The 230686-nt window shown below is 45.2% G+C and carries 215 protein-coding genes, 4 tRNA genes and 3 rRNA genes (2 of these 222 cut by a window edge); 92 read left to right on the top strand and 130 right to left on the bottom strand.

The features are described from left to right. From OV592_RS05310 to OV592_RS05300, 3 genes are all read left to right on the top strand, one after another. Positions 1-216, top strand: partial view of a hemin ABC transporter substrate-binding protein gene (locus OV592_RS05310; protein WP_406610653.1) — the 3' portion only. Its footprint begins 639 nt before the window's first position; only the last 216 of its 855 coding nucleotides appear in the window; the start codon falls outside the window, past its left edge; its stop codon occupies positions 214-216. Between the two features lie 62 nt (positions 217-278). Next, positions 279-1346 (top strand): FecCD family ABC transporter permease, encoded by a 1068-nt coding sequence (locus tag OV592_RS05305; protein ID WP_406610652.1) that lies wholly within the window; start codon positions 279-281, stop codon positions 1344-1346. 7 nt (positions 1347-1353) lie between these two features. Further along, positions 1354-2136 carry a heme ABC transporter ATP-binding protein gene (locus OV592_RS05300; RefSeq protein ID WP_406610651.1) on the top strand — a complete coding sequence of 261 codons (783 nt, stop codon included), beginning with the start codon at positions 1354-1356 and terminating at the stop codon, positions 2134-2136. 8 nt (positions 2137-2144) lie between these two features. On the opposite strand, the gene OV592_RS05295 is transcribed toward OV592_RS05300, so the two are convergent. Beyond that, positions 2145-3044 (bottom strand): helix-turn-helix domain-containing protein, encoded by a 900-nt coding sequence (locus OV592_RS05295; protein WP_406610650.1) that lies wholly within the window; start codon positions 3042-3044, stop codon positions 2145-2147. A 295-nt stretch (positions 3045-3339) separates the two neighbouring features. Between OV592_RS05295 and OV592_RS05290 the strand changes: the two genes are divergently transcribed. From OV592_RS05290 to OV592_RS05260, 7 genes are all read left to right on the top strand, one after another. Beyond that, positions 3340-4215, top strand: coding sequence for a virulence protein (locus OV592_RS05290; RefSeq protein ID WP_406610649.1), 876 nt, complete (start codon positions 3340-3342; stop codon positions 4213-4215). Beyond that, complete coding sequence (locus tag OV592_RS05285; RefSeq protein ID WP_406610648.1) at positions 4215-5144, top strand: alpha/beta fold hydrolase; 930 nt, start codon at positions 4215-4217, stop codon at positions 5142-5144. The genes OV592_RS05290 and OV592_RS05285 overlap by 1 nt, the downstream gene beginning before the upstream one ends. Before the next feature lie 5 nt (positions 5145-5149). Beyond that, positions 5150-6451 carry a DUF4056 domain-containing protein gene (locus tag OV592_RS05280; protein WP_406610647.1) on the top strand — a complete coding sequence of 434 codons (1302 nt, stop codon included), beginning with the start codon at positions 5150-5152 and terminating at the stop codon, positions 6449-6451. After that, positions 6444-7595, top strand: a complete 1152-nt coding sequence (locus OV592_RS05275) for a BamA/TamA family outer membrane protein (RefSeq protein ID WP_406610646.1) — start codon at positions 6444-6446, stop codon at positions 7593-7595. Before OV592_RS05280 ends, OV592_RS05275 begins: the two co-directional genes overlap by 8 nt. Positions 7596-7705: 110 nt before the next feature. Further along, positions 7706-8341, top strand: a complete 636-nt coding sequence (gene ribA, locus OV592_RS05270; protein WP_016403003.1) for a GTP cyclohydrolase II — start codon at positions 7706-7708, stop codon at positions 8339-8341. A gap of 107 nt (positions 8342-8448) precedes the next feature. Then, positions 8449-9357 (top strand): DMT family transporter, encoded by a 909-nt coding sequence (locus OV592_RS05265; protein ID WP_406610645.1) that lies wholly within the window; start codon positions 8449-8451, stop codon positions 9355-9357. 140 nt (positions 9358-9497) lie between these two features. After that, on the top strand, positions 9498-11543 hold the full coding sequence (locus OV592_RS05260; protein ID WP_406610644.1) for a methyl-accepting chemotaxis protein: 2046 nt from the start codon (positions 9498-9500) through the stop codon (positions 11541-11543). Between the two features lie 73 nt (positions 11544-11616). Here OV592_RS05260 and OV592_RS05255 read toward each other — a convergent pair whose 3' ends face one another. The 10 genes from OV592_RS05255 to OV592_RS05210 form a co-directional block, all read right to left on the bottom strand. Beyond that, positions 11617-12723, bottom strand: a complete 1107-nt coding sequence (locus tag OV592_RS05255) for a DUF1513 domain-containing protein (protein WP_406610643.1) — start codon at positions 12721-12723, stop codon at positions 11617-11619. Next, positions 12713-13690 carry an imelysin family protein gene (locus OV592_RS05250; protein WP_406610642.1) on the bottom strand — a complete coding sequence of 326 codons (978 nt, stop codon included), beginning with the start codon at positions 13688-13690 and terminating at the stop codon, positions 12713-12715. The genes OV592_RS05255 and OV592_RS05250 overlap by 11 nt, the downstream gene beginning before the upstream one ends. Before the next feature lie 9 nt (positions 13691-13699). Beyond that, positions 13700-15109, bottom strand: coding sequence for a di-heme oxidoredictase family protein (locus OV592_RS05245; RefSeq protein ID WP_406610641.1), 1410 nt, complete (start codon positions 15107-15109; stop codon positions 13700-13702). 70 nt (positions 15110-15179) lie between these two features. Beyond that, a complete protein-coding gene (locus tag OV592_RS05240) occupies positions 15180-16421 on the bottom strand; it encodes an imelysin family protein (protein WP_406610640.1) in 1242 nt (413 codons plus the stop codon). A gap of 749 nt (positions 16422-17170) precedes the next feature. Further along, entirely contained in the window at positions 17171-17518 is a 348-nt protein-coding gene (locus OV592_RS05235) for a RidA family protein (protein ID WP_016403908.1), read from the bottom strand. Positions 17519-17577: 59 nt separating this feature from the next. Beyond that, positions 17578-19029 carry an FAD-dependent oxidoreductase gene (locus tag OV592_RS05230; RefSeq protein WP_406610639.1) on the bottom strand — a complete coding sequence of 484 codons (1452 nt, stop codon included), beginning with the start codon at positions 19027-19029 and terminating at the stop codon, positions 17578-17580. Positions 19030-19382: 353 nt separating this feature from the next. Beyond that, the gene (locus OV592_RS05225; protein WP_406610638.1) at positions 19383-19778 is read right to left on the bottom strand and encodes a hypothetical protein; all 396 of its coding nucleotides are present in this window, start codon (positions 19776-19778) and stop codon (positions 19383-19385) included. Positions 19779-20039: 261 nt separating this feature from the next. Further along, positions 20040-20606 carry an ankyrin repeat domain-containing protein gene (locus OV592_RS05220; RefSeq protein ID WP_406610637.1) on the bottom strand — a complete coding sequence of 189 codons (567 nt, stop codon included), beginning with the start codon at positions 20604-20606 and terminating at the stop codon, positions 20040-20042. Positions 20607-21154: 548 nt separating this feature from the next. Continuing rightward, positions 21155-21364, bottom strand: a complete 210-nt coding sequence (locus tag OV592_RS05215) for a hypothetical protein (protein WP_406610636.1) — start codon at positions 21362-21364, stop codon at positions 21155-21157. A 217-nt stretch (positions 21365-21581) separates the two neighbouring features. Then, a tRNA-Trp gene (locus OV592_RS05210) sits at positions 21582-21657 on the bottom strand. Between the two features lie 245 nt (positions 21658-21902). Here OV592_RS05210 and OV592_RS05205 point away from each other — a divergent pair. Further along, complete coding sequence (locus OV592_RS05205) at positions 21903-23360, top strand: methyl-accepting chemotaxis protein (protein ID WP_406610635.1); 1458 nt, start codon at positions 21903-21905, stop codon at positions 23358-23360. 73 nt (positions 23361-23433) lie between these two features. Here OV592_RS05205 and OV592_RS05200 read toward each other — a convergent pair whose 3' ends face one another. The 3 genes from OV592_RS05200 to OV592_RS05190 form a co-directional block, all read right to left on the bottom strand. Beyond that, a complete protein-coding gene (locus tag OV592_RS05200; RefSeq protein ID WP_016403902.1) occupies positions 23434-23877 on the bottom strand; it encodes a TerB family tellurite resistance protein in 444 nt (147 codons plus the stop codon). Between the two features lie 123 nt (positions 23878-24000). Continuing rightward, positions 24001-24076 (bottom strand) — tRNA-Thr (locus OV592_RS05195). Between the two features lie 124 nt (positions 24077-24200). Beyond that, a complete protein-coding gene (locus OV592_RS05190; protein ID WP_406610634.1) occupies positions 24201-25016 on the bottom strand; it encodes a UDP-2,3-diacylglucosamine diphosphatase in 816 nt (271 codons plus the stop codon). A 212-nt stretch (positions 25017-25228) separates the two neighbouring features. On the opposite strand from OV592_RS05190, the gene yvcK reads away from it, so the two are divergent. Next, positions 25229-26266, top strand: coding sequence for a uridine diphosphate-N-acetylglucosamine-binding protein YvcK (gene yvcK, locus OV592_RS05185; RefSeq protein WP_016403900.1), 1038 nt, complete (start codon positions 25229-25231; stop codon positions 26264-26266). Here yvcK and OV592_RS05180 read toward each other — a convergent pair. Further along, complete coding sequence (locus tag OV592_RS05180; RefSeq protein ID WP_016403899.1) at positions 26247-26756, bottom strand: hypothetical protein; 510 nt, start codon at positions 26754-26756, stop codon at positions 26247-26249. The genes yvcK and OV592_RS05180 overlap by 20 nt on opposite strands. Positions 26757-27077: 321 nt before the next feature. Between OV592_RS05180 and OV592_RS05175 the strand changes: the two genes are divergently transcribed. Next, positions 27078-27794 carry a DUF3581 family protein gene (locus OV592_RS05175; protein WP_016403898.1) on the top strand — a complete coding sequence of 239 codons (717 nt, stop codon included), beginning with the start codon at positions 27078-27080 and terminating at the stop codon, positions 27792-27794. A gap of 25 nt (positions 27795-27819) precedes the next feature. Here OV592_RS05175 and OV592_RS05170 read toward each other — a convergent pair whose 3' ends face one another. Further along, a complete protein-coding gene (locus OV592_RS05170; RefSeq protein ID WP_016403897.1) occupies positions 27820-28293 on the bottom strand; it encodes an Lrp/AsnC family transcriptional regulator in 474 nt (157 codons plus the stop codon). A gap of 430 nt (positions 28294-28723) precedes the next feature. Here OV592_RS05170 and OV592_RS05165 point away from each other — a divergent pair. From OV592_RS05165 to OV592_RS05145, 5 genes are all read left to right on the top strand, one after another. Beyond that, positions 28724-28799 (top strand) — tRNA-Phe (locus OV592_RS05165). Positions 28800-28946: 147 nt separating this feature from the next. Next, on the top strand, positions 28947-30101 hold the full coding sequence (locus tag OV592_RS05160) for a glyceraldehyde-3-phosphate dehydrogenase (protein WP_406610633.1): 1155 nt from the start codon (positions 28947-28949) through the stop codon (positions 30099-30101). Between the two features lie 75 nt (positions 30102-30176). Further along, the gene (locus OV592_RS05155) at positions 30177-30653 is read left to right on the top strand and encodes a DUF4442 domain-containing protein (protein ID WP_040307680.1); all 477 of its coding nucleotides are present in this window, start codon (positions 30177-30179) and stop codon (positions 30651-30653) included. Positions 30654-30849: 196 nt separating this feature from the next. Next, positions 30850-31563: a PEP-CTERM sorting domain-containing protein gene (locus OV592_RS05150; protein ID WP_016403893.1), complete on the top strand. Its 714-nt coding sequence runs from the start codon at positions 30850-30852 to the stop codon at positions 31561-31563. Between the two features lie 223 nt (positions 31564-31786). Then, a complete protein-coding gene (locus OV592_RS05145) occupies positions 31787-32809 on the top strand; it encodes an SMP-30/gluconolactonase/LRE family protein (protein ID WP_406610632.1) in 1023 nt (340 codons plus the stop codon). 54 nt (positions 32810-32863) lie between these two features. Here the strand turns inward: OV592_RS05145 and OV592_RS05140 are convergent, their stop codons facing one another. After that, positions 32864-33322 carry a hypothetical protein gene (locus OV592_RS05140; RefSeq protein ID WP_406610631.1) on the bottom strand — a complete coding sequence of 153 codons (459 nt, stop codon included), beginning with the start codon at positions 33320-33322 and terminating at the stop codon, positions 32864-32866. Positions 33323-33658: 336 nt separating this feature from the next. On the opposite strand from OV592_RS05140, the gene OV592_RS05135 reads away from it, so the two are divergent. Beyond that, positions 33659-35812, top strand: coding sequence for a TonB-dependent hemoglobin/transferrin/lactoferrin family receptor (locus OV592_RS05135; RefSeq protein ID WP_152786265.1), 2154 nt, complete (start codon positions 33659-33661; stop codon positions 35810-35812). Between the two features lie 68 nt (positions 35813-35880). Here OV592_RS05135 and OV592_RS05130 read toward each other — a convergent pair whose 3' ends face one another. The 3 genes from OV592_RS05130 to OV592_RS05120 form a co-directional block, all read right to left on the bottom strand. After that, positions 35881-36723, bottom strand: coding sequence for an HDOD domain-containing protein (locus tag OV592_RS05130; RefSeq protein WP_221074562.1), 843 nt, complete (start codon positions 36721-36723; stop codon positions 35881-35883). 84 nt (positions 36724-36807) lie between these two features. After that, on the bottom strand, positions 36808-37374 hold the full coding sequence (locus tag OV592_RS05125; protein ID WP_406610630.1) for a DUF1415 domain-containing protein: 567 nt from the start codon (positions 37372-37374) through the stop codon (positions 36808-36810). A 59-nt stretch (positions 37375-37433) separates the two neighbouring features. Continuing rightward, complete coding sequence (locus OV592_RS05120; protein ID WP_406610629.1) at positions 37434-38312, bottom strand: LysR family transcriptional regulator; 879 nt, start codon at positions 38310-38312, stop codon at positions 37434-37436. A gap of 100 nt (positions 38313-38412) precedes the next feature. Here OV592_RS05120 and OV592_RS05115 point away from each other — a divergent pair, with 100 nt between their 5' ends. From OV592_RS05115 to OV592_RS05105, 3 genes are all read left to right on the top strand, one after another. Then, positions 38413-39390: an aldo/keto reductase gene (locus OV592_RS05115; RefSeq protein WP_406610628.1), complete on the top strand. Its 978-nt coding sequence runs from the start codon at positions 38413-38415 to the stop codon at positions 39388-39390. Between the two features lie 29 nt (positions 39391-39419). Next, a complete protein-coding gene (locus OV592_RS05110) occupies positions 39420-40391 on the top strand; it encodes an aldo/keto reductase (RefSeq protein WP_406610627.1) in 972 nt (323 codons plus the stop codon). A gap of 114 nt (positions 40392-40505) precedes the next feature. Continuing rightward, the gene (locus OV592_RS05105; protein WP_406610626.1) at positions 40506-42236 is read left to right on the top strand and encodes a GGDEF domain-containing protein; all 1731 of its coding nucleotides are present in this window, start codon (positions 40506-40508) and stop codon (positions 42234-42236) included. Positions 42237-42340: 104 nt separating this feature from the next. On the opposite strand, the gene rrf is transcribed toward OV592_RS05105, so the two are convergent. The 5 genes from rrf to pssA form a co-directional block, all read right to left on the bottom strand. Next, positions 42341-42456: ribosomal RNA gene (gene rrf / locus OV592_RS05100) — 5S ribosomal RNA — on the bottom strand. Positions 42457-42567: 111 nt separating this feature from the next. Further along, a 23S ribosomal RNA gene (locus tag OV592_RS05095) occupies positions 42568-45455 on the bottom strand. A gap of 241 nt (positions 45456-45696) precedes the next feature. Next, positions 45697-45772, bottom strand: a tRNA-Glu gene (locus OV592_RS05090). 105 nt (positions 45773-45877) lie between these two features. Next, positions 45878-47420: ribosomal RNA gene (locus OV592_RS05085) — 16S ribosomal RNA — on the bottom strand. Together the 16S, 23S and 5S rRNA genes with 1 tRNA gene alongside form the textbook arrangement of a ribosomal RNA operon. A gap of 453 nt (positions 47421-47873) precedes the next feature. Then, on the bottom strand, positions 47874-48716 hold the full coding sequence (gene pssA, locus OV592_RS05080; protein ID WP_406610625.1) for a CDP-diacylglycerol--serine O-phosphatidyltransferase: 843 nt from the start codon (positions 48714-48716) through the stop codon (positions 47874-47876). A 177-nt stretch (positions 48717-48893) separates the two neighbouring features. Here pssA and OV592_RS05075 point away from each other — a divergent pair, with 177 nt between their 5' ends. Further along, positions 48894-49154 carry a hypothetical protein gene (locus OV592_RS05075; protein WP_152784525.1) on the top strand — a complete coding sequence of 87 codons (261 nt, stop codon included), beginning with the start codon at positions 48894-48896 and terminating at the stop codon, positions 49152-49154. A gap of 18 nt (positions 49155-49172) precedes the next feature. Here OV592_RS05075 and clpB read toward each other — a convergent pair whose 3' ends face one another. From clpB to rluD, 3 genes are all read right to left on the bottom strand, one after another. Next, complete coding sequence (clpB, locus tag OV592_RS05070; RefSeq protein WP_406610624.1) at positions 49173-51743, bottom strand: ATP-dependent chaperone ClpB; 2571 nt, start codon at positions 51741-51743, stop codon at positions 49173-49175. A 116-nt stretch (positions 51744-51859) separates the two neighbouring features. Continuing rightward, positions 51860-52588 carry a peptidoglycan editing factor PgeF gene (pgeF, locus tag OV592_RS05065; protein WP_406610623.1) on the bottom strand — a complete coding sequence of 243 codons (729 nt, stop codon included), beginning with the start codon at positions 52586-52588 and terminating at the stop codon, positions 51860-51862. Between the two features lie 2 nt (positions 52589-52590). Next, the gene (rluD, locus tag OV592_RS05060) at positions 52591-53559 is read right to left on the bottom strand and encodes a 23S rRNA pseudouridine(1911/1915/1917) synthase RluD (RefSeq protein ID WP_406610622.1); all 969 of its coding nucleotides are present in this window, start codon (positions 53557-53559) and stop codon (positions 52591-52593) included. A 246-nt stretch (positions 53560-53805) separates the two neighbouring features. Between rluD and OV592_RS05055 the strand changes: the two genes are divergently transcribed. Continuing rightward, positions 53806-54543 (top strand): outer membrane protein assembly factor BamD, encoded by a 738-nt coding sequence (locus tag OV592_RS05055; protein WP_016401298.1) that lies wholly within the window; start codon positions 53806-53808, stop codon positions 54541-54543. A 60-nt stretch (positions 54544-54603) separates the two neighbouring features. Here OV592_RS05055 and OV592_RS05050 read toward each other — a convergent pair whose 3' ends face one another. Further along, a complete protein-coding gene (locus tag OV592_RS05050) occupies positions 54604-54942 on the bottom strand; it encodes a P-II family nitrogen regulator (RefSeq protein ID WP_016401299.1) in 339 nt (112 codons plus the stop codon). Between the two features lie 334 nt (positions 54943-55276). Here OV592_RS05050 and OV592_RS05045 point away from each other — a divergent pair, with 334 nt between their 5' ends. Beyond that, the gene (locus tag OV592_RS05045) at positions 55277-55798 is read left to right on the top strand and encodes a GspH/FimT family pseudopilin (RefSeq protein WP_406610621.1); all 522 of its coding nucleotides are present in this window, start codon (positions 55277-55279) and stop codon (positions 55796-55798) included. Between the two features lie 26 nt (positions 55799-55824). On the opposite strand, the gene OV592_RS05040 is transcribed toward OV592_RS05045, so the two are convergent. From OV592_RS05040 to murJ, 12 genes are all read right to left on the bottom strand, one after another. Then, positions 55825-56136, bottom strand: coding sequence for a hypothetical protein (locus tag OV592_RS05040; RefSeq protein ID WP_406610620.1), 312 nt, complete (start codon positions 56134-56136; stop codon positions 55825-55827). After that, positions 56120-56551: a type IV pilin protein gene (locus tag OV592_RS05035; RefSeq protein ID WP_406610619.1), complete on the bottom strand. Its 432-nt coding sequence runs from the start codon at positions 56549-56551 to the stop codon at positions 56120-56122. The genes OV592_RS05040 and OV592_RS05035 overlap by 17 nt, the downstream gene beginning before the upstream one ends. Next, a complete protein-coding gene (locus OV592_RS05030; RefSeq protein ID WP_406610617.1) occupies positions 56552-60286 on the bottom strand; it encodes a pilus assembly protein in 3735 nt (1244 codons plus the stop codon). A gap of 56 nt (positions 60287-60342) precedes the next feature. Further along, positions 60343-60804, bottom strand: coding sequence for a hypothetical protein (locus tag OV592_RS05025; RefSeq protein ID WP_406610616.1), 462 nt, complete (start codon positions 60802-60804; stop codon positions 60343-60345). Continuing rightward, positions 60804-61814, bottom strand: coding sequence for a PilW family protein (locus OV592_RS05020; RefSeq protein ID WP_406610615.1), 1011 nt, complete (start codon positions 61812-61814; stop codon positions 60804-60806). The genes OV592_RS05025 and OV592_RS05020 overlap by 1 nt, the downstream gene beginning before the upstream one ends. After that, the gene (gene pilV / locus OV592_RS05015; protein ID WP_338624434.1) at positions 61811-62371 is read right to left on the bottom strand and encodes a type IV pilus modification protein PilV; all 561 of its coding nucleotides are present in this window, start codon (positions 62369-62371) and stop codon (positions 61811-61813) included. Before pilV ends, OV592_RS05020 begins: the two co-directional genes overlap by 4 nt. A gap of 130 nt (positions 62372-62501) precedes the next feature. Continuing rightward, positions 62502-63446 (bottom strand): 4-hydroxy-3-methylbut-2-enyl diphosphate reductase, encoded by a 945-nt coding sequence (gene ispH / locus OV592_RS05010; RefSeq protein WP_249483306.1) that lies wholly within the window; start codon positions 63444-63446, stop codon positions 62502-62504. Positions 63447-63455: 9 nt separating this feature from the next. Continuing rightward, positions 63456-63881 carry an FKBP-type peptidyl-prolyl cis-trans isomerase gene (fkpB, locus tag OV592_RS05005; RefSeq protein WP_016401308.1) on the bottom strand — a complete coding sequence of 142 codons (426 nt, stop codon included), beginning with the start codon at positions 63879-63881 and terminating at the stop codon, positions 63456-63458. Next, complete coding sequence (lspA, locus tag OV592_RS05000; RefSeq protein ID WP_406610614.1) at positions 63878-64390, bottom strand: signal peptidase II; 513 nt, start codon at positions 64388-64390, stop codon at positions 63878-63880. Before lspA ends, fkpB begins: the two co-directional genes overlap by 4 nt. Beyond that, a complete protein-coding gene (gene ileS / locus OV592_RS04995; protein ID WP_406610613.1) occupies positions 64383-67214 on the bottom strand; it encodes an isoleucine--tRNA ligase in 2832 nt (943 codons plus the stop codon). Before ileS ends, lspA begins: the two co-directional genes overlap by 8 nt. 20 nt (positions 67215-67234) lie before the next feature. Beyond that, complete coding sequence (gene ribF / locus OV592_RS04990) at positions 67235-68173, bottom strand: bifunctional riboflavin kinase/FAD synthetase (protein ID WP_406610612.1); 939 nt, start codon at positions 68171-68173, stop codon at positions 67235-67237. Between the two features lie 42 nt (positions 68174-68215). Then, positions 68216-69793, bottom strand: coding sequence for a murein biosynthesis integral membrane protein MurJ (gene murJ / locus OV592_RS04985; RefSeq protein ID WP_016401312.1), 1578 nt, complete (start codon positions 69791-69793; stop codon positions 68216-68218). A gap of 238 nt (positions 69794-70031) precedes the next feature. Here murJ and rpsT point away from each other — a divergent pair, with 238 nt between their 5' ends. Further along, positions 70032-70292 carry a 30S ribosomal protein S20 gene (gene rpsT / locus OV592_RS04980; protein WP_152784499.1) on the top strand — a complete coding sequence of 87 codons (261 nt, stop codon included), beginning with the start codon at positions 70032-70034 and terminating at the stop codon, positions 70290-70292. Positions 70293-70356: 64 nt separating this feature from the next. Here the strand turns inward: rpsT and OV592_RS04975 are convergent, their stop codons facing one another. The 8 genes from OV592_RS04975 to rppH form a co-directional block, all read right to left on the bottom strand. Beyond that, a complete protein-coding gene (locus OV592_RS04975; protein ID WP_406610611.1) occupies positions 70357-70650 on the bottom strand; it encodes an ArsR/SmtB family transcription factor in 294 nt (97 codons plus the stop codon). Between the two features lie 139 nt (positions 70651-70789). After that, positions 70790-75046, bottom strand: a complete 4257-nt coding sequence (locus OV592_RS04970) for a PKD domain-containing protein (protein ID WP_406610610.1) — start codon at positions 75044-75046, stop codon at positions 70790-70792. 555 nt (positions 75047-75601) lie between these two features. Further along, positions 75602-76540, bottom strand: coding sequence for a transcriptional activator NhaR (gene nhaR / locus OV592_RS04965; RefSeq protein WP_016401316.1), 939 nt, complete (start codon positions 76538-76540; stop codon positions 75602-75604). Positions 76541-76605: 65 nt separating this feature from the next. Further along, on the bottom strand, positions 76606-77829 hold the full coding sequence (nhaA, locus tag OV592_RS04960; protein WP_051147592.1) for a Na+/H+ antiporter NhaA: 1224 nt from the start codon (positions 77827-77829) through the stop codon (positions 76606-76608). Positions 77830-78021: 192 nt separating this feature from the next. Next, positions 78022-78873, bottom strand: coding sequence for a thymidylate synthase (locus OV592_RS04955; RefSeq protein ID WP_406610609.1), 852 nt, complete (start codon positions 78871-78873; stop codon positions 78022-78024). Further along, the gene (lgt, locus tag OV592_RS04950) at positions 78870-79676 is read right to left on the bottom strand and encodes a prolipoprotein diacylglyceryl transferase (RefSeq protein WP_215426380.1); all 807 of its coding nucleotides are present in this window, start codon (positions 79674-79676) and stop codon (positions 78870-78872) included. Before lgt ends, OV592_RS04955 begins: the two co-directional genes overlap by 4 nt. 85 nt (positions 79677-79761) lie before the next feature. Continuing rightward, positions 79762-82029 carry a phosphoenolpyruvate--protein phosphotransferase gene (gene ptsP / locus OV592_RS04945; protein WP_406610608.1) on the bottom strand — a complete coding sequence of 756 codons (2268 nt, stop codon included), beginning with the start codon at positions 82027-82029 and terminating at the stop codon, positions 79762-79764. A 3-nt stretch (positions 82030-82032) separates the two neighbouring features. Then, positions 82033-82572, bottom strand: a complete 540-nt coding sequence (gene rppH / locus OV592_RS04940) for an RNA pyrophosphohydrolase (protein ID WP_163132963.1) — start codon at positions 82570-82572, stop codon at positions 82033-82035. Positions 82573-83210: 638 nt separating this feature from the next. Between rppH and mutH the strand changes: the two genes are divergently transcribed. Further along, the gene (gene mutH, locus OV592_RS04935; protein WP_406610607.1) at positions 83211-83879 is read left to right on the top strand and encodes a DNA mismatch repair endonuclease MutH; all 669 of its coding nucleotides are present in this window, start codon (positions 83211-83213) and stop codon (positions 83877-83879) included. Positions 83880-83977: 98 nt separating this feature from the next. After that, positions 83978-84298, top strand: a complete 321-nt coding sequence (locus OV592_RS04930) for an isoamylase early set domain-containing protein (RefSeq protein ID WP_016401323.1) — start codon at positions 83978-83980, stop codon at positions 84296-84298. Positions 84299-84356: 58 nt separating this feature from the next. Here the strand turns inward: OV592_RS04930 and rplS are convergent, their stop codons facing one another. Genes rplS through rpsP form a run of 4 tightly spaced genes read right to left on the bottom strand, consistent with a single transcriptional unit; the run spans position 84357 to position 86317 of the window. Then, positions 84357-84707 (bottom strand): 50S ribosomal protein L19, encoded by a 351-nt coding sequence (gene rplS / locus OV592_RS04925; protein WP_016401324.1) that lies wholly within the window; start codon positions 84705-84707, stop codon positions 84357-84359. Positions 84708-84734: 27 nt separating this feature from the next. Next, positions 84735-85508: a tRNA (guanosine(37)-N1)-methyltransferase TrmD gene (gene trmD / locus OV592_RS04920; RefSeq protein ID WP_370525649.1), complete on the bottom strand. Its 774-nt coding sequence runs from the start codon at positions 85506-85508 to the stop codon at positions 84735-84737. Between the two features lie 8 nt (positions 85509-85516). Next, positions 85517-86047, bottom strand: a complete 531-nt coding sequence (gene rimM / locus OV592_RS04915; protein ID WP_406610606.1) for a ribosome maturation factor RimM — start codon at positions 86045-86047, stop codon at positions 85517-85519. Between the two features lie 24 nt (positions 86048-86071). Then, complete coding sequence (rpsP, locus tag OV592_RS04910; protein WP_016401327.1) at positions 86072-86317, bottom strand: 30S ribosomal protein S16; 246 nt, start codon at positions 86315-86317, stop codon at positions 86072-86074. A 283-nt stretch (positions 86318-86600) separates the two neighbouring features. Here rpsP and yjjG point away from each other — a divergent pair, with 283 nt between their 5' ends. Beyond that, positions 86601-87278, top strand: coding sequence for a pyrimidine 5'-nucleotidase (yjjG, locus tag OV592_RS04905; RefSeq protein WP_406610605.1), 678 nt, complete (start codon positions 86601-86603; stop codon positions 87276-87278). Here yjjG and OV592_RS04900 read toward each other — a convergent pair. From OV592_RS04900 to urtA, 8 genes are all read right to left on the bottom strand, one after another. Beyond that, entirely contained in the window at positions 87244-87480 is a 237-nt protein-coding gene (locus tag OV592_RS04900) for a ribosome alternative rescue factor ArfA (RefSeq protein ID WP_152784483.1), read from the bottom strand. The two genes, yjjG and OV592_RS04900, sit on opposite strands and share 35 nt — an antisense overlap. Positions 87481-87658: 178 nt before the next feature. Continuing rightward, positions 87659-88015, bottom strand: coding sequence for a zinc ribbon domain-containing protein (locus OV592_RS04895; RefSeq protein WP_406610604.1), 357 nt, complete (start codon positions 88013-88015; stop codon positions 87659-87661). A gap of 10 nt (positions 88016-88025) precedes the next feature. Then, positions 88026-89261, bottom strand: coding sequence for a formamidase (gene fmdA, locus OV592_RS04890; RefSeq protein WP_016401332.1), 1236 nt, complete (start codon positions 89259-89261; stop codon positions 88026-88028). Positions 89262-89295: 34 nt separating this feature from the next. Continuing rightward, entirely contained in the window at positions 89296-89985 is a 690-nt protein-coding gene (urtE, locus tag OV592_RS04885) for an urea ABC transporter ATP-binding subunit UrtE (protein WP_221074593.1), read from the bottom strand. 10 nt (positions 89986-89995) lie between these two features. Next, entirely contained in the window at positions 89996-90757 is a 762-nt protein-coding gene (gene urtD, locus OV592_RS04880) for an urea ABC transporter ATP-binding protein UrtD (RefSeq protein ID WP_016401334.1), read from the bottom strand. Continuing rightward, a complete protein-coding gene (urtC, locus tag OV592_RS04875) occupies positions 90744-91952 on the bottom strand; it encodes an urea ABC transporter permease subunit UrtC (RefSeq protein WP_406610603.1) in 1209 nt (402 codons plus the stop codon). The genes urtD and urtC overlap by 14 nt, the downstream gene beginning before the upstream one ends. Positions 91953-91957: 5 nt before the next feature. Then, on the bottom strand, positions 91958-92884 hold the full coding sequence (gene urtB, locus OV592_RS04870) for an urea ABC transporter permease subunit UrtB (RefSeq protein ID WP_016401336.1): 927 nt from the start codon (positions 92882-92884) through the stop codon (positions 91958-91960). A gap of 65 nt (positions 92885-92949) precedes the next feature. Continuing rightward, a complete protein-coding gene (gene urtA / locus OV592_RS04865; RefSeq protein WP_016401337.1) occupies positions 92950-94212 on the bottom strand; it encodes an urea ABC transporter substrate-binding protein in 1263 nt (420 codons plus the stop codon). 309 nt (positions 94213-94521) lie between these two features. Between urtA and OV592_RS04860 the strand changes: the two genes are divergently transcribed. The 8 genes from OV592_RS04860 (at position 94522) to OV592_RS04825 (ending at position 103775) form a co-directional block, all read left to right on the top strand. Continuing rightward, entirely contained in the window at positions 94522-97899 is a 3378-nt protein-coding gene (locus OV592_RS04860; protein WP_406610602.1) for an ATP-binding protein, read from the top strand. Then, on the top strand, positions 97899-98807 hold the full coding sequence (locus OV592_RS04855; protein WP_406610601.1) for a response regulator transcription factor: 909 nt from the start codon (positions 97899-97901) through the stop codon (positions 98805-98807). Before OV592_RS04860 ends, OV592_RS04855 begins: the two co-directional genes overlap by 1 nt. A gap of 471 nt (positions 98808-99278) precedes the next feature. Then, on the top strand, positions 99279-100418 hold the full coding sequence (locus tag OV592_RS04850; protein WP_406610600.1) for a hypothetical protein: 1140 nt from the start codon (positions 99279-99281) through the stop codon (positions 100416-100418). Positions 100419-100423: 5 nt separating this feature from the next. Beyond that, positions 100424-101671, top strand: coding sequence for a hypothetical protein (locus OV592_RS04845; protein WP_406610599.1), 1248 nt, complete (start codon positions 100424-100426; stop codon positions 101669-101671). A gap of 296 nt (positions 101672-101967) precedes the next feature. After that, positions 101968-102414 (top strand): SMI1/KNR4 family protein, encoded by a 447-nt coding sequence (locus tag OV592_RS04840; RefSeq protein WP_406610598.1) that lies wholly within the window; start codon positions 101968-101970, stop codon positions 102412-102414. A gap of 114 nt (positions 102415-102528) precedes the next feature. After that, complete coding sequence (locus OV592_RS04835; RefSeq protein ID WP_406610597.1) at positions 102529-102897, top strand: hypothetical protein; 369 nt, start codon at positions 102529-102531, stop codon at positions 102895-102897. 116 nt (positions 102898-103013) lie between these two features. After that, positions 103014-103385, top strand: coding sequence for a DUF2750 domain-containing protein (locus OV592_RS04830; RefSeq protein ID WP_406610596.1), 372 nt, complete (start codon positions 103014-103016; stop codon positions 103383-103385). 66 nt (positions 103386-103451) lie between these two features. Next, a complete protein-coding gene (locus OV592_RS04825; RefSeq protein WP_406610595.1) occupies positions 103452-103775 on the top strand; it encodes a low molecular weight protein tyrosine phosphatase family protein in 324 nt (107 codons plus the stop codon). Between the two features lie 228 nt (positions 103776-104003). Here the strand turns inward: OV592_RS04825 and OV592_RS04820 are convergent, their stop codons facing one another. The 6 genes from OV592_RS04820 to OV592_RS04795 form a co-directional block, all read right to left on the bottom strand. Next, positions 104004-105728 (bottom strand): ABC transporter substrate-binding protein, encoded by a 1725-nt coding sequence (locus OV592_RS04820; protein ID WP_016401344.1) that lies wholly within the window; start codon positions 105726-105728, stop codon positions 104004-104006. Between the two features lie 97 nt (positions 105729-105825). Continuing rightward, the gene (locus OV592_RS04815) at positions 105826-106098 is read right to left on the bottom strand and encodes a DUF2160 domain-containing protein (RefSeq protein ID WP_016401345.1); all 273 of its coding nucleotides are present in this window, start codon (positions 106096-106098) and stop codon (positions 105826-105828) included. 10 nt (positions 106099-106108) lie between these two features. Further along, a complete protein-coding gene (locus OV592_RS04810) occupies positions 106109-106909 on the bottom strand; it encodes a carbohydrate ABC transporter permease (RefSeq protein ID WP_016401346.1) in 801 nt (266 codons plus the stop codon). 21 nt (positions 106910-106930) lie between these two features. Beyond that, positions 106931-107794 carry a carbohydrate ABC transporter permease gene (locus OV592_RS04805; protein ID WP_016401347.1) on the bottom strand — a complete coding sequence of 288 codons (864 nt, stop codon included), beginning with the start codon at positions 107792-107794 and terminating at the stop codon, positions 106931-106933. Then, a complete protein-coding gene (locus tag OV592_RS04800; protein WP_338624370.1) occupies positions 107787-108890 on the bottom strand; it encodes an ABC transporter ATP-binding protein in 1104 nt (367 codons plus the stop codon). Before OV592_RS04800 ends, OV592_RS04805 begins: the two co-directional genes overlap by 8 nt. Beyond that, a complete protein-coding gene (locus OV592_RS04795; protein WP_406610594.1) occupies positions 108883-109983 on the bottom strand; it encodes an ABC transporter ATP-binding protein in 1101 nt (366 codons plus the stop codon). Before OV592_RS04795 ends, OV592_RS04800 begins: the two co-directional genes overlap by 8 nt. A 294-nt stretch (positions 109984-110277) precedes the next feature. Between OV592_RS04795 and OV592_RS04790 the strand changes: the two genes are divergently transcribed. Next, positions 110278-112176 carry a sigma-54-dependent Fis family transcriptional regulator gene (locus OV592_RS04790; RefSeq protein WP_406610593.1) on the top strand — a complete coding sequence of 633 codons (1899 nt, stop codon included), beginning with the start codon at positions 110278-110280 and terminating at the stop codon, positions 112174-112176. A 249-nt stretch (positions 112177-112425) separates the two neighbouring features. Beyond that, on the top strand, positions 112426-112785 hold the full coding sequence (locus OV592_RS04785) for a putative membrane protein (protein ID WP_016401351.1): 360 nt from the start codon (positions 112426-112428) through the stop codon (positions 112783-112785). 48 nt (positions 112786-112833) lie between these two features. On the opposite strand, the gene OV592_RS04780 is transcribed toward OV592_RS04785, so the two are convergent. Both OV592_RS04780 and OV592_RS04775 read right to left on the bottom strand, forming a co-directional pair. Continuing rightward, positions 112834-115389, bottom strand: coding sequence for a hypothetical protein (locus tag OV592_RS04780; RefSeq protein WP_406610592.1), 2556 nt, complete (start codon positions 115387-115389; stop codon positions 112834-112836). A 358-nt stretch (positions 115390-115747) separates the two neighbouring features. Further along, positions 115748-116143 carry a heme-binding protein gene (locus OV592_RS04775; RefSeq protein ID WP_220718815.1) on the bottom strand — a complete coding sequence of 132 codons (396 nt, stop codon included), beginning with the start codon at positions 116141-116143 and terminating at the stop codon, positions 115748-115750. Between the two features lie 187 nt (positions 116144-116330). Between OV592_RS04775 and OV592_RS04770 the strand changes: the two genes are divergently transcribed. The 3 genes from OV592_RS04770 to OV592_RS04760 all read left to right on the top strand — a co-directional run bounded on the left by OV592_RS04770 (position 116331) and on the right by OV592_RS04760 (position 117806). After that, positions 116331-117077: an SDR family oxidoreductase gene (locus OV592_RS04770; RefSeq protein WP_406610591.1), complete on the top strand. Its 747-nt coding sequence runs from the start codon at positions 116331-116333 to the stop codon at positions 117075-117077. 46 nt (positions 117078-117123) lie between these two features. Further along, complete coding sequence (locus OV592_RS04765) at positions 117124-117501, top strand: hypothetical protein (protein WP_406610590.1); 378 nt, start codon at positions 117124-117126, stop codon at positions 117499-117501. A gap of 77 nt (positions 117502-117578) precedes the next feature. Further along, positions 117579-117806, top strand: coding sequence for a hypothetical protein (locus OV592_RS04760; RefSeq protein ID WP_215426376.1), 228 nt, complete (start codon positions 117579-117581; stop codon positions 117804-117806). Positions 117807-117839: 33 nt separating this feature from the next. Here the strand turns inward: OV592_RS04760 and OV592_RS04755 are convergent, their stop codons facing one another. From OV592_RS04755 to xerD, 5 genes are all read right to left on the bottom strand, one after another. Then, entirely contained in the window at positions 117840-119417 is a 1578-nt protein-coding gene (locus tag OV592_RS04755) for a methyl-accepting chemotaxis protein (protein ID WP_406610589.1), read from the bottom strand. 233 nt (positions 119418-119650) lie between these two features. Continuing rightward, positions 119651-120082, bottom strand: a complete 432-nt coding sequence (trxC, locus tag OV592_RS04750; RefSeq protein ID WP_406610588.1) for a thioredoxin TrxC — start codon at positions 120080-120082, stop codon at positions 119651-119653. Between the two features lie 19 nt (positions 120083-120101). Further along, the gene (recJ, locus tag OV592_RS04745) at positions 120102-121823 is read right to left on the bottom strand and encodes a single-stranded-DNA-specific exonuclease RecJ (RefSeq protein ID WP_406610587.1); all 1722 of its coding nucleotides are present in this window, start codon (positions 121821-121823) and stop codon (positions 120102-120104) included. A gap of 80 nt (positions 121824-121903) precedes the next feature. Further along, entirely contained in the window at positions 121904-122719 is an 816-nt protein-coding gene (locus tag OV592_RS04740; protein ID WP_016401360.1) for a thioredoxin fold domain-containing protein, read from the bottom strand. A gap of 112 nt (positions 122720-122831) precedes the next feature. Continuing rightward, the gene (xerD, locus tag OV592_RS04735; protein WP_406610586.1) at positions 122832-123752 is read right to left on the bottom strand and encodes a site-specific tyrosine recombinase XerD; all 921 of its coding nucleotides are present in this window, start codon (positions 123750-123752) and stop codon (positions 122832-122834) included. Positions 123753-123852: 100 nt separating this feature from the next. On the opposite strand from xerD, the gene fldB reads away from it, so the two are divergent. After that, positions 123853-124371 (top strand): flavodoxin FldB, encoded by a 519-nt coding sequence (fldB, locus tag OV592_RS04730; RefSeq protein ID WP_406610585.1) that lies wholly within the window; start codon positions 123853-123855, stop codon positions 124369-124371. Positions 124372-124381: 10 nt separating this feature from the next. Here the strand turns inward: fldB and OV592_RS04725 are convergent, their stop codons facing one another. The 4 genes from OV592_RS04725 to OV592_RS04710 all read right to left on the bottom strand — a co-directional run bounded on the left by OV592_RS04725 (position 124382) and on the right by OV592_RS04710 (position 128884). Continuing rightward, positions 124382-125080, bottom strand: a complete 699-nt coding sequence (locus OV592_RS04725) for a hypothetical protein (protein WP_406610584.1) — start codon at positions 125078-125080, stop codon at positions 124382-124384. 91 nt (positions 125081-125171) lie between these two features. Further along, positions 125172-126536, bottom strand: coding sequence for a methyl-accepting chemotaxis protein (locus tag OV592_RS04720; protein WP_406610583.1), 1365 nt, complete (start codon positions 126534-126536; stop codon positions 125172-125174). Positions 126537-126722: 186 nt separating this feature from the next. Then, on the bottom strand, positions 126723-128030 hold the full coding sequence (brnQ, locus tag OV592_RS04715) for a branched-chain amino acid transport system II carrier protein (protein ID WP_338624345.1): 1308 nt from the start codon (positions 128028-128030) through the stop codon (positions 126723-126725). A gap of 131 nt (positions 128031-128161) precedes the next feature. Next, on the bottom strand, positions 128162-128884 hold the full coding sequence (locus OV592_RS04710) for a tRNA1(Val) (adenine(37)-N6)-methyltransferase (protein WP_406610582.1): 723 nt from the start codon (positions 128882-128884) through the stop codon (positions 128162-128164). 97 nt (positions 128885-128981) lie between these two features. Between OV592_RS04710 and srmB the strand changes: the two genes are divergently transcribed. Next, positions 128982-130238, top strand: coding sequence for an ATP-dependent RNA helicase SrmB (gene srmB / locus OV592_RS04705; RefSeq protein WP_406610581.1), 1257 nt, complete (start codon positions 128982-128984; stop codon positions 130236-130238). Between the two features lie 62 nt (positions 130239-130300). On the opposite strand, the gene OV592_RS04700 is transcribed toward srmB, so the two are convergent. From OV592_RS04700 to OV592_RS04680, 5 genes are all read right to left on the bottom strand, one after another. Beyond that, positions 130301-131044 carry an OmpA family protein gene (locus OV592_RS04700; protein WP_406610580.1) on the bottom strand — a complete coding sequence of 248 codons (744 nt, stop codon included), beginning with the start codon at positions 131042-131044 and terminating at the stop codon, positions 130301-130303. 208 nt (positions 131045-131252) lie between these two features. Further along, complete coding sequence (locus OV592_RS04695; RefSeq protein WP_406610579.1) at positions 131253-131720, bottom strand: hypothetical protein; 468 nt, start codon at positions 131718-131720, stop codon at positions 131253-131255. A 161-nt stretch (positions 131721-131881) separates the two neighbouring features. After that, positions 131882-132655, bottom strand: coding sequence for a peroxide stress protein YaaA (gene yaaA, locus OV592_RS04690; RefSeq protein WP_016401369.1), 774 nt, complete (start codon positions 132653-132655; stop codon positions 131882-131884). Between the two features lie 17 nt (positions 132656-132672). Continuing rightward, complete coding sequence (locus OV592_RS04685) at positions 132673-133791, bottom strand: PilT/PilU family type 4a pilus ATPase (RefSeq protein ID WP_016401370.1); 1119 nt, start codon at positions 133789-133791, stop codon at positions 132673-132675. A gap of 8 nt (positions 133792-133799) precedes the next feature. Beyond that, entirely contained in the window at positions 133800-134834 is a 1035-nt protein-coding gene (locus OV592_RS04680) for a type IV pilus twitching motility protein PilT (protein ID WP_016401371.1), read from the bottom strand. Between the two features lie 25 nt (positions 134835-134859). On the opposite strand from OV592_RS04680, the gene OV592_RS04675 reads away from it, so the two are divergent. From OV592_RS04675 to hemW, 7 genes are all read left to right on the top strand, one after another. After that, positions 134860-135558: a YggS family pyridoxal phosphate-dependent enzyme gene (locus OV592_RS04675; RefSeq protein ID WP_406610578.1), complete on the top strand. Its 699-nt coding sequence runs from the start codon at positions 134860-134862 to the stop codon at positions 135556-135558. Positions 135559-135744: 186 nt separating this feature from the next. Continuing rightward, positions 135745-136566: a pyrroline-5-carboxylate reductase gene (gene proC / locus OV592_RS04670; protein WP_406610577.1), complete on the top strand. Its 822-nt coding sequence runs from the start codon at positions 135745-135747 to the stop codon at positions 136564-136566. A 17-nt stretch (positions 136567-136583) separates the two neighbouring features. Then, complete coding sequence (locus OV592_RS04665; protein ID WP_016401374.1) at positions 136584-137129, top strand: YggT family protein; 546 nt, start codon at positions 136584-136586, stop codon at positions 137127-137129. Next, positions 137130-137420, top strand: a complete 291-nt coding sequence (yggU, locus tag OV592_RS04660) for a DUF167 family protein YggU (protein ID WP_016401375.1) — start codon at positions 137130-137132, stop codon at positions 137418-137420. A gap of 58 nt (positions 137421-137478) precedes the next feature. Further along, the gene (locus tag OV592_RS04655; RefSeq protein ID WP_220718831.1) at positions 137479-137913 is read left to right on the top strand and encodes a DUF4426 domain-containing protein; all 435 of its coding nucleotides are present in this window, start codon (positions 137479-137481) and stop codon (positions 137911-137913) included. A gap of 98 nt (positions 137914-138011) precedes the next feature. Continuing rightward, positions 138012-138611 carry an RdgB/HAM1 family non-canonical purine NTP pyrophosphatase gene (gene rdgB / locus OV592_RS04650; protein WP_406610576.1) on the top strand — a complete coding sequence of 200 codons (600 nt, stop codon included), beginning with the start codon at positions 138012-138014 and terminating at the stop codon, positions 138609-138611. Continuing rightward, positions 138605-139759 (top strand): radical SAM family heme chaperone HemW, encoded by a 1155-nt coding sequence (hemW, locus tag OV592_RS04645; RefSeq protein ID WP_406610575.1) that lies wholly within the window; start codon positions 138605-138607, stop codon positions 139757-139759. The genes rdgB and hemW overlap by 7 nt, the downstream gene beginning before the upstream one ends. Before the next feature lie 8 nt (positions 139760-139767). Here hemW and trmB read toward each other — a convergent pair whose 3' ends face one another. Then, positions 139768-140502 (bottom strand): tRNA (guanosine(46)-N7)-methyltransferase TrmB, encoded by a 735-nt coding sequence (trmB, locus tag OV592_RS04640; protein WP_406610574.1) that lies wholly within the window; start codon positions 140500-140502, stop codon positions 139768-139770. Between the two features lie 144 nt (positions 140503-140646). After that, on the bottom strand, positions 140647-140955 hold the full coding sequence (locus tag OV592_RS04635) for a DUF1272 domain-containing protein (RefSeq protein ID WP_406610573.1): 309 nt from the start codon (positions 140953-140955) through the stop codon (positions 140647-140649). 134 nt (positions 140956-141089) lie between these two features. Here OV592_RS04635 and OV592_RS04630 point away from each other — a divergent pair, with 134 nt between their 5' ends. From OV592_RS04630 to OV592_RS04610, 5 genes are all read left to right on the top strand, one after another. Beyond that, positions 141090-141581 (top strand): cupin domain-containing protein, encoded by a 492-nt coding sequence (locus OV592_RS04630; RefSeq protein WP_406610572.1) that lies wholly within the window; start codon positions 141090-141092, stop codon positions 141579-141581. A gap of 11 nt (positions 141582-141592) precedes the next feature. Next, positions 141593-142531: a Gfo/Idh/MocA family oxidoreductase gene (locus OV592_RS04625; RefSeq protein WP_406610571.1), complete on the top strand. Its 939-nt coding sequence runs from the start codon at positions 141593-141595 to the stop codon at positions 142529-142531. A 68-nt stretch (positions 142532-142599) separates the two neighbouring features. Continuing rightward, positions 142600-143067, top strand: coding sequence for an Lrp/AsnC family transcriptional regulator (locus tag OV592_RS04620; protein ID WP_406610570.1), 468 nt, complete (start codon positions 142600-142602; stop codon positions 143065-143067). Between the two features lie 9 nt (positions 143068-143076). Next, on the top strand, positions 143077-144135 hold the full coding sequence (mutY, locus tag OV592_RS04615) for an A/G-specific adenine glycosylase (protein ID WP_406610569.1): 1059 nt from the start codon (positions 143077-143079) through the stop codon (positions 144133-144135). A 46-nt stretch (positions 144136-144181) separates the two neighbouring features. Next, positions 144182-144454, top strand: a complete 273-nt coding sequence (locus tag OV592_RS04610) for an oxidative damage protection protein (RefSeq protein WP_016401386.1) — start codon at positions 144182-144184, stop codon at positions 144452-144454. A gap of 192 nt (positions 144455-144646) precedes the next feature. On the opposite strand, the gene OV592_RS04605 is transcribed toward OV592_RS04610, so the two are convergent. Then, positions 144647-145264, bottom strand: a complete 618-nt coding sequence (locus tag OV592_RS04605; RefSeq protein ID WP_406610568.1) for a DUF4115 domain-containing protein — start codon at positions 145262-145264, stop codon at positions 144647-144649. A 136-nt stretch (positions 145265-145400) separates the two neighbouring features. Between OV592_RS04605 and OV592_RS04600 the strand changes: the two genes are divergently transcribed. Further along, complete coding sequence (locus tag OV592_RS04600; protein ID WP_406610567.1) at positions 145401-146282, top strand: AEC family transporter; 882 nt, start codon at positions 145401-145403, stop codon at positions 146280-146282. Positions 146283-146402: 120 nt separating this feature from the next. Next, complete coding sequence (locus OV592_RS04595; RefSeq protein WP_406610566.1) at positions 146403-148352, top strand: methyl-accepting chemotaxis protein; 1950 nt, start codon at positions 146403-146405, stop codon at positions 148350-148352. 56 nt (positions 148353-148408) lie between these two features. On the opposite strand, the gene OV592_RS04590 is transcribed toward OV592_RS04595, so the two are convergent. Then, positions 148409-150778: a fatty acid cis/trans isomerase gene (locus tag OV592_RS04590; RefSeq protein WP_406610565.1), complete on the bottom strand. Its 2370-nt coding sequence runs from the start codon at positions 150776-150778 to the stop codon at positions 148409-148411. 362 nt (positions 150779-151140) lie between these two features. On the opposite strand from OV592_RS04590, the gene OV592_RS04585 reads away from it, so the two are divergent. Together OV592_RS04585 and OV592_RS04580 are read left to right on the top strand one after the other, a co-directional pair. Beyond that, positions 151141-151344 carry a DUF2061 domain-containing protein gene (locus OV592_RS04585; RefSeq protein ID WP_016401391.1) on the top strand — a complete coding sequence of 68 codons (204 nt, stop codon included), beginning with the start codon at positions 151141-151143 and terminating at the stop codon, positions 151342-151344. Beyond that, positions 151338-151535: a DUF4250 domain-containing protein gene (locus tag OV592_RS04580; protein ID WP_406610564.1), complete on the top strand. Its 198-nt coding sequence runs from the start codon at positions 151338-151340 to the stop codon at positions 151533-151535. Before OV592_RS04585 ends, OV592_RS04580 begins: the two co-directional genes overlap by 7 nt. 85 nt (positions 151536-151620) lie before the next feature. Here OV592_RS04580 and OV592_RS04575 read toward each other — a convergent pair whose 3' ends face one another. Both OV592_RS04575 and OV592_RS04570 read right to left on the bottom strand, forming a co-directional pair. Then, positions 151621-152295: a hypothetical protein gene (locus OV592_RS04575; RefSeq protein WP_406610563.1), complete on the bottom strand. Its 675-nt coding sequence runs from the start codon at positions 152293-152295 to the stop codon at positions 151621-151623. A 40-nt stretch (positions 152296-152335) separates the two neighbouring features. Beyond that, the gene (locus OV592_RS04570) at positions 152336-153049 is read right to left on the bottom strand and encodes an HAD family hydrolase (RefSeq protein WP_406610562.1); all 714 of its coding nucleotides are present in this window, start codon (positions 153047-153049) and stop codon (positions 152336-152338) included. A gap of 154 nt (positions 153050-153203) precedes the next feature. Between OV592_RS04570 and OV592_RS04565 the strand changes: the two genes are divergently transcribed. After that, a complete protein-coding gene (locus OV592_RS04565; protein WP_406610561.1) occupies positions 153204-153440 on the top strand; it encodes a DUF2375 family protein in 237 nt (78 codons plus the stop codon). On the opposite strand, the gene OV592_RS04560 is transcribed toward OV592_RS04565, so the two are convergent. Continuing rightward, entirely contained in the window at positions 153437-154906 is a 1470-nt protein-coding gene (locus OV592_RS04560) for an MATE family efflux transporter (protein WP_406610560.1), read from the bottom strand. The genes OV592_RS04565 and OV592_RS04560 overlap by 4 nt on opposite strands. 103 nt (positions 154907-155009) lie before the next feature. Continuing rightward, on the bottom strand, positions 155010-157277 hold the full coding sequence (gene metE / locus OV592_RS04555; protein WP_406610559.1) for a 5-methyltetrahydropteroyltriglutamate--homocysteine S-methyltransferase: 2268 nt from the start codon (positions 157275-157277) through the stop codon (positions 155010-155012). Between the two features lie 265 nt (positions 157278-157542). Here metE and OV592_RS04550 point away from each other — a divergent pair, with 265 nt between their 5' ends. Further along, positions 157543-158466 carry a LysR substrate-binding domain-containing protein gene (locus OV592_RS04550; RefSeq protein ID WP_406610558.1) on the top strand — a complete coding sequence of 308 codons (924 nt, stop codon included), beginning with the start codon at positions 157543-157545 and terminating at the stop codon, positions 158464-158466. A gap of 144 nt (positions 158467-158610) precedes the next feature. Continuing rightward, positions 158611-159597, top strand: coding sequence for a GGDEF domain-containing protein (locus tag OV592_RS04545; protein WP_338624286.1), 987 nt, complete (start codon positions 158611-158613; stop codon positions 159595-159597). A 56-nt stretch (positions 159598-159653) separates the two neighbouring features. Here the strand turns inward: OV592_RS04545 and OV592_RS04540 are convergent, their stop codons facing one another. Continuing rightward, positions 159654-160427, bottom strand: coding sequence for a YMGG-like glycine zipper-containing protein (locus OV592_RS04540; protein WP_406610557.1), 774 nt, complete (start codon positions 160425-160427; stop codon positions 159654-159656). Between the two features lie 174 nt (positions 160428-160601). On the opposite strand from OV592_RS04540, the gene OV592_RS04535 reads away from it, so the two are divergent. After that, positions 160602-161543 (top strand): helix-turn-helix transcriptional regulator, encoded by a 942-nt coding sequence (locus tag OV592_RS04535; RefSeq protein WP_406610556.1) that lies wholly within the window; start codon positions 160602-160604, stop codon positions 161541-161543. 15 nt (positions 161544-161558) lie between these two features. Here the strand turns inward: OV592_RS04535 and OV592_RS04530 are convergent, their stop codons facing one another. Continuing rightward, a complete protein-coding gene (locus OV592_RS04530; RefSeq protein ID WP_016401402.1) occupies positions 161559-161924 on the bottom strand; it encodes a hypothetical protein in 366 nt (121 codons plus the stop codon). 203 nt (positions 161925-162127) lie between these two features. Between OV592_RS04530 and OV592_RS04525 the strand changes: the two genes are divergently transcribed. Further along, positions 162128-163087, top strand: coding sequence for an endonuclease/exonuclease/phosphatase family protein (locus OV592_RS04525; RefSeq protein WP_406610555.1), 960 nt, complete (start codon positions 162128-162130; stop codon positions 163085-163087). Here the strand turns inward: OV592_RS04525 and rarD are convergent. The 6 genes from rarD to OV592_RS04495 all read right to left on the bottom strand — a co-directional run bounded on the left by rarD (position 163084) and on the right by OV592_RS04495 (position 168204). Continuing rightward, entirely contained in the window at positions 163084-164028 is a 945-nt protein-coding gene (gene rarD / locus OV592_RS04520) for an EamA family transporter RarD (protein WP_406610554.1), read from the bottom strand. The genes OV592_RS04525 and rarD overlap by 4 nt on opposite strands. 80 nt (positions 164029-164108) lie before the next feature. Further along, entirely contained in the window at positions 164109-164687 is a 579-nt protein-coding gene (locus OV592_RS04515) for a DUF6933 domain-containing protein (protein ID WP_406610553.1), read from the bottom strand. Between the two features lie 90 nt (positions 164688-164777). Further along, positions 164778-165425 carry an HAD family hydrolase gene (locus tag OV592_RS04510; RefSeq protein WP_406610552.1) on the bottom strand — a complete coding sequence of 216 codons (648 nt, stop codon included), beginning with the start codon at positions 165423-165425 and terminating at the stop codon, positions 164778-164780. Positions 165426-165478: 53 nt separating this feature from the next. After that, positions 165479-166840: a YjiH family protein gene (locus OV592_RS04505; protein ID WP_406611413.1), complete on the bottom strand. Its 1362-nt coding sequence runs from the start codon at positions 166838-166840 to the stop codon at positions 165479-165481. A gap of 243 nt (positions 166841-167083) precedes the next feature. Then, positions 167084-167470, bottom strand: a complete 387-nt coding sequence (locus OV592_RS04500; RefSeq protein ID WP_406610551.1) for a hypothetical protein — start codon at positions 167468-167470, stop codon at positions 167084-167086. Continuing rightward, entirely contained in the window at positions 167467-168204 is a 738-nt protein-coding gene (locus OV592_RS04495; RefSeq protein ID WP_406610550.1) for a type 1 glutamine amidotransferase, read from the bottom strand. Before OV592_RS04495 ends, OV592_RS04500 begins: the two co-directional genes overlap by 4 nt. A gap of 72 nt (positions 168205-168276) precedes the next feature. Between OV592_RS04495 and OV592_RS04490 the strand changes: the two genes are divergently transcribed. Both OV592_RS04490 and OV592_RS04485 read left to right on the top strand, forming a co-directional pair. Beyond that, on the top strand, positions 168277-169014 hold the full coding sequence (locus tag OV592_RS04490) for a lysophospholipid acyltransferase family protein (protein ID WP_406610549.1): 738 nt from the start codon (positions 168277-168279) through the stop codon (positions 169012-169014). A gap of 65 nt (positions 169015-169079) precedes the next feature. Next, positions 169080-169460: a PilZ domain-containing protein gene (locus tag OV592_RS04485; RefSeq protein WP_016401411.1), complete on the top strand. Its 381-nt coding sequence runs from the start codon at positions 169080-169082 to the stop codon at positions 169458-169460. Here the strand turns inward: OV592_RS04485 and radA are convergent. Beyond that, entirely contained in the window at positions 169457-170818 is a 1362-nt protein-coding gene (gene radA / locus OV592_RS04480; RefSeq protein ID WP_016401412.1) for a DNA repair protein RadA, read from the bottom strand. The genes OV592_RS04485 and radA overlap by 4 nt on opposite strands. Positions 170819-170975: 157 nt before the next feature. Between radA and OV592_RS04475 the strand changes: the two genes are divergently transcribed. Beyond that, a complete protein-coding gene (locus OV592_RS04475) occupies positions 170976-173375 on the top strand; it encodes a PilZ domain-containing protein (protein ID WP_406610548.1) in 2400 nt (799 codons plus the stop codon). Here OV592_RS04475 and serB read toward each other — a convergent pair. Then, complete coding sequence (serB, locus tag OV592_RS04470) at positions 173364-174362, bottom strand: phosphoserine phosphatase SerB (protein WP_406610547.1); 999 nt, start codon at positions 174360-174362, stop codon at positions 173364-173366. The two genes, OV592_RS04475 and serB, sit on opposite strands and share 12 nt — an antisense overlap. A gap of 10 nt (positions 174363-174372) precedes the next feature. Here serB and OV592_RS04465 point away from each other — a divergent pair, with 10 nt between their 5' ends. Continuing rightward, a complete protein-coding gene (locus OV592_RS04465) occupies positions 174373-175161 on the top strand; it encodes a YtjB family periplasmic protein (RefSeq protein ID WP_016401415.1) in 789 nt (262 codons plus the stop codon). Here OV592_RS04465 and deoD read toward each other — a convergent pair. From deoD to OV592_RS04435, 6 genes are all read right to left on the bottom strand, one after another. Then, positions 175158-175862 carry a purine-nucleoside phosphorylase gene (deoD, locus tag OV592_RS04460; protein ID WP_406610546.1) on the bottom strand — a complete coding sequence of 235 codons (705 nt, stop codon included), beginning with the start codon at positions 175860-175862 and terminating at the stop codon, positions 175158-175160. The two genes, OV592_RS04465 and deoD, sit on opposite strands and share 4 nt — an antisense overlap. Before the next feature lie 58 nt (positions 175863-175920). Further along, positions 175921-177141 carry a phosphopentomutase gene (locus OV592_RS04455; RefSeq protein ID WP_152784374.1) on the bottom strand — a complete coding sequence of 407 codons (1221 nt, stop codon included), beginning with the start codon at positions 177139-177141 and terminating at the stop codon, positions 175921-175923. 10 nt (positions 177142-177151) lie between these two features. Further along, positions 177152-178483, bottom strand: coding sequence for a thymidine phosphorylase (deoA, locus tag OV592_RS04450; RefSeq protein ID WP_221074654.1), 1332 nt, complete (start codon positions 178481-178483; stop codon positions 177152-177154). Positions 178484-178514: 31 nt separating this feature from the next. After that, the gene (deoC, locus tag OV592_RS04445) at positions 178515-179288 is read right to left on the bottom strand and encodes a deoxyribose-phosphate aldolase (RefSeq protein ID WP_406610545.1); all 774 of its coding nucleotides are present in this window, start codon (positions 179286-179288) and stop codon (positions 178515-178517) included. 100 nt (positions 179289-179388) lie between these two features. After that, positions 179389-180627: a NupC/NupG family nucleoside CNT transporter gene (locus OV592_RS04440; protein WP_016401420.1), complete on the bottom strand. Its 1239-nt coding sequence runs from the start codon at positions 180625-180627 to the stop codon at positions 179389-179391. A 376-nt stretch (positions 180628-181003) separates the two neighbouring features. Continuing rightward, positions 181004-181174: a XapX domain-containing protein gene (locus OV592_RS04435; RefSeq protein ID WP_016401421.1), complete on the bottom strand. Its 171-nt coding sequence runs from the start codon at positions 181172-181174 to the stop codon at positions 181004-181006. Positions 181175-181361: 187 nt separating this feature from the next. On the opposite strand from OV592_RS04435, the gene OV592_RS04430 reads away from it, so the two are divergent. Then, positions 181362-182783 (top strand): hypothetical protein, encoded by a 1422-nt coding sequence (locus tag OV592_RS04430; RefSeq protein ID WP_406610544.1) that lies wholly within the window; start codon positions 181362-181364, stop codon positions 182781-182783. A gap of 58 nt (positions 182784-182841) precedes the next feature. On the opposite strand, the gene OV592_RS04425 is transcribed toward OV592_RS04430, so the two are convergent. Continuing rightward, a complete protein-coding gene (locus OV592_RS04425) occupies positions 182842-183636 on the bottom strand; it encodes a TatD family hydrolase (protein WP_406610543.1) in 795 nt (264 codons plus the stop codon). Positions 183637-184201: 565 nt separating this feature from the next. Here OV592_RS04425 and OV592_RS04420 point away from each other — a divergent pair. The 4 genes from OV592_RS04420 (at position 184202) to OV592_RS04405 (ending at position 188912) form a co-directional block, all read left to right on the top strand. Then, the gene (locus OV592_RS04420; RefSeq protein WP_016401424.1) at positions 184202-185197 is read left to right on the top strand and encodes a BMP family protein; all 996 of its coding nucleotides are present in this window, start codon (positions 184202-184204) and stop codon (positions 185195-185197) included. A 64-nt stretch (positions 185198-185261) separates the two neighbouring features. Further along, positions 185262-186827 carry an ABC transporter ATP-binding protein gene (locus tag OV592_RS04415; RefSeq protein ID WP_406610542.1) on the top strand — a complete coding sequence of 522 codons (1566 nt, stop codon included), beginning with the start codon at positions 185262-185264 and terminating at the stop codon, positions 186825-186827. Further along, positions 186824-187945, top strand: coding sequence for an ABC transporter permease (locus OV592_RS04410; RefSeq protein ID WP_016401426.1), 1122 nt, complete (start codon positions 186824-186826; stop codon positions 187943-187945). Before OV592_RS04415 ends, OV592_RS04410 begins: the two co-directional genes overlap by 4 nt. 1 nt (position 187946) lies before the next feature. Beyond that, positions 187947-188912: an ABC transporter permease gene (locus tag OV592_RS04405; protein ID WP_406610541.1), complete on the top strand. Its 966-nt coding sequence runs from the start codon at positions 187947-187949 to the stop codon at positions 188910-188912. Positions 188913-188987: 75 nt separating this feature from the next. Here the strand turns inward: OV592_RS04405 and prfC are convergent, their stop codons facing one another. Further along, a complete protein-coding gene (gene prfC, locus OV592_RS04400) occupies positions 188988-190577 on the bottom strand; it encodes a peptide chain release factor 3 (protein ID WP_016401428.1) in 1590 nt (529 codons plus the stop codon). Between the two features lie 440 nt (positions 190578-191017). Between prfC and OV592_RS04395 the strand changes: the two genes are divergently transcribed. Continuing rightward, positions 191018-191719, top strand: a complete 702-nt coding sequence (locus OV592_RS04395) for a PEP-CTERM sorting domain-containing protein (protein ID WP_406610540.1) — start codon at positions 191018-191020, stop codon at positions 191717-191719. Positions 191720-191768: 49 nt separating this feature from the next. Here OV592_RS04395 and OV592_RS04390 read toward each other — a convergent pair whose 3' ends face one another. Beyond that, positions 191769-192869, bottom strand: coding sequence for a hypothetical protein (locus OV592_RS04390; protein ID WP_406610539.1), 1101 nt, complete (start codon positions 192867-192869; stop codon positions 191769-191771). 516 nt (positions 192870-193385) lie between these two features. Between OV592_RS04390 and OV592_RS04385 the strand changes: the two genes are divergently transcribed. The 3 genes from OV592_RS04385 to OV592_RS04375 all read left to right on the top strand — a co-directional run bounded on the left by OV592_RS04385 (position 193386) and on the right by OV592_RS04375 (position 196628). Next, positions 193386-194342: a DUF2860 domain-containing protein gene (locus OV592_RS04385; protein ID WP_406610538.1), complete on the top strand. Its 957-nt coding sequence runs from the start codon at positions 193386-193388 to the stop codon at positions 194340-194342. Between the two features lie 118 nt (positions 194343-194460). Further along, the gene (locus tag OV592_RS04380) at positions 194461-195102 is read left to right on the top strand and encodes a DUF3313 family protein (protein WP_406610537.1); all 642 of its coding nucleotides are present in this window, start codon (positions 194461-194463) and stop codon (positions 195100-195102) included. A gap of 191 nt (positions 195103-195293) precedes the next feature. Further along, entirely contained in the window at positions 195294-196628 is a 1335-nt protein-coding gene (locus tag OV592_RS04375) for a patatin-like phospholipase family protein (protein WP_406610536.1), read from the top strand. Positions 196629-196821: 193 nt separating this feature from the next. On the opposite strand, the gene OV592_RS04370 is transcribed toward OV592_RS04375, so the two are convergent. From OV592_RS04370 to OV592_RS04355, 4 genes are all read right to left on the bottom strand, one after another. Continuing rightward, entirely contained in the window at positions 196822-197016 is a 195-nt protein-coding gene (locus tag OV592_RS04370; RefSeq protein ID WP_406610535.1) for a hypothetical protein, read from the bottom strand. Positions 197017-197406: 390 nt separating this feature from the next. Beyond that, positions 197407-198606, bottom strand: a complete 1200-nt coding sequence (gene gltS / locus OV592_RS04365; protein ID WP_406610534.1) for a sodium/glutamate symporter — start codon at positions 198604-198606, stop codon at positions 197407-197409. A gap of 83 nt (positions 198607-198689) precedes the next feature. Further along, positions 198690-201788, bottom strand: coding sequence for an efflux RND transporter permease subunit (locus OV592_RS04360; RefSeq protein ID WP_406610533.1), 3099 nt, complete (start codon positions 201786-201788; stop codon positions 198690-198692). Beyond that, complete coding sequence (locus tag OV592_RS04355) at positions 201789-202895, bottom strand: efflux RND transporter periplasmic adaptor subunit (protein ID WP_406610532.1); 1107 nt, start codon at positions 202893-202895, stop codon at positions 201789-201791. It abuts the gene before it with no gap. 278 nt (positions 202896-203173) lie between these two features. Here OV592_RS04355 and OV592_RS04350 point away from each other — a divergent pair, with 278 nt between their 5' ends. Then, positions 203174-203563, top strand: coding sequence for a hypothetical protein (locus tag OV592_RS04350; protein WP_016401570.1), 390 nt, complete (start codon positions 203174-203176; stop codon positions 203561-203563). A gap of 3 nt (positions 203564-203566) precedes the next feature. On the opposite strand, the gene OV592_RS04345 is transcribed toward OV592_RS04350, so the two are convergent. Together OV592_RS04345 and OV592_RS04340 are read right to left on the bottom strand one after the other, a co-directional pair. Continuing rightward, on the bottom strand, positions 203567-204514 hold the full coding sequence (locus OV592_RS04345) for a LysR family transcriptional regulator (RefSeq protein ID WP_016401571.1): 948 nt from the start codon (positions 204512-204514) through the stop codon (positions 203567-203569). 25 nt (positions 204515-204539) lie between these two features. Then, positions 204540-204695 carry a hypothetical protein gene (locus tag OV592_RS04340; RefSeq protein WP_406610531.1) on the bottom strand — a complete coding sequence of 52 codons (156 nt, stop codon included), beginning with the start codon at positions 204693-204695 and terminating at the stop codon, positions 204540-204542. A 512-nt stretch (positions 204696-205207) separates the two neighbouring features. On the opposite strand from OV592_RS04340, the gene OV592_RS04335 reads away from it, so the two are divergent. Further along, complete coding sequence (locus OV592_RS04335) at positions 205208-206464, top strand: hypothetical protein (RefSeq protein ID WP_406610530.1); 1257 nt, start codon at positions 205208-205210, stop codon at positions 206462-206464. Between the two features lie 32 nt (positions 206465-206496). On the opposite strand, the gene OV592_RS04330 is transcribed toward OV592_RS04335, so the two are convergent. The 5 genes from OV592_RS04330 to nhaR (OV592_RS04310) all read right to left on the bottom strand — a co-directional run bounded on the left by OV592_RS04330 (position 206497) and on the right by nhaR (OV592_RS04310) (position 213774). Next, a complete protein-coding gene (locus OV592_RS04330) occupies positions 206497-207540 on the bottom strand; it encodes a DUF2955 domain-containing protein (protein ID WP_406610529.1) in 1044 nt (347 codons plus the stop codon). After that, complete coding sequence (locus OV592_RS04325) at positions 207530-208624, bottom strand: HlyD family secretion protein (RefSeq protein ID WP_406610528.1); 1095 nt, start codon at positions 208622-208624, stop codon at positions 207530-207532. The genes OV592_RS04330 and OV592_RS04325 overlap by 11 nt, the downstream gene beginning before the upstream one ends. Positions 208625-208680: 56 nt before the next feature. After that, positions 208681-209754: an AI-2E family transporter gene (locus tag OV592_RS04320; protein WP_406610527.1), complete on the bottom strand. Its 1074-nt coding sequence runs from the start codon at positions 209752-209754 to the stop codon at positions 208681-208683. Between the two features lie 265 nt (positions 209755-210019). Continuing rightward, positions 210020-212737 (bottom strand): TIM-barrel domain-containing protein, encoded by a 2718-nt coding sequence (locus tag OV592_RS04315; protein ID WP_406610526.1) that lies wholly within the window; start codon positions 212735-212737, stop codon positions 210020-210022. Positions 212738-212883: 146 nt separating this feature from the next. Beyond that, entirely contained in the window at positions 212884-213774 is an 891-nt protein-coding gene (nhaR, locus tag OV592_RS04310) for a transcriptional activator NhaR (RefSeq protein WP_406610525.1), read from the bottom strand. Positions 213775-213893: 119 nt separating this feature from the next. Between nhaR (OV592_RS04310) and OV592_RS04305 the strand changes: the two genes are divergently transcribed. The 7 genes from OV592_RS04305 (at position 213894) to OV592_RS04275 (ending at position 220547) form a co-directional block, all read left to right on the top strand. Then, on the top strand, positions 213894-214349 hold the full coding sequence (locus tag OV592_RS04305; RefSeq protein WP_406610524.1) for an HPF/RaiA family ribosome-associated protein: 456 nt from the start codon (positions 213894-213896) through the stop codon (positions 214347-214349). Beyond that, a complete protein-coding gene (locus OV592_RS04300; protein WP_406610523.1) occupies positions 214346-215020 on the top strand; it encodes a Bax inhibitor-1/YccA family protein in 675 nt (224 codons plus the stop codon). Before OV592_RS04305 ends, OV592_RS04300 begins: the two co-directional genes overlap by 4 nt. Positions 215021-215042: 22 nt before the next feature. After that, positions 215043-215735, top strand: coding sequence for a tellurite resistance TerB family protein (locus OV592_RS04295; RefSeq protein ID WP_406610522.1), 693 nt, complete (start codon positions 215043-215045; stop codon positions 215733-215735). A gap of 121 nt (positions 215736-215856) precedes the next feature. Further along, complete coding sequence (locus OV592_RS04290) at positions 215857-216042, top strand: DUF2986 domain-containing protein (protein WP_406610521.1); 186 nt, start codon at positions 215857-215859, stop codon at positions 216040-216042. A gap of 224 nt (positions 216043-216266) precedes the next feature. Then, positions 216267-218504: an endo-1,4-beta-xylanase gene (locus tag OV592_RS04285; RefSeq protein ID WP_406610520.1), complete on the top strand. Its 2238-nt coding sequence runs from the start codon at positions 216267-216269 to the stop codon at positions 218502-218504. Between the two features lie 170 nt (positions 218505-218674). Then, complete coding sequence (locus OV592_RS04280; RefSeq protein WP_152784344.1) at positions 218675-219247, top strand: thioredoxin family protein; 573 nt, start codon at positions 218675-218677, stop codon at positions 219245-219247. Positions 219248-219278: 31 nt separating this feature from the next. After that, the gene (locus tag OV592_RS04275) at positions 219279-220547 is read left to right on the top strand and encodes a MipA/OmpV family protein (RefSeq protein WP_406610519.1); all 1269 of its coding nucleotides are present in this window, start codon (positions 219279-219281) and stop codon (positions 220545-220547) included. Between the two features lie 37 nt (positions 220548-220584). Here OV592_RS04275 and rimI read toward each other — a convergent pair whose 3' ends face one another. The 8 genes from rimI to OV592_RS04235 all read right to left on the bottom strand — a co-directional run bounded on the left by rimI (position 220585) and on the right by OV592_RS04235 (position 224919). Beyond that, entirely contained in the window at positions 220585-221055 is a 471-nt protein-coding gene (rimI, locus tag OV592_RS04270; RefSeq protein ID WP_406610518.1) for a ribosomal protein S18-alanine N-acetyltransferase, read from the bottom strand. Then, positions 221016-221402: a DNA polymerase III subunit psi gene (locus OV592_RS04265; protein ID WP_406610517.1), complete on the bottom strand. Its 387-nt coding sequence runs from the start codon at positions 221400-221402 to the stop codon at positions 221016-221018. Before OV592_RS04265 ends, rimI begins: the two co-directional genes overlap by 40 nt. 39 nt (positions 221403-221441) lie before the next feature. Continuing rightward, positions 221442-222308, bottom strand: a complete 867-nt coding sequence (gene rluF / locus OV592_RS04260; protein WP_084681806.1) for a 23S rRNA pseudouridine(2604) synthase RluF — start codon at positions 222306-222308, stop codon at positions 221442-221444. 72 nt (positions 222309-222380) lie between these two features. Beyond that, positions 222381-223208 (bottom strand): HDOD domain-containing protein, encoded by an 828-nt coding sequence (locus OV592_RS04255; protein WP_221077405.1) that lies wholly within the window; start codon positions 223206-223208, stop codon positions 222381-222383. 255 nt (positions 223209-223463) lie between these two features. Further along, the gene (locus OV592_RS04250) at positions 223464-223760 is read right to left on the bottom strand and encodes a S24 family peptidase (RefSeq protein ID WP_227981516.1); all 297 of its coding nucleotides are present in this window, start codon (positions 223758-223760) and stop codon (positions 223464-223466) included. Positions 223761-223765: 5 nt separating this feature from the next. Further along, complete coding sequence (sodN, locus tag OV592_RS04245; RefSeq protein WP_406610516.1) at positions 223766-224269, bottom strand: superoxide dismutase, Ni; 504 nt, start codon at positions 224267-224269, stop codon at positions 223766-223768. 10 nt (positions 224270-224279) lie between these two features. Next, the gene (locus tag OV592_RS04240; protein ID WP_406610515.1) at positions 224280-224468 is read right to left on the bottom strand and encodes a hypothetical protein; all 189 of its coding nucleotides are present in this window, start codon (positions 224466-224468) and stop codon (positions 224280-224282) included. A 22-nt stretch (positions 224469-224490) separates the two neighbouring features. Then, positions 224491-224919 (bottom strand): hypothetical protein, encoded by a 429-nt coding sequence (locus OV592_RS04235; RefSeq protein ID WP_406610514.1) that lies wholly within the window; start codon positions 224917-224919, stop codon positions 224491-224493. Positions 224920-225305: 386 nt separating this feature from the next. On the opposite strand from OV592_RS04235, the gene OV592_RS04230 reads away from it, so the two are divergent. The 3 genes from OV592_RS04230 to OV592_RS04220 all read left to right on the top strand — a co-directional run bounded on the left by OV592_RS04230 (position 225306) and on the right by OV592_RS04220 (position 227056). Further along, a complete protein-coding gene (locus OV592_RS04230; RefSeq protein WP_338624190.1) occupies positions 225306-225986 on the top strand; it encodes a Crp/Fnr family transcriptional regulator in 681 nt (226 codons plus the stop codon). Between the two features lie 44 nt (positions 225987-226030). Next, positions 226031-226396 carry a VOC family protein gene (locus OV592_RS04225; protein ID WP_406610513.1) on the top strand — a complete coding sequence of 122 codons (366 nt, stop codon included), beginning with the start codon at positions 226031-226033 and terminating at the stop codon, positions 226394-226396. Between the two features lie 294 nt (positions 226397-226690). Next, positions 226691-227056, top strand: a complete 366-nt coding sequence (locus OV592_RS04220; RefSeq protein WP_406610512.1) for a DUF4019 domain-containing protein — start codon at positions 226691-226693, stop codon at positions 227054-227056. 80 nt (positions 227057-227136) lie between these two features. Here OV592_RS04220 and OV592_RS04215 read toward each other — a convergent pair whose 3' ends face one another. Further along, positions 227137-228909, bottom strand: a complete 1773-nt coding sequence (locus tag OV592_RS04215; RefSeq protein WP_406610511.1) for an IucA/IucC family protein — start codon at positions 228907-228909, stop codon at positions 227137-227139. 190 nt (positions 228910-229099) lie between these two features. Here OV592_RS04215 and OV592_RS04210 point away from each other — a divergent pair, with 190 nt between their 5' ends. Together OV592_RS04210 and OV592_RS04205 are read left to right on the top strand one after the other, a co-directional pair. Continuing rightward, positions 229100-230209 (top strand): hypothetical protein, encoded by a 1110-nt coding sequence (locus OV592_RS04210; RefSeq protein ID WP_406610510.1) that lies wholly within the window; start codon positions 229100-229102, stop codon positions 230207-230209. 28 nt (positions 230210-230237) lie between these two features. Further along, positions 230238-230686: the beginning of a TonB-dependent receptor gene (locus tag OV592_RS04205; RefSeq protein WP_406610509.1), read on the top strand. 1777 nt of this gene lie beyond the right edge of the window; only the first 449 of its 2226 coding nucleotides appear in the window; it begins with the start codon at positions 230238-230240; its stop codon lies off the right edge, out of view.

The following is a 230686-nucleotide window of genomic DNA, read 5'->3' as shown; positions in this document are numbered from 1 at the left end:
ATACTTTCTATGCAACCAGAGCTCTTGCTGTTTAGCCAACGCAGCTTAGATAAATTAGGTGGTGTACAAGGTGTGTTAAGCAGTTTTCCGGTATTAGCTGCGACTCCTGCTGGAAAAACCAAGGCAATTTATGCGATTGATGGACATGCACTTATTGGTGGCTTAGGCTTGGCAAGCATAGATGAAGCGGTGCGCCTAAGCCAACGCTTGCAGTAAATCGTTAACCCCTTGCTGGCGAAGGCTCAAACCTTCGCCATTGTAATTACTAGGTTGTATTAATGTCTCTATTTTCTCAGCATTCGGCTAACCCCAATGCATTGTTTTCAGGATGGCTACTGCCCGTGGCTTTGCTGGTATTGTTAGCCACCGCGCTGTTGTCTGTCACCCAAGGGCCAATGAGTATTCCAGTTAGTGATGCCTTAAGTGCTTTGCTGCCCTTTAACTTCGAAAACGACGCGCCGGCGCATTATCAATTGGTGGTTACCGGTATTCGTTTACCCCGCACCTTATTATGTATTGCGGTTGGCGCAATATTGGCAATGTGTGGCGCGGTAATGCAAGGGCTATTTCGCAACCCCTTAGCCGACCCCGGCATAATTGGTGTGTCTAGTGGTAGTGCTGCTGGTGCAGCTATCGCTATCGTGTTACTAGGATTAGTAAACTGGCAACTACCCGATTTTATTAGCGCCTTAGCAGTTCCACTGTTTGCCTTTATTGGCGGCTTTGTAACAACGGTATTGGTATATCGTTTAGGCACCACACCTAACGGTACGTCGGTAGTAATGATGCTATTAGCCGGTATCGCTGTTGGCGCATTATCTGGCGCAGGCATTGGCTTATTAAGCTATTTAGCCAATGACCAAATGCTACGTGATTTAAGCTTGTGGCAAATGGGGTCGTTAGCCGGCGCCACCTGGAGCAACATTGTATTAGCCTTTGTCACTTTAGCTATTTTGCTAGTGGTATTTATGCGCAAAGCCCAAGCCTTAAATGCTTTGCTGTTAGGCGAAGCCGAAGCTGGCCACTTGGGTATTCAAGTTCAAAAGCTTAAAAGCCAATTAATTTTCTTTACTGCTTTAGGTGTTGGTATCGCTGTATCGGTATCGGGTTTAATTGGCTTTGTGGGCTTGGTGGTTCCGCACTTAATTCGCATGCTGCTAGGGCCTAATCATCAACGCTTAATTCCTTATAGCGCATTATTGGGCGCAGCCTTATTGTTACTGGCAGATTTGCTTTCTCGCTTAGTGATAAGCCCTGCCGAGCTGCCTGTTGGCATTGTTACAGCCTTGGTTGGCGCTCCGTTTTTCATCTTCTTGCTGTTACAACAGCGCCAGCGAATTGCTTAGGGTTTCTATGTTGTCTTTATCAAACAGTATTCAACTGCAAGGCTTAGATTTTTCGCTAGGCAATAAGCAGCTTTTTAAACAACTTTCATTAAGCTTTGCCGTTGGCCAACACACTGCATTATTGGGTGCGAACGGTGCTGGTAAGAGCTCACTCCTAAAGCTTATTTGTGGAGATCGCCAACAACAAGCCGGTGACATCCAGATTTTAGCTAAGCCGCGCAGCGAATGGGATAAGCCTCAGTTAAGTCGCCATTTAGCCGTGTTGCCACAAAGCTCGGAATTAAGCTTTGCCTTTAGCGTGAGCGAAGTGGTTGGTTTGGGCTTAATTAACAGCCGCTTAAGTTATCAAGATCAACAGGTAATTATTAAGCAACAGCTTGAGTTGATGGATATTTGGCATTACAAAGATACCCCCTACCCGCAGCTTTCTGGCGGCGAAAAACAACGCGTGCATTACGCACGAGTGACTGCGCAGCTAGCCACCACGCCCATCGAACAGCAAATTTTATTGCTCGATGAACCCACCAGCGCTTTAGACTTAAGCCACCAGCAAGTGCTAATGGAACACGCAGAAAAGCTCAGCCAGCAAGGTGCTACAGTCATTAGCGTAGTGCACGACTTAAACCTTGCCTCTCGTTACTGCCAGCGTATTTTGCTATTAAAAGACGGTGAAATTTGCAGTGACGGAAAGCCAAAAGAAGTACTTAATCAAGCCAACATTAAGCATGTATTTGATTACCAAGCCGAGATAATGCGCCACCCAGAACAAGACTTTCCGGTGGTTATTTAGCAGCCCTGCTAACTTTTATTTCGAAAGCTAGCTGGGCTGTTACCAGTTAGCTGCTTAAAGCGAGCACTAAAATGGGCTTGGGAGGAAAACCCGGTTTGATAAGCCACTTCTGCCAAACTTAATTCGCCTGTAAGCAATAAGCTTTTAGCCCGCTCGATACGGCGCTGGCTTAGGTATTGATGAGGGCTTAACCCGCTGCTTTGTTTAAACATACGGGCAAAGTGATAGTCACTTAAATCCACCAACTGGGCTAATTGATTCAAGCTAAGTTTGTCGGCTAAATGTGCCTCTATGAACTCTTGGCAACGGGCAAGCTGAAACGGCGCAAGCCCACCACTTAAGGTTGGTTCAGTTAACTGTTTAGTTAAATAGTGTTTGCTTATATGGCCAAGCAGCAGTTGGCTAAGTTGGTCTAAGGCTAAACGGTCGGCATCGTCTTGCCAATTAAGCTTAAGTAACCACTGCTGAATAAGGCTGCTTACGGCGAGATCGTCTGCAAAAGTAAGATCTTGCACGTCAAAACCAGTACTGCTTTTATCCCAAATGTGCTCAATGCTTTGGCTTAGATCTTTATCGCTAAAATATAAATGCACAAAGGCCAAATCGCCATCCACTTGCCAACGAGATTCATGACCAGCAGGCATTAAACAAAGTTTTCCCGGAGCACCGCCACTTACCAGATCTGAGCCAATCAGCCGCTTAGTTTGATAACCACCAGAAAGGTAAACACTTAAGGTGTGATGCTCTGGGCGATGATAAGAAGTGCGGTCATTTTGATTAGACCAACGGGCAAAGCCTAACTGCTCGCCAAGGCTAACACTATTATGTAACACTGCCCGTGCTTGATAAAGCCGTTCAAATACATGGCTACCTTGAATAAGGCGATGATCGGTTAAATTGCTGCTCATACCACCTCCTTTTGGTGTAGCGCATTAGCTTAGAAAGTATCACCAACATTCCCACTTAAGCAAGCCCACTAACAACAGTAATTGCTTGCCTTAGAGCAGATACTCAAATAAAATTGCCCCGATTACTATAAGCACTGAACCTGAACGCATATCAGGCTATGTAGCGCATTCTTAAAAACTCTTCTAAGCGCTGCCCTCCAAACCACACGGACGTAGACACTCTGCCTTTGCAAGCGGGGTGGTATTGGCGATCGTTGCTTAATTATTTACACGCAAAATTGAGACAAGTTCGTACATGAAACTACCTAATTTTCTGCCGGGATTTAGCGCTTTAACGCTATTGGCTCCCCTATTTAGCTTTGCAGAAAACTCTCCACAGCCCACTGATGACAGTGAGCAATACCAGGCTTTTTTCCCCATTTGGGCGCAAGAGGCCATCGATTTGGGCCACAAACTGCCAAAGCCATATGGCTTTAGCATTAACTACATGAGCATGTCGCAGCCGCTAATTGTGGATAGCGTGGCCTTTTCTGGCCTTGGTAGCGCCATCGACAATCTGGTCGGTGTTAGTGGTAGCCACGCTATTCAAGACTCAGAAACCCTTACTCTGCGCGGAGATGTTTGGGTTTTACCCTTCATGAATGTATATGGGGTACTGGGGCAAACCAAAGGCAGCAGTGTTGCCAATGTTCAAGTAGATCTCGCCGGCATGCCTATCGGAGACCCCTTCGATTTTAGCTTAAACTTTAGCGGTATAACCTACGGTGCAGGCACAACAATAGTGGGCGGCGTGGGGAACTGGTTTGCTTTGCTTGATGTTAACTACACCAATACCGATCTCGATATTTTAGACGGGGAAATCAGCACCATTGTGGTCACCCCACGCGCAGGTTACCGCTGGGAAATGGGCGGGCGTGATATTCAGGTTTGGGGCGGCGCGATGTATCAAAACGTTGAGCAAACCTTTAGCGGCAACCTAAACGACATTGGTATTAATCTTCCACCACCGCTGCCTAGTGGCGGTAAGTTTGTGGTTACACAACACCTAGAAGAAAAGTGGAATGCCTTAGTGGGCGGACAAATGTCGCTTACCGAGCATGTAGATGCTTTGCTGGAAGTAGGCTTTGGCAAACGCAGTAGCTTTATGCTTGGTCTAGGCTACCGCTTCTAATGCGCATAAAGAATGTGTTTCCCCGCTGGTTGCTCGGCTTGGCTTTACTGTTAAGCCTAAGCGGCTGTTCTGCCCTAGCGGTTAAAGAGCAATTAGATGCCAAGCAACTGCAAAAAGCGCAGTTTACCGAAAGTGAACTCAGTTTGGCCGAAGGTGGTCAACTGCGTTACTGGGTGGGCGGCCACGGTGAGCCATTAGTATTGCTGCATGGCTTTGGCGGTACAGCCACCACAACCTGGTTGCCAATGATGCTAGAACTTAGCCGGCACTACCGAGTAATAGCCCCGGATTTAGCGTGGTTTGGTGACTCTTATAGTCAAGGCGATGCCAATATTAGCACCCAACGTGAAGCGGTTAATCAACTCTTGGCGCAATTGCGCGTAGAGCAATTTAATTTGGTAGGCATCTCCTATGGGGGTTTAGTCGCCTACGACATGATGGCCCAGCAAACAGGCATTAAAAAAGCGGTAATACTCTCTAGCCCAGGCACCTTTATCAGTAACCAAGAGCTGCTTGAACTTAGTCAGCGTTTTGAACGAGAACAGCCAGCCGATATTTTTGTACCTGAAAATCGCCAGCAAATGCGCCATTTACTAAAAGGCGTATTTAGTCATTTTCCACCGCTGCCCCATGCAATAGATGAGCAAATCTATCAACGCTACTTTGCTCTTTGGCAGGCTCAGAAACGCCAATTAATAGAAACCTTGCCCGAATATCGAGACCAACTTGCCCCGCAAGTAGAACCACAAAAGATGCCACCTACCCTGGTTATTTGGGGAGAGAACGATCGAGTATTTCCCTTACAGCAAGGCAAACAATTGGCGCGCTATTTAGATGCCCCCATGATGGTGATACCAAACGCCCCGCATAACATTAGCAATGAACATCCCAGCACTGTTAGCCAAGCTATAACGCTTTTTATTGAATGAGAACCATGAACAGACTTTGCACAGCCAATACAACTAACAAACGCCGCTTAATTAACCCGCTGGCTTTGTTAGCTTTATTCGCCCTATTAACTGGCTGTTCAAGCAATAATTGGCAAACTCGCAACCAACCAACAACCGAAGCGGTGCAAAGTGCGCTAAGCGAGCAACCTAATTTACAGCTACTTAGCCAACAAACTCCGCAACAATTTAGCTTAGCCAGAATGCCAGAAGACGTAAGACCTTGCTGTGCTTTTGGCAACGCCCACAAGGTTAAAGTAGGCAGCGTACAGGTACCTTTTTTCCGTTATGCCAATACCTTATCGCTGGATGAAATTGGCCCACACGCCTATGAAGCGGGCACCTGGAGCTTTCAACGTGGCGAGCCTAAAGGTCGCCGCAGCGGCGAAAACAATGGTCAACTTTATACCTTACGTGGCGGCTTTATCGACTTAGCCCATGTTCGTGATACTGCCGACAACACAGTAGCCTTGTTTCAGCGCATTTCCCCACAGTTAGGCCAAGCATTTACCATTGAACTACCCGCGGAAATCGGCCCCAGAGAAATTCGCATTAAAGCCTTTAAGGTTGAGCATTTAAGCCACCAGCAACGCTGGGAGTTAGCCGCGCAATTAGCAGCGAGAATGGCTTACTCAATGGCCGAAGCACACGAAATTGCCCAATGGCATGGTTACCGTAGCTGGCGCCCATGGTCTGAAGAAGTATCGGCCTATTCGCCAGAAGATCTTTACTCAAACATGCTAGGTGCAAAAATTGGCTTAGCTTTGGTGGTAAATAACTTAAGCATGACCAGAGAGCTCTATAACCAGCACATGACCCAATGGTTAAGCGCGTCTATTGCGCAATTGGAGCCAGTATCAAAGCAGCAGACTAATGCCATGTTTGATGCCATAGACGGCCACTGGTGGGATTCAAATCAAGCACTGCCCAGTAAATTTATGCTGCTAAAACGCCATTATCGCTTAGGCAAAGAACAGCATCCGTACTTAGTGCCCGAGCAGCTTGCTCAGCAAGATGCTAACTGGCCATTGCTTGAACCGCTGTTTACCAAAACAGCTAGCCCTATGCCACTTTCGCTGCCCGCGATTGTTCATGGCATCGATATGGGCGGCGTTGCCCAACAGTGGCTAGAAGTAGCCCCCAAGTACCGAGCAAGCTTTAGCCATATACCTAACCACCTTTGGCAAAACGGTTTTAGCAACCGCAAGTTTTTGGCGATATCTGCTTATAACCAGCTGCAAGATGAGTTAGAGCTGCAAGCCCATATCGGTGCCCAATTAAATGATTAAACTGGTTTATTTTATTGCCGCTGTAAGTGGTGGTGCCTTGGCTTCAGCAGATTTAGCCGAACAGCAGCAAAGCCAAGCCGATGGCAGCTTTATCGATAACATTCTAGAAAAGCTTGGTGCCGACGGCGGTTACGATAGCAGTAAAGCCATCGACTTTAGCGTACTGCCCGGTCCATTTTATAATCCAGAGCTGTCATTAGGGGTGGGCATTTCCGCCATTGGTTTGTACCAAATTGATGAAAGCGACCAAGTTAGCCAAACCTCTTCTTTGGTGATTAACGGCTTTGCTTCGATTAATGGCTCAATAGGCATGACCATCGACAACCGCAGCTTTTTCAAAGAAGACCAGTGGCGCCTTTATATTGATGCAGATATCGCCGACGCTCCAGATGTTTTCTACGGGGTAGGATATCAGCAAAACCATCAAGACAATAACCGGGTTGATTTTAATCATCGGGAATTTTCATTACGCCCTATGTTACTTGGTCGTGTGGCTGACTCAGCCTTTATCGGCGCAGGCTTTGACTTTAGCTACGCGAAAGCCAGCGAGATCGACCCATCTCAAAGTGAAGTAGATAGCAGCATTCTTGAATCCAGCTCTAGTGCCGTGGGCCTTACCCTCCAAGCGAACTACGACACCCGAGACGTGGTACGTAACCCCTATGAAGGAAGATTATTGCAACTAGATGCTGGCTGGTATCACCCGCATATTGGTAGCAACGATAGCTTTCAAACTCTTAGCTTTAACTACAGCGAGTATTACCGCTTAGGCCCGCGAGACAGTATTCTTGCTTGGCAATATAAAAGCCGCTTTAGCTATGGTGATGTACCTTGGCACATGCTTTCTACCGTTGGTGGTGGCTCGGCCCTACGTGGCTATACCACAGGCCGATATCGTGACAAACAAATGATGATGAGCCAAATAGAGTATCGCTGGGATTTACCCAGACGGCACGGCTTAGTGTTTTGGCTAGGTGCCGGCGCTGTAGCCCCCACATTGGATGAATTTAGCAGCCAAGAAATACTGCCCAACGCCGGCTTTGGCTACCGCTTTGAAGTAAAAAGCCGAGTGAACTTGCGCTTAGACATGGGCTTTGGTGATGGTGAAAGCGGCTTCTACTTTAATGTAGATGAGGCTTTTTAAACCATAAAGGCATAACCACAAACGATTTACGATTAGGAATTGCTTTGCATTTGGTATAATGAATTTATACACTTCGCCCTCGCCATAAGCTGTAGTAATGGAGCGCTTAAATGAAATCAGCAGAAAAACTAAGTAGTATTCGCACTCGCGTCCCCTTTCAGGTGGGCCGACGTAGCGATATTCCTGCTGAAATGCTCTCATTTACCGACCTAAACAGCGACAAAGAACACGTTGCTTTGGTATTTAAAAATGCCGATAGCCAACAAACTACTCCATTGGTGCGGATCCATTCAGAATGCCTAACCGGCGACGTATTTGGCTCATCTCGCTGTGATTGTGGCGAACAGCTAAACGAAGCTATCGAAAAAATGGCTGAGCAAGGGGGCATTATTTTATATATGCGCCAAGAAGGCCGCGGCATTGGTTTGTACAACAAGCTAGATGCTTACGAATTACAGATTAAAGGCGTAGATACTTATTCGGCGAACAATCAATTGGGCTTTGATGACGATTTACGCGACTTTAGTGAAGCGGCACAAATGCTTAAAGCTATGGGTGTGTCGGAATTAAAGCTACTGAGCAATAACCCCAAAAAACAAGCCGCTTTAGAGCAAAATGGTATTGCAGTAAAAGAGCTGCAAAGCACTGGTGTATATCGAAAAGTAGATAACCACTACTACTTAGAAACCAAAGCCAGCCGTGGCAAACACCGTTTAAAACTTACCAAAGACATGCAACCGTCTTAAAAAGCGCAATAATCTATAAAAACGACTAGCGCTGCGCAATAATCTGAAATACTTCCTAACGACCACCTGAGACACTACGCTTTTAGTGACACCAGCAGGAGGCTGTAATGATAGGCTTTATTTATTTCGCAACCGTATTTATATGGGGCACCACTTGGTTAGCCATTGCCTATCAAATTGGCGACGTGCCGATTGCCAACTCTATCATGTACCGCTTTGCCCTTGCCTCCTTGGTATTGGTGCTGTTTCTGCTTATTACCAAACGCCTGCAAAGGCTTAGCTTAAAACAACACGGCAGCTGCTTATTGCTAGGTTTGTGTTTGTTTAGCTGTAATTTTATGCTGTTTTACCATGCTGCCCAGTACATCCCAAGTGGCTTAATATCAATAGTATTTTCCATCGCGACCATTATGAACATGGGCAATAGCTGGCTGTTTCATGGGCAAAAACCCAGGTTGCGTTTAATCTGCGGAGGCATATTGGGTATAAGCGGCATTATCCTGTTGTTTTACCCTGATATCAGCCATAGCGAAACCGCCAGCCAACAATTGCTTGGTTTAGTAATGGCGCTAGCAGGAACCTACTGCTTCTCGCTAGGTAACATGCTCTCGGCCAAACAACAAAAACAAGGTTTATCGGTACTCTCCGTCAACGCTTATGGCATGGCTTATGGCGCAGCGCTGCTATTAGTTTGGGGCTTGTTAAGCGGCCAAGAGTTTGGTTTTAGCACCGAGCCGCTGTACTTAGGTAGTTTGATATATCTGGCGATAATTGGCTCGGTGTTAGGCTTTAGCTTTTATTTGGTATTAGTGGGGAAATTAGGCCCGCAAAAAGCCGCCTATGCCACTGTGCTTTTCCCAGTAGTGGCGCTAGGTTTATCAACCGTTTTTGAAGGCTACCAATGGACATTAGTAAGCTTAAGCGGCGTTGCAATAGTGTTACTTGGCAACTTACTGGTATTTACCAAAGCCAGCCCATGGCAAAAGTGGCGCTTAAAACTCGCTAAAGTTGAATGAATGGACAACATTTTTGAGCATCCCTGCACTTTAGTAACATACAAATGTGAGCATTAGCAGAATACACCAATAGTATTATTAAATATCACTTACAAGTTGTTCTATACTGATTAAGTTATTAATTTGCAAGGATAGCTTTCATGCTCAAATCTATATCGATTCGTAAAAAACTCTTTGTTCTTCCTTTGCTGCTGGCAGCTGCAATGATGGGTGAAGTAATCCTTGTAACAAGCTCTCTGCAACAAAACCATGACGACGCACAAATAGTTAATATTGCCGGTCGCCAACGCATGCTTACTAAGAAATATTCTGCTGAAGAGCTGCATAGAAGCTACTTAAAAGAACAAGAGTTTCCAGGCATTCTTAGTGCCGACAACACGGTAAAGCTATATGAAGACTCACTCAGTGCGTTAATGAGGGGCGGCCAGACCTACGCTGATTTAGGCCTCAAACAGCCTATTAACTTACCCGCTCCCAGTTACCAACCCTTTATCGACCAACTTCAACTTGTTGAACGTTTATGGAAACAACAGTTAACTGCAGCACATAAACTGGAAAACGACCCTACGGGCGCAAATGCCAACGCTTTTTTAGAAATAAACCACAAGAGTATGGCGGCCATGAACAAAGCGGTACTCATATACGCCGATTACGCCGAACTTAAACTAAACAACCTCGTTAATAACAGTATCGGACTCGCCGTTATAATGGTGATTTTGGCCTCGCTAGTAGCTTGGATTGTCATTAGAGACACTACTCAGCCAATTAATCTATTGGTAGGAATTAGCCGAAAAATTAGCCGTGGTGATTTAAAGTCATCTGCTGAACTCACCCAAATTATCAGCAAAAATGAATTAGGCATGTTGGCGCACCACATCGAGTTAATGCGTGAGTCGCTGCAAGAAGCATTAAACGAAATTCAACAGGCTTCTAGCAGCATTAACTTGTCGTCAAACCAGGTGTCGGAGTTATCCAGTCAAATTAGCCAAGCTAACCGCAACGAGCAACAACGCTTTAGCAATATGTATGAAAACTCTCAAACTCTTGAAGAATCCACCGCTCGTTTAAGCGAGATTGCCGCCGAAACCTTAACCATGGTGACCCAATGTAACGAGCTATCCACTAACGCCTCTGCCTTAGTGGGCGAAAACATCACCATGATGACCACCACCTCGGAAGAAACAGTTAAAGCCAGCAGCTTTATTCAAGATCTAAGCAACACTGCTGAGCAAGTTTATGGCATTGTTGATGCCATTCGCGCCATTTCAGAGCAAACTAACCTACTTGCACTAAATGCCGCCATTGAGGCCGCCAGAGCCGGCGAACAAGGCCGCGGATTTGCCGTAGTTGCCGACGAAGTACGCAGCCTTGCAGCCAGAACAGGAAGTTCCACCGACGAAATTGCCAAGTTAATTACCCAGCTAACCGAAGGGGTACAGCAAGTCGTTAACAGCATGGGAGAGGTAACAGAAAAGGTTGAGCTAAGCCGCGAAACCTCGAAGCAAACCGAACAAGGCATTCTCCAGGTAACAGATAAAATTCAATCTGTGGCGCAAGCGCAACAAAGCATCGACGAACAAGTAGACCGCCAAAATCAGCAATTAGATATATTGAAAGAAACCCAAGCCGAGCTACAGGAAATCATTGAGGAAAGCCATAATAAGTCGGAAACCTCATCACTGGTTGCCGGGCAATTGGCGAGAGTATCTAGCAATGTCACCGACTTACTACAGCGCTTTTCTATCGAAGCGTCGCTTAAAGCAGAAACTAAACACGAAGACGAGAAACGCAGTCATCCACGCGTACCTACTGGCTTACATTTCTCACTAAGCCAAGGGCACTTAAAAACCCAAGGCTTAACCAAAGACATTAGTAAAGGTGGTGTAAAACTGGTTATTCCTGGCAGCATGCATTTAAACAACAAGCAATCAATTGTGCTCAATTTGGCTTACTTATATAAAGGAACCAACAAGCAATTTGATATAGCCGGTAAAGTGATGGATGAAACCAAAGACGAATCTGGAAAACTTCAGTTGCACATCCGTTTTGAACAAGCAAATACAGAGCAAAACAAAGCGTTAGACGAAATTTTTGAAGAGCATGGCCTGCAATCAAACTTCAATAACAATGGAACAAAACAGCGCTACCTAGACCCACACACCGATACAGTGCAATACAGCTCTTAGCTACTGCTAAATTAAAAAAGCCAAGCCTTACTGCAAATAGTAATGGGCTTGGCTTTTTCACATCTTAGGGAGTCTACAACGCTAAAACGCTTAAGTGGTTATCCCACTGCCAAGCAGTTTGTTGGCGCTGCAGTTTATTGCTTGGCTGAATAAGCTGGCCTTGCCCGGTTGAGGCGAACCACGAATGTTGGCTAGCTGCTAAGCCACATACATCGTCAATTTGCATAAGTTGCTCAAGGTCTCGGCTTTGTTCTGACCATACAGCCAACTTAGCACCGCGTGGAGAACTGGCGATAAGCTTGCCATTGCTGCTTACTATGCTGCCAATATATTGATTAAACAAAGCCCAATAATCGGCATCAGCATCCAGCGCTTGGCATTGCTCATTACCTTTGTGCGAGTATATGAGCGAGGTAACTTCTTGCTCAGGGGTTTGTCCTTGGCAAGCTAACCACACGGTATCGCTAGCTTTAGAATAACTTAGATGGCGAATACTTAACTGCGGGTTGTTGAGTTCTCGGCGTTGCAGCAGTTTTCCGCTTCGGCTATCCAAATACAATAGGGCTGGCTGCATACTGTCGAGATTAAGCTTTTCTCGTCCTTGGGTATGAATGCCCCCCACCGCAACCACCAAACGCTGCTGCGGCAATAACAGTAACTGGTGTGGGCCTAATCCGCCCAATGACCACTGAGCACTTAAACTCCACCCGGAATCTTGCTGGTGATACACCAACATCTGCCCTTCACTGCTAGCACTTAGCCCCGCGGTCACGTAAAGCTGTGTAGCATCTTCCGAGAAAACCGCATGCCCAAAAAAGTGCATACCTTGTGGCGGTGAAAGCTGCTGAATCACCTCACCAGACTCTGGCGAAAACAGCATAATGTATTTGCCCGGTCGGCGAGCTACACAAGCGGCTAGAGCCTGCTTAGGTTTAGCTAAAGCTACATAGTGGCCCCGAGCAGGCAAGGCTAACTGGTAACGCAGTTCACCTTGTATATTCATGGCTGCGACATAGTGCTTATTTGCCTGCTTGGCACAAGCAATCAGTAAACTTTGTGTGCTTAGGTCCGGCTCATTGCCTAAGCCTTTTGCTAAGGCGGGTAAGCTTAAGCAACTAGCCGAAGCCCCAAAACCTAGCAGCTGAAATAACACCTGTCGGCGATTAAACTTAGTCGCCATCGTTATTGTTAAAGCCTAGTTCAATCGATAAAGCTTGAGGAATTTGGTTAGCAAACAAGCTATCCAGCTTGGCTAAGTGAGGTTCGGCTTGCTGCCAAACGGCAAGTTCGACTTTTTCATCACTGGGCTCTTGGCCTGGCATAAGTGGTATTAAGGCACTAAATTGCTCACCCACCTGTTTTGCTAACTTACTGTCATTGCTGGCTAAAAACGGCGCTAAATCCTGCTGGTAACGCGTTTGCAACAGGCTTAACTGCTCGGATAATAACTCAGCGCTAATGTTAGCTCGCCATGCCTCGCCTTGGTATGGGCGCAAGCGTTGGTGCTTGGCTGAATACATAGCGCGAAACTTTCGCAGCATAGTACTAGTTTGTAAGCGGTAGCTATTTAGCACATCACTACGCAGCTGCTCTACTTTCAGCTTTTCCAATTCAGCGCTTTGTAGGCCACTACTCACTTGCTCAGTTGCACTCACATAACGATTCACCGCACCCGGCAATAGTGAACAGCGTTGTTGGTCACTTAAAGCTTCAAACAGTAAATACTCTTGAACCCGTAGGTTACTGTGGGTATCGCTTAGTGGCATAGGCGCATTAGATAAAGCCGCCTTTACCTTACGCCCAGTGGTATCTTTTTTGTCGGGCCAATAGCTAATCGCCCAGTTGAGCTTAAGATCAACCAAAGGACCAAGGGCGCTAGATTGCAGCGGCAAATAGGCCAAATAGTTTTGCTTCCATAGCAATTGGCTAGCTAACAAAGCCTCTGGGCTAGGATGGGCACAGTAGCTCTCGATGTGTTGCTGATAACTACGCGCCTGTTCAAGCAGCTGCGCGCTAACCTTAGCAATTGACTGCTTTTCTTGTTCAAGCCATTGCTGTTGAGAGGTTGTGGCGCTGGCATTAGCACAACTTAAGCCCAATACTCCCAGCAAGCCCATGGTTAGGCCACGCAAAAACTGCTTCTTCATACTTCGTCCTTACAATGAATTCACAAAAGCCACTAGCGCTTCGCGCTGCGACTGATTCAAGTTAGCAAAAGCTTGTTTTGCTGCTTCGGCTTCGCCGCCATGCCATACAATCGCTTCGGTAACATTACGCGCACGCCCATCATGTAATAGTTGGCTATGGCCATTTACCGTTTCGGTAAGCCCTACGCCCCATAGTGGAGGGGTTCGCCATTGCTGGCCGCTAGCCAAATACTCGCCACGACCATCGGCCAAGTCTGGCCCCATATCGTGCAACAGCATATCGGTATACGGGTAAATAAGCTGCTCACTTAATGCCGGCAATTGTTCACGTTTTGCCGTGGTAAAACTGCGTTTGTGGCAACTGTCGCAGTTAACTTGGCTAAACAGTTTATCACCTAATTCAACTTGTTCAGCATCCTTAATACGGCGTTTAGGCACCGCTAAATGCTGGGTATAAAACTCAACAAAACCAAGCAGTTTATCACTCACTTCCGAACCATCTGGATCGACTCCAGAGGTGGCGTTTAAACAATCCTGTTGCGCAGCAGTACAATGATCTTTAGTGAACATTAAACTGGTAATGCCAATGTCGCCGTTAAATGCTGCAGCGTTTTGCTGCATCAAGCTAGGTTGTCCTGCTTTCCAACCAAAGCGGCCTAAATTAAAGGTTTGTAGTTGAGCGTCCCACACTTGGTTAGCCACACCTCGAATACCGTCGTTATTGCTATCCTCAGGATCGGCATTGGCTAAAATGTCTTCGGCACTAATGCTTTCAAGTAAACCTAAACCTATCATCGGTGAAGCAATACGCGGAGAAAACATCGTATTGGGGTGCATCTCGCCATAGCCTAGCTGGTCAACAATCAACTGTGGTTGGCGTAATACAATACTGCTGCCGTCGGCAAACTTAAAAGGTTTATCGGTATAGGCAAAGCGAACCCGCGCTTCTGCGGCAACACCGGGTATGGCTTGGTCTTGAATTTGCCCGCCATAAGTAGGCTCTGGCACTACGCCGTTTTGAGCTTCTAGGGCTTTTTGATCCTCTGTTTCTGCAGGAATACTAATCCGCACCAACATCGATACAGCATTACTTGCCCCAACCGGTGCAGGGTGGCCTCGACCATCTTTAATGTGGCAGTTTTGACAACCATTGGTATTAAACAAAGGACCTAAGCCATCTCGGGCGATAGTGGTAGCTGGAGCTACAACCCAAGGGTTACGGAAAAAGCTGTTACCAGTACTAAAGTTAAGCCGACCTTCAAAACCTAAATTCGCAGCCGGCATAGAAAACGCGTTGGCATCAATTTGGGGCGTTGTTGTATCACCGCCCGGCTTTTTGGGGTTGGCTAACACCGCCGAGCAAAACACAGCCGCTACAGTAATTATTATTGTTTTTGTTGGGTTAAATTTCACACTCACTCTCTCCATAGAATGGTACTTCAGAAAGCACAAAAGGGAGCCTAAGCTCCCTTAAATAAACAAGCTCAAATTAGAACTCGTGATCTGCAGTATCTGGGTTTAGGTTGTCTATACCTAATACTTTGGCGCTAGCTTCAATAGCGCGGGTTTGTTCAACCAAGGCTAATATAGTGCCATTAATTAGAGCGTGGCCATCACTATTGCTAGCAGCAATAAGTTGGTCGAAGTATACGCCTTGTTGCTCGGCGCTCGCTACCAATTTGGCTGTTTCTGCCATAGATTGCTCAAACATCTTCTTGTTGCTCTTTGCAACACTTGGGTCTTTTTGGGCAACTAACTCAGCTAAGCTTGGACCAGTTAAGGTTGAACCATCTAAACGCTCAAAGCTGCCAAAGTAAACATTGCTAATACCTTGGTTATTGTAGAAGTGAGAGTTGTGCGTATTGTCGCTGAAACAATCGTGCTCATCTTCGGTTGAATTAGCTTCTAAGGCTACCTTCATACGCTCGCCTGCTAACTCGCCTAAAGACAAGCTGCCCATGCCAAACATCATACGGCGTAGCGCTTGTTCACTTGGTTCTGCCACTAGCTGCTGCTGGTATTCGCCACCTTTAGCCCACTGCTTGCTCATCCAAGCCAAGTCATCAACTAATAGCTGAGTTACAGCGCTTAGATATGCGGCGCGTCGCTCACAGTTCCCATTAGTACAGGCATCGCCTTTAGCAAAATCAGTATAAGCGCGCTCACCCGCTCCCGCTTTGGTGCCATGCAGATCTTGACCCCACAACAAAAATTCTACCGCGTGGTAGCCAGTAGCAACGTTAGCTTCAGAACCCGCTAACTCATTTAAAGAAGCCAATAGCTCTGGAGTGATGTTGCTTAAATCAACTTTGTCTTCACCTACTTGCAGGCTAGTGTTGGCAACAATATTTGCCGTAGCGCCAGGGTTACCAAGCTCGTATTGGTAATCGGCGGCAACGTAATCAATTAAGCCTTCATCTAAAGGCCAAGCATTAAGCTGCCCTTCCCAGTCGTCAACAATTGGGTTACCAAAACGAAATACTTCACTTTGCTGGTAATACACGCGAGCCACTTTCCAAGCGTCTTTCGCTGCTAATAAACTTTTTTCTGAAGGCGCTTCAATAAGCTTCTGCGTTGCTTGCTGTAGCTGTAAAGCACTGGCGTGCGAATCACTAAACACTGCATGAGCTAACTCTGCATAATGCTCTACTACTTGATCTTGTTTTACATCTGCAAATGATGCGTTTGCCAACAATACTGTTGAACCTACTACTACTTTAAATAAGCGCATTGCCATCCCTTTCAAAACACACATGATAATTATTCTCATTATCTTTATCATTGATAATAAGTAAACAAAAATATGTCATTTTGTAAAAATTAATAAAAAGTAGCGCCATTTAACAAAGCACAAAATCACCATATTGATGTAATTAAGTTGTCATATAATTCTCGTTAAATACCCGCGCATGAGAAATTCAGCATCTGGTGAGTAGGAAAGGTTGCTAAGCCTTTATGAACTATTTGGCAACATTTCCCGTTCTAATGATTTATACCAATTACACTAAGAAAGTGTTCAGAAATAACGCAGGGAAAATACTCGAGAATAAGGCAGGATTTTTCGATAAGTAGTTATTCTACAATCAAAAATCCTAACGCAGTTATCGAGAGTTTTAACCAGATAGAATGAACAGTTATTTAGTACGATTGGTATTAGTTCACACACTTAAATGAGGGTAAAAAAGAGTATGAGCACGCTTAATGGAAAGCAGTTTTGGAAAGCATTACGCAAAAAAGGAATCCCACCTTCGGTATTTGCGATGAAAGCCAATTGTTCGTTAAACAGTGTCTATAACTTGAAAGAGCGCAACCAAATCCCAGAAAAATTTGCGCTGGTACTAGATAGAATAAATTAAGACATTCTGGCGAGTTAATCAGTACCCAGATTAACTCGCTTACTAAAATTATTTCAACAGCTATGCCCGTAACAGGCTCACTTCTTTAGGCTCAGCCTTGTTCTCAAAGCTAACTTACCGCTGATTAAACGGCTGCAGTTACCGACATCTCAACCAGTATCTCTTCTCGCGCCATATGGGCTTGCACACATGCTCGTGCTGGCGGAGTAACATCGGCTATCCAAGCGTCCCACACTTTATTCATTTCGGCAAAATCATCCATGGTGCGCACGTAAATAGTCACGCTTAGCAACTTTGACTTATCGGAACCAACCGTTGCCAACAGCTCTTCTACTTTTTCTATAGTGGTACGGGTTTGTTCGGCAATCCCTTGGCTGGTGTCTTTAGCCACTTGGCCACATAGATAAACGGTATTGTTATGCACCACTGCGCGACTCATTCGCGCTTTGCTCTCGAAATGTTGAATAGACATGTTTGCTCCTTATAAAAAAGGCTAGCATCGCTAGCCTTCACATTATTAAATCATAGCGCTTAACGCGCCAAAGACAGTGGATAGTTACGTTGTTCTGCTAACTGTTCCGCTAATGTTAACACCTGTTGATAGGCCAAACCCTGAGTACTCTGTAAGGTATTGAGATCGCCGCAAGCAGCAGGGCTAAGTAGGCCTAGCTCTCGTATGTTTTCAATAATTTGCTCAGCAGCACTTAAGGCCGAAGAGAACTTTACAATCTCGGTACGTGCATAGTGGGCCTTATCAAAGGAAACGCTAGCTGCGCGTAAACTTGGGTCACTACCTGGTATTTGCTGGGCACCAAATAAAGGCCGACCAGCCACCTTGGCATTGCTAAAGCTTGGTAAGTAGCGCGACATATGTTTTACCGCCTCGGCAGTGCGTTGTTCTACTTCTTCAGCTTGCCAACCTTGGGTTAACTTGCGACTTAAGCTTGCATCTAGCTCTGGTTGGGCACTGCTTTCGCTGGAGCTAACCAAGCCGCCTTTAAACAAGGTTACGGTGTCGGTCATGCCATGCAGCTGAAACAAGCCATCTGGATAGGGGGTTAACTGCGCCATACCATTTGGCGTACCGCGCTCTCCATGAACGATTAACTCGGGCCAGCGCCCTTGTGGATTTGGCCAAGTGGCCAAATATGCAGCCTTAAACTCAACCATTCGGCTACGGCTTAGCTTGGCCATATCGTCAATACTGCCACTGCGATATCCACAAGCGTTAATGAGGTAATCCACCTCTATGCTATGGCTACCCTGCGGGCTGCTGTAATCCACCCGCCAACGCGGTGTAGCACCTGGCAGTAGCTCTATGTGCGTGACTTTAGATTGGGTAAACACTTGGCAATTGGGCAAGCGCTCACTGGCTAACTTAACCGTGGCGGCAATACGCAACAGGCTTAAGCCGTATTCCTGCACCTGTACAAAGGGAAACTTAAAGGCCGATAAATCTAAGTTTTTGGCAACCGGAATCATCCACTCGTCTGGGCTTTGTGGCTGAGCGACTAACTCTTGCTTGGCCAGTGCCTCTAATTGTTCACGGCTGTAAAGGCGATAATAATCTTCAGCTGGGCCTAGTTTTTGATTGGCAGGGTCTTGTTCAATAAGTGCAGCGTAATGAGCTTGCACCTTGCGTAAACGGGGGAGTAATGCTTCTGGCTCGCCGGGGTCATTAAGTGGCACACTAATAACCGTAGGGCGCTGGTTAACAGCGTGCGGAAATACCCGCAAGGTATGAATAGATTGCTCAAGTAGCTTTAAACACTGTTCATCGGAGATTTCTCGATACAGGTTACCACCGGCATGTAAATGACAAGCTGGCGGCCCGTTCACTAAACTGGGCCCTGCTTCAAACAGGCTAACCTTGGCGCCAAGCTCAGCCAGCTTGAGGGCTGCTGCGCTGCCGGCAATTCCACCACCTACTACGGCGACTAGAGGCGAAACAGAAGAGGTCGCCGTCACTGGGTGCATTTGCATCACTAAAATTTCATCCGCTAAAGAAAAAAACTATAACGTGAATATTCTAACTGTCGATCAGTAACAATGAAACAGAATTTGCCCTAATAGAGCAGAGCTAAGCTACAGATAAATCGAGTAAAGAGGTTCGCATAGCCAAACAGGAGGTATGAGGTTTGGAGAACTAAGACCATTTTGCTTTAACCAAGTAACATAGGCTCGCATATCTTCGTCATTGGCAACAATAACTTGCCGATTATTATCGCGCTGAATGATGTGCTCCGCCACACCGGGCTAGGAAACACGAAGTTTTCGAGCCATTTCATCACCTAAAGCAATATGTTTACCTTGGTGTAGAAAATATAAAGTAACTCTTACCCTTTTATTTTATTTACTTTAATTCCGGTTAGATTCCCTTCAAACACAAAAATAGTAGCATTATCATTACACTCATAGGACTCCATTTGCTGTTCATAGCCCCCCCAAAAGAAAGAAATAGAAATATCATCATTACAAACTAAAACTTCCTTATCATGACAATTAGCAGGTATTAAATCCCATCGGTAGTCATTACATTCAGGACCAATAAATCCACTTGGGTGTTTAGCAACCATTACGGGATCTATCGCCTCAATCTCTGCGAGTTCACCTTTAGCAGTAATCCAAACACAAGTACTAAACCCAATATTAACAGGAATCAACGAAGTGTATAAATCCTTAGTTTCTACACCATAAACAGGAACGGATAAGTCAACAGTTGTAATATACATAGCCTAGTCTTTAAATGTCCCGGGTTGTATGCCAGTAATCTCATTAGTTTCAGTTTTCACAAAAACCCTAGTTCCGGTTTCAGGATTCGTAAAACGTACCGTTCCAGAAGTTCCTTCTACAGAAATAATTGGACACCCATATAATCATATTATAAAAACTTTTCTGGATCAGCTGCTACAACTTCATCCAAATCAACATTTTCGCTCCATCTTTCAGGAATCCCACCTCTATTTTTATTTAACGAATTTATGGGTGTCCTTTTATTTTTCTGCAGTTTTTTTTGCTGCAGACATTAATTCATCGATATGCAAATCTCGTTTCTTAGCAATATGTCTCGCAATTAACTCTGCTCCGTCAGTACACCCTCTCATTAAAGCAAATGCAAGTGCATCCATGTTTTGCATGGTGTCAGAATTATACCTTACCTCTGAGTCAACTCCCGCATCTAGTAACAATTGTATGCAAGGCAATGATTTACCTAGAATAGCTGAGAACAAAGGGTTACATACAGATAAATGAGTATCTAGGTCTGCACCTCTTGATAACAGGTACTGGACAACCTTTTCATGCCCATCAGAAGCGGCGCGAGCAATAGGTTTGATACCTTCACGATTATCATCACGATTAATACCTATCCCTAATTTCTCCAGTTCCTTTAACGATTCTAATTTCCCAATAAAAGCAGCATACCCCAACCAAGTTTGGCCCCCGAATGGAGTGTTATAGTGAATCTGATTAGGTTCAGCCTCAAACAGCAACCTAATTTGTTTTACATTTTCATTGCGTATCGCATCAACAATTTTTGCCGCTGTACTTTTTCCTGTCATTAACATTACCTCTGTTGTGCATCTTTACCATGAAAATAATAGGACACCCATATAAGTTTATTTTTATGAATAGTAACCCTAAAGCCAAAGCTTTTAACTGACTCTTGGATTAATTGTGATAAAAAGCAAAAAAGGAAGTATGTGAAAGGTAGCTGACAAAAATCGGCCACAACTAAGCCCTTAGTAGCGTTTAATAGATGCCCTGGTGTAGCTTTACGCCTGTGATAAATTCAATATTAGACCCAATATCTAACTTAAGTTTCTCAACGTTCTTGATAACGCAATTTTTTGCAACAAACTCATAATAATAATCATCTAGTTGAAAATCGTTCACAGATAAAGATGACAGTTCATTATAGAAAAATGACGCTAACGTACAGACATCCTTTATAAAACTTATATCAGGAACATCGCCGTTCTTTACATCAACTTCATACTCAACCCTAATAATACTAGTTAGCTCGTCCAGCGACACTAATAACGCATATTTGTCTCGTTCTTTAAGTTTATTGAAAGCAACTTCAATTAGTTCAAGTGTATTCCAATTATTATGTTTCGATAAGCGGAATAATTTGTACAAAACAAGTCTCCGACCGATCTTGCTTGTAGCGGAAATTATCAGCTTTAGTATGGTCTCTATTCATCGAGTAAGGGAAATAGGGTGTACCTTGCAAGTAATCAGCAAGTAAACCATCAGAAAAACGCCTTTCCCATTGCTGTTTTAACTTATTTCTAATTGATGCTCGTTTGTCAATCATCTCTCTTTAAGCCTTCTAGCAAAAATAAGGACACCCATATAATCTTATGTTGATGAATAGTAACCCTAAAGCCAAAGCTTTTAACTGACTCTTAGATTAATTGTGATAAAAAGCAAAAAAGGAAGTATGTGAAAAAAATTGATAGCGGCAGCTTGAGAGAAGCGTATGAACAACGCAGAAACGAAAAAGGCCAGCTAATTAGCTGGCCTTTAAAATTTGGCAGGGGCGGAGAGATTCGAACTCCCAACATTCGGATTTGGAATCCGACGTTCTGCCATTGGAACTACGCCCCTGCAACGGAAGCGAATTATACATAAGCCAGTATAAAGGTAAAGGGTTTATCGTGTGCTTTTGTTCAAGCGCACAAAGAACCAACAATTTGCAGATAAAACCCGCTAAAGTGTCGAAAATTCAAACAAAAATCAGCTTGTTTATTTTTTAACTCACGCACAGTTCTTTTTTTAGCATGTTGCAAAGTTGTTAAGCCAAGGGCAGCATCAAAGTGGACAGACCTGTTAAGGATAACAAGAGCCTAATTATGCTAAACCCAGTTGAGATATTTGCCAGTGTCTTTAAACCTAGAACAAAGGTTAAAGACGAACACCTACAAGCGGTAAAAACCTTGCTGTTTTACTTATTTTTTGGCTTGATAGTGGGAATATATAGCGCATTTAAGTGGCAAAAATATGCCCATAGCGATCTCATAATCAGTTCCTTAGCTTTAATCGCTAGCACCCTACTCGCCAGCACTATGTTACGCATTGGTTGGCACTACCTTATAGTAGCCAATATAGCGTTAGCTGGCATGGCGCTGCATGCCATGAACATTGTTTATCAATCTGGTGGCTTATTGCACTCGCCGCATATCTTTTGGCTGCCTACCCTTTCCTTATTAAGCTATTTGGCAAGTAATCGTTTTTGGGGAAACCTTTGGACCGGCGTTTTATTTAGCATTGGCTTGGTGATGTTATGGGCCGACTACACGGGGATGCAGTTCCCGCAAATGCAATTACCAGCGCGTGCTATGACCATTGAGCTATTCTCTGGTTTCTTGCTGCCCTTGATATTGTTATGGCTAGGACAAAACTATGCGCTAGGTTTACGTGACCATGCCTTTGAGCAAGCAAAGCAAGCGCAATTGAGTAATCAAGATATGATGCAGGCTTCAGAGCAATCCAAACTACAACTTCAACAGGTGGTTGAACACGCTAGTGATAGCTCTACACAATTAGTTAGCTCTGCCAGCGATATGTCGAACACCGTAAAACAGATGAATAATAAAGCAGCTCAAATTGCCCAAAGCTCTGCCCACCAGCATCAATCTATTTCTCAAATTAATCAAAATTTGGCGCACATGGAACAGGTGTTAGCGCAAGCTAATCACTCAACGTCGCAGCTATTGTCGCTCTCGCAACAAGCTTCTGGCAATGCAGAGCAAAGCGCTCTGGCGATTAACCAAACCGAACAGTCGATGCAAAAAATTCTTAGTAGTAACCAGCAAATAAACAGCGTCACCGACTTGATTAGCGACATTGCTAATAAAACTAACCTGTTAGCTTTAAATGCTGCTATTGAGGCTGCTAGAGCGGGTGAGCATGGTAGAGGTTTTTCTGTGGTGGCCGACCAAGTTCGCGAGCTCAGCCAGCGGAGTAGCCAGTCTACCCAACAAATTCGTGGTTTGTTGGAAACCTGTTCTGCCGACGTTCAGCAAGGTTATAAGGTGGTTGAGCAAAGCGGTGAAATTCTGCATAGCATCATTGGCTTGGTGCAGGATATTTTTGATGGAGTGGCTCAGATGGCTGCGGTAATGCAACAACAAGCAGAAACCGTAGCAGAGGTAATTAATGCCAGCTCAGAGGTGTCGAGCTTTAGTCAGCATAATTCACAGAGCAGTTCGGCATTATTAGACAATACCGAACAGCTTACCGGCATTGCCACTCAATTAGAGGGCATGGCAGAGCAGCTTCATCAAACCGTAGCTCGCAGCGAGCTTTAACACTCTATAAAAACTCATACCAACAATAACTAAGTATGAGTTTTTTGGCTTAGTTGAATGCCGCTCTGGGCCGTTAAGCAGAAGGCTGAGCCGACATTTTGGCTTTTAAAAAGTCACTATGGCTAAGGTAGATTAGATCAGACACTTGGCGAATAAGTGCCTCTTCTTGCGGATCGATAACGCCGTCTGCGTAGGCCACCTTCCACAGTGCTTCGGTAAACTGGTAACGCAATTGGTAGTCCAACTCTTTAACATGACGGGTAAAGTCAAATACCGAGATGGCTTGATTTGCTTGAGTTTGCGCCTGCAAAAATAAATTCTCAGCTTCTTTGTCATCTAGCTCAAAAAGCCGCTTTATTTTACGCAGTATCACCGCATTTTCGGCATTACTTTGTTGGTTATCGCTCTGGCTTAACTGCACTAGTAGGGTGGTTGCTGCGAGTTCTACATTGGGTAACTCACCCTCGCTGCTAGTCTCTAGCGTGGCCTGCAAGAACTCTTTAAGGGCTTTAAGCATGCGCCTTCCTCTTTATACTCTTGAAGAAAAGCAGAATAAACTAGCCCAAGCAAAATGCCAAATAACCAACAAGCAAGTGTTAGAAATGAAAAAGCCCCGTCATAAGACGAGGCTTAAAAAGGATGGTGCCGATTGCCGGAGTCGAACTGGCGACCTACTGATTACAAGTCAGTTGCTCTACCAACTGAGCTAAATCGGCACACTGTTGGTACTGCTGATACGCTGTATCGAGCGAGCGCTATTAAACGGATTTTCACAGTGCTTGTCAACGGCCAGAGTGAAAAAATTTTTAATCCGCGCACAACTGCCAATTTAATAACCAATTAAGCTACTTTTTCAGCACTTAGTACTTGAGGCTCAGCAAGGTTAATCGATTCAAGTTCCACTGTTGTTTTTAAACGGTCGTCCCAGCGGCGTAATTGCAGCTGACCATCCATGGTTTCACACAGTAAGGTGCAGTTTTCAATCCAATCACCATCGTTAGCATATACAACGCCCTGTTGCTCACTTAGCTCAGGGTGATGAATGTGCCCACATATCACCACATCTACTCCTTGGCGCACAGCCTCATTCACCACTGCTTGGCGATAGCGAGCGATAGCCTCGGTGGCTTTGGCAATTTTAGACTTGATATACCCCGCCAACGACCAATAGGGATAACCCAGCGCATGGCGAATTTTGCTCGAAGAGCGGTTTAGAAATAGTAAGAAGTCATAAAGGTGATCGCCCAACTTGGCGTAAAAACGGCCAAAACAGACTTCTTCGTCGAACTGATCACCATGCACCATCAAAATTTGTTTACCGGTAATGCTGGTATAGCGGTACTGTTTGCTCACTTTCACATCGGCGAGATCCATGCCGTGATAAGCCTTAAACAGTTGATCATGATTGCCGGGAATGTACACCAGCTCATAACCGGATTTAGCCAAACTCATCAAGTATTGCAGTACTTGGTTGTGAGACTCTGGCCAATATACCCGGCGCTTTAACGCCCATACATCAACAATGTCTCCCACCAAAAAAATTCGCTTGGCTTTAGTTTGTTGTAGTAGCTGCAGTAGCATTTCTGCCTTGCAATCTTTACAACCCAGGTGAATATCTGAGAGCCATAGGCTTTGATAGATCTGTTTTGTTGTCATTACTTACGCCACATCATCCCTGTTATGGCTAATCTAAAAGGCATATTTGACCAAAAAGTGACGCTTTGATGTCAAGACCATGACAGAATTATCATTGCTAAGCTAAGAGGCTTTGTTTAGTGTACTAAACTCAATTAGGCTAGTGAGAGTACTTAGGATTTAGTAGCGCTTAATCTAGTTAATTGGAATGCATAACCATCACGGAGTAGATAGTGAGATCTAATTCCCCACAACGCCCATTATCAATTGCCACCATTGGCGGCGGAAGCGGTCACTTTGTATTGTTATCGGCTCTTAGAGATGCAGATCACCTAGCGATTAGCGCCATTGTATCGATGACCGACAGTGGCGGAAGCACCGGCCGCCTGCGTGATGAACTAGGCATTTTGCCACCTGGGGATATTCTTAAATGTGTATTAGCCCTCTCTCCCTATCGAGAATTAGCCCGTAAGCTTTTGTTAAAACGATTTACCAAAGGCAAGCGTTTGTCTGGTCATAGTGCCGGTAACATGCTGCTTACCATGCTCTCGCAATACAGCGGTTCTTTTTCGGAGGGTATTCAAGGCTTAGCGCAAATGCTTGACGTTGAAGGTGAGATTTTGCCGGTCACCATTGATAAGTCCACCTTAGTGGCGGAACTTACCAGCGGTGAACGTATTTTTGGTGAGAGTGCCATCGATTTGCCTCGCGGCGATCAACGAGAAAAAATAGCCAATGTATTTTTAGTTCCTCATCACGCTGAACAAGTGCGAGTTTATCCACCAGTGATTGAGCGCATCAACACCGTTGAGGCGATTGTATTAGGCCCTGGCGATCTATTTACCAGCATTATTCCTAATTTATTAGTACCGGGCGTTAAGGAAGCGATAAAAAGCAGCAAAGCTAAGCTTGTGTATGTAAGCAATATTATGACTAAGTTTGGTGAGACCGACGGTTATAATCTAGAGCACTTTATTTCGGATTTAGAGCACTACTTAGGTCGCCCTCTAGATGCTGTTGTGGTGAATAACCATATACCCAGTGACGAAATGATAGCTAACTACAACCTGGAGCGCGCGCAAGTAGTAGCGGTTGATGATCTAGAAGCTATTGGTAACAAATATCAGCTAATTTATGCCGACTTAATTGATGAAGACAGCGACATAGTGCGCCACGATTCAGAGAAACTTGCCAACGCCTTGCTGCCCTACCTTAGTAGTTTAGACAGCCAAACCTTGTCGCTGGTAAAGGCTAGCGGAACTGAGGGTTAATATTGGCTCCGCCCGCTAAGGCTGAGTCAGGCATTCTGCGCATCAAATCATCCAGCTGAGTAAATACCGGACGTAATGACGGGTCGTATTTATCCTGCCAACGCCACTGCCATTCATTGTCACCTTGGGTCCAACGTATCAGCTTTTCTGAACGGTGCTCTCCCGAGTATGGCGAAGCCAGTTGCTTAGGTACTTGCTGCAGTAGCGCATAAATATCTGAGCAAACCAACATCGACAGCTGTTGCACCGCTTCACTAGCATTGTCCTGTTTATGGTAGGTTTGACGAATAGAATAATGCAGATTCTCACAATCTACATTCACGGTTGTCATTCCATCAGGGCGATGGAACATGAAGCTTAGCTGATAAGAAGGAGCAGCTTTATCAAACAACGCTACCCAAGTGGTTGCGCCGCTTACTAGAACAATAACTGCGCCTAGTACAATACTTCCCCAATAGCGTGACTTTTTCGCCATAGCTTGCTCGCTCATTCCATGTGCCTATGGTTTATCAACAAAACGCAAAAACGCTTTATTTTGCCACCAATCTTTCTTTTCTCACTTTAAAGGTAGGGCAGATTTAATCGCTTGCAAAGCTCTTTTTTGATAAATAAATCAATTTAAAGGAGGGTGTCCTTGTGGATAAAATTAATTAGTTCAGTGAAAAGAGTTGCTTAGTAAAAAGCACCAGTTTGGGGCTAGAATATTTGCATTCGAAAAAACGTAAAAAAAACTTTTTATACTGATATGACCACCCTTCTATTAATATTTGCTAAAATCGCCGCTCGCCGCATCATGCAAAGAAAGTGAGTTATGAATTTAAACCAATATTTTAGTCGCGAAGATCAACAGTTTGTATTTAGCAGACAACAAGCTTGTGATTTTGCCAAAGGCGTCGCCAACGACTTTAATGCCATTCACGATGCAGACTCTTCGCGTTTCTGTGTCCCTGGTGATTTGTTATTCTCAGTTATGCTAAACGAGCTTGGTTTAAGCCAAGACATGCAATTTACCTTTGCCGGCATGGTTACCGATGGCGTACCACTAAGTATTGAACAACAAGAACAACACTGCTTACTCGTAGATAACAACGGCAAAGAATATCTGCAATTGGAACGCAGCGGTGAAAACCTAAAAGATGCTGAGATTATTGGCGATATTATTGCTGACTATGTGCGTTTCTCTGGGCGTAATTTCCCACACATATTAGTCCCCCTACTCGAAGAACAAGGCTTAATGCTGAATCGTAAGCGCCCGCTAGTGATTTACGAAAACATGAGCCTACATTTCGAGCAATTGCCAACTCGCTCTCCACATTTAGAGTTTGTTGGCGGTGAGTTTATTCCCAATGGTAAACGCGGCGTAGCCTTACTTAAATTTACTATCAGCGAAGATGGTCAAGTTATCGGCAAAGGTCAAAAACGCATGGTACTAGGCAGCTTGCTCCCGTACGAAAAAGCCGAAAGTGACATGCTAATTGATAACTACGAAGGATGCCGCCAGGCCTTCTTAAAACGCCAACAAGCGTAAACAACTAAAGCGCCAATCGGCGCTTTTATTTTATCTGCGATAAAGGCAAGGCTGTGTGGCTAAACACCTGCTGCAGCACAAAGCTAGAGCGCACGCCAGTAACCCCTTCTATCCGAGTTAGTTTGCCCAACAAAAACGCCTGATAATGCTCCATATCTCTTACTACAACTTTAAGCTGGTAATCTGCATCGGTGCCAGTAACTAATGCGCACTCCATCACTTCTTCATAGGCACTAATAATTTTTTGAAAATTTTCGAAGCGCTCTGGAGTATGCCTATCCATAGAGATATGAATATAAGCGGTAAGGTTTAGGTTGAGCTTTTTTTCGTTAAGTAAGGTAACGTGTTTAGCAATGAGCCCAGCATCTTCCAAGGCTTTTACCCGCCGTGAACACGGTGACGGAGATAAACCAACTTGCTCAGCTAACTCTAAATTGCTAATTCGCCCATTGTTCTGCATCAAATCTAAAATCTTTCTATCGGTGCGATCAAGGCGCATTACTTACCTCCAAATTTAAGCATCATTTCAACCTTGGTTTATTTCACCCCAAATAAATCCAAACTACAACAATCATTGCCAACAAACTCTAAAAATACGCAATATAGACAAACACTCACCCTTTTATATTAAATATACTTATCACAGTGAAAAATACTCGGGAACGGCAACAAATATACCCATTTGCTAGCCAATAGTTTGCTCACCACGTTAACTAGCCCCACTCTAATCGGCATTTACCCTTTGCCAGTACAGAGAACAGTGAAACCCATCACTTAAGTATCCAAACTATCTAAAGGTGGCTTAGGCCACCTTTTTGTTTATTCTTTTGCCAGTTATTGTGTGCCATTTAATCGAAGCTCAATTATTTCATTTTTTTTACTGATTTCGGTTGACTTAAACCGGCAAAATTCGTTTAATAGCGCCCGTCGCCCGGATAGCTCAGTCGGTAGAGCAGAGGATTGAAAATCCTCGTGTCGGTGGTTCGATTCCGCCTCCGGGCACCACCTTTAAAAAGCCTGCATTTATGCAGGCTTTTTTCGTTTTAGCTTTCCATACTAAATACCGCAAAAGGCTATCGCTTTAGTTGGCGAATAGCTAAACTCTAACTAAGTGTTTGATATCACATTGCCCACTATTTCAAGGAATGAAATATGCGCCTTTCTTCTTTTGCCCTAGCTTTACCGCTAGTTCTTTCTTCTGGACATAACCAAGCTGATTTTTTCGAACAGTTTGTTGACCCTACCGACGGCCGTATGGATGCTAGCCAATGGCTTATGGATAACGCAGTAGGTTTTCTGCCGGTTCCAATCATTATTACCGACCCCGCAGTGGGTTATGGCGGTGGGTTAGTATTGGCGTTTTTTCATGAAAACGAAGAACTGCAAAATGAACAGCCGGATGATCCCAATGCCCCGCTTAAACTTACGCCTAGTGTGTCAGGTCTATTAGGGCTAGCGACAGAAAACGGCACGCGAGGTGCGGGGGCGTTTCATATGGGCATTTGGAAGCAAGACAGTATTCGCTACATTGGTGCAATTGCGGGTGTAGATGCCAATATTGATAGCTTTCGCTTGCCCAGCGAAGGGGGAATTGGCGACATTCCCATTAGAGTTAATCTAAAAGGTACTTACTTACTGCAACAAATCCGCTTTCGCTTGGGCGATAGCCCGTGGTTTGCTGGAGCCAAATACACCTTTTTAAATAGTGACAGTGAGTTTTCTATTGGCAACCTGCCTGATTACTTAAAGCCTCAGTTGAGCATGAAAGATGGCGGAGTAAGCTTGTTGCTTAACTACGATACTCGAGATAACTCGTTTAGCCCTAACCAAGGTCTGTATGGCAACATTAGTTACGCTAAACACGCTGACTACTTTGGCGGCGACAATGATTATTCAATCGCCTCTGGTGAGTTTTCTGGCTTTAGTTATCTAGGCAATAGCTTCCAAGGCTCTATGCGTTTATCGGCCTCAAGCGCCCATGGCGATACGCCTTATTATGCGCTGCCCTTTATTGATATGCGCGGCATACCGGCTATGCGCTACCAAGGCGAGCGTATGGCGACTTTACAAGGTGAGCTGCGCTACGACTTTGATGCACGCTGGTCTGCGGTTGTATTTGGCGGTGTTGGGCAAGCATTTAGCTCAGAGCAAAATCTAGGTGACACGCCTAACCGCTATGCTAAAGGCCTAGGTTTTCGTTACCTAATGGCTAGGCGCTTTAATTTACGTACCGGGATAGATGTTGCCAGAGGCCCAGAAGATACCACCCTGCACTTTATTGTGGGCGCTGGTTGGTCAGATTTTTAATCCGCCAAACAACAAATGTTGACTTTTTGTTAACAACAAGCTCTACTGGTAAGACCTCTTAAACAAGGAAAAGTTATGCTTCCCAGTGTTCGTAAAGCCAACTTGATGTTGAGTTTGTTTGGTATGTTCAAAGTACCCTTGATTTGGTACTGCCGTCCTAAGATCCTTGAGATGGATGAACAGAAGGTTATTGTTAAAATTCCCCTTAAACGCCGAACCAAAAACCACCTTAACAGTATGTACTTTGGAACCTTAGCGGTTGGCGCAGACGTAGCCGGAGGCTTCTTAGCGATTGCTAAAGCCGAACAATATGGTAAAAAAGTATCGCTAGCGTTTAAGGCGGTTGAAGGGCAGTTTTTAAAGCGCCCGGAAGCAGATGTTATCTTTAGTTGTACCGACGGCAAGCTCATTGACCAGATGCTAGAACAAACCATGCAAAGCGGTGAGCGAGTAAACCAAGCCGTAACGATTAATGCTACCTGCCCCTCTATTAGCGGCGACGAAGTAGTGGCCAAGTTTTCTCTAACCCTCTCTTTAAAAGCCATCCAATAAACCAATAGTCGGCTGTATTCAGCCGGCTTTTGCAATTTGCAAACAGCTAAGTGCAACTCGCTCCATAAAGCTAGAAGCAAGCATTGTTTGGCACTAAGCCTTTGTAATAAAAGGCACTATAAACATTGGCACGAAACTGGATATAACACCTTAACTACGCGCTAAACAGCGCTTAAATTTAGTTGTCGAGGTTTATATGAAATCTATATCGCATGCTTTATTTATCACTGCTTGTATTAGCTTCTCAAGCCATGCTGGCATTATTTACACTATTGAGGCTCCAGGCATCCAAACCTCACAAATAAGTGGGCCTAGCTATACAGAAAACTTCGACAATTTAACTTCATCCCAACTCAGCAATGGCTACCAAAATGCCTTTGGAGAGTACTCGGTAGATAAAGGCCAAGCCAAAGTGGCTGATTTTGGCGTTTATGGTGGAGCACATGGCGAAGGTAAATACTTATTTATTCCAAATAAAAGTGCCGTTCAGCTCATTTTTGACCAGCCTGTAGGCTACTTTGGTTTTTGGTGGAGTGCCGGAGACAATGGAAACCAACTTAGTATTACCACCCAGTCTGAGCAGTTGTCCTTTAAAACCAACCAAATTCTTGATGCTGCTGTGCTAGAACCTGGCCATTACGGTAGCCCTACTAGCGTTAAAGGCAACAAACGTGAACCCTATGGTTACGTTAATCTATTCGCCGAAAGCAATGCTGACAAAATTACCGCTATCCGCTTTTTTGGTCGCAACTTCGAGACAGATAACCACACGGTAAGTATTCAACGCGAAGCACTAACCGGCCGCTCTTTAGCACCTGTAACAGTGCCGGAGCCGAAGACTTGGTGGTTAATTAGCTTAGGGCTTGTATTGCTTTTATTGAGCCAGCGACGCTCAAAGCGAACCGCTTAAGCTTAGAAGATCATTGAACGCCTATTCCCCTCCCCCAGTGGATAACCAATTATTAAGGTAATCTTGCGAGATTTAGTAAAAAAGCGCGGCAAAAACGAGACTTAAGCAGAAACACTTAGGTTAATAACTTGTATTCTTTGAATCACAGCAACAAAATGGAAAACCAATTTAACAAATTAGTTAACCAGAAGTATTTATTGCTCATCATATAAAGGAATACTAAATGAGAACTGCCTTTGTTTTAGCCGCTAGCTTGCTTGCTAGCGCTTGTTCAACTACCTCTGATCAACTCTCCATCGCCGATGCAGAGGAAACAACCGGCTCAATCGAGTTGATTAACCCACAAGCAAAACAATTTATTGCGGCAGACGCCAAGATTAGTATTCGTGGAAAGGGCTATCGCTGGACAGAAGGGCCTGTATGGATTGAACAACATGGTTTTTTACTATTTTCCGACATCCCCAACAACACCATCGTAAAGTATCAACCTAATAAAGGTACTGAGCTTTACCTAGAAAACTCAGGTGCTACTGGCCTACAGGAAGGAGACTACGGGCAAGGCTCTAATGGTTTGCTATTAAACCCACAGGGGCAGCTGGTGCTACTTCAACAAGGTGACCGCCGTGTAGCACTCATGGATGCCCCATTAAACGAACCTCAAAGTAAATTTGTTACGCTGGCTGGCGAGTACCAAGGCAAGCGCTTAAACAGTCCAAATGATGCGGTTTACCACAACGATGGCAGCTTATACTTTACCGATCCTCCTTATGGACTAAATTCAGGCATGAATGACTCGCGCAAAGAATTAGACTTTCAAGGGATCTATCGTCTAAGCCAAGATGGCGAGCTTGAGTTACTAGACAACAGCGTCAACTTCCCAAATGGCATTGCCTTAACGCTTGACCAAAAAACCTTAATTGTGGCGGTGTCTGATGACAAACATCCACGCTGGTTAGCTTATGATGTAAACCTAGACGGTAGTATTAGCAACAAGCGGATATTTCACAACGCTAAAGCGTTACTTGGTGTAGCTGGAGAACAAGGCTTACCAGATGGGATGGCGGTTCATTCTAGCGGTAACATCTTTGCCACAGGGCCAGGTGGAGTGTGGTTGTTCTCCCCTCAAGGGGAAGTACTTGCCAAAATACGTACCGGACGTTTAACCGCTAACTGTACTCTGTCGCCCGATGAAAAATACCTGTTTATTACTGCTCACGACACCCTAATGTCGGTGCCGCTGTTGTAATGAAACTAGCTTGCTTAATGAGGTCTTAAGGCCTCTTTAAGCAAGCGCTTAACTTTATTGCTTTTGCCACTTTTCACCTTTTAAGGCCATGAAGTCACGCCCCATTTTTAGCACCAATATCTTGCTGTCAGTCTCATTATCAATATACGCACCGGCTGGTACCGTAGCTAGCTCGTCTTTAGCAAGCATTAACCCGCCTGGCATCTTTTTACCGCCAACAACATTTCCCCCCTCGAGCACTGCCATTTCAATTACCGACGGAGCTTGAAAGTACCAATACTCATCATCTTCAGCACTAAGTGGATACTCTCCTTTTAGAAAACGTACTCCTCGCTTTCCCTGTTGGGCGCTGTCTAGCCATACTAAGGCATCATTAAACTGAACCTTGCTAGCGGGCTCACTAACCTGGGTAACTGGGCGCTCCTCGAAACCAGAACCCACCCCCACGGATTTACATGCACTAATCAACAACACGCATAAGGCTAAACATACAACACGCTTTATTTGTAACACTTCAATTCCATCCTTAGGTTTAAGTCGCTATACAGAGTTATTTTCACCAATCATCAAAGCTTGGCGAAGTGTGCTTAAAGCTTAGTATATTCTGCCAAATCAAACAGCTATATAAACACCATTATCCAGCTTGGCTGGCTACACAAATTCTTCTAGATAAACTCAATTAGTGGCTAGAGCTTTAATGCCAACTCAAGATATTTCCCATATTCAGCCCTTCCAATTTTAGCTACTTACAAAACTATAATTAAATGCAAATGATTTTAATTCTCATTCGTATTATGTATAGTACCGCCTAATTAAAACTTAACAGGATAAGGAACAAGCCTGAAAACCATGAAAGCATTCAATCGCACTCTAATTGCTAATGCAGTAATTTTTAGCCTTAGCCCTCTCGCTTATGCCGAAACAAATAGCACCATGTTTGACGAAGTGGTGGTATCAGCAACCCGTACCGAGCAATCGGTCAAAGACATCTCTTCTAGCATTAGCTCGGTAAGCTCTGAGCAGCTAGAGCAGCAAATGGCTAATGATTTAAATGACGCTGTTCGTTACGAACCCGGCGTAACCACTACCGGGCAAGGCCGTTTTGGCACTAGTGGCTTTAATATTCGTGGCCTAGATGGCAACCGAATTAAGCTAATGGTAGATGGCATCGAGCAACCCACTGCCTATAACCCTGGTGGCGATGTGATGAACAAGGGGCCAAACGCTTATGAAATTGACACCCTAAGTGCCGTTGAAATTAACAAGGGGCCAGCCTCTAGCCTTTACGGTAGTGACGCCTTAGGCGGCGCAATATTACTAAGAACCAAAAACCCTGAAGATGTACTAGCTGAAGGCGACAGCAACCATGTTGCACTTAAAACTGGCTACGGTAGTTCTAACGAAGCATATAAAGCCACCGTCGAGGTCGCTAAGCGCTATCAAAAATGGGAAGGTTTAGCCATTTACACCTACCGTGATGGCAGCGAAACTAAAACCCATTCTTCAGGTGAAGACATAAATGGCCGAGACCGCGGGCAAGCCGATCCTCTCGACTTTGACTCTCACAACCTGCTCCTAAAAACTAACTACGCCTTAAATGATGCACATACTTTTGGCCTAGTGGCTGAGCTATTCCAGCGCGAATCTAAGTCAACCATCCTTAGTAACGAAGGCTATAGCATATTCCCAGGCTTTACCTACACAAATGTAACTGGCGAGGACAAAGACACTCGCAGCCGTGTAGGCGTAAACCACACATGGCTAGCCAACAATGCCGCATTTGATGATTTGTTCTGGCAACTAAGCCATCAGCAAAGTAAATCAGAGCACAATAACTACGATACTACCGACTTATACGGTAGCCGTAATCGTGAACGTAACGGTGAAGATAGCTCATTGCAGTTTGATGCTCAGTTCAACAAACTACTGGAGTTTGACCACGGCAGCCACGAAATCAGCTACGGTTTAACAGCTATCAATAGTGATTTTGAGCTGGATTACCGCACCCATTATTACGATACAGGAACAGTAGATCCAGGGGCGCCAGAAGTGCCTAAAGCAGAAGCCGAAAAGCGCGGGATCTTTATTCAAGATCACATGTATTTAATGGATGAACGCTTAGTAGTTACCGCTGGTTTACGTTACGACGACTACAAAGCAACACCAGATGCCAGCAGCGGCTTTGAAGAGCATAACAGCGATGCTTTAACCAAACGCTTAGGCGCGGTATATCACTGGAATCAACAAGTTAGTACATTTGTTCAATATAGCGAAGGCTTTAGAGCCCCTACCCTTGAAGAACTTTACTACGCCTTTGATAATAGCGGCCACGGTTATGCCACCTTGTCTAACCCTAACCTTAAACCAGAAGAGAGCCAAAGCTACGAGTTAGGCTTACGTACCAATACTGCAGCATCTAGCATGGAGTTAGTGGGTTTCTTCAATGACTACACCAACTTCATTCAATCAGTAACTGATTACAGTGATCCAAGCTATCCAGCGGGTATCACCATCAATGAAAACATTGGTGAAGCTGAAATCTATGGTGTGGAGTTTAAAGGTAACTACTGGTTAGATGAAGCCTTTGGTGCACCTAAAGGTAGCTACAGCCGCTTAAGCGTTGCCTACGCACAAGGCAAAAATAAAGAAGATGGCAGCGCGCTAGATTCTGTTGCACCGCTTACTGCAGTTTGGGGCTTAGGCTACGACCACCAAGATAAACTTTGGGGTAGCCAACTTAACCTAACCATGGTGTCAGCCAAGAAAGAAGGCGACTGGTCTACCGAAAACAACGCCCACGCACCTGGCCACGCTTTGCTAGATCTAACTGCCTACTACCAACCGGTGAACGACCTAGTATTGCGAGCAGGCTTGTTTAATGCGCTTGACCAAAAATACTGGAGCTACACCGACCTAGACGGCAAACCATCTGACCATCAAGGCCTAGACCGTTACACCCAGCCAGGCCGTAACTGGGGCGTCGACATAGCGTATACGTTCTAAACCTTTCCAAAAGTAAAAAGGCTAGCTTACTCAGCTAGCCTTTTTTATATTCGTTAAAACGCAATTCTTTATGCCTGCGCCTCTAGCACCGCACTTAATGTGTCTTCTAACTGCTGATCTTCCAAATTCAAGAAAGCTAACAAGCCGTCGTAGCTCTCCTGCCAAGCTTCTTCTTCACTGCTTACTCCCAGTTTACGGTAAGCAACAATACGCGCTATTTTTAATATTGCTAACATTAGCAGCGATGATTTACCTAGCTCTTGCGAACTAAATAAGCCATCTGCGTCGTGTTGATAATAAATGGCTTCTATCATCACCTTAGGCAGGCTCCATTGCTGCGCAATAAGTGCAGCCACAGTGGCATGAGTTGTCCCATATTCACTGCGTTCACGTTCCGCGAGATGAGCCCATCCCATGTCATTGGCCTCGGCGAGTAAGCTTTCATATTCAGGGAAAGACTGTAGCAAAGCGGGTACGCCAGCCTGATGAAACAAACCCAGCATATAAGCATTATCTTTGGCCGATTCAAAGCCTAGCTCTTCAGCGGTAGCCGCTGCGCAACTAGCCAGTAAGTTAGCCTCTAACCAAAATTTATCCAATACTTTAGAGGCTGGCATTGCCCCTTTTAAGGCAACCGCTTTAACAATAGGAAATACCCGATTAATGCCTAAAGTCATCACCGCTTGGTGAATCGATTTAATCTCGTTTAAGCGACGAAACGCAGCAGAGTTAACAATTTGCAACACCGCACCAGAGATCCCTACATCACTAGCTATTGCCTCGGCAATAACCGCTACATCGGGCTCGGCTTTTTTTGTTTCTTGAGTAATCGTTAACAAAACTTGAGGCCGAGGGGGAATAGACAAATCCGCCAAAATCGCTTTTTCGGCCGCAGTTATCGTTAAAGACATATCACCTCCTGTAAAATTTGCTGGCAAAGCATAAGCAAATAACTTAGTAATTTCAAAGCGATAAGATAAAATATATACTCTAATCTACAATTTACAGCTCGCCAAAATCTGTTTTAGTGATGAAATCCCCAGTTCTTCAGTAAGCTCAATGTTGTGCTCAGGGATCCCTTCAGGATCAGGATGAAGTCGAGTTAAGCGACTCACCGTTGCTTCACGAATTAAGTGAAATACCGGATAAGGCGAACGATTAGTATAGTTACTTGGCGCTGTATCTGCTTCTCCAGCAAAACAGTAGTCGGGATGAAAACTAGCTAGCTGGTAAACGCCATCATAGCCTTGTTTGCTTATGATCTTCTCCGCCCAATACAAACAATCTAAATAGTCTTCAAAACTGCTTAAGCTGGGGGTGATAAACAAGGTTGTTTCAACGTCGGGTTGATTATCTAAGAACTGGCATTCTACAACTAACTGCTGCAATAACTCTTCAATATCGTCGCTCATCGCTACTTGGTAGCGAATACTACCACGCTCTAATTCGCGCTTTGCAAAAGGACAAATATTGTATTCAACCACAAAATCTTTCACCCAGCGCATCGTGTGCTGCTGATATTCAGCTTCGCTTATATCACTACTGGGGGAGGAATTACTCATGTTTAATCCTTGAATGCTTTAAAGCCCATAGCGTTAATGATGCCAATCGCTAACAAAAGCTAAATGGCTTGCCTTTTGGCATAGTCTACCAGCCAATCAGCTAGCTTAGTTACTCGTTTCGAGCGATAACGTGCCGGAGGAAACACCATCCATAACGGTTGGCTTACTACCTGCCAATCTTCTAACACTGTTTTTAGCTGGCCTGCTTCTAGCGCGTCACGCAAGTACATATCGTGAGTACGAATAAAACCAAAACCCTCAATGGCGGCTTGTTTAAGTACGTGTCCATTAGGACAGGCAAAAGAGCCACTCACCGACACCAACAACTTTTGCCCATTCTTTTGAAAAGGCCACTGCGACACCGTGCCACAAATACACTGATGATGACGCAACTCTTCGGGGTGCTTGGGCAAGCCATTAGCCCCTAAGTACTCAGGGCTAGCGACCACATGCGTATTTAACTGGCTTAACACCCTCACCTGCAAACTCGAATCGGGCAAAGCTCCCATTCGAAATACAATATCAAAAGGAGAGCTTAATAGGTCTTCTCGTTGTGACGACAAATCTAGCTCGATATCAATGTTTGGATGTTCTTGGCGAAACGTAAGCAAAGCCGGCGCCAGCCATTGCTCTGCAAAAATGCCGCCTAAGGAGTTTATTTTTATCTTGCCTTGTAAATGATGTTGCAGCTGTTGGGCTGCTAGAGCTCCATCTTCCAGCAACTCTAGGCCTTGACGACAGCTTTGATAATAACTCTCCCCTGCATCAGTCAAACGTAGCTTGCGGGTCGAACGATATAACAGCTGCACTCCTAAACGATGTTCTAAATCACTCACCCTTTGGCTAATGCTAGCCTTAGAACTATGCAGCTTATCGGCAGCGGCAGTAAAACTGCCGGTTTCAACTACGGTGACAAAATCAACCAGCCCTGCGAACATATTAATCCAAATTTCTGAACAATTATTTTTAATACTAGCCAAATATCAAACAACATAAAACGTTTACACTGTTTTAAAACATAACCAAGCAGGATCAACAATGCAGAACAGAGTGTTAGGTAAAAGCGGCTTAGTATTAAGTGAAATAGGCTTAGGCTGCTGGCAATTAGGCGGTGACTTTGGCCCTGTAAGCGAAGCTCAGTCACTGACCATCCTCGAGCAGGCCTACCAAAGTGGCGTGCATTTTTATGATACAGCCGATGTATATGGCGCGGGCCTTAGCGAACGATTACTGGGGCAGTTTTACCAACAGCATTCAGATATAACCATTGCAACCAAGCTTGGCCGAGATGCAAATTTGTACCCGAATAACTACACTAAACAAACAGTTAAACAAAGCATCGAAGCCAGTTTACAGCGGCTAGGTTTAACCAGCATTCCCTTGATTCAACTGCATTGTGTTCCCACCCAGATGCTTCGTGATGGTGAAATATTCACTTGGTTAGCCGACTTTAAACAACAAGGCTTGATTGAGCACTACGGCGCAAGTGTAGAGTCGATGGAAGAAGCCAAGTTGTGTTTAAAAGACCCGGCTTTAACCAGCTTACAAATTATCATTAACCTATTTAGACAAGACGCTGTAGCTGAAGTGCTCGATTTAGCTCAAGCTCAACAAGTGGGAATAATTGCCCGTTTGCCCTATGCCAGTGGTTTATTAAGTGGCGCTGTCACCGCGCATCGACAATTTGCCGAAACGGATCACCGCCACTACAACCGAGATGGCGCAGCCTTTCATGTAGGGGAAACTTTCGCTGGTTTGCCGCTAGATAAAGCATTGAACTTGCTTGAACAGCTTAAAGCGCTGCTTCCTGAAAACTTAGCTATTGCAGAGTGTGCAATTCGTTGGCTACTTGACCACCCACAAATAACTAGCGTAATTACGGGAGCAAGCAAACCAGAGCAGATTCAGCAAAATACTCATTACTCAGGCCAAACCTCTTTAAGCAAAGACCTTCATGCCAAGCTTGCCGATTTTTATCAGCAAGAGGTTAGTCCTTGGGTTCGTGGTAACCGCTAAAGAACTTTATAGCCAAAAAGGATAATGCTATGCAATTAAGACAGTTAGGTGAATGGAAAGTAAGCCCTCTTGGTTTAGGTTGTTGGGCCATTGGCGGGCCTTTCTTCGACCAAGACAACAAACCTTGTGGCTGGGGGAAAGTAGACGATGCGGTCTCGATTTCAGCCATTCACGCTGCACTTGATGCTGGCATTAACTTTTTCGACACTGCAGCAGTCTATGGTGCAGGTCACAGCGAACGGGTATTGGGTAAAGCCCTGGCTAATAAACGCCAACAAGCCATTATTGGCACTAAGTTTGGCCTAGAGTTTGATGAAGATAGCAAAACCATCAGCGGTATCTTTGATCAACACGATGCTATTATTCGACATTGCGAAAATAGCCTAAAACGCTTAAGTACTGAGTATATTGATTTATACCAGTTACACTTAAATGACTACCCAGCCGAAAATATAGGACAAATGATAGAAACTCTAGAGCACTTAGTTAAGGCAGGGAAAATACGCGCTTACGCTTGGAGTACCGACTTTCTAGACCGTGCAAAGGCCTTTTCTTCAGCTGAACACTGCATTGCCTTTCAGTTTCAAAACAACGTGTTAGACCAAAACAATGATTTGGTAAGCTTCTGTGCCAAGCACAACAAAACGGCGATAAACCGAGGACCACTCGCTATGGGGCTGCTCTCAGGCAAGTACCACCATTCAAGCATTTTAGATAAAGACGATATTCGTTGCATCAATCCAGAGTGGCTAAAATACTTCATAAACGGTAAAGCATCACCTCAACTGCTCAACAAATTAGCTGGCATTCAATCAATTTTGACCAGTAAGGGAAGAACGGTTAATCAAGGAGCACTAGCTTGGATTTGGGGCTTAGGTGAGCACACATTACCAATTCCAGGATTTCGTAATACAGCTCAAGTATTAAGTAATGCAGCTGCTATTGAATATGGACCGCTCAGTAAAGCGCAAATGCAGGAAATTAAGAAACTACTCAATTAAAATAGAGCTAAGCATCTAAATTTAAAGAAAAAAACATTATTCACCCACTTGTCACGATTCTGTAAAGAATAGCTGCTACACCTGTTTAGTAACAGCATAAATGAGGCGACAAGGATGCGAGCCAAGCGACAATTGGAGTTTGACGACCTAATTAGGCAACAAAGCATTAGTACCGCTTTTCAAACTATTTGGGATCATAATAACAATCAAGCTTTAGGCTATGAGGCCTTATCTAGAGGCCCCAAAAATAGTTATTTCCATTCGCCACTAACACTACTTGAGTTTGCCCGCCAATCTAGCCAACAGCATGAGCTTGAGTTACTTTGCGCTCAGCTAGCTCGACAACGCTTTGATAAGCAAAATATAAATGGCCATCTATTCATTAACTTCTCACCTGATACTTTACTGTACATTTATCAGCAACAAGGTACTCAATGCTTTGAACAACTTATTCCTAGCAAAGGCAATCTAGTTATCGAGCTCACCGAGCACCTGCCAATCTGTGTTGATAAGGCGCTTTTAAAGTGTATCCAAGAACTGCGTAAATTAGCGATTTCCTTCGCTTTAGATGATTTTGGCGCAGGCTACGCAGGCATTAAAACATGGTTACAACTCAGCCCTGAGTATTTAAAGCTAGACTGTTTTTTCTGCGAGCAATTACTAGAAGATGGCAAAGTTAGCACTGCCATTGCATCGCTGGTGAACCTTGCTGAACAAATTGGCAGCCAAATCATTGTTGAATGCATTGAAAATGCCGAACAATATCAGCAACTGGTAAACTTAGATATTCCTTACCTTCAAGGTTTTCATATTGCTCGGCCTACTAATCAACCAAAGCTGCGAAAAACTGCGCCAAGTACTCCTGTAGTAACAGAGCCCTACACGGCACTTTCTCTAGCCAGCTCTGCCAATATCGTGTCCCCTAACTTATCTTCTAAAAAGCTTTTAACAACCATTCTCGAAGATAAAACCATTAACTCACTTCCGGTGGTAGATGGACAACAGCGAGTTTTAGGCTTAATAAAGCGCGAAGAGTTACTTGCGCAGTACTCGGGCCCTTACGGTCATTCACTCAATCAGCGTAAAACCGTAGCCGAGTTAATGGATACCAACCCCTTAACCGTAGATGCCAACACCACCTTAAGTGAAATCGGCCGTAAACTTAGCCAACACACAGCTAGTGGCTTAGACGCTGTATTTATTGTTACTCAAAATAGTAAGTACTACGGCGTGGGTTTAGCGGTAGATGTAATGCGAAAGCTCTCTGACTACAAACTTCAATTAGCCCGTTACGCTAACCCCTTAACGGCTTTACCGGGTAACGTGCCTCTGCAACGCAGTCTAAACCACTTAATCGCACGTAAACAGACATTTGACCTTGCTTACTTCGACCTAAATAACTTTAAGCCATTTAATGATATTTGTGGCTATGAGCGCGGTGACAAAATGATCAAATTGGTCGCTGAGCTATTAAGGATGCATTTAAGTAAATATGCACACTTTATTGGCCACCTAGGCGGAGATGACTTTATAGTGATTTTCACCACCCAAAACTGGCAGCCTTCCGTATTACACCTACTCAGCACATTTGATAGCCGCCGAGAAGCCTTGTATCGGCAAAAAGACCTAGACGCTAAAGGCATTGTGGCCAAAGATCGTGACGGCCAACAACGCTTCTTTCATCTGAGTGGATTGGCTGTAGGCGTTACCCGCTGGACTGCAGCCTCACAACTGAGTATCGATGAGTTAAGCGAGCGGGCGAGCCTTGCCAAGAAACACGCCAAACGTAATCACTGGTCGACTTTGTATGTGCAAGAGGGCGATGTCTGTGATGCGCTAGGGTAGTGCTGTTGATGAATCTATAGAGGATTGTGCGATTGGTATGCCTGGGCGACTAAATCGCAGGCAATAAAAAAGCCCTCGTCGTTAGACGAGGGCTTAGTATAGGAGCCTGGCGGTGACCTACTTTCACATGGGGAAGCCCCACACTATCATCGGCGCAGTTGCGTTTCACTTCTGAGTTCGGCATGGAGTCAGGTGGGTCCACAACGCTATTGCCACCAGGCAAAAACTGTTGTCTTTAACATTCGAAAAAGCTGAAACATCTCATGAGCACTAACAAGTATTCATGGTTTCTAAAATAAAGTATCTATAAGCAACACCCTTTAGGTGTTGTATGGTTAAGCCTCACGGGTAATTAGTACAAGTTAGCTCAATGCCTCACAGCACTTACACACCTTGCCTATCAACGTTGTAGTCTCCAACGGCCCTTCAGAGGACTTAAAGTCCTAGTGAGAATTAATCTCGAGGCCTGCTTCCCGCTTAGATGCTTTCAGCGGTTATCAGTTCCGAACGTAGCTACTGGGCAATGCTATTGGCATAACAACCCAAACACCAGCGGTTCGTCCACTCCGGTCCTCTCGTACTAGGAGCAGCTCCCCTCAATTCTCAAACGCCCACGGCAGATAGGGACCGAACTGTCTCACGACGTTCTAAACCCAGCTCGCGTACCACTTTAAATGGCGAACAGCCATACCCTTGGGACCGACTTCAGCCCCAGGATGTGATGAGCCGACATCGAGGTGCCAAACACCGCCGTCGATATGAACTCTTGGGCGGTATCAGCCTGTTATCCCCGGAGTACCTTTTATCCGTTGAGCGATGGCCCTTCCATACAGAACCACCGGATCACTATGACCTACTTTCGTACCTGCTCGACGTGTCTGTCTCGCAGTTAAGCTGGCTTATGCCATTGCACTAACCGTATGATGTCCGACCATACTTAGCCAACCTTCGTGCTCCTCCGTTACTCTTTGGGAGGAGACCGCCCCAGTCAAACTACCCACCAGACACTGTCCGCAATCCCGATAAGGGACCAACGTTAGAACATCAACACTACAAGGGTGGTATTTCAAGGTCGGCTCCACGTCATCTGGCGACAACGCTTCAAAGCCTCCCACCTATCCTACACATGTAGGGTCAATGTTCAGTGTCAAGCTGTAGTAAAGGTTCACGGGGTCTTTCCGTCTAGCCGCGGGTACACCGCATCTTCACGGCAATTTCAATTTCACTGAGTCTCGGGTGGAGACAGCTTGGCCATCATTACGCCATTCGTGCAGGTCGGAACTTACCCGACAAGGAATTTCGCTACCTTAGGACCGTTATAGTTACGGCCGCCGTTTACCGGGGCTTCGATCAATAGCTTCGCTTGCGCTAACCACATCAATTAACCTTCCGGCACCGGGCAGGCGTCACACCGTATACGTCATCTTTCGATTTAGCACAGTGCTGTGTTTTTAATAAACAGTTGCAGCCAACTGGTATCTGCGACTCTCAGCAGCTTAGGGAGCAAGTCCCATCACCATCAAGAGCGTACCTTCTCCCGAAGTTACGGTACCATTTTGCCTAGTTCCTTCACCCGAGTTCTCTCAAGCGCCTTGGTATTCTCTACCCAACCACCTGTGTCGGTTTGGGGTACGGTTTCGTATAATCTGAAGCTTAGAGACTTTTCCTGGAAGCAGGGCATCAACCACTTCGTGTCCGTAGACACTCGTCATCAACTCTCAGCGTAATGTAAACCCGGATTTGCCTAAGTTTACCGCCTACTGCCTTTCACGTGGACAACCATCGCCACGCTGGCCTAGCCTTCTCCGTCCTCCCATCGCAATTATACGAAGTACAGGAATATTAACCTGTTTCCCATCGACTACACTTTTCAGTCTCGCCTTAGGGGCCGACTCACCCTGCCCTGATTAACATTGGACAGGAAACCTTGGTCTTTCGGCGAGGGGGCTTTTCACCCCCTTTATCGTTACTCATGTCAACATTCGCACTTCTGATACCTCCAGCAATCCTTACGAATCACCTTCAACGGCTTACAGAACGCTCCTCTACCGAGCATGCAAGCATGCTCCCGTAGCTTCGGTGGTATGTTTAGCCCCGTTACATCTTCCGCGCAGGCCGACTCGACCAGTGAGCTATTACGCTTTCTTTAAATGATGGCTGCTTCTAAGCCAACATCCTGGCTGTCTAAGCCTTCCCACATCGTTTCCCACTTAACATACACTTTGGGACCTTAGCTGACGGTCTGGGTTGTTTCCCTTTCCACGACGGACGTTAGCACCCGCCGTGTGTCTCCCGAGTAGTACTTGATGGTATTCGGAGTTTGCAAAGGGTTGGTAAGTCGGGATGACCCCCTAGCCTTAACAGTGCTCTACCCCCATCAGTATTCGCTCGAGGCGCTACCTAAATAGCTTTCGAGGAGAACCAGCTATCTCCCGGTTTGATTGGCCTTTCACCCCCAGCCACAAGTCATCCGCTAATTTTTCAACATTAGTCGGTTCGGTCCTCCAATTGGTGTTACCCAATCTTCAACCTGCCCATGGCTAGATCACCGGGTTTCGGGTCTAATCCCAGCAACTATGCGCGCAGTTAACACTCGGTTTCCCTACGGCTCCGCTATTCGCTTAACCTTGCTACTGAAATTAAGTCGTTGACCCATTATACAAAAGGTACGCAGTCACCCCACGAAGGGGCTCCCACTGCTTGTACGTATACGGTTTCAGGTTCTATTTCACTCCCCTCACAGGGGTTCTTTTCGCCTTTCCCTCACGGTACTGGTTCACTATCGGTCAGTCAGGAGTATTTAGCCTTGGAGGATGGTCCCCCCATATTCAGACAACATATCACGTGTGCCGTCCTACTCGATTTCACTTAAAGTAGATTTTCATGTACGGGGCTATCACCCTGTATCGCCATCCTTTCCAGAATGTTCCACTAATCACCTAAAAGCTTAAGGGCTAATCCGGGTTCGCTCGCCGCTACTACCAGAATCTCGGTTGATTTCTTTTCCTCCGGGTACTTAGATGTTTCAGTTCCCCGGGTTCGCCTCGCAACGCTATGTATTCACGTTACGATACTGCATAAAATGCAGTGGGTTTCCCCATTCGGAAATCCATGTCTATAACGTCTTTTATCGACTTAACATGGCTTATCGCAGATTAACACGTCCTTCATCGCCTCTGACTGCCAAGGCATCCACCGTATACGCTTAGTCACTTAACCATACAACACCTAAATGTTGTCGCTTAAATCACTTGAATGGTCAGGCTGTATAAATCCTGCCATTCGAGTACGATCACCTTATTTTTGAATACCAAGAACACTTGTTATTAAACTCATATTCTTGAGATATTTTTTATCAGCTTTTCCAAATTGTTAAAGAGCAATTGGTTCCTTAGAAACCAAAGCTAAGCACTATATAAACAAATGCTTAGCTTTGTATTCTCAAACCAGTGAGAGAAAATGGTATCCCGTAGGGGATTTGAACCCCTGTTACCGCCGTGAAAGGGCGGTGTCCTAGGCCTCTAGACGAACGGGACACTGCAGTAGCTGTTCTCGTTGGTTCTACACCACACTAGAACTTCTCTCTTTTCTTTTTCATCAAGCAATCTGTGTGAACACGTCACAAAACCTAAGCATCATAATAAGGAGGTGATCCAGCCCCAGGTTCCCCTAGGGCTACCTTGTTACGACTTCACCCCAGTCATGAACCACAAAGTGGTGAGCGTCCTCCCGAAGGTTAAACTACCCACTTCTTTTGCAGCCCACTCCCATGGTGTGACGGGCGGTGTGTACAAGGCCCGGGAACGTATTCACCGTAGCATTCTGATCTACGATTACTAGCGATTCCGACTTCACGGAGTCGAGTTGCAGACTCCGATCCGGACTACGACATGCTTTTTGGGGTCCGCTTGCTCTCGCGAGTTCGCATCCCTCTGTACATGCCATTGTAGCACGTGTGTAGCCCTGCCCGTAAGGGCCATGATGACTTGACGTCGTCCCCACCTTCCTCCGGTTTATCACCGGCAGTCTCCCTAGAGTTCCCACCATTACGTGCTGGCAAATAAGGATAGGGGTTGCGCTCGTTGCGGGACTTAACCCAACATCTCACGACACGAGCTGACGACAGCCATGCAGCACCTGTATCTGAGTTCCCGAAGGCACCAAACCATCTCTGGTAAGTTCTCAGTATGTCAAGGGCAGGTAAGGTTCTTCGCGTTGCATCGAATTAAACCACATGCTCCACCGCTTGTGCGGGCCCCCGTCAATTCATTTGAGTTTTAACCTTGCGGCCGTACTCCCCAGGCGGTCTACTTAATGCGTTAGCTGCGTTACCCACGAGTTAAACTCACAGACAACTAGTAGACATCGTTTACGGCGTGGACTACCAGGGTATCTAATCCTGTTTGCTCCCCACGCTTTCGTACATGAGCGTCAGTTTTTGTCCAGGTGGCCGCCTTCGCCACTGGTATTCCTTCAGATCTCTACGCATTTCACCGCTACACCTGAAATTCTACCACCCTCTACAAAACTCTAGCTTGCCAGTTCCAAATGCCATTCCCAGGTTGAGCCCGGGGATTTCACATCTGGCTTAACAAGCCGCCTGCGTACGCTTTACGCCCAGTAATTCCGATTAACGCTCGGACCCTCCGTATTACCGCGGCTGCTGGCACGGAGTTAGCCGGTCCTTCTTCTGTCGCTAACGTCAAAGATAGCAAGTATTAATTACTACCCCTTCCTCACGACTGAAAGTGCTTTACAACCCGAAGGCCTTCTTCACACACGCGGCATGGCTGCATCAGGCTTTCGCCCATTGTGCAATATTCCCCACTGCTGCCTCCCGTAGGAGTCTGGGCCGTGTCTCAGTCCCAGTGTGGCTGATCATCCTCTCAAACCAGCTAGGGATCGTCGCCTTGGTAAGCCATTACCTTACCAACTAGCTAATCCCACTTGGGCTAATCTTTACGCGAAAGGTGCCGAAGCATCCCCTCCTTTGGTCCGAAGACATTATGCGGTATTAGCAGTCGTTTCCAACTGTTGTCCCCCACGTAAAGGCATATTCCCAAGCATTACTCACCCGTCCGCCGCTCGTCATCTTCTAGCAAGCTAGAAATGTTACCGCTCGACTTGCATGTGTTAAGCCTGCCGCCAGCGTTCAATCTGAGCCATGATCAAACTCTTCAATCAAAAGTTTTTTCGCTCAAAGTTAAAAACTGAAATTATTACTGTGTTTTACAGTGCAAGACTCCAGTTCACTTAAGCTTAATTTTTTCGCTTAAGGTCCTGTGAGTGCTCACACAGATTGCTTGATAAATTGTTAAAGAGCGTTGCTTCTCAATCGAAGCGAGGTGCGCATTCTACGCTTTCCTCTGTGGCTGTCAACCGCTTTTTAATATTAATTAAGAAGAAGTTTTTCAACCGGCTAACTCAGCCCTAGGCCTTGATACCCCTGACGTAGCCTTGCTTCGCTTTAGTGCGCTGCGTGCCGTGTCAGTGGAGGTGCATTATAGGGAAGCGATTTAGTAAAGCAACAGTTATTTTGCTTTTTTGCCAATTATTGAAAGATAAAACCAAAACAGCACATTAAATAAGCAAAAAGGCGCCATTTAAGCGCCTTTTTTCTCATTAAGTACTATTTTGTTACTTTTCTACTTTATCTTCAGCTACCGGTTCAACGGATTGCTCATCGCCTTTATGCTGGCTCTCTGTTCGATGACAGTCTAGATCTTCTTCATCACCCACTACGTGTTTAAATTTGAGGTCCTTCACAGTGCGAACAGTGTAGATAGGCCCCGAAACAGCATAGGCGGCAAACAGCGTAAACAAGATGACTGCGGGCTTAACGGCAATAACAATAAACACTAATACAATAAGCAGCACAGCAAAAAATGGTACACGGCCTTTTAAATCGATACCTTTGAAACTGTGATAGCGGAAGTTACTCACCATTAACAGACCACTGATGACAGTAATAAAGCAGGCAACAAATTCTAAACTGTTACCTGAAAACTGAAGGTCTTGAGCAAACCAGACCATCCCAGCTATTAACGCGGCCGCGGCTGGACTAGCTAAACCTTGAAAGAAACGTTTATCCGCAATACCCACTTGAGTGTTAAAGCGGGCAAGGCGCAAGGCTGCACCTACTGTATAAACAAATGCTGCCAACCAGCCTATTTTGCCTAAATCGTGCAGCGCCCAATTATAAACCACCAGAGCAGGGGCAATACCAAAGGAAACCATATCGGCCATCGAGTCATACTCTGCACCAAAGGCACTCTCGGTATTTGTTAACCTAGCAACTCGGCCATCTACTCCATCAAAAATCATTGCAACAAAGATGGCGATAGCCGCTGCCTCAAATTGATCGTTCATTGATGCAACTACCGCATAAAAGCCTGAAAACAGCCCTGCGGTGGTAAACAAATTGGGGAGTAAGAAGATGCCTTTTTGGCGGGCACCTTCGCTAACTTTTTGCTCGGTCATTTAAATACTCTATAAAACAGCCTTAAAACTTTGGCTAAAAATAGCATAAGCCCCTAGTTGATAATAGCAATTCAAAGACAAAAGCAGCGCAATGAACTATATCTTAGACATAAGAAATAAATATTAGGAGGAGTTCATTTTTTAGGTCGACTAAACGCACAAATTGGTAGTAACACTATGGACATAGAAAGATTGACTAAGCATTTGAGTTTAGACCCGCACCAAATTAGCCAATTTACTCAACTTGAACAACGATATAACAGTTTGATGGATGACTTATTTGGTTTTGAAGGCGATAGAAAACAAATGTGGAAAGCAATGCGAGAGTTGTTAAAAGAAAAAGACCAAGAGATTGCCAAGCTGCTTAGCGACAGCCAAACAAAAAGCTATCTCAACCTAAAACAACTCCAAAACCAACAACGTAAGCAAGCTAATTAGCTTGCTTACGCTTTACTTCTATTTAAAGGCTAATTGGCCATCTTCTAATTCGATACGAATGGTTTTCCCTGGTTCGATTTGTCCCGATAAAATGGCTTGCGCTAAGGGGTTTTCTAACTGTTGCTGAATAGCCCGCTTTAAAGGCCTTGCACCATAGACAGGATCAAAGCCAGCTTGTCCTAACTTATCTAACACCGCATCGCTAAACTCCAACTTGTAACCTTTTTCCTCCAAACGTGGCACCAAACGCTGAACTTGTATTCCGGCAATTGTGCGGATTTGTTCGTGTGCTAATGGATGGAAAACCACTGACTCATCAATTCGGTTGATAAACTCAGGCCTAAATTGTTGAGCAAGCACGCCCATCAAGGCCGTTTTTATCTCCTGATGAGTCATCTCACCATGTCGCTCTTGAATAATGTCTGAGCCAAGGTTAGACGTCATGATGATGACTGCGTTGCGAAAATCTACCGTTCGCCCCTGCCCGTCGGTTAAGCGGCCATCGTCTAATACTTGCAGCAAAATGTTAAACACATCTGGATGAGCCTTTTCTACTTCATCAAGTAGAATAACCGAGTAAGGTCTGCGCCTTACCGCTTCAGTTAAATAACCGCCCTCTTCATAACCCACATAACCTGGAGGCGCTCCGACTAGACGAGCAACGGAGTGTTTCTCCATAAATTCCGACATGTCGATACGCACCATTGATTCTTCGGTATCAAACATAAATTCGGCGAGCGCTTTACATAGCTCTGTTTTACCCACACCAGTTGGTCCTAAAAACAAAAACGAGCCAATCGGGCGGTTCGGATCAGATAATCCCGCTCTGCTGCGGCGAATAGCATTGGATACAGCTTCTACGGCCTCGCCTTGGCCAATCACCCTATCATGCAGTTGCTGCTCCATACGCAACAACTTGTCGCGTTCGCCCTCCAGCATTCGATTAACTGGAATACCAGTCCAGCGCGACAAAACATCGGCAATTTCGGCATCGCTCACCTTGTTACGCAACAAACTCATATCTTGCATCTCGGCTTGCGAGGCTAAATCTAACTGACGTTCCAATTCTGGAATTCGACCATATTGCAGCTCAGACATACGATTTAAATCGCCTGCTCGACGCGCAACGTCCATATCTAAACGAGCTTGTTCCAAATCGGCCTTAATATGTTGGGTGCCCGATAAAGCAGCTTTTTCGGCCTTCCAAACCTCGTCTAGCTCTTTAAATTTGCTTTCTTTTTCAGCTAACTCTTCGTCTAATAAAGCTAGTCGTTTAAGGCTGGCGCTATCTGCTTCTTTTTGTAGCGCTTGGCGCTCCAGCTTTAACTGAATGATTTTGCGCTCAAGTTTGTCTAAAGCTTCAGGCTTAGAATCTATTTGCAGACGAATACTTGAAGCTGCTTCGTCTATTAGGTCGATAGCTTTATCAGGTAACTGCCTATCGGAAATATAGCGATGTGACAAACTGGCTGCCGCAACAATTGCGGGATCAGTAATTTCAACCGAGTGGTGCAATTCATAACGCTCTTTTAAACCACGTAAAATCGCTATGGTATCTTCAACATTAGGCTCTTCCACCAGCACTTTTTGGAAGCGACGCTCAAGTGCTGCATCTTTTTCAATATACTGGCGATACTCATTTAACGTTGTTGCGCCTACACAATGCAGTTCACCACGCGCCAAGGCAGGTTTAAGCATATTACCCGCATCCATCGCGCCATCGCCTTTACCGGCGCCAACCATAGTGTGCAACTCATCGATGAAAAGTATCACTTGGCCTTCTTCTTGAGAAAGCTCATTAAGCACTGCTTTTAAGCGCTCTTCAAACTCACCGCGATATTTAGCCCCCGCAACTAGAGACCCCATATCAAGCGATAAAACGCGTTTGTTTTTTAGTCCTTCCGGCACTTCGTGGTTAATGATCCGCTGAGCTAAGCCTTCGGCAATCGCAGTTTTGCCCACTCCGGGCTCACCAATTAATACTGGGTTATTTTTGGTACGACGCTGCAATACCTGCACGGTGCGACGAATCTCGTCGTCACGACCGATCACCGGGTCAAGTTTGCCTTGCTCGGCTCGCTCGGTAAGATCGATGGTGTATTTTTCTAGTGCTTGGCGCTGGTCTTCGGCATTAGGGTCATCAACTTTTTGACCACCTCGAATTTTGATAATGGCTTTTTCTATATTCTCTTTATTTGCGCCTAACTCACGCATAATATCGCCAAGCTTACCTTTGTCTTCGGTAACAGCTAAAAAGAAGATTTCTGATGAAATGAATTTATCTTTACGCTTTTGCGCCAACTTGTCACAAAGGTTAAGTAACACCACTAATTGGTTAGAAAGCTGTACTTCGCCACCAGTGCCTTCAACACGTGGCAACTGCTCTAGGGCTTGAGAAAGCTGAGAACGCAAGGCGCTGCCTTCAATTCCGGCTTCTACTAATAATGGCCGTAGCGAAGCGGCATCTTGATTTAGCATGGCCGACATTAAATGCACCGGTTCAATAAACTGGTGGTCGCGCCCCAATGCTAAAGATTGAGCGTCTGAAATCGCTAATTGAAATTTGCTTGTGAATCTATCTAGGCGCATGTCACACCTCCACATATATTAAGCTATTAATGAATATGTGGGATTAGATGTAAAAAAATTCAAGATAAATGGCATTAAAAAACCATCAAGACGATGGTTTTGTGAGCTTTATTGCTTTAGCTAAGCCAGATGGCAGCAGCCATTCGTCCGGTTTGGCCATCACGCCTGTAAGAAAAGAAACGTGAGGCATTATTTAAAGTACAGCTCGCATCAGCATAAACATCATTCAAACCTAGCGCGCTAAGACGCTGCTTAGCCAGTTGGTGGATATCGGCATAATACTTACCGCTATTTGCGCTAGCCGTAAAAGCGCTGGCCGACTTTGAGTCTTTAGCCACAAATTGCTGATAAACTTCAGCACCTACTTCAAAGGCATCTGGGCCAATCGCAGGACCAAACCAAGCCATGATCTCACTGGGAGCAATGTTCATTGCTGCTACGGTATTTTCTAACACGCCATCGAGCAAACCGCGCCACCCAGCGTGCGCCGCCGCCACTACCGTGCCTTGTTTATCGCAAAAAAGTACTGGTAAACAATCTGCGGTCATGACTACACATACCGCATCTTCTTGCTTCGCAAAGCTTGCATCGGCCTCAGCAAAACGCATGCTAGGCTCACTAGCATCTACCACACGAGTGCTGTGAATTTGCTTTAGCCAACACACTTGCTGTGGCATACCTTGTTGGAAATGCTGCCGATTGGTCTGCACTGCGCTGGCGTCGTCCCCCACATGATCGCCCAGATTGTAGGAATCATAGGGAGCCAAGCTAGCGCCTGCTAAGCGGTCACTGTAAACCGCTTTTACATTTTTTGGGCTGGGCCAATCAATCAGCAATTTAGCCATGCTTAGCCTAAATCAGGATTGAGTTTATGATCGGCGCGCAAGGCATCGGCAATATCTAACATGTCTTGAGGAACCGGAGCGTGCCACTCCATCATTTCGCCCGTAATTGGGTGCTCTAAACGTAACATTACCGCATGCAGAGCTTGGCGCTGAAAACCACGCATAGCAGCAATCAACTCTTCACTAGAGCCTTTAGGTAAACGCAAACGACCGTAGGTTTGGTCACCCAAAAGTGAGTGTCCAATATGCGCCATGTGCACCCGAATTTGGTGAGTACGGCCTGTTTCCAAGCGCAAGCGAATACGCGTATGTTGACGAAACTTCTCCGCTACGCGGTAATGCGTTACTGCAGGTTTACCAGTAGCAACTACTGCCATATGAGTGCGCTTAGTAGGATGACGACCAATCGGCTCTTCCACCAATCCACCAGCAGTCATAACCCCGGTAGCAATCGCTTCGTACTCACGGGTTACATGGCGAGCTTGAAGCGCTTCAACTAAGTGAGTTTGCGCAGGCACGGTTTTAGCCACCACCATAAGCCCAGAGGTATCTTTATCTAAACGGTGCACAATACCGGCGCGAGCCACTTCGGCAATTGATGGATAACGATGCAATAAAGCATTGAGTACAGTGCCGCTGTTATTGCCAGCACCAGGGTGCACTACCATGTTAATAGGCTTATTAATCACCAGAATATCGTCATCTTCATAAACGATATCGAGCTCGATATCTTCAGCTTGGGCTTCAACCACGTCTTCCAACACGGTATTTAATACAATCTCTTCCCCGCCAACTACCTTTTCCCTAGGTTTAACTTTCAGTTCGCCATCTAAACGAACACATTCGCCAAGGATCCATTCTTTGATCCGTGAACGGGAATAATCTGGAAACAGCGCAGCTAACGCCTGATCGAGGCGAGCTCCAGCTAGCTCATCATCAACGATTGCTCGCAACTCTAAAGGTTGACTCATCTTAGGTTTTACCTCTAACAGGAAGGCCAAAACGGGCTATTGTAATCATTCCTAGCTTAAAGCATAGAAGAAAATGGTTTGTTAGATGCACCTCCCACTATATATGTCACTCGGTGATTGACGGTTTAAGTGGCATAGAGGATACTGTTTGCCCATTATTTGAGGTGTTTAACCTAATACTTTTCGACGTTGAGACGAGTATTGTTATTTGGTTATCACAGAAACAACAAAGACGATTTTTAGTCCATGATGCGCGTTTATAAGCAAACAATTTCAGTAATACTGCTCGGCTTGATGCTTGGAGCTTGTTCTTCGAATTCAAAAGAAAAGCCAAAGATCCCTGACAAACCAGCGTCGGAGCTATACGCAGAAGCCCAAACAGCAATCAACAATGGCGCGTTTACCGATGCAGTTGAGAACCTAGAAGCCTTAGATACGCGCTATCCTTTTGGCCCCTATTCTAATCAAGTACAGCTTGACCTTATTTACGTCTACTACAAACGTAGTGATACAGCGATGGCTTTAGCGAGCACCGACCGTTTTATTCGCAATAACCCAACGCACAGTGAGTTAGATTACGTCTATTACATGCGCGGTCTTACCAATATGGCGGCAGACTACAACTTGTTCCAAAGCGTTGTTGGTATTGACCGTTTTGACCGAGACCCAAGCTTTTCTCGCCAAGCTTTCAACGACTTTAAGACCTTGATTAATCGTTATCCGCACAGTGATTATGCTGCAGATGCCAAGCAGCGCATGGTTCACTTAAAAGACAACCTAGCCCGCTACGAAGTATCGGTGGCGCGTTACTACATTAAGCGTGAAGCGTATATTGGTGCGGTAAATCGCGCTCGCTATGTGATTGAGAACTTCTCTGATACACCATCTGCACGCGATGCACTTAAAGTGATGGAAGATGGCTACAAGGCTCTAGGCATTACCGATAAAGCGGAACAAACAGCATTAATACTTAGTGTGAATTAATATTGACTAAGCATAAAAAAGGCGAGCTAAGAGCTCGCCTTTTTTGTATCTGGGTACGCGTTAAATCGCATCTTCGTTTTCTTCACCAGTACGTATACGGATAACGCGGTCTACATCGCGAACAAAGATCTTACCATCGCCAATCTTGCCAGTTTGCGCGGTTTGCACAATGGCTTCAATACAACGCTCTAGATCATCTTTTTGAACGACTAGCTCTAGCTTCATTTTTGGCAAGAAGTCTACTTTGTACTCAGCGCCACGGTAAAGCTCAGTGTGGCCTTTTTGTCGACCAAAGCCTTTTACTTCGGTAACTGTCATACCCGTAATACCAATATCAGCTAAAGCTTCGCGAACATCATCCATTTTAAATGGCTTGATAATTGCCGTGACTTGCTTCATGTGTACTTCCTTTTATTTATCATTTTGTTGAGTATCTATGCCCTTACTTTAAGCCAAGCGCGCGCATGTGACAACGTTATACACTTAGCTTAATCAGGGAATTGGCTAAAAAACACCACTCGGCTCACGCAAAATCAATATCTTAGCTGAATTTCGCCGGCTTAAACGTCATCGCAAGAATCTTCAATTGAATCAATGGCTCACCTTTTTCAATCAGTCCTTGGCTTTATTCATCGAACTTACCACACACTTCGTACAAAAAACCCCTCTGTAGCTGCAGACCCACCATAAGCGTATACACTTACAGTAAAGACTTGAGTTAAGAGTGCCTTAATTGACTAAGCAAACCGGATTCACCTTACTTGAATTAATGATAACCATTGCAATCGCGGTGGTATTACTGGGTATCGGCGTACCCAGTATGAACAGTTTGTTTCAGTCAATGGCGGCGGATGCATCAAGCAACCGGATGATGCGAGAAGTGCGTTTTGCTCGCAGCCAAGCAATAAACCTTAATCAACGTGTAGTTGTTTGTGCCCTAAAGGCCAATGGCAGCGACTGTGGCGGAGAAGTGAATTCTGGTTTAACGGTATTCGCCGACGATAATAGCAACGGGAAACTAGATAGTGGTGAGAAAGTTCTACTGGCAGCGGAACCATTTACTAAGGCAGGCAATATCGACTTTAAAGGAGCAATAGATTCATTTTCTTTTCAGAGCGATGGTTTAATTGCCGGGGCTTCGGGAAGCCTCTACTTTTGTTCAAATGATAATAGCTACATTGATGGCGTAGTTATCTCAAAAGGCGGCAATATTCGTTTTATCACCGATAGTGAAAAAAGCAGCTGCCCTATCTAATCCTGTGACTGAGCTCCTCACTCTAATTAGTATTCAAGTTCTGCAAACCTTACATTGGCAATATCACTACTAAACTCACTGTTAAATTCAACACATTCAATCTGAGAAATACTGCCAAACTTTTGTGCACTAGCGGTGTGATTGGTATACCGCTGTCTAATTTCCGCTGTAATCTCTGCTATTGAATCTAGATCTTTAGGCGAAGCTATTACCACTTGATCATAACCTGTGGAGCCAGCCATGTAGCACTTAACGGTAATCGCCCAGCTTGAAGACATGGGCAAAATCAAACATAAGAAAATAGCTAAACCTTTCATAAGATCACCAACAATCAGCATTTGAATTTCCCGACGAATCCTCAGCAGACTTGCTGCCCTCATCATCGATAGAGAAAATTTTACAGTCGGTATCAGCACTAAGTTGAGTACCTAAAGCAGTCGCCTTAGCTGTAAATGTACTAGCCGCTGCAGAACTACTTAGCGTAATGGCATAATAGCCATTCTCGGTGTTATAAGAGCCAGCACCAGACGCAGCCAAGCTCAAGCTGGCAAGGTTAGCTGCATAACTCGCATTATCGGCATAATACTGTTCTTGTAATACCGCTAAGGTGGCTAGTTCTTTTATGGCCTCACTGCGCCGAGATTCGGCGACAAATGAAGTATAAGCAGGGTAAGCTACCGCCGCCAATATGGCGACAATAGCTACCGCAATCATGAGCTCCATTAAGGTGACACCGCGCATCGAGTGGTTCATTTAGCCCTCATCAAAATAGAAGTAAATTTGTTTTGGACTCATGTCCATATTGGCTTCTCTTGAGCCTTCCTTACACTCGCCAGCATTTTCACAAGTATGATCATTGTTTTCATCTTGATCATCAAACTCTAGCTCTTCACCGGGATCTCCACCAAATACTCTTACCACCGACTCACCTTGCTCATCCTCGCCAGAGTGAATAATCAAATCATCGGGTACTTTATTATCTACATCATAGTAGCGACTGTTATTGATACTGGTACCTATGTGCATATCTACAGCATAAGTGCGACCTTTACCGATGGTGGGAATAGTACATGTTGCCGAGTTAGTGGTTTCTGGAATGAACGAAGTGAAATACAACTCACCACCTAATACCAAAGCCGCTCCCAAGGACTTTTCGCCGTCCTCAACCAAGTTATATACCCAACCTTTGGAAGCACCCAGCGCAATGAGCTGTGTTTCAATGGCGCTTTCATCACTTAATGCACCAATAGGATCACTGGTAATGTTGTATAAATCATTAGAAACAATGGCTACTGGCTGAGCATCGTCGTCAAGCGCGCCAAAATCGGTAACTTGAACATTATAATCACGGAACATATAGAAGCGGTTGTCTACTCCGTTGGGATCTTTATCACTCACCGGTTTAGTTCTGTCACCCGTTCCGATTAATACGGCATCGTAGGGTATTTGCTGAGAGTCAGTAATGGTTACTTGGTCATCCCCTTGTCCGGAAGTGATGCGAGTGAGCTTTTTCAGGTAGGTTCTTACAATAACCGGCTCGGTAAAGAACTTACGTTTATCGGTAACGACTGAGCTATCACTAATGCTCGCTAAAGCGGTCATCTTCCACTTGGATTGGGTGGCTGAAAACAAATCCACTCGCCATACTTGGCCTCCGGTATCGCCAAAGTACAAGCGGTCAATATTTCCATCCCCATCACTATCTAAAGTCGCGACTTTAGCAGGAATGCTGTGAGTCAGGCGGTCATCATCTCCCGGTGTAATGCTCCACACTAAACTGCCATCGAAAGCATCAACAATAAATACTCCACGACCTCGATCATCATCACCAGGAGTGGCTAAATCTTGGTTGGTATCATAACCACCACCAAATATAACTACCGGATTACTATGGCCCGGTACATAACCGACTGTAGGCTGAGACCAACTTTGACCAAGCTCAGACATGCCGGTGCTGGAACTATCAATCCGCCACAACATTTTGGGTAGGTCAGGCTTGGTCAAGTCCATCGCATAATAAGCATCCCCACCGCGGCGCAGCCCGGTAAACACCAGTACTTTGTCACCACTGCTGCTGTACTTGCCATCATTGTCGGCATCTTTGAGGAATACAGTTGGAGTGCCGTCTATCCCATATACATGTTGCGAGCTTGCTATGTTACTGCGCAAGGTAAGCTGCCTGCCTAATAGCTCATAGGGGAAAAATGCCCAGCTTTCTGTAACACTTGATCCGGTATCTTTAAACATATGCATAGCACCACCATTGGTACCTACTATAATTCTTATGTCCATGTCGTCGGGATCTGTGCTGTCGGCAGCTGCGTCACTGCGTAAACCGTAGTTAATGACTAAAGGGCGAGAATGCAGCGGATCGCCCATTAAATCACTGCGAATAGTGGTGCTGGTATCTCCGTCATCATTATCTACATCAGTACCACGGATCCAACTTACATGATCAGCAATATCGTCTTCAACAACACCAAGTTGGTTAGCCAAATCGGCATTGCTACCCGCCTTTGTGACCAAGTTGTTAGTAGTTAAAGTGGTGAAGCTGCCGCTATCAGTTTGATTGAAATACACCATTCGAGAGTCATTGCTGAGTAAGATTTCAGAGACCCCTCCTAGCTCTACGTTGTTGCCATCTTTGACTGAAGACCAAAATGTTTTGGCTTCGTCGATAATAGAACCATCTGCTCCAATAGCAGGATTCCCATTTTGATCCGCCATGTAGCCCTCAGAAGACAGTTCCAGCTTTTTCAAGTTGCCTCGCCAACGTGGATTAAGTGAAGGCTTGAACATGGCGTAATAAACTCTATCTAGAGTACGAGTACGGTCAAAGTTGTTGCTAGTGACAGCGGGAGAAACCAAAGAAGAACTCTCTTCATAGATTCCGATTAAGGCTTGACGAAAAGCTGCCTCTAAAGAGACGCCATCTTCGGCAGGATAAAAGCGCCCCTGCGCATTTTCGGCAGTAGCAGTTAACATTGCCGTGCCGCCTTCGATAACATCTTCACCAAAACCAATAGTAGATATTTTTGCGTACTGCCTACCCGTCATGTTGGGGTTAATATCGTTGGTATTCATCCACTTAGATAACACCGGTAAATACGAGGTTTCGCTGCCAGTGCCAAAACCAACTGGATCCTTCCAAGTACAACCATTAACTGTGGTGGCATTATCACAACCAAATACATTGTCGGTATTAATTGGCAGATTTTTAACATTTTCATTTTCATCGGCATCAACGCTAGGAGTTCCATCGGTGACGTAAATGATGTTGATTGAGCTATCACATCCCACTTCATAGGGTGATAAATACGTATTTGTTCCTCCTGAGGACGTCTCAATAGTTTTATCTCGATCATTTTTCTCGTTGTTATTTCCCTTTTCTCCATAATCGACGGCTTCTCCAGCAAAGTAATGTTTAGCCTCCATCAGCGTCTCTACTAGCGGGGTTCCGCCATCAGCGGTGAGTTCTATAATATCTGATATAAGATCCTGATTATCATCCGAGGCCTGAATCCCCCGAATCACCCTGCCGCCGTCGTTAGAGCGATTAAACACCATCAAACCAAATTTAACCCCATTAATGGTACTTAAAGCATTTTCCATTGCTTCTTGAGCAATTTCGATACGAGGTCGAGTAGTAGTTGCATCTGAATGATGATACCAACGTAGGTAATTTGCAGAATAAAGCGTAATTAAATAACCATCATCAAATGAGTCCTTGGTGGTTTGCTCTGCATCGGTTTTATTTAGGGTATAAAAGTCATCAGTGTTATTTGCCGCACCATTAATTGGGTAGCCCTGGGGAGCATCTACATAAGAGTTATTACTCTCGCGATATTGACCAGGATTAATTGTGGAAACGACTTTATCCACAAAACTCCCGTCGGAAGCCTGCAGTTTTACGGTAAAAGAACGCGGTTCTCCATCATCATCCAGTAAACGACCATCACTCGCATCGCTACTAAGTTCATAGTCATCCATGCAATCAAGAACGGTATAGTTAGCACCGTTATTCAGGCGAACATCGTCCCATGAGCCAGTGCCACCTTGCACCCGGTGCTCACGAAAGTAACCAGTAAAAATACCGTTTTTAGCTAAGGCTTCATAAGATGCTGCGCAATTATTAATGTCCCAAATAAACCGCCGGTCATCATTGGCACCGGTGGGAATATACGAGCCATCAACACCGTTAACCGTGAAATAGATGAAATCATTATCTAGGCTGTTTTGAGAGCTAACCGCAATAGGATAATCTTGGTAACTAACATCGCCATTGCTATCTCGGTTGTAGCCTTGGCGAGTCGTTATATTCCAAGCCATACTGCCAGAGGTATCAAATATAATTAACACCTTCGGGTCAGCCGAACTCAAGCTATTAAAATCAAATAAAAATAGCTCTGTATCATCAGCCCAAACTGGAAGAGTTACTGCTGCGGAACACAACCATGCAAGCAGTCCCGACTTTAACCGACCGTTCATCTGCTCTCTCCTTGTTGCCTTGCCTGCAAACTATGCAAGCGGCTTTACCGTTTTGGCTATAGCATCGGCTGCTCTATACCGGCAGCTATTGACGTTGAAGCTCGATTAGCCTTTCCATATGTTTTTGTTGCATCTACTCGTACATAACGACACTGCGTAATGGCGTTATTGCTACTGGCGGTAAAACTACGCGCACACACGCTGTCTACCGTATGAAGCATGGTACCGTCAGCCCCGGTTACCATGGTTGACACAGCCATCGATGCGGCAGGTGCCATAGCACCAATCACCCCTTGAAGATTAGGCTCAATAATTAACTCATTCATTTCGCCTTCAAGTAAGTGCTCTGCCCCTACCCGGTCCCCCATCGCTGACACCACTTTTAGTCCTTGGTTAGCGCTACTTAACAATACCCCACCTAAAAAGCTTAAAATGAGCAAAAATAACATTGCCACAAACAGAGCTGCCCCTTGCTGGCTTTTAGCTTTATTTTGGCTAAGCAAAACAGTTAGTTGCATCAATACACCATATTTCTTAGTGATACCACCGACTCAAATAAGGCCCGTCGATAATGATCGTTAGCAGCAGCGACACTCAAATCACCTAATTCGTAGCTATTCCCATTAGTATAGTTTTTATCCTCGGTTAAGGAGCGAACCAACAAAAATACTTTAGCGCCAATCACTCTGCCTTCACTCCATTGCTGAGGTGTCACGTTGTCTGAGGAGACAAAGTCATTCACCACACCATCTTGAGTGGTATCGGTATCAACTCCCAGCAATACGCGCATCCGCTCGATGCCTTCCACCAAGGGGCCAGATCCCAAGATTTGCATACCGCTGTTATTATCAAGGTATAGCTGACGAAGCACCGGCAAACCAGACTGAGCGCTCACATCCAGATAGTAAACAATATGCTGGTATTCCCATATTTGCCTGCCAGGCATCACGGTCTCGGTAGGCCAAGGGTCGGCAGAGGTAAATATTTGGGCACTGGCCGCATTTGCGGCAAAGTAGTAGCGGTCAGAATCTAATTCCCCCGCAGATTGAATAGGTGAGCCAATCACTCTTTTGATGCCAATAACATCTGAATCTACAACCAAATTACTGCGGCTACTCACGCAACTATATTGGCCATTAAGAGAGTTTGAGCTATTTATCTGTCCTACAAACAAGGAGCTAAATCGGCCATCCACAGAGGGAAATGAACCTTCTGGAGTGCTACCAATCCAATCTATTGTGCAATCATTAGCTGCGGTAACATCGGTAGCGACTAGCTCAACACCAGAGCCGCGAACCATTGGATTACCGGTATACTCCCCAAAAAAACCCACCATTCTCAAATCACGAGTAATCAAGTGCATGGCAATTCTGCCACTCTCCATCAATTGCTCACTATGGTAGGTTGATTCGGTACTGCGCTGTGAGGCGACCAAAAAACTACTGATCCCTGCGGTTAAAAAAAGTCCGATCACAATGGCAATTAACCATTCAATAAGGGTAAAGCCCTGCTGAGAATGCCTAATCATGAGGCCACCCGCGTCGTTAAGGCCATTTTGCGGCGTTTATCTGACTGTGCTCCACAGTTGGCTGTAACCGTATTACTGCTGGTAATGCCACTAAAAGACTGCCTCGATAACCAAGTAACCACCACGGTAAGCTCTCCATTAGCGCTTAACAATACGCAACCATTTGGCTTAACTAAGCCGCCCTTAGCACCTGCGGCTTTGGCATAGAGGCCATACTCCCAATGATAAAGATCGTAATTCACTACATCGGCAAGACTACAAGCGGTCATCAAACCACTATCCTCGGCGCAAGCGGGTTTTGCTCTGGCGGTTTGACCATCACCTACGGTAACGGTGGCGGGGTTATTGGCTTGCCAAGCAATATGATTAAGGCGAACCCGCTCTACCATGTCTTCAGCTAAAATCATGGCAACGGTACGTTGATGGGTCTCGAAACTTGAGCGCTTGGCAACCGCTTGCATAGCAACAACCGCTAGCAAACCTACCGCCAATATAAAAGAGGTGATAATAACTTCAATCAGAGTAAACCCTCTGATTTTTGAGTATTTTAGTTGCATCCCAACCTACCCATCCTTGATGCTTTGTGGCCTTCGATAGCTGTGCCTTCCGAAGCGAGCAATTAATTAGGGTATAGCGCAAAAAAGAAGGCTATGCCTTCTTTTTTGGTTTAGTTGAGAGATGACTCAGTTAGCTGGTTTGAGTAACTCTAAGCTCTGCGGGGACTTCAAAAATGGTGTTTTCTTCGCGGCCAGGGTTTTCAACAACGGTTACTCCGCCCATTGCTTTAAGTCCAGAAACCACCTCTTGCACCAGCACCTCAGGAGCTGAAGCTCCAGCTGTAACACCAATGCGACTATCGGCTTTAAACCACTGGCAATTAATGTCGCTAACGCCATCAATAAGGTAGGCAGCTGCACCTGACTTCTCAGCTTTTTCACGCAGTCGGTTAGAGTTAGAAGAGTTTTTCGACCCCACTACCAATACCACGTCAGATTTTTCTGCCAAATCTTTCACCGCATCTTGGCGGTTCTGGGTGGCATAACAAATATCGTCTTTACGAGGCCCTTGAATTTCTGGAAAAGTCACACGTAATGCGTCGATGATCGCGGAGGTATCGTCAACCGACAGAGTAGTTTGAGTACAGTAAAACAACTGCTCAGGTTTCTTAACCTGCAGCTTAGCAACATCTTCTACCGTTTCTACCAAGTAAATACCACCGTCAGCGTTGTCATATTGGCCCATAGTGCCATTAACTTCAGGGTGGCCATGGTGACCAATCAAAATACACTCAATGCCTTTACGGCTGGCGCGAGTAACTTCCATGTGCACTTTAGTTACGAGTGGGCAGGTAGCATCGAAGATCTTAAGATCACGTTGTTTGGCTTCTGCACGTACAGCTTGAGACACGCCATGAGCGCTAAAGATACAAATACTGCCTTCGGGCACATCGCTAAGTTCATCAACAAACTCAGCACCACGTTTACGTAAACCGTCTACTACATAGCGGTTGTGAACCACTTCATGGCGAACATAAATAGGCGCACCAAACATTTCTAAAGCACGTTCAACTATAGAAATAGCGCGGTCAACACCAGCGCAAAAACCGCGAGGATTAGCTAACAGTATTTCCACTATCGCTCCTTAATTAACCGCTAAAATTTCTACTTCGAAAATAACCGTTTGGCCAGCCAGCGGATGATTAAAATCTACCGTTACTGAATCACCGGTTACTTCACGCACAATGCCCGGAATTTCACTACCATCAGGCTGAGCAAACGCAATAATACTGCCTTCTTCGGCAGGTGCTTCATCACCAAACTTGCTGCGCTCAAAGTACTTAATGTTATCCGGATTGCTTTGGCCAAAGGCTTGCTCGGCATTAAGTTCAAATTGGCTTTTATCACCCGTTTTCAAACCCAATAAACACGCTTCAAAGCCTTCGGTTAGGCTACCATCACCCATTACCAGTTGAGCTGGCTTTGGATAGTTATAAGTACTTTCGGCAATCGATCCATCGCTTAACTTCAATACAAAATGAAGTTCTACTTTGCTTCCTTGCTGAATCATTTAGGTTCCTTGGCTTGCGGCGACAAAAAGCTATCTAACACTAACAATACCGCACCCACACAAATGGCTGAGTCAGCAACGTTAAAAGATGGCCAATGGTAACTGCCCACGTAAAAATCGAGGAAGTCGATAACATAGCCAAACACTACGCGGTCAAATACGTTACCAATTGCTCCGCCTAATACTAAGGCGTAAGCAATGGCTGGCCACTTTTGCTCGGCGGGTGTTTTTTTCATCCACCACACCAGCAAACCACTCACAAAAAGCGCTATGGCAGTAAAAAACCAACGTTGCCAGCCACCGGCATCACTTAAAAAGCTAAAAGCTGCACCGTAGTTTCGAACCGAAACCAAATTAAAGAATGGCGTTACTGCTACCGATTCATATAAATCGAAGGTTTTAGCAATGGCAAACTTGGTAACTTGGTCAACAATGAATACCACCACACTTAACCACAACCAGCGTAAACCCGTGCTATTTGTTTTACTTACTACAGCGTCGTTATGCATAGCTACGAGACTCACCTTCACCCGCAACGTTAGTTACACAACGACCACACAAGCTTGGGTGCTCAGCGTTTTGACCAACATCTTCACGGTGGTGCCAACAACGGTCACATTTCGCGGCTTCGGCTACTTCTACGGTAACTTTAAGGTTGTCCAACTCAGTAGCAGCGGCATTATCACCCGCTTCACTTAAAGCCTGTAAGCTTACATCTGAAGTTAACAATACAAAGCGTAACTCATCACCCAGCTGGCTTAACACTTGCTCTAACTGACTATCTACAAACAGCGTTACTTTAGCCTCTAAGGTGCCACCAATTTTCTTGTCGCGGCGTGCTTGCTCTAGGTTCTTGTTCACTTCATCACGAATAGTGATCAATTGAGCCCAGAATGCATCATTCATTTTGCTATCTTGTGATAACGCAGCTAAGCCTTCGTACCACGCTTCAGTGAATACAAATTCGCTACGCTCTCCAGGTAATGCCTGCCAAATCTCGTCAGCGGTAAAGCTTAAGATAGGTGCAATCCAGCGGGTTAATGCTTCAGCGATGTGGAATAGTGCCGTTTGACAAGAGCGTCGTGCTAGGCCATCGGCTTTTGCGGTGTACTGACGATCTTTAATGATGTCTAAATAGAAACTACCTAGTTCAATTGAACAGAAGTGCATTAGCTTTTGATAAACAACGTGGAACTGGTATTGCTCGTAAGCTTCTACAACTTCTTGTTGAACAGCGGCTGCTCGACCCACTACCCAGCGGTCAAGCTCTACCATGTCTTCACTTGCCACTAAATGCTGCTCAGGTTCAAACCCGGCTAAGTTAGCCAATAAGAAACGCGAGGTATTACGGATACGACGATAAGCATCGGCGCTGCGTTTGAATACTTCGTCCGATACGCTCATTTCCGCGGTGTAGTTGGTGGATGCAATCCACAAACGTAAGATGTCTGAACCTAGTTTGTTCCAAACATCCTGCGGAGCGATACCATTACCTAATGATTTAGAGAACTTATGACCATTGGCATCTACGGTAAAACCATGAGTAAGTACTTGCTGGTAAGGCGCTTTGCCGTTAATTGCTGTAGCAATCATTAATGATGACTGGAACCAACCGCGGTGTTGGTCAGAGCCTTCTAAGTACATATCTGCAGCTTTACCGTTAAACTCTTCACGTGCAGCAACTACACTTGAGTGAGTTGAACCAGAGTCAAACCATACATCTAGCGTGTCTTCTACTTTGCGGTACTGCTCAGCTTCATCGCCAAGTAGTTCAGTAGCATCTAAATCCCACCAAGCCTGAATGCCGCTTTGTTCAACACGTTTAGCGACGTCTTCCATCAACTCTACCGCACGAGGGTGCAGTTCGTTAGTTTCGCGGTGCACAAACAATGCAATCGGTACGCCCCACGTACGCTGGCGAGAAATACACCAGTCTGGGCGATTCTCTACCATGCTTTCGATACGGCTTTGGCCCCAATCTGGGATCCACTGGGTTTTCTCGATTTCTTGCATCGCTTGCTTACGCAAACCATTTTGGTCCATGCTCACAAACCACTGCGGCGTAGCACGGAAAATAATAGGGGTTTTGTGGCGCCAGCAATGTGGGTAGCTATGACGGTAAGCATGGTGATGCAGAAGCGCGCCTGTTTCTTTAAGTTTTTCAACTACGTTGTCGTTAGCTTTAAATACATGCTGACCACCGAAAAATTCGGTATCGGCAAGGTAAACACCATTATCACCAACCGGGTTAGCCACCTCTAAGTTGTACTTTTGGCCTACCGCGAAATCTTCTTGGCCATGACCAGGAGCAGTGTGAACACAACCTGTACCTGACTCAGTCGTTACGTGGTCACCTAAAATAACCGGCACTTCAAAGTCATAAAATGGGTGCTTAAGTTTAACTAACTCTAAGGCATCACCTTGGCAGTAACCTAAAGCATGGAAGTGAGTTGCACCAAAGCGCTCTACACACTCTTCCATTAGGTCGCGCGCCAGAATTAAACGCTCTTTGCCAGTTTCAGTTTCAATTTGAACCAATACATATTCAAGGTGAGCATTTAAGGCTACCGCTCGGTTAGCAGGTAAAGTCCACGGCGTAGTGGTCCAAATAACTGCAGAGATTGGCCCTTCACCGGTCACGCCTTCTGGGTGATCAAATTTGGCTAATACCTCGGCTTCGTCAACCGCGGTAAAACGCACATCAATGGCAGGAGAGGTTTTATCTTCGTATTCAACTTCAGCTTCAGCAAGAGCACTGCCACAATCGGTACACCAGTGCACAGGTTTAGAACCTTGCAATAGGTGGCCATTATCGATGATTTTTGCCAAGGCACGGATGATGTTTGCTTCAGTATCGAAGTTCATGGTTAGGTAAGGGTTTTGCCAATCACCTAAAATGCCCATGCGGATAAAGTCGTTGCGCTGACCATCAATTTGCTTAGCGGCGTAATCGCGACACTTTTGACGAAATTCAGCAGCGGTTACTTTTTTGCCCGGCTTGCCAACTTTCTTTTCTACTTGTAGCTCGATAGGTAAACCGTGACAGTCCCAACCAGGCACATAAGGAGAATCGTAGTCAGATAAAGTCTTCGACTTAATAATGATGTCTTTAAGCACCTTATTAACCGCATGGCCAAGGTGAATATTGCCGTTGGCGTATGGAGGGCCATCGTGCAAAATAAAGCTCTTCTTACCTTTTTTGGCCTGTCTAATTTGGCCGTACAGATCCTTTTCGCTCCAACGCTTAAGCATTGCAGGTTCGCGGTTGGCTAAATTACCACGCATCGGGAATTCAGTATCAGGTAGATTAAGAGTATCTTTATAGTCGCTCATCGAATCACTTTTCCAGTCAATTACTCTGCAAGGCCATAGTAGGCTTTTGCACGCTTAATATCGAGATTCACCTGAGCTTTAAGCGCATCAAGCGAATCAAATTTTTGTTCATCTCGTATTTTTAACTGCGGTTCAACCACTAATCGTTGGCCATACAGATTGGCGTCAAACTCAAACAAATGAGCTTCTACCAATAAATCCTTTCCTGCGGCGGTTGGCCGCCAGCCTATGTTAGCAATGCCTGAAAAGCGATGCTCTGGCTGATCTTGTATATAGGCTTTAACTGCAAACACCCCATGCAAGGGGCATACATGGCGGGCAACTTTTAAATTTGCCGTAGCAAAGCCCAATTGACGCCCCAACTTTTGGCCATGAATGACTTTGCCATTAAAGCTAAATTTTTTGCCTAGCAATTGAGCCACCGTTGAGAAATCGGCCTCGGCTAAATGCTGACGTAATAAGGTACTGCTCACTCGCTGCTGATTTAAGCAAAACGAATTGGTTGCTGTAAGCTCAAATCCGTACTGTTTTTTGGCCGCTTGTAAGCTTGCGAAATTACCTTCTCGACCTTTACCAAAGTGGAAGTCATCTCCCACTGCTAGGTATTTCACTCCCAGCAATTCAACCAATAACTGGCGAACAAAATAGTCAGCACTTTGTTGAGCAAACTCATGGCTAAAACGCACCACCAACAAGCGGTCTACACCTAAGCTTTTCAGTTGCTGATACTTATCGCGAAATCGGCTAATTCGAGCGGGTGCTTTATCTTTAGCAAACACCTCAAGCGGTTGTGGCTCAAAAATCATCACCACAGCGGGTAAACTCCGCTGGCGAGCCTGTTCAACTAAACGCTTAATTACTTGTTGATGGCCTAAATGCACGCCATCAAAATTACCAATACTTAATGCACAGCCATAGTGACGCGCTTTAATGTTGCGTATTCCGCGAATTAACTCCATTCCCGCGCCTATTTCGTCAAAAACCGACGGATTATAGCTTGTTTAGTCCGCAGTTACAGCCCCGAAACTGCTTTTCAAGTGAGCTAATCTTATCCCCAAGCAAAATAGCAAAACCAAGTAGCTAATCACGGCCGCTGCTACACAGATTAAAAGTTGCCAAACACTGTCTATCCACGACAACGCAAACCATTGTTCAGCAAGGGGAGAAAGCCACACAATGAGCCCCCCCATCAATGTCGATGCCACTAAGATTTTAACAATACATACCAAGGTAGGAGAGCCGAGTTTGTAAACACCTTGTTTGTGTAAACCGCGATAAAGCAGGCTGGCATTAAGCAACGCCGATAAAGCTGTGGCAATAGCTAACCCAATATAACCATAAGGAATCGCGAAGATAAGATTAAAACCCATGTTGCTTGCCATGGCGATGATGCCAATTTTCACCGGCGTTTTGGTATCTTGGCGCGAGTAATATCCTGGCGCTAATACCTTCACTAGCATGAAAAACAATAAGCCACCGCTATAAGCCATTAAGCTGTAGGAGGCGTTTAATACATCTTGTTGATCAAAGGCACCACGCATAAACAAGACTTGTAAAATAGGCTGACCAAGTAAGGCCAAACCTACGGTGGCGGGTATGCCCAAAAAACACACCATGCGCACTGCCCAGTCCATGGTTTGCTGAAACTGCTGCGGGCTTTTATCAACATGACGCTGCGATAAGCTTGGCAAAATCACGGTGGCAATGGCAATGCCAAACAAACCTAGGGGAAATTCCAACAAGCGGTCGGAGTAGTACAGCCACGATATAGAGCCAGTGATTAGGAAACTGGCGATTAAGGTATCCAATAACAAGTTTATTTGACTGACCGATACACCAAACAATGCAGGGATCATTAAGGTGCGAATTTTTACCACACCAGGATGCTTCCAGCCCCAACTTGGCTTTTGCAGCAACTTAAGCCTAAACAAGAAGGGTAATTGAAATAGAAACTGAATTAAGCCGCCGAAGAAAACCCCCATGGCCAAGCCAACCTCAGGTTGCTCTAGGTTAGGGGAAACAAATATCGCAAAACTAATCACTGCTACATTTAGCAATACAGGCGTGAATGCCGCCACGGCAAAACGACCAAATGCGTTAAGAATAGCGCCCGACAATCCGGTAAACGTAACAAACCATAAATAGGGAAAAGTAATTTTAAGTAGAAAGGCCGACAGTTCAAACTTAGCAGCATCGGGGCCGTCGTTTAACCACGATATAAACCATCCCGTGCCAAATAGTGCAGCGATTAAAGGCGAACCAATAATGCCAAACAAGGTAACTATGGTAACGGCTAAGCCCAGCGTGCCGCTAACTTTGGCTATAAGCTCTCTTACTTCGTCTTCAGAACTCTTTTGCTTGTATTCGGTAAGTACCGGTACAAATGCTTGGGCAAACGCGCCCTCGGCGAATAAGCGGCGCAAAAAGTTAGGAATTTTGTTAGCAAAGAAAAATACGTCGGCAGCAACCCCCGCTCCCATTAAATTAGCAATGACTACATCACGAGCCAAACCTAATATGCGGGAAATCAGGGTCATAGCGCTAACAATGGCGCCAGATTTTAACAAGGTTTTACTCAATGCACTGTCCTGTTGCTAAATTACACAAATTCCTCTGCCCTAACATTAAAAATGCTGGTAGAATCGCGGCACAGTTTAACCGCCTATAAAGATCGATGCTACGGTCATGACGTTTAGTTAGGTTTTCCTTGCTTTGATATTTATACTTGGTTAAAAATTGTTTGACATAAACATGAAAAACGGGCATATTCCACGGCCTTTAAATTCATAATTCCAAGACAAAGTTCAGGAGTTACACTTGGCTAATATTAAGTCAGCTAAAAAACGCGCTATCCAAGCTGAAAAGCGTCGTCAACATAACGCTAGCCGTCGCTCTATGATGCGCACTAATTTGAAAAAAGTTATTGCAGCTATCGAAGCAGGCGATAAAGAAGCAGCTACAGCAGCATACCAAGCAGCTCAACCTATCTTAGACCGTTACGCGTCTAAAGGTTTGATCAGCAAAAATAAAGCAGCTCGTCATAAGAGCCGCATTGTTGCAAAAATCAACGCACTTTAATTTAAAGCGCTTGATGAAAAAAACCGGCCTAAGCCGGTTTTTTTATGTCTGCATTTATTGCTAATTACTTACAGTAAAGCTCATGTAGCTTCCCTAGCACCGCTTTAGCCTCTTCACTAGCGATTGAGTAGTAAATGGTTTGAGACTCCTTACGCGTGCTCACAAGCTGATCTTTTCGCAACCATGCTAAATGCTGAGATAACGCAGACTGACTTAAGGTTACCCGTCGGTTCAGTTCTCCTACCGTTAACTCACCTTCCACTAAGTGGCATAAAATCATTAAGCGGCTTTCGTTTGCTAGCGCCTTTAACAATTTTAATGCAGGTTCAGCATTTTTTTGCATGTCTTGAATGTTCATCTTTCTACCTACTAACTCACTTAAGCCAAACTATACGTGAAATGGCTATAGCTCGCTAGGTTAAAGCTGAGCACATGGTTTTTGAGCGACGCACAAAAAAGCCGCAATTAAGCGGCTTTAACGTCACTAAACCAATACCTTACTGAGCAATAATCCGATATTGCATCGTGGCATCATTCACTTCAACAATGTAGCTTCCAACAATACCAGTGAAAATATCGCCACCAGTTTGTTCTAGAGTGCCATCGTTGTTGTTATCGCCATAGTTATTTGACCAGTCACCGTTTACGTCAAACTTAAAACGTTGATTGTTTTGGCCATCAAAGTTCACGCTAACTTGCCAAACATTGTTAGCAACTAAAGTCATAGCAGTAGTTTGCCATCCGTTAGCGGTACCACGAAAATACAACTGCTCAAAGTTAGCTGTAAAGTTAGCATTTGGATCAATCACCTCAACCACTACCGACGCTTGTGCAGTTTTACCACCATCATCAGTCACGGTTAAGCCAATACTATGAGAACCCGCTGTATTATAGGTTACCGTTGTAGTCTCACTCGTATCATCATTGCTCCATAAGTAACTGGCAATAACGCCATCACTATCACTTGAGCCCGCTGCGCTATAGGTGATGCTTTGGCCTATATCCACTTGAGTTGCCGATGCACCAATAATTGCAGTAGGAGCTTGGTTAGCGTTAAGCTCGGTAATGCTGTAAGCCAAAGTTTGGTCATTCACTTCTATCAAGTAAGAACCCACCACATCAGTGAAGATATCCCCACCGGTTTGTTCTAGCACACCATCACTATTAGTATCACCGTAGTTCTGGGTCCAATCACCATTAACATCTAACTTAAAGCGTTGCTCTGCTTGACCATCAAAATCAACCACAACTTGCCAAGTATGATCAGCCACTAAGTCCATGGCAGTTGTCGCCCAACCATTGGCAGTACCACGGAAGTAAAGCTGATTGAAGTTCTTCACTTTTTCATCACTTTCAACACTTAGCACGGCTTCTGCCGTTGCAGTAGCACCTTCGTTGTCGGTAACAGTTAAGCTAATAGTTTGGCTGGCATCCACCACTACAGAGATAGAGCTGGTTGTTTCACCGGTACTCCATAGGTAGCTAGCAATAGAACCATCTTCATCACTAGAACCTGAACCATCTAAGTTTACTGTTGTTCCGGCAGCTACAGTTTGAGTAGCTGGAGAGATGCTTGCTACTGGCGCTTTATTTGGAATAACCGTTAGAGTTACCGAAGTAGTTGCGGTTTTCCCTTGGTTGTCAGTTACCGTTAGGCTAATCGTTTGAGTCTCATTCACTGTAACGGTGATTGACTCACTAGATTCACCGGTACTCCAGCTGTAACTAGCAATAGAGCCATCAGAATCACTTGAACCGGCACCGCTTAGCACAACTTGTGACCCTTTAGCCACAGACTGGCTTCCTGGGCTAACCGCGGCAACGGGTGCGTTGTTTCCGTCTAAACCGTCTGGAATACCGGCAGCAATTGCACCGCCGCTTACATTCCAACTACCCTCATCAATTTGATAGTTTTGACCGCCATTATTATCCCAAGCACCACTACAGTTATTCGTCACAAACTCCAGCTGGTTACCATCTTCTAAATCTACGGTTAAGCTATACCAGTTGTCACCTAGGCTTTGCATTTCTTCACCTGGAGCTGTAGTCCACGTAACTGCGCCGTCTACGGTGTAATGCAAACATACCTTGCCCCAACCGTTGTTATCTTGGTAATACAAGGTACTCAACACGGATTGACCGATAATTCGGTAAGTCACGCTGGTAGAATCTTTCTGACCAACACTGTCAGTAACAGTTACCGATATAGTGGTACGTTCGTTTAAAGTAACCGTAATCGACGGGCTGGTTTCACCAGTGCTCCATAAGTAGCTCGCGATTGGGCCTTCTTCGTCAGTTGAACCAGCAGCACTCAAAGTTACTACAGTACCTAGTTCTACTTCGCCACCTGCGGCATTAATATGTGCCGTTGGTCGCTTATCACCTACTACAACATTGTCGGTGAAGAACATCGCTTCGCCAGCAATTGCGCCGTTCACATCTTCAACGGTTTTACCGCCAACGCTACTAAACTGACCAGCACCTACGTAAACTTGTTGAATCTCAGAACGAGTTACGTTGCCTTTACTATCAGTTGCTTCAATGTAGTAATCCAACAGCTGCTCTTGGTATTGATCAATGTAGGTGAAGTACATATTGCCGATTTTCTCAGCTGGCACTACTTCGAACATTTCTTTACCAGATGGCTGCCAATCTACCCCATTCATGTCACCGTTTAAGTCACGCTCGGTCATGCTAAAGGTTTGCCATTCGCCAACCCGTGAAGGATCTACATCAGGATCGCTAGCATGCGCGCTTGGGTCATAGAGCTTAAAGGTTTTATCGGTAGCGGTTGCCCACTTGTCTTTGTGAACACGTACTTTAACCTGGATATCTTGAATACCGCTTACGTCATAACCGTAGGTATAAATCGCAAACTTGGTATCGGCATATACCGTAGCCCAGCCTTCCGCTTTACTTGAGTTAGCACTACCAGGATTGTATGGGTAACGCTGTGGCCACCAAACCGAAGGACCCGTTTTATCTTGTCCAAGGTTGGCTTCGACATACGGGGTTGTAAAGTGTAATGACTGGTTAAACGAAATAGTAGGTTTTACCCCGTCATCAACGTTTTCATCGTAATAACCAAAACCAGAATCGATTGAGGCCATAAGGAAGTACCAACCTAACTCTGCAGGGTTTGCACCGCCAGCATAGTTGTTGTTCGCATCACCTTTAACCGGGAAAGACATCATCCACGGATTAAGCTGGTTACCCGGGTAAGTTACCTCGTTATCACGCGCGGTAGTTGGGCTCCAGTAATTAGGGTTATTGTCTAACCAAATTTGCTCAGCGGTTTTTGCATAGTTTTCGGCAGCTTGCAATAAAGCAAAGTTACGCTCTAGGTAGTGATAGCCTAACTCAAGCGATACCATGTGCTCACGTGTAGCCACAAAATCGGTGCCATTTACCGTGTTAAAGTCTGCCATCTGACCACGCCAAACGCCCATTGGAATATGCCAGTGGTACCACGTAGGATCAGCCGATGAATCTCGTGTATCAATCCATGAGCCATCTTGTACGTGCACAATGTCGTCTTCTGGAATTGGATAAGCTTTTAGGTACTCGTCCACGCCCATACCACGCACCGAGCTATCGGCATACGTAACATTCCCTGAGTTAGCCCAAGTGCCACCATCACCCGCTCTACCTGACGAGTTATCACCATCATGCGCAATGGTGAAATACTGGGTACGGCCTAAAGATGCAGCGTCGCCTTCAAAAGCTTTTAGTACGTCAGCAGTAATTGAGCCTTGGTAACCTTCTTCCCAAGAGCTAGCTTGCTCAACAGGAATACCGGCAACTTTGTGCTGCTCACCGGTTTCAGGGTCAACGTATTGAACCCAGTGAGGAATCGAAGCAAACGGGAACTTGTTGTAAGTCACCTGTTGCTCGTTGAACATATGTAACTCGGTCCACGCACCTATGTCGCTAACATTTTGTAAATCTGCGCGGTTAGGCGGAGAAATCAAAGTATCTTTGCCGGGGTCATTCAAATAAGGATAATCACGCAAAGTACGTGAATAGTGCACGTTCCCAAGTACCGACCATTCAATACCTAACTTGGTAAGTACTGGAATAATCCGCTCTGAAAAACCAAGCTCTGTTGGGAAGAAACCTTTCGATGATTTAAATGAGTCACCCAAGAAGTAATCTTGAGCCAAAGTAATGTTTTGATAAATCAAATCTTTTAAGAAATAGTCATTACCCACCAATGGCCCCATAGTATGGTGACCAGAAAAGTGAATCGTGTCTAAAGCGTTAAAACCACCGCTGGTTTTTGTGCCGTTTTGCGTATCGCGCCAATAAGCGCCCCACCCTAAATTGTAACCATCCAAATTACCTAACTCGCCAAAACTCTGCACGTTGTTAATAACCGATGCCGACATGGTGACATGCGTTTGGCTCTGTGGATGATTACCATTGTTGTTTCTAGCTGTATCCATTGGCCAGCTTAAGTAAGCGCCTTTTTTGGCATGATGCTGATAATAAGATACCAAGTCATCATGTGGCATCGGCGCACCGCTGCCAGGAATATAGAATGTGTAATTTGCTGGGGGGTTATTTTTAAGGTTAATAACTTGGCCGTCGTAGGTATAACGAATTGGATCACCTACTGCTAGACCTTCGTATTTGCTTACATCGTAGTAAGGCCAAAAGTTTGGCATGTGATTATGATAAATATGAGTTGCCGCAATCTCCGCTTGCGCAGAGATCGACGCAGCCACCATACTTAAGGCGAACACCTTTTTCATGATTGCTTCCTTTCCCGCACTCGTAGCTCTCAAGCCACTAATACGCTTTACTCGCTGATAAAAATGCAGAAGCCAAACATGGGAAGTTTAGTGTTAACCGTATTTATATTGCCCTACTACCGTTTGTTTCTGCGCTCAGATGCTAAATAGCATCACTCGCCAAACACAGTTGAGATGATCTGGTTTAACGAGGCTTCTGTACAACAGCTCGATGAAAGGAGGCTTATTTTTGCTACCGCGACAAAGAGTTACCAGAAACATTTATTAGGTTAGTACTTGCTAACCCTTATTATTGTTTACATGCTGAACTTAAAGATAATTTTTGATATTTGCTTTAGCTCAGAATGATATTCTGTAATCTATGAAAGATAGCGTAGCGCTAACCCGATGAATAATTAAGCAACCAGAGCGGTAAACATGCGTCAGTTCAAACTAAATGCGTGGTCAAACCGTTTTTTTTGATATAAATCACAACAAGAAAGCTGATCTGCGAATAAACATAAAATCTACGCTAAATAGTTAAATATTATGAATCTTACTGCTTAGCCTTAGCGCTTATTTTGAATTAAAATTTAAAATAGCATCAACATTTTGCAGCTGTTGCTCTCCAGAAAACAAAGGGGAAAAATCGCTATTACATAGCTGTTTAACAGAGGGGTGCTGAATCATTCGCTCAGCAAACAATACGTGATACTCCTCGGTTAAGTCGTGAGTAACGCCAAGCAAGCGAGTATTTGGGTTAGCCAAGATTTCTTCGGTATAAATGGCTGGCGCAACGAAAATACCATCAGTATATGCGCCAAACGCTTTCATTAAGGCAGCGTCATCAAACTCCCCGAGTACCGATACTTTTAGCCCCAGCTCATCAAACCAAGTCCATAGCTTTCGCCCTAAGGAGCTGCGTCGTCCTGGTAATAATAAGCTGCGCTGCTCTAAACATGCAGGAAATGGCAACAACGACATTGGCTCATTAGCAAAAAAAGCTATGCCACTCTCGCCTAGCTTTTTACTTAATACGCCATCTTGCTGCGCATTATCTAAACCGCAATCGGACAAAATCATATCAAGCTTATGTTCGGCCAATTGAGATAACAACAGTTCATGCGTTGACTCAACACAACGTAAGCGAATATTCCCGTCGGGTGGTACAGCTGACAACAAAATACGGCTCGCTAAACGCTTAGATAAAGCATCAGCCACCCCAACCTCAAACAGCAGTTTTTCTTGCTGAGAGTAATTTACAATATCTAGCATTTCGTAGCTGAGGCTAAACATTCGGTCAGCATATTTGTAGACCAATTGGCCTAATTCGGTAGGAGTGATCTTTGGGCCACGGCGAATAAACAACTCTCCAGCTAAGCGCTGTTCTAATTGCTTAATTTGGCCTGTCACAGTTTGCGGAGTAAGGAATAATGCTTCTGCTGCAGCGGTTACAGAACCGCGCTTGTAGGTCATCCAGAAGTAGTAAAGGTGGTTGTAGTTTAAGTGTGACATGCCTTACCTAATAGCAAACCCCTTTACGGGGTTTGCTTAAACAGGGTACAGCCTTCACTTAATGGTTAAACCGAAGACGTACTCAATGTATTGGTTTTGCCTTGCTCTTGCTCAGCAATTTTTGCCGCCTCTTCACGGGTAGACCAATGAAGTAAACCATAGCCAATAAGGGCTGCAGTTACCGACCCCGCCAATATAGCTAATCGCGACAAGCCTATCAAATCCGTTTGCCCCGCAAAGGCTAACGATGAGATGAAAATAGACATAGTGAAACCAATACCACATAGCATTGAAGTCGCCAGCAATTGCATGTTGTTGGATCCCTCAGGTAGCTTCGCCCAGCCAGCACGTATAGCTAAACGGCTGCAAGTGTAAATACCTAATGGTTTGCCCACCAATAAACCAAGGATAACACCTAAAGCTAATGGGCTTTGGAAGCTCTCGAAGCTAATGCCGTCTAACGGAACACCAGCATTGGCAAAAGCAAAAATGGGCACAATGATAAAGCTAGAAGCAGGATGCAAAGCATGCTCTAACTTCTTAAGTGGTGACCCACCTACCTTAGCTTTAATAGGGATCATGAATCCTACAATTACGCCGGCCAGAGTAGCATGAACCCCAGATTTAAGTACCGCTACCCAAAGCACTAGGCCAAGTAACATATATGCACTTAAGCCAGCATGGCCTCGACGATTTAGCATCCATAGACCAATGGTGGCGGCAACTGCCCACACCAACGGCATAATCGCAACTTCACTGGTATAGAACAGCGCAATAACAACAATTACACCAAGGTCATCTGCAATAGCAAGAGCCAGTAAGAACACCTTTAAACTAGCTGGAACACGTTTGCCTAGTAAGGCCATAACGCCTAGTGCAAATGCAATATCAGTAGCAGCAGGAATAGCCCAACCTTTGGCTAGCTCACCATCACCGATGTTAAATAGTAGGTAAACAGCAGCAGGCACAACCATGCCACCAATAGCCGCAACTACCGGCAATAACGCTCGCTCTTTAGACGACAACGCGCCTTCTACCATCTCGCGTTTTACTTCTAAGCCAATCACTAAGAAAAAGATGGCCATTAAGCCGTCGTTAATCCACAGCAACAATGGTTTATTAATATCTAGTTCCGCGATACGAACTTGAAACGGCGTATCGAGAAAAGCGAAATATGCAGGAGACAACCACGCACTGTTTGCCATAAACAGTGCCACCACAGCGGCAAGCATTAGCAAGATACCGCCAGCAGCTTCCATTCTTAAAAAACGTTCAAGAAATGATTTCATAACAGCTCACTGAGAAAAATAAAAAGTCATTTTACTGAGAGTGTGAACAAAACATATTCACTTGTAGCTGAACTTACCATCGGAAAAACCGATTATAAATTAGAAAAACAATGGTTTAACCATTGATTAACAGAAGGGTCGAATATTTAACCCTGCTAGAAATCACACTTTCTAGCAGGGTTAATTGGATAACTATACCGAGAATGGGTAAGCGATAGGGTCGTGATATTGGTAACCAGTCACTTCAAAGTCGTCTAAGGTCACCCAGGTTTCAAGATCTTCTAGGCTCTTAATATCTGGATTAATATGTAACTTAGGTGCAGCAAACGGCTCACGCTTAAGCTGAACATCTCTCATCAATTCCAACTGATCTTCATAGATGTGGGCATTAACAATTTTGTGGTAAGCCTTACCCGGTTTATGGCCAGTGATTTGCGCCATCAATGCCAAAAACGTAAACACTTGAATTTGGTTAAAGTTTTGCCCCAGTGGCACATCACAAGAGCGCTGTGACGAAGTAAGGTAAAGCGTATCGCCCAATAAAGAAAAAGTATGAGTATGCATACATGGTCGTAAGCAGCCTAAGTGAAATTCACCCGGGTTATAGAACGACAAAATTTCTCCGCGATCATCAATGCCTTTTGATAGGTCATCTACAATCTTCTTCAGCTGATCAACCGACCCGCCTTCTGGCTTACGCCAAGAACGCCCCTGCACGCCGTAAACCCGACCCATATCGTTGTCGCCTTTACGTGCCGGGTTGTTTAACCACGCTTCGTTCTCATTTGCATTAGCCAACCACGTAGGCGTGCCTAGTGCTTTGAAATCAGCCGCATTATCTAGGCCACGAATGTAACCCAGTAACTCGGCAATGGCGGCTTTCCAATAGCTTTTGCGTGTTGTAACTAATGGGAATTCATTATTGGCAACATCATACTCAAGATCAGCATTAATAATGGTTAAACAACGCTTACCGGTGCGTTCATTTTCAATCCAAGTGCCTTCATCAACAATGCGTTGGCATAGGTCTAAATACTGTTTCATGCGTTACTCTCTTTGGTGTTGCGTCGATAAGCCCAGCGAATAAATAAAACGCCAAATATAATCATAGGCAAAGACAAGATTTGTCCCATGCTCATGCCTAAACTTAACAAGCCTAAGTGGCTGTCGGGCTCTCGGAAAAATTCAATAATAAAACGGAAACTACCGTAGCCTAACAAAAAGGCACCAGAGATAGCGCCCATTGGTGGCTTACGCTTGGCATAAACCAACAAAATAACCAGCAACAATACGCCTTCTAGGGCAAACTCATAAAGCTGTGAAGGGTGTCTTGCTACTAGGCCACCTGTTGGGAACACCATTCCCCAAGGCATGTCCGTTGCGCGCCCCCACAGCTCGCCATTCATAAAATTACCTAAGCGTCCCGTGGCTAAACCAAATGGAATGAGTGGCGCAATAAAATCGGCTACGGTGAAAAAGTGGCGTTTGGTTCGGCGCGCAAACCACATCATCGCCGCAATTACACCTAATAAGCCGCCATGGAACGACATTCCGCCGGTCCAAATTTTAAACAAATATAAAGGATCATCTAAAAACTGTGGGAACTGATAAAACAACACATAACCAATTCGGCCACCAATGATTACCCCTACAAATCCATAAAACAGCAAATCACTTACTTCGGCGCGTGTCCAACCGCTGCCAGGCTTATCGGCCATACGGTTACCCAACCACATCGCAAATAAAAAGCCAAACAAATACATTAAACCGTACCAACGTACGTCCAATGGACCGATGCTAATCGCAATCGGATCAATTTCAGGAAATTGCAAAGGTGTAGACACGATAATTTGCTCTATTTAGGGAATAAAAAGAATGGGCATTTTGCAGTTAAATCAGCCATGAAACAAGCTCTGACTCATGGCAAATTCATTAATGTTTACTAACACGAACCAACTGCGACAAGTTCTGTTGCTGCAAATATTCATACAACAAGCTGTATATCGCTGAACCACTTTGGCTTTGTAGGATTTGCTTACGCAAAGCCGCTAATTCACTCAGGTTCACATGCCGTATTATGTATTTAATTTTAGCTAGGTTAAAACTAGACATACTTAAACGACGGTAACCTAATGCTAATACCAACAAGGCCCCCACCGGTTCACCTGCTAACTCACCACAAAAACTAACGGGAGTATTGTGCAGATTAGCTTGTTCAATAATTTGATTTAATGCACGCACTACAGATGGGTGAAAAGTATCAAACAGCTCTGCAACGCGGGTATTGTTTCGGTCTACGGCTAATAAATACTGGGTTAAGTCATTACTGCCCACCGACCAAAAGTCCACTCGCTGGGCTAATTCTGGTAACAAAAATAATACCGAAGGTACTTCTAGCATCACCCCGTGTTTAGGCCGCTCTGGTGGCTCGGTTAAATCTAATTCATCAACCACTTCCGCCCAAGCTTGCTCGAGCAAGCGCGAGGCTTCATCTACCTCATTAAGGCAACTGATCATCGGCAACATAATACATAAGTTGCCACACTCGATAGCCGAGCGATACATCGCCCTTGCCTGTACCAAAAATATCTCGGGATGATCGAGAGTCAGGCGAATGCCGCGCCAACCCAAAAATGGGTTCTCTTCCACAATAGGAAAATAGGGAAGCTGTTTATCCCCGCCCACATCAAGGGTGCGCATACACACTTCTTTACCGCGATAGCTGTTTAGAATATCGCGATAACGCGTATATTGTTCGTCTTCAGAGGGAAAACGATCCTGCATCAAAAATGGCACTTCGGTACGATACAAACCCACGCCATCGGCACCCGCATTAATCGCAATGTCGCTATCGGCACTAAGGCCAGCATTAATTAACATCTCGACGTTTTCACCGTCGATACTAACAGCGGGTTTATCTAAATCTTGCTGAACTAGACTATTTAGCTCGCTCTCTTGCGCCAATAAAGCGATGTATTCATCACGAACAATTTTGTCAGGCTCAACAAACAGTTCGCCGGAGTAACCATCTAAAATAAGCTCACAGCCGCGCAGTTTATTAACGTTAAAACTTAAGCCCATTAAGGCAGGAATGCCCATGGCACGTGCCAAAATGGCTGCATGTGAGTTTGCGGCCCCACGCTGAGAAATAACCCCAGCCAAAAACTTACGCGGGATTTTTGCGAACATAGTGGCAGTAACTTCCTCAGCAACCACAATCACCGGCTCACTAGGAATAATTTCTGCGCTAGGGCCTAATTCCAAGGTATGCAGCAAACGTAAACCGACATCTTTTACATCCACCGCCCGCTCTTTTAAGTAGGGGTCGTTCATTTCTTCAAACTGCTGCACGTAGTGCTCTATCACTAAACGCAGTGCACCTTCAACCTGATAGCCCTCGCTAATCTTGCGGCGAATATCGCCAGCTAAACTAGCATCAGCCAACATGTGTTGATAAACATCGAAGATAGAAGCGACATCTTTGGGCAACTGTTCAGACAGCTTAATCGCTAAACTATGAAATTCATCTCGAGTAATTTCCAAGGCAACATCGAAGCGCTGTAATTGGTGTTCGCTGTCCTCAGCTTTTTCTACAACTTGCTGCTCTAAGGCACCGGTAGAGCGATTTATCCAAGCTTTGGCAATGGCTATCCCACTAGAGCTAGAGCCTGCTTTTATTGCTTCAGTCCACTTGTGCTTAGTAGGTTCTTGTAGCACCGTTTGAAAATCGGTATTGGCTAATACCCCGGCGAGATGCGCAGCCAGCGTGACCAAAAATGATTCTTCACTTTGATCAAAACTGCGGGTTTCGGACTGTTGTACAACTAACACTCCCAACACCTTTCGTTGGTGAGTAATTGGTGTTCCAAGAAATGAAAAGAAACCGTCTTCTGCGGTTTCGGGCAAATACTTAAAATGAGGATTTAAACGCGCATCAGCTAAATTAATCGGCTCTTCACGAACGGCTACTTGGCCAACAACCCCTTCTCCCAAAGGCATCATTGCTTTACCCACAGCTTCACTGGCAAGGCCATGGGTTGCTCGCAGAACAAGATTTTGTTGCTGCGAGTCCATCACATATACCGAACAACAGTCGGTGTGCATGGTAAGGCGAATCTTTTCGACAAGAATAGCTAAAGCACTGTCGAGAGTATCGGCATTGCTTACCTGTTCAACAATGGCGCGTAACTCTCCTAACACTTACTAAGCTCCTTTTCGCTTTTTATAACGCCGGCGTTTATCTTTGCCTTGGTGTTTCTCCGAGCGGTTAAACGGCATGGCTGCTGTAACAAACTCTTTTAATGCTCGGCGATAAACCTCCCGCTTAAAAGACACTACCTGTCTTACGGGATACCAGTAACTCACCCAACGCCAATCATCAAACTCTGGGTGGCCACAGCGATCAAATTTTATATTAGATTCTTTGCCCACTAAGCGGAGCAAAAACCACTTTTGTTTTTGTCCGATACAAACCGGCGGACTATCCCAACGAATTAAGCGCTTTGGTAATTTATAACGCAGCCAATGTCTGGTTGTTGCTACAATCTTTACATCTTGCGGCAACAAGCCGACCTCTTCATGTAACTCACGATACATCGCTTGTTCAGCAGACTCTCCCTCGTCTACGCCTCCCTGAGGGAACTGCCATGAATGTTGACCATATCTACGTGCCCATAAAACCTGACCACGCTGATTACAAATAACGATGCCTACGTTGGGACGATAACCATCCCCATCAATCACTGAAACAACCTTCAGCTAAAAAACTATAGATAAAGTGATTCTTTCACAGAATCACAAGCGCGGCAAATACGCCTATCACAAAGGGAATAAATTGTAATAATGCAGGCTTAATTAAAGTTATTCGACTTATCTGTGAGAAATCCTGTGCATAACTTGGGTTAAACCCCCTATAGACAAAATCACAGTTCAAGGCCGAACAAAAAACACACCAACAAAAAAACGTATAATCCAACAAAAACAACAAGTTAAGAAAAAGCGATTTGAGTAAGCGTTATTTTTAGCAAGTTAAAACTGTTTATAAGTCATAGCGTTTAAAAAACACACAGTTCTAGATTTCTAGCCAAACGGCAAAAATTTCTGACTAAAAACACACCACTTTTAATTAAATCGTATAATTCTGTGCATAAAATCTAAGTTAATAACAATGGAAGATAGTTATCCCTATTATGTGTGGACAAAGCTGTTAGTAAGTGCGCATTAGTTATGAATAAACCCCACAACTCGCTAACAAAGCCCACAGTTTCTAATAAAAACCTTTTTTAAACATAGCCTTAGCTATATTCACTTAAGCATTTAAGCTTTGCTGCAATTGTTGAACAGCTTCTATACAATAGTGTTTTTGTTGGCGCTAGGCATGCATGACAGCTAAACCACAAAGTGAAACAGAACTCTTCGAACGCGCTCAGTCTTTAGCCGGATTAAGCTTAGGTGAACTTGCACATCGTGAAGGATTTGCCATTCCAAAAGATCTAAAAAGAGAAAAAGGCTGGAGCGGTCAATTGCTCGAATGGTGCTTGGGCGCGAGTGCGGGTAGCAAACCTATCCAAGACTTTCCAGAGCTGGGTATAGAACTTAAAACCATTCCTATTGATGCTTCGGGCAAACCACTAGAAAGTACCTACGTGTGCATAACTCCTCTGTGCAATGTCACCGGATCAACTTGGCACAATAGCAACGTGTATAACAAGCTATCGCGGGTATTGTGGATCCCCATTTTAGCAGAGCGGCATATTCCTTTAGATCAGCGCGTGGTGGCCAACCCCATCCTTTGGAGCCCCAATACCCAGCAAGAACAACTGCTCCGATCAGATTGGGAGGAAATCATGGAAATGATTGCTTTTGGTCAAATAGAACAAATTACCGCGCGCCATGGTCAAGTGTTACAGTTACGCCCTAAAGCCGCTAATAACAAGGCTCGAACCAGCGCAATTGGCCCAAATGGCCAACTAATTCAAACCCTTCCTCGTGGTTATTATCTAAGAACAAAGTTCACCGCAGCCCTGCTTCAAGACTACTTTCAACTGTAAAAAAAATAATCAACTATTGACCAAGCTCTCACTTTTTTGAAAGAATCGATATTGGTCACATAGTATACGGATTTATATTATCTCTCGGAGGAGAAACCATGCCGTTGAAGAAGCAATACCTAAAATCGAAGCCAGAAGTAAAAGTTACCTTTGAAATTGAGAAGGAAGCCACTCAAGAAGCGGAGCAAATTTTCTTGCTAGCTGAGTTTAACGAATGGCAACCTATAGAGCTTACTAAGCTAAAAAACGGTAAGTTCAAAGTAGTGGTAAACGTGCCAACAGATCAACAAAGCAGCTACCAGTTTAAATACAAACTTTGCTTGAGCGACGGTGCAGAAGCCTATGACAATGACTGGGCAGCAGACAGCTACCAGCCAAATGGCGTGGATGGTGACAACTCTGTACTTGAAGTGGCTTAAACCACAAACATAAAAAAAGCCCGCTACTGCGGGCTTTTTTATTCTCGAAGAAAAGGGCTTACTTAGCCAATTTTTCTTTAATACGTGCTTTCTTACCAGAAAGTTCACGCAAGTAGTAAAGCTTAGAACGACGAACGTCACCACGACGCTTAACAGTAATACTCTCAACTAGCGGGCTATGAGTTTGGAATGCACGCTCAACGCCTTCACCGCTTGAAATTTTACGTACAGTAAATGCAGAGTGTAAACCACGGTTACGCTTAGCAATTACTACACCTTCAAACGCCTGTAGACGCTCACGGTTACCTTCTTTTACTTTTACCTGAACTACAACTGTGTCACCAGGTGCGAACGCAGGTACGTCTTGCTTCAATTGCTCTTCTTCGAGCTGTTTAATGATATTGCTCATTACTATTTCCTAGAATTAACTGAATCTTTATTTACTATCCAAGGGCGTTTGCTCTTGGATAAACTCAGCAAGAATCTTTTCTTGCTTGTCAGTCAGAGCTAGATTCTCCAATAACTCCGGTCGCCTCAAGTAAGTTCGCCCAAGTGCCTGTTTGTAGCGCCATTCTTCGATTTTTTTATGGTTACCACTTAACAGTACCTCGGGTACTGTTTGCCCATCCAAAACTTCTGGACGAGTATAGTGTGGACAATCCAACAATCCATCAGAGAATGAATCCTGCTCAGCTGAAGCTTTATCCCCCAGAACTCCCGGAATTAACCGCGAGACGGCGTCTATCATATTCATTGCTGGCAGCTCACCACCACTTAACACATAATCACCAATCGACCATTCTTCATCAACTTCCGCTTGAATCAAGCGTTCGTCAATGCCTTCATAGCGACCAGCAACAATAATCAGCTTTTGCTGTTGAGCTAACTCTATTACTCCATCTTGCTTCAAGGTACGCCCTTGCGGTGACATATAAATCACCTTAACCCCATCACCAGCGGCCTGTTTAGCAGCATGAATCGCATCCCGTAAAGGTTGCACCATCATTAGCATGCCAGGGCCACCGCCGTAAGGTCGGTCGTCCACCGTACGATGTTTGTCATGAGTAAAATCACGAGGATTCCAACACTCAATCTTAATCAGGCCGCGTTTTACCGCACGCCCAGTTACACCGTACTCGCTTATGGCAGAAAACATTTCTGGAAATAGACTTACTATTCCCACCCACAATTGTGGTGTTTGCTCAGCCATAAAGGAACCTAGAAACTAGGGTCCCAATCAACAGTAATAGTTTGAGACTCGCGATCGACGTTATCAATTATCTGAGACTCTATGAACGGGATTAACCGTTCCTTTTTGCCAAAGGCATCTTTTAAATTGGCTTTCACAACCAAAACATCATTAGAGCCTGTTTCCATTAAATCGGTCACATGCCCGAAGTTATAGCCACTGCGATTAACCACTTGCATGCCCATTAGGTCACGCCAGTAATATTCATCTTCAGCAAGCTCCGGTAGAACGTCCGGTAAAGCCGCAATATCCATTCCGGTTAAACTCTGTGCTTGTTCTCTTACATCGTAGCCCTCAAGCTTAACGATGAAAGATTTGCTGTGTCGCCGCCATTCTGTCACTTCAATTGAAGTATATTCGCCAGAACGACCTATCAACCAAGGTTGATAGTTAAATACAGCTTCTGCATCTTCAGTGAATGAGTTAACTTTTAGCCATCCTTTAATACCGTAAACGGCACCGAGGCGACCCAGTACGATGGGCTGTTCTTTATTGCTCATCTTAACTCCACTAAAAAGGCTAAATTAAGCTGCTTTTGAATCTTTGATTAGCTTAGCTACACGGTTAGAAACCGCAGCGCCTTGGCCAACCCAGTGATCAATGCGGTCTTGTTCCAAGCGAATACGCTCTTCTTGACCTTTTGCGATCGGATTGAAAAAACCTAATTTTTCAATGAAGCGACCGTCACGTGAATTACGGCTATCAGTAACAACTACTTGATAGAATGGACGCTTCTTAGCGCCGCCACGTTGCAAACGAATGGTAACCATATCGTCCTCATACTAGTTAAAAAATTTAAGGTCCCAAAATGGGATCCCCGCTAATTGAAGCCGCGGAATTGTACTCCTTTTTTGCTTAATTGCAAGCTATAACCCGCTTTGGCGAGCATCTAAATTGCTAGCGCTTATCGGCGCAAAATGGCCAATACTTTCTATGCTTGTTTTTGCAGCTAAAAAAGCTAAGTGACTCAAGCTACTAATGCACACTTTGACTTAGCTGCAAGCTTCTACCAACATAGGCGTTTAACTTTACTGATCACCGAGCCATTTGTTTATGAAGTACCAATGGATATTGTTTGATGCCGATGAGACCCTGTTTCATTTTGACGCTTTTGCCGGCTTACAGTTAATGTTCTCTCGCTATGGGGTTAAATTTGAGCAACAAGACTATCAGCATTACCAAACCCGCAACCTGCCCTTGTGGGAAGCCTATCAAGCCGGCCAGGTGAATGCAGAGCAGCTTCAACAGCAACGCTTTGAGTATTGGGCTAAGCAGCTTGAACAACACCCGCAAGCGCTCAATGACGCCTTCCTAGAGGCAATGGCAGACATATGCAGCCTATTACCCGGCGCTAAAGACTTGCTAGATGCACTTAAGAGCAAAGTGAAGATGGGCATTATTACTAACGGTTTTACCGCGCTACAAAAAATTCGTTTAGAACGTACCGGTTTGAGCGGCTATTTCTCACCTTTGGTTATCTCAGAGCAAGTGGGCGTTGCAAAACCGCATAAAGATATATTTGAGCATGCCTTTGCTCAAATGCAGCAACCGGAAAAACATCGGGTATTAATGGTGGGAGACAATCCACATTCAGATATACAAGGTGGTATTAATGCGGGGATTAGAACTTGCTGGTTAAATCGCCACGGAGAAGAAAGGCCAGAGGGAATAGAGCCGCACTATGAGGTGAGTTCACTTAAGCAACTGCAAAGCCTGTTAGAAGCCGCTTAGTTTGAGTTAATCCCAAAAAGTCGAAAGGGGCATTGCCCTTCAGCTTATGCCCCTTTCTAGTATATGAACCTTTGCCTTTTTTCGGCCGTTCAACTTTTGCTTTAAATAACTGGCTGGTAACCAGCGCCTTAATTGCATTGTCGTTTATTTGCCCACGACCATGCTCATGCGCTAACAACTTAGCGACTTTTTTCTTAGCCATAATCTTTCTCTCGTTTGCCCAGCGGCTCCAATAGCCACTATAAGGTGGCTAGTGTAAACCAAGTTAAACTAAATACACACTGTATATTATTTAAACATCGCAAATTAATAGCCCTTAGGTAAAGCAGCCTAACCAAGAAGCCAGCCGCCGCCAGCTTCTTGGTTTACCCTATACCAGCTTAATGGCTAATCATCCAAGGCCGCATAGACGGGAACATTTTCTCGCCATTAGCGGTATACAGCAGCTTAGAACCACCGCGCTTAGTATGCTTACAGCCGCAGCCTTTTTTCAGCTTTTCGGCATTTTCGGCCCGCGTATCCACCGTTGAATGCTGCGGCTCATGCCGCGCTTTCTCATTACGCTCAATCGCCTGTTTGGTTTCGGCAGCCATATCCAATATCTCAGGTGGTAACACGATAACCCTAGCGGATAAAGCATCACACTTTGGGCACTTCGCAGGTTTAGCGCTATCGGCCATGGTAGCTAGCTCATAGAACAAACCATGTTCAGCACACTTATAGTCATAAACTGGCATAGCTCATCTCCTATTTATCTAAGTCTGGAGCCAAAGGCATATCGACGCTGCCATCTAAATACTTAGTTGGCCCATCTGCATTCGGCTTAATGTCAAACTCAAAGATATCGGTAGGTAACCACAACGTCGCACAGGAGTTAGGTACGTCCACTACCCCGCTTAAATGGCCTTGTACTGGCGCAGTACCAAGCAATGAATAAGCCTGCGCACCGCTATAACCAAATTTCTTGAGGTACTCAATGGCATTTAAACAGGCTTGGCGATAAGCCACGTTGGCATCCAAGTAGTGTTGCTTGCCATCTTCATCAACCGAGATACCTTCAAAGATTAGGTAGTCATCGTAGCGTGGCGTAATTGGGCTTGGTTTAAAGATCGGGTTTTTAATCGCATATTTAGACATACCGTCTTTAATCAAATTAACCCTTAAATGGATCCAGCCGGCCATTTCAATAGCACCACAGAAGGTGATTTCGCCGTCACCTTGGCTAAAGTGTAAATCGCCTACCGACAAACCCGCGCCTTTTACATACACCGGGAAGTAGATTTTCGAACCACGCGATAAATCTTTAATGTCACAGTTACCGCCGTGTTCACGCGGCGGAACAGTTCTAGCACCTTCTTCGGCCGCTACTTTGGCATCATCGGGCTTCATTTTCCCCATGTGAGCAGTAGGTGCGTAAGGCAATGCCGCTAACATTGGGACCCGCTCAGGGTCGGTATCAAACAGTTCTTTCTCTCGGCGATTCCACTCATCTAGCATCTTTTTGTCTGGCAAGCAGCCAATCAGGCCAGGGTGAATCAGGCCAGCAAACTCAACACCTGGAACATGACGAGATTTAGTGAACATGCCATTAAAGTCCCAAATCGATTTTTGCGCTTCAGGAAAATGCTCAGTTAAAAAGCCGCCACCATTTTGCTTAGAGAAGAAGCCATTAAAGCCCCATTGTGAATCATCAAAGGTGCCAATATCTAAGATATCCACTTCTAACAAATCACCTGGCTCTGCTCCCTCTACCCCAACCGGCCCAGAAAGAAAGTGCACCTGAGATAAATCAACATCACGCACATCAGAAGCATCATCGTCGTTTTTGATTTGTCCGCCAGTCCAATCTACACATTCCAAAATGAAATCGTCCCCTGGTTTTACAGTAGCCGCCATAGGAATATCTGGGTGCCAGCGATTGTGTAGCTTTTCGTTTTCGTAAGCCGATTTGTTTAAGTCAATCTTGATAATTGTTTCTGCCATGGTCTTTCTCCTTGAATGTAAATTCCCCAGCAAGCTATACCGACAAGTACGCGGCCACTTGCTGTTCATCAACGTCATCGCGCTGTACGTCATGCACGATTTGTCCTTTTTCAATCACCAGTATTCGGTCCGCCACATCAAGGGCGAAGCTCAATACCTGTTCCGACACCACTATCGACAAACCACGCTGGTCGCGAATTTGTTTTAGGGTTTTTGCCATATCTTTAATAATTGAAGGTTGAATACCTTCAGTGGGCTCATCCAGTAGCAGTACGCTGGGATTGCTAGCCAAAGCACGAGCAATCGCCAACTGTTGTTGCTGTCCGCCAGAAAGGTTGCCACCTCGGCGGTGGCGCATTTCCCATAACACAGGGAAAATACTGTATAAGTCATCGGGTACTTTATTTTCGCCAGTGCTGGTTAAGCCGGTTTCAATGTTTTCTTGCACCGTCATGGTGGAGAAAATCATCCGGCCCTGCGGCACAAAACCCAAACCAGAAGCCACCCGCTGATGGCTCTTTTTCTCGGCTAAGGGCTCTCCATCTAAATTGGCTTCACCACTTTTGCTCGGAATCATGCCAATCAGCGATTTCATTAAAGTGGTTTTGCCCATGCCATTGCGGCCAAGAATCGCCACAATCTCATTTTCTTTGAGGCTAAAATTCATGCCACTTATTACTTCGCTCTGGCCATAGGCCACGTGGTAATCGCTTAGTTCTAACATCACTTTCTCCTTAATGGCCTAGGTAAACTTCGACCACTTTAGGGTCGTTCTTCACCCGCTGCATCGAGCCCTCAGACAACACCTTTCCTTGGTGTAACACCGTCACTCGGTCGGCGATGTCTTCAACAAACTGCATGTCGTGTTCAATCACTAATACCGAGCGTTGCTTGGTAATGCTTTGCAGCAACTGGGCGGTTTGTTTGCGCTCGGCTACCGACATACCCGCCACCGGTTCGTCTAACATCAGCAGCTCTGGATCTTGAATAAGCAGCATGCCTATCTCTAACCACTGCTTTTGGCCATGGCTAAGCAAGTCGGCTTGGTCGTTAAGTTTGTCGCTAAGAAACACCATTTCGGCAATTTCCATGATCTTGGCGTGCACCGCTTCATCACGCTTAAAGGTCAAGGCTCCCCACACATTGCGACCGCGTGGGTAAGAGATTTCCAAGTTTTCAAAAACACTCAGGTCTTCATAAATGGACGGGTTTTGAAATTTACGCCCTACACCTGCATGCACAATTTGGTGTTCTTTCAGCTTGGTAAGCTCTTTTTGTTTGAACTTAATCGAGCCATTGGTGGCTTTAGTTCGGCCACATATCAAATCCAATACCGTGGTTTTACCGGCGCCATTAGGGCCAATAATCACCCTGATCTCTTGCTCTTCAACGTATAGCGACAAGTCATCAACGGCCTTAAAGCCATCAAAAGACACGGTTAAACCTTCAACGCTGAGTACAAAATCTTTGTTCTTTGATGAATTAGGCTGGGGCATTTGGGCTCTCCTTTATAGATGGCGAAGCACTATCTGCCTCAGGCTCTGCAGCCTGAACCGTCTGCTTTGGCACATCGGGTTTGCTGGCTTTAGGTTTGAACACGCGCTTAAACCAAGGCTGAATGTAAGATTGATAGAGACCGGCTAAACCATCGGGAAAGGCTAACACCACACCAATGAATAGCGCGCCCATGGCAAATAACCACAACTGAGGGAAAGACTCAGAGAAAGTGGTTTTAGCGAGGTTTACCAGCAAAGTGCCATATACCGCACCAAGCAAAGATAAACGCCCACCCACGGCACAAAAAATCACCATTTCGATGGAAGGAACAATGCCCACAAAGGATGGCGACATAAAGCCCACTTGCAGGGTAAACATTGCCCCACCAATGGCAGCAAAGGCTGCACCAACACAAAAGATGAAGATTTTGAAACTGGCAACGTTATAGCCAGAAAAACGCACTCGATCTTCTTTCTCACGCATCGCCACCAGCAAACGGCCTAACTTACAACGCTTGATGTATAAGGCAGCAAACAGACAGCCGAACAGCAACACAGCATTAATAAAGTAGAGAAGGTACTGCGCCGACTCGGTACGTATATCCCAGCCTAAAAAGGTGCGTAAATCAGTAATGCCGTTTACTCCACCGGTATAGCCTTGCTGGCCGATAATCAAGATGGTGAGAATGGCAGCAATGGCCTGGGTAATAATGGCGAAGTACACCCCACCGACCCGGCGGGTAAACATAGCAACACCAATAATAAAGGCGAACAATACCGGCACTGCAATCACCGCCACCAAGGTAAAGGCTAAGCTATCGAAGGGCTGCCAAAACCAGGGCAACTCAGTGAGCTGGTTCCAATCCATAAAATCAGGAATGCCTGGCGTTGATTGAATCGCGGTGGCTTCGGGGCTTGAGGCTTCCAGCTTCAAGAACATCGCCATGCAATAACCACCTAAGCCAAAAAACACGCCTTGGCCTAGGCTTAAAATACCGCCACAACCCCAGCACAGCACTAAGCCAATCGCCACAAAGGCGTAGGTTAAATACTTGCCAATTAAGTTGAGTCGAAAAATATCCAAGGACAAAGGCAACACAATGAAAATAATCGCGGCCAACAGTAGATACTTCCACCAATCAACCTTACTGGTATTTTGTGCTGCAGTAGCACTAAGTTGAGATAACATCATCATTCTCCCTAACGACGAACCTTGAGCGAAAACAGACCTTGAGGACGCAGCATTAAAATGCCTACCACGGTCAATAAGGTGAGAACTTTGGCCATCGAACCACTAAGGAAAAACTCCATGGTTGATTGCGCTTGTGAGATGGTAAAGGCCGATGCAACAGTGCCAAGCAAGCTTGACGCGCCACCAAACACCACCACTAAGAAGGTGTCTACAATGTAGAGTTGCCCTGCTGTTGGGCCGGTTGAGCCCACCATGGTAAAGGCCGAGCCAGCAATACCAGCAATGCCGCAACCTAAGGCAAAGGTGTAACGGTCAACCTTCTCGGTATTAATCCCTACGGCACCTGCCATTGCGCGGTTTTGCACCACTGCTCGGGTTTGTTTACCTAAGCGAGATTTTTGCATTAGCAAGTACACGCCAATGGTAATCATGATGGTTAATGCCATCACAAATATGCCGTTAATCGGCACTTCTATAATGTCGGTTATCGCATAAGAGCCCATTAGCCAATCAGGTAGGCTCACTCCCACTTCTCGAGCGCCAAACACGGTGCGATAGAGCTGCTGTAAAATAAGGCTTAAACCCCAAGTAGCTAGTAAGGTATCTAGTGGACGCTTGTACAAATGGCGAATCATCGCCCACTCCACCAGCGCACCCAGCGCTGCAGTGACAATAAACGCCAGCAGCATTGCCACAAAAAAGTAGCCATCAAATAGACCCGGAAGGTAATTGCTAAATAGCTGCGAAGTAAGGTAAGTAATGTAAGCACCTAGGATCATAAACTCGCCATGGGCCATATTAATTACGCCCATTTGACCGAATATAATGGCTAGACCTAGAGCCATAAGAACAAATACAGAAAACAAAATAAGACCGGCAAATCCCTGCATGGCGAAAATGGCGGTTAGCTCTGAGCTGGTATAATCGGCAAACATATTCAGTCCCTCTTAAAAGCTAGCGAAAGAACAAGTGGCCCAGCGAGCTGAGCCACCTACAGCGGTTACTGATAACCTTTAGGGAATGGGTTTGGTTCAATTAAGTCTGCGGTTTCATAAACGATGTCGTATTGACCATCAGCTTGAGCGTGACCAATTCGCGTTTTAGACCATAGGTGATGGTTTTCGTGAACTTTCACATAACCTTCTGGCGCAGTGGTTAGCTCTAGGTTTGGCGAAGCAGCACGTACTTTGTCGATATCAAACGAGCCGGCTTTTTCTACCGCGGCTTTCCACAACCATGGGCCTAAGTAGGCAGCTTGAGTCACGTCGCCAATTACAATGTCGTCGCCCCAGCGCTTTTTAAAAGCTGCTACAAACTCTTCATTGTTTTGGTTGGTTAAGCTTTGGAAGTACTTCATGGCAGCGTAAGCACCTTGAATGTTTTCACCGCCAATGCCCAAGATCTCGTCTTCAGTCACCGAAATAGTTAATACCAGTGGCTTCTCTTTGTTCATATCGATGCCCGCAGCTTTAAGCTGCTTGTAGAAGGCAACGTTAGACCCACCTACTACAATGGCGTAAATCACATCAGGCTTTTTAAGTTTAATTTTGTTGATAACCGAGTTGAACTGAGTATGACCCAGTGGGTAGTACTCTTCGCCCACTACTTTTAAACCCAGTTTTTCAATATGTTTGCGGGCAATTTTGTTAGAAGTTCGTGGCCAAATGTAATCAGAACCCAGTAAGAAGAAGCTTTTGGCATCTTTGGTATCGGTTACCCAATCAATCCCTGCAATAATTTGCTGAGTAGCTTCTTGGCCGGTGTAAATTACGTTAGGAGATTGCTCTAAACCTTCATAAAACGTTGGGTAGTAAAGCATGCCGTTATATTGCTCAAACACCGGCAATACCGCTTTACGAGAAGCAGAGGTCCAGCAACCAAATACCGCCGCTGCTTTATCTTTAACTAATAACTTCTTCGATTTTTCGGCAAAGGTTGGCCAGTCACTGGCGCCATCTTCTTGAATGTATTCAATTTGGCGCCCTAATACGCCGCCCATTGCGTTAATTTGCTCAATGGCTAGCATCTCGGCTTGCACCGAGCCAGTTTCACTAATGGCCATGGTGCCAGTCACCGAGTGCAGAATACCTACCTTCACCGTGTCGTCGGTTACGGCTAAGCCGGTAGTATTTACTTCAGCGGTGCTAGGCGCCGCAGCAAAGCTTAGTTGTGAAACCAGCATTGCGGCAGGCAAAGCCATCATTCCTTTTAACAGATTACGGCGTAGCGAATTGCTTAAGCCTGTTTTCTTGAGATTTTGCATAGTGGTATCCCTACTGAGTGTGTAAGACAAAGTGTCCGTACTTGGTGAATACCATGATGCGTAATTGCAAGGCTGAGCAAAATTCGCCGTTCACCCTAGCGACCTACGTCATTTGACGCATAGCGGTGAATAAGAGATTGATTTAGGGTCAAGATATTAAAGAGAGTGGCACATCGCTACCAACAAATAACTCAGTTAAACAAGCATAACAGTCTGATTTTAATAACCATTTTAACAAAAGGGTGATAAAGCCACGGCGCGAAAAATGCTTATAAAACCTGTGAATTCGCAAAGGAAGGCGTTTAAGGGATGAAAGACCAGCATGTATTTAAAGCCCGTAGAAACTATAACCGCTGGGTAGCCAACCAAACTTTAGAAGATTATGCGCTAAGGTTTACCTCTAAAAATGCCCGTAAGTGGTCGGTTGCACGCGTCTCCAATACTGCCTTGGGCGCAATATCTTTTTTAGCCCTAGAAGCCATTGGTGGCGCGCTAATTCTTAACTTTGGTTTCAACAATTCTTTAATCGCCATATTGCTGGTTTCGGCAATTATATTTTTCTGCGGGCTGCCTATTTCTTACTATGCTGCACGCTATGGCGTCGATATCGATTTGCTTACGCGCGGCGCGGGCTTTGGCTACATTGGCTCTACCATTACCTCTCTCATTTACGCCTCGTTTACCTTTATCTTTTTTGCCATTGAGGCGGCCATTATGGCCTCGGCTTTAGAGCTGTTATTTAACATTCCCTTAAGCATTGGCTACTTAATTAGTGCCATTGTGGTGATCCCTCTAGTAACACATGGGATCACCTTCATCAGCCGTTTTCAACTGTGGAGCCAACCCATATGGCTGGTACTACAGCTGGCTCCACTCATTTTTATTTTGTGGCATGAGTCCAGTGCAATTAACAACTGGCTACAGTTTGAAGGCAAGCTAGAGAGCGGTAATTCAGGTGAGTTTAACCTGCATTTATTTGGTGCAGCATCGGGGATCCTATTCTCGTTAATGGCGCAAATTGGAGAGCAAGTAGACTTCTTACGTTTTATGCCCGAGGCCAAGAAAAAACACCGGGCCTGTTGGTGGGTAGCCTTGTTATCGGCAGGTCCAGGTTGGATTATTGTTGGTGCACTTAAAATACTATTAGGATCGTTTTTAGTGGTACTAGCCATTAATGCAGGAGTGGCCGAAGATGTGGCCGGAGATCCTATTCAAATGTACCAAGTGGCCTTTTCTTATATGGCCCAATCCCCACTGCTTGCGCTCTCCTTGGCGGGTATTTTTGTTTTGGTTTGTCAGCTTAAAATTAACGTAACTAACGCCTATGCCGGCTCTATCGCATGGTCAAACTTCTTCTCTCGCTTAACCCATAGCCACCCAGGTCGCGTAGTGTGGCTGGTATTTAACGTGATTATTGCCCTGCTGATTATGGAGCTAGGCATCTACGCCGCGTTAGAAGACATACTCGGCATTTACTCGAATGTAGCGGTTGCTTGGGTTGGCGCACTGGTGGCCGATTTAGTGATCAACAAACCCTTGGGTTATAGCCCCAAGCACATCGAGTTTAAACGCGCCCACCTCTACGACATTAACCCTGTTGGGGTCGGTTCCATGGTGATTGCATCTGTTTTAAGTATCTATTGTTATACCGGAAATGCCGGCGACACAGCGCAAGCGCTGGCGCCTTACATCGGCTTAAGCACCGCTTTTGTGTGCTCTCCTATCATCGCCATTTTAACCAAAGGTCGCTACTACCTAGCTAGAGAGCCCAATCTACTGCAGGCTCACCAAGGAGAATGCACGGTTTGCCAAAATCACTTTGAAATTGAAGACCTTGCCAGCTGCCCAGCCTATGGCGGCGCGATATGCTCGCTATGTTGCACCCTAGATGCGCGCTGCCATGATCAATGCAAAGAAAACGCCCGCTTTGGTCAGCAATTAAGTCAATTTGTTAGCCTGGTACTTCCTAAAGCCGTGTCATCCTTAATGAATACTCGGCTGTTGAATTTCTCTGGCTTAATGGCGCTCATTGCCTTGCTCATTGCCAGCTTGTTTTACCTAGTCTATTCGCGGATCCCAGTCGCCGAATTTGCCACTAAAGCGGCAGTTTCAGCAACCTTAAGCCACGTATTTTTCTTATTGATGATTATCGTCGGCGTACTGGTTTGGCTATTTGTTTTAGCCAACGACAGCCGCCAGTTTGCATTAGATGAATCGCAGCGCCAAACCGAGTTACTTAGCCGCGAAATATCTGCCCACGAGGTTACCGACCAAGCCTTGCAGCAGGCCAAAGAAACGGCCGAATCAGCCAACCAAGCTAAAAGCCGCTACCTCACTGGCATTAGTCATGAGCTTCGCACCCCGCTTAACTCGGTGCTGGGTTACGCACAACTCTTAGAAAAATCGCCAAGTTTAGCGCCCGAGCATAGCGCCAAAGTCTCACTTATCAAACGCAGCGGAGAGCACCTCGCCGACATAATTGAAGGCCTATTAGACATCTCGCGCATCGAGGCAGGCCGCATCGAATTACAACGTGACGAAGTGGCCATTGGTGAATTGCTGGGTGACTTGGTAGATATGTTCAGCCTTCAAGCCAAAAGCAAAGGCATTTCCTTCGTTTACAATCCCAGCCCTTACCTGCCCAACTGGGTAACCGCAGACGAAACTCAATTGCGGCAAATACTCATTAACCTGTTGTCCAACGCGGTTAAATTTACCCAACAAGGCTCAGTAACATTAGACGTTTACTACCGTAATCAAGTCGCAGAATTCACCATTACTGACAGCGGCGTAGGCATTAGCGAACAAGATATCGAGCGAATATTCAAACCCTTTGAGAGAGTCGAGAAAAGGGACATACCCAGCTCTCCTGGCACTGGCTTAGGCTTAACCATTACGCAGTTGCTTACCGACATAATGGGTGGAAACATTAGTGTAAGCAGCGAGATTGGCAAAGGTAGCAGCTTTAAGCTCAGCATCATGCTGGCGAGCTTAAACAAAGAGCAGCAGCCGCAATCTGTGCAAGCGCCAGTAAACTCTATCAAAGGCCCTAGCAAAACCGTAATGGTGGTAGACGATGACCCCAATCACCGTAACTTAGTATCAGAAATCCTCTCGCCACTGGGTTTTGTGGTTCATGAAGCCAACGATGCATTAGTTTGTTTAAGCAATACCTACTTAAGTGCCATTGACCTGTTTTTGCTCGACATCTCAATGCCAGATATGAATGGCTGGCAACTGCTTAAAAAACTTCGCAGCAATGGCATTAGTGTACCGATCATCATGGTGTCGGCCGATGCCACAGAAGCGCCTTATTTCAATGCCGCTGAAGAAATTCACGAGCCAGCGTTACACAATGACTACCTAGCTAAGCCCATGCGCGATAACGCGCTACTAGAAAAAGTTGCCAAAGCCTTAGCCATAGATTGGAACTACCAAAACACCAGCACGCAAAGCGCCTCGCCCGAGCCGCAAGCACTAATCATTCAACTAAACCAAAGCCAGCGTGAACAGCTACAAGAAATCGCCGAAATGGCGCAACTAGGCTTTGTACAAGGGATTGATAGGCTAATAAAAAACCTAGAGAAAGACAGCGCGTTACACACTATTACTCGCGCCCTAAGAAAGGAATTAGAACAGTATCAATTTGCCAGCATTACCGCTTATTGTGAAAAGGTCGTAATTTAATGAACGCCACAAACTCAAAGGGACTAATCCTCGTTGTTGACGATGCTACCGAATCGGTGGCGATGCTTAACACCGCTTTAATTGAACAAGGCTACACCGTGTTAATTGCCATGGACGGGCAACAAGCACTCAACATTAGCCAACGCATTACTCCAGACTTAGTACTCATGGATGCATTAATGCCAAATATGGACGGTTTTGAAGCCTGCCAGCAACTTAAACAAAATACTCAACTTAGCGATATTCCAGTAATTTTCATGACTGGATTAAGCAGCAGTGAGTCGGTGGTTAAGGGCCTAGAATCTGGCGGGGTAGACTACATCAATAAACCAGTAAAACTTGATGAACTGTTTGCCCGGATAAAAGTACATATTAGTAATGCTCGCCTCACCCGCAGTGCTCATGGCGCCCTAGATGAAATAGGCCAAGCTAGCTTTACCGCCAATAGCCGAGGCGAAATGATTTGGGTAAGTGCCAAAGCAAGCGAAACACTGGCATCGCAGGAGGATTTACCTGCCACAGCAGCAGAAGTGATTTGCCCTCAACTTAAGCAGTGGTTAGCCCATACCCCAGCTAAACACAGCATGCTGTCGCTTAAAAACCTCAATACGGCGCTGCAAGTTCGCTACTTGGGGCAATCGTCACCGGGTGAGCACTTACTTCGCTTGGTAAATAACGACGACCAAAGCCAGCGCGACTCCTTGCGCCAGCGCTTCAGTTTAACCGAGCGCGAATCAGAAGTAGTGCTGTGGTTAGCACGAGGCAAAACCAATCGAGAAATCGCGCAAATTTTAGACATGAGCCCACGTACCGTAAACAAACACCTTGAAGCGGTGTTTACCAAGCTGGCAGTGGAAAACCGAACCAGTGCAACGGCAGTTTGCTTAGCCCACTTAAACGACAGCTAATTTAAACCTTGCAGCTATTCGAATGCTTTAGCGCGACTTAAAAAAAACTAATTAGCCTTGCGCTTAGGCCCTCTTGCACAGCTTTGTTGTAAACAAATGCAGACTACACACAACAACTCTCTAGCGTCAAAATAGCCATTTTTGTGCACTTGAATTTTTAAAACCTCCTTGCCCGCACTACGCTTACTAGGGTCTGTTGAACTTTCGCGGTTAAATTTTGTTCGAGATAAAATCGTTTTAGGCGCGGCAAGGAGTGTGCTGCCTAGTTATTCTAAGTAAATACTCCTTAACAAAGCATAAAGCGATTTTAGCCGAACCCTTCGGGCAGTGTTTGTGGCTCGTTTCTACTGCGTTATCGGCTACTCATGTAGCTTAGCTATACATCAAAGCGTCTGGCTGAATAAATAAGCCACAAACTGCTGCAAACATCAGCTCGAAAGATCCACAGACCCTAGTCAGCAAGGAGGCTTTATGAAGATTTCCCAAATCCGCATTGAGCAGCAACCCGACCACGCTATTCTTCGGGCCGATTGCGCTGGCTTCGACTTATGGTACAAGTTCCCCGCCCCGCTACAGCCTCGCTTAAGTGCCGACCCATTTATTGCCGCTTGTTTACTGATTTGCATGGCAAAAAGCCAAGACTTGCAGCTAGAAGACAGCGCAACCTACTCCCCTACCTTGCTACGCAACCTCGAACAGCTGCAGGACATTTTTGCTTATTGGCAAGACTACCTTGGCCACAACATGCACCATATTAAGATAAAGGGCGGCACCGCTAAGGAAGAGCCGTTTCCTTGCAATGATAAAGTGTCGTTTTTCTCTGGAGGGGTCGACGGTTACCATACTTACCAACAAAACCAGCAAGACATCGATTACCTTCTATTTGCCAAAGGCATTGATATGCAGCTGTCTAGCGGCGAGCTTTACCAACAGGCCTTTGCGTGCAATCAACAGTATTTGGAAAAACACCACAAGCTACTTTATCCAATCGAAACGAACGTTAGGTTTTTGGGTTACCACAACCAACTAAAATGGGGCGTATGTTTTGGTGGCGGCCTGTCCAGCATTGCGCTCGCCTTGGGGGTAAAGAAGAGTTTTATTGCCGCTGGCTTAACCTACCAAAACAATGTTCCCGAAGGCTCTAACTACATTACCGACCATTTATGGAGTAATCACCACACCCAAATTGTCCATCATGGCGCCGAGGTAAGGCGTATCGACAAACTTAAACAACTCACTAAAGACCAAGACTTTTTAAAAATTTTAAGGGTTTGCTGGCACGACCATGGCTACAACTGCGGAGAATGTGAAAAGTGCCTTCGCACCATGAGCAGCCTGCGTTTATTAGGTATAAAGACCGACTCTTTTCCCCCGCTTAGCGACCAATTAGTAAAACATAAACTACGGGAACAAAAGCTTTATAACATTCACGATGTACAGTTTCTTGAAGAAAACCTCGACCAAGCCATCGCGGTAAACGACACAGTGATGATCGAAGCGCTACAACACATCAAACATGATTTTGATATGCGCGCTTTAATCAAACAAGCCGACGAACTTATCCTGCATGGCTACGCCCACAAGCTAAAACAATTATTCGTGCGGCATTAAAATCGATGAAAATTCACCAGCTCAACTTAGAAAAACATAACAATTACCACAAAATATCGGCCATGCTGGGCCCTTTTCCCTTGTGGTTTAAAACCAGCAGTGAGTGCTTAATAGCCTGTAACGACGCTAGCCCATTTTTATGCTCCGCGCTCATTCCAGCGATGTTCATGGGCGAAGACATCGAGATCGACCGCCGGTATTACGTATCGGCAAGCTTGTTAGAAAAACTGCCGCTTATTCAAACCATGATGCACGCTTGGAACCCCATTTTTAAGCGCATTAAAGTAAACGCTAATACCCAAACCTTTAAGCCATCAGCTAGCCAATTAGGCCACAGCGCCTTTTACTCTGGCGGAGTAGATGGCACCTATAATCTAATTAAACACCAAGAGCAGTTAGACAATTTAGTGCTTATTAATGGCTTCGACTTCTCCATGCCCCAGCCAGCCTGGCAACAGCTAGTCGCCCGCTGCCAAAAAACCGCCAAGCTGTTTAACAAAAGGCTAATTTGCGTAGAAAGTAACTTAAAAGAGTTTACCGGTTGGACAGGCCTAGCCCGCTTTGCCAACTTTGGCGCATCCTTAGCCAGTGTTAGCTTGCTGCTAAACCCCAAAAGCATGGCAATTAGTGGGGCAGTTACCTACGATGCGATTAACCCTTCTAACAGCCACCCGTTGTTAGATCCCTTATGGTCTAGCGAGTCCTGCCAAATTTCACACCTTGGTTTAGAAGCCGATCGAGCCGCCAAAATAGCGCTCATCAAACACTACCCAGAAGCCTTAGACAATCTATGGGTATGCTGGGAAGACCCAAGCAGCAACTGTGGGCGCTGCTCCAAATGCCACCGCACCTACATGGCTCTGCAGCTCAATAACATTTCCCACTTTCAGTTCTCCCAAGAAGTCGAGTTTTCTGCACTAAGCAAACTCAGCCCCAAAAGCGACGAAGACCTCTCATTTTACGAATACCTCTACCAACTGGCGATAAAGCAGCACAACCGCCAATTAAGCCAAGTACTACGTAAGATAATTTGGCGTTATCGCGCCAAAGCCTTTGCACGCGAAACCGACCGCCTGATATTGCATTCTGTTTGCAGCAAGTGGCGACAAAAGAAAATAGCCCACCATCAACTGGCCGACGTAAACGTATTTCCCAAATACAGTGACGCTATCCAACTAGAGCGCTTGCATCAACGCTTAAAGCAAAACCCCCGGTTTATCTCTAGCGCCAATATTGGCAGTGTTTTTGATTAAACGCATACAGCTTCGGCGGCACTAAGCAGTAACCATACTCCTGCTTACTCTTAGCTTTAGTAAGCTCAGACCCCAAAAGTACTGTGATTTTACACATGTAAATTGCTTTTCCTTCTTTCCCCAAATGCATTCCGCCTTTCGTGCTGATATTTTTATTACCTTTAGAGCTAGATGGCTGATGTAGTTTAGGAAAGGTGGTAGTCTGGATTTATCAAATGCGTGAAAAGAGGAAAAATTCCGTGTTTAAACAAGGAAATTTTCCTATTAATAAACTGTTAAATTGATATGGAAGTATCGTGATATTACTAGATAGCCACAATCCAATAACTTCTGACGACCTAAAGATCGTGGAGAGTAAAATTGGTTTTGAATTACCTACGGAATATAAGTCATTTTTATTAGAGAATAATGGTGGCCGTCCTAGCTTAGATGGAGTGCGCCATAATGATGAGCACGTTGATTTTGTAGGTTACTTCTATGCTGTTTTAGATGAATCGAAACATGAGGACTTAGTGAGACAAGTCGCAGAGCATGTCGGGATGATTCCACAAGAATATTTACCTTTCGCTGATAGCCCTGGCGGAGATGCATTTTGTATTTCATTGAAAGCGCATGAATATGGTTACATCTATCATTGGGATCATGAAGAAGCAAACTATGATGGAGAGCCATGGGAATACAACATGACTCTACTAGCTAAGTCACTAAATGAGTTTTTAGGTAACTTGTGTGTTGGCGAATAATCAATTTAACAAGTCATTTAAACGGACGCAAAAACGCTGGCTTTGCTCCTCCGTCGCTAAGTATAGCCAGCAATTTTGCGCCGCTTAATGAGGCGTTAAGTTGCTAAGGAAAGTATGGCATCTCTCAAACCTCTAAAAGGTGTCGCTTATGATATCGCGCACCATGCACAAAGCGGGTTAAGCTTTTTACATCCTCATTTAGGTGAAATGTGCAGAGAAGCAGGTATAACCGAAGCAACAATTGATTTAATGGCTAAGGAGTCTTATCCCTCAGAGCTGAGAGAGTACAAACCTTTAAAGCTAGCTATCGGTGCGCTTAAAGATAAATTTGCCATTATCCTTAGCAAAAGAGAAATGAGTTTGGATTTTATTAGTGAGTTAAAGCTTAAGTTTATTTTTTATTCCGCTGACAACTCACTTTGTGCAGTAGAATCAACCTTGGTAAAAACAAATGGTATAACTCACGTACAAACAGTGAAATAGCAACTTAACAAGTTGCTCAAAAGGACGTAAAACGCTTGGCTTGCGCTCCTTCGTCGCTAATTTTAGCCAAGCATTTTACGCCCATTAGCAAGGCGTTATGTGTATAAGGAAAAATAATGGGGCAGCCTGCCTCTCAAGCAGCAGCCTTTTATAAGGATGTAAGTAAAAGCGGTAAGCTTTGGACATGTAAAGACGATGGAGGCAATCCAGCGCCGAAAACATCTTCCGGAAAAAGAGCAATGCCTTTTTGGTCTAGTTTATCTAGAGTTGAGAAGATCATTAAGAATGTTCCTGCCTATTCCAAGTTTGAGCCACAGGAAGTCTCTTGGGAAGACTTTGAAACTAAATGGGCACCTGACTTACAAGAGCATGGCTTGCTTATCGGAGTTAACTGGAGCGGCGCTAGAGCTACAGGGTATGATCTCGAACCAAATGATGTTTTAGCTAATGTTAATCACCAACGACATCAAAACACATTACAATGGTAGGCAGTCGACGCGAAAAAGCCCGCGCAACTGCTCCAAACGTTATGTGTCTAACTAGCTGGAGAGCTTGTGCCAAAAATTTTGTTCCTATGTAGCAAGAATAAGCTTCGAAGCCCGACGGCAGAGGCTATCTTTTGCGAAGTAGAGGGATGGGATGTATATTCCGCTGGAATCAGCAACGATGCTGAAGTACACGTGGCCTTAGAAGACATCGAGTGGGCTGATTATATTTTTGTAATGGAAAACGCCCACAAGAAGAAGCTATCCAAGAAATTTGGCAACGCCATCAATGGGCAGCCGGTAATATCTTTGGGGATTCCAGATGATTATGAATATATGGACCAGACATTAATCGATATACTGAAATCAAAAGTTCCGGCATATATTGGGTAAACACATAACAAGCCGCATAAACCGAAGCCAAACACTCTAGTTGCCTTGTGATTCGCTTCGCTCATTTTATCACAAAGCAACCTCCGAAATAAAAGCGGTCAGAGTCACTTTAAATACCCTTGCTTCCCTATCTATGCTCTTCTTTCCAAAACAAGCTACTTACTATTCGAACCCAATCACTAACAAAAATACCCAGCCAAGGCTGGGTATTTTGATTTACTGATTTGCTTATTGAGCGATTAAGTCTTTATAAGCGATGGTTTTACCTTGTGGCTTCTCGTTGGCTAACTTGGCTTTAGGTGAGCCAGGTTGGTTTAGCCAGTAAGAGGCGTCTTGCTTAGGATTAAGCTTAGGACCACACTCGCCTTGCGCGCCACTGCGCTCTAAGCGTGTTAACACTTTGTCTTGCGCCGCGGCTAGGCCGTCCATTGCTTGTTGTGGGGTTTTCTCACCACTGGCGGCTTCTGCCACGTATTGCCACCAAAGCTGCGCCAGTTTTGGATAGTCTGGCACGTTGGTACCGGTTGGTGTCCATTGTACCCGCGCATCACTGCGGTAAAACTCGACCAAACCACCGAGCTTAGGTGCAGCATCGGTCATGGCTTGCGAGTTAATATCCGACTCTCGAATAGGCGTTAAGCCCACCAAGGTTTTCTTAAGCGATACTGATTTTGACACCACAAACTGGGCATATAACCAAGCAGCTTGGCGTCTGTCTAGCGGGGTAGAGTTTAAGAACGTCCACGAACCAGTATCTTGATAACCCAGCTTCATGCCCTCTTCCCAGTATGGGCCGCGCGGCGAAGGAGCCATGCGCCATTTTGGCGTGCCATCTTCATTCACTACCGGTAATCCAGGTTTGGTCATATCTGCGGTAAAGGCGGTATACCAGAAGATTTGTTGGGCTACGCTGCCTTGCGCAGGTACTGGACCAGCTTCGCCAAAGGTCATGCCTGGGGCTTCTGGTGGCGCGTATTTTTTAAGCCATTCTACATATTTAGCGGTGGCATAAACGGCCGCTGGGCCATTGGTGGCACCACCACGTTCTACGCTTGAGCCAACAGGGTTACAGCCTTCTACCCGAATGCCCCATTCATCGACCGGCACACCGTTAGGAATGCCTTTGTCGCCCGCACCCGCCATAGATAACCACGCATCGGTAAAGCGCCAACCTAGTGATGGATCTTTTTTGCCGTAATCCATGTGGCCGTATACGCGCTCGCCATCAATGGTTTTTACTTTTTCTGAGAAGAATTCGGCGATGTCTTCATAGGCAGACCAGTTTAGCGGCACACCTAACTCGTAACCGTATTCGGCTTTAAATTTCTCTTTTAGATCGGCGCGTTCAAACCAGTCGGCGCGGAACCAATATAAATTAGCAAACTGTTGGTCTGGCAGCTGGTAGATTTTTCCATCTGGCCCGGTGGTAAAACTTAAACCAATAAAATCTTCTAGATCTAAGGTTGGCAGGGTTACGTCTTTACCCTCGCCTTTTATAAAGTCACTAATGGGTACTACTTTGCCGTAGCGAAAGTGAGTACCAATTAAGTCTGAATCGTTTACGTAGGCATCATAAATATTACGACCCGACTGCATTTGCGTTTGCAGTTTTTCTACTACATCGCCTTCTTGGATCAAATCATGATTAACCTTAATACCGGTTATCTCAAAAAATGCCTTGGCTAAGGTCTTACTTTCATATTCATGGGTGGTAATGGTTTCTGAGGCTACATTAATTTCCATACCACGAAATGGTTTTGCCGCTTCTGTAAACCATGCCATCTCATCCATTTGCTGCTGCTGGCTCAAGGTAGAAGGCGTGAATTCTTCTCCCACCCATTGTTTAGCGGCATCACTGTATTGATCTGCTAAGGCTAAGCTACTACATCCGGCAATGACCATTGCTACACTAAGGCGAGCTAGCTTAAACACTGATTTTTTGTTGTAGGGCATTTCTTCATTCCTTTTGTTTTTTTAAAGTGCATGTTGTTTTTTGAGGCACCTCTTGATGCCTTTGCACATCCATTTTTGCTCTCGAGTTTTGTGTTGCTTACCCCCATCTCATTACGATAAACAGCCACACCACAGCTACCGCAAAGGGCAGCCAAATGCTGAGTTCGGTCATCCCGATAAAGCCAAGATGAATAAACGCACTGCTTAACAAGCCAATAAACAATCGATCGCCACGGGTAGTAGCTATCGGTAAAAAACCTTTTCGTGCCACGCAGGGGCTTTTTAGCTCCCAACAGGTCATCACAAACAAAATGCAGGCGATGCCGGTAAAAAATAATGCTGATGGAGTTGTCCATGCCATCCAGTTCATGTTGTTTCTCCTATACCCGTCCGAGGGCAAAGCCCTTGGCTACGTGGTTTCTAACAAACCAAATTACTAATACGCCCGGCAAAATAGTGAGCACACCCGCTGCCGCTAATACGCCCCAATCGATGCCCGAGGCACTCACTGTTCTGGTCATTACTGCGGCAATCGGTTTGGCGTCTACCGAAGTTAAGGTTCTAGCTAACAGCAGCTCTACCCAACTGAACATGAAGCAGAAGAAGGCGGTTACCCCAATGCCAGAGCGAATAAGCGGAATAAAAATCTTGGCGAAGAAGCGTGGAAAGCTGTAACCGTCGATGTAGGCGGTTTCGTCTATTTCGCGTGGCACGCCCGACATAAAGCCTTCGAGGATCCACACCGCTAACGGCACGTTAAACAAACAATGCGCTAGGGCCACAGCAATGTGGGTATCAAACAAACCTACCGATGAGTAAAGTTGGAAAAACGGCAGCAAAAATACTGCTGGCGGTGCCATTCGGTTAGTGAGCAACCAAAAGAACAGGTGTTTGTCGCCAATAAAACGAAAGCGCGAAAAGGCATAAGCAGCCGGTAGCGCAACCGCCAAGGTAATCACCATATTGAGTGATACGTAGTAAATCGAGTTCACATAACCCATGTACCAGCTGGCGTCGCTAAAAATGGTGGCATAGTTGGCAAAGGTAAAATGCTCTGGCCAAAAACTAAGCCCACCGAGTATTTCTTGATTACTCTTAAACGACATAATCACCAGCCAATAAATCGGTAACAGCAGGAACAAGATATAGGCACTCATCCCTAGTGTTTTTTTCATATTCATAATTGCATCCTTTCGCAGTACTTACTTGCTGTCGTTATGAGTCATAGCGGTGTAAAACAGCCAGCTGACTAACAAAATGATTAAGAAATAAATGATCGAGAACGCCCCTGCTGGTCCAATATCAAATTGGCCTACCGCCATTTTAGTGAGGGTTTGGCTGAGGAAGGTGGTGGAGTTACCCGGCCCGCCGCCAGTAAGCACAAAGGGCTCGGTGTAAATCATGAAGCTGTCCATAAAGCGCAGCAGTACGCCAATTAGCAATACGTTTTTAAGCTTGGGAAGCTGGATAAAACGAAATACAGCCCAGTTAGAAGCGCGGTCTATTCGCGCTGCTTGATAATAGGCATCGGGAATAGCCCGTAAGCCGGAATAACACAGCAAGGCAACCAGCGATGTCCAATGCCATACATCCATCAGCAATACGGTAAACCACGCATCCATAGGGTTGGCGGCATAGTTGTAATCGATGCCGAGGCTATTAAGTGCCCAACCAAATAGGCCAATATCGGCGCGACCAAAAATTTGCCAAATAGTACCCACTACATTTAGTGGTACTAGCAGCGGCAAAGCCAATACCAGTAAACACACCACAGAGCCTGGGCCACGGGAGGGCATCATTAAGGCCACCAAAATACCTAAGGGAATTTCGATTAATAACACCGAACCAGAGAAGATAAATTGGCGAATTAAGGAGTCGTGCAAACGGGTATCGTTAAGGATTTCGCGATACCATTCGGTGCCCACAAAGTAACGGGTATTGGCATCAAAAATATCCTGTATTGAATAGTTCACCACGGTCATTAAGGGCACAATGGCGCTAAAGGCCACCAGCGCAAACACGGGCAGTACCAAGTACCACGCTTTATTGGTATAGGGTTTAATCATGATGTGCTTCCTTGGCGATCAAGTATTCGTCGATATAGAGCATCAACCATTGCTCGGGAAAACTGATATAGGCGGTTTGATGAGGGACTTTTTGGTCTTCTTGCAGGCGCGCTTTAATCACCTGCTCACCCAGTTTTAAACTTAGGATTTTGTAGGTGCCTAGGTCTTCAACAAACAGCACCTCGGCTTGGTAGGCATCGCCATTGGGTTTATCCCATACATGCACAAACTCCGGGCGAATACCCACTTTTAAGTTGGTGGATTGGCTAGCATTAACCGCGTTTAGCTCGTGTTCATTTAAAGCGATACTTTGCTCACCAAAACATACGCCCTGCTCACAGCGTTCTACTTCCATTAAGTTCATGCCTGGGCTGCCAATAAAGTAGCCCACAAAGGTATGATTAGGCTGCTCGAACAGTTCTCGAGGGGTGCCAAACTGCACCACTTGGCCGTTGTACATCACCGCTATTTTGTCGGCAAAAGTAGAAGCCTCTAGCTGATCGTGAGTGACGTACACCATGGTGATATTAAACTGCTCATGAATTTGCTTGAGCTTGCGGCGCAGCTTCCATTTAAGGTGGGGGTCGATAACCGTAAGTGGCTCATCAAACAAAATGGCCGATACGTCGTCACGCACTAAGCCACGACCCATCGAGACTTTTTGTTTTTCGTCGGCGCTTAAGTTGGCGGCCTTTTTATTGAGTACCGCGGTGAGATCGAGGATCTCGGCAATTTCGCCCACTTTAGACTGCACCTTGGCTTTACTAGCGCCCATGTTGCGTAATGGAAAGGCCAAGTTATCGAACACCGTCATGGTGTCGTACACCACCGGAAACTGGAACACTTGGGCAATGTTGCGCTCTTGCGGCGGAATGTCGTTTACTCTTACGCCATCAAACAAGACCTCTCCGTCTGAAGGTTCTAGCAAGCCTGAGATAATGTTTAATAAGGTGGACTTGCCGCAACCAGATGGACCCAGCAAGGCGTATGCACCGCCCTTTTGCCAAACATGGTTCATTTCGCGAATCGCATATTGGGGTTGTTCGGCCTGCTTGTCGTAACAATGCGCTAAAGACTTAAGTTGGATCTCAGCCATGATAATGATCCTCTATACGACGGCTTGACGCTTGAATAAGCTCACCGGCATGGTCAAATACATGCAACTTATGGGTTGGCACATAAATTTTTATTTTTTCGTCAACGTGGTAGGAATGAACGCCAGAGAGATGCAGCACTAATTGGAAGTGCTCGTTACGTACGTGCAAAAAGGTTTCGGAGCCGGAGATTTCTGCTAGCTCAACTTGAACCGAAATCTCTAAATCGTCATCATTTTTGGGCAGTAAACTTAAATGGCTAGGGCGAATACCAAACTGGTAGTTCCCTTCTCCCAAAGCTTTTAAGTCAGCATTAAGCGGGAAGTGCACTTTGTCATCAAAGGTCACTTCGGTAGCGCTCATTTTGCCAGCAATAAGGTTAATCGGCGGCTCGTTAAACAAAGCAGCTGCGGTAACATTGCAAGGCGAATGGTAGGTATCGGCGGTTGGGCCGCTTTGAATCACCCTGCCTTCGTGCAAGATAGTGGTAGTGCCGCCTAATGCTAGCGCTTCGTTAGGTTCGGTGGTGGCATACACCGCAATGGTATTGCGCTGCGCAAATAACTCACGCATTTCCTGGCGCAACTCTTCGCGTAACTTGTAATCTAAGTTCACCAAGGGCTCATCAAATAAAATGATGTCTGCATCTTTAATTAAGGCCCGCGCCATGGCGGTACGTTGCTGCTGTCCACCAGAGAGCTCTAAAGGCAAGCGAGACAAAAATGGCGTAATACGCAGCATTTCGGCCGTTTCCATTACCCGCTTCTTAATGGTGGTTTCCGACTCATTAGCTAAGCGTAAAGGCGAGGCAATGTTGTCGTAAACGCTCATATTGGGGTAGTTAATAAACTGCTGATAGACCATCGATACATTGCGCTCTTGTACAGATACGCCGGTAACATCTAGGCCATTCATTAACACTCGGCCTGTATTAGGTTTATCTAATCCGGCCATTAGCCGCATTAAACTGGTTTTGCCTGATAAGGTGCGGCCCAGTAATACGTTAAACGAGCCGGGCTCAAAACTGAGATTGGCTTGGTTAATGTAATACTGGCCATCGACCATCCTTGTTACGTTTTCCAATGTCAGTGACATGGGCGGGGGCTCTCCTTATTGTTCTGTGCTGAACAATGTTCGCACTCTGTTCAAATTCGCAAATCTACGAAGCTTATTGCCAGAGTTATGCCAAGCTCACCAATAAATCCTAACCCATTGTTTTAATTAAACTTAATAAACACAGCAGCATTTACTTTAATAAAAACATGTTCATTTAGTGTGATCAATGTGAACATTTTGTTAATCGATTTTGACCAATTAATGTTCGTATGCGAAAGTGCCTGCCTAACACTGTTCACTGCTAAACAATGTGATGCTGATTTAAGGATTGAGATGAGCGAGAAATCACAGTGGTATATAGAGCATGAAGCCCTAATTAAGAGTTCTTGGCAGCGCTGTCGAGAATCTGGCTTAACCCATCATAGTGAGCCAAACGTAGTGCATAAATCTGCGGGGGATTTGTCGTGCCTATTGGAACAGCATCATCAATTACTTGAGACAACCCACCATCAAGTACTGCCGTATTACGAGAACTTGCTAAGCAACAGCAATAGCCAAGTTATGCTGGCAGACCATCAAGGCTATGTATTAAAAAGTTGGGGGGAGCAACGCTTTAAACAGCAGCATCAAGAAATCTTTTCACCAGGCACTGGCTGGCAAGAGCCAGTGCTAGGCACCAACGCCATTGGCACCGCCTTAAAAACTGGCAGTGTTGTGCAAATTCATCATGACGAGCACTTTTTAGTGGCCAACCGTTTTATGACCGGTTCTGCAGCGCCCATTTATGGGGTTGATAGAGAGATGGTGGGGGTGATTGATATCTCTAGCGATACTTACCTGCCGGAGTCTCATACCCTAGGCATGGTTAAGATAATGTCGCAAGCGGTTGAAAATCAACTGATTATTTCCCACTTCAATAGCGAGCACTTTTTGCTGCGTTTTAATACTAGCCCCGAAAACATCGATAGCCAGTGGTCGGCACTGATTGTATTTGATGAAACTGGCTTAGTGATTTCGGCCAATCGCCGTGCAGAATTAGTGCTAGCCACCCACTTGAAGTTAGTGAATATAAGCGAGCTATTTGAAGTAAGCGTTAACCAATTGATTAACCAGCCTGAGAGCTTTCAAGTTCCGCTGATTACACGTCAGCAGTTTAGGGTGCATGGGGTTTTACATAAACCTAAGCAAGCAAAACCACGAGTATTAGATTTTAGAACCTTGCTTAAGCCCGAGCAGAACAAGGCGCAACACATTTCTGATAAACAAGCATTTTTGCTCGACGACCTTAATTTAGGTGACCCGGTAATGGCTAAGGCCGTGGCACAAAGCAAACGCATTGTAGATAAAGAGATCCCCATTTTGATCCGCGGAGAAACAGGGGTAGGAAAAGAGGTGTTTGTAAAAGCGCTGCACCACTCAAGCCAACGCAGCAAACAAAATATGGTAACGGTAAACTGTGCGGCGATTCCCCAAGAGTTGGTGGAATCGGAACTGTTTGGTTATGAAAAAGGCGCGTTTACTGGCTCTAGCAACAAAGGTTATATAGGGCTGATCCGCAAAGCAGATAAAGGCACCCTCTTTTTAGATGAAATTGGCGATATGCCCCTAAATGTACAGGCGCGCTTATTAAGAGTATTGCAGGAGCGCAGAGTAAACCCCTTGGGCAGTACCGAGTCTTACCCGGTAGATTTTAAGCTAGTTTCAGCGACTAACCGAAACTTAAAAGATGATGTAGAAGCAGGCAGTTTTCGCCAAGATTTATACTACCGCGTGAGCGGTTTAAACATTGAGCTACCGGCGCTTCGTCACCGGAGTGACCGACAACACCTGATCCAGTTTTTGCTAAATTACTATGCAGAAACACCGCAAGACGCCTTAATTACAGAGCGTGCAATGCATAGCTTTTGCCAGCACCCTTGGCCTGGCAACATTCGCCAGCTAGTAAGTGTTATTCAAATCGCCCAAGCGATGTCGGATAACCAAGCCATCGATTTACAACATCTACCCGACGACTTTTTTGCCGACCTTGATGGCCAAGTCACTAACGTAGAACAGTTTACTCCAAGCTCTTCGCAAACTAGCTCTGGGCCAGAACAAGTTAAACCGCCAAATAGTGATGACATAGTCGCGGTTTATCAGTCACTTTCTTGCAATATATCCAAGACAGCTCAACAGCTTGGTATCAGTCGCAATACGGTTTACAAGCGTTTACGAGAATCGGGTTACAAATAGCGCATACCTCCTGAGAGTGCCGCTCTCACCATATTTTAGCTAAAGCATTAATATATAAAAGATTATATTAATATTATTTAACGCAAAACTAGCTTGTCTGCTAAAGCTTTCCACTTTTCTCTATGTCATATTCACCTCTTTAGAGGTATTCAGTAAATCGGGAACAAGCAATCTCGCACTTTCAAATACCCGCTAAGCCTTTGGCAATTTAACCAGTTCTAAACTCACTGACAATTTAAGGAGTAAATAATGTCAGAAATGCAAAATGCAGTCACCGAAGCACCTCTATCTGCTAGCGATGAAGCCGCTAAAACCAGCGCATTAATAGGCTATGGTTTAATGATTCTAGGTTTGTTTACCGGTCTGTTTTGGATCGTGGGCGCTATTTGGGCCATGGTGAAAAAAGCGGATGCAGCAGGTACCCTGTTTGAGGATCACTACTCAAATATTATTAAAACCTTTTGGTGGGGTTTTGGCCTGTCGATTATTGGCTTTGTATTAGCATTTGTAATCATAGGGTATTTTGTACTGTTAGGTGTTTGGATTTGGTCAATCTACCGAATCATTAAAGGCCTAGCGAAGATAACCTCTAACAAGTCGTACTACTAACATACAAAAAAGGGAGCACAAGGCTCCCTTTTAAATCTGTTCACAACTCTAGTTTAATACATCCAATTGCACTTGATAGTTACAAGTGCCACCCTCTAGATCTAACCTATAACGGTCTTCCTTGTATTCAACCGCATCAATGTCATTCCAGTTAATGATACTAATACTTGGTGTTGCAGGCGCTATTGGGGTGATTTTTAAGTTACCCGCAATAATAGAACCGTCGGCTTGTACAATCGGCTCTTCCGGCAGGTTAATTTGCCAAATAGTAGAAACCGTGTCGGCTACAACACATTGGTCAGTGACCATAACTTGATCGGCACTAAATCGAATCTCACGCTGCCACGAGGTAATTGAATCATAGGCGGGATACACACCGGTTAGGTCCATATTGATGGTAGTAACATCACCATCAACCTGATGAGTCATACTGCCCTCGGTACCGCGCTTCTGCGGAATGATTTCTCCAGCCTCTTCAAAACGTAGGATGTTGTGCTGATCACTAAGTTGATGAATTCCGCTGTGTGACCAAATATTTTGGGTTACCGCTAAAAACTCATTTTTAAACAAGGTGAATGAGCCTTGGTCCTGATGAGCATGCGATTCATCGTAAATACCCGCAACGGCCGATAACCAGCTTGCATCGGCATCCCAAGACGATCGAACAAATAGGTGGCCAGCGCTAGAAGAGTAATACAGTAAATCACTTGGCACTATTTGATTGAGCTCTTGCTGCAACAAAGTAGTATGCAGGTTGAAGCCAAAACGCATTGGGTCAACGGAATTATTAGCTAACCACCAACTGCCACGCTTCGCTGCATCACTACCAATATTTAGCGAAGAAGCACGCTGCATTAAGCTTTCGTGATAATCAAACAGTACCGGGAATGAGACCCGAGATTGGTCGCCAATTGGCGCAAAATGCGTTAAGTCTGGAGTAGTAGCGTGGATCCAGTAATCGATGGTTTGTTTTGTATGCAAAGACTCAAGTGATAGGTCTTCCCCGGTAGAGTCTCGCCAGATGATGTACAGCTCAAATAGCTTACCCTGAGCTACTCCATAGCCAGTCCCCTCACGGCTACCACCACCAGCAAACTGCGCATAATACTCCACTAGCTTTGGCAGTTTGTCATCTCTGAGTAGATTAAGCCAAGTTTCGTTTTCGTCCACTAAACCCCAAGTCATGGTGGCTTTTAAGAAACTGAAGTGATAATTGTTGCCTGGATTAGTGGTTGCCCAGCCGCTCCAAGGGAAACTATTACCGCCCCACTGTGCATCTGCATGGTTCCACACATTCCAAATAGCCTGCTCGGCGTAGTTTTTCCAACGCGTTTTTTGGCTATCGCTAAGCAAGTCATAACCATAGTCGTAAACGTAAGCCAGCTCAGAGATAAAATCGCCTACGTAAAGATAAGAATCAAACGAAGTTTTTGGTTTGTCGTTTGCAGCAATCAGGGCTTCTGCCGCAACGACTTGCTCTTCTACATCTTCAATTGCTAACTCAATGTATTTTTTATCTTGAGTTAGGTAATACATGTAAACCGCATCGGTAGGCGAAAATCCATACCCCGGATTACCATCAACCGCTTGGTCGACCCAACTTGCAAAGCGGCTATAATCTTGCCCGGCAAAGCGTAAGTGTTCTATCGATGCCAGAGACAGTTTGTGGTTAGTGGCAGCTGGCGCCAATACTTCAACTTGAATGTCTGCTTGTTGGCCCTGCCAGCTGGCAGTGCAAATGGCTTGGCCAACCTGATTGGTGACTAGAAGCTGCTGAGCATCTACTGATACTACACTGCTATCGCAAGCCCACTGCACATCGCTTAGTGAAGCTTTCACAGAGCCATCACTATAGCTAGCGTTAACTTGTAAGCTTTGCTTCGAAGCTAAAGGAATATCAATGGGTCCAGCAGGGTTAATGCTAATACTGCTTAAGGTAGCGGGCGCAGACACGACAACCTCAAGATCAGCACTCAGGTTTTGCCAAGTAACGCTGCACGTGGCTTGTCCTGCTTGTTCGGCGGTAAGTTGCTGGGCATTAATACTTACTACATTGCTATCACAAAGCCACTGCGCATCACTGCTCACTGCTTGTTGAGAGCCGTCATTAAAACTGGCGATAACTTCTAAAGCTTGTTGATCGTTAAGCGTTAGAGCAACCGGACTAACTGGGGAAATAGTAAGGCTTTCAGCAATAATCTCATCAGAGCGAACCGTAAAATCCACTACCAAACTCAATGACGACCAAGCAAGGCTGCAGTTTGCTTCACCTTCTGAATTTGCTGTCACATAACTAGATTCACTAATGCTTACTGCTTCAGAGTTACATTGCCAGTTAAGCTTGAATGGGGTGAGATTTCGAGTAACACCATTGTCGTAAACTAAGTCCAATTCCAATTGGCTAGTCGCGCCTTCGGCTAGGTTTGTTTCCCCTGCTCGCAGCACAATAGCTTGTGCCACAGCAGCAGCCCCCGTGTCTGGAGTTTGCTGTTGAGCAGATGGCTCATCTCCACCACCTCCACATGCCAAAAGTAACAGTGGCGAGCAAGCTAACGCAGCAACTCTAATACAATGTGCCAAAGGCTTACTGACTTGAAAAATCATATAACTTCCCTGTTTACCTTTTATAACTAATGCTGTCGCCAACTATGACTCAACAATGTTAAATAATTGCTAACCAAGCCATCATGAATAATATGACTAGAGCTCTCTTGCCGCTCCAATAGCAACATTTAGCGAATCAAACATCAAACTTTGCTAAAAACAAATTATTAACAAAACACTCTAAACGTACCGAACAGTTGACGGAGTTTTTACTAAAAAACTTTCAGATGAACTGATAATCATTAGTGATTGCTTAATACCGCGTAATAACTAATGTTAAGGTGAACAGGGATGATATGAGAGATAAGTCAATAGCGCAAACCAAAGGTTTACGCCAGTGATGAAAATTTGATCTTGGTTATACCATAGCATCTATTGCAGCTTGCGCTAGAGCAGCATCGTCTTGCTCACTCATGCCGCTAATACCAATGGCGCCGATCACATTTCCATCTTGGTAAATCGGCACACCACCCTGAATACCGGTAAAACGAGGATCCGTCCAATAACCCATGTCTTTACCAGTTTCTTTTGCCCATGCTGCTAAGTTGGCTGTAGGCTGGCGATCACGCGCTGCGGTATACGCTTTGTTCTGGGCTAGTACAGCGGCATGAAAAGCCACATTGTTCATTCGAGAAAAGCTTACTAACTCGCCGTGAGCATCAACCACTGCAACTGCAATGCTCACTTGTTTTTCGTCAGCTAAACGTAAGGCTTGCACATTTAAGGCACTGGCGAATTCAAAGGTAATATCCATAAATAATCTCAAAAGTGATAGTTAAGTTATTCCAGAGTCTAGAAAGATTAGTGCTTAAAGCCAACGCTTAGGGCGCAAATTTGTCGCACTATAGTATGGAATATAGTCATTTAATTCGTAACATAAAGGCTTTCTGTAGGCGGGTGATATTGCTAGCATGGTCTTTCTTCACCTAGCAGGGACAACGATGAATAAAGTTGCACTCGTCACCGGTTCTAGTCGTGGCATTGGCGCTGCTACCGCTTTGCTGCTGGCGCAACAAGGCTATGCCGTTTGTATTAACTACAAACAAAACCAAGTAGCTGCTAACACGCTACTGAAGCAAATCCATGCCTTAGGTGTTCCTGCAATGGCTTATGCTGCTGATGTAAGCCAGGAGCAGCAAGTTGATAAACTGTTCGCTGCCATTGACCAACAACTGGGCGCCATTACCGCCTTAGTTAACAATGCTGCCATGTTGCTACCACAAAGCTCGTTGGTGAATATGGATCAGGCCCGCATCAATCAGCTGCTAACTACTAACGTAACCAGTGCCTTTCTGTGCTGTAAATATGCCATTAAGCGCATGGGCAGCAGTTATGGTGGTACTGGAGGGGCCATTGTTAATGTGTCTTCGGCCGCAGCTCGCATAGGCTCTCCCTTCGAATACATCGATTATGCAGCCAGTAAAGGTGCCATAGATACTCTCACTAAAGGGCTTTCCTTAGAATTAGCCGAGCAAAAGATTAGAGTGAATGGGGTGCGGCCAGGCTTTATTGATACCGACATGCATGCCGATGGCGGCGAACCCAACCGAATTGAACGCGTCCGCAGCGCCATTCCCATGCAGCGTGCCGGTCAGCCTAGCGAAGTTGCCGAAGCCATTGCGTGGCTGCTTTCAGAACAAGCTTCTTATATCACGGGTAGCATTGTCGACGTTGCTGGTGGGCGATAAAACACCGAAATGCCAAGTGCTTAATAACACTAACAAGGACCATTAAATGGCCAAAGATCCTCGAATAATCGATAAACGTATTCCCTTTGTAATGGCTTTACTAATTGGCCTTTTTTGTTACTACACCTGGGCGCCTAATAGCCCTTTTAAACAGATAGAAAGCCTTTCTTTAGAACACGCCCTAGCGCATCAACAATCAGCTTTGGTTGAAGGCGATATTCTGGTTATTGGCACCACTAATAACCAGCAAGAGGTCTTAGCTAAAAGTGCTGAAGGCAAATTACTCACAATCAACTTCAATCAACAACCAACACCCAGTATTGGTAGTTTTTGGCAGGTAAAAGGCATGCTTAGCTGGCCCGAGAATGCCCCCTTACTCAAAGTTTCTCAAGCAAGTAACCCAACTAAACAATCAGCAGATTGACGATAAACTGCGCTAACGCAAGGTTGTATATAAGCATGTGCTTAATAATGGCTTAAGTCGTTATTAAAAAGGGCTATATGATGACTCAGCAACAAGGAAAGTACCTATTATATGCCGTTATATGCATAGGTTTATTATTGGTGCTAGTGGGAGTAGCTTTAGCTATGTTCTCTAACATCAGCGTTTCCATGGGCGTAACTGGGGTACAAATAATCGCAGGTATTATTGGCTTAGGCTTGCTGTTAATGGTGCCCAGCAAAATTATCCTCACCCTAATACTGATGAAAGCAAAATCAAAAAGCTAAGCCCAGTTATCTATTATTGATTTATAGGCTAGATCAGCGAGCAAACAGCTCGACCATTGCCCGCAATTTGCCACTTTGTTCAGCCAACAGATGATTAGCTTCGCTAGTATGCTGGCAACGCTGCAAGGTTTGCTGAGTTTGCTGGCTAATGGCAGAAACATTGCCACCAATTTCACTGGCAACCGAAGCCTGCTCCTCAGTCGCATTGGCAATTTGACTAATGCGGCTGCGAATTTCTTCCACTGTTTGGGTAATCTGCATAATTGCATCGCCGGCATGGGCAGCTTGATCAACACTGCCCTGAGCCGCCTTGCTACCTTGCTGCATCACTTTCACCGCTCTTTCTGCCCCGGTTTGTAGCGTTGCTACTATGCTTTGAATTTCTTCGGTAGAACTTTGCGTGCGGCTAGCTAAGGTTCGCACTTCATCAGCCACCACCGCAAACCCTCGCCCCTGTTCGCCCGCTCTAGCTGCTTCGATGGCAGCATTTAAAGCCAGTAAATTGGTTTGTTCGGCAATGCCTTGAATAACCGTTACAAAGGAACCAATTTGCTCACTTTCTTGAGCTAGCGAAGCGATCACTTCGCTGGCGGTATCAATTTCTTTAGCCAGCAGGTTTATTTGGGCGATGGTGTCGTTAACTTCTTGGTGGCCTTGGCGCACCTGCTGATCGGCTTGGCTGGTTTGCTCCACGGTTTGCTGGACGCTCGACGATACCTCTTCAACACTACTCGCCATTTGGCCAATGGCGCTAGCGACTTGCTCAACCTCATTTTGCTGCGAGTCCATATCGGTGTATACACCTTCGGTTGCGCTAGATGCCTGAGCCGCCACCTTATCCAGTTGCTGAGCAGAATCACTGACTCGCCAAATTAAGGTTTGTTGTTGATGATCCAATAAAATATTGGCTAATTGCAATTGCCCTAGTTCATCGCAGCGCCCGGTGTAAATCCATTGCGCCACGGGATCATCAATAGTTTGTTTACTGCTGGCGGCTAAACTGCGGATCGACGCACTTAGCATAGTGGCTAACAACACGCTTAGCCCCATAATTACCAATGCTGCGATGAGCCCACTGCCCAAAGACAATAGCGAGTTAAATAGGCAAAATGCCAACACCAATAATCCAGGTAAGGCGAAACTTAAGCTATAGCGGCTTAATATATTGATCCCGCGCTCCAAGCGGGAAATAGGTGCCTGACCTTGATTGATACGCTGATACAAACGATCAGCGCGTTTTACTGCCTCGGCATTAGGTTTTACTCTCACCGACTGGTAACCCTCTATCTCACCTTTACTAGAGAGCATGGGAGTGACAAATGCATCGACCCAGTAATTATCACCGTTTTTGCAGCGATTATTCACAATCCCCATCCACGGCTTGCCGCTTTCAATTCGATCCCAAAGCATCTTGAAGGCCACTTTTGGCATTGCAGGATGGCGAACAATGTTATGTCCATGAGTCACCAGCTCATCGTTGCTATAACCGCTAATGTCTACAAAGTCTTGATTAGCGTAGGTAATTACGCCTCGAGGATCGGTAGTTGAAACGATGTGTTGATGCTCAACCATCTTGCGCTCGTTTCCAGTAAGAGAGGTTCCCCTAGGCATAAACAATCCTTTAATCACTAGCCGTGTGTTTGGCTTATTTTTAGTTGATGTGTTTATAAATTATTGACAACAAATAGATAACTCGCCAACAACAAACACTTAAAAAACATAACTTTTTGGATTATCTCTATTTGGACAAGCAACACAATATTAGGCTGTAGAAAATGCGAAGGATAGAGCAAAAACTTTAGAGCTAAGAATAAGCCCTAAAGTTTTAAAGATATTGGATTTAGTTAAATGTGCTGTTCAAGCCACTGCTGCATAGCTTGAGCTGGCAATGCACCCGCTTGTTGGCTTAATAATTTGCCATTTTTGAACACCATTAAAGTAGGAATAGAGCGAATTTGATAACGCTGCGCTAGTGCTTGTTGCTCCTCGGTATTCACTTTTAAAAACTGTGCGCGATGAGCAAACTGCTGAGCAGCTTGCTGGTAGGCCGGTGCCATGCTTTTACAAGGGCCACACCACGATGCCCAAAAATCGACAACTACCGGTAACTCGCCACCTAGGTGCTTACTAAAGCTTGTTTCGGTAACATCAATCGGCTCACCACTAAATAAGGCTTGCTTACATTTGCCACATTTGGCTTGCTCAGCAACTCGCGTCACAGGTAAGCGATTGCCTGCTTGGCAACTAGGGCACACCACAATCAGTGATTCAGACATCTATCTACTCCTATAAGGTTTATAAGGGGGCTAAGTGTTCAACCATAAGTTGTACGCTGCGCCGCCCTCTAAATTCATTTACGTCCAGCTTATAAACCAGTTGCACATGCTTGAGGCTGGCATTTGGCCAAATGCTACGATCCACATTAAAAGCAATAGCATCCACTTCTTGGCTCATGCCCGGTAGCTTCACACTCATCTTTAAATGCTTTTCACCCACAACTCGCTGCGCACAGAGCTCAAACTCACCGTCAAACAAAGGTTCGGGAAAACCTTGGCCCCAAGGTCCCGATTCACGCAGCATTTCGGCAAATTCCAACACCAATTGCTCTGGTGCTAACTCTCCGTCACTAAGTAAGGTGTGAGTGAGGCATTCTTCATCTATAAAATCTTTGGCGGTGTTTTCTAAACAAGCTTGAAATTCGCTAAATCGCGATTGCGATAAAGACAAACCCGCAGCCATTGCATGGCCACCAAATTTAGCAATTAAACCTGGGTTTTGGGTATCTATACGTTCCAGTAAATCGCGAAGATGCACTCCAGCCACCGAGCGCCCCGAGCCTTTAACTTCGCCATTATCTCCATCAGCAAAAGCAAACACTGGGCGGTAGTATTTTTCTTTAATACGTGAAGCCACTAGCCCTACTACGCCTTGATGCCAATCGGCCTGATACAAACACAGTGCTTTGGGCAGGCTTTGAGTATCTAAACTCAACTTGCTGACGCTTTGCTGGGCTTCTTGCTGCATGCTGGCTTCAATATCTTTGCGCTCACTATTCAAGCTGTCCATTTCGCTGGCCAATTGACGCGCGTGGTGAATATCGTCACTAAGCAAACAGTGAATGCCTAAGCTCATATCGTCTAAGCGGCCAACCGCGTTGAGGCGCGGACCAATTGCAAAACCTAAGTCACTGGCCACCATACTGGCTTTATTGCGGCCAGACACTTCAATAAGCGCTTGAATGCCGGGCCTACAGGCACCAGCTCGAATACGCTGCAGCCCTTGGTGCACTAAAATTCGGTTATTACTGTCTAGCGGAACTACATCCGCCACAGTGCCTAGTGCAACCAAATCCAATAAACTGGCAATATTGGGCTCTACCAAGCCTTGCTGAACAAATAAATCCTGTTCGCGCATTTTGCTGCGCAGCGCCATAAGCAAGTAAAACGCTACACCTACGCCAGCCAGATTTTTACTTGGAAACGCGCAGGCCGACAGATTTGGATTAACAATAGCCGCCGCTTTGGGTAATTGCTCACCTGGCAGGTGATGATCGGTGATAAGTACCGGAATACCAAGAGACTCCGCCTTATCAACGCCATTGATGCTGGAAATGCCATTATCCACGGTAATAATGAGCTCTGCGCCTTTGGCTGCGGCTAGCTCTACAATCTCAGGGCTTAAGCCATAGCCGTACTCAAAACGGTTAGGCACTAAAAAATCTACAGACCGAAAGCCAAACTGCGGCAAGCCAGCCATTAATAGCGCTGTGCTGGTTGCACCATCGGCATCAAAGTCACCAACAATCAGGATCTTTTTTCGTTGCTGCAGATTGCTTATAAGTAAGTTGACCGCATCATCCATGCCTTGCAAACCTTGAAATGGCAAAAGAGCTTGAGCGCGCCGTTCAACATCGGCCGCGGTTTTTACTCCGCGTCGCACATACACTTGTTTTATTAGCTCTGGCCATTCGGCTGGTAGCGCTTGGGTATCGAGATTTTCGCGGCGGCGTAATAACACGTATTGGTTTCTCTAGGATGGTGAAATAAAAAAGGCTCCCCTTTTTAACAAAAGTAGGAGCCTATTTACAGCAGTGAAAGCTAGCTACGCTCTAAAAACTCTAACAAGGCAGCCGGTGGGCGATATCCCGGCAACATAGTGCCATCTTCTAGCACCATAGCTGGCGTACCACGAACACCGAACGCCTCGCCTAACTGGTACTGTTTAAGCACCGTGTTGTCACAGCTGGCTTTAGCCACAGAGCTGCCGTTTTTAGCTGCACTCATGGCACCGGCTTTATCATCAGCACACCATACGCTTTGCATTTCACCATAAACTGGGGAGTCTACTCCACCACGTGGGAAGGCCAAGTAACGCACAGTAATGCCTAAATCGGTATAACCCGCTAAGGTTTCAACTTTTTGAGTTTGCTGGTTTTTTTCTTTGTAAGTGTACATTTCATTATGCAACTTGCGACAGTAACCACAGCTGGTATCGGTAAACACTGTCACAACGTATTTTTCATCTTTTGCTTTGAATACAATCATGTCGTTTTCAAAACTTGCTAACTGCTTAATTCGCACCTTAGCCATGCTTGCATCCGTTAGGTTCACTCGATTGACTAAATCAAACAAGCTACCTTGAATTAAATAACGACCGTCTTGGCTCACATAAAACATGCCCTGGCTGGTGGCCACTTCATAAATACCAGCTAATGGCGTTTCGGCTACCGCATCTACTTTTACACCCAAACGCGCTTCAATCACCTGTTTGGTTTTTGTAGTATCCAATTTGTTGGTCATGTCTGCTTGAGCCACCTTGGTTTCAGGCTGCTCACTGGCATCGTCACTCCAGGCAGTGTTTAAGCTTAGGCCGAATAAACTCATCGACAACAATAAGGCCTTGGATAATTTCATTAAATTTTCTCCGAATTAGGGGTATACAAGCAGACCGTGCAAAGCTTGCAAAACTTACCGCCTATAGGCGGTAAATGCAAAAAAATTAGTTATAAACTGCTTAGTAGGTCGCCTAAGCGCGCGGGTGATGTTGCTGGTAAACACTGCGTAAACGCTCGTTTGCTACGTGGGTATAGATTTGAGTTGTAGACAAATCACTATGCCCCAATAACATTTGCACCACCCTTAAATCAGCGCCGTGGTTAAGCAAATGAGTGGCAAAAGCATGACGTAAGGTATGCGGTGATAAGTGGTTGTTAATCCCTGCTAAGCTAGCATAGCGCTTAATGCGATGCCAAAAAGTTTGCCGGGTCATTTGGCTACCACGTGAGCTTGGAAATAATACATCGCTCTCTTGTTTTAGTAACAGCGGTCTCGCTTGCTTTAAGTAGCGCTCTAATACATCTACTGCTTGCTCCCCCAAAGGAACTAAGCGCTCTTTACCACCTTTACCCACAACCCTTACCAACCCTTGGCGCAAGCTCACTTGCTCTATTTGCAGGCTCACTAACTCGGTCACTCGCAACCCAGTGGCATATAAAACCTCTAACATGGCTAAGTCACGATGCTGAATGGGATCATCCAGCTGCGGCTCATTTAGCAAGGCATCTACCTCGGCTTCGCTTAGGGTACCCGGTAGCTTTTTCTCTAATTTAGGTTGTGCTAACAGCGCGCAGGGATCATCTTCACGGCTTTTTTCTTGAATTAAAAAGCGGTAAAAACGCTTCAGGGTGGAAAGTTGTCTAGCTGCGCTTGCTGGCTTTTGCCCTTGCTCATAGCGATAAGCGATAAAGCCCTGCAAGTCTAAGGCTTCAGCTTGTTCTAGCGAGATTTTTTTCTGCAACAAAAAACTCGCCAGCTGGTTTAAATCATTGCGATAAGAATTAAGAGTATTCTCTGCAAGGCTGTGCTCAAACCACAGCTGTTCAATAAAGCGATTGATATGTGGATTATCAATCTCGCTGGCTTTTGGTTTGCTTTGCTTGCTTGGCATATTTCTCACTAATTAATCGGGCTAACACTTGGCTTATTGGTGTTAGTTAGCGCTTTTGATAAACTGCCCGCGCACACTGCAACGCTTAAGGAAGTTTTACATGCGCATTGGCCTGTTCTTTGGCTCGTCTACCTGTTACACCGAAATGGCAGCAGAGAAAATTCTCGCTGAATTTGCCGACCATGATATCGACATGTTCAATATTAAAGATTGCGACATAAGCCAAATGCACGACTATTCGCTGCTTATTCTTGGAATTTCTACTTGGGATTATGGCGAATTACAGGAAGATTGGGAAGCCGTATGGGATAACCTTGAAGGGCTTGATTTTAAGAACAAAACCATCGCACTGTTTGGCCTAGGTGACCAAGTGGGTTATAGCGAATGGTTTTTAGATGCTATGGGATTATTGTTTGAGCAACTGGCGCCCTCTGGTGCTAACTTTATTGGCTTTTGGCCAAACCAAGGCTATGAGTTTGAAGCTTCTAAAGCTCTCACCGAAGACGGCGAATTCTTTTATGGCTTAGCGCTAGACGATGAACATCAATACGAAGTAAGCGACCAGCGTATTCAACAATGGTGTGGCCAGTTGAAGCAGGAGCTAAAAGAGTTAGCCTAAACTTCTTTTATCAAAGTTGCTCTTTGGGTTGCATATCCCGAACGGCTAGATAACTTAAGCCAAGTAAAAAGCCACCAACAATCTGTATAAAAAACAACCAAAAAATGGCGAGGTAATTGATGTAAAGAAAATCACTCATACTTAGTAACCAATCAACTATTAAGCGAATACCTTGGAGTATGAAAGCTAAAAGAACCAATTGAAGCATAAGTGCTTTAGATAGATGAAAAATGTTCCTAAACTTAGCGTCACCACTAAAGATATAGTGCGGGATTACCAAAGCCATCCAAAACAACAAGCTACGCGACATCAGCTGACATATTATACTCACCAAGTTAGTCTGTTGTTGAGATTGAACTAAAACAACATTTATCAAGACTCCAATTAGCAAATACTGAAACACAGTTACAACAATCGTCCACACTGCAAATAATGCAAAAACTCTCAGGTATAAGTTCATACCAGAAAAGGCATTTACTGGCGTTTCTCCCATAACCAAGAAACAACAGTTGGTCAGTAGCATCGACAAAGCAAATATTTGAATAATCAACGACAGCCACCCCAACAGAGGGTCTTGTAGAGCTAGCTCAAAACCAACAGCCCAATTGATTGTATAAATAAGAAATGGAATTGTTATTGCGTTAAGTGTTTCTTTGTAATTAAGAAATGGGTATAAGAAACTTGCAGCCAGTATTTTGAGTATAAGCAATTCATTTCCCTATGAATATATTTATTAAAAGGCTAAATCTTAACACGCTAAGCTAATATCGTAACTGGTGTTTATAACGTGACTCCAATATTTAAGAGGTAACTAAGTCTTTAGTAAGCCGCTCTAGCACTTCTACTCGCTCCAGCAGCGATTTAATGGCTTGGTCTGAACCTTGAACTAACTCGGTTACCAGCACGGTTTGGTCTCGCAGCTGGTGTGTATCATCCGAGATACCCGTGGCAACAACCCCTTGCTGTTCCGAGGCCGTGGCAATTTCTGAAATTTTTGCCGAAACCGTATCGGTACGCTGATGAATGTCCGCGATGGTTTGATGCACACCGCCCATCATTTCTTTACTGGTTTCACCACGCTGCACGCTTTCTTTAACCGTTGAGCTTAAACCAAGGCTGGTAGATTGTAGTTCTTCAATCATCGATTGAATCTCTACAGTGGCTTGCTGAGCTCGCCCAGCTAGGCTGCGCACCTCGTCTGCCACAACCGCAAAACCGCGACCTTGCTCACCAGCTCGAGCCGCTTCAATGGCGGCATTTAATGCCAAAAGATTAGTTTGTTCAGAAATGGAGTTAATGGTGGTCACCACTGCACCGATATCTTGAGTGCGCTTTTCCAATTGAGTGACCGCTTGCTCGGCACGCTGTACGTCAGCCATCAAGTGGTCAATCGCCTCTACTGTTAACTCTACCTTTTGCTGCCCTTCACTGGTGGCTAGATTGGCTTGGCCTGTTTGCTCTGCGGTGTCATTAGCATTGGCAGCCACATTACGAATAGTGACCACCATTTGCTCAATGGCACTAGCCAAGGAATCAACCCGATCCTGCTGTTGCACACTTAAGCTATTACATTGCTCGCTGGTTTGGTTGAGTTGATGGCAAAGATCTTTAACCATCGCGTTACTGGCATTGGTTTCGCTCACCAGCTGGTGTTCTCGTTCCGCTACTTTATCGATAATAATGGCGATAGAGCTGAATTCATCTCGCACCGGAAAGTAGTTAAGTCGATTGGTTAAATCGCCCTTGGCTAGCAAGTCCAACGCATTGTGAATTTGATACATTGCCCCGCCAATAAAGGTCATTACGTAGTAAAACAGTAAACCGGCAACAAACAATATCGCTGCGACGCTGGCGTATTGCAGCCCAGAAAACAGCGCAAATATTGACGTTTGCTGATGCTGAGGGCTTACTCGATTGCCACGTAATTCATAACCAGCTTTTGACAATACAGTACGCAATTGCTCGGGCTCAGCTTGAATAATTTGATTTACTAGTTGGGCTTGTTGCTGATCAAGCTGCTGCAAATGGTTCTCTACATTACTAGACACAATCAATAAGATCGCGAGCAACGCCAACATAGGAAAAGCGAACATAAGTAGAAACTTTTCCTGCAAGGTAAGGTGAATATTAAAGCGATCAATCCACCTAAATGGGACTTCTTTCATGACAAACTCCATTTTGCATTGCAACAATCGAACAAATAGCGGGCTATGGTATTGCGCGAGGCAGGGGAATACGAGGGATTGCGCGTCAAGATCTCAATGAGAAAATCAAAAAAAACAGGTATTAACCTGTTATGTTGTTTTTACTAAAGAAAAGCAGCGCCAACCTGTTGTTGGCGCTAAGTAAACTTATGCGGTTTCGGCAACTGTTTGCTTGCTTGAGCGAGCAAACACACTAACCAATACTGCGGCTAGAGTTGGCAATAACCAAGCAAAACCTTGTGAGAAGCCCGGTAATACATTAAAGGCTTCCATATTCACACCAGTTGCTTTGATTGCATCGAGCACACCAAAAATAGCCGCTACACCAATAATTAATCGAGCCGCCATTTGAGGTCGATTAAACCAATCCACTAACAGGTTAAAGGCAATCAATGCCACTGCTACCGGGTAAATACCAATAAGAATTGGAATAGAAACCACCAACAGTTGGTTCAAACCAATGTTAGCCACTAATGCACAACAGGCAGCAGTAGCAATAGCGGTAAGTTTATAAGAGAACTTGCTGTTATCACTCACGTAAGTTGAAAACGACGAGATACCACCAATAGCCGTTGTGAAACAGGCCAAACTTACAATGGTAGATAACAATAGTTGGCCTTTAGCGCCGAACAATACTGCTACGTAGGCAACAATAATTTCGCCACCATTTTGCGCCTCTGGCGCTACGCCGGTTGCAGTAGCACCTAAGTAAAACAGCACTACATAAAATAGGGTTAGGCCAATTGCCGCTATAATGCTGGCCTTAACCAAGTAGCCAAATTGCTCGCCTTTACCGCTTACCCCCTTACCGTTAAGCGCATCAATCATCAACACACCAAACATCAATGCTGCAAGTGCGTCCATAGTGTTGTAGCCGTCAATAAAACCTTGACCAAAAGGCATGTCCGCAAAGCCTTTTTGCGCTTCAGCAATCTCTGCAAAAGGATTACTAAATACACTTACACCGATAACCGCAATACAAATTACCAACAAAGGAGTGATTATTTTGCCAACAGTATCGATTAAGCCGCCACGGCGCAGAATAAAAAACAAAGCCGCCACAAAATAGAACAATGAGTAAGCAATTAAAGTGAGTTGGCTAGCGCTTTCAACCAGCGGTACCAAGCCAAGCTCATAAGCTACCAAACATGTACGGGGAATACCGAACATCGGAACCAATACTAGATAAATGGCGAGCGCAATAAAGTTAGCCACCTTTGAGGGTAAATAACGCCCAAGGTGAACAATACCGCCACCGGCTTTAGCAATCGCTAATAAACCCAGTAAAGGTAAACCTACCGCAGTGGCCAAAAAGCCAAGCATCGACATCGCTAAATTGTCGCCAGCTAACATGCCTGCCATAGGTGGAAAAATTAAATTACCTGCGCCTAAAAAAAAGGCAAAAACCATCATCCCTAAGCTGATTGTATTCCATGATCCAAGAGGTTTGGTCACGTGTTATCCCCGTTGTAGATTGCAATTGATTATATTTTTAAGCAATGAAGTATATAACATGGCCTTAAAACATAAAACCAGTGAATAAATCTACATAAAGGATAATTGATCCAACTCAACAGTAAACAAATCTACATTTTTAAGTACAATTCTCTACACAACTCAACATATTGTTCAGAGTAAGTTCTATCCTCCTGATAGATAAGGATTTGCTCTTGCTTAAGTGACAACGAAGCGTGTTGAGAGAAGCGCATCAAACTACGAATGGCTGGTTTATTGGGAAGTGATTGCACCTCAGCTTGATGTATTAAACACCAATTGTTGCTTAAGGCTTGCTGTTGCCACAACTCTGCTACATCACACGGTAGCACTAACGCTAATTCAGTGTTTGCATGACATAACTTTTTCAAGGCAGCAAAAAACTGCTCGGCATTGAGCGAGCCACTGTGCCTAGCTAGCTGGCGCTTTTCATCGAATTGCTGTCCGGCAGGAAAATACGGCGGGTTAGAAACAATAAGATCATAGGCATAAGTTGGTTGGTGAGTTTGCATACTGCTTAAAGTTACATTGATAGTATTTGCCCACGGAGAGTTCGCCACATTAGATTTGGCTTGCTCACAAGCATCAGCGTCAATATCAATGGCATCAATACTCAGCTTGCCTTCACCGCGTTGAGCCATGATTAAGCTAATCAATCCTGTGCCTGTTCCAACATCCAATATGCGCTTAGCATTTGCCAGATTAAGCCACGCCGCTAATAAGATCCCGTCGGTACCCACCTTCATTGCACATTGATCGTGCGCCACATGAAACCGCTTAAAGGTGAATCCAGGACGATGATTATGATCGATCACTTCTTGCTTGCCTCTGTTTGGCGCTATACTATGCCGCGAATGTAAATGACCCGCGCTTTTGGTTCAAGTCGATGGCGCCTCACAACTTGGTAGATTTATGACCTTCGAAGACCTCGACCTAGACCCGCAGATCCTAGCTGCAGTAAGCGATATGAGCTTACAAAAAGCCACAACTATTCAGCAGCGAACCATTCCGGCAATGCTTGATGGTCGAGACGTACTGGCTTCTGCGCCTACTGGCACAGGTAAAACCCTAGGCTTTTTGCTGCCAGCGATTCAACATTTGTTGGACTATCCTCGCCGTAAAGCCGGGCCCGGTCGAGTATTAATTCTTACGCCTACCCGTGAGCTTGCCATGCAAGTCGCCGAACAGGCTCGTTTAGCAACATCGCACACCAAACTCACAACTATCGATATCACTGGTGGGGTTAAATACGATGTTCACGCTGAACAGCTTAAGGGCAATATTGATATCGTGATCGCCACTCCTGGCCGCTTAATGGAGTACATCACCTATAAGGTGTTTGATACCCAGGCCATTGAGGTACTGATTCTAGACGAAGCCGACCGAATGTTAGACATGGGCTTTATCAAAGACATGGAAACGATTAGCGACGCTACCAGCGAACGCAGCCAAACCGCTTTGTTTTCAGCCACCTTAGAAGGCTCTGGTTTAATGCGTTTTGCCGACAAGGTAATGCAAGATCCGGTACAAATTGAAGTAGAACCACCACGCCGTGAGCGCGCTAAAATTCTACAAATTTTGCACTTCTGTGATGATGCTGCCCATAAATACCAGTTATTGCGCCACTACTTGCTTAACGAAGAGATTGAGCGTTGTGTGGTATTTGTAAAAACCCGTGAGCGTTTATATGCCTTAGCAGAACAGCTACAAAGCGATGATATTAAAGCATCGTACCTGCGTGGTGAAATGGCTCAAGACAAACGCAACCAAGCCATGCAAGCCTTTAGAGAGGGCGAAGTTAAGATTCTCATCGCCACCGATGTGGCTGCTCGTGGCTTAGATGTACCTGAAATTAGTCATGTATTTAACTATGACATGCCACGCACCCCAGATGTTTATGTACACCGTATTGGCCGCACCGCCCGTGCTGGACGCAAAGGCATGGCTGTAAACCTGGTTGAAGCACATGATATGGGAGCGTTGGCCAAAGCAGAGCGTTATACTGAAGAGCCAATTAAACGCCGAGTAATTGATGGCTTACGTCCAACTCACCGTGTTGCAGCACCACCGGCTAAAAAGAAAAAACCTAAAACTGCGGAAGCTAAAAAGGCCGCTAAGAAAAAGGCTAAGGGTCGCGCTAAGAAGCTGGCTAAAAAAGCGAAGAAATAGCCAAGTAATAAAAACGAAAGCCACGCAATGCGTGGCTTTATTGTGACTGTTATAACGTCGTATTAGTTATAAACTCGCACTTCTACCCGGCGGTTATGCGCGCGACCTTCTTCGGTAGCGTTAGAAGCAATTGGCGCAGCAATGCCTTTGCCTTCTTCAACCGCTGCATCTCTGGTTACACCTGCAGCAAGTAAAGCAATTCCAACATTATGTGCACGGCGTTTGCTAAGCTCATAATTGTATTCGTCACTACCAATGTTGTCGGTATGACCCGCTACATCAATTTTTAAGTCATTTGCTATAACGGTTTTAGCGATACAATCAACTTTAGCTTGTTCATCAGCATCGTATTCGTCTTTGTTGAAGCCAAATAAGATATGTTCAAAGCCAACCACTTTGTCATCTTCAACCATGACATATTGTTCGCAAGACTCAGGAATTAGTACTGCAGCTGCTGCAGCAACCACGACCACCTCTTCTACAATCTCTTCCTCAACAACAACCACTTCTTCTACAACAACTTCTTCGACGATTTCGCAACCGCGTTCGTCAACTATTGCGCCTGCTGGTGTATCGGGGCATTCATCAACGCTATTAGCCACACCATCACCGTCTAAATCTGGATTAGAACAAACCAGCGCGCCACCGATAACACCGGCAACCATGCCACCACCGCCAGCAACAGAGCCAAAGGCACCGCCGATAATCGGACACAAAACCCTAATATCTCCTTCAGGAGGAGTTGAACACCCTGATAATGAAGCTGCGCCAACTAGCGCTAATACCACTGCAATCTTATTTTTCATATTATCTCCATATGGCCTAACTCGACTATTCATGTCGATTACCTTGAGTAAAAAATAAGTCACCCATTTACCAATTAAACCTATTCTAGGTAGGCTTTTTTGAGATATTGACAAGGCTGGAGCAAAAACTCAAGTGAATAAAAAGTTAAAAGTTTTACGGGCCTTTACTGTAAATCGCCTAAAACCATCATATAGTTTTACTTTTCACTTACTCTCTATCTGTAGGTGAGCGGTGACGAATGTCATGTGAGAACTCAAACTGTTGATGTGCAAAAAAGAGTTCATTCACGTCCAATGGCGCTTTAACTGATACCGAAGTATAGGGTTCTTCCACAATGAATCTACGGCGGTCCATCGAACGAAGGGCTACAAATTCAACTTCTAAGTTAGCACTTTCTCCGGGGTTGAGATCTCGACGAAAGTTCAAACCCATAGAATCCCAAGCTTCATTATCTGGCCCCCAAGGCGCAGCGTAGTCAGTCTTAATAATCTGTAGGTACGGGTTTAAAAAAACTATTTTAGCTTGGCGGGAGCTTCGAATGGTTGGGGCGGTATTGAGCAAGGTAAATTTAACCGTGAACAGCTCACTCACATTAACATGTTGCCCATTGGTTTTAGTCACTTCAGCGCTTAGATAAAGATACTGTGAATAGTGTTCTAAGATTGCGTCTAACATATTAGCTTTCCTTACTGATAAGTGCAAAGCTAAGCCTAGTAAAGACGGTTTGTTTTAGTGGCTAAAAGCCTTAATCTCCCTCGGTTGCGCCGTAAACAATTATGCGCATAAAAAAGCCCCAACTAAGTGGGGCTTTCTCAGGCTGTAAACCGCCTTAGGTCTTACGCTTCGTCACGTAAAAAGACCAAAGTGCTAGCATCCGAGCTAGCTTCATCAAAATAATAACCTTGATAATCAAACTGGCTCAGTTGCTCTAAGCTGGTGACCTGCTTATCGAACATATAGCGAGCCATTAAGCCACGGGCTTTTTTTGCATAAAAGCTAATGATCTTATACTGACCGTTCTTTTGATCTTTAAACACTGGGGTAATAACCGTGCCATTTAAAAGCTTGGGTTTAACCGCTTTAAAGTACTCATTAGAGGCTAAGTTAACCAGAATGTTGTCGCCCTGTTCGGCTAAGGCTTGATTCAGCTTATCGGTGATAATCTCACCCCAAAACTGATACAAGTTTGCCCCTCTTTCATTGGCAAGCTTAATGCCCATTTCTAAGCGATAAGCCATCATCAAATCCATGGGACGCAACAAACCATAAAGGCCGGACAAGATCCGCAAATGCTGCTGAGCATAGTCTAATTGCTCAGCGCTTAAGCTGGCTGCATCTAAGCCCGTGTATACATCACCTTTAAAGGCAAACACCGCTGGGCGAGCCAAATCTTCTGGTAAGTCCTTGGTCCATTCAGCAAAACGGGCAGCGTTTAAGCCTGCCAACTTATCACTAATTTTCATTAAGCTAGCGATGTCGGCTGGGCTTAACTGCCTAGCCACATCGATTAGCTCGGCACTATGCTCAAGCAGCTCAGGGCGAGAAGATGAGTAACTCGCTAACTCAGAACTAAAATCCAAGGTTTTAGCTGGTGAAATAACCGCTAACATAATGCTCCTTTCAAGAGTTAAAAATCGACGGTAACACCGTCTAACATTCCGCTGTCTAAATTATTCGATTTTTCGGTGCCATGCAATTTAATCATCAAACGAAGATCGTTAGGTGAATCAGCATGGGCAATAGCTTCGGTATAGCCAATTACGCCACTTTCGAACAATTCAAACAAGCTTTGGTCGAAGGTTAACATGCCCTGTTCGCGAGATTTACTCATTAACTCTTTGAGCTTATGCATATCACCTTTACGAATTAAATCGGCAGCTAATGGTGTATTAAGTAAAATTTCAAATACCCCGCGACGGCCGTTACCATCTTTGGTTGGCACTAACTGCTGAGCCACAATCGCACGTAGGTTGAATGATAAGTCAAAACACAACTGGCGATGACGCTCTTCTGGCACCAAGTGCATAATCCGGTCTAGAGCTTGGTTCGCGTTGTTGGCGTGCAAGGTAGCCATACATAAGTGACCCGTTTCAGAGAATTGCAACGCAAACTCCATGGTCTCGCGGGTACGGATCTCACCAATCAAAATCACATCGGGTGCTTGACGCAATGAGTTCTTCAAAGCTTCATCAAACGATGGCGTGTCAATGCCCACTTCACGCTGGTTAACAATACAACCAGCATGTTTGTGCATAAACTCCACCGGGTCTTCAATGGTAAGAATATGCCCACTGGAATTGTGATTACGGTAATCGATCATACTGGCCTGAGTGGTTGACTTACCCGCACCGGTCGCACCAACAAACAAAATCAAACCACGTTTCGACATACCTACTTCTTTGAGAATTTGCGGCAACTGCAGCTGCTCAAAACTTGGAATATCAGTTTCAATACGACGAATTACCATGCTTGGCTGTTCGCGTTGATAAAAAGCACTCACACGGTAACGGCCCAAGCCTTGGCGAGCGATGGCAAAGTTTGCCTCACGACCAGTAACAAAAGCTTCTAGCTGAGCCTCTGTGCGAATGGCGGCTAGCATATCCATTACATGCTCTGGCATTAGCTTTTGCTCATTTAGCGGCATTAAACGGCCACTCACTTTAGCGCTAGGCGGGACCCCAACCGATAGATATAAATCGGATGCTTTACGCTCCGACATATCGCTTAATAGCTCATCGAGTAACATAAACCCTCCTAGAAGTTATTCGGATCTGCAGCTTTAAGTTTAGCGTCTTCATACGACACCATCCCTTGGTTCACCAACTCTTTTAAGTTTTGATCCAAGGTCTGCATGCCGTGCGCCATACCGGTTTGAATAACCGAATACATTTGCGCTACTTTATCTTCACGAATCAAGTTACGAATCGCTGGAATACCGGTCATGATTTCGTGAGCAGCCACTCGTCCGCCACCCAGTTTTTTAAGCAGAGTTTGAGCAATTACCGCACGCAGCGATTCCGACAACATGGAACGTACCATGTCTTTTTCTGCTGCTGGGAATACGTCAATCACACGGTCAATGGTTTTAGCTGCTGAGGTGGTGTGCAAAGTGCCAAATACTAAGTGACCGGTTTCGGCTGCGGTGAGTGCTAAACGAATGGTTTCTAAGTCACGTAATTCACCAACCAGAATAATATCCGGGTCTTCACGAAGCGCTGAACGTAGCGCATTGTTAAAGCTGTGGGTATCGCGGTGCACTTCACGTTGGTTAATCAGACAGTTTTTGTTTTTGTGCACAAATTCTATCGGGTCTTCAATGGTAAGGATGTGCTCGTGACGTTGCTCATTAATGTAGTCGATCATCGCCGCCAATGTGGTTGATTTACCAGAACCGGTTGGGCCAGTTACTAGCACTAAACCACGTGGGTGTTCAGCAATTTGCCTAAAAATGGCCGGTGCACCTAGTTGCTCTAAACTCAATACTTCTGAAGGAATGGTACGAAATACCGCTGCTGCGCCGCGGCTTTGTTGGAAGGCGTTCACACGAAAGCGCGCTACGCCGGGCACCTCAAACGAGAAGTCAATCTCGAGGTTTTCTTCATACTCTTTACGTTGCTTATCGTTCATAATGTCGTAGATCAGACTATGAACTTGTTTGTGCTCTAATGCCGGTACGTTAATTTTACGCACTTCGCCGTCTACCCGAATCATCGGTGGCAATTCTGCAGATAGGTGTAGATCCGACGCGTTATGTTTTACACTAAAGGCCAGTAATTCAGTAACATCCATTTAATTGTTTCCTCAATGTGAGTCTATGAGCAGTATTACCCAAGCACTTCAATTTGTTAACCAAGAAATTCAGCAAGCGTTAGCTAAAGCACATCGCCCCGCAGATGCTGTTGATTTGTTAGCCGTTAGTAAAACCAAACCCTTGAGTGATATTGCCAGCGCCTATCAGGCGGGCCAGCGCAGCTTTGGTGAAAACTATGTGCAAGAAGGCGTAGATAAAATCATCGAAAGCCAACAGCAAAGCTGGTTACAAGAGCCCATAGAATGGCACTTTATTGGCCCCTTGCAGTCCAACAAAACTCGCCTTGTGGCGGAGCACTTTGATTGGATGCAAACCCTAGAGCGGGCCAAAATTGCCGATCGCTTAGCAGCGCAGCGCCCTAGCAATATGGCGCCCTTGCAAGTGTGTATTCAAGTCAATATTAGCCAAGAACCGGCTAAATCAGGAGTGTTACTGGAAGATGTAGATGCATTAGCTGCACACATTGCGAAACAGCCAGCCTTAACCTTGCGCGGTTTAATGGCCATTCCGCAAAAGCTTGAGCAAGGCCAAGAACTGGCAACTCAATTTGCTGCCATGCAACAAAAATTTAGCGAATTACAGCAACAATATTCTAGTGTTGATACTCTTTCCATGGGGATGAGTGGCGACATGCAAATGGCAATCAATAACGGCAGTACCATGGTTAGGGTGGGCAGCGCGATATTTGGCCAACGAAACTAATACCAATCACACTAAGTAAGTGATCAGAAATAGCGCAGGAAAATACTCGAGAATAAGACAGGATTTTTCGATAAGTAGTTATTCTACAATCAAAAATACTAACGCAATTATCGAGTATTTTAACCAGCTAGAATGAACAGTGACTTAGTACGATTGGTATAAGAACAATAATAAGGAAAATTGAACATGACAGCTCGAATTGCGTTTATTGGCGGTGGTAACATGGCCAGCAGTTTGATTGGCGGCTTACTCGCTAATGGCGCAAACCCAAGCAACATTACCGCTAGTGATCCGAATACTGAGCAGCAGCAAAATCTTAAGCAGCAGTTTTCGGTAAATGTAACTGGCGATAACAATCAAGCTATTGCCCAAAGCGATGTGATTGTATTGGCGGTAAAACCGCAACTTATGGCAGTGGTTTGCCAAGCCATTGCCGATGCAGGCAATGACTTAAGCAGCAAACTGTTTGTCTCTATTGCTGCAGGTGTCAGCGTTAAACGCTTGAAAGGTTTACTGGGTGAGCAGGTTGCCATTGTGCGCACCATGCCTAATACTCCTGCATTGGTTGGCCGCGGTATGACGGGTTTATTTGCTCCATCAGATGTAAGCGAAGAGCAAATTGCTAGCGCCGAGCAGCTAATGCAAGCAGTAGGTGAAACCTGCTGGGTGGCAAACGAAGATGATATCAACCATATCATCGCAGCAGCAGGCAGTGCCCCCGCTTACTTTTTCCTATTCATGGAAGCTATGCAGCAGCAGGCAGAGAAACTAGGCTTTAGCCCTGAACAAGCGCGCAGCTTAGTTCAACAATCAGCTTTAGGCAGTGCCGAACTGGTTGCAGCTAATCCAGACCTTGATTTAGCGACACTTCGGGCCAATGTTACTTCTAAGGGAGGAACGACTGCCGAGGCAATTCGTGTTTTTGAAGAACAAGGCTTACGTAAAGTAGTCGCCAATGCCATGGACGCCGCCGTTGAACGCGGACGCGAAATGGAAAGTTTGTTTTAAATTATTCTGAGGACCTTATGCAAGCGCTTAGTTACTTGATTGAAGTTGTATTCAACCTCTACTTGATGGTGGTTTTACTGCGTGTGTGGCTACAAATGGCGCGCGCCGATTTTTACAACCCGCTTAGCCAGTTTGTGGTTAAAGCAACCAACCCCATTGTTGTTCCGCTACGCCGGGTTATCCCAGGATTCGCTGGAGTAGATTGGGCAGCAGTGTTCTTGGCATTAGTCATATCCTTTGCCAAATGGGCTATTTTAATGCAGCTACGTGGTGGTTTTGATTTAACTGCGGTAGCGATTCTGGCCTTGTTTAGCACACTAAAAGAAGCAGGAATGTTGTTGTTCTGGGTATTGTTACTACGCGCTATTTTAAGCTGGGTAAGCCAAGGTCGCAGCCCAATAGAGTATGTATTAGGCCAATTAACTGAACCGCTACTTTCACCGATCCGCCGAATTCTTCCTTCCATGGGAGGATTAGATTTATCTGTATTGGTGCTATTTATTGCGCTTAACTTTCTTAATTTGTTAATCGCTGGCTGGGTACCATTCTGGAGCTCATTGTAATTGCCTAAGCCCGTTAGCTTTGATGACGTAAACCTGCTGTTGCAGGTTTACGTGCAACCTAAGGCGAGCCGCGACGCGATTATTGGCTTGCACGGTGAAGAGCTTAAAATCGCCATTACTGCTCCACCGGTTGATGGAAAAGCCAATCAGCACTTGAGCAAGTTTTTAGCGAAACAATGTAAAGTGGCCAAGTCCCAAATCTCTATCCTGCGCGGAGAACTTGGTCGCCACAAAACCATTAGCATTGCTCAGCCAAAACAAATCCCTGAGATAATCGCTGGTTTGCTGTAACTTTTATCGCACAGAATCTTTCTATACTTAAACCATGCATGTAAAAAAGGTCGCCCTCATGAGTAAGTTTTTCTTGGTCAACTTGATCGCCAGCATAATGCTATTTTCTCTACCCAGCCAGGCGGAACAAAAGGTTCAACTGGGTAACTATGAAGTGCACTATGTGGCTTTTAACTCCACCTTTATTCCAGCAGAAGTCGCCAAAATTTACGGTTTGCAGCGTAGCCGATATAACGGCCTAATTAACATTACCGTGCTCGACAGCAAATCGGCTAACAAGGCTCCAGTTGCAGTTAACATATCAGGAACAGCGCGTAACTTAATTGGTAATCAAAAAAACCTAGAGTTTAAAGAAATTCGCGAAGGCGAGTCGATTTACTACATTGCCGAATTGCGTCACAGCAACGAAGAGACCTTTCGTTTCAAGCTCACTATTGATGATGGCAAAAGCCAACAGCTGCTAGAGTTTCAACAAAAGTTCTACGTAGATTAGACAATTTCAGCTACCCAGCCTTAGCTGTTAGTTAAGGCTGTTTCAGCACAGCCCCTTCGATTAAACTACACCAGCCTCTTGTTACTCTAGGACTCAGTATGCAAAAAGTTGTACTTGCCACCGGCAACCCCGGCAAAGTGGCCGAGCTTTCGGAACTACTTAAACCGCTAAACAAGCAAATTATTGCCCAAAGTGAATTTGCCATAGAAGATGCTGCCGAAACCGGCACCACCTTTGTGGAAAATGCCATTATTAAAGCCCGCCACGCGGCTAAGGTTACTGGGCTCGCTGCCATTGCTGACGATTCAGGTTTAGCCGTAGACTACTTAAACGGAGCCCCCGGTTTATACTCGTCTCGCTACGCTGGCGAAGATGCTAATGACCACGACAACGTGCTCAAGCTATTAGATGCAATGAAACAGGTGCTACCAGCCCAGCGAGGCGCAGAGTTTCACTGCGTATTGGTTTACTTGCGCCACGCCGATGATCCAGCGCCGCTAATTTGCCACGGTAAATGGCGCGGTAGCATTACCGAAGAAATTCATGGTGCTGGCGGCTTTGGCTATGACCCGGTATTTTGGGTTGAACAACATCAAGCAACGTCTGCTCAAATCAGCAAGGCAGAAAAAAACGCCCTTAGCCATCGCGGTATTGCTTTACGCCAGTTGTTAGCGCAAATGGAAGCGCAAGCATGCTAAGGCTTAGCCCAGCACTTAGCCTTTACGTTCACGTGCCTTGGTGCGTGCAAAAATGCCCCTATTGCGATTTTAACTCCCATGGCCTCAAACAAGACTTACCTGAAGCCGACTACATACAAGCCCTGCTGGCCGACTTAGATGCCGACTTAGCCCGCTTTCCCGCCTTACATGGCCGAGCCTTGCACAGTATTTTTATTGGCGGAGGCACTCCTAGCCTGCTATCTGCCCAAGCTATCAGCGATTTATTGCAAGGCATCAAACAGCGCTTGGTTTTAAGCCCTGAGACCGAAGTTACCATGGAAGCCAACCCCGGTACCGCCGAGGCAGAGCGCTTCGCTGGTTATTTTCAAGCAGGGGTAAATCGCTTATCCATTGGCGTACAAAGCTTTCAAGCTGAGCACCTCACCAAGCTTGGCCGCATTCACAGTGGTGACGAGGCTATTAAAGCCTTTGAGTTTGCTCAGCAAGCCGGTTTTAAGCGCATTAACCTTGATTTAATGCACGGCTTGCTAAACCAAAGCCTCGAGCAAGCAATGAGCGACTTACAACAAGCGTTTGCCCTTGGCCCAAGCCATTTATCTTGGTATCAACTAACGATTGAAGCCAATACTGCCTTTGCTTCTCGCCCTCCCAAGCTACCTAACGAAGATCTGTTATGGGATATTTATGAGCAAGGCCACCAGCTGCTGCAACAAGCAGGCTTTGATCAATACGAAGTCTCGGCCTACTGTAAAAATGGCGACCGCTCACAACACAATCTTAATTATTGGCGTTTTGGCGACTACCTAGGCATTGGCTGTGGCGCGCACGGCAAAATAAGCGACCTAACTCAACAAGCCATCATACGAACAGAAAAAGTTAAACACCCCAAGGGGTACCTAGCACCAGAGCGCGAGTTTATGTTTAAGCACTGGGCTGTGGAGCAAGATGATTTAGCCTTTGAGTATTTCTTAAACCGCTTACGTTTGTTTGAAGATATACCCAAGGCTGAGTTTATTAACTTAAGTGGTTTGCCACTTAGCAAGCTTGAGTCACCGCTTAAAGAGGCAAAGCAACAAGAACTATTAGATGAACATGACCAGCATTGGGCGGTGACAAAAAAAGGCCGTTTATTTCTAAACGACCTTCTCAATTGCTTTACCGATTAAGCGGGTAATTAAGACTCACGAGCGAATATCAAATCCCACACACCGTGGCCTAAACGATGGCCGCGGTTTTCAAATTTAGTTAATGGGCGCCATTCTGGACGCGGCACATAATCGTTATTGTCTGAGGTATTGCTATAACCCGGCGCGGCTTGCATGACTTCTAACATGTGCTCGGCGTAGTTTTCCCAGTCTGTCGCCATGTGGAATACACCACCAATCTTTAGCTTCTTGCGCAACACTTCAACAAACTCCAGTTGCACGATACGGCGTTTGTGGTGACGCGCTTTATGCCATGGGTCTGGGAAAAATAATTGAACAGTATCTAAACTATTGTCTGGAATACTGTCATTTAGTATTTCTACAGCGTCGTGTTCAAATACGCGCAAGTTAGCAATGCCCGCTTCAACAGCATCGGCCATGCAAGCGCCAACTCCTGGGCGATGCACTTCAATACCAATAAAGTTGGTTTCTGGGGCGGCTGTGGCCATCTCTACCAAAGACGCTCCCATACCAAAACCAATTTCTAGTACGGTTTTTGCCTCGCGACCAAATACCTCTGCCAGTGAGTAGTTGCTGGCTTGGTGGTCTAAGCCCATTTGCGGCCAAAACTCTGTTAATGCCTTTTCTTGGCGTTTAGTTAAACGGCCTTCGCGCTTAACAAAGCTGCGAATTTTACGAAGACGTTTATCTTCAACTTGCTCTTGAGAAGCCTCAGGTGCTTGGTTTTGGTCTTGCTCGCTCATGATATTTCCAGACTAGATTTTGCAGGGACATTCTAAATGTAGAACAGGGCTGGCATTATCCAAAGTTCTCGCCGTTGTGCAAGCTTTGCACGCTAAAGCTTGCAATGTTTTGCAGCAAAAATCAGCTCGAAAGGTAAACAGCCCCTAGCGTTTATTTGGCGCTAGCGTCCCTACTCGCTCAATCAGACTTTGTTGCTGACTAAGGTTTACCGCTTTAGTCACCACTCGCTTACCCGCTGGATAGTGGCTCAAGTTATTACCATTCACCCAATCAGCTTCTGGCCTAATAGGCCTAGGACAAAACCCGCCACCGCAATTTGGGCAAACATTAGCTAAAACGGTTTCCACACATTCTTTACAAAAAGTGCACTCAAAGGAGCAAATCATCGCATTGGTTGCATTAGCTGCTAAGGGTGTTTCGCAGTGCTCGCAACAAGGTCTAAGTTCTAACATAATCTCTCCTTTATTAGCTAAACTAAGGTAAAATCACAGCTCAAAAAACCAACTAAGCAACCCAGAATCTACCAACTAACTGAGCTTATCAGTCACTGTAGATTACACCGTAATAAAATACCTAGGATACGGCGATGATAACTAAACCCCAAGTTCGGCTGTATAACGAACAAGAGTTTCATGGCGGTGATGCTCCTCTCTACGAGGGCCAAGGCTATAGCTTTAAACAAGCACAGCATATGGCTACCGTAGTCTATCAACCTGCCCACCTTAATCCTTCCGCTCCCGCGGGAATGCAAGGCAAAGGACGTTTAGATGGCACCTGGATTTACAGTGAAGAGCCAGACAAAGCCGAAGGCATTTTAGCCAGTGGTATAGAGCTGGTGATGGATTCAAGCCTAGAAGCCAATGGCAGTATCGGTTTGCATCAGCATACTCATACCGAAGAGGTGTATTATCTGCTCAGTGGCGAGCTTGTTATTACCCTGGTTGAAGGAGAGGAGCAGCAAACCCAAACCCTTAAAGTTGGCGACTCCCACTGTATTCACCCTGGACAAAGTCACTTTGTGCAAGCTGGCTCTACTGGCGCACGCTTTATCGTGGTTGCCGCCAAAGTTAACAATTAGGACTTCGTAAATTGCTTTTCAACAACACGCCCGCCGCCATTAACAGCGCAGCGATTATTGGCTGTAACTGGGGTTTAGTGCACTTAAGCGCTTTGCAGCAAAACCAAGTAGAGGTTAAAGCTTTACTTGATTTAGACATAAACAAAGCCCAGCACCTGGCAAAGCAACATGGCATTGCTGCAGCTTGCAATAACATCGACCAATTGCCACCAGTAGATTTAGTGGTTATTGCCAGCCCAGCAGCCTCGCATTTAACGCTTATCGAGCATTTTAAGAACACCGCGATCATTTGTGAAAAGCCGCTAATGGGCTTAAGTGAAACCCAGCTCTTATCGAGCTGGCCGCAAAACCTATGGGTGAACTATGCCTTTAATTACTTAGCAAGCGCTCAGCTTATCAATAACTTGTTGGAGGCCGAGCAACCAGTTAAGGCGCACTTAAGCTCACAGGTAAACTTGCCGCTTAACTTTACCTTAGAACAGTGGTTTTTAGAGACAGCTAGCCATCCCCTATCTTGGTTACTCCATAAACTCGGCGAACCAAAGCCGCTCTCTTCTACAAAATGCCAGGGGCGGCATGACAATCAGCACTTGAGCTTAGAGCTTGCATGCAAGCAGCATCAGATTGAGGTGGATTTTAGTTTAGGTGGATCTCCGGGCATCTTTCATCAAATACGCTTAACGCAAGGCGACAACAACATTGAGTTGCAAGGCGAATATGTACCCGGACAAGCTTGGCGTTTTGCGCCAGTGTTGTTAAATGGCGTAGCACAAAATCAAGGGGAGTTTCATCCGCAGGATTGTTGGTTACAAGCCAATCATCGCTCTACTTCCTCCATCATCGAGCACTTACGTGGCCACACCAGTAAACAGGAACTACTCGCTGCTGGCGGATTTAGTCCCAGTAAAGCGCTTTGGTTAGAACAAAGCCTAGTAGCCACACAAAGATAGCGGTTGTTTCTTAAGCTTAAGCGCGGGAAAATAGCAGCAACTTTCATTATTTGAGCAAAGTGTGAAAAATGAAACTCGATAGTAAAGACAAGTTAATACTCGATTTGCTGCAACGAGACATAAGCATCCCGCTCAACGACATCGCCGAACGGGTGGGTTTATCGGCAACGCCTTGCTGGCGTAGAGTGCAAAAACTAGAGCAAGCAGGCTTTATTCGCCACAAGGTCGCCTTACTCGATAGGGCTAAACTCAACTTAGGCGTAACCGTGTTTGTAAGTGTGCGCACCTCGCAGCACGACCAACAATGGTTGGATCAGTTCAAGCAAGCCATTCAAGATATTCCAGAGATCATTGAAGCTCACCGCATGAGTGGCAGTATCGACTACTTGTTGCAGGTTGTAGTACCTAGTATCGACGACTACGACAAAGTATATAAGCAACTGATCGAACGCTTAGCCTTTACCGATGTAAGCTCTGCCTTTTCTATGGAAGTCATGAAATCGACAACCTCGCTGCCAACCCACTATTTAAACTAAGCATTTTTAATGACCAACAATCTCGCAAACTTTTCCAGCCGAGTGGTTACTTGGTATCACCAAGCTGGGCGCAAACACCTGCCTTGGCAGCAAGACAAAACACCTTACAAAGTTTGGCTGTCGGAAATCATGCTGCAGCAAACTCAAGTGGCGACGGTTATTCCCTACTTTGAACGTTTTATGCAACGTTTCCCTACGGTGAGTGACTTAGCTAAAGCCGATACCGATGAAGTACTGCACCTATGGACCGGCCTCGGTTATTACGCACGAGCGCGTAATTTACACAAAGCAGCTAAAGAGATTGCCGAGCAACATAATGGGCGATTTCCCGAAGATATCGACCAAGTTATCGCTCTACCGGGCATTGGCCGTTCAACTGCTGGCGCGGTATTGTCTTTATCCTTAGGACAACGCCATGCCATTTTAGATGGCAACGTAAAGCGAGTACTCGCTCGTCACCAAGCGATAGCAGGTTGGCCAGGTAAAAAGCCAGTGGAAAACCAACTATGGGAACTGGCCGAAACCAATACGCCAGAGCAACAAACTACCGAATACAATCAAGCAATGATGGATTTAGGCGCCATGGTCTGCACTCGCAGCAAACCTAGTTGCGAAGTTTGCCCTGTAGCAGAAGATTGCCAAGCGCTTAAGTATCAGCGTCAAGGCGACTTCCCCGGTAAAAAGCCAAAAAAAGTATTGCCAGAAAAACCCACTCAAATGCTGATTTTGCATTGGCAGCAGCAGTTTTTGCTCTATCAACGCCCCATGCAAGGGCTTTGGGGAGGCCTATATTGCTTCCCTGAAATTAACATTGAAGACAGCATTAGTGATTGGTTAAATCAGCATCAAATGAGTGCCGATGCCATTTATGAGCTCTCGCCGCTAAGGCACACCTTTAGCCACTACCATTTAGACATTCAACCTTCGCTCATCGAGCTTAGCGAAGCGCCTAACTTACAAGTCATGGCAGACAATCAACAACTTTGGTATAACATGCAACAAGCACCCAAAGTTGGCTTAGCTGCCGTTACAGAAAAGCTGTTAAAAATAGCGCAACAAGCACTTTAATTTAGCCTTTGCCTCCCTTAGGCAAAGCAAGGAAAAAGGACCTATTATGGCTAGAACCGTATTTTGCCAACGTTTAAAAAAAGAAGCCGAAGGCTTAGATTTTCAACTGATTCCTGGTGATGTGGGCAAGCGCGTTTTTGACAACATCAGCAAAGAAGCCTGGACCGAGTGGCAGAAAAAACAAACCATGTTCATCAATGAGAAAAAGCTTAACTTGATGAATCAAGATGACCGCGAGCTACTGCAAGCAGAGATGGTTAAGTACCTGTTTGAAGACGGTGAAGTGGATATTGAAGGTTACACACCACCCAGCCAATAAACTCCGAGGCAAAACCCAAAAAACAGAGCACCAGCTCTGTTTTTTTATTTCTAGTAATTAGGGTCTGTTGATCTTTGGTGTTGAAATGTTATTCGAGATAAGCGGGCTTTAATCGCGGCGAGCACTTAGAAGCCTAGTGGGCTAAGAAATTGCTGCAAAAAACCATCAGCAAAGATCAACAGACCCTACAGTTTAACGATTAGGCGGCACTTGAAAATAGGCATTTTCAGTGTCTTGGTATGCGCTTAAATCCACTTCTTTACCTTGGTAACTAAGCGCTATCTGCGCCGGCTCACTAACAGTGACAGCAAATGGAGCTTGCCCCTGCCATTGCTGGTAGGTGCCAGCTTCTAAGGTTTGATTAACTAAAGTACGCTGCTGGCTATCCACAATCCGCAACTTAAGCTCACCATTCACCCTCACGCTAATAGTCGCCGGGCGATAGTAATGGCGCGGATAGTCATGTGGATACCAATAGTCCCAAGGATCATCTAACCAATATATCGGTGGTGGCAGCACAATGATAGGTGGCAATATTTCCTCAGGTGGGATCACCTCTTCTGGCGGCGGAGCAATCGGTAGCTCCACCTCTGGCTGATCAACTTCGGGCAATACTTCAGTGATTGGAGGCTCAGGCTCTAACTCAGGCAGTTGTTCTGGTTCCGGAAAGTCCGGCTCAGGGAAATCTGGCTCTGGAAAGTCCATATCCATATCCATGTCCATGTCAAACTCATCTTCGGCAATAGCCGCCGTTGGCATTTGGCCAGCTATAACGAGCAAGATCACAGCGAGGTAGAGCTGTTTCAACATAATTCCCCCAAAACATTAGTGAATTCTTTGTTAGCCTAGCCACTCCAGCCAGTAAAAGCTATTACCACCTTTTGCTAACTAGCCCCCACACACTTTTCTGGTAAGCTTAATTCTCACTCGACGAAGGACTGATGCTGTGGCTTGGCAAATCTTAAGTATTGTTGCACCGCTAATTATTATTGTGGTGTTAGGCCTAATTTATGGCCGTAAACACCGACCCGACATTAGCGCTGCCAATCGCATGAATATGGAGATATTCTGCCCCGCCCTAATCTTCTCGGTGCTAGCAAATACCCAGTTAGAGCTAGCGGATTATAGCGAATTGCTACTAGCATCAATTTGGGTAGTGTTAGGTTCCGGCCTAGTATTGCTTCCTCTGATTAAGCCTTTAGGATTAAAAGCGCGTACCTTTTTGCCACCAATGATGTTCAACAACGCCGGTAACTTGGGGCTACCACTGATTATTTTAGCCTTTGGCGAAGCTGCCATGCCAATTGCTGTGATTCTATTTGTGGTTGAAATGGTCTTACATTTTTCGGTAGGCCTGTACTTTATTGATACCAAAGCAAAATTACTTTCAACACTGCGCATTCCGGTGATTGTTGCTGCCATTGCCGGCATAGTCTGGGGAGCCTTAGACCTCTCGCTACCCAAAGTCATTGCCACGCCAATAGAAATGCTCGGACAAATATCGGTTCCGCTAATGCTATTTACTCTAGGAGTGAGATTAATCGATGTTGATTTAAAAGATTGGCGCATCGGTATGATTGGCGCTATCGCTTGCCCCCTTAGTGGCCTATTGTGTGCTTTCATCGCCATTGCTGTTTTGCCGCTCAACAGCTTGCAGCAATCTTGCTTAATTTTGTTTGCAGCTTTACCGCCCGCCGTACTCAACTTTATTATTGCCGAACAGTATCAAATTGAACCGCAACGGGTAGCCTCCATTGTAATGCTGGGCAACATCGCCAGCTTAGTGTTTATCCCGTTAGCCTTATTGTGGGTATTACCTGCGAGTTAACTGCAAGTTAAGCTGTGTTCTTTACCCCGCATTTACCGCTAAGTTATTCAAGGCAAATTAGAATTCCTGTCTAAGTCCACTATATTTATCTTAATACGCGCTCGCATAGTGGACTTAAAAATGAAAATAAGAACAAAGTTTTTGCTGTTGTTACTCGCAGGAGTGGTTATCCCAGTATTGGTGATTTCCATCATCACTGTTTGGAGCGTGCGCAATAGCGCTGAACTCAACTTTGAACAAAGAAGTACTGCAGAGCTCGGGCACATTGACACCACCTTTTCCATCTACCTGAACGGCCTAGCCGAAGATGCTAAATTTCTCGCTACCTCTAAAGTCATCCGACAACTGGACCATAGTGTGACCACCTACATGGGCAAACCCAGCACCATGATGACTCCTGATAAAGTTGGTGGCGTAGAGCAAGAAGCCTTTCACTTTATGCGTGAATTTGGCGAAGCGCGGCCCGACTTAGCCTATGTCTACTTGGCGATGGACCATGGTGGTTATATTCAATGGCCCTTAGGTAAAAACTCTGCCGACTACGACCCAAGAGTGCGGCCTTGGTACCCTTTATCTATAAACTCGACAACCCCAGTGCGTATTCCCGCCTACCAAGATTTAATCTCTAAAACCCCCTTGGTGGACTACATGGTGCGCTTTGAAGGCGCCAAAGGAGCATTTGGTACTATTGGCGTAGATGTCACCCTAAGTAAACTCACAGACTTAATTAAAAAAGTGAAGTTTGGTGAACAGGGCTACATCATCATGATTGAAGACAGCAATACGATTTTGGCTGACCCATCAAGTGAAAAAAACCTGTTTAAAGCGATTGGCGACGTGGCAAGCTATCAGGCAATTCAAAGCGCATTGCCAGGCTTACACACCATAGAAAAAGACGGTGAAACGTGGTTAGCCAACGTGTATTTATCTCCTGATCTTAACTGGCGCTTTATTGGCTTTATGCCTGCCAGCGAAGTGTATCAACAAGCCAACTCGCTAATCACCCTGATAATAGGCGTTGCCATATTGATGATGGTGGTATTTATCGCGATAGGCTTTACCTTGATGAACGTGATCACCAAACCGATGATTACCATCACCGAAGGCCTAGAGGGCATCGCATCAGGTGAAGGCGACTTAACCCAGCGTTTAGATATCCAATCTAACGATGAATCGGGGCAAATGGCCAATGCCTTCAACCGCTTTGTTGAATCGATTAACTCATTGGTTGCCAGCATTAAAGGTAATAGTGAGCGAGTAGATAACTCCGCGGCGCAAGCCAGTGAGTTGTCCAGCACCATGAAACAAATTGCAGAAGGGCAATTAGCTGCTGTAGAACAAGTTTCAACGGCATTCCATGAAATGGTAGCCACCTCTAATGAAGTGGCGTCAAACTGTAGCCAAGCGGCTTCTAGCGCCGACGACAGCCAGCAACAGGTAGAAGAAGGTCATCAACTTATTCAAGATACGGTGCGCGCCGTTAGCCAACTAGAAACCACCTTGAATGAGTCCAATCAAGCCATGGATGAACTGTCGCAAGAATCAGCCAACATCACTGTAATCTTAGATACCATTCGCGGCATTGCTGAACAAACCAACTTGTTGGCCTTAAATGCCGCCATTGAAGCCGCCCGAGCGGGTGAGCAGGGCAGAGGATTTGCAGTAGTTGCAGACGAAGTGAGAACCCTAGCTGGTCGCACCGCCGAATCCACCGAAGAAATCGACAAGCTATTGAGCAACTTACGCCAACAAACTTCCAATGTAGCCACTAAGCTTTCTAGCAGTATTGAACACTCAACCACCTCGGTAACTGCGACCAACCAAACCAGCACAGTGTTTGAGGCTATATTGCAATCGGTACTTACCATTCGAGACATGGCCACGCAAATTGCAGCCTCAGCAGAAGAGCAGCACTTGGTAGCAGAAGAAATCAATCGCAACATCACCGATATTCATGACGGTTCTAGTCAAGCAAACGAGGTTTCTCAACAACTAGAACAAAGCGCAACCGCTCTTAACTCTCTAGCGGGAAGCTTACAAGAAATGGTATCGCGATTTAAAACAAACTAACAAAACGAAAAATTAAAAAGCCCAAGCACTTTGCTTGGGCTTTATGTTAGATAAATCTAGCGATTCTCTAGGCGACTGTAATCCAACACGCCCGACTCCAAAGGCTCAGCTTGGAGGTAAACTTGATGTAGGCGGTCACTAAATGGCCAAAACTCGTTATTGGTTCTGCGAATGCCATATCGTTTCATAAATGCTTGATAGCCTTGTTCGTTATGCACTTGCACCAAAGTTTGTTGTAATTGTTTCAATTCTGACTTTTCGACTTGCCAAAATGCACCAGGATAAGCCCCTACTAAGCCAGGCAAAACAGATATGGTGTCTTGATCTGGCAAACGGTTATTATCTTCTAAGAACAAGCTAGAAATGTTGGTATGAGCGTTATGCCTCAATAGCGTGTAGTACTCAGGCTCCTCTTTCTCTACGTCGTCAACCTGAATAAACACCACTTGTGGCAACAGCTTAATCGCGCCACCGCGCCAAGCACCTAATTGAATGGCAAAATCAGTCACTTCTCGTGAATATTGCGGCCAGGTAATTTGATGTTTTTGGCTTAATACAGGCGCCAATTTCTCGCCAATCATGTCAAACAACTGCTGTTTGTATGGCCCGTCTCCGCTATATTCCACTGCACTTTTAAAGAAGGCCTCTTGCGGGCGAGACTCAACAAATTCGATAATATTTTTGTCTGCACCTATATACCAGCTACGTAGTTCATCATAACGCATTTCAGCAGGTAAGAATGAGGCAAAGCTGCCTTCACCTTCCATACGTAAAAAGTCCATGTATAAACGGGTTACTAATTGATGACCTAAGTTGCCGTAAGGGTCGAACCCAGCAACTAATAAGTAGTGAATTCGCTCGAACAAGGAGTAATCAATAACCCAAGCGGTTTTTGGCTGCCTGCCTACGGTGCCTTTTACAACGCTGGCACTGTCAAAGTGGCGGAAGATAGTAAGTGCGGCATTTTGGTTTACCCCATCACCATCCCACAGTAAATCTAAATTGAGTATCGAGCTGTCTTTACTCAGCCATTGATTCACATGGTCGATACTGGCATCCATAAATTTGCGGTGACGCTTAGAGTAATTAAGCCAAGCGCTAATTGGCAGCACATTACTTTGCTCAACCGATGGCATTCTTAAGTGGTCGCTCTGTTCAACTAAGAACTCAGCTTGCTCTTGTTCATAGCGATTATCGGGGTTGGCGAAATATACCCAGAAGTGGTCTTGAATAACATTTAAAGCCACCTGACCGCGACAAACAGGCCCTTTCATAAAGCCCATAATAAAGGTTTCGGCATCATCCAACATAAAGCGATAACGACCGTTCACAGTAAGATCCTGAAAAGCCACAAAAGGATTACCCGCCACTCTAGGCTCGTAACTCGGCAAGCTGTCTACGTTAGTATCGTCACCTAAAAACCACTCGTTCCAGCGCTGCTGGCGAGCCTTGTCTAAGCGATAAGGAATATGGGTTTTCACCACAATGGTTTCGCGCTCTGGAGCCAAGCGGTAATACACGCGGCTTACATCTGGGTCATCGTAAGGGCGACGGGTTGCTATTTCATCAATGGGTGTACCTGGGGCGGTTCGAGAACGCACCAGTTTAAAAAAGGCAGGGCGAGTATTTGGGTCATCACCAAAATACAAATGGGTAATGAACAAGTGTTCGTAAATATAACGCGCCATTAATTGCTCTTTGAGCGAGTCACCGTTTAGAAAAGACTCCCAATAAGCAACCTGCTCAGCAAGCTGATTATGTGCGCTTAAGTCATCGGCCATCGGCGCGCCGCTGGCTAGCCAAGCACTTAACGTATCGAACTCGGCATCACTAATTGCCGGCAGCCCATAAGGCATTCCCCATTCAGGATGTGAAGCCTGCACCTTAGCGTAGCCTTCAATACCAACACACTGCTGGGCTCGATCTAAAGCAAAATCAAAGGCCTCGGGATCTAGAATCTCGTTACCAGGGTCTACATAATCGCGCTTTTGTTTTAAGGCTTGGTACATTACCCCCGCTTCTAAATTTGCTTGTTCGCTTTGAATACGCTCATTTAATACCGGGTTAAAACCTTTCTGACGCCACATTTGCGTAGACTTAGCATCAGTATATAGGCGGGTGGTTGGAGCGGCAGTCACTCTGCTGGCATTGTACACGCGCTCAGTAGTTACCCCGCGGTCAATCCCGGCGGCAGAAGTAAGTTTTAACTGGCAAGGCGCGTCGTAACAGGCATGACACATCACACAACGCTGATCTAAAATTGGCTTTACCTCTGAAAGGAACTCTGCAGCAGGAGGATGGCTCTCTGAAAAAACTCGCGTTTGTACCGAGGCTTCGCCAAATTGTTGATCAAACTGATTAACAATTACGCTTGAACAACCTACTACAAACAGCAGCCCCCAAAAAATACTAAAACGTCGAAACATAGCTCATCCCTGATACAGCCTTATCTTTACTATTAGGCGCTTAACAATAGCCTAAGTATATAACAACTAAGCAGCTTAGCGCGCTTTTAGATTGGCCAGCTAACACAAGCAGGCAAGATACAGGTTTGTGGTTTTATTAATGAAAAAACAGTTCAACCGCGCTAATTGCAGCAAGATAAAGCACAACATGTGTCTGTTCATTTTTAGAAGTGACTGGCGCATTTAGCTACTTCCCTAGCCAGCTTTAAATTTTTGCCTTCCAACCTTCCAATCAACTGTCGAATAAAAAAAGCACAAAAATAACTTGCAAAGTAAATGATAATAATTATCATTTAGATATAGAAATAAACGAGGACAACATTATGATTAAAACATTAACTTTTGCCAGCATGCATTTCACTATCGCTTTTTTGGTCACTTGGTTGTTAACTGGTGACATGATGATTGGTGGTTTGGTCGCCATAGTAGAGCCAGCAGTAAACAGTGTGGCTTACTTCTTTCACGAAAAAGCATGGACCAAATGGGGCTTCAACCGCCCTCAACCAGCCAAGGAATATGCATGTTAGACCAACAACGCGTTCAACAAATAGATATCAATATCTTGGTAAGCATTGTAAACATGCAAATTAGAAATGAGTTCTCTAGCTTTACTGAACTATGCAGATTTTACGAGCTAAATCAGAGCCAATTGAGCCAACGCTTAGCATCAGCAGGTTATCAATTGCAAGCTAAGCAACAACAGTTTACCGCGGCCTAATCACCTACCCCGCTCTGCTCAACAAAGCGGATGGCCAATTTACATAAGCGCTTAAAAAGAATAAGCAGCTTGGTAAATAGCTAAACTACTCTGCACTGGCATTCATCGCGCTATAAGCACGGTAGGCAAATACTAAAAAGAAAGCTTCGAGTACTTGCCCAAACACTCGATTGGCAAACACCCATATGCCATTGGCGTTATTGTCTAATAGCCAATGATGCACAGCCCAAACCGGTATCATTGTAACCCCAGCAACCACTATCACACCCGCTAGCAAAGGCCACTTATAGGCTTCGGTTTGCCGCCAACTTGCGCTAATCGCTTCCACGGGATTGCTTTTATTTAGTACACAATGTAAATCTGCCACCAACAACCGACTGGCGATAACAATACCAGGCAACACAAAAAAGCTCAGGCCAAGCATTACCAAAGCAAAACAAATTGCCACTACCGTAAACAACAAAGGCCAAATACTTAATGAAGCTTGAAAGCAGCGAGCAATTGACCAAGGCTGCTGTTTAAACTGGGCGCGCATGTACAAGATGATCGCACCTTGATAAACAGGCTGCATTAACAAACCTATTATCACAAACATCCAATAATTTGCGGTAGAAGGCTCGCTAGGGTTTTGAACATATTGGCTTTGCAGTGCGGCAAAAGGAACAGCAAAGGGCAAAACCATTAATGCCAATTGAGTAAAATGCTGACGGTAAAAACGTAAGCTATCGGCCAACCAGTCCCATAAACCAACTATTGCCATACTGCTTTCACTACTCCTTTAAAACCGCCAACCAACACGTTTATGCTAAACCAATGCACTGATGTAATTGATTTAGTGAGGCTATTGTCCAGTTTACATTTTCCAATGGCTGATATTCAGGTTCACAGCTCTTGCTTCTTTGTAGCCACACACTGCTCATCCCCGCTGCATTGGAGCCTTGAGCATCATTCACCAAGTTGTCTCCTACATAACAACATTGGCTAAGCTCAAGCTTGGCCAATTGCGCGGCTTGCTGAAAAATCTTTGCTTTAGGTTTAGCAACACCAGCCGCTTCTGCGGTTAGAACAAACTCAAAATAATCGAACAAGCCAGCTGCGCGTACTTTTCGCTGTTGCATATCTTCTGGCCCATTAGATACTAACGCTAGGCGCCAGCCTTGTTGCTTAAGCTGATCTAAACAAGCCAAGGTATCGCCGTACAACACCGTTGCATCAATATATTGCTGCATGAAATATTCGAAAGCCTGCTCAGCAGCATCTGCACTTAAACTCTTATCTTGCAAAGCCTCGCGCGCGCGGGCTTGGCGCATTTCAGCGGCGCTAAGTTTACCTTGTAAAAAAGCTGGATAATGAAGTTTTAGCGCACGCTTCCAATGACTTAGGGCGTCATCAGCTTGCGAGGGATTATATTTACCAAACAAAGCTTTAGCGGCGGTTTCGGTAGCAACTCCGTCATCCACTAAGGTGTCGTCTAAATCAAACATTAGCATCTTGGCTTGGATTGGTTTAATCATCGGTATTCCTTTTATTTTCAGTCAGATTAGCGACAGGAAATAAGAAGTCAACGATTGTTTACAGCAAGTCCTTCTGCCTTCCCCCAAAAGCTAGTGATCTAATCGGCCAGTGCTAACGTTATATTGAGGCAAAACACAATTGGAAGGACTCATCATGAAAACTCAATCTGTTGGCCTAAGTGATGTTACCGTGCTTTTTTACCCAAGCGACAACCCTTTTCAGCTGCAATCTATGCTGTTAAAAGATCAAGTTGTGAATTGCCAAGGCAGAGTGGTGATCCCCAGCAAACACAAGCAGGGAAAGATTATTGTTGCCGTGATAGCCGGCCAAGCCGACTTACTAAATTTACTCGGCGACCGATTTGATGTAAGCCCCTTGTCTGTGGCTTAAGGTTTAGCAGCTGCGGTATCTGTAGAAGATACTGTATCCTCCAAATCAGCTTCCGCACACATATAAGCGCGACTAGAACAAAATGGCGTAAGCGGCACACTGGGCTCTAATGGCTGCTCTTGCTCGGCTAATTGACGTTGATGCTTGTTGGTGACTCTAGCCACAATATAAAAAGCCATTCGCAGTGCCAATAATCCAAATACAACGGTTCCTACTGCTTGACCACCCAACACACCCAGCGGGCCAAACCACTGTCCACCTAGATAAACAAAAGGGATTGTGCCTAGAGTTGCTTTACCAAAATTAAGCATGGTAGAGGTGCTTGGGTAACCAAGATTATTAAAGGCAGCGTTAGCCACAAACATCGCCCCATTAAATACAAAGCTAAAGCTTATCCAAGTACAGAAGAAGCCAATAACAGTGGCCGCTTCGCCACCCACACCAAACACATCCACAATGACGTTTTGCCCCAACAGCAAAATTAACGACACAGCAACAACAAACCCACCGTTAAACCAAAGCGCTTTGCTTAAGGCCTCATGTACTCTAGCGTAATTATTTGCACCAAAGTTTTGCCCAACAATAGGGCCAATGGCGCCAGATAACGAGAATATCATGCCAAATGCCACCGGCATTATACGTCCAACCACAGCCCAACCCGCTACGTAGGCATCGCCAAAAATAGCAATAGAAGCAGTAACGTAGGCATTGCCCAAGGGAGTTGCTACATTGGTCATCATCGCAGGAGCAGCCACCTTTAAGATAGCGCGCAGATCTTCCAACCACTTTTGCAAACTAAAGCCAGCAAACAACTGGTGCTTGTAGACCACCCCAGACAAGGCAACACCTGCAACCACAAAGCGCGCGATAACCGAGGCAATAGCGGCACCAGGTAAACCAAGCCCAAGCGCAAATATAAATATCGGGTCTAACACCGCATTTACGCCCCCACCCGCCAAGGTAGACCACATCGCCCGTTTTGCATCACCTACCGAACGCAGTGCAGCGCCACCACTCATGGCCAAACCAAGAATCGGTAGCGAAGGCAGCAAGATTCTTAAATACTGTACTGCAAGTTCATGGGTTCTGGCCTTAGCGCCAATCAAGCTCAATAACTCTGGAGCAAAATACCAAGCCAAAGCGGCAAAAGCAGCGCTAATCAAAAAACCAGTAAATAAGATATTGGTGACTAACTGCTTAGCCCGCGCTTTATCTTGCTGGCCAATCGCTTTTGACACCAAGGCGGTCATTGCAATCGATAAGCCAATAGAAATTGAAGTGGTAAAAAATGCGATAGTTCCGGCGTAGCCTACCGCTGCAGCAAGCTCAGCCTCACCCAGCAAGCTAATAAAAAACAGATCGGCTAAATCAACCAAAAATAAAGCAGTTAAGCCAATGGCATTGGTGGAGGACATAACAACGATGTGGCGAAAAATATCACCAGACACGAACTTTGCCTTTGGCATAGAAACTCTCAAAACAACTGGGTAATTTCTAGTGTAGGCGCTAATTAAAACGAAGTCATTGGCGAAATAGCCCCTTAATTAAAGGGGCTATTGCTGGTTAAGTTTAGCTAAAGCTAGCACGTAGCTCTTTGGTTGCTAAGACCATGTTGTTTAAGGCTGCCTCAGTTTCCTGCCAATTACGGGTTTTTAAGCCACAATCTGGATTTACCCACAAGCGTTGCAATGGGATCCATTGTGCTGCTTTATCAATCAACGACTTAATATCATCGATGCTAGGAATGTTAGGCGAATGAATGTCGTAAACACCTGGGCCAATTTCATTTGGATACTCAAAGTGCTCAAAGGCCTGCAACAAACTCATCGCCGAACGAGAAGTCTCAATGGTTAATACGTCGGCATCCAATGCGGCAACCGCCGGCATAATGTCATTAAACTCGCTGTAACACATATGAGTATGGATCTGCGTTTCTGGCTTGGCGCTAGCTGCTGATAACTTAAAGGCCGATACCGCCCAACTTAAGTAGTCATCCCATTGGCTGCGTTTAAGCGGCATACCTTCGCGAATAGCAGGCTCATCAATTTGAATAACTTGAATACCGGCTTGTTGCAGCTCAGCCACTTCGTCATTAAGCGCGATAGCGATTTGCTCAGCGATTTTGGCGCGGCTAATATCCTCGCGGGCGAAGCTCCACGTCAAAATAGTCACCGGGCCAGTTAACATGCCTTTAACCGGCTTGTTAGTTAAGGATTGCGCATAACTGCTCCACTCAATAGTAAGAGGTTTAGCGCGCTCGATATCATCTACAATAATTGCTGGTTTTACACAACGCGAACCGTAACTTTGCACCCAACCAAAGCGGCTAGCAATAAAGCCATCTAATAGCTCGGCAAAATACTCAACCATGTCGTTACGTTCGGCTTCACCATGCACTAACACATCCAAATCTAAGCGCTCTTGACGCTCAATGGCATCCTTAATGTGTTGCGCAAGCGCAGCATCATAATCGGCTTGGCTTAGTTGCCCTGCTTTATATTCGCGACGCTGACGGCGAATTTCATTGGTTTGTGGAAATGAACCGATGGTAGTGGTTGGCAAGGGTGGCAATTGCAAACTTTGCTGCTGAATCTCTTGGCGCTGTGCAAAGCTTAAAGTACGCTCACGCTCAGCCGGGGTTAAGGCGCTAATTCGCTGCTGCAAGCTGGAGTTGTTTTTCTTGCTAAGGTTTTGCAAAGCAGCACTGTATTGGCGAGATAGCCGCAGGGCGTCAGCTTCACCATTTAGCGCTTCATCAAGTATTTGCAGCTCAGATAGTTTTTGCTCCGCAAAAGCCAAACGATACTTAGCATCACCTAAGTCCGTTTCACTCTCTAGGTCAAGCGGGCTGTGTAACAAAGAACAAGACGAGGCAAGCCACAAGCGCTCGCCTAAACGAACTTTAAGTGAACTGTAGTTCTCGATAATTTCTGGCAAATTTGCTCGCCATACATTTCGACCATTAATCACACCAGCAGACAGTACCCACGATTCAGGTAACCAAGTTAGTACTTGCTCAAGCTGTTGTGGAGCGGCAGATAAATCCAAATGCAGCCCGTCTACCGCCAATTGCTTAATCACCTCAGCATTGTCTAACACATCTGCAAAATAACTGGTCAAAAGCAACTTAGTGGGGCTTAGCTTTGTTTGATAAGCAGCTAACAATGCGTCTTGCCATTGCGAATCGAGCTCTAGGCCCAAGATAGGTTCGTCCACTTGAACCCACTCCACACCTAAATCAGCAATAGCTTGGAAGATCTCGCGGTAAACCGTTAACAACTGTGGCAATAACGACAAACGGTCAAAATCACTGGCTGCTTGGTCGTCATTTTTACCTAGGTACAGGTAAGAAACAGGCCCCAAAATAACCGGCTTAACTGCATGGCCTTGCTCAAATGCTTCGCGAATTTCATCAAACAGTTGCTGCCACTGTAGGCTAAATACACTGTCTTCAGAAAACTCCGGCACAATGTAATGGTAATTAGTGTTAAACCATTTGCTCATGTCTGATGCCGCATGATTACAACCACAGCCCTGTTGGCCTCGAGCAATTGCAAACATGCTATCTAGGTTAATTTGCTCAGACTGATGACGCTTAGGCAGGTTGCCTAACAATAATGAGGTATTTAGTACTTGGTCGTACCAAGCAAAATCGCCGACGGTCACCCAAGCTTGACCGCTGTCTTTTTGCGCTTGCCAGTTTTGTTGGCGAATGTTTTTGCCAACTTGTAATAACTCTTGCTGCGAAAAGCCACCACGCCAGTAGCGTTCTAAAGCAAATTTTAGTTCTCGTTGCTTACCAATTCTTGGGTAACCCAATACGTGAGTAGTGCTCATATCAATATCCTTTTAGCCGTCTAGATGTATAAATCCATATTGACCAGAGCGAGGCCTCAACACAATTGAAAAGCCATCAAGTTAAATTGAATTTCTCTCAACTTTGCTTAATTCAGTGAAAACTTGTCATACAGAATTAAAGCTCCCTATCTATATTGAAAAATATTCATGTTAAGCCATCTACCTTGGCACTTATATGTACAAACAAACCTGAACTGCCTAAGCTGCAAATTCGCCCAAACACTTAAAGGAGCTAGCCAGATAAATGTTAGAGATAAAGCATTTACGTTGCATTCAAGCTATTGCTGCTAGCTCTTCTTTAAAGTCAGCGGCTGCTAAGTTGTTTATTACTGATTCGGCGCTATCTCACCAGCTAAAAGACTTAGAGCAACGCATCAATAGTCACCTAGTATTAAGAAAGCAACAGCCCTTGCAACTCACCCAACACGGCCAGCAACTGCTTAGTTTAGCCCAGCAAGTGCTGCCTTTAATTGAACAAACCGAGCAACAATTTAGCACCGCCCAACAACAGCAAACACGTTTAAACATTAGTGTTGATTGTCATGCTTGTTTTCAATGGCTATTACCGGCTTTGCAGCGGTTTCAGCAAACCTGGCCAGAGGTAAATAGCCATTTTTGCCAAGATAAAGACTATAACGGCCTGCCCTTGTTACAGCGTGGGGAAGCTGACATTCTGCTAACGTCTGAAGTAAGCCCAGAGGAGCAAATCCACTTTGAGCCTTTATTTGAATATGAGATGGTACTTATTTGCCCACCTCAACACCGCTTAACCAGCCAAGCGACAGTAAAAGCCTCCCAGTTAAGCCAAGAGACCATCATTAGCTACCCGGTAACGCCACAACGCTTAGACCTATATCGTTACATTCTTCAGCCCAGCCAAGTAGCTGTAAAACAATGGAAACACGCCGATAACCCAGCCATGTTACTGCAAATGGTCGCAGCAGGAATGGGAGTGGCAGCGATGCCTTATTGGGCTGTAGAGCATTATGCGCAACAACAATTTGTGCACTTGCTGTCGTTTGAACAAGCCTTATGGCGCCCCATGTACGCAGCTTTTAGTAAAAACGCTCAATCAAGTACAGTGCTAAAAGACTTTGTTGAACTTATTTTGCAACAAGCACTCAGCCAACTAAAAGGCAGCAGAGCATTAAGCTTTAAGCAAAAATAAAGCGTCAATTTGATTTGACGGATCCGCCAAAAAGAGTTTACTTTTAATAACATAAGGAAAGCTCCCAGCTCGTATTTTAACTTTTTGGCATAGGTTTTTGCGATGGTGTCTGACTGGTCTCCAGCAGAGTTTACAGAAAGAAAAATGAGCCTTGTCATGCATTTGGCAGGTTTCATTCCTAGTGCTTATTTTTCAATTACTCATTTAGTTAACGGGGTATTTTGGTACGGCTTAGTGGTACTACCCTGCGCCTTGGCCATTTTAGTTTCGCTATTCTTCTTATTCACCAAACCCGAATCCAACCATTACAAAACTGCCGACGTATGGTTCTTATTGCTAGCCATTCCCCCGGTTTTATTAGCGCTAACTCAACCCAATATGCATGGCGAGTTTTTTGTTCCCGCATTAATTTTGGCCTGCTTTATCCACTTACCGCTGCAAATGGCAGAGCGCCTTGTATTGGCTGTAAGCATTCTGGCAATAATTCTTGGTGTTCATCACTTAGGTGTTCATCAAGGTATACGTTTTAGCATTGGCGTAGTGGCCTCACATATTTTTGCTTGGGGCTTAGCGCGGGTACTGGTAAAACAAAATAACGAACTCAAAGAACTCGCTTTTAAAGACTCCCTCACGCGCTGCTACAACCGCAGAGCCTTGTTTGATGAGCTGCTAAAAGCTACCCAACAACATAAACGCAGTGGCATCAAAGCTAGCATTATCCTTTTAGATTTAGACCATTTTAAAGCCATTAATGATCAACATGGCCATAATGTAGGCGATCAAATACTAGTGTGGTTTGCCCACTTTTTGCAACAAAACACCCGCGTTAACGACCGCGTTTTTCGCTACGGAGGCGAAGAGTTTCTTATCATGTTGCATGATGCAGACTTTGATACTGCCTACCAAACTAGCGAGAAGCTCGTAGCTAAAATATCTAGTTTATTAGCGCCTAACCAACTGTCGATTAGCTTTAGTGCAGGTATAGCTAGCATCAAAGAAAGTGAGAGTATTGATGATTGGATTGAACGGGCAGACCAAGGTTTATACCAAGCCAAGCAAGCGGGGAGAAAGCAAACTTGGCCCAGTCAATTTGAGCGTGTAGAAACCAGCTCACCAAAACAGCCTATTTAAACACGTCGTTTAAATAGGCTAATAACGACTAACGTTACTTTATAAGTATAATTTTATTAGCTGATCTTGCTAAAGCGATAAGACTGGATCATTTTCTCTTCACTACCTTGCTGTGAGTAGGTTTCAACAATCCATAGCTGCGGGCTCACCACTCGTAACTCCATGCGCATATTAGCTGTACTAACTTGGCTCAAAGGATAGTAGCTAAAACGATTCATCGCCGCTTGAAATTCCCCGGCATACACAACATCGTTCTCAAGATTTGAAGCACTCACACTTAACTGATGTCCCTGTTGCTGGTTATAACTTATCGTTGTGCTGGCTTGTAGTTCAAGCTGTTCACCTGCAACTTCTAGCTGCTCTAGCTCTACCGTAGCAGCGTCACTTTCCATCATTTTACCGCGAGCAAGCCCCTGCGCTTCGATGGTGCTACCATCAGGCTGAATCGCCCAAACGTTTACCTGCCATTGACCCAGTAATTTGTTCAAATGCTCACCTTGATTGGCCGTTGCATTGTCACCATTCATAATCACTGTGTTTGGCTGGGAGATAGCTTCTGCAGTTACATCGGTTCGACGATTCTCTTGGCTATTCTCGTAGTCGCGCATTGCACCACTGGCACCACCAGCCGCAGCACCAACAGCAGCACCTTTCACTGCCAACTCTGCATCTCCAGTCACCGCGCCCATAACCAAACCTACAACGGCTCCACCTACTGCGCCAGTTTTCATTCCTTGGTTAGGATCTGGCTCACCATCCGTTGAGGCACAGCCAGCAAGCATGCTGCTTGCAAGTAAAACGACACTAATAGAGGTTCCGACTTTGTTCATTCAAGATTCTCGTGGTTGCTAAATAATCGGTCGCTAAGATAAATCAAAGCACCAGCTAGCATCAGAGCATGCAAAAAATATTTTTTTATAATCAATGCCTAGCGAGCCCCTTTGGGCGATTCAACAAGTGCTGCTAAAATAAAGTACATAATAACAATTACTTGAACACTCTATATGGCTAACTACAAGAGCATTGCCGACTACTTGCAGCAAAAACGTAACCAAGCAAACCTAACCCAAGAACAGCTTTGCCAAGTATTAGCGGCCTTTAGCCCAGAGTTTAGTGAGCTTGATGCCTTGGCAGTGAGCCGTTGGGAGCGGGGAAAAGTAGAGCCAAGTTTAAATCGGCAGCTAGAAATTATTCGCTACTTTGGTGATGAAGCTTATAAGATTTTCACTTCCAGTAGCTTTAGCTCGAAAAACCTTCCTAGCAACCAAGCGATGAATAAAGTCCTTGAAGCTCGAGCCAAGTTTAAACACTACTTGGGAGCTCATCCCTATCTCCCTCAAAGAGAACTGAGCTTTGAGCGCATAAGCCCACCCCACCCTTTAGCGGATCATAGTGCTCAACACTTAAGCAATTACATTGATAACCTCACCTTTGGCTATGAGCAGTGGGACAGCGCTTGGCTCGAGACGCTTCAAAACCATCTCGCTGCAGAGGTAAGTTACTATTTCTACCTCGGTCAACTCGCTGGGCATTGTTTTGCTCTCAAGATAAAACAGCCCTACTTTGAGAAGCTACTAGACAAGAGCTTAGATGAAACCGATATATGCGAAGAAATGCTAGCCAGCAACAATGAACCAGCCAGCTTATATATTTACTCCATTTACACAGGGCGAGTAAACGCCATCACTCAAGTTTATGAAAACTTGTTTAAAGCCTTCATTATGAATAAGTCGTTAAGCTATATAGGCATAAGAATTCGCCGCGACATTGCTTTTGTGATGTTAGAAAACGTACCACACTCCATTGAAGCGATAGGCCCACCAAGTGACAACCGTAATGTAGGTATCAAACATAGAGGTAAGCGCTATCAGTACGTAACCTGTAGGATAGAACGACAAGCGCTATTTAATTCACCGGTATTTTTAAATATCTTAAGAGGTGATTGAGGAGTTCTGAAGATGCTATTGAATAGCCAAGCTCTCTTGCTCTTTGCGCCACAAACGATGTCCACAGGCTAGACAAACACACTCACGGCGGTGATCCATCAGGCTTTCCAAACCATACTCCCACGTTTGATCGCTATCGCAATGGATACAACGAATCGTATTAGCATCTTCGGTTTTTTCAGGGTAACGAGTCTGATAGTCGTTTAGCGTGGGTAAACGAGCCCACACTCTTTGACTACTATCGCGGCGATTAAAAAACAGCACTACCGCACCCAGTAATATTAGTAACAGCTGAAACACACCACCTGCCTTGGTTTTTTTTAAGCTTAAGTTCTTAATACCGAACCCAATTTCTGCAACAGATCCTTGCTTAGAAAACATTTGAAATCAACCTACTTGTTAACAAAACCACCATTAACAGCGAAATGCCTGCGGCACAGCTGTTACATATTGTTTACGTTTCCATAACTGCGCATACTACAAGAACTTTGTTACGCTAAAACGACGTGACATGGTAATTTGCCACTTACCGCGTATATACTTATGCCCAGATTTCACAGGGCGCAGAAGGTAACAATAAGCTAATGAATAAGCTAGTAAAATTCTTCTCTATTACTCTTTCTATTTGCTGCCTGCTAGCAGCAGGAGCAATATTGAGCTTGCCGCATCTGCCAGATACCCCTCTAGGAATATCCATAAGCTATTTGAGCCTATTCTCTCCGCGCTGGTGGGCGATTTTACTGGCCCTTACGCCGATTTTGTTTATCCGCCAGCTAGGCAAATGGCAGTATCTAAGCTGGGCACTCTGCGCGGTGGTGTTTGTACAGTTTCAAGATCTTCAACTTAAGTTGCCTCAGCAGCAAGCTAGCGCCATCACTATTTTGTCTTTAAACAACGGCAATGGCGCAAGCTCACTGCAAATTCGCCAGTTGGTGGCACAGCTAAAACCCGACATTGTGTTTATGCAGGAATCAAAGCCTGAGCGGGTGCAGCAAGTCTTTGACGATAGTTGGTATAGCCACTGCGACCACCTTTGCACCGTAAGCAGAACGCCAATAGAACATCAAGGCAGTTTATCGCGTGAAACCTTTGGTGGCTTTGGTAAATTTGCGGTGTTTTATCACACCACAATTGAAGGAAAAGAACTGAGTATCGCCAATATCCATATGGACACCCCAAGGCCAACCATTAACGCCTTAATCCATCGTAGTTTTGAGCCTGAAGCATTCAATAACTTGCACTTTGCTCGCAACATGCAAGCCTCTTTGGTGGCGTCTTGGGCTAAGCAGCAAACCAGCTACATAGTTGCTGGAGACTTCAATATGACGGTCCAAGAAAATCTTTATCAGCGGCATTTGGACGGTCTAAACAATGGCATTGACTTAGTAGGCAGCGGAGTTAACTACACCAAATACACGTCATGGCACGGCGCAAGAATAGACCACGTATTAGCTTCAGAAGATCTTAGTTTTGCCAGCGCCAGGGTACTTGATTCAGTAGGCGGCGATCACCGCCCAATCACTGCAAGTTTAGCGCTACCTTAACAAGCTTTAGGCAGCTTTTTGCGGCTTGCCGTTTGTCGAACACCGCGCCGCAGACCATCTATTGCCAATAACACTAAGGCAAAAATGATCAACATATAAGTTGGCCACTGCTCAGGGCTTAAACGCTCACCAAGTAACCAGCCCACGCTAAATACCAATACAGGTTCTAAATAACCCATTAAGCCAAACAAACTCAGTGGCAAATAGTTAGAAGCAAGTAAAAACAGTAACATAGGAATGGTACCGGCTACCCCCAGTCCGAAGTAATACAGCCAAGGGGCATAGTTGTACAGATTCGAGAGCTGGCTTTGCGCTTCGCTCACGCCATCCCCCATTAGCAAATAAGCGCACGCAAGCGGCAATAGCATTAAGTTATCAATAGTAAAAGCAATATGGCTGGGCAAGGGATACTTACGCCGCAACATAAAATACAAGGGATAACCCAAGGCCACCAACAACACTATCCACGACAATCCATCAGCCATTACGTAAGCGTAAGCAACTCCTACAGCTGCCACTGTTACAGACACCCATTGCAGGCTACTAAGCTGCTCTTTATAAACAAACCGTCCCACTAATACCAATACTAAGGGCAACGAAAAATAACCCAGCGCAACCGGCAGCGTCTGGCCGTTGGCTGGCGCCCAAATAAACAACCAAAACTGCAAGCCAACTAATACAGCAGCCAGCATCAAGCGTGGCCAAGCTCGCCAATTAGCCATCTGCTGAATGAGCAAAGGCAATTGCTTGAAGCAAGCTAACCCTACAAACATCAGCAAACAGCTCCACACAATACGCTGAGCAGCTAGCCAATTGCCGCTGTTTTCATTTAAAGGAAACTGATGGATGTACCAAGGAAGAAAGGCAAACATGCACGATGCCATTACCGAGCAAGCTAAACCAAAATAAAGACGGGAAGAATGAGAGGAAACTAGCGCCACAGCAGCCACTTAATCAATGAGTTAAACCCTGATTAAGCAGCAATTATGCTATGGCTGCAAGTTATTTGCGCAATTTTTAACTAGTGTAAAAGCTTGGTACTAGATGATTGAGCTGATACTTGATGAAATTGTGCTGTGGCAGCCATAGCTTGCCATTGGCTTTGCATTTTTTGATATGGGCTTAGGCCATTTTGACGCTGAGCGTAATCGTTAAGAATTACCCCCCAACGAAACTCATCCATTTGCTGACTAGGTACTTTGCCTTCGCGTTTAGCCATTACTTGAACTAAATTTTTAAGCTTATCTAACTGCGGCGCTACGGGGTGGTTTACCCCATCAGTAACCAATACATTCTGAAAATCAGCCAACATATTCTTTTTCAAGGCATCAATTTCTTCATCTTGTAAATCGGCTACGGCAATGGCCTCGGTCAATAAACGTAGCTGCCAAACTCGAGAAAAGTTTTGGTAATCACGCTTATTTAAATCAAAAAATAGCATTACGTAGCCACTGTTACGCTCCAGTACTGCTAAGCATTCGTGTGAATCTACAGCAAATGCGTGAGCACTCCAGCTATGACGAACAGAGGCATTTTCAAGGGAAGGTAACTCACGAGGAAGCCAAGCTTGCACATCGTTACTAATCTGAATTTCTATCATAATTTGCTCATTACTGATTCTAATAATCTTCAATGAGCAAAAACGATGCCAGCAAATAGCGTCAAATATTTGCTGGCTAGATGAACCCGACTATTTTAGCTCCAGTAAGACCTCACTTAAGGAGGCACGAACCTTGTGTCCCAAGCGCTTGAGCTCGTCACTAGGTTGAATAAGATCCGGGATCTGATAGACCTGCATACCGGCTGCTACTGCAGCTCTAACTCCGTTTTCTGAGTCTTCAAAGGCTAAACACTTACTGGCGTCAATATTTAGCGACTTGGCGGCTTTTAAGAAAATTTCTGGGTGCGGTTTACTATTATTCACCTGACACCCTGTAGAAACACTCTCAAAAAAATGCAGTAAGTCTGCATTGCCCAGCTTAGCTTCAGCGGTAGGTTTACCCGAAGAAGTGGCAACGGCTAATGGAACGCCTTGGCTTGTTAACCACTGCAACAAATCCACCACACCTTGTTTAATTGGTAATGCTTGATCAACAGCCAAGGCATGGTACTTATCCAACCAACAATCACGCAGCCTTGGATAATCCAAGCCCTCGCCGTATCCTTCACAAATGGTCTTTTTTATTTGCTCGGCATTGGTACCAATACAGCTAAGGTAAACCTGTTCTTTAAACGCTAAACCTAGCTCACTACACGCTTGAGAAAAGGTATCGTAAGACACTTGCTCACTGTCGAGCAGCAAGCCGTCCATATCAAACACAGCAGCGCTAAAATGCATACAACTCTCCAGTAAAAGCTAAGCCGCTTAACTCGCACTAAGCGGCTTACATATTAAAAGAATAAATGGGCCATTACCGCAATGATCGGCAAGGTGACTAAAGTACGAATCAAGAAGATAGCAAACAACTGCCACAGCTTAACTGGCAACTGGCTACCCATAATAATCGCGCCTACTTCCGACAAATAAATCAGCTGAGTTACCGATACCGCTGCGATAACAAAACGGGTTATATCGGCTTCAATAGACGCAGCAAGAATTGACGGAATAAACATATCGGCAAAACCTACCACTAAGGTTTCCGACGCTCTGGCGGCCTCAGGAAGCTGCAATAGCTCTAGCAAAGGAATGAATGGCTTACCTAAAAAACTAAAAATGGGAGTGTATTCTGCTACCACTAAGGCTACCGAGCCCACCGCCATAATTACCGGTAATACACCCAGCACCATGTCCAGTACATTATGCACACCTTGCTTAGCTAGTTGTTTAGGGTGACTCGCTCGACCAGCTTGAACAAGTGCCAGCTGCCAAGCCCAAGTGATGGTGTTGTAACCGGCAGGAATAACTTCGTCATCTTGCTTACGCTCACTACCATCAATAAATTGATCTCTAAAACCAGAAAGCGGCGGCAAGCGCGGCACAATAACCGCTGCAGCAAGGCCTGCAATACACACAGTAAGATAGAAAGGTGCAAACATATGCTCAAGGTTAACTTGCGCTAATACCACCAAACTAAAGGTAATAGACACCGCAGAAAAGGTGGTGGCAATTACTACGCCTTCTCGCTGGGTATAGTGTTTATCTTCATACTGCTTGTTGGTTAGCAAAATCCCTACGCTACCATCACCTAACCAAGACGCCATTGAATCTACTGCACTGCGACCTGGTAAACCGAACAGAGGACGCATGATTTTGCTCAGCAAAGTGCCTACAAATTCTAACAAGCCAAAATTAAGCAATAGGGGTAATAACAAACCAGCAAAAATGAACACGCTAAGTAAGGTAGGCAGTAAGTCACCTAAAATGAGGCCACCAGTATCCCCCGACCAAATAGCTTGAGGCCCCAATTCAAAAGCGCATACCAGCACCAGAACCCAACCCAACATTCTTACCACATACCAAGGTAGAGAAACCTGAAACAATGACGTTAGCAAGGCATTTTTGCCAAGCCAATTTGGCTTAGCAATTAGTGTATAAGTAGACATTAGGGCACTAAGGGTGATCAAACCAACCACCAGCCACAAGGCGCTATCACCTAAAGCCGCCACCAAGCTTTTTGCCATAATCGCCACCGGAATGGTAAACGAGCCATCGTAAGGCAACGGCAACATAAACAGGAAAATGCCCAATAATGAAGGTAATACAAACTTCCAAGCAGAACCTACTGCAGGATGGTTTGTTGGGGCATTAGGCATAGATGCTGGCTTGGCGTCTCGCATATAAAATCACTCTATTTGGTATATTCTGTAGTTATATTCACTAAGCATGAATATATTTTCGCGAAAGAATACAAGTAAAAAACCAGCTAATCAAGATTTTTAAGCTACTAAAAGTCAAACCCAAAACATCATTAACTAGTTATCTTGATCATTATCAAAACTTACTACTAGCCAGTCAGTAATAAATTCTTAAACTGCGACGAGCTTATTAGCTTACTTTTAAAAATCTTCGCCACGGTAACGGTACTCAGCTAACTGTGCAGCAGCCAAATAGTGCTTAATAAATAACTGCTTAGCACTGCCATTGTAGTGAAAGCGCACCGTGGTGCTGGTTTGCCACCGGCTATCTTGCGCCCTGCGCCATAACACTTGGTCACCTTCTAGCTGGCAATAGTAGCTGTGGCTTTGGCCATTGTGTCTCACTCGCATTTGCATGAGCGACTGAGCGCTACGGTAATTATCGACCATTTTTACGTCCACGCCTTGCAAGCTGGCTATCGCGGCTTGGCAAACCTGCTCAGGCTTAAAACCTCCCAAGTTTGGTTTAGCCAATACAAAGCCAATAAACGTAGGCCACAACACCAGAGCTAAAAAAAGCTTCTTCAAGCTAGTACCACCTTATCTATGAATGCCTTTAACAAACCATTGCTATGAGGCGTCTCTTGCGCTGCTGTTAACACTTGCTGCAAATGATTATCCCCTTGAGTGTAATGCTCACGGAACTGGCTTAAACGTTGAACTAAGATACTGCGATTTACCTCAGGGTGAAACTGGCTCGCCCAAAATGGTGCTGATGATACTTTTAATGCATGTACACAGTGTTTTGTAAACGCTAAGGAAACACAACCTTCAGGCAGACATAAGGCACTATCTCGATGAACAGATACCGCCATAAAAGGATTGGGCAAACTACCAAACAATACATCCTCTTGAGCGTATTCGCTGAGTGAAATAGCTAAGGTGCCCATTTCAAAGTCACGCGCTTGATGAACAATCTTGCCACCCAGAGCCAGCACCGCAAGTTGAAAACCAAAACACGAAGCAAATGTGGGTAACTGTTGCTCAATACAGCGCAACAGTAACTGCTGAATGGCTGTCACAAAAGGGTAGCCTTCCGGGTCAAGCACACTGGCTTCGCTAGAACCTCCAACCAACACTGCATCGATGCCCTGCAAGGCGTAATCGCTACAATCAGGCGTATCAAAAACATTGAGAATTCTAAACTGCTCTACCGCTACGCCACAAAAGTGGCTAAAACTGGCTAATTCCTCGATGCGGGTATCGGTATCATCGCGGATCTGAATTAACAGAATAGTTAGTTGCTCACGTGACAGTTGCATAATTACCACTTAATATACTGATTAATAAGCTATAAAAACTCAGTCTTTGCCCCAGAACTACAAGGAGCCTAGGTGTTACTCAAGCTTTTATCGTTACTTATTCTTAGTTTTATTGCCCTCAGCTCGATACTGTTTTTCTTTATCGCCTGCATTATTTATGCGCTCACAGCAGCCTTTGATAAACGCCGACTATGGTTACACTACTTCACCTGCGCATGGGCTAGCCTGTATTTAATCATAGTGCCTCATTGGCAAGTACGGCGTTTGGGTTTGCAACATATCGATAAAAAACAAGCTTATGTCATCGTATCCAATCATCAATCTGGATTAGATATTTTGTTATCCTTTGCCCTTTTCATTCCCTTTAAATGGGTCTCAAAAATCGAGATGTTTAAAGTGCCATTTGTTGGTTGGAACATGTGGCTTAATCAATACATTGGACTTAAACGCGGTGATAAACACAGCATCAAGAATATGCTCCAGCAAGCTGAGAAACACCTTAACCAAGGTAGCTCGGTATATTTATTTCCTGAAGGAAGCCGCTCTGCCGACGGCAAGCTAAAACCTTTTAAACTCGGTGCGTTTTCTTTAGCAAAACACGCCGAAGTAGCGATATTGCCCATTGCGATTCACGGCACTGCCGAAGCCTTACCTAAAAAAAGCTTACAGCTTACAGGCCATCACCCTATTTACATTCAGGTGCTACCCGCTATATCGGTTCAGCAAGTGGCACAAATGGATGAACAATCTTTGGCGTCACATACTCAGCAGATAATCGCTAAAGCCTTAACGCAAACACCATCGACTTAGCTGCAAAATTTGCTTATTTACGCTAGGCTTAGGCTAAAGTACCCCGAATAAACAGGAACCCTGACATGCACGAGCGTCGCCAATTTTTGCGAGTTCTTTTTGACCGCCCCGCCTACCTAAACCATGGGGAGCAATCTTGGTCATGCCAACTGTTGGATTTATCGTTACAAGGTGCCTTGGTGACCTTGCCAAATGACTGGGACGAAGAACTCACTCAGCTAACCTTAAGTTTTAGCTTGAGTGATGTTGCAGTAGAAGAACTGAGCATCACCATGGATGTAGAAGTTAAACACACACGCAATCAGCAAATCGGTTTACGTTGTTTGCACATTGATATCGAAAGCGCCAGCCACCTAAAACGATTAATTGAGTTAAACCTAGGTGATGACGACTTATTGCATCGCGAATTAGAGCACTTAGTTGACCAACAGCAAGAAGCGGATTAAACCGCTTCTAAAGCTTCTGCCAACTTACTTACGGCAATCACCTCAAGCCCAGCTATCGCTTGCTTAGGTCGATTGCCCAAAGGCACTATAGCTCGCTTAAAGCCGTGTTTAGCGGCTTCGTTCAAACGTTCTTGGCCATTGCTTACTGGGCGTATCTCTCCCGACAAGCCCACTTCACCAAATACCACCAGCTCTTGCGGCAATATTTGATTTCTAAAGCTAGAGACCATGGCCACCAATAAAGCTAAATCGGCGCCAGTTTCAGCAACCCGTACACCACCCACCACGTTGGTAAATACGTCTTGATCAGACATTTGTACACCAGCATGGCGATGCATTACCGCAAGTAGCATCGCCAAACGGTTTTGCTCAAGGCCTACAGCCACTCGCCTAGGATTCGCCATTTGGCTGTAATCAACCAATGCTTGGATTTCGACCAATAGCGGACGGGTACCTTCCCACACTACCATCACGACCGAGCCAGGCGCTGCTTCTTGTCCACGCGAAAGGAAAATGGCCGAAGGATTAGACACTTCTCGCATACCCTGTTCGGTCATAGCAAATACACCTAGCTCGTTAATCGCACCAAAACGGTTTTTATTGCCACGCAAGGTACGAAAGCGGCCATCGGCATCACCTTCTAGCATGATCGAACAATCAATACAGTGCTCCAGAACTTTAGGCCCAGCTAACGAGCCGTCCTTGGTTACATGGCCCACCATAAACATGGCTATATTATGTTGCTTGGCAAAACGAGTTAACCAAGCCGCACTTTCTCGCACTTGGCTAACACCACCTGGTGCTGATTGAATATCAGCCATGTGCATAACCTGAATAGAGTCAATCACCATCATCTTTGGTTTAACTTCTAAAGCCACCTGGCCAATTTGCTCAACGCTGGTTTCGGCCAGTAACTTTAGCTTGTCTTTAGGCAAACCTAAGCGCTGCGCGCGCAAAGCGATTTGCTGTAGTGATTCCTCACCCGTTACGTATAAGGTATCCATGGTTTGCGCTAAGCCACACATGGTTTGCAACAACAAAGTACTTTTACCTGCGCCGGGGCTACCACCAATCAAAATGGCGCTACCAGGTACTACACCGCCACCTAATACCCGATCAAATTCTTTAAAGCCAGTAGAAAACCGCGGGAGCTCGGCTAGGTCAATGCTCTCTAAGGTTTGGACTTTTCCTGCGGTACTGCCGGCATAACCGGTGAAACGGTCATTGCGTGAGGGCGCGGCACTCAAACGTACTTCGCTAATGGTATTCCACGCTTTACATTCACCACATTGTCCCTGCCAACGAGGGAAATCGGCACCACAGTCGTTACATACATAGGCCGTTTTCGCTTTTGCCATTAACCCTCCAAGCGGTCACATAATGCTAAAATAGTGTTAAAAGTACTTGCCTTGAATCTCTCTCAAGGCACAATCTTTGCTTTGATCTTGAAGATTGTAAAGATTGAGACAGAGTTTTGACAGTAAAACCAATGATTAAGGATTAATACCCAGCAACATGTCGGAAAGCAAGCAATACGCCTTAATAGAACGATTACTACCATTATTGGGAAGCAGCGACTTTAACCAAGTATTTAAGCGCGCAACTCAAGACCTTCCTAATAATGAAAGTTTCTTGCTCAAAATGGAAATGAATCGTCTATCCGCGCCTTGCCAACGATTGGTAGATCTTCGAGGAAAAGTAGACGGCGAATGCCAAGAGTTTCACTACCAAGGTAAAACCCACTACCTCGATGACATCGCCATTAAGGTATTTAAACAGCAGCTAAAACTCTATAAACAACAATACACACTAGGCATATACGAGAAACTGCAAACCACCGAGAACAACTTCAAGGTGATGCAGAAGAAAAATATTAGCCCGCAAGAAGCCGCTGCGCGGCGCCCCAAAAATATCATCGCTAGGGCCGTGCGTTTAGGCCACTATATTGGCAGAAGTGAAGAGCGCATGCACCTCACTGCACCACTGCGAATGGCGGGTGTAGACGGTGTACTATTTGATGCTAAAACCTCTAACATGTCAGTATCAGGCCTGCGTGCTAAGGTCGATAGCCAGCGAGAGTTCTCTGTAGACGAACATTACTTTGTGTATTTCACAGGCTTAGAAAAAGAGTTTGTAAACCGCGTATTAAGCGCTGGCACCGAATACAAAGTGGTCGGAATAGACCGCAAGGGTCAGCAGCAATGGGTAAGAATGATCGTGGTTGACCCAAGCGAAGAGTTTAATAACTTCTTCAAAAACTTTTTACGCTCCTATCGTGGGCGTTACAAAGTCGACGTCGACAACATTACTGCAGCAGTTATCACCAAAGGTTATGAACAATACTTAATGCCGCGTTTAAGCAGCGTGCCTTTGTATTTTAGCGGCCAAACGCCAGCAAGCCTGCGTTATGCCTTAGCCACGCAGAATAATCTCGACCTGCTCTCTTATTGGCGCGATGAAACTAACCACAGTCATTTATCTCAACTGTTTCATCCACCAAGGATGATGCGCTACCAAGCCTTAAGCAGCGGTGAAAGTCTGATCTATTGCTTTACTCATACTGCGAACAATCGCTTATTTTTCTACTCAGCCAGCAGCGAAGAGCTTGCCGAGCATCCAGAACTGCGCGATCTTTACTTCGCCTTTGGCTGTCGCAAACCCAGCTGGAAGGTATTCAAGTTTCAGTATCAACCTGCGCAAGCCAGCGATGCAGAGGTAAGCTCTCCTTTACCCAAAAAAGATTCGCCAATTGAACGAGAGCGTGTCGCCAAAGCTTTAGATGGATTAAGCATGGTTGGCTTGTTAAGTGATGTCACCAACCAGCATATCGATGAAAGCTACCAGCAAAATTACCCCTTGGACGGTAACCCCAACAAGCTGTCGCTGTTTAACCAGAGCAAGCAACCAATCAGCAAGTTTGAGCAGGTAAACTACAAGTATTTACAGCTGCGTAAAGAAAATCGCTACCAATACCGCTCCTTAATAGAAGTGGAACATCAAGGTAGCAACGAAACCGGCTGGACCAGCGATTTCTCCATTAGCGGAATGAAAATAGAAGTAGAAACGCCACTAGAGTATAGCGTTGGAGACACCGTTTACTTGGCACTACCTCAGTTCCAAAAACTGGTGAAGAGTTTCGAGCTGTCTCATTTAGCCTATGAGGTCACCAACTGTAATAACAGCCACACCATTTACAACTTAAAAGTAATCGAAGTAAAAGGCCAACAACACCAAGGCAGTGCCTTTTTCAAACAACTTATCGACAACAACTTAGATAAGTTACCAACGCTTCCCGAAGGCAAAGCCATTGCCGGTTTGTCCGATGCACTACGACAAATCTTCTGTGCGCCGCTATTTTGCCGCGCCATGTTCATCCATAAAGTGCCTGGCGCCTTGGAGGTTAAGTGTGTGAATTACGGAACCTTCGCCCAAGCAAGCGATAACTGGTTAAACATTGATAGCAGTGCCCATACTGCCGACTTAAGTAAGTTTCTAGCCAGCGAAAACCTCGCGTCATTTCTCGCCACTCAATTACGTAGTCATGCGCCTAGTGATAACCCAGAACACATTGAAGTAATTACCGTAACGGCGAGAAAGAACGACAAGTTATTATCGGTACGTTGCAGCAGCAATTTTAATTCTGTTCAGCAGTTGCGTGAATTTGTTAGCTTGAGCTTGGGTCGAGGAAAGGTGCATGCCTTTAACCTGCAATTATCACGGGTTGGCCGCCCAGATACTGAATATATTCAACGCGAACTCGATTACATTAGCCATTATGCAATTCACCGCGCTAAGCAGTTAGAAGACGAGCTTTGGAGTGTTGCAGGGGTAATAGAAGTGACAGATGTAACCGAGGAGTTGATGCAGCGCTTTAACTTAAGCACTGCACCCCAGCCTTTAAAACTAAGCAGCTAGCATTTTAGCGGCGCGAAGAATACACACCGCGCCGTCTAAATCACTGTGTTTAATCGACATCTGCGCTTGTTGCTGCACTAGAGGCTTAGCATGAATGGCGACCCCAAAATCGGCCGCTGCTAGCATTTTAAGATCGTTTGCTCCATCACCAATCGCCATAGTTTGGCTGGCAGAATACTGCTGTTTAAGCTGCATCAAAATATCGGCTTTTGCCTGAGCATCAACCACCGGACCTAATACTTGACCAGTTAAGGTGTCGTTTTCAATTTCTAGAACATTGGCTTGTACGTGGTCAAAACCTAAGTCTTGCTGCAAACGCTCAGCGAAATAAGTAAAGCCGCCCGAGGCAATCGCTACTTTCCAACCAGCAGAGTGGATGGTGTCAATTAAACATTGCAAGCCAGGCATTAGCGGCATGTTATCAGCAACCTGCTTTAAGATGCTTTGTGGCGCATCTTTTAACAGCGCTACTCGGCTACGTAGGCTTTGTTCAAAGTCTAGCTCCCCGCGCATTGCCGCCGCTGTAACAGCGCTAACTTGTTCGCCAATATCGGCCAATACGGCAATCTCATCGATACATTCAATTTGAATAGTGGTGGAATCCATATCCATCAACACTACGCCTGGTTGGCTTAAATCTGGTAGCTGATCTAGTACCACCAAATCAAAATTAAACTCAAGCCCCGCCAGCTTATCCTTGCACCATTGGCTATCTGCTTGGCTTTGCAACAATACGCAAATGTTGCCCGCTTCTGGCATTAGCCCGCAAAAGTTCAAGGCAGTTGATTCATCAACCAAGGGACGCAATACAGCAAAGTCTGGTATCAGCAGTTCTTTGGCCCAAACCAAGATATAGGCACCAGTTAAAGCTTCTCGAGTTTCAACCAACCCTTGTTCAGGACAAACCCGGTAGGGAAACTGCTTTAAAGCCACAGACCATTGGCTTAAAGATTGCGGTAAGCTTTCAAGACTATGTGGAGATTGCAAAACGAGATCCTTGTTTCTAAAAATTGCGGCGCATCAAGATAGCGTATTGCTTTTTGGTTTGGCAAGCACCTACAATGGCTTTAAGCATAAAAAAGAGGTTCGTGTGGCCAAATCTGCAGTAAGACGCTATCGAATTATTCAATTCACCCAATTGCTTCTCGCCATTGCGTGTTGTGTTTGGGTACTTTATTACTATGTGACCCTAAAGCACAATGGTGAGCAGTTAATTGAAAATCAAACCGAGAAACTGGCTCGCTCTCTTACCTCGTTAGCAGCCTTAAATGCCGCAGGTTACATTGGTGAAAATAGCCAAGCTGAGCTGAGCGAATTGGTTAATGCCTTAGTCAAAGAACATTTTGTAAAAGATGCCACTATCTATGACCATCAAGGTTTGCGTTTAGCCGAATCGCAGCAAGCCTTACCACTTTCGCAGCTTTTACCTTTAGCTGGTCAAAGCCATACTCCCTTAGAGGGCTTAGGTCGTAGACCTTACATTGCAGAGATTAGAGGTGAACAAGGTGAAAGCCTAGGCTATTTGCGTATCACCTTAGAACATACAACCCTGCTAGCCGAAGCGAATACTTACATCACCAATGGCCAATCAAAAATCATGATTATGTTTTTGATGTCGATAAGCATTGGTTTTTTGTTAACACGGGTATTATCGAGGAAACGCCACCTTGCCACGCTGTTTAATATTAATAAGCGGGCTGAGCGAAAAGAAGCGAAAAAGGCTAAGAAACTTCTAGCAGACATTGCTGCTAGAAGCGATAACACTAAAGATAAAAGCCCAGCTTAAAGCAGCGACTCCAGGGTTAGAGTGATCATCTCGTTAAAGGTAGTTTGACGCTCTTCTGCGGTAGTTTGCTCACCACTGCGAATATGGTCAGAAATGGTTACAACACACAAAGCAGCTTTACCACACTCGGCAGCTACGCCGTATAAGCCTGCAGCTTCCATTTCTACCGCATAAACATTGTGTTTTTCCATTACATCGAACATATCAGGCTCTGGCGAATAGAAAAGATCGGCAGAGAAGATGTTACCTACTTTAGCGTCAATACCTTGTACTTTAGCGCTATCTACCGCTGCGCGTAACAAGTCATAATTAGCAATAGCGGCAAAGTCGTGGCCTTTAAAACGGCTACGGTTTACTTTTGAGTCGGTACAGGCGCCCATTGCAATCACTACATCGCGTAATTTGATGTCGTTGCTTACAGCACCGGCACTACCTACACGGATAATGTTCTCAACACCGTATTGGGTGTAAAGCTCATGGGCGTAAATAGAACAGCTTGGAATACCCATGCCTGAACCCATTACCGATACACGCTTACCTTTATAAGTACCGGTGTAACCTAGCATGTTACGTACGCCAGTTACTTCAACTACGTCTTCTAAAAATGTCTCTGCAATGTGTTTTGCACGCAAGGGATCGCCCGGCATTAATACGGTTTCTGCAAAATCACCTGGTGCTGCATTGATATGTGGGGTTGCCATATAGTCTCCTAATTAAGTTTGTTCCAAGCAGCTAGCAACTTGCTGCTGCTCGTCATTGTTATTCTTGTAAAAAGCTAGTGCCGTACTCTAAAGCAGGCAGTTTCATGTAATCGGCGATGGTTTGGCCAATGTCGGCAAAGGTATCGCGTTTACCAACATTTTTAGCGGGTAAATTTTTGCCGTAGAAAATGACAGGAATATGTTCACGAGTATGATCACTGCCCGGCCAGGTTGGGTCACAACCGTGGTCTGCGGTAAGAATCACGATATCGTCCTCGCTAAGCTTATCCAGTAGTTCAGGTAAACGTTTATCGAAGTATTCCAGTGCAGCAGCATATCCTGGTACATCACGACGATGCCCATATGCTGAGTCGAAGTCGACAAAGTTAGTGAAGATGATGCTGTTGTCTACTTGGCGATCCATTTCACTCAAGGTTAAATCAAACAAGCCTTCTAGGCCGGTTGCTTTTACCTTGCGAGTGATACCTTGCTGGGCATAAATATCGGCAATTTTACCAATGCTCACTACCTCACCGCCAGCTTCTGCCATGCGGTCTAACAAGGTGGGCGCTGGCGGCAATACCGATAAATCTCTGCGGTTACCGGTGCGGGCAAATTCTTTTGCGCTGTTGCCCACAAATGGACGCGCAATCACTCGGCCAATGTTGTAAGGGTCCACTAGCTCACGAGCAATTTCACACAGCTTAAGCAAACGCTCTAAACCAAATGTTTCTTCATGAGCGGCGATTTGAAATACGCTGTCGGCAGAGGTGTAAAAAATCGGCTTACCGCTAGCCATATGTTCTTCACCTAAACGCTCCAGCACTTCGGTGCCCGATGCATGGCAATTACCAAGGTAACCCGGTAAATCTGCACGCTTAACTAACTCGTCTAGTAAGCTTTGTGGGAAGCTATTTTCAGGCTCGCTAAAGTAGCCCCAATCAAACAAAACTGGTACGCCAGCAATTTCCCAGTGACCACTTGGCGTGTCTTTACCGCTAGACATTTCGGCGGCATAACCATAGTTGCCAATAGGCTGAACCTGAGCGTCTAATCCTGGCGGAAATACTCCGCCACTTTCGCCGCAGGCTTGGCCTAAACCTAATCGATTTAAGTTAGGAATTGTTAGCGGGCCACTACGGCCTTTATCGGCATTTCCTTGGGCACACTGCTCGGCAATGTGCAGCATGGTATTAGCACCTTGATCGCCAAACTTTTCGGCATCATCACTGGCACCAATGCCAAAGGAATCTAGCATTAATATAATTGCACGTTTCATAGGGGTCTCCTTAACAAGGACCAATACGCTGATAAACAGGGTTTACATCGGCCTGCGCTGAGCTAGGTTCGTCGAGTTTTATCGCCTGTTGAATTTGTTTTGCTGCCGCTTGCCAAGCGTCTTCGTCGTTGGCATGCAGCATCAACAAGTTTTGTCCCTTGTCTACCACATCGCCTAACTCTACTAGTTCACTAATGCCCACGCTGTGATCAATGGCGGCTCCCGGCACACTTCTGCCACCACCCAAGCCTACTACCGCCATGCCCAACTCTCGGCAGTCTAGTTGCTTAACCATGCCGCTTTGTTTTGCGGCTACTGGCTTCACAACCTTAGCTTGAGGCAGGTAATGTTCGCTGCGCTCAACAAAATCACTAGGCCCACCTAAAGCACTCACCATTTTGGCAAAACGCTCTAAAGCTGCACCAGAGCTAATGCTAGCGGCAAGTTTATCCTCGGCTTCTTGTTGAGAGCTGGCTAAACCGCTAGATAGCAGCATTTCACTAGCCAAAGCCCTTGTTACTTGATGTAAGCGATGCGCTGAAGTATCCCCTTTTAAATAACGTAAGGTCTCAGCAATTTCCACCGCGTTACCTGCGCTGGGCGCTAAAGGCTGGTTCATATCGGTTAGCAAGGCACAGCATTTAACTCCCGCAGCATTAGCCACTTCTACAATGCTTTCGGCCAAGGCTTTCGACTGGGCAAAGTTAGGCATAAATGCACCACTGCCAGCTTTCACATCCATCACTAATGCTTCTAGGCCCGAGGCAAGTTTTTTGCTCAAGATAGAAGCTGTAATCAAGGGAATAGACTCTACCGTGGCGGTCACATCACGAATGCCATATAAGCGTTTGTCGGCCGGAGCCAACTCACCGGTTTGGCCAATAATCGCAATACCCACATCCTTCACAATGCTTTCAAACTGCTGCGATGTGGGGCTAATAGAGTAATTAGGAATAGCTTCTAATTTGTCTAAGGTACCGCCAGTGTGGCCTAATCCACGCCCCGAAATCATTGGAACATGGCCACCACATGCAGCGACCATTGGCCCCAAGAGTAACGACGTTAAATCACCCACGCCACCAGTAGAATGTTTATCCACCACTGGCCCAGGCAAATTAAGATGATCCCAGTTAAGCACTTGCCCTGAATCACGCATTGCACAGGTTAGCGCGGTAGCCTCGGTACCATTCATACTGTTGAAGTAAACCGCCATGGCAAAAGCGCCAATTTGGCTATCACTTAGTTGGCCGTTGGTAATACCGTCAACCATAAACTGGATTTCTTCCAGCGACAGCGCTTGGCCATCGCGTTTACGTCGAATAATTTCTTGGGGTAACAACATGAGCATTCCTTAACTCTTATTGAAGAATTAACTAATAACCAGCGCCAGCTTGAGCGTTCTCATCACCTGATATAGTGGCTTGCAATGCGGCCAATAAACTTGATGCACCAAAACGGAAATGCGCTTGGCTTAACCAATCGTCGCCAAGTGTTTTAGTCGCAAGATCTAGGTAAACTTTCGCTTGTTCGGCGCTTTTAACTCCACCTGCGGCTTTAAAGCCACAATCTGGGTTAAATTCAGCAATCGCTTTTAGCATGATTTCTGCCGCTTCTGGCGTTGCATTGACCGGCACTTTACCGGTAGAGGTTTTAATAAAGTCTGCGCCCGCTTTAATCGACAACTCACTGGCTTTAGCAATCAGTTCAGGGCTGTTTAATTCGCCACTTTCAATAATCACTTTCAGCTTTATCTCGCCACAGGCAGCTTTACAGGCTTTAACTAGATCAAAGCCCACTTGCTCATTTCCGGCCATTAAGGCGCGCCATGGGAATACAACGTCCACTTCATCTGCGCCATAGGCTACAGCAGCCTTAGTTTCAGCTACAGCCAAGTCCACATCATCTTCACCTAAAGGGAAGTTAGTCACAGTAGCAATTTTCACATCACTCGCATCGTGTTCGGCCAATACCTTACGAGCAAATGGAATGAAGCGTGGATAAATACAAATAGCCGCAACTTGGCCTTGAGCCGATTTAGCTTGAGCACATAAAGCCGCCACACTCTCACGAGTATCGTCATCGTTAAGAGTAGTGAGGTCCATTAAAGAAAGGGCTTGACGCGCCACAGCAGTAAGAGACTGAGACATAACTATTCCTCAAAGTTTAAGATTAAACCTAATGCCAGAGCAGCAATAGATTGAACTGAAATAGAGGCCTCTTGGCATATTGCCAAGAAGCCTTACTAGCTTATAGCAGGCTGAAGAAGAAACCAGCAAGTGCAGCACTCATTAAGTTAGCTAATGAAGCAGCCGCTACAGCTTTAAGACCTAGGCGAGCAATATCACCACGGCGTGATGGCGCCATGCTACCTAAGCCACCTAATAAAATTGCAATTGATGATAGGTTAGCGAAACCACATAGTGCAAAAGTAACAATTACTTGAGTGTGCTCTGACAGTGTTTCGCGAATATCAACAAAGTTAATGTAAGCAACAAATTCGTTAACGATAAGCTTTTGACCAATAAAGCTACCCGCTTGAATGGCTTCTGCCCAAGGCACACCAATAATCCAAGCAACCGGTGCGAAGATGTAACCTAAAATAAGTTCAATGGTTAGGCCTTCAACACCAAACCAGCCACCGATGCCACCAACCATGCCGTTTAGCAACGCAATCAAACCAATGAAGGCAAGTAGCATTGCACCTACGTTAAGCGCTAAGTGCAAACCGGTAGAAGCACCACTTGCTGCAGCGTCGATAACGTTAGCTGGGCGATCTTCTTCGGCTAAAGTAGCGTCCATATCTTGCTCAGAAGCATTAGTTTCAGGCTTGATGATTTTAGCCATCAATAGGCCACCAGGTGCTGCCATAAATGAAGCAGCAATCAAGTACTTAAGCTCTACACCTAAACCCGCATAACCCGCTAATACAGAACCAGCAACCGAAGCCAAACCACCAACCATAATGGCAAATAACTCAGACTCGCTCATTTTTGGAATGAAAGGTTTAACCACAATTGGCGCTTCGGTTTGGCCAACAAAGATATTAGCAGTGGCAGACATAGACTCTGGGCGGCTAGTGCCTAATGCTTTTTGTAGAGCACCACCAATTACCAAGATGATCTTCTGCATAATGCCAAGGTAGTAAAGTACCGCGATTAGTGAAGAGAAGAATACAATAATAGGCAATACACGAATGGCAAATACAAAGCCAACACCGTTACCAAACATTGCATCAGTGCCTAAGCCACCAAACAAAAAGTTAATACCCGCTTGAGCACTGTCAATCACCGATTGAACACCACCTGAAACAGCAGCTAGCACGTCTTGACCAAATGGAAGGTAAAGTACAAAGGCACCAAATCCAGCTTGGATAGCAAAAGCTCCCAAAACGGTACGTTTGTTAATTCGTTTTTTGTTATCGGAAAGCAAGAATGCAATCCCCAGTAGCGCGAGTACGCCGACCAAGCTCATTACTGTACTGTTCATACGTGTCCCTAATGTTTAATTATTTTTTTGTGAAACTTACATCGTTTCTATCTTCTTGCCACCAGCACAAGAAGCCTTCTACAACGTGTCTGTTTAGTATTCCATTACATTCAACTATCTGATCAGGTAACTACCTTAATGCCGGCTGAGCTGCAATGGATTCTACTGCCGGCGATCATACCTAGGGTTTTTGGCCTAAATGATAACTAGATCAAATCTAATCGACTTATTAGCCGTTTCAGAGACCTTACTTACCAAATGTGTTTATGCCATACTTCTTCCTAAGGCGACTATCGATTCACAACCTTACTAAGCAAACTATAGGAAATATCAAATCTTATACCTAAGCGATTAGCCAAGTTGCTTAACGAATTTGTTACGAAAAAAAACGTTCCAAGACATTTTGGTAGGCCATGCCTCCCAAATAGATACCCAAAATACCAATGATGCCCGATAGCACCGGTGGAGCAGGTAGTGGCAGTTTAATAGCACTAAAAACCACGCCAACCACCGCGCCAGTAATTAAGGCAATAATAACTTCGTACATTTTCTTTCGTCCTTTAAATACGTGGGAACTTGCTAAAGGCGCAGCGCTATTGCTGTTTTGCCCCTCAGTTCATGGCTGGCAGTTTAAGTTTCTAAGTTGTTAAAAATCGTGAGACTGATCACGGGATAATAGTCAAAGATTAGTCAAACTAGAGTTAGTTACTAAATATGTTGAAAAGGAATACAAAGTGACAGCAGCACTTGAACCTGAAAAAGAACAAAAATTCGCCTACAGACAACGGTTTAACTGCTGTAAGAACTGTCGCTGCCCCAATTTTGGGTTAACCGAAAGCTCAGACTATTTAGCCGAAAGTCATCAATTGGGTTATCCCGCTTTGCATTGCAAAGCGTGTGGTAGTTACCCGCCTCTCGTTGACAGCCACAGCGTAAACTTGATTGTTGAAGAACGCACCAAACTGCACTTAAGCAAGGCCCCTTGTGGTTGCAGCAATTGCGAACCTGGCTTCTTCCTAGGCCCAACTACCGGCGTTAAACGCTACGGAAAAACCGGTGCTAATAGCCAACGTTACCAATGCCGAAAATGCCAAAGCGTCTTTACCCAAGTACACGTGAAAGGTAGTGAGCAACTGTGTCGTTTATTCAATTCTCTAAGCTTAGGCCACAGCCCACAGAAAATAATGCAGCAGCTGAGCATTGCGCCAAAGATCTATTACCAACTGCTACAGCGCCTATTTCACTGTTTACGGTTTTATTCGCGCCAGCAAGAGGTAATGGCTCTCAAACGCAAGTTTTTAGCGATTCATACCGAAAGCAATGTGCATGAGTTTTCCGAGCAAAAGCGCGTTTGGGCACTGTGCTCTAGTGAGGCTCAATCGGGTTACGTATTGCTGCATACCCATAACCAAACGCAATTGCAGCTTAATGATTCGGTTTACTATCAGCAACAAGCGTCTACGAGGCTACCAGCGCTGCAAGATAGCCCCATTGTAGAGGCCTTAAAGCGCCGTTATCAGCTTACTCTGAACCGTTATCACTTTGAAGATTTACACTACGGTCCCACCTCGCATCTGCGCGGTACTCAAATTATTCAACCGGCAATTTGTGCTTACGCACACTTTCAACTTTTATCCGGATTTACCCACAAAGTCGAACGTTTTCACCACTATATCGAACACGAAAGCAGTATCCGCGGTGCCGCTCTTATGAGCTGTGTTGAACAAATACGAGAGAAATCTGCCGACGTGTATTACATCTATCAGCATCCTCGTACTCAATCAGATATGGGCGCTGCAGGTAACAAAGTAGGTTGGTGGAATGACCGCTGGTATCCAGCGCCTTTTGGTGCGTTTTGTGGCATTAGTTCAGGCCAGCAAGTCCCCGCTCCCATCGACTTACCTCGTCCGCAAGCTTGCCAGAACTTCTTTGAACACCTTGAGCAAAACATGTCGAAGCAGCTGAAAAGCGCCAGCTCGGTTGACGCCTTATTTGAAATTAATCGCGCCCTATTTAACTACGTCATCACCGACCAAAACGGAGAGACTCCCGCCATGCGACTAGGCGCTAGTGAACAGCCACTAAGTGGAACCACTCTAGTAAGTGCAGCCGTAGCCGCCGTTAATGCCGACCATATCGACAAATTTAAGGCATAAACCTGTGTAGGCTTGCTAACTAACTTAAGTGTCTAGGCGACGGCAAAGCCATAGAGCTTTAAGATTCTATTCTTAAAACTTGTAGGCTGTTATCCCATAGGCGCTGCTCAAGCTCTTGAGGTGATTCGCTGCGCAGCGCTGCTAATTGCTCAAAAATAACTGAGAGATTAAGGGGCGTATTGTGCTGTTGTTGCATCTCAAACAAAGGCATATCTGGTGCGTCGGTTTCTAGCACCAAAGCATCTAACGGTAGGCGCTTTAAGGCCTTGCGCGTTTTTTCCGAACGTGGCCAAGTAATGGTTCCGCCTACGCCAATTTTAAAACCCAAATCAACAAAGCGGCTAGCTTGTACATAGCTGCCACTAAAACCGTGAATAATTCCACCTTGGTCAAAGTGAGCATGTTTTAGTAAATGAGCAACGCGATCATGCAGTCGCACCGAATGGATAAGTAAGGGCAAACCTTGTTGTTGGGCCGCCTTTATTTGCCAATTAAAGGCAAACTCTTGATGGGCGTTGGTTTCGGGGAAGCGACCGTCTAAACCACACTCCCCCCATGCACTTAGCCGCTCTCGATACTGTTGGACTATTTGGCCTAAAGCCTCTAATTCGCCGAGCAATAACTCAGGTTCTCCCTGCAAGGCATTTTTATCTAAAAAGCATGGATGGTAACCCAGGGCAATTTTCAACATTTTTAGGGAAGATAGGCCGACTACGGTTTGCCAGTTTTCTGGGCCCACAGCAGGTACTACGCAGCCTTGTATATTGCAGCGTTTGAACTCTGCCAAGTAACTGGGTAAATCCTGCTTAAATGGTGCGAAGTCCAAGTGACAATGGGTATCAAACCAGGCCATTACTCGCCTTTGTCCTGTTTAGGGTGCTCTTGAGGAATGCAACTTCTACAAGGTTTGTCCAAACCATTTTTATGGAGCCAACTATCGTAACAAGCGATATAGTGGCGAAAAAGCCTGATTATTCGAGCTACCATAGACCACCTCTTCTGCTGAGCTTCATGTCACTTATAGTAATTTTACCCACATATATAGGTAATATCTCTTAAATACCCAACAAATTAAGATAAATACTGAGAATAGCTTATTGAATTCAGTAATTCTTAATCCTACTCTACCAATGGATCACTGTATATAAAGAGTGGTTACAGGGAAAATAGTTAATATTCGAAACGCGACACCGACAATATCTAGTAAGTCATGCTCGATGGTGCAACACATTCCCAATAGTAGATTACACTTAGTAAGTTTAAGTAGGTGTTTACTATCCTTGGATAAATGCACTTCATCAACAATGAATACATCGGCTGTGAGCTTCGCCATATACGCAAGTGTACTGCTTGGGCTTGTTCCAGTAACGCTGACCTAACTAGATAAAATATTTCAATAAAAAAACAGGGAGTTTGACGTGAAAACATTCACAACCAACCTTACAGCTGCAGCTTTAGCAGTTGCCTCTTTTAGTGCGTTAGCCGCTAAACCAGCCGTTGTTTATGATACTGCCGGCAAATTTGATAAATCATTCAATGAAGCTGTTTTTCGCAATGGCGTAGAAGTATTTAAAAAAGAAAAAGGCGTTGATGTACGCGAATTTGAACCACAGAATGAAGCGCAACGCGAACAAGGTTTACGCCGTTTAGCAGGTCGCGGATTCAGCCCAATTGTTGCGGTAGGCTTTAACATGGCATCAGCCGTTGAGAAAGTAGCAGCCGAATACCCTGATACTCAGTTCACCATTATCGACATGGTGATTGATAAACCCAACGTTCAATCGGTGGTATTTAAAGAACACGAAGGCTCTTTCTTAGTTGGCGCATTAGCAGCCAAGGTATCTAAAACCAATACCGTTGGTTTTGTAGGCGGTATGGATATCCCGCTTATTCGTAAATTTGCTTGTGGCTATGAGCAAGGTGCGGTTTATGCCAATGCCGACACCAAAGTACTGCAAAACATGACCGGCTCTACGCCAGCTGCTTTTGCCGATCCAGCTAAAGGCTCAGAGCTAGCTAAATCTCAGTTTTCTCAAGGTGCTGACGTTATCTATGCTGCAGCAGGCGGAACCGGTTTAGGTGTTTACCAAGCCGCTAAAGATGCAGGCAAATATGCCATTGGTGTTGATTCAAACCAAAACCACTTACAGCCAGGCACTATGTTGACCTCAATGGTTAAGAAAGTGGGCGCCGTTGCTTACAGCACTTGGGAAGAAGGCATGGACGGCACTTGGCAGCCAGGTATTAAAGCCTTAGGTCTTAAGGAAGATTCTGTTGATTGGGCGCAAGACGAGCATAATGCTTCATTAATCACTCCAGAATTGAAAGCATACGTAGACGGAATTAAAGCCGATATTATTTCTGGCAAAATTACTGTTCATGACTACATGTCGGACAACACCTGTAACTACTAAATGCTAAAAATACGCGCCAACCTCGAGTTGGCGTATTTTTACTTGCTAGAAATGGAAATCGAAATTGATTCACGCAGCTGATTTTGCCATTAAACTGGAAAAAATCGATAAGCGCTTTGGCAGCGTTCATGCCAATCGCAGTATCGACCTTGCCATTCCTAAAGGCACAATTCATGGAATTATTGGCGAAAATGGCGCCGGTAAATCCACCCTAATGAGTATTATTTACGGCTTCTATCATGCCGACTCTGGCTCTATGCAGGTACATGGCCAGCATTACCAACCACATAACTCTCAAGAAGCCATCAAGGCGGGTATTGGCATGGTGCACCAGCACTTCATGTTAGTGGATACCTTTACCGTGCTAGAAAACATCGTTCTGGGTGCAGAAGACGGCTGGAAGCTTGAAGACAGTTTAAGCGCAGCGCGTAAGAAGCTTAAACAACTAGCCAAAGACTACGGTTTAGATGTACCACTAGACGCCATAGTTGGTGAGCTAGCGGTAGGTTTGCAGCAACGTGTAGAGATCTTAAAAGCCTTATATCGTGGCGCTAAAATTCTCATTTTGGATGAACCCACTGGGGTACTCACGCCACAAGAAGCCGATCACTTGTTTACCATTTTAGGTAAGTTACGTGAGCAAGGCACCACCATCATGATTATTACCCATAAGCTTCGTGAAGTATTAGCCATTACCGACAACGTATCGGTGATGCGACAGGGAGCAATGGTTGAACATGTAGTAACAGCAGAAACCAATCAAGAGCAACTTGCAGAGCTAATGGTAGGCCGTAAGGTATTACTGCAAGTAGAGCGCGGTGAAGCGAAACCACAAGCGCCTTTAATTGAAGTAAACAAGCTTAGCTACATAGATAGTGCCGGGGTTAAACGCGTAAAAGATATCTCGTTTAATGTTCGCGCTGGAGAAATCGTGGGTATTGCCGGCGTATCAGGCAATGGTCAGTCAGAAATTCTTAGCTTATTAAGTGGCATTATCACCCCAAGCAGCGGCAGTATGACGTTAAACGGACATACCATTGACGCCGAAAGCCATTACAACCCGCGCAGCATTAGGTCCATTGGCGTAGGCCACATTCCTGAAGACCGACACAAGCAAGGTCTTATCAATAAATTTGCCGCCAAAGAAGCTTATATACTCGGGTATCACCACCTTGCGCAATACAACAAAGGGGTATTGCAAGACAAGCAAGCGATTGAACAGGGCTGTCAACAAAGCATGGAAAAGTGGGACGTTCGCCCAGCAGATACCAGCTTAAAAACCGCCAACTTCTCGGGAGGCAACCAACAAAAATTGGTGATAGCTCGCGAGATGGAACAAGACCCAGACATTCTTCTGGTTGGCCAACCTACCCGTGGCGTAGACATTGGAGCCATTGAATACATTCACCAACAAATCATCCACTCGCGTGACGCAGGTAAAGCAGTATTGCTGGTCTCGGTAGAGTTAGATGAAATTGTAAACTTAGCTGATCGAATCATTGTGGTCTTTGATGGCGCGATTGTAGGTGAAGTAAGCGCAGAACAAGCGGATGAACAAACCTTAGGATTAATGATGGCCAACATTGTGCCAGAACATATAAAAAACACCGCGCAGGGAGGTGAAATATGAGCCAAGCTCAAGTACCTGCATGGGTCAGCGTTGCCCTATTACCTGCAATCAACGTGTTTGCCGCATTTTTAGTGTCGGCCTTGCTGTTTATGTATATCGACATATCACCCATCGATGCAATTAAGGTGATGTGGACCGGCGCGTTTGGCTATGCCGAAGGCATTGGTTATACCTTGTATTACACCACTGGATTCATCTTTACCGGTTTAGCCGTGGCCATCGCCTTTCACGCTGGTTTATTTAATATTGGTGGCGAAGGTCAAGCCTATATTGGTGGCTTAGGGGTTGGTTTAGTCTGCTTAACCTTAGGCGAGTTTGCGCCTTGGTATGTGGTATTCCCTGTCGCCATTGTTGTGGGTGGTTTATTTGGTGCAGCTTGGGCGTTTATCCCTGCCTACTTGCAAGCCAAGCGTGGTTCACACATCGTAATCACCACCATCATGTTCAACTTTATTGCAGCCTCATTAATGGCCTATTTACTGGTTGATATTCTTAAACCTGAGACCACAATGGCCACCGAAAGTCGAGTTTTTGCGGCGTCTTCATGGCTACCCAAAATGCATGAAATGCTTAGCTGGGTGGGTGTGAGCATGTCTGCGAGCCCGCTCAATTTAAGCTTCATTTTCGCCTTACTGTGCTGTTTGTTGCTGTGGTTATTTATTTGGCATACGCGCTGGGGCTACGAAATACGCTCGGTAGGTTCTAACCCTAGCGCCGCCACTTATGCAGGTATTAGCTACGTTAAAATCGTGATTATTGCGATGTTGATATCAGGCATGCTGGCTGGCTTCTTTGGCCTTAACGTTTTGCAAGGTGAACTACACCAAATCAAATTAAATTTTGTTGAGGGTTTTGGCTTTACCGGTATTGCTGTAGCACTGATGGGCCGCAACCACCCTCTTGGTGTTTTGCTCGCCAGCTTACTGTTTGGTTTCCTATACCAAGGTGGCGCAGAGTTAAGTTTTGAGTACGGTGTAGACCGTAACATCGTTGTTGTTCTGCAGGGTTTGGTGATTCTATTCTCAGGCGCTTTAGAGCATATGTTTAAGCCATCGCTTGAACGTACTTACCTCAAGCTTTTTGCTAAAAAAGCAAGCCCATCAGAAGGAGTCGCTTAAGATGTTTGAAACAATTATCTTAATGTTAGACGCCACCATACGGGTTGCGACGCCGCTTATCTTCGCTTCGCTGGCCGGTATGTTCTGTGAGCGCTCGGGCATTGTGAATATTGCCTTAGAAGGCAAGTTGCTCGCTGCGGCGTTTGTTGGTGCAGCAACAGCGCATGTAACGGGCTCGGCTTGGTTAGGTTTACTAGCAGGTATTGGCATCTCGGTACTACTAGCGCTTTTACACGGCTTTGCCACCATCACTCACCGTGGTGATCATGTAGTAAGTGGTATGGCGATTAACATTTTAGCCGCTGGTTTAACGGTGACCTTAGGGCGTCACTGGTTCCACCAAGGCGGTCAAACCCCCGCCTTAAGTGGCGATGCCCGCTTCGCGCCTATTCAACTGCCGGGTGCTGAGGCAATGGCCGATGTACCGGTGATTGGTTTGTTGTATTCAGAGCTAGTTAGCGGCCACTCGGCCTTGGTGTATTTGCTAATCCTAGCCGTGCCTTTAGCCTGGTATGTAATGTTTAAAACCCGCTTTGGTTTACGTTTAAGAGCGGTGGGTGAATCACCAGCAGCGGTTGATACCGCGGGTATCTCAGTAGTGAGAATGCGTTACAGCGCGGTGATTATCTGTGGTTTACTGGTCGGTATTGGCGGCGTGTACTTGTCGGTGGCGCAAACTGCCCAGTTCATTCCGAACATGAGTGCCGGTAAAGGTTATATGGCGTTAGCCGCGTTGATTTTTGGTAAGTGGCGACCATTTACCGCATTGGCTGCATGTTTACTGTTTGGTTTCTTGGATGCCATGGCGATACGTTTACAAGGCGTCTCCATTGGCGACTTCGCGATTCCAGTGCAAGCCATTGAAGCGATACCTTACGTACTTACCGTGTTCTTACTGGCAGGCTTTATCGGTAAAGCTATCGCGCCAAAAGCGATTGGTGTTCCATATACTAAAGAGCGCGAATAGAACCTTACTACTAGCCACAAAAAAGGTCGCTTTATGCGACCTTTTTTATTGCGATTAAACTAGCTAAAAAGCGGCTTAGTGTTCGCGAGTTTGCATAAACTTAACGTCTGGGTAGCGCTCGGTGGCTAAGTTTAAGTTAACCATTGTAGGCGCTAAATAAGTTAAGTTGTCGCCGCCATCTAAAGCTAAATTATCGTGAGCTTTCTTCTTAAACTCTTCAAACTTCTTAGAATCGTCGCTAGCGCACCAACGCGCAGTGGCAAGGCTAATGCCCTCGTAAACAGCTTCTACTTTATATTCGGTGCGTAAGCGATGTACCACCACATCAAACTGCAGCACACCTACTGCGCCAACGATCAGATCGTTGTTACGCATCGGGCGGAATAACTGCACAGCACCTTCTTCAGATAATTGAATCAATCCCTTAAGCAATTGCTTTTGCTTCAAAGGATCTTTTAGTCGAATACGACGGAACATCTCAGGGGCGAAGTTAGGAATACCAGTAAACTTCATGGCTTGGCCTTGAGTAAAAGTATCGCCAATTTGAATGGTACCGTGATTGTGTAAACCGATAATGTCGCCAGCAATCGCTTTTTCAGCAGCTGCACGGTCTCCTGCCATAAAGGTTACTGCATCAGAAATACTTACATCTTTACCTAAGCGTACATGACGCATTTTCATGCCTTTATTGTATTCACCAGACACAATGCGCATAAAGGCAATACGGTCGCGGTGTTTAGGATCCATATTCGCTTGGATCTTAAATACGAAGCCAGAGAAGCTATCATCAGAAGCGGTAACTTCACCTATATCAGTAGCACGAGGTTTTGGCGCAGGTGCCCAGTTGGTTAAACCTTCTAACATATGGTCTACACCAAAGTTACCCAGCGCGGTACCAAAATACACAGGTGTTAGTTCACCGCTCAAAAACAGTTCAAGATCAAACTCGTTAGACGCACCTAATACCAGCTCAAGCTCATCACGCAAGGTTTCGGCAAGCTCGTCGCCTACGGCGGCATCTATTTCGGGGTTATCTAAGCCTTTGATGATTTGTTGGTCTTGAATGGTATGGCCTTTACCAGTTTGGTAAAGAATCACTTCATCTTTAAGAATGTGGTAAACACCTTTAAACAATTTACCGCAGCCAATTGGCCAAGTAATTGGTGCGCACATCATGTTAAGTTCGCTCTCTACCTCATCCATTACTTCCATTGGGTCGCGAATATCGCGGTCCAATTTGTTCATAAAGGTAACAATAGGCGTATCACGCAGGCGAGTTACTTCCATTAATTTACGGGTGCGATCTTCTACACCTTTCGCCGCGTCAATCACCATCAAACAGGAGTCAACTGCAGTTAGGGTACGGTAAGTATCTTCCGAGAAGTCTTCGTGTCCAGGAGTATCTAGCAGGTTAACAATACAATCGTTAAACGGGAACTGCATCACCGAGGTAGTAACCGAGATACCACGCTCTTTCTCCATTTCCATCCAGTCAGATTTAGCGTGGGTAGCGTTACCGCGACCTTTCACTGTACCGGCTTTTTGAATCGCGTTTCCGAATAACAATACTTTTTCAGTAATGGTGGTTTTACCCGCATCCGGGTGAGAGATAATTGCAAAGGTTCTTCGGCTAGCAATATCTTGCAAGAGTGAAGCGTTAGACATCGAATCAATTCTTCTAATTTGGTAACGCGAGGATGCAGCAAAGCGGCAATTTGGCCGAAACAGCACAATCACCCAGCGTTTAGTTAATCGTAATTGGCGGGTATTTTCGCCGATCTAGCTTTGATAAACAATCGGCGCTTTAGTTACTATTGGAAAACCTGAGCTTTCGATAGCGAATCGGTAAGTGTTTTGCGTGTAGCTACTCATTTAAAGGCGGGAATTGCTTAATACAACAACCCCCTCTTTGTTAAGCCAGCAAGCACTTTAGTATTAACTCCACTTATTACCTCAAAAGCAGCGATTAATTCGTCAGTATTCTTTACACCCAGTATTTATTGTTAATAAAAACAGTAAGAAAAGTGTTACTGGCCATGGACTTGCGAGTTTGGTACAGTAATTGCCTAGAGCTGGTCGAACCATTTATATCAAGGAAGATTGTTTTGAACCGCAAGCATGTATTATTCGCCGTTGTAGGCTTACTTAGCACTTTTGTTAGCCAAGCCAGTGTGATTACTTTTGATGAATTGGCCAACGGTGAAATTGTTAATGGTCAATACCAATTAAGTCATGGTGTGAGCATAGATGGAACCAATGTACGTTTAGGCCAAAACAATTTGGCCGTCGCTTTTGATACCAGCCTTATCAATACTCAAGACCCAGATTTAGAGTCGCCTTTTAGCAATATTAACCAACCCAATTTAGGTATTGCTAACCCAGGCAATGTACTCATTATTCATGAGAACCCAAACTCGTGTAATGGCCTTATTTGTAACAACCCAGATGACGAAGGGCGTCGTCCTGCAGGTTACTTCACCATTAACTTCTCAAGTTCGGTATACCTAGAAAGTATCGACTTTTTTGACATTGAGCTGGCAGAGAATGGCTACACAGCACAAAATGCCATTCACTTGTTTGATGCGCAAAACAACGAAATTTTCCCAACTGATTTCTACACTCCGCATACCGGCGGCGACAATACTTGGGACCGCTTGGATTTTGCAGTAGCCGAAGTAGCCTCAATGCGTATTCACTTAAACGGCTCTGGCGCTATCGATAACATTCGCTTCTCGGTTCCCGAACCTGGCAGCATTGCCCTATTTGCACTAGCCTGTTTTGGCTTGGTAGCAAGACGCTTTAAATAAAATCAAAAACGCCGCTTACTCTAAGCGGCGTTTTTGCCGAGCGAGTTACTTAAAATCGATAACCGATAGTCAGTCGCGCTATGTCAGCATCATTTTCATAACCTTTTTTATCAATTACTCTGGTTAAACTACCACCAACAAACCAAGTTTGAGTATTACGCCAATGTGGGTAATAGTTCACCCCAATGGTGACAACTCCTTTTGTGTCAAAAGCACTAGTGTGCTCATATTTGTCTTGGGCGAAGTAAGGTCCGGCACCGAATCGTCCTTCAAGGTGGTTTCCTAGTGGAATAAAGCGCCAAACTTGAGCGGTAATGCCGCGCCGTTCAGTCCACCCACTATCACCACCCTCGTCTAACCAACCTAGTGACACTGCGTAATTGTTTGAGAAACGATGAGCACCTTCAACGCTATAGCCCACAGTGGTTTCTGGACCACCATGATTGATTTTAGTATTTGCTAACGACACCCACACTTCATTAATAATTCCGTTCCCATCTTGCTTAACTTGATTAGTGCCATTATCAATATCAATACCAAAGCCCACTAAAAAGGAGTTACTGGTTGGCCTATCTGGAATGAGATAATTGTTCCATTGCCCCCGTAAGTGGGCACCTGTTCCGATGTAATTGATGGGATATACCAAGGCTACGGTGCTCATCATGCCCAAACGTTTTTCGTTAAGCTCCACACCTTCGGCATTTCTAGTGGTATCAAATGAAAAGTAAGGGCCACTACCAAGTTCTAATCTAGCTGTTTTAGTCAACATAGGGGTGTAAACCAGCTGGGTAGAAAAACCATCTCGATGGTGGTTGTAAGGGTGACCCTCATTAGCATGCACAAAATCTAAGCGCACATCGTCTTTCAAATACTGGCCAAAACGTACATCAAATGAACGGTGATTTTGTTTCTTATCTTCTTTATCCACACCTTCAACGTTGGTGATGCCCGAGCCCATGGTTAAAGCAAAATAGCTATTGCGAGGTTCTACTGACTGATAAGTAGATGACTTGTCTTGGGCCACAACACCTGTGCTAACTAAAGCCACTATTAAGGCTAATACTTGTAAACATTTTACGAGTTGCGCTCGTTGCCATGTTGAAAAAAGTGCTGTGCTGTTGATTGCAACCGCTGCAGTGCTGATAGTCATGAAATGGTTCCTAATTCGCTATTACCAGGCCAAACACCTAGCAACTAAATTTCGGGTAGTTTGTTATCCATGACGCTGCCGATAGCCAGCTTAGCTATCTTCTAAAATCCCTCTCCTAAATTTGCCTAACTCCCCCTTGTTTAATTAATGATTATTCTTCAGGTGATTTATTTGATTGTTTTCTTTCTTCTAAAAACCTTAATAAAGAAACAAACAACATTGAAACCACCCCAGTAAATAAAAACGCAATATAAATACTCATTACCTATCCTCTAAAAAATTCTTAAGCACCACGTCATTAACATGGGAAAAACAAATTAGAGATTAGATAGAAAACAAAATTAAAAAAATGACTTAGAGAAACCCAAATTTGGCGCTCCTCAATGACTTAAAAACCATAAGCCAAATAGCAAAGTTGAATTTCTCTAAACCGTACTAAAACCTACCCAAATAAATAAAATCATTTCCAACTTAAACAGCACACCAACTTGTGCACTTATTTGAAGAGATATAAAAATGAACAAAACTACACTATTAGCACTAGCCATTAGCTCAACGTTTTCGCTCAATGCATTTTCTGCCGAAACATCGCGCTTTAGTGGCGAGATTTTCCTACTTGGCGGCTTCAGCTCTACTAACTCAAACCTGAGCACCGAGAACAACGCTCGCCTGAACAACTTAAACGGTAGCGGCGAAACCCAAGACGAATTTATTGCTGTTCCGCTAGGTAACTTGGCCTACGACCTAGGCCAGCAGCGCAACCAACGCATTTATTTAGGTACTTCACGCGATGACTTGGCGGTGGGTGATTTGGCCTTTGAGCTTGGCTACCAGTATGACTTTGCCAACGGCACGCAAATCGACATTGCTTTTCTACCTACCGTGCTTTCTGGTGAAGTGTGGGCTAACCCTTATGACACAGATAATGCGCGCAGCGAGACTGACGTTGATGGTTACGCCTACCGCGTAAAGCTGAACCAAATCATGGGTTCTGGTTTCTCGTTAGATTTGGCTGTGGGTAAAAACGAAATTGATAACGAGCAAATTGAATACCGTAGCTTGCACCGCGATGCCGACGTTTACTTCGCCAAGGCTAGTTATGCCTTCCAAATTGGCCAAAGATCAGCACTAGTACCGGCATTTAGCTATACCCAGAATGACGCCATAGGCGCAGCAGCAAGTTACGATCGCTATGAAACCGAGTTGACCTACTACATGGTGCACAATGCACACTCGCTAGCCCTAACCGCTGGCTTTGGCAAGACTGAATACGATGCGGTTAATCCGATCTTCGATAAGACACGAAAAGATGACCACTACAAGCTGTTCGTCGCTTATGAGTACGCCAACGTTATGGGATGGGAAAACTGGAACTTCGTATCACTTTCTGGCTTGAACACCACCAGTTCAAATATCGATTTCTATGAATCAGACGAGTATGTGGTAACAGCCGGCCTTAGCTACAAATTCTAAACCTAAATAAAGAACCAGCGCCTTGTGGTTACGCTTTGGCCGGGCCTAGACCCAGACAAAACTTAGCCATGAGTGCGCGACCTCAACACTACCCAACAAATATATTAGAGAAGACTCAATGAAACTACTTAGCAACTTAACTCGCATTCCACTCGCGTTTGGCCTTGTTACCCTGCTGGCAGCCTGCAGCGCTAAGCCGGTACAAGTACAAGACTACCAAGCTGTAGCTGATACCGACGGCCTAGAGTTGGACCACAGCCATGCACCTAGTGTGGTTTACGTTCGCCCCGGTGCTGCTAGCCTAAGCGAGTACGATAACTTTATTATAGAGCCGGTAGTTGTGGTTGATGGCGAACGTTATCTGAACAAAGACAATGCTGAGAGCATTGCTAAGATGCAGCAATATTTAGCTAAGTCAGTCAGTGAGGAGCTTAGCCAAGCTGGCTATCAGGTTGGCGGTGAAGCATCCAACAATGCGCTACGTATCACCTTCAAGATTTCTGGCATCAGCGCGCCTTCGGCTGCAGCCAATGTCGCTACAGTACTTGCACCCTTCGCGCTTAGCGTGGGAGAAGTCACCATAGAGACGGTATTCCGTAACGCAACCAGCGAGCGCATTGATGCAGTAGCGATAATGCAGTCTAGAGGTTCTCGCTTCCTTAATGCGACCCCGTGGTCCACTTGGGCCGATCTAGAACAAACCTTTGATGGCTGGGCCAAATCATTTCGTCAATCTTTAGATAAAGCACATAAAGTATAAATATGTCGAATCATCATAGATTGTCCCCCAGCAGCTAAATTCTGGGGGCTTTCTTTAATACATAAACTTCATAATCAAGGCTTAAAGTAGCAATAAACTTTATTTGCTGAACACTCGCAGCTAGACCCCACCAAACGATTTGATTACACTGAATAAATAACTAAAACTCGCCATAGCCAAGGATGAACATTATGGCTCGTAGCCTGGCCTTAGCCGCTATCTCGGCCCTGTTAGTTGCCTGTAGCTCTCCACCAGAACGGAACGCCCTGCCCTTAAACAAAGCTGCGCTCAGCGGCATACTGGCTGATCCTAGTATTCGTACCTGGGGCGATGTAGAGCCTAATGCCGATGAGCTGCATGAGTATACTGAGAGCTTCGATAAACAGTTGCTAGTGGACGAGCAAGGCGAGCTTCGCGTGCAAAACATGCTAACCATCTCCGGTGGAGGTGCCAACGGAGCTTATGGCGCAGGCTTGCTAAATGGTTTGAGTGCCAGCGGTGAACGCCCTGAGTATCGCTTGGTAACCGGGATTAGCACCGGTGCTATTCTCGGTCTATACGCCTTCCTTGGGCCTGATTACGACCACAAAATCCGCCAGTTCTATACCGAATACTCTGACGATAACATCTACAGTAAGCGCAGCCTGTTTAGTCTATTTTCAAGCTCATCCTTTTTAGACACCCAACCCTTTGTTCAGCTAGTTCGTGACGAGATTAATCAAGACTTAATGGCACAGGTTGCAGCGGAGCATTTGCGTGGCCGTCGTTTCTTGGTGAAGACCACCAACTTAGACGCACAGCGTGCCGTAATTTGGGATATGGGGGCGATAGCGCAATACACCGGAGAAGAAGCAGAAACCTTATTTGAAAACGTGATTATCGCATCCGCTGCCATTCCCGGAGCTTTCGAGCCCGTGCTACTGCCAGTAATGGTTGATGGTGAAGTGTATGATGAGCTACACGTTGATGGTGGCGTAATGGCGCAGGTGTTCTTCATTCCAGAAAACTTAGATATCTCGGTTTATCGTCAGTATGAAAGTCAATATTTAGAATCACTTGGATTTGCTCCTAACCAGAACCTAGAAAGCCGGGTTTGGGTAGTAAGCAATTCTAAACTCGCCTCGGAATGGCAAGAAACTAATCCCGGTATCTTCGGCATTATGGGACGTTCGATCGCCACTATGTTACGTTTTCAAACCCAAACTAATATTTCCTTGATTGAACGTCAGGCCAAACTAACCAGTTCAGAACTCAAGCTTTCGTACATTCACCATACCATACCCGGGTTCCCAACCGACGCCCCTTTTGACAATACCTATATGCGCTGGCTTTATTGCTATGGATACAGTCAAGGCATCAACCCTCAGCATTGGGAAACTCATGCTCCAAACTATGCTGCGCTTTACGAGCAACAGATTGCAGAAGCTGAGAAGCAACAGCTAGCGACAGACATTGCTAGCTTTGATTGGGAGCAATTACAGCCTGGGCTAAGCGCAAGGATGGACCAGTGTCTTAATAGCCTTTGAGGTAAGAGACATAAGCCCTAAACAAAAAAAAGCGCTACTGCGCTTTTTTGCTTTATGGACTTTGGTTTAACCAGTAGTAATAGTTGCTAGCGAGAGAAAGCTCAGTGGGCTTGAATGGTTTTATTTGGTAGTAACAGCACTCAGCATATCGCCAGTACTTAGATAAGCATAAGCTACTCTTAGCCGTTCGAAACTAACCCGGCACAACAACTTGCTCAAAGTGCTTGGTTGTCATTGTTATTACTTCACTACTGGCGGTTTTGGCTTCAAATTTTCTTACCAGCATCATTCCCCCACCGATTCTTACGCCGGTATAGCGCACGCCACTTTTGAATGGGCAACGGCCATGTTTAAAGGCGTTGGTTTCATTTCTTTTAAATATGTTCATGGTTATTTCTCAATGATTATTTTTCTTAGATAAGCCGCAAGACTATTATTTTTCAGCCCTAAGTTAAATGCCTGCTACTAATATATAAAGCAAACCACTTAATAATTACTTACCTTTCAATTTTATTAGGCCAACCAACAAAACAACAGGAATTAGAGAAATTCTAAAATGCGACCGATTAACCAAAAACTTGTTTTACCACCACAGGAAGCAGAATAACCAGAATTAGCATAATGGCAGTAAAGTTAATTTGATTCATAAACAAGCCCTTATAAACAAAAAATAGGGCCTTATTATTTAATATTTAAATATGGGTAAGAAGGGTTTAGAGAAATTCAAATTTGCATCAATAAATCAGCCTCTGTAATTAGAGGCTGATTTACTAAAAGTTTATGTAAATAGACCAATAAGGCCGTTAATGATTAGGGCATTGGCTATATCAATGAAGAAACCACACACCAAAGGAACAATAATAAAGGCTTTGTGCGCTGCGCCATGTTGTTGAGTAACCGCTGTCATATTCACAATCGCAGTAGCCGTTGAGCCCAATGTGATACCACCGAAGCCCGAGCTGATTACTGCAGCTTCATAGTCTTTACCCATCAGCTTGAACACGATAAACACAGTGAAGCTTATCGAAAGCACCAATTGTGCAAACATCACCACGCTGATAAAGCCAATAGAACTCACCAACTGCCAAAGCTGCAAGCCCATCAAGGCCATGGTTAAGAACATGCCCAAACAGATATCTGAGATAAGGCTTAAACCTTTACTGGCGTTCTCATCCATTTTCTTCTTGAGCACCAAGCTCTTAAAGTTGCCAATGGCAATACCCGCGATAAGGCAAGATACAAATAGCGGTACATTAAGCCCAGCTTCTTCTAATCCAAGGTTAATCATATAACCAAAAATCATACTGAGATTGAGGAACAACCATGCATACAGGTAACCAAAGTGGTCCAAATGAACCGACTGTTCATGATGAACACCAATATCTAGCTGATCCCCTTCAACAGCTTTTAATTGATTACGATTGATCAAATACTTGGCAATTGGACCACCAATCAAACACGCGGCAATCAAGCCAACCGTATTGCTGGCAATGCCTAACTCTGCAGCCCCCTCAATACCCATTTCTTCAAAGGTAGGCGCCCAAGCCATGGTTGTCCCTACTCCGCCAATCAATGAGATTGAGCCAGAAAGCAGGCCAACAATAGGCTCTAGGCCGAACATAGTGGCCACGCCTAAACCAATGCCGTTTTGCAGCACGATGTAGATAACCGCCAAAAGGGTTAGTACCAACAAGGGCTTGCCACCAGAGATGAGCGTTTTAAAATCGGCTTTAAGGCCAATGCCAGCAAAAAAGTACAACAGCAGGTAGTCACGTAACTCTAGGTCGAACTGCAGTTGAATATTAGCCAAGTAGTAAAGCAGCGCTACACCCGTAGCGCAGACAAAACCACCAATCACTGGCTCTGGGATGCTGTAATTACGTAACACAGCAAATTTTGCAGTGGCCCATTTACCTACAAATAACAACATAATTGCCAAAGTGAAGGTAAGAAAGCCCTCTATTTCAATAACATTCATTCTTTATTCCTTTCCTTTAACGCCGAGCATTGCTGTAAGGCGCTAAATAAGAAGGCGCACCGCAAAATGCGCCCTACTTTTGTTTATGCCTTATTTTCTAATTGTTCTACTGCTTGCTCAGCTGTCTGAACAGGGGCGGCAGAGTCAGCCTTAATACGGAATATCAAAGCATAGAACAGCGGAATCACCACCAAGGTCAGCAGTGTCGCAAATAACAAACCAAACATAATAGTGACAGCCATACTCTTGAAAAATGGGTCTACTAATAGCGGTGCTACGCCAAGGATCGTGGTACAAGCACCCAGCAATACTGGCCTTGCACGGCTTGTCGCTGCTGCGATAATCGCACTATATGGCGGCATACCTTCTCTAATCTCAACATCAGCTTGGTCTACCAGTACAATCGCGTTCTTCACCATCATGCCCACCAAGCTTAAGAAGCCCAAAGTAGCCATAAATTCGAACGGCGTCTGGAAGCTCACCAAGCCAATCGCTACACCGATGACGGCAAATGGCACAGTCATCCAAATCACCACGGCTTGGCGAATACCATTAAACATAAACACAACTGCCAATACCATGGCGGTGAAGCCATAAGGTGCAGCGGCCATTAAGGCTTCGTTACTTTCTTTGGCCTCTTTGTATTCACCATACCAAGTTAGGCTGTAGCCCGGTGGAAGTTCCATGGCTTCAATCTTGCTGCGAGTAACCTCAAAGGCTTCAGCGGTGAGCATACCTGGCGCAGGATCGGCCTGCGCCATAATGGTTGGCACGCGGTCTACCCTTTTAAGCATAGCGTCTTGCCAAACCACATTAACTTCATCAACCAACTGCGCTAGCGGAATAAACTGACCCAGGTTTTGGCTAAACACTTCGGTGTTTTCCAAGGCACGGGCATGGTTACGTTCGTCTTGAGGCGCACGCACCACGATTGGAATCAGATCGTTACCTTCACGATAAGCACCTACATTACGACCAGTCAGAGTTTGGTTAATCGCCGCATTGATTTCGCGCGACGTTAGGCCGTAACGCTGCGCCTTCTCACCAGAGAACACCGGCTGAACCACTGGCACTTGTTGGCGCCAATCGTCTTGAACGGCAATCAGTTCCGGCGTCTCATTCATCAGCACTTTGGCTTGCTCGGCTAGGCCGCGCAGCACTGCGCTATCAGGACCTTGGAAGGCTGCTTCTATTTTCTTGCCGCCACCAGGACCAAGCATAAACTTCCACACCATGATTGATGCATCTGGATTAGCCTGTTCTAGCTCAGTTTGCAGCTCTGTTACCAATTGCTCAATCACATTGTGGTCAGCAACATCAACCAATAATTGGCCATAAGCAGGGTTACCCGGCTCTGGCGAATAAGTCAGCATAAAGCGCAGACCACCACCACCAATAAAGCTGGTGATATTAGTTACGCCGTCTTTAGCTGCAACGTCTTGCTCAATGCTGTTGATGACCTTATGGGTACGAGAAATATCCGAACCCTGTGGCAAACGTACATCCACCACAAACTGCGGGCGTTGCGATTCCGGCATAAAGCCAGGAGGCACATAACCAAATACTTTAAGGCCAAGCATCAAGGCGCCGGCAATGGCAATCAACGATACCTTGCGGTTTTTTAGTACCCAGTGCAAAACACGAGTGTAAGCAGTCATTGGGCGGCTAACTTGATTAGTGTTCGCTGGCTTAACTTTTAAGTAGTCGTGACACAGCATTGGGGTAACGGTAACCGCGAACAACCAGCTGAGCAGCATTGAGTATAGGATTACCCAGAATAACGAACCGGCGTACTCACCCATGTTTGAAGGTGACAAACCAATTGCACTAAAGGCACAAATACCTACGATGGTGCCGCCCAACAGTGGCCATTTAGTTGCAGCAACAACATCAGATACCACTTGCTCACGGTCAGCATTTGGGTCTTTCTGCAAGCGGGCTAATACGCCATCGGTGACAACAATGGCGTTGTCTACCAACATACCCAAGGCAATGATCAAAGCACCGAGCGAGATACGCTGCATGGCGATGCTGTCAATCAGCATCACAATCAAGGTGCCAGCAACGGTAAGCACCAATACAAAGCCAATAATAAGGCCGGTGCGTAGACCCATAAACAGCAATAGCACCACAAATACAATCGCGACTGCGGCAATGAGGTTGTTAACGAAATCTGAAACTGAAGCGGCTACCGAATCCGACTGCAAAGAGACTTCATTTAGCTCAATACCCAGTGGGCGCTGACTGGCTAGTTCTTCAATACGCGCCTTTACTGCGTCACCCATAGTAACCACGTTACCGCCAGCCACATTAGAGATACCAAAGCCAATGGCACGCTCGCCGTTGTATTGCATCAACATGGAAACTGGCTCTTGGAAGCCACGACTTACCTTAGCCACATCGCCTAAGCGCAGAATGGTGTTGTCACTACCTAAGCCCAAGTGGATGTTGCGAATATCGTCAAAAGAGCGAATGGTAGAGCTTGGAATCACCGGAATGTGCATATCACCACTGTCGATAGCACCGGCCACGGTAATGGTGTTTTGGTTTTCTAAAACTTGATAGATTTGCTCAGCCGAGATGCCGAACTGCGCTAGGCGCTGATTAGAAATCTCAACAAAAATGGTTTCATCTTTTTCCGCCAAAGTTTGAGTACGCGCAACTCCTGGCACCAGCACTAATTCGCGACGCAGCACGTCTACGTAATCTTGCAGCTGCTTGTCGGTATAGCCTTCACCAGTAACCGCGTAGAACTGCGAGTACACATCACCAAAATCATCGTTGACGATGGGCTGCCCAGCACCTGGCGGAAGTTGTCGCTGCACATCATTAATCTTGCGGCGCACCTTATCCCAAATCTGTTGAAGCTCCGCTTCGGTTTTGGCGAACTCCATCTTCATTTCTACGGTGACTTCTGACATGCCCTGCTTCGAGGTAGAAGTAATCTCTTTTACTTCTTGCAAGCTTTGCAATGCACCTTCGATTACGTCGGTCACTTCATCACTGACTTCTTGCGCTGTAGCACCAGAGTAAGGCGTTATAATTAACGCTTGGCGAATTACAAATTCAGGATCTTCAAAGCGACCCAGTTTTTGATAGCTGATGTAGCCACCAATCAAAATCAAGGCAATGATTACCCAAACACTGGTGCGTTTAGCAAGGGTATAACGAGCAATATTCATCTACTTGGCTCCCTCTGCGTCAAGTTGCTGAGCGCGCACAGCCATACCTTCGGTCAATCCAGCTAAACCAGCTACCACCACCTGTTCGCCTTGAGTAAGATTTGCAATGATTTCCACTTGCTCAACGCTTATCCCACCCACTTCAACTTCGCGGCGCTCGAGTTGATTGTCACTATTAACCACCCAAACAAATTGCTGGCCCATGTTGTTTGGCTGCACCGCAGTAACTGGCACCATTACTGATTGAGCTTGATCTTCAAACTTATCGTTTGGAGTGACAGTCACCGCCATACCAGGGAACACTCGCTCATCGCGAATGTCATCGAAGGTCAAGGTGATGGCATAAGTGTGGGTAACAGGATCAGGCTCGGTAGCGTAGCGGCTCAATGAGAGGTCAAATACCTGGCCCGGAATTGTGCGTAAAGTAGCATATGCTTTACCGCTACCACCGCGGGTTTGCATTACACTCGCCGGTATCTGGATAACCACCTCAAGATTATCCAAGTCATGCATGGTCAGCACAGTTTGTTCAGCTTGAACCAGGTCGTAGTCTTCTGCAGTTCGGCGAGCAATTACACCATCAAAGTGAGCATATAAGTTAGTGTGCTTTAATTGACGCTGCGCTTCTTTAACCCGATTTTGTGCTACCAAGTAACTGCTTTCTATTTGATCCAACTCTGCCTTGGCAATCGCACCATTGTTGTCGAACAGTTGCTTGGCGCGAAGATACTCACGGCGGGTGTTCTCTTGGTCTATCTCAGCGCGAGACAGCGTAATTTGCGCATCGGTAGGGTCTAGAGTTGCCAGCAAGTCACCCTTAAGCACTTGGTCACCCTCATCAACGAAAAATGCAGCAATACGGCCACCAGTACGAAAGCCCATCTCTGCGCGATTGGCTGACTGCACTTCACCATAGAACTGATTCTGACTATTTAGCACAACCGTAGCCGCTGGCTCGGTAAACACTGGACGAATAAGCGTTGCGGTTTCTTCAACTGGTTCACTTCCACATCCTACTAGGAACGTAGTTGCAATTAGTGAAGTGAATAGTCGCTTACCTTTTGGCTTAGCAAACGATGTTAATGATGTGGGCTGACACAGGCGCATTACAGGGCTCCAAAGAGTAAAGTTAAACTTCCTTTCAAACGAGTTCAGCGTTTGATTAGTTATATATTCAAAATCACATAGGCTTTCCCTGCCGGTGTTCACTAAATCCATGTTTGTGAAAGTTGCTGCGAAGTTTACCCACTTTAGATAAGCGTGATACGGTTTTGAGAAATTCAGATATGCAAAAGCACTATTCAGCAAATATGAATTTCTTTAAACCATGGTTTGCCACGCTCAGTTACCCATAATCAGCACCTCTTTCAAATAGAGGAACAACCATGAAGTATCAAGTAAATCTTAATGACCGTAGTTACCATATTACAGATTCAGGGGAAGGCGTTTGTGTGCTGCTACTGGTGCACCGCAGTGCACCTGAGCAATTAAAAGAGCTAACCACATCGCTGAGCAGGCTAAATTATCGACTACTAAGCGTCGATCTCTCAGCAGCTTGGCCGCAGTCGCCAGCTCAATTAACTCAGAGTCAATTGAGCGATATCGCCAGTGATTTGCATTTACTGGCAGATATAAATTGGCTAGACGAAATTGTATTTGCTCCTTGTTTACTCGGCCCTAGCTTTTTTATCTTATTGGAGCAAAAGCTTAGAAGCCGTATTCGCCAGCTAGATAGCCGTACAAAAAAGTCCCAATTGTTACCTCAACCTGCTTAGCAACTAATCCTGCAACTCTAGAGGAGGTGTTTCTATATTTTCAAAGTAACTCAACAGTGTTTGATGCAAAGCTTGAGTTAAAGGATAGTCACGCTTTGTTTGTAGATAACCACCACACAAGGTGTAACGAGATACGGCGGCGGGCATATTTGGAGGAGGAGGATAAAATGCCACCCCGTCGTCGAGGTCTCGAAGATAAGTTGTACCGTACATAATCGCATCTGAGGTTCTGACTTTTCTCAAGATTGCCCGTATACAATGTGAGCTAAAAGTGACATTCGCCTGAAAACCCTTTGCTTCATATACCTCATCCATCGCTTCGCGTCGCGTCACTACCCCGTCGGTGACAATTCTGGCAACAGGCAAGTTACCCACGCTATCCCACTCGCTGGTTCGAGAAAGTACTGGATGATGTTTTTTTGCCACTAAACACACTTGATATTCAAGTACCGGAAATAGGTAGATTTCTTGCGGCAAAGGGAAACCTTCAAACTGAACAACTGCATCCACTTCCCCAGATAGCACCTCAAGGGTGGTTCTGTCTTGCCAATATAAAAGCTCAATACGAGCCTTGGGAAAATCTTCGCGTAATGCTTCAAACAAATCGGGGCCATGAACTTCAAGAGCTGCTAAATGTACCGCCACTCTCACACATCCATCAAACTCTAAGGGGTCAAAATCTTGAAAAGACTCCAAGACCTTCACTAGCGGATTCAGCATACTGTTAGCCGCTTCCGCTAATCTCTCAGCAAGCTCCGAAGGCTCTACCCCATGAGCTTTGCGAATAAACAGTCTATCGCCAAAAGTTTCTCTGAGTTTAGCCATACCTCGGCTGACGCTGGTTTGTGAGATGCCCAGCTTATCTGCCGCCGTGTGGGTATTGCGTGTTTCTACCACTGCACACAATAAACGGAGAAGGTTTAAATCTAAGTCATCTAGTTTATTTTTCATCGTTGATAGTTCTTCTTATGCTTCACTAAAACACATATTGCACACTCAAATAGGGGCCTTGAAAAGTGTATTTCAAGGTGACCTCATTCCAATCTACTTCCACCTGATAATAGTCATAGCTTAGATTAACTCGCCAGTGCTGGTTAGCGTGATAACGAAGCCCTGTACTAAAGTCCGTCATGTAACCACTAACTGCCTTTGAATCTAAATAAAAATCATGGTCTGAGCCGGCAAGATCCCGGTCTTCGGCATAGTTCAGGTGTAAACCAATGCTAAGTCCAAGCTCATTACGCCCTTGTTGATAATAGAAGAATCACTATTCGAAGCAAACGCACCAAACCCAATACTCAAATCACCGGCTAAGGCTGATAAGGCGAGTGATTGAAAGCTTAGAAAACTGCAATAAGTAATTGATTAGTCAACGTTGCTTAACCTCATCCATGAAACTAATACATAAGTAATTACTTCTGTTTAGCATACAGGCTTAACCAACAATTAACAGCAGCTAAGTGCTCAAGCATAAAGCTTAAGGAAAAATAGCCTTCACAATCCCTCTTAGTTAGCCAAGACCCCATCCACAAATCCGCTAATTTGAATTTCTCTAAGTCCTATTCGTTAACAACCAGCTCCTTATAATCACTCGCAAATCAGGCTCAACAGCCTTCGTTAGTTATACAACCTGAGAAAATAGCGATGACATTTAGTTCGAAACTTACCAGTAACTCACAAGCGAAGAAAACAGGCAATCGAAGCATAAAAGCTTGTTTACTGTTCGCTGCGCTCTTTACTGGGAGTTTCAATCTACTAGCAGATGAAGACAGAATTGATGTCTACGATGTGCAAGCTGTTGAGAATGTTACAGAAACGGTAGTGATCCCCATCATAGGTGCGATGGATAGCACTGGTTTGCTAGCGGGCTCAGTTGTAACGGTAACCGGAGTTGGTCAACCACAAGCACAAGTTGTTGGTTTTGGTGCTTATTCGGTTAACAACAGCTACATCAGCTACTTAGGTTATTTTAACCTTGGTTTAACAGAGCGTTGGACCATGGATATTTCTGGGCTACAGGCCGAGTTTATGGATACACAAATGTTTATTGGCGAGCGCCCTGATGATCCCATCGATGTGCCTAACGACGCTTCTTACTTACAGCGAGACTGGCTACTTACCTTTCGCTACCTACTGTCTGAAAGCCACCAACAAGCCTATAAAGCTCCGCTGCTTGGTCTACCAACAACACATGAATATACTGCGCGAACAGTGTTTGAAGTAGAACCGTTTTATCGCAGCCGAGATTTTCGTTCCGACTATGTGAGCAATGTTGAAGGTAGAACCGCTGGCGTGCAATTTACCTTAGATCATGATGCACGTAACTATGCCCCTTCACCGAACGCTGGCCATCATAGTTATGCTCGATTAATTCGTGACTGGGGCAATGCCGAGCGAGCCAGCTACACGCGTTTAGAAGCACAACAAGTAAACTACTTTGACCTTGGTAATACTTCTTGGACAAGACAACAGAGTTTATCACTTACTGCTTATATTTCTGATATACCCACTTGGGATAAGAATGATCCCAATAGCCAACCTGCTTGGTTTGCTCAATCTGTGCTTGGCGGTGGCGATCGTATGCGTGGTTATGCCGATGATTACTTTAATGACCGAAGCGCCCTATTTTATGCAGCGGAATATCGCATGATACCGAGTTGGCAGCCACAGACCAGCGCTCCATTTATCCGTAACTATAACTTCCCATGGTGGCAATTTGCGGTATTTGCAGAAATGGGAAAAGTTGAAGACCAGTTAGATATTGCAAAACTGCACCAAAACATGAATTGGAGCGCTGGCTTTGGCGCACGTATTTTCATTGAGAATATTGTTGCGCGAGCAGACCTAGGTTTTAGTAAAGATGACTCAATTTTTCGCTTTACCGTAAATCAGCCTTTTTAATTAATCAGCGGCAACAGGTTCACAATACAAGGTCAGCTATTAGGACTAACTGGCTTAAGCCAAGCCAACTTATGCACTAAGTAAAAACTGCCCACCACATACAAACCCACCATGCTTAACTGGAAGATACGCGCATAAAACTTAGTGGTTGCTAAGCCGCCATCACTGCCAATAGTACTGCCCAATATAATGATATAAGCCGATAGGCCAGCTGCTACTATCGCGCCTTTAGGATGCAGGTAAATAGCTTGGGCGATCAGCATAAAACTAAGGGTAATTAGCAGCGCCATAAAACTAAACTGCGGCGCTGCAACCAATAAATTAAATACCAGCACAGCAATTAACCCACCTACAATGTTGGTGAAAATAATTCCTATACTGGCTTTTGCGCCTTTGGTTAACTCGGGGTTTTGCGCCAAAATAGCCACAAAAATAACCACCAGCAAATCACTGAGTTTATCAAAAGCAAAGAAGTAGATAATAAGTGGCAGTATAACGATGGTGCTAACCACTGCCTGACGGCAGGCATCTTGATGTTTTAGAATCGGCGCTTGCTGCTTTTCTGCTCCTTGATGGAAGTCGTCTTTCACTGGTATCAGCCAATGCACAAAGGCCACTATCAACAAGGCCAAAACAAAGGCCAGCATAAAGTCGACAACAAAACTGGACGCTGCTGCTCTGCTAGCACTGGCCAACATCGGCAATGCGATCAGCGCCACCAACAGAAATAGAACCACTAACTCATTTAAACCAGTACTGGCTCGGTAAAATACAAAAAACAAACACCAAGCAAGAATAATAAACAGCAGCAATGGATAAGGCTGGGCAATAAGCACAACCCCAAGCCCCACCAGAAAACAGCTTAATACCGCTAGCGCTAAGGTTTTAATTAAGGCCAAATTTAGCGGTGGCTTGCCAGGCAACAACAACTGAGCGGTAAAAATAGCAGTAACAAATGACATACTCCACTCTAAACTTACCGCCAGCACCAGTACCAAGGCACTCACTAAGCTAAAGCGCAACATATGCGCTTTTAGAGGATTAGCAAGCCGCGAGCTTAAGGCCTTAGTAGACATAAGAGAACCAGCTTTTAACCCTTAAGGCCAGCTTAGCCAACGCTTTCATAATGAAGGTGCCTTCGGTATATACCGTTACATCTGCTTGTGCACCAATTCGTCGTAAGCCATGGGCAGTATCATCAGAGAATTTGATGATTACCGGAAAGCGCTGCGGATCTCGCAACCAACCAGCCGTTTGCGGAATAGTAGGTAGCGCACCTAGGTTGTTAGATTGACCATAATTAACTGCAAACCCAATTGACACCACCTCGCCTTTGAAGATTTTGCCTGGTGCAATATCTAGAGCAATTTCCACTGGGTCGCCCGCTTGAATATTGGCAATATTGTTTTCTCGCATATAGGCCTCAATCCACACCTCTTTGGTGGTGACAAAAGTCATCAGCGGTTGACCTTTATTGGCGTAATAACCAGCTTCTAGCTGTAAGTTAGTCACCCCTCCCTCAGAAGGCGCAACAATTACGGTTTTAGATAAATCTAAACGGGCTTTGCCCAACTTGGCTAAAGCCGATTGCAGCTTAGGATTTTGCTCGCCACTCACCCCAAGATTTTGTTTAGCTTGCTCCAACTCTGCGTTGGCCTTGGCTACCGAAGCTTTAGCTTTGGCCACATCGCTGCGCGCTCTATCAATATTTTGCTGCGGCACTACGTTTTGGTCTTCTACGGCAAACAAACGATTGGCGTCAGTAAGAATCGCTTGATAAGAGGTGGATGCTTCAAGTAATCGCGCTTGCGCAGCCGAAACGCCAGCGGTTCCTGCGCCAATTTCTTGCCCGGCTAACTCCAATGCAGCTTCCGCTTGAGTGACAGCCAGTACGTATTCTTCTTCGGCTACCTTGGCCAAAGGTTGGCCTTTTTCAACTAACTGGTTGTTCGTAACATTCACTTCAACCAGCTTGCCCGATACCGAGGCGGCAATCGGCACTACAAAACCAAATACTCGAGCATTGTCGGTATTGGGCGTCACTCTATCGCCCACGACATAAATAATAAAAACCAAAATACACAGGGCAAATACCAAAAACGAACTTTTACGTAAAGGGTTGCTTGGCGCAGCTTCTGAGGCTTCATTTTGTTCAGACATCGTGTTTCTCTTATTTCCGTATTTATTTTACTTAAGGCTAATTTTTGTTTTGCTACTTATTCGTTAGCATCTGCCTGCTCTTGAGAATTAAGCTCTAACCATGCTACTAACAAGCGGTAACTAACTGCTAGAACTACTGCTCCTAAGAACAACCCCACAAAGCCAGACATTAGCATTCCCCCTAAAGAACCTAACAAAATCACCAGCATGGGCACATCTACGCCGCGCCCCAGCAATAAAGGTTTGAGCACATTTTCACTAAAGCCCGCCAGTATGCTCCATACAGCAAAAATCCCTGCCACCACCGTAGACTCGTGGTTAAAGACATAAATAACCACCGGCAATACCACTAAAAAAGGCGGTAATTGGGCAATGGCTAAAATCAGTACCAATACCGACCATACAGCCGCCCCCGGTACGCCTACGGCAAAAAAGCCGATTGATAGTAAAGTAGCTTGAATAACCGCAACACCAAGCACGCCTTTTGCCACACTTTGAATAGTATTGCTGGCTAAATTGGTTAAGTAGCTACCATGCTTACCTGCCAAGGCATTTGCTAATGATTGCGCTCCCAGCACCGCTTTTTCACCGTTTGCCATAAATACTCCGGCAATAATTACCGAGAAGCAAAACATCAACAGGCCGCCGATAAGCCCACCAGCAAAACCAATCACCTTGCCGGCCACATCACCCACTTGGCTTGCATAAGTACCTAAATAGCGCTGCAAATCACTGGCAGCCAAGGACCACTGCGCATGAACTTTTTCGCCAATTAAGGGCCAAGATTTGATTGAATTTGAAGGAGGGGGAATTTCAAAGCTGCCCTGCTGAACTTGCTTACCTACAGCAGCTAAACTGTCGATTGCTGCGGTAGTCACCTTAACCCCAGGTACCAAAATTATGGCTAGAAACACCAGCACAATAATGGTGGCTGCTACACCACCTTTACCCACCACATTTTTGAGTTTTAAATACAGGGGGTTAAGCGCTACAGCCAAGATCATCGCCCAAATCACCGGGGTGATAAACGGCCGCACAATGTCGATACACCATGCGGCTAACAAAAATAGTAAACCTATTTTTATGGCGGCTTCCATTGCACCGCGCTCAAAGGTTTTTTGATTCAACATATCCATGTTCTCTAGGTTATTAAAGTGAACTGAAGTTGCTATCCTGCCACTTCAGTGATGCTAAATAGTATAGAGAATAAGCCAAGTAATTGTTTAGTTTATTAAAAACAATCTATAGATAATTTTGCTAATTTAAGCGCCTGCTTGCTGAACAGTTTGCCACTAAACTAGGATCTGTTGACCTTTGGTCTTGAAATTTCGTTCGCTTATACGCCCCTTCTGGGCAGCATCAGCAAAGATAAGCAGCCCCTAGTAACTCCTTTGTTTAAAACTGCAAGTTTTGCTCCTCTCCCACATAAACTAGGGTTTGTCGCTGAATATCAAAAGCGCTAATTAAGTGAACATTAAAAGTACGTTGTTGCAACATACCCGCAAAACTGCCGCTCCGTTTAGCAATATGTAAACAGCGTTTACTGTTATCCCATTCAAACACAATTTCGCTATAGGCCCCTTGCTCATAGCGATAACTGTCTCCCTCATCTTCATACAAGCAAAAGCGCCCATCCTCACCCACGTATACTTCAATGGTGAGTGGGTCGCTCGGTAATTCATCGTGATACTGCACCTCAGGGCCATGTGGAATAATGGCTCCGGCTTTTACCAATAAAGGCATAATGTCGATAGGCGTGCCCATCGCAATAGTTTGTCCTCCCTGATAACAGTGCTTGTTCCAATAGTTATACCAAGCAAGGCCAGCAGGTAGCACCACCTCTCGCTCAGCTGGATATAACTGCGTTTGCTGATGAGCGATGCCTGCATGGGTCCAACTTAGGCTACATTTTGACGAACCTTGCCAATGCGCATATTCAACCACCAGTTGATATTGTTGGTTTGCTTTTAAATGACAACTCGCTTTATGGTTAAGCTGCGCCTGAGTTTGCCAACTATCAATCAACAGCTTACCGTCTAAATAGAAACGCACCCCATCGTTAGCATGAATCAGCCAGTTGTACTCGCCATCGACCGGCGCGGTGAGCAGCCCTTGCCAACGCACGCTATAACCACTTAAAGGCAAACCCGCTGGCGGGCCACCTGCCCAGTTGCCATCTATGCTTTCAACCACTTGCGTAGCAACCAGCTGTTTGAATTGATCATCAGAAAAGTGTTGCTCGCTAATGCCTTGCAAGCCTTCCGTCGTGCGCAAGTGCTCTGGCGCAATCAACTGTTGCTGCAAACTTTGTTGATGGAACATAGCTTGGGTAACTGGGCACACCATCAAACTGTCGCCAAACATAAACTGGTCACTAATGTTATGCAGCTGTGCTTGCTGTCTAAAATCAAAGGCCAACAAACGCATCATGGTGCCGCCATGCTCGGTAATATTCCATGCTTGTGAATAGATATAAGGCAATAGGCGATAACGTAATTTGTTGAACTTTAACAAGGCGTCAAAGGCCCAATCTCCCGGCTCGCCAAACTGATAAATTTCGCGCGGTGTATTGGCGCCGTGAGAGCGAAATAGCGGACAAAAAGCCCCATATTGGAACCAGCGAACATACAGCTCTTTGTAGGCATCATCGTCTACACCTTCTGGGAAATTCGCACCAAAACCACTGGTAAAAAAACCACCAATGTCGGTAGTCCAATAAGGTAAACCCGCGGCACACAAGTTTAAGCCTGCTGGAATTTGCTGACGCAATACTTGCCAAGTAGCACTTATGTCTCCCGACCAACAAGCCGCGGCGTAACGTTGCTGGCCTAAATAACTGGAGCGGCTAAGAGTGAAAACACGTTTGTCTTCTGCTCCTTGCAAGATTTGCTGGCGCTGCGCTTCATAAACCCCACGCGTGGTCATCAAAGAATAACCATTTAGCACCTGCTTCCAAGAGCCCAACTCGGTATCACGTTGCTGATGGCAAAACTCCACGCCATCTTTTGGATTTTGGGTCGAGATAAACTCAGGCTCGGTGCCATCCATCCACAACGCATCGACTCCCAGATCCATTAAACCGGCTTTTAGGTGTTGCCAATAAATATCACGTGCGCCTTGGCTATAAGCATCGTAAATATGGCCATCGGCCCAATGTTCGGTTTCGAATAAATAGCCATTTTCTAACAAGGCCTTAAACACTGGGCTGCCCTTGCCAACAATTGGCCAAATCGACACCATGAGTTTGAAGTGCATATCATGAAGTTGCGTAATGGTAGCGGCTGCATCGCCAAACACTTGCTCGTCAAACTGCATCGCGCTCCAGCCCAAATCTCCCCAGTATTTCCAATCTTGTACGATGTTATCGATGGGAATTTTTTTATCGCGATAATTTTTAGCTGTGGCAACTAGCTCGGCGGCATTTACGTAACGCTCTTTGCTTTGCCAGTAACCATAAGCCCAACGGCCAAACAGCGGCGCAGCGCCAGTAAGCTTTCGATAATGCTGAATAATTTGATCAAACTCGGGACCATAAACAACGTAAAACTCTATGCACTCTCCAGCGGCTGAGCTAAAGCTAAAGCCCTCTCCTTGGCTAGTAAACTGGGTAAAAGCTAGTTGGTTCCATAGCACTGCATAACCTTTGGTAGATAGTAGCAAAGGGGCTGCTATACCTTTATTAGATTGGCAAATCTCGCGGCGTTGATCTTGGTAATTAAAGATCCCATCAGGATATTGGCCTAAGCCATAAAAAGCTTGTTCACCAGAGCTAACAAAGTGCTGACTGAGCGCGCTATCATCACCTTGTTGCTTAAAAGCAGTTTGCGCTACGCGCAGCAGCTCACCTTCGGCAGTGCTAATGCTCAAGCCGTTTTCGCTAAACGCTATCTTCAAGTGCTCGCTGCGCATTTGCTCGGCAGAGCTATACAGCGGGTCAACCGTTAATTGCGGCAACACCACCAACTCACTCAGCATTTGCTGCTTGCTTAAACTCTCAGTATCAGGGGCAATCTTCACTCTAAGCGTATTTGAGTTAAGCAAGCTCAGTTCGGCAAGCCCGTTACTTGGTTTGCCATCTTGAAGAATAGAGAAGGGAAATACTTGGCGCGACATACAATAAACCTAAGGCATACAGAGATATGCTTAAGTGTAAATCACCCAGTAACATTTAGCGGTTTAGTAAAGCAGCAAACAAACTCAAATTAATCAATTTGGAGCACATAGCACAAAAGCGTTCTAAGTTGGCTTAGCTCGAAATACTACGCTAACCATTCGCGCGCCGACTCGGTAATGGCCACTACCGCTGGATTGGCAATTCTGCGCTCGGCAGTAATCGCAAAAAACTGCTCTCGTACATCTTGAGTGCTGCCAATTAATTCCACCCCATATTGATTCACCACTTCATCGGCAATGGCGGTCGGCACAATAAACGCCCCCACGCCAGCTTGGCCAAAGGTTTTCATCAATGCGCTGTCATCAAACTCACCCATAATTTGCGGGTGAATGTTTTGTTTATCAAACCATTGCAATAATCGTACATGCATAAGGTTTATTTCACTTGGAATCAGCAATGGCGAGCCATCTAAGCAGGCCGGAAAGTTAGCTTGCAGTGACTTAGCAATGCTTGGGCTGGCTACAAAACTTACCCCACTTTCCCCTAAAGCATGATTAAAACCACGCACGCCTAAACCAGGAGGCACTGGTCCATCCGCCAACACTAAATCCAAACGGTTTAGGGCTAGCTCTGCCAACAAACTCTCTAGGGTGTTTTCTTTGCACAACATGCGTAAAGGCCCACCCATGTTATAGGCCGGCTCTAACAGACGGTATGCAATGGTTTTGGGAACCACTTCGGCGATGCCCACTTTTAGCAACTGCGGACGTTCTGCTGACCCTTGCCTTAGGGTATCTTCGAGTTCATCACCTAAAGTGAATATTTCGTCGGCGTAACTAAGAGCCAAACGGCCAGTTTCGGTTAGTTCTAAATTTCGACCCACTTTGCTAAATAATGCGCTGCCAAAATGCTGCTCTAACAAGCTTATCTGGCCGCTAATAGTTTGTGGCGTGATATGCAGCAATTCACTGGCTCGAGCAATACCGCCTTGCTTGGCAGCCACCCAAAAATAATGCAGATGTTTATAATTTATCACAGCAAACACTTCGTATTTTTCGAGCTATAAGGAAAGTATATTCGAGTATACCTAAGTATAAAAGCCCATTAAGGTAGTGACTCGTGATTCAAAGTATTGATTCAGCTTAGGAGCAGACCATGCCAGGTAGTATGAAAATTGATATGCATTCACAACACTTTCCACTGAATGAACCACTGCAAGCCTACATCAAAAGACGGATTAACTTTGCACTTGGGTCGCAGTACAACAACATTATGCGCATTGCGGTCAAGCTGTCAGATAGCAAAGAGAGCAGCGGGGCAAACGGCAAGCGCTGCCAAATTTTGGTTAAGTTAGCTGGCCAAGCCGATGTGGTGATAGAAGACATTCAAGCTCAAATATATGTTGCTATAGACCGCGCAGCTAGCCGGGCTAGTCGCTCGGTAACTCGGCGTATAGCACGGGTGCGCAATAAGGCTCTACGGGCTCCCGACATTAGTGTTGCCGACTATTACAGCTTGAGCGATGAAGACGATAACGATCCACTAAATAGCGAATTTGTAGAGTTCACCGAATACCCAACAAACACTGCTGAGGAAGGAGTGACAAGATGAACAATCACCCTATTAGCAATACCTCTAACCACGTTAACGAGAACGTATTAGCCACCAATAAAGTTATTCGCAATACTTATGCCTTGCTCTCTATGACGCTTATGTTTAGTGGTGCTAGCGCGGCATTTTCCATGGCAATGAACCTGCCCCACCCCGGTATCATTATCACTTTGGTGGGCTACTTCGGCTTGCTATTTGCCACCATGAAACTGCGCAATAGTGCTTGGGGCATAGTTTGCATTTTTGCCCTAACTGGCTTTATGGGCTTAACCCTTGGGCCGATCCTTACCGCTTACTTAAGCCTGCCAAATGGCGGCCTGATTGTTAGCCAAGCCATGGTAGCTACCGCAGTGATCTTCCTGTCGCTATCTGCTTATGCCATTACCAGTAAAAAAGACTTTAGCTTTATGGGCGGCTTTTTAATGGTGGGCATTATTGTGGCTTTCCTTGCCGGTTTAGGCGCAATTTTCTTTGCCATTCCGGCGCTATCCTTAGGTGTATCGGCCATGTTCGTTCTGTTGATGTCGGGACTAATTTTGTATGAAACCAGCAACATCATTCATGGCGGAGAAACCAACTACATTATGGCTACAACCTCGTTGTTTGTTGCCATCTTCAATTTGTTCACTAGCTTGCTGCATATTCTTGGTTTTCTTAACGGAGAAGACTAGCTAAGCAAGAGGAGAAACTAGCATGATTAACAATTTACTTAACCAGTTTTTAGGTGCTTCTGGCGATGCTCCCAAAACCGCACAGCAAGGTGGTGGAGTATTGGGGGCAATTCCGGGTGGATTAGCCGGAGGCGCTGCAGCGGGTGGCTTAATGGCCTTATTAGTAAGTAACAAATCTGCACGAAAGTTTGCTGGCAAAGCGGCAACCTATGGCGGTGCAGCGGTACTGGGCGGCTTAGCTTATAGCGCTTTTAGTAACTGGAAAAAGCAATCTAGCTCTTCGCAAAACCACCATACTAGCCAAAAATTAGAGCAAATTGATCAATCCAGCTTTACCAGTACCGCCAATAACAACGATTTTCAACTCACGATACTTAAAGCGATGATCGCATCTGCCAAGGCAGACGGGCACATTGACGAGCAAGAACAACAACGAATTTTTGAAGCGCTAGAGCAAATGGCGCTTAGCGAGCAAGTAAAATCAACCTTATATCAACTAATGCGCCAGCCCATTTCCATTGGCGAGTTGGCCAGTGAAGTAGAAACCATCGAGCAAAAATCTGAGCTCTATTTGGCCTCTTGCTTTGCTATCAACTTAGACAACGCTGCTGAACAAGCGCACTTAGATGGCCTAGCCTACGCACTGCGCCTGCCCTTCGATTTAGCCGAGCAGCTTCAAAAACAAGCCCATCAAGCCATACATGAGGCAGCCTAAGCATTCAATTTAGCAAACCGGCATGGATGCTGGTGCTAACTTATTCCTCAGGCATAAGCTAAAGAACTTATTGCTACAATTTGTTAAACTTGCGCCATTCATTTAGTACAGGCACAAACTCGTGAACCGCAAAAAGAAAATCAACGAAACGCTGAAGAAAAAAGCTAAAAAAGCCAACTCTAAAAAGCAAAATAGCAACAAACCGCGCTATGTTTCAAAAGCTGAGCGCGCCGCTTTAGAAGCTGAGCAAGCAAACAATGAACAGGCTGCAACTCCCCTCTCAGAAGAAAACAACGCCAAGCCTTAGTTCAATCTAAATATCGTTACTAAACAAGCAAATAGTGATGACAGCGTGGAACAAACATTAGCAAGTTTCATCTGCAACTGAGAAATTCATTAATTATCATACAAGCATGAGAGAGCTCACATTAGTGATTTTTCGCAACGAATTTATCAAGTTTCGCAGTGCTCCCTAGATAAAAGGAGGGCTAAGGTAGCCTTAAGCTAAGAACGGTTTAAGGAGTGAGAAACATGCGCCAGCATGCGATTAAGACAGGAATTTTTAAAGTGGCGGCGCTTGCTGCTGCAATTTGCAGCTTACAAGTAAACGCTGCTCCGTTAAGAGATGTAGTAAAAGGTCAAGAAACCTTCATCGGTGCGGCCTTAGAAACACGCCACCTTCAAGATAAGCAATTCGCCGAGACACTGGCTCGTGAATTCAATCAACTTACCCCAGAAAACGAAATGAAGTGGAGCTACTTGCAGCCAGAGCGTGGCAAGTTCACCTTCGATAAAGCTGACAAGCTGGTAGATTTCGCTCAAAAGAATAACATGATGGTTCGTGGCCACGCCTTGGTATGGCACATTCAAAACCCTGATTGGTTAGACAATGGCGATTTCTCTAAAGAAGAAATGCTAAAAATCATGGAAGAGCACATTACTGCTGTAGTAAGTCACTACAAGGGTAAAGTGAAATACTGGGACGTAGTAAACGAGGCCTTAGATGATAACGGCGGCTGGCGTCCAACAATATGGTACAAAGCGCTAGGTGAAGACTATATTGCCAAAGCCTTTGAGTTTGCCCATAAAGCAGACCCTGATGCGATTTTGGTTTACAACGATTACTCTACCGAAGGTAAAACACCAAAAGCGAACGCAGCTTACCGCTTAGTGAAAAAACTGAAAGAGCAAGGTGTGCCTATTCACGGTATTGGAACTCAAGCCCACTTGGTAGTTGGCGTACAACCTCGGGTTGCCGACATTGCTGCCAACATTGAGCGAATTCAAGAGCTTGGTTTAGAGTTCCACTTCACCGAAATTGATATTCGTATGCAAGATCCCGCTACTGACCGGATGTTGCAGCAACAAGCCAACATGTATGAAGACTTAGCCAAGCTAACAGCTTACTACGATGAAGTTAACTTCTTCACTACTTGGGGTATTAGCGATAAATACAGCTGGATCCCGCATTGGTTTAAAGGTTACGACCACGGCTTAATGTTTGATAAGCAATACAAAGAGAAACCAGCTTACACAGCGGTAAATAAAGTATTTGCCGATAAAGCCGCCGGTAAATTTGATTGGGAGCCACCAGCGCCATTAGCTGATACCGGACGCCGCTTCGAAGCCTTTATTAGTAATGAAGCGAAACAAGCAATGCCACTAGACGGTGACATTGCCAAGTGGAATGACGCGGTATTCTACCCCTTTGCCTATAACCAATTAGGTGGTAAAGATTTAACCTTACCAGCAGAGAGCAACATCTCGGGTCGCTTTGCCTTACTTTATGATGACAACACCCTTTATGGGCGTGTAGAACGTAGAGACGACAAAACTGTTACCGGTAACAAAGCGCAGGTTTGGGAAAATGACTCTGTAGAGGTATTCCTAGGTTTTGGTGAAGAGTTTGCACAAATTCGTGCGTTAGTTGGTGAAGAGTTTGCCCCAACAGCATTCGAAGCAGATATTAAAAACTACTGGAATGAAGATGGCACCGTAATGGAGTTCTCTATTACGCCAAAACAAACTGACACCCTATCTGGCACGACCTTAGGCTTTAACATTGCCTTAGCCGATAACGATGCTGGCCCAGAAGCTGGTCGTCACGCGCAGCTTTACCCGGTGCCTGGTACTAACAACGGCTGGCAAGGTCATGATTTTGGTGAAGTATTCTTTACTGCTCAAAACACTGAAATTAGCGATAAATTGAAAGGCCAAGTAGTTAGCTTTAAAGCCGAGCCAATTGAAGGCTTTGACGCCACTAGCGCTTTTGACCTATCAAAATGGGAAAATGTTTACCACTACCCGTTTGCCTTTAACCAGTTAAATACCCAAGACCAAACGCCGCCAAGCCAAGATATTATTCATGGTAGCTGGCGCGTAGCTTACTCTGGTAACACCTTGCATGGTGTTGTTCACCGCCATGACAACAAAACGGTGACCAGTGGCGATGATTGGCAAACCGACAACATTGAAATTTTCATTAAAGTTGGTGAAGAATTTGTGCAACTGCGCAGCATCGTGGGCCAAGATTTCCAAAAGAACACCTTCCCTGGTAAGCGTGTTGCCAAATGGAATGAAGATGGCACTATCATGCAATTCTCTATTGAACTGCCGGTAGACAGCTTAGCGGGTAAAACAATTGACTGGAACATTGCCCTAGCAGACAACGACGATGGACAGTCTCGTAGTTCGCAGCTGTATCCAGTTCCTGGTAACAATACTGCCTACCTAGGTGAGCAACTAACAATTCTAGAATTTGTTAAATAGCTAAGCTCTCCTGCAAAAAGCCTCGCACTCGCGAGGCTTTTTTTTAAGCAAATCTTGCAAGCTAGCCCTAGCTTGATTTATCAACAAACTAAAGCTTACTATTATTAGGCCGATAGCTAACTAAGTACGTTTATAAACAAATGCTTAGTTAATTCACCAAGGGGCAAGCGATGAGCTTTGAGCTATTCAAAAAAGTCTTCTTTACTTTGATATTGATAGCCTTAGGTGGCGCTGCTCTTAGTTACATTTTTATCTACCACGTTCATGGCCGCGGAGTGAGCGCCAAAGATGGCTGGCTATTTGATATCCAGGGCTACCATCAAGGCATTAGAGAATCAAAACTCACTGAAAAACCGCTGTTTTTGTATTTGCGCAGGCAAGCCTGCCAACGCTGTATCGCTTTTGAATATGACTATTTAAACAATCCTCAAATCAAACGTATGCTTGAAGACTATGTGAAGGTGCAGGTGAACATTGATACCGACCGCACCCACGAGCGCTTTGCCGACCAGTTCAACCTTAATACCTACCCATCTTTGTTTGTAATGTTTGATCCTGAGCACCACGTTTCTAGCTATTTGGTTTTAGAAATGAATCAAATTTGGGTGGCGCAAGATACCTTGCAGAAGGGAAATTTCATGCCACTTTCTGAAGCGAGCTTTAGTTTATCTGTGACCCGTGCGACAATATTGGCTCGAAAAGCAGCCAACATGGAAGAATCAAGCGGTGAAACGCCACCTTAACTCGCTACTCTCATATTCTCTTGTCTTAACAATGTGGTGTTTTAGCCTTAGTAGCCAAGCCAGTGAAATGGTTGACGGTTTAATGGATGACGATTGGGGCATCGCTTTTGGATTTAGAAATGCCACTATCCCCTTTCGCTCAGAAACCAATACCGTTGCTGATGTTATGCCGCTGCTATATTACCGAGGCGACCGAGTATATCTAGACGGCTTAGAAGCTGGCTACAAAATATGGAAAGAAGACGACTTTGATATCTCTGTTATGGGCCGATATCGCTTCTTCGACATTCCGTCAGAGTATCAAAACCAAATTCGCGGCGACGGCATTGATTACGGTGTTCGCAGCCAATGGCGCTTCAAGCCTCACTATTCATTTAACACCGAGTTATTAAGTGATGATTCGGGCAATTTTCACGGCAATTTAGGCCTTACTTGGCAGAAGCACTACAAGCGCTGGTATCTAGCGCCCTATGCCACCGCTCACCTTAAAAGCAGCGAGTACAATACCCGCTACTACGGCCTAGAGCTTTTTAAAACCCAAGCCGATGTGGATTTAAAAGCCGGTATTGATATGCGCTACCACGTATGGCGAGACTTCTATCTTGTAGGTCGCTTAGGGGGTACTTATTACGGTAAAGAAGTACAAAACGTAGATATCATCGACAAAGATTTTCAATTCGAAAGCTTTTTGGGCATTAGCTTTTTCAACCAGCAGTATCAAACCACTGAAGGCGACTGGCCAAAAGGTTACTTGAGGGTATCTCATGCTTGGGCAACCCCTTCTAACTTAGGCGATATCATCCACTTTAAAGCCGAAAAAGATGAATATAACAACCAGTTAAGCTCGGTGTTTTATGGTCACTTACTCAGTGAAACCTTGCTCGGCTTCCCGATAGACGTTTACCTAACCCCAGGCTTGGCTTATCACCATAGCTCTGAGGTACAAGACCCGATCCTAGAGTATGTGATTGCCTTTAAAGCGTATTACACCTTTACTTGGCCAATTCGTTGGCGTTTTGGTGTAGCAGAGGGCCTCTCTTATGTCACTAACATTACTTATATCGAAGAAGTTGACTTAGCCGAAGAAGGTAAAGGTTATAATCCAAGCAAGTTGCTCAACTATCTGGACTTTTCTTTAGACATAAACTTAGGTGACTTGTTTAAGAAGCCGGAAATGGAAAAAATGTGGCTGGGTTACAACATTCATCACCGCTCGGGTATTTTCGAGAACTCATCGCTATTTGGCAGAATTAAAGGTGGTAGTAATTATCAGGGTATTCACTTTCAGTGGCACTGGTAATGAAGAGAGCCGCAACATCGGTTGCGGCTAAAAAAGCCTAACAAAAACGTTGCATAATAAGGGCGTCTTCACGCCCTTTTTTATCACAGGGGTAATAGCCCTTGCGGCGATCTATTTGCTCAAACTCAAAACGCAGATAGAGCTTTTGAGCACTTACATTGCTTTCTCTTACTTCCAGCAAAATCTGTTGCCATTGCTGCTCGTCTGCCATCGCTAACATTGCCCGCATAAGCTGGGTGCCTAAGCCCTTACCTTGCTGTTCGGGCGTTACCGCAATATTGATCAATTCAGCCTCGCCAGCCACCACCCGCAAAATAATGTAAGCCAATAAGCAGTCGTCTTGCCAAAGGCCAAGGTTTCGATACAACCCACCAAAGTTACTGGTGAGTAAAGCGCGGCTCCATGGGTGCGAATGCGCTTGTTGCTCTATGTTTAGCATCATCGGCACATCCATCACCGATAGAGGACTTAAGCTTGTTTTAAGATCTGAGCACATATCTGCTGCCATAAAATACGCTTAGCTTGCTTATCGCTTGCTAACTGCTGTGGGTCGCAAAACAAGATTTTAGAATGCTTAGGTGCGGTGCTCAAAGGATCGGCCCATAACACCCAACTATCGATAGCTTCTGGAAAATGTGCAGCGCTACAAATATGAATATCGGCCCACTCTAGCTTCATCGCCGCAACAATGCCTTTAAACAGCGCTAAATGCTGCTCTAAAACTGCAGACTCTATAATTAGCACTAGCGGCCAAGACGGCGACGCTCGCAGAGTTTTGCTTACCGGTGTAGCCCGCTTAAGCCACACATCGATATCCATCTCTTGCAGGTATTGCCGCGCTTGTTTATCTATCATAATGAGCTTCTAAGTTGCTGAATATTAATCCGCTTAAGATTACTTTTTCTTTAGGCTTAAAGTAGCTTTATTTGCCCCTTGGCTACGCGCTTTTTTAAACTTATCACGCGCCTTGTTGCTTGCCGCTTTATTCACAAACACCTTTTTCTCGGTGGCTGCTGTGGTTTCTGGTGCGGTTTTACTTGAATGGGCTACAGCTTGATTAATCTCGGCCATTTCTGCATCTGTTAAGTTGCGCCATTGGCCAGGGCGAAGTTTATCTAAGTGCACATTCATAATACGGGTGCGCTTAAGCTTGGTAACTTCATAACCTAAGTACTCACACATACGACGAATTTGGCGGTTTAAGCCTTGGGTAAGCACAATGGTAAAAACAAACTTGCTGTTTACCTTCACCTTACAGGGCTTAGTCACGGTGTCTAAAATAGGTACACCACGTTGCATTCGCTCAACAAAACGCTCGCTTAGGGGTTTATCTACCGTCACCACGTATTCTTTATCGTGAGCATTCTCGGCACGTAAAATCTTATTCACGATGTCGCCGTCACTAGTTAGAAAAATAAGCCCTTCAGAAGGTTTATCTAAACGGCCGATAGGGAAAATGCGCTGCTTGTGACCAATGGCATCAATAATGTTGCCTTTAACATGGCGCTCTGTAGTACTGGTGATACCAATGGGCTTGTTGTAGGCAATGTAAACACGATCAGATTTATTGCTAGCGATAGCTTTTATCAGTTTACCGTCTACTGCAACTTTATCGCCCGGTTGAACTTTAGTCCCTAACTCAGGCTTTTGACCATTAATGGTTACTCGCTGCTGTTCAATCAATTTATCGGCTTCACGACGGGAACAAAATCCCGAGTCACTGATAAATTTATTTAGACGTTTTTCGTTTGATGCGCTCACTACAAGGATCCACTAGCTAATTAACGCGCCTATTAAACCATAGAATAGCAAGCTCAATAAGCGCTTTTAGTACTAGCTCGCCATTTGCAGCGCCATTTCTCGGCCTTGGCCGCGGATTTTGTCGATAGACACATAAAAAGAGGAAGGCAATACCAGTGCGCCAGAATTTGCATGGCTGGCAAAGTAATCAATTTTGGCAGCTTTGCTTTCCAAATGATCCCAATCTTGATGCAAGCGACAAGCAAAATTAAGCACCAAGGCACGTAGCGGTTCAATTTTAGCGGCATCGGGATTTACATGAAACTCGATGGTATCAACCAAGCGCGGCGCAAATTTCCAAGCGCGTGCTAGTTCGGCGCCCAGTTTTGCGGTGGTAGTGCCAAGGAGTTCTTGCTGCACAGCTTGTCGGTCTTCACCTTCTGCCACTCGAGCGGCCACCTGTTCGGCAACATCGGGGGCTAAAGTAAACACCATTAAATCGCCAATGTTATGCAAGATCCCCGCGGTGAACATTTCATTGGCATCGATACGCACTTTTTCGGCTATTTTGCTGGCAATGCTAGCAATCTCGAAGGTATCACTCCAATAGGTTTGCATATCAAGCTTAGGTACTCGGGGAAACGCACTAGTAAGCCAAGATACCACCACCATAGTTTTAAGCGGCGCAATGCCTAAACGAATCACCGCCTCATTAATCGAGGCAATGGTGCGGCTGCGACCAAAATGAGCAGAGTTAGATAAACGCAATACTCGCGCACTAATCACTTGGTCCATGGATATCTTTTTTGCCAGCATGGCAAAATCACAATCAGGGTCGTTAAGCATGCTAACAAGCTCTTGAACCACACTGGAGACTTTGGGTAATTCATTCACACGGGATAGTAATTCTTGTTCGGTCATCCAACCCTCCTGCTAGAAAATACCGTCACTACGCTCATACCGCATCAAAGCAATGCCTTTTGCTTGTTTACACGCTTAGTTAAGCCAAGCTTAATACATAGTTCAAGCTAAACAAATAAATAACAACAATATCAGTATGATTTATAGGGGTAAAGAAAGGAATTGTCAGCAAACTCGCCAAATAGTGCCAGGCTTAGAACCTTGTTAGTAAACAGAAACTACAGTATTTATCGATAATATAAACCGCTAACTTATTTAGCTCGGTTTAACCCAGAATAATACCTTGCCTTTAATGCGCGAAGCACGCACAGGGCCCATATCAATGGTAGATACACTGCTAGGGTTTTCGCCGCGTAGCCAAATAAAGCCATACTTGTCGATACAACCTATTCGTTTCACAATTAGACCAAACTTAGGGTGCAATACTTTAACTACATCACCCGCTTTAAAGTGCTTAGTCAGGTAATAACGGTGAAACATTACATAGCTGTTTTTAGGTAAAAGAGGAGACATGCTATCTCCTCTAATCTTGTTAATGCTTAAACCAAACAAGACAATTACGCCTTCAAATCCGGGTATACGATCTGTTGCGCTGGCGGATAAGGGCAAGTTGCCTTAAAGGTAGCTACACCTTTGCTTTGCCAAAAGATATCGGCAAATTGATTCACTTTATCAAGTAGCTCTAAGCAAGCACCTTTATCGATATTTTGCTTAGCCTTAGATGCAGCCAGCATAATACTGTGGCTAAGCTCATGTAGTTGCGGGTAAGCATCAAGCTGAGGCTGCTTGATGTAGTCTCCCCAAATCACCCTGATCTCTTCTTTTACTTTTAAACCGTGTTCCTCTTTTTGCGCTACTAGTCTGCCAAATTGAGCTTGTTCGTTAGCACTTAGTTCAGACTTAGCGTTTAGCTCTTCAAGCAAATCAACCATACGGATCATGGTTAATACCGCCAACTGAGCCGAAATAGGATCGTAGATTTTGCACGGAATATCGCAATGTGCAGACACCTTGTTAAAGCTAAACACTTCATCCAATCTAGCGAAAGCATTGTATAACATGCTTATCTCCTTATTTTTTTGATGCTGCTTTTTTACGTGTAATAAACAACAGGCCGGCCGCAACAATAATCGGGGCTAACCATAGAAAGTGAACTAAGTTTGACCAACTAGATTGATGATCGTGACCAGCATGGGCAAACACCATACAAGGCAACAAGGCTGCACTTATTGCCAGTGTTTTTACGGCAAGATTTTTCATAAAAGTCCTTTTACATTTTGGGTTAGTGGTAGGTTCTTTGATCGCCATAAGCTAGCTCAAGTTGAGATTCAAGCTCGGCTAAACAGGCCTCACAGGGTGGATGTTCTTTGGCAAACTCAAGCAAAGGATTAAGCGTAAGTTTGATTGCCTTAAGCGCAATCAGCTGCAGGTCCTCATCACTTTGCTGATCTTGATAAATGCGTAACATCGACTGATGCGGAATAAACAAACAGCGTTGAGCATCTTCAAACTTGCCGGCACGGTTAAACATTTCGGCAAGGTTGTGATAAGCACAAATCCACCCTTGAATGGATTCGACGCAACGTGGATTTTTAACCAATCGCTCTTCGAGCAGAAAAATTGCGTCTTCGTAATAACGTTCAGCTTCAGGCCAATTTTGTTGGTTAAAAAACTGATTGCCGATATTAATCATTCCTTGCCAAGTATTCACATTTCACCGCCAATAAATACAAATGAAAATCATTATCATTAAGATCTTTTAGCTTTGCAAATACTTTGTTTATAAGGGAGTGATTATTTTTTGGGTGAAATGCCACAGGCAATGTTTAGCGAATAGGCAAACGCCAAACATGGCTATTACTTAGCAACATCACTATACAGAAGAGACAAACTGCGGCTAAACAGCAGCGACTGAGAACATCAGCAGGCTTAGTAATACAGCCATTGCAACTAAGACAATCCATTGAAACTCTCGACTAATACCAAACATATATCCTCCAAAACCGCTTGCCTTTCAAATGATATTGATTATCATTCCCAATATAATTCAAGTGAATGTTTTATCTTCTTGATAATTATCAAGCGTGAGGTTTAGTTATGTCAGCGTCGATGATATCCATATTAAAAACCAAAGAAAAACAGCTATTTCTTGAAGGAAGAACAGAACTTTATTGCAAAGCTGGCGATCTGCTATTTAGCCAAGGACAGTCAGCTAACCACATGTATCGCATAGAAAAAGGTAAAGTATCACTGTTTCGACTAATGCCTAATGGCGATGAAAAACTGTTTAAAGTGTTCATGGCCGGCGATATTTTTGCCGAAGTTGCGTTATTTTTAAGCCCAAGAAAATACCCAATGAGTGCTCGTATAGAGCAAGACTCCATTCTCTCCTCTTTCTCCTATGATCATGTCTTTAGTACGCTTCACCAATGCCCTGAGCTGTCACTACGAATATTGGGTTTTATGGGCAACCGCATAGGCGAATTGATGAATACTATCGACATTTTAACCCAGGTAAATGCTAATCAGCGCTTAGTGATGAAACTGGCAGAGATCTACAAGAAACAGTATGTAAAAGAGAACCGAATAGCCCTGCCTTGCAGTAAAAAGCTGCTAGCATCTCAATTAGGCATGACGCCAGAAACCTTATCCAGAACCATGAAAAAACTTAAAACCGAGGGCCTAATTGAAGAAGTAGGCTCAAACCTGTTGCTGCCCGATATCCCATCACTATGTCGCTCGGTAAACTTAACTCAAGAGATGTTTAGTGCAGCTTAACTAAATACCACAACTGCTAGACCTGCTTAGCAGTAAGGAAAACCATGAAGCCGCTACAGTCCGTTGAAATAAAAGCATTTATACCTAGTAAGGATTTTGAAACCTCCATCCAGTTTTACCAAACCATTGGTTTTACCATGGCTTCAAACGAGCAGGGTGTTGCCTACTTCCATCACCAAAATTGTTCTTTTTTACTGCAAAACTTTTACCAAAAGCAGTTATGCGACAACCTGATGTTGCATTTACTGGTTAAAGACCTAGATCACTGGCATCAAACCATTAGCGACAAACTCTCTGGCTCGGGATTGGCTTTTAGCATCACGCCAATTAGTGAGCAACCGTGGGGAATGCGTGATTTTTGCCTCACCGATCCCAGTGGAGTGCTGTGGCGTATTGGAGAAAACCAATAGAACCAAGCAACAAGTTAGGGCCTGTTGATCTTTGCTGATGGTTTTTACAGCAATTTATTAACCATTTAGGCAAGGCAGTGAGTGTGAAGTTAAGTGGGCTTAATAATCACTCGCTAACGCTGAATAAATGGCTAAGAAATGCTGCCCGAAGGGTTCAGATAAGCGAACTTTACTCTTCGTTGAACACTTTTCACTTAGCCCACTAGGTTTCAAAGTGCTCGCCGCGATTAAAGCCCGCTTATCTTGAATAAAATTTCAACACCAAAGATCAACAGGCCCTAGTAAGGAAATAAGGTGAAAATAAACAAAGAGTTAAAAACAGAAGCAGTAAATGAAGCTTTAGCTTGGTTACATTTAATTGATAATAGCCACTATGGAAAAGCCTACAAGGCAACAGCTGACTACTTTCGCTCACAAATTTCCTTAGATGAGCTCAGTAAACGCATTAAACTCGTCAATCAGCAAGTGGGAGAAACTACCCGCCGAACCTTTAAGAGCGCTAATCATATTTGCAAGGTACCAAATGCACCGGTAGGTGACTATGTGGTCATAGAATTTGAGCTCGAAGCCGAACACTTGCAAAAGGTTATAGAAACAGTGACACCGGTGTTTGAGAACGGTCATTGGAAGGTTTGCGGCTATTACGTCTCTGCAGCTTAGCCAGCCTCTAGGTTCAACAAACAGCTTAAGAGCGAGCTTCGCCCTTAAGCATTATGCCAATAGCCAATAAAGCTTGAGAATCAATTCTCAGGGCTAATAGAGCAACACAGAGGATTTGCTATCGGCTCGCCAATTTCCGGTAATGGCCGCTGATCACTATCGCCATACCCAATCTTAAATCGCACCCGATTTACACAAATCTTTTCTATTTCTGGTTTAAATATATCAAACAGCTCAAAGCGTTGTTTTAGCTCTGGGTGACTAGCTTGATAACTAGCAAGCTCTTGGGCAAGCCAGCTATAAAACTGTTGTTCACTCACACCTAAACTGACCAACTTAGGCGAAACAAAGCGCAGCACCGTAACAAAGTGGCCAGTAATCAAATCATGGATCAAATAGTTAGCAGGCAAGCGAGTTAAGTTAGCTCTCACTTCGCTATCTAAGCTTTCAAGCTCGGGAAATGCTTGATCGATTAAGCGCAAATCACCATGAAAGTCTTTAATAATGCAACCAGCAGGTTGGTGTTTATCAAGTACCAAGGTAATGTTTTGCCCGTGGGCGACCAAGGCTACGCCATAGCGACACATTAAGTGATATAAAGGCACTACCACGTGCTTAAACAGCTTACGCAGCCACGTTTCAGCACTAATCTCAGCTAAGCTGATCAGCGCAACAATCGCTGCTTCTCCGCCATTGTCTTGTTGCATTAGCGTAGCCATAGACATCGGCCGCGTCTGCTGTGGAATTACCGCTTCTGCGCGCTCTCGCCATATACAGCCCAGCATTTCTTTATAGCGGTAAGCCCCCGCCTGCAGCTGTTGCTGCTGAGGATGAGGGCAAAATACGCCTGCCACCTCTTGTTGAACATACAGCCCGCGCTCTACAAACAAAGCGTCTTGCTGGCTCAAGCCCGCTAACCATTCAGACAACTGTGGCCCCTGAGCAATAAACTGCCCGGGGATCCCTCGATAACAAGAAGTATTAAGAATGGTTAAGGCGGTTTTCACATCAAAAGCCAAGGCTGGGTTTTCGCTGCTTAGGGTGCGAATAGATTGCTGTGCTAGCCAGCAATCGGCCACTTCGCCCAAGTAAATCATCGAGCCTTCGGCTAAGTATTGCGCATATTGCACCTGAATAAAGCGCTCAAACTGCCATGGATGAACCGCCAAAACATAATAGGTATTCTGCCAATCATTAGGCAGTTTGGAATTCATAGAGCTAAATGCTTGCTCACTCAAGGTTTGTTCAAGTAGGTCTGCTTGGCTTAAGCCGGGTTTAAAGCCTACCTGGCAGAGTGTTTTATCTACGGCTAGGTAATGCAGCTTAATTGCGCTTGCCGATTCTGGCGCATAGCTCGCAAGCTCTTGGCTACCCCAGCCTAAACGCCCTTTGTTAGCAATGGCCTTAGGATGAGCGTCTAAATATGCTTGTCGCTGGGTTTCGTTAAGCAATACTAAATCGGTCGCATTGATGTTTTGTTGCTGCTCCCAACGTAGCACATCACTGTATAAGGTTTGTTGTATCTCCTCTAACAGCCCGGCCAAATTAATATCACTAATCTGAATTTGGCTTTGAATATCCAACAGTAATTCACTAGCAAGCGGGACACTTGCATCACTTAATTCAATACTTGATGGCTCAATAATGAACATGCCCCAGATAGTCTGCTTGGCGTTAAAGCGCCAGTTACGACTTGCCGTAGCCAGAACATATTGCAAAGTATCCGAGGATTTAGCTTGGAGTTTACTAACGTCCGCTAGGCTAAATTGAAGCCGTTCTTCAAACTGTAATTCACTCAAAATTTTTGCGACCAAATGAGTATTGGCCAACTGCCACTGAGCTTCATTGAACATTACTTCTCCTAACCCCTTGTAAAACTAAGTTTATTTTTTGTTGCTATTTTTGTTAGCAATATATTGACATGAGCCACAAAAATAAACAATGATAATGCAAATTATTATCATTTGTATTTAAGTTGTAGTTTTGTTGTATCGCTGCTTACTCATTCTTTTGGGCTTAAACCAAACTCTGGTGCTGGCTTTTTTGCCAGAACTATCGAACTTACTCGGGTTTAGCCAAAGCGAAAAAGACTTAGGATTAGTCACCCTGATCTTAAACCTGAACCTCATCACTTATTGGTTTGGCGTGAAATTTTGGGGAAATAGACTTAGCCAATTAGGCCTTTGGACTAGCACCCGCATTGCTGTGGGCGGCTTCTTGGCAGCCAATGTATTATTTTGGCTAAGCCTTTTTGCCAGTGAGCAAACTTCGCTACTGGTAGTTGGCGCAAGCCGTTTGTTGTTGGGTGTATTTAGCAGCGCTTTTGTTATTTTGGCTCACTGCCACCTTAGCGTGGTAAACAAAACTAACCTTGGGCAACTGGCCAAAACCAGCGGTGCCATCACCATTGGCAGGTTATTAGGGCCTAGTTTGGCCTTACTTCCTCTAGCCACAAATTGGCTTATGTTTAGCCCTATTTTGCTGGTTTTACCTGCCTTGTTGTATTGCCTTAGCACCACCCCGCCATGGTCTAGCGCTAAGCAACAGCAAACCCCAAATCACGCTATAACCTCATCTAAGTCTTGGCATTTCAAAAGTATTTTAAGCTTGGCGGTGCTAACCACTTCGCTAGTTAGCATTGTTCAATATTATATTCTTCCCCAGCTATTTAACTTTGGTTATCAGGGTGAACAAGCCAGCAAAGTATATGCCTCTCTACTGCTGTATTTAAGCTTGGCACTGATTGTTTATCAGTTCTTCTTACTGCCTGTAATCTCCCGCTACGCGCGGCTTATTCCCGGCATGTTTTTACTTTTTCTTGGTAGCGGCGCCATTCTACTTAGCCTCTCGGTTGCCACTTGGTGGCTGTTATTACTGGCATTAGCCCTGTTAGCTTTTGCCATTTCAGGCCTGCCTAGTTGGTATAGCCAACAAGCTTACCAAGCTAATTCATCACTTTCGTTTAGAGCAAAACGAAGTGCCTATTTAGCCAGAGCTCACACCGCTGGCTACCTGCTAGGTACCGCAGTAGCGAGTATCAGTTTATTGCTGAGCATCCCCCTGCTCACCCCGATTTGGTTGTTCAGTTTGGCAATGATCGGATTGATCGTTCACCTAAACCGACAAGATCAACTGCAAGCAACTCTTACGTAACAACAATAACTAAGGTTCAAGGAAGATAATGAACAAACTAAACACTTTAAGCACCAAATTAACACCACTAGCACTCGTGCTGTTTGCCAGTTGTGGCCATGCAGCCAATACCTTGGAAACGGTGGTAGTCACCGCCAACCGGGTGGATACCTCAATCTCAGATATCGCAGCCACCATGTGGGTGATTGAGCAAGACCAATTAAACCGCGAAATAAACACCGGTGCCGACTTAAAAACCGCCTTAGGTCGTCTTATCCCTAGCTTTGATTTTGGTAACGAAGGGCGCACCAATTTTGGCCAAAACCTGCGTGGCCGCTCTGCGCTGGTAATGATTGATGGCGTATCGCTTAACTCAACCCGCGCAATTAGCCGCCAGTTAGATAGCATAGACCCATTCAATATTGCTCACGTAGAAGTGCTATCGGGCGCTACATCGATATATGGCGCAGGCGCAGCCGGCGGTATTATCAACATCAT

It is taken from the genome of Agarivorans sp. JK6 (assembly GCF_045277145.1).
Classification (GTDB): domain Bacteria; phylum Pseudomonadota; class Gammaproteobacteria; order Enterobacterales; family Celerinatantimonadaceae; genus Agarivorans; species Agarivorans albus.
Note: the sequence above shows the minus strand (reverse complement) of the source record. Positions and strands in the feature narration are given on the sequence as shown.

What these genes read in the sequence shown, in the direction of transcription:
- OV592_RS05130 (WP_221074562.1), bottom strand. Translation starts at nt 36,723, where the DNA reads ATGTCTTTAACGATAACTGCGGCCGAAAAAGCGATTTTGGCGGATTTG.
- OV592_RS05290 (WP_406610649.1), top strand. Translation starts at nt 3,340, where the DNA reads ATGAAACTACCTAATTTTCTGCCGGGATTTAGCGCTTTAACGCTATTG.
- OV592_RS04560 (WP_406610560.1), bottom strand. Translation starts at nt 154,906, where the DNA reads ATGCCAAAGGCAAAGTTCGTGTCTGGTGATATTTTTCGCCACATCGTT.
- nhaR (WP_016401316.1), bottom strand. Translation starts at nt 76,540, where the DNA reads ATGTCACACTTAAACTACAACCACCTTTACTACTTCTGGATGACCTAC.
- OV592_RS04900 (WP_152784483.1), bottom strand. Translation starts at nt 87,480, where the DNA reads ATGGCTAAGAAAAAAGTCGCTAAGTTGTTAGCGCATGAGCATGGTCGT.
- OV592_RS04230 (WP_338624190.1), top strand. Translation starts at nt 225,306, where the DNA reads ATGTCAGCGTCGATGATATCCATATTAAAAACCAAAGAAAAACAGCTA.
- OV592_RS04810 (WP_016401346.1), bottom strand. Translation starts at nt 106,909, where the DNA reads ATGAATATGAAAAAAACACTAGGGATGAGTGCCTATATCTTGTTCCTG.
- OV592_RS05235 (WP_016403908.1), bottom strand. Translation starts at nt 17,518, where the DNA reads ATGTCTATTCAACATTTCGAGAGCAAAGCGCGAATGAGTCGCGCAGTG.
- OV592_RS04630 (WP_406610572.1), top strand. Translation starts at nt 141,090, where the DNA reads ATGATAACTAAACCCCAAGTTCGGCTGTATAACGAACAAGAGTTTCAT.
- OV592_RS04530 (WP_016401402.1), bottom strand. Translation starts at nt 161,924, where the DNA reads ATGTTTTCTAAGCAAGGATCTGTTGCAGAAATTGGGTTCGGTATTAAG.
- OV592_RS05200 (WP_016403902.1), bottom strand. Translation starts at nt 23,877, where the DNA reads ATGCTTAAAGCCCTTAAAGAGTTCTTGCAGGCCACGCTAGAGACTAGC.
- urtA (WP_016401337.1), bottom strand. Translation starts at nt 94,212, where the DNA reads ATGCAAAATCTCAAGAAAACAGGCTTAAGCAATTCGCTACGCCGTAAT.
- OV592_RS05025 (WP_406610616.1), bottom strand. Translation starts at nt 60,804, where the DNA reads ATGCAACTAACTGTTTTGCTTAGCCAAAATAAAGCTAAAAGCCAGCAA.
- OV592_RS05215 (WP_406610636.1), bottom strand. Translation starts at nt 21,364, where the DNA reads ATGATTGACAAACGAGCATCAATTAGAAATAAGTTAAAACAGCAATGG.
- OV592_RS04455 (WP_152784374.1), bottom strand. Translation starts at nt 177,141, where the DNA reads ATGAAACGTGCAATTATATTAATGCTAGATTCCTTTGGCATTGGTGCC.
- OV592_RS04700 (WP_406610580.1), bottom strand. Translation starts at nt 131,044, where the DNA reads ATGAAAAATAAGATTGCAGTGGTATTAGCGCTAGTTGGCGCAGCTTCA.
- OV592_RS04340 (WP_406610531.1), bottom strand. Translation starts at nt 204,695, where the DNA reads ATGACGGACTTTAGTACAGGGCTTCGTTATCACGCTAACCAGCACTGG.
- OV592_RS04780 (WP_406610592.1), bottom strand. Translation starts at nt 115,389, where the DNA reads ATGATTTTTCAAGTCAGTAAGCCTTTGGCACATTGTATTAGAGTTGCT.
- OV592_RS05040 (WP_406610620.1), bottom strand. Translation starts at nt 56,136, where the DNA reads ATGCTGATTGTTGGTGATCTTATGAAAGGTTTAGCTATTTTCTTATGT.
- OV592_RS04815 (WP_016401345.1), bottom strand. Translation starts at nt 106,098, where the DNA reads ATGAACTGGATGGCATGGACAACTCCATCAGCATTATTTTTTACCGGC.
- OV592_RS05240 (WP_406610640.1), bottom strand. Translation starts at nt 16,421, where the DNA reads ATGCGCTTATTTAAAGTAGTAGTAGGTTCAACAGTATTGTTGGCAAAC.
- OV592_RS04510 (WP_406610552.1), bottom strand. Translation starts at nt 165,425, where the DNA reads ATGCATTTTAGCGCTGCTGTGTTTGATATGGACGGCTTGCTGCTCGAC.
- OV592_RS05030 (WP_406610617.1), bottom strand. Translation starts at nt 60,286, where the DNA reads ATGAACGGTCGGTTAAAGTCGGGACTGCTTGCATGGTTGTGTTCCGCA.
- rimM (WP_406610606.1), bottom strand. Translation starts at nt 86,047, where the DNA reads ATGAGCAATAAAGAACAGCCCATCGTACTGGGTCGCCTCGGTGCCGTT.
- OV592_RS05170 (WP_016403897.1), bottom strand. Translation starts at nt 28,293, where the DNA reads ATGCGCCTTGATCGCACCGATAGAAAGATTTTAGATTTGATGCAGAAC.
- OV592_RS04805 (WP_016401347.1), bottom strand. Translation starts at nt 107,794, where the DNA reads ATGATTAAACCCTATACCAATAAAGCGTGGTACTTGGTACTGCCCGTG.
- OV592_RS04305 (WP_406610524.1), top strand. Translation starts at nt 213,894, where the DNA reads ATGCCAGGTAGTATGAAAATTGATATGCATTCACAACACTTTCCACTG.
- OV592_RS04585 (WP_016401391.1), top strand. Translation starts at nt 151,141, where the DNA reads ATGATTAAAACATTAACTTTTGCCAGCATGCATTTCACTATCGCTTTT.
- OV592_RS05150 (WP_016403893.1), top strand. Translation starts at nt 30,850, where the DNA reads ATGAAATCTATATCGCATGCTTTATTTATCACTGCTTGTATTAGCTTC.
- OV592_RS04350 (WP_016401570.1), top strand. Translation starts at nt 203,174, where the DNA reads ATGAAGTATCAAGTAAATCTTAATGACCGTAGTTACCATATTACAGAT.
- OV592_RS04265 (WP_406610517.1), bottom strand. Translation starts at nt 221,402, where the DNA reads ATGATAGATAAACAAGCGCGGCAATACCTGCAAGAGATGGATATCGAT.
- rplS (WP_016401324.1), bottom strand. Translation starts at nt 84,707, where the DNA reads ATGAGCAATATCATTAAACAGCTCGAAGAAGAGCAATTGAAGCAAGAC.
- proC (WP_406610577.1), top strand. Translation starts at nt 135,745, where the DNA reads ATGACAGCTCGAATTGCGTTTATTGGCGGTGGTAACATGGCCAGCAGT.
- gltS (WP_406610534.1), bottom strand. Translation starts at nt 198,606, where the DNA reads ATGAATGTTATTGAAATAGAGGGCTTTCTTACCTTCACTTTGGCAATT.
- OV592_RS05125 (WP_406610630.1), bottom strand. Translation starts at nt 37,374, where the DNA reads ATGAGTAATTCCTCCCCCAGTAGTGATATAAGCGAAGCTGAATATCAG.
- OV592_RS04590 (WP_406610565.1), bottom strand. Translation starts at nt 150,778, where the DNA reads ATGTTTCGACGTTTTAGTATTTTTTGGGGGCTGCTGTTTGTAGTAGGT.
- pssA (WP_406610625.1), bottom strand. Translation starts at nt 48,716, where the DNA reads ATGACCGAGCAAAAAGTTAGCGAAGGTGCCCGCCAAAAAGGCATCTTC.
- OV592_RS05110 (WP_406610627.1), top strand. Translation starts at nt 39,420, where the DNA reads ATGCAATTAAGACAGTTAGGTGAATGGAAAGTAAGCCCTCTTGGTTTA.
- OV592_RS05050 (WP_016401299.1), bottom strand. Translation starts at nt 54,942, where the DNA reads ATGAAGCAAGTCACGGCAATTATCAAGCCATTTAAAATGGATGATGTT.
- deoD (WP_406610546.1), bottom strand. Translation starts at nt 175,862, where the DNA reads ATGGCAACCCCACATATCAATGCAGCACCAGGTGATTTTGCAGAAACC.
- OV592_RS04410 (WP_016401426.1), top strand. Translation starts at nt 186,824, where the DNA reads ATGAGCCAAGCTCAAGTACCTGCATGGGTCAGCGTTGCCCTATTACCT.
- OV592_RS04830 (WP_406610596.1), top strand. Translation starts at nt 103,014, where the DNA reads ATGGGGCAGCCTGCCTCTCAAGCAGCAGCCTTTTATAAGGATGTAAGT.
- rpsP (WP_016401327.1), bottom strand. Translation starts at nt 86,317, where the DNA reads ATGGTTACCATTCGTTTGCAACGTGGCGGCGCTAAGAAGCGTCCATTC.
- OV592_RS04545 (WP_338624286.1), top strand. Translation starts at nt 158,611, where the DNA reads ATGAGCCTTGTCATGCATTTGGCAGGTTTCATTCCTAGTGCTTATTTT.
- ribF (WP_406610612.1), bottom strand. Translation starts at nt 68,173, where the DNA reads ATGGAGTTAATTCGCGGAATACGCAACATTAAAGCGCGTCACTATGGC.
- OV592_RS04570 (WP_406610562.1), bottom strand. Translation starts at nt 153,049, where the DNA reads ATGATTAAACCAATCCAAGCCAAGATGCTAATGTTTGATTTAGACGAC.
- OV592_RS05145 (WP_406610632.1), top strand. Translation starts at nt 31,787, where the DNA reads ATGAGAACTGCCTTTGTTTTAGCCGCTAGCTTGCTTGCTAGCGCTTGT.
- fkpB (WP_016401308.1), bottom strand. Translation starts at nt 63,881, where the DNA reads ATGATTCAGCAAGGAAGCAAAGTAGAACTTCATTTTGTATTGAAGTTA.
- OV592_RS04385 (WP_406610538.1), top strand. Translation starts at nt 193,386, where the DNA reads ATGAACAAAACTACACTATTAGCACTAGCCATTAGCTCAACGTTTTCG.
- rimI (WP_406610518.1), bottom strand. Translation starts at nt 221,055, where the DNA reads ATGGCAGCAGATATGTGCTCAGATCTTAAAACAAGCTTAAGTCCTCTA.
- OV592_RS04845 (WP_406610599.1), top strand. Translation starts at nt 100,424, where the DNA reads ATGAAAATTCACCAGCTCAACTTAGAAAAACATAACAATTACCACAAA.
- fldB (WP_406610585.1), top strand. Translation starts at nt 123,853, where the DNA reads ATGCGCATTGGCCTGTTCTTTGGCTCGTCTACCTGTTACACCGAAATG.
- OV592_RS04285 (WP_406610520.1), top strand. Translation starts at nt 216,267, where the DNA reads ATGCGCCAGCATGCGATTAAGACAGGAATTTTTAAAGTGGCGGCGCTT.
- urtC (WP_406610603.1), bottom strand. Translation starts at nt 91,952, where the DNA reads ATGATGATGTTATCTCAACTTAGTGCTACTGCAGCACAAAATACCAGT.
- OV592_RS04620 (WP_406610570.1), top strand. Translation starts at nt 142,600, where the DNA reads ATGAAACTCGATAGTAAAGACAAGTTAATACTCGATTTGCTGCAACGA.
- OV592_RS04320 (WP_406610527.1), bottom strand. Translation starts at nt 209,754, where the DNA reads ATGTTGAATCAAAAAACCTTTGAGCGCGGTGCAATGGAAGCCGCCATA.
- rdgB (WP_406610576.1), top strand. Translation starts at nt 138,012, where the DNA reads ATGCAAAAAGTTGTACTTGCCACCGGCAACCCCGGCAAAGTGGCCGAG.
- trmB (WP_406610574.1), bottom strand. Translation starts at nt 140,502, where the DNA reads ATGAGCGAGCAAGACCAAAACCAAGCACCTGAGGCTTCTCAAGAGCAA.
- OV592_RS04325 (WP_406610528.1), bottom strand. Translation starts at nt 208,624, where the DNA reads ATGTCTGAACAAAATGAAGCCTCAGAAGCTGCGCCAAGCAACCCTTTA.
- clpB (WP_406610624.1), bottom strand. Translation starts at nt 51,743, where the DNA reads ATGCGCCTAGATAGATTCACAAGCAAATTTCAATTAGCGATTTCAGAC.
- fmdA (WP_016401332.1), bottom strand. Translation starts at nt 89,261, where the DNA reads ATGGCAGAAACAATTATCAAGATTGACTTAAACAAATCGGCTTACGAA.
- OV592_RS04295 (WP_406610522.1), top strand. Translation starts at nt 215,043, where the DNA reads ATGATTAACAATTTACTTAACCAGTTTTTAGGTGCTTCTGGCGATGCT.
- OV592_RS04605 (WP_406610568.1), bottom strand. Translation starts at nt 145,264, where the DNA reads ATGTTGAAACAGCTCTACCTCGCTGTGATCTTGCTCGTTATAGCTGGC.
- rluD (WP_406610622.1), bottom strand. Translation starts at nt 53,559, where the DNA reads ATGAGTCAACCTTTAGAGTTGCGAGCAATCGTTGATGATGAGCTAGCT.
- OV592_RS04495 (WP_406610550.1), bottom strand. Translation starts at nt 168,204, where the DNA reads ATGCAACTGTCACGTGAGCAACTAACTATTCTGTTAATTCAGATCCGC.
- OV592_RS04665 (WP_016401374.1), top strand. Translation starts at nt 136,584, where the DNA reads ATGCAAGCGCTTAGTTACTTGATTGAAGTTGTATTCAACCTCTACTTG.
- OV592_RS05105 (WP_406610626.1), top strand. Translation starts at nt 40,506, where the DNA reads ATGCGAGCCAAGCGACAATTGGAGTTTGACGACCTAATTAGGCAACAA.
- urtB (WP_016401336.1), bottom strand. Translation starts at nt 92,884, where the DNA reads ATGTTTGCCGATTATACCAGCTCAGAGCTAACCGCCATTTTCGCCATG.
- OV592_RS04565 (WP_406610561.1), top strand. Translation starts at nt 153,204, where the DNA reads ATGAAAACTCAATCTGTTGGCCTAAGTGATGTTACCGTGCTTTTTTAC.
- OV592_RS05075 (WP_152784525.1), top strand. Translation starts at nt 48,894, where the DNA reads ATGGACATAGAAAGATTGACTAAGCATTTGAGTTTAGACCCGCACCAA.
- OV592_RS04300 (WP_406610523.1), top strand. Translation starts at nt 214,346, where the DNA reads ATGAACAATCACCCTATTAGCAATACCTCTAACCACGTTAACGAGAAC.
- OV592_RS04955 (WP_406610609.1), bottom strand. Translation starts at nt 78,873, where the DNA reads ATGAAACAGTATTTAGACCTATGCCAACGCATTGTTGATGAAGGCACT.
- OV592_RS04515 (WP_406610553.1), bottom strand. Translation starts at nt 164,687, where the DNA reads ATGATAGAAATTCAGATTAGTAACGATGTGCAAGCTTGGCTTCCTCGT.
- OV592_RS05275 (WP_406610646.1), top strand. Translation starts at nt 6,444, where the DNA reads ATGATTAAACTGGTTTATTTTATTGCCGCTGTAAGTGGTGGTGCCTTG.
- urtD (WP_016401334.1), bottom strand. Translation starts at nt 90,757, where the DNA reads ATGCCCCAGCCTAATTCATCAAAGAACAAAGATTTTGTACTCAGCGTT.
- OV592_RS04240 (WP_406610515.1), bottom strand. Translation starts at nt 224,468, where the DNA reads ATGAAAAATCTTGCCGTAAAAACACTGGCAATAAGTGCAGCCTTGTTG.
- OV592_RS05285 (WP_406610648.1), top strand. Translation starts at nt 4,215, where the DNA reads ATGCGCATAAAGAATGTGTTTCCCCGCTGGTTGCTCGGCTTGGCTTTA.
- OV592_RS05305 (WP_406610652.1), top strand. Translation starts at nt 279, where the DNA reads ATGTCTCTATTTTCTCAGCATTCGGCTAACCCCAATGCATTGTTTTCA.
- OV592_RS04755 (WP_406610589.1), bottom strand. Translation starts at nt 119,417, where the DNA reads ATGCCTAGGGGAACCTCTCTTACTGGAAACGAGCGCAAGATGGTTGAG.
- xerD (WP_406610586.1), bottom strand. Translation starts at nt 123,752, where the DNA reads ATGCCAAGCAAGCAAAGCAAACCAAAAGCCAGCGAGATTGATAATCCA.
- OV592_RS04525 (WP_406610555.1), top strand. Translation starts at nt 162,128, where the DNA reads ATGAATAAGCTAGTAAAATTCTTCTCTATTACTCTTTCTATTTGCTGC.
- srmB (WP_406610581.1), top strand. Translation starts at nt 128,982, where the DNA reads ATGACCTTCGAAGACCTCGACCTAGACCCGCAGATCCTAGCTGCAGTA.
- OV592_RS05265 (WP_406610645.1), top strand. Translation starts at nt 8,449, where the DNA reads ATGATAGGCTTTATTTATTTCGCAACCGTATTTATATGGGGCACCACT.
- OV592_RS04860 (WP_406610602.1), top strand. Translation starts at nt 94,522, where the DNA reads ATGAAAGACCAGCATGTATTTAAAGCCCGTAGAAACTATAACCGCTGG.
- OV592_RS05205 (WP_406610635.1), top strand. Translation starts at nt 21,903, where the DNA reads ATGCTAAACCCAGTTGAGATATTTGCCAGTGTCTTTAAACCTAGAACA.
- OV592_RS04610 (WP_016401386.1), top strand. Translation starts at nt 144,182, where the DNA reads ATGGCTAGAACCGTATTTTGCCAACGTTTAAAAAAAGAAGCCGAAGGC.
- OV592_RS05115 (WP_406610628.1), top strand. Translation starts at nt 38,413, where the DNA reads ATGCAGAACAGAGTGTTAGGTAAAAGCGGCTTAGTATTAAGTGAAATA.
- urtE (WP_221074593.1), bottom strand. Translation starts at nt 89,985, where the DNA reads ATGTTAGAACTAAGCGATTACCACGTGGCCTATGGCCAGAGCGAAGTA.
- OV592_RS04225 (WP_406610513.1), top strand. Translation starts at nt 226,031, where the DNA reads ATGAAGCCGCTACAGTCCGTTGAAATAAAAGCATTTATACCTAGTAAG.
- OV592_RS04720 (WP_406610583.1), bottom strand. Translation starts at nt 126,536, where the DNA reads ATGAAAGAAGTCCCATTTAGGTGGATTGATCGCTTTAATATTCACCTT.
- OV592_RS04330 (WP_406610529.1), bottom strand. Translation starts at nt 207,540, where the DNA reads ATGTCTACTAAGGCCTTAAGCTCGCGGCTTGCTAATCCTCTAAAAGCG.
- OV592_RS04970 (WP_406610610.1), bottom strand. Translation starts at nt 75,046, where the DNA reads ATGAAAAAGGTGTTCGCCTTAAGTATGGTGGCTGCGTCGATCTCTGCG.
- nhaA (WP_051147592.1), bottom strand. Translation starts at nt 77,829, where the DNA reads ATGAAATCATTTCTTGAACGTTTTTTAAGAATGGAAGCTGCTGGCGGT.
- OV592_RS04435 (WP_016401421.1), bottom strand. Translation starts at nt 181,174, where the DNA reads ATGTACGAAGTTATTATTGCCTTAATTACTGGCGCGGTGGTTGGCGTG.
- OV592_RS04380 (WP_406610537.1), top strand. Translation starts at nt 194,461, where the DNA reads ATGAAACTACTTAGCAACTTAACTCGCATTCCACTCGCGTTTGGCCTT.
- OV592_RS04540 (WP_406610557.1), bottom strand. Translation starts at nt 160,427, where the DNA reads ATGAACAAAGTCGGAACCTCTATTAGTGTCGTTTTACTTGCAAGCAGC.
- ileS (WP_406610613.1), bottom strand. Translation starts at nt 67,214, where the DNA reads ATGAGCGACTATAAAGATACTCTTAATCTACCTGATACTGAATTCCCG.
- OV592_RS04505 (WP_406611413.1), bottom strand. Translation starts at nt 166,840, where the DNA reads ATGCCTAATGCCCCAACAAACCATCCTGCAGTAGGTTCTGCTTGGAAG.
- hemW (WP_406610575.1), top strand. Translation starts at nt 138,605, where the DNA reads ATGCTAAGGCTTAGCCCAGCACTTAGCCTTTACGTTCACGTGCCTTGG.
- ribA (WP_016403003.1), top strand. Translation starts at nt 7,706, where the DNA reads ATGAAATCAGCAGAAAAACTAAGTAGTATTCGCACTCGCGTCCCCTTT.
- OV592_RS05280 (WP_406610647.1), top strand. Translation starts at nt 5,150, where the DNA reads ATGAACAGACTTTGCACAGCCAATACAACTAACAAACGCCGCTTAATT.
- OV592_RS05250 (WP_406610642.1), bottom strand. Translation starts at nt 13,690, where the DNA reads ATGAAGAAGCAGTTTTTGCGTGGCCTAACCATGGGCTTGCTGGGAGTA.
- OV592_RS05175 (WP_016403898.1), top strand. Translation starts at nt 27,078, where the DNA reads ATGAATTTAAACCAATATTTTAGTCGCGAAGATCAACAGTTTGTATTT.
- sodN (WP_406610516.1), bottom strand. Translation starts at nt 224,269, where the DNA reads ATGTTATACAATGCTTTCGCTAGATTGGATGAAGTGTTTAGCTTTAAC.
- OV592_RS05220 (WP_406610637.1), bottom strand. Translation starts at nt 20,606, where the DNA reads ATGACAGGAAAAAGTACAGCGGCAAAAATTGTTGATGCGATACGCAAT.
- OV592_RS05190 (WP_406610634.1), bottom strand. Translation starts at nt 25,016, where the DNA reads ATGACAACAAAACAGATCTATCAAAGCCTATGGCTCTCAGATATTCAC.
- OV592_RS04855 (WP_406610601.1), top strand. Translation starts at nt 97,899, where the DNA reads ATGAACGCCACAAACTCAAAGGGACTAATCCTCGTTGTTGACGATGCT.
- OV592_RS04485 (WP_016401411.1), top strand. Translation starts at nt 169,080, where the DNA reads ATGCACGAGCGTCGCCAATTTTTGCGAGTTCTTTTTGACCGCCCCGCC.
- OV592_RS05120 (WP_406610629.1), bottom strand. Translation starts at nt 38,312, where the DNA reads ATGTTCGCAGGGCTGGTTGATTTTGTCACCGTAGTTGAAACCGGCAGT.
- OV592_RS04315 (WP_406610526.1), bottom strand. Translation starts at nt 212,737, where the DNA reads ATGTCGCGCCAAGTATTTCCCTTCTCTATTCTTCAAGATGGCAAACCA.
- OV592_RS04775 (WP_220718815.1), bottom strand. Translation starts at nt 116,143, where the DNA reads ATGGATATTACCTTTGAATTCGCCAGTGCCTTAAATGTGCAAGCCTTA.
- yaaA (WP_016401369.1), bottom strand. Translation starts at nt 132,655, where the DNA reads ATGTTAGCGGTTATTTCACCAGCTAAAACCTTGGATTTTAGTTCTGAG.
- OV592_RS04355 (WP_406610532.1), bottom strand. Translation starts at nt 202,895, where the DNA reads ATGCGCCTGTGTCAGCCCACATCATTAACATCGTTTGCTAAGCCAAAA.
- OV592_RS04930 (WP_016401323.1), top strand. Translation starts at nt 83,978, where the DNA reads ATGCCGTTGAAGAAGCAATACCTAAAATCGAAGCCAGAAGTAAAAGTT.
- OV592_RS04795 (WP_406610594.1), bottom strand. Translation starts at nt 109,983, where the DNA reads ATGTCACTGACATTGGAAAACGTAACAAGGATGGTCGATGGCCAGTAT.
- OV592_RS04695 (WP_406610579.1), bottom strand. Translation starts at nt 131,720, where the DNA reads ATGTTAGACGCAATCTTAGAACACTATTCACAGTATCTTTATCTAAGC.
- OV592_RS04740 (WP_016401360.1), bottom strand. Translation starts at nt 122,719, where the DNA reads ATGAAATTATCCAAGGCCTTATTGTTGTCGATGAGTTTATTCGGCCTA.
- OV592_RS04475 (WP_406610548.1), top strand. Translation starts at nt 170,976, where the DNA reads ATGTCGGAAAGCAAGCAATACGCCTTAATAGAACGATTACTACCATTA.
- OV592_RS05300 (WP_406610651.1), top strand. Translation starts at nt 1,354, where the DNA reads ATGTTGTCTTTATCAAACAGTATTCAACTGCAAGGCTTAGATTTTTCG.
- trxC (WP_406610588.1), bottom strand. Translation starts at nt 120,082, where the DNA reads ATGTCTGAATCACTGATTGTGGTGTGCCCTAGTTGCCAAGCAGGCAAT.
- OV592_RS04790 (WP_406610593.1), top strand. Translation starts at nt 110,278, where the DNA reads ATGAGCGAGAAATCACAGTGGTATATAGAGCATGAAGCCCTAATTAAG.
- OV592_RS04370 (WP_406610535.1), bottom strand. Translation starts at nt 197,016, where the DNA reads ATGAACATATTTAAAAGAAATGAAACCAACGCCTTTAAACATGGCCGT.
- OV592_RS04255 (WP_221077405.1), bottom strand. Translation starts at nt 223,208, where the DNA reads ATGACCGAACAAGAATTACTATCCCGTGTGAATGAATTACCCAAAGTC.
- deoC (WP_406610545.1), bottom strand. Translation starts at nt 179,288, where the DNA reads ATGTCTCAGTCTCTTACTGCTGTGGCGCGTCAAGCCCTTTCTTTAATG.
- OV592_RS04390 (WP_406610539.1), bottom strand. Translation starts at nt 192,869, where the DNA reads ATGACTATCAGCACTGCAGCGGTTGCAATCAACAGCACAGCACTTTTT.
- lspA (WP_406610614.1), bottom strand. Translation starts at nt 64,390, where the DNA reads ATGCATAACGACGCTGTAGTAAGTAAAACAAATAGCACGGGTTTACGC.
- OV592_RS04425 (WP_406610543.1), bottom strand. Translation starts at nt 183,636, where the DNA reads ATGGCCTGGTTTGATACCCATTGTCACTTGGACTTCGCACCATTTAAG.
- trmD (WP_370525649.1), bottom strand. Translation starts at nt 85,508, where the DNA reads ATGGCTGAGCAAACACCACAATTGTGGGTGGGAATAGTAAGTCTATTT.
- OV592_RS04335 (WP_406610530.1), top strand. Translation starts at nt 205,208, where the DNA reads ATGACATTTAGTTCGAAACTTACCAGTAACTCACAAGCGAAGAAAACA.
- OV592_RS04575 (WP_406610563.1), bottom strand. Translation starts at nt 152,295, where the DNA reads ATGGCAATAGTTGGTTTATGGGACTGGTTGGCCGATAGCTTACGTTTT.
- OV592_RS04655 (WP_220718831.1), top strand. Translation starts at nt 137,479, where the DNA reads ATGAGTAAGTTTTTCTTGGTCAACTTGATCGCCAGCATAATGCTATTT.
- OV592_RS04580 (WP_406610564.1), top strand. Translation starts at nt 151,338, where the DNA reads ATGTTAGACCAACAACGCGTTCAACAAATAGATATCAATATCTTGGTA.
- OV592_RS05155 (WP_040307680.1), top strand. Translation starts at nt 30,177, where the DNA reads ATGCTTCCCAGTGTTCGTAAAGCCAACTTGATGTTGAGTTTGTTTGGT.
- metE (WP_406610559.1), bottom strand. Translation starts at nt 157,277, where the DNA reads ATGAGCACTACTCACGTATTGGGTTACCCAAGAATTGGTAAGCAACGA.
- OV592_RS04635 (WP_406610573.1), bottom strand. Translation starts at nt 140,955, where the DNA reads ATGTTAGAACTTAGACCTTGTTGCGAGCACTGCGAAACACCCTTAGCA.
- OV592_RS05020 (WP_406610615.1), bottom strand. Translation starts at nt 61,814, where the DNA reads ATGATTAGGCATTCTCAGCAGGGCTTTACCCTTATTGAATGGTTAATT.
- OV592_RS04275 (WP_406610519.1), top strand. Translation starts at nt 219,279, where the DNA reads ATGTGGTGTTTTAGCCTTAGTAGCCAAGCCAGTGAAATGGTTGACGGT.
- OV592_RS05055 (WP_016401298.1), top strand. Translation starts at nt 53,806, where the DNA reads ATGATGCGCGTTTATAAGCAAACAATTTCAGTAATACTGCTCGGCTTG.
- OV592_RS04595 (WP_406610566.1), top strand. Translation starts at nt 146,403, where the DNA reads ATGAAAATAAGAACAAAGTTTTTGCTGTTGTTACTCGCAGGAGTGGTT.
- OV592_RS04760 (WP_215426376.1), top strand. Translation starts at nt 117,579, where the DNA reads ATGATGACTCAGCAACAAGGAAAGTACCTATTATATGCCGTTATATGC.
- mutH (WP_406610607.1), top strand. Translation starts at nt 83,211, where the DNA reads ATGACAGCTAAACCACAAAGTGAAACAGAACTCTTCGAACGCGCTCAG.
- OV592_RS04360 (WP_406610533.1), bottom strand. Translation starts at nt 201,788, where the DNA reads ATGAATATTGCTCGTTATACCCTTGCTAAACGCACCAGTGTTTGGGTA.
- prfC (WP_016401428.1), bottom strand. Translation starts at nt 190,577, where the DNA reads ATGTCTAACGCTTCACTCTTGCAAGATATTGCTAGCCGAAGAACCTTT.
- OV592_RS04850 (WP_406610600.1), top strand. Translation starts at nt 99,279, where the DNA reads ATGAAGATTTCCCAAATCCGCATTGAGCAGCAACCCGACCACGCTATT.
- OV592_RS05255 (WP_406610643.1), bottom strand. Translation starts at nt 12,723, where the DNA reads ATGGCGACTAAGTTTAATCGCCGACAGGTGTTATTTCAGCTGCTAGGT.
- OV592_RS04375 (WP_406610536.1), top strand. Translation starts at nt 195,294, where the DNA reads ATGGCTCGTAGCCTGGCCTTAGCCGCTATCTCGGCCCTGTTAGTTGCC.
- OV592_RS04820 (WP_016401344.1), bottom strand. Translation starts at nt 105,728, where the DNA reads ATGCCCTACAACAAAAAATCAGTGTTTAAGCTAGCTCGCCTTAGTGTA.
- OV592_RS04975 (WP_406610611.1), bottom strand. Translation starts at nt 70,650, where the DNA reads ATGAACATTCAAGACATGCAAAAAAATGCTGAACCTGCATTAAAATTG.
- OV592_RS04895 (WP_406610604.1), bottom strand. Translation starts at nt 88,015, where the DNA reads ATGCCAGTTTATGACTATAAGTGTGCTGAACATGGTTTGTTCTATGAG.
- OV592_RS04405 (WP_406610541.1), top strand. Translation starts at nt 187,947, where the DNA reads ATGTTTGAAACAATTATCTTAATGTTAGACGCCACCATACGGGTTGCG.
- OV592_RS05035 (WP_406610619.1), bottom strand. Translation starts at nt 56,551, where the DNA reads ATGAACCACTCGATGCGCGGTGTCACCTTAATGGAGCTCATGATTGCG.
- OV592_RS04770 (WP_406610591.1), top strand. Translation starts at nt 116,331, where the DNA reads ATGAATAAAGTTGCACTCGTCACCGGTTCTAGTCGTGGCATTGGCGCT.
- mutY (WP_406610569.1), top strand. Translation starts at nt 143,077, where the DNA reads ATGACCAACAATCTCGCAAACTTTTCCAGCCGAGTGGTTACTTGGTAT.
- OV592_RS05160 (WP_406610633.1), top strand. Translation starts at nt 28,947, where the DNA reads ATGCGCCTTTCTTCTTTTGCCCTAGCTTTACCGCTAGTTCTTTCTTCT.
- pilV (WP_338624434.1), bottom strand. Translation starts at nt 62,371, where the DNA reads ATGCAACTAAAATACTCAAAAATCAGAGGGTTTACTCTGATTGAAGTT.
- OV592_RS04440 (WP_016401420.1), bottom strand. Translation starts at nt 180,627, where the DNA reads ATGAACAGTACAGTAATGAGCTTGGTCGGCGTACTCGCGCTACTGGGG.
- OV592_RS04835 (WP_406610597.1), top strand. Translation starts at nt 102,529, where the DNA reads ATGGCATCTCTCAAACCTCTAAAAGGTGTCGCTTATGATATCGCGCAC.
- pgeF (WP_406610623.1), bottom strand. Translation starts at nt 52,588, where the DNA reads ATGGCTAAATTGCTGATTGATTGGCCCAGCCCAAAAAATGTAAAAGCG.
- OV592_RS04685 (WP_016401370.1), bottom strand. Translation starts at nt 133,791, where the DNA reads ATGTTACTCGATGAGCTATTAAGCGATATGTCGGAGCGTAAAGCATCC.
- OV592_RS04280 (WP_152784344.1), top strand. Translation starts at nt 218,675, where the DNA reads ATGAGCTTTGAGCTATTCAAAAAAGTCTTCTTTACTTTGATATTGATA.
- OV592_RS05135 (WP_152786265.1), top strand. Translation starts at nt 33,659, where the DNA reads ATGAAAGCATTCAATCGCACTCTAATTGCTAATGCAGTAATTTTTAGC.
- OV592_RS05295 (WP_406610650.1), bottom strand. Translation starts at nt 3,044, where the DNA reads ATGAGCAGCAATTTAACCGATCATCGCCTTATTCAAGGTAGCCATGTA.
- OV592_RS04680 (WP_016401371.1), bottom strand. Translation starts at nt 134,834, where the DNA reads ATGGATGTTACTGAATTACTGGCCTTTAGTGTAAAACATAACGCGTCG.
- OV592_RS04535 (WP_406610556.1), top strand. Translation starts at nt 160,602, where the DNA reads ATGGCTAACTACAAGAGCATTGCCGACTACTTGCAGCAAAAACGTAAC.
- OV592_RS04675 (WP_406610578.1), top strand. Translation starts at nt 134,860, where the DNA reads ATGAGCAGTATTACCCAAGCACTTCAATTTGTTAACCAAGAAATTCAG.
- OV592_RS05180 (WP_016403899.1), bottom strand. Translation starts at nt 26,756, where the DNA reads ATGAGCGAGCAAGCTATGGCGAAAAAGTCACGCTATTGGGGAAGTATT.
- OV592_RS04785 (WP_016401351.1), top strand. Translation starts at nt 112,426, where the DNA reads ATGTCAGAAATGCAAAATGCAGTCACCGAAGCACCTCTATCTGCTAGC.
- deoA (WP_221074654.1), bottom strand. Translation starts at nt 178,483, where the DNA reads ATGTTGTTACCCCAAGAAATTATTCGACGTAAACGCGATGGCCAAGCG.
- radA (WP_016401412.1), bottom strand. Translation starts at nt 170,818, where the DNA reads ATGGCAAAAGCGAAAACGGCCTATGTATGTAACGACTGTGGTGCCGAT.
- OV592_RS04550 (WP_406610558.1), top strand. Translation starts at nt 157,543, where the DNA reads ATGTTAGAGATAAAGCATTTACGTTGCATTCAAGCTATTGCTGCTAGC.
- OV592_RS05230 (WP_406610639.1), bottom strand. Translation starts at nt 19,029, where the DNA reads ATGCAAATGCACCCAGTGACGGCGACCTCTTCTGTTTCGCCTCTAGTC.
- OV592_RS04800 (WP_338624370.1), bottom strand. Translation starts at nt 108,890, where the DNA reads ATGGCTGAGATCCAACTTAAGTCTTTAGCGCATTGTTACGACAAGCAG.
- yjjG (WP_406610605.1), top strand. Translation starts at nt 86,601, where the DNA reads ATGAAGTACCAATGGATATTGTTTGATGCCGATGAGACCCTGTTTCAT.
- OV592_RS05225 (WP_406610638.1), bottom strand. Translation starts at nt 19,778, where the DNA reads ATGTATATTACAACTGTTGACTTATCCGTTCCTGTTTATGGTGTAGAA.
- OV592_RS04345 (WP_016401571.1), bottom strand. Translation starts at nt 204,514, where the DNA reads ATGAAAAATAAACTAGATGACTTAGATTTAAACCTTCTCCGTTTATTG.
- OV592_RS04765 (WP_406610590.1), top strand. Translation starts at nt 117,124, where the DNA reads ATGGCCAAAGATCCTCGAATAATCGATAAACGTATTCCCTTTGTAATG.
- OV592_RS04215 (WP_406610511.1), bottom strand. Translation starts at nt 228,909, where the DNA reads ATGTTCAATGAAGCTCAGTGGCAGTTGGCCAATACTCATTTGGTCGCA.
- OV592_RS05260 (WP_406610644.1), top strand. Translation starts at nt 9,498, where the DNA reads ATGCTCAAATCTATATCGATTCGTAAAAAACTCTTTGTTCTTCCTTTG.